The organism is Paenimyroides baculatum (assembly GCF_008629655.1).
GTDB lineage: Bacteria > Bacteroidota > Bacteroidia > Flavobacteriales > Flavobacteriaceae > Flavobacterium > Flavobacterium baculatum.
The window spans coordinates 1-230,686 of the sequence record NZ_VWSG01000002.1; the positions used below are offsets into that span (position 1 = coordinate 1).

Annotated in this window: 223 protein-coding genes, 11 tRNA genes and 1 other RNA gene; 121 read left to right on the forward strand and 114 right to left on the reverse strand. The window is 33.5% G+C overall.

Annotated elements, in window-relative coordinates:
• Positions 1 to 118: 118 nt before the first annotated feature.
• Both F0460_RS02455 and F0460_RS02460 read right to left on the reverse strand, forming a co-directional pair.
• A complete protein-coding gene (locus tag F0460_RS02455) occupies positions 119 to 607 on the reverse strand; it encodes a DUF6577 family protein (RefSeq protein WP_150009938.1) in 489 nt (162 codons plus the stop codon).
• 530 nt (positions 608 to 1,137) lie between these two features.
• Entirely contained in the window at positions 1,138 to 1,554 is a 417-nt protein-coding gene (locus F0460_RS02460; RefSeq protein WP_150009940.1) for a helix-turn-helix domain-containing protein, read from the reverse strand.
• Positions 1,555 to 3,006: 1,452 nt separating this feature from the next.
• Between F0460_RS02460 and F0460_RS02465 the strand changes: the two genes are divergently transcribed.
• Both F0460_RS02465 and F0460_RS02470 read left to right on the forward strand, forming a co-directional pair.
• On the forward strand, positions 3,007 to 4,599 hold the full coding sequence (locus F0460_RS02465) for a hypothetical protein (protein WP_150009942.1): 1,593 nt from the start codon (positions 3,007 to 3,009) through the stop codon (positions 4,597 to 4,599).
• A gap of 87 nt (positions 4,600 to 4,686) precedes the next feature.
• Positions 4,687 to 6,219 (forward strand): hypothetical protein, encoded by a 1,533-nt coding sequence (locus F0460_RS02470; RefSeq protein ID WP_150009944.1) that lies wholly within the window; start codon positions 4,687 to 4,689, stop codon positions 6,217 to 6,219.
• A gap of 426 nt (positions 6,220 to 6,645) precedes the next feature.
• Here the strand turns inward: F0460_RS02470 and F0460_RS02475 are convergent, their stop codons facing one another.
• A complete protein-coding gene (locus tag F0460_RS02475) occupies positions 6,646 to 7,485 on the reverse strand; it encodes a hypothetical protein (RefSeq protein ID WP_150009946.1) in 840 nt (279 codons plus the stop codon).
• 235 nt (positions 7,486 to 7,720) lie between these two features.
• Positions 7,721 to 8,149: a hypothetical protein gene (locus F0460_RS16095; RefSeq protein WP_190304071.1), complete on the reverse strand. Its 429-nt coding sequence runs from the start codon at positions 8,147 to 8,149 to the stop codon at positions 7,721 to 7,723.
• Between the two features lie 368 nt (positions 8,150 to 8,517).
• On the opposite strand from F0460_RS16095, the gene F0460_RS02480 reads away from it, so the two are divergent.
• From F0460_RS02480 to pstB, 4 genes are read left to right on the forward strand one after another with little or no spacing between them, the layout of a single operon-like run.
• Complete coding sequence (locus tag F0460_RS02480) at positions 8,518 to 9,357, forward strand: PstS family phosphate ABC transporter substrate-binding protein (RefSeq protein ID WP_150009948.1); 840 nt, start codon at positions 8,518 to 8,520, stop codon at positions 9,355 to 9,357.
• 1 nt (position 9,358) lies between these two features.
• A complete protein-coding gene (gene pstC, locus F0460_RS02485; protein WP_150009949.1) occupies positions 9,359 to 10,249 on the forward strand; it encodes a phosphate ABC transporter permease subunit PstC in 891 nt (296 codons plus the stop codon).
• Positions 10,239 to 11,096 (forward strand): phosphate ABC transporter permease PstA, encoded by an 858-nt coding sequence (gene pstA, locus F0460_RS02490; RefSeq protein WP_150009950.1) that lies wholly within the window; start codon positions 10,239 to 10,241, stop codon positions 11,094 to 11,096. The genes pstC and pstA overlap by 11 nt, the downstream gene beginning before the upstream one ends.
• Positions 11,086 to 11,832: a phosphate ABC transporter ATP-binding protein PstB gene (gene pstB, locus F0460_RS02495; RefSeq protein ID WP_150009951.1), complete on the forward strand. Its 747-nt coding sequence runs from the start codon at positions 11,086 to 11,088 to the stop codon at positions 11,830 to 11,832. Before pstA ends, pstB begins: the two co-directional genes overlap by 11 nt.
• Positions 11,833 to 11,909: 77 nt before the next feature.
• Here pstB and F0460_RS02500 read toward each other — a convergent pair whose 3' ends face one another.
• The 9 genes from F0460_RS02500 to F0460_RS02540 all read right to left on the reverse strand — a co-directional run bounded on the left by F0460_RS02500 (position 11,910) and on the right by F0460_RS02540 (position 19,862).
• A complete protein-coding gene (locus F0460_RS02500; RefSeq protein WP_150009953.1) occupies positions 11,910 to 13,193 on the reverse strand; it encodes a glycosyltransferase family 4 protein in 1,284 nt (427 codons plus the stop codon).
• A 29-nt stretch (positions 13,194 to 13,222) separates the two neighbouring features.
• Positions 13,223 to 14,077, reverse strand: a complete 855-nt coding sequence (locus F0460_RS02505) for a hypothetical protein (protein WP_150009955.1) — start codon at positions 14,075 to 14,077, stop codon at positions 13,223 to 13,225.
• Between the two features lie 77 nt (positions 14,078 to 14,154).
• Entirely contained in the window at positions 14,155 to 14,508 is a 354-nt protein-coding gene (locus F0460_RS02510; protein WP_150009957.1) for a fluoride efflux transporter FluC, read from the reverse strand.
• A complete protein-coding gene (locus F0460_RS02515) occupies positions 14,508 to 16,952 on the reverse strand; it encodes an LPXTG cell wall anchor domain-containing protein (RefSeq protein WP_150009959.1) in 2,445 nt (814 codons plus the stop codon). Before F0460_RS02515 ends, F0460_RS02510 begins: the two co-directional genes overlap by 1 nt.
• An 80-nt stretch (positions 16,953 to 17,032) precedes the next feature.
• Positions 17,033 to 17,311 carry a DUF4834 family protein gene (locus F0460_RS02520; RefSeq protein ID WP_150009961.1) on the reverse strand — a complete coding sequence of 93 codons (279 nt, stop codon included), beginning with the start codon at positions 17,309 to 17,311 and terminating at the stop codon, positions 17,033 to 17,035.
• Positions 17,312 to 17,388: 77 nt separating this feature from the next.
• Entirely contained in the window at positions 17,389 to 17,757 is a 369-nt protein-coding gene (locus tag F0460_RS02525; RefSeq protein WP_150009963.1) for a rhodanese-like domain-containing protein, read from the reverse strand.
• A gap of 36 nt (positions 17,758 to 17,793) precedes the next feature.
• A complete protein-coding gene (locus F0460_RS02530; RefSeq protein WP_150009965.1) occupies positions 17,794 to 18,990 on the reverse strand; it encodes an NAD(P)-dependent oxidoreductase in 1,197 nt (398 codons plus the stop codon).
• Between the two features lie 75 nt (positions 18,991 to 19,065).
• Entirely contained in the window at positions 19,066 to 19,263 is a 198-nt protein-coding gene (locus F0460_RS02535; RefSeq protein ID WP_150009967.1) for a hypothetical protein, read from the reverse strand.
• A 38-nt stretch (positions 19,264 to 19,301) separates the two neighbouring features.
• The gene (locus F0460_RS02540) at positions 19,302 to 19,862 is read right to left on the reverse strand and encodes a DUF7935 family protein (RefSeq protein WP_150009969.1); all 561 of its coding nucleotides are present in this window, start codon (positions 19,860 to 19,862) and stop codon (positions 19,302 to 19,304) included.
• A 96-nt stretch (positions 19,863 to 19,958) separates the two neighbouring features.
• Here F0460_RS02540 and F0460_RS02545 point away from each other — a divergent pair, with 96 nt between their 5' ends.
• Together F0460_RS02545 and F0460_RS02550 are read left to right on the forward strand one after the other, a co-directional pair.
• Positions 19,959 to 22,295, forward strand: coding sequence for an ATP-dependent helicase (locus tag F0460_RS02545; protein ID WP_150009971.1), 2,337 nt, complete (start codon positions 19,959 to 19,961; stop codon positions 22,293 to 22,295).
• On the forward strand, positions 22,295 to 22,915 hold the full coding sequence (locus F0460_RS02550; RefSeq protein ID WP_150009973.1) for an L-threonylcarbamoyladenylate synthase: 621 nt from the start codon (positions 22,295 to 22,297) through the stop codon (positions 22,913 to 22,915). The genes F0460_RS02545 and F0460_RS02550 overlap by 1 nt, the downstream gene beginning before the upstream one ends.
• 13 nt (positions 22,916 to 22,928) lie before the next feature.
• Here F0460_RS02550 and F0460_RS02555 read toward each other — a convergent pair whose 3' ends face one another.
• Positions 22,929 to 23,363, reverse strand: coding sequence for an NUDIX domain-containing protein (locus F0460_RS02555; protein ID WP_150009975.1), 435 nt, complete (start codon positions 23,361 to 23,363; stop codon positions 22,929 to 22,931).
• On the reverse strand, positions 23,364 to 24,221 hold the full coding sequence (locus F0460_RS02560) for an EamA family transporter (RefSeq protein ID WP_150009977.1): 858 nt from the start codon (positions 24,219 to 24,221) through the stop codon (positions 23,364 to 23,366). It lies immediately after the preceding gene.
• Between the two features lie 156 nt (positions 24,222 to 24,377).
• Here F0460_RS02560 and F0460_RS02565 point away from each other — a divergent pair, with 156 nt between their 5' ends.
• From F0460_RS02565 to F0460_RS02595, 7 genes are all read left to right on the forward strand, one after another.
• Positions 24,378 to 24,734 (forward strand): hypothetical protein, encoded by a 357-nt coding sequence (locus F0460_RS02565; protein ID WP_150009979.1) that lies wholly within the window; start codon positions 24,378 to 24,380, stop codon positions 24,732 to 24,734.
• A gap of 2 nt (positions 24,735 to 24,736) precedes the next feature.
• Positions 24,737 to 25,018: a DUF3817 domain-containing protein gene (locus F0460_RS02570; protein WP_150009981.1), complete on the forward strand. Its 282-nt coding sequence runs from the start codon at positions 24,737 to 24,739 to the stop codon at positions 25,016 to 25,018.
• Between the two features lie 93 nt (positions 25,019 to 25,111).
• Positions 25,112 to 26,374 carry an OmpA family protein gene (locus tag F0460_RS02575; RefSeq protein WP_150009983.1) on the forward strand — a complete coding sequence of 421 codons (1,263 nt, stop codon included), beginning with the start codon at positions 25,112 to 25,114 and terminating at the stop codon, positions 26,372 to 26,374.
• Positions 26,375 to 26,455: 81 nt separating this feature from the next.
• The gene (gene uvrB, locus F0460_RS02580) at positions 26,456 to 28,453 is read left to right on the forward strand and encodes an excinuclease ABC subunit UvrB (protein WP_150009985.1); all 1,998 of its coding nucleotides are present in this window, start codon (positions 26,456 to 26,458) and stop codon (positions 28,451 to 28,453) included.
• A gap of 38 nt (positions 28,454 to 28,491) precedes the next feature.
• Complete coding sequence (locus tag F0460_RS02585) at positions 28,492 to 28,998, forward strand: hypothetical protein (protein ID WP_150009987.1); 507 nt, start codon at positions 28,492 to 28,494, stop codon at positions 28,996 to 28,998.
• 6 nt (positions 28,999 to 29,004) lie between these two features.
• Positions 29,005 to 29,763 carry an LVIVD repeat-containing protein gene (locus tag F0460_RS02590; RefSeq protein ID WP_150009989.1) on the forward strand — a complete coding sequence of 253 codons (759 nt, stop codon included), beginning with the start codon at positions 29,005 to 29,007 and terminating at the stop codon, positions 29,761 to 29,763.
• 55 nt (positions 29,764 to 29,818) lie between these two features.
• The gene (locus F0460_RS02595; RefSeq protein WP_150010659.1) at positions 29,819 to 30,280 is read left to right on the forward strand and encodes a DUF1456 family protein; all 462 of its coding nucleotides are present in this window, start codon (positions 29,819 to 29,821) and stop codon (positions 30,278 to 30,280) included.
• A gap of 18 nt (positions 30,281 to 30,298) precedes the next feature.
• Here the strand turns inward: F0460_RS02595 and F0460_RS02600 are convergent, their stop codons facing one another.
• The 8 genes from F0460_RS02600 to F0460_RS02635 form a co-directional block, all read right to left on the reverse strand.
• A complete protein-coding gene (locus F0460_RS02600) occupies positions 30,299 to 30,868 on the reverse strand; it encodes an anthranilate synthase component II (protein ID WP_150009991.1) in 570 nt (189 codons plus the stop codon).
• Positions 30,869 to 30,882: 14 nt separating this feature from the next.
• Entirely contained in the window at positions 30,883 to 32,301 is a 1,419-nt protein-coding gene (locus tag F0460_RS02605; RefSeq protein ID WP_150009993.1) for an alkaline phosphatase, read from the reverse strand.
• Between the two features lie 79 nt (positions 32,302 to 32,380).
• Positions 32,381 to 33,589 (reverse strand): diaminopimelate decarboxylase, encoded by a 1,209-nt coding sequence (gene lysA / locus F0460_RS02610; protein WP_150009995.1) that lies wholly within the window; start codon positions 33,587 to 33,589, stop codon positions 32,381 to 32,383.
• A 119-nt stretch (positions 33,590 to 33,708) separates the two neighbouring features.
• A complete protein-coding gene (locus F0460_RS02615) occupies positions 33,709 to 34,206 on the reverse strand; it encodes a thioredoxin family protein (RefSeq protein ID WP_150009997.1) in 498 nt (165 codons plus the stop codon).
• Positions 34,207 to 34,251: 45 nt separating this feature from the next.
• Positions 34,252 to 34,989 carry a LytR/AlgR family response regulator transcription factor gene (locus F0460_RS02620; RefSeq protein WP_150009999.1) on the reverse strand — a complete coding sequence of 246 codons (738 nt, stop codon included), beginning with the start codon at positions 34,987 to 34,989 and terminating at the stop codon, positions 34,252 to 34,254.
• Complete coding sequence (locus F0460_RS02625; protein WP_150010001.1) at positions 34,989 to 35,288, reverse strand: 2TM domain-containing protein; 300 nt, start codon at positions 35,286 to 35,288, stop codon at positions 34,989 to 34,991. Before F0460_RS02625 ends, F0460_RS02620 begins: the two co-directional genes overlap by 1 nt.
• Complete coding sequence (locus F0460_RS02630) at positions 35,275 to 36,591, reverse strand: histidine kinase (protein ID WP_150010003.1); 1,317 nt, start codon at positions 36,589 to 36,591, stop codon at positions 35,275 to 35,277. Before F0460_RS02630 ends, F0460_RS02625 begins: the two co-directional genes overlap by 14 nt.
• A 3-nt stretch (positions 36,592 to 36,594) precedes the next feature.
• Positions 36,595 to 37,242 (reverse strand): DUF2306 domain-containing protein, encoded by a 648-nt coding sequence (locus tag F0460_RS02635; RefSeq protein WP_150010004.1) that lies wholly within the window; start codon positions 37,240 to 37,242, stop codon positions 36,595 to 36,597.
• 182 nt (positions 37,243 to 37,424) lie between these two features.
• Here F0460_RS02635 and F0460_RS02640 point away from each other — a divergent pair, with 182 nt between their 5' ends.
• Together F0460_RS02640 and F0460_RS02645 are read left to right on the forward strand one after the other, a co-directional pair.
• Positions 37,425 to 37,973, forward strand: a complete 549-nt coding sequence (locus tag F0460_RS02640) for an IS1096 element passenger TnpR family protein (protein WP_150010006.1) — start codon at positions 37,425 to 37,427, stop codon at positions 37,971 to 37,973.
• A gap of 152 nt (positions 37,974 to 38,125) precedes the next feature.
• Positions 38,126 to 39,184 (forward strand): nucleoid-associated protein, encoded by a 1,059-nt coding sequence (locus F0460_RS02645; protein WP_150010008.1) that lies wholly within the window; start codon positions 38,126 to 38,128, stop codon positions 39,182 to 39,184.
• 46 nt (positions 39,185 to 39,230) lie between these two features.
• Here F0460_RS02645 and F0460_RS02650 read toward each other — a convergent pair whose 3' ends face one another.
• From F0460_RS02650 to F0460_RS02665, 4 genes are all read right to left on the reverse strand, one after another.
• Complete coding sequence (locus tag F0460_RS02650; RefSeq protein WP_091519580.1) at positions 39,231 to 39,581, reverse strand: heavy-metal-associated domain-containing protein; 351 nt, start codon at positions 39,579 to 39,581, stop codon at positions 39,231 to 39,233.
• A gap of 15 nt (positions 39,582 to 39,596) precedes the next feature.
• Positions 39,597 to 40,229: an NAD(P)H-dependent oxidoreductase gene (locus F0460_RS02655; protein ID WP_150010010.1), complete on the reverse strand. Its 633-nt coding sequence runs from the start codon at positions 40,227 to 40,229 to the stop codon at positions 39,597 to 39,599.
• A gap of 93 nt (positions 40,230 to 40,322) precedes the next feature.
• Positions 40,323 to 41,282 carry a phosphoribosylaminoimidazolesuccinocarboxamide synthase gene (locus F0460_RS02660; RefSeq protein ID WP_190304092.1) on the reverse strand — a complete coding sequence of 320 codons (960 nt, stop codon included), beginning with the start codon at positions 41,280 to 41,282 and terminating at the stop codon, positions 40,323 to 40,325.
• A 15-nt stretch (positions 41,283 to 41,297) separates the two neighbouring features.
• Positions 41,298 to 43,274, reverse strand: coding sequence for an alpha-ketoacid dehydrogenase subunit alpha/beta (locus tag F0460_RS02665; RefSeq protein WP_150010661.1), 1,977 nt, complete (start codon positions 43,272 to 43,274; stop codon positions 41,298 to 41,300).
• 270 nt (positions 43,275 to 43,544) lie between these two features.
• Between F0460_RS02665 and F0460_RS02670 the strand changes: the two genes are divergently transcribed.
• The 4 genes from F0460_RS02670 (at position 43,545) to F0460_RS02685 (ending at position 47,058) form a co-directional block, all read left to right on the forward strand.
• Complete coding sequence (locus F0460_RS02670; protein WP_223810748.1) at positions 43,545 to 44,201, forward strand: TetR/AcrR family transcriptional regulator; 657 nt, start codon at positions 43,545 to 43,547, stop codon at positions 44,199 to 44,201.
• A gap of 58 nt (positions 44,202 to 44,259) precedes the next feature.
• Positions 44,260 to 45,210, forward strand: a complete 951-nt coding sequence (locus F0460_RS02675; protein ID WP_150010016.1) for an isopenicillin N synthase family dioxygenase — start codon at positions 44,260 to 44,262, stop codon at positions 45,208 to 45,210.
• Between the two features lie 109 nt (positions 45,211 to 45,319).
• Positions 45,320 to 46,366, forward strand: a complete 1,047-nt coding sequence (locus F0460_RS02680; RefSeq protein ID WP_150010018.1) for a sensor histidine kinase — start codon at positions 45,320 to 45,322, stop codon at positions 46,364 to 46,366.
• The gene (locus F0460_RS02685) at positions 46,363 to 47,058 is read left to right on the forward strand and encodes a LytR/AlgR family response regulator transcription factor (protein WP_150010020.1); all 696 of its coding nucleotides are present in this window, start codon (positions 46,363 to 46,365) and stop codon (positions 47,056 to 47,058) included. The genes F0460_RS02680 and F0460_RS02685 overlap by 4 nt, the downstream gene beginning before the upstream one ends.
• A 180-nt stretch (positions 47,059 to 47,238) precedes the next feature.
• Here F0460_RS02685 and F0460_RS02690 read toward each other — a convergent pair whose 3' ends face one another.
• Positions 47,239 to 47,919 carry a TrmH family RNA methyltransferase gene (locus F0460_RS02690; protein WP_150010022.1) on the reverse strand — a complete coding sequence of 227 codons (681 nt, stop codon included), beginning with the start codon at positions 47,917 to 47,919 and terminating at the stop codon, positions 47,239 to 47,241.
• A gap of 44 nt (positions 47,920 to 47,963) precedes the next feature.
• On the opposite strand from F0460_RS02690, the gene F0460_RS02695 reads away from it, so the two are divergent.
• Positions 47,964 to 48,656 carry an SIR2 family NAD-dependent protein deacylase gene (locus F0460_RS02695; RefSeq protein ID WP_150010024.1) on the forward strand — a complete coding sequence of 231 codons (693 nt, stop codon included), beginning with the start codon at positions 47,964 to 47,966 and terminating at the stop codon, positions 48,654 to 48,656.
• A gap of 167 nt (positions 48,657 to 48,823) precedes the next feature.
• Here F0460_RS02695 and F0460_RS02700 read toward each other — a convergent pair whose 3' ends face one another.
• The 10 genes from F0460_RS02700 to F0460_RS02745 all read right to left on the reverse strand — a co-directional run bounded on the left by F0460_RS02700 (position 48,824) and on the right by F0460_RS02745 (position 56,800).
• A complete protein-coding gene (locus tag F0460_RS02700) occupies positions 48,824 to 49,528 on the reverse strand; it encodes a glycerophosphodiester phosphodiesterase family protein (protein ID WP_150010026.1) in 705 nt (234 codons plus the stop codon).
• Between the two features lie 12 nt (positions 49,529 to 49,540).
• Positions 49,541 to 49,906 (reverse strand): monovalent cation/H(+) antiporter subunit G, encoded by a 366-nt coding sequence (mnhG, locus tag F0460_RS02705; RefSeq protein ID WP_150010028.1) that lies wholly within the window; start codon positions 49,904 to 49,906, stop codon positions 49,541 to 49,543.
• Positions 49,899 to 50,174 (reverse strand): monovalent cation/H+ antiporter complex subunit F, encoded by a 276-nt coding sequence (locus F0460_RS02710; RefSeq protein ID WP_150010030.1) that lies wholly within the window; start codon positions 50,172 to 50,174, stop codon positions 49,899 to 49,901. The genes mnhG and F0460_RS02710 overlap by 8 nt, the downstream gene beginning before the upstream one ends.
• Position 50,175: 1 nt before the next feature.
• Complete coding sequence (locus tag F0460_RS02715; protein ID WP_150010032.1) at positions 50,176 to 50,655, reverse strand: Na+/H+ antiporter subunit E; 480 nt, start codon at positions 50,653 to 50,655, stop codon at positions 50,176 to 50,178.
• 2 nt (positions 50,656 to 50,657) lie between these two features.
• On the reverse strand, positions 50,658 to 52,169 hold the full coding sequence (locus tag F0460_RS02720) for a proton-conducting transporter transmembrane domain-containing protein (RefSeq protein WP_150010034.1): 1,512 nt from the start codon (positions 52,167 to 52,169) through the stop codon (positions 50,658 to 50,660).
• Positions 52,166 to 52,519, reverse strand: coding sequence for a Na+/H+ antiporter subunit C (locus F0460_RS02725; RefSeq protein ID WP_150010036.1), 354 nt, complete (start codon positions 52,517 to 52,519; stop codon positions 52,166 to 52,168). The genes F0460_RS02720 and F0460_RS02725 overlap by 4 nt, the downstream gene beginning before the upstream one ends.
• On the reverse strand, positions 52,520 to 52,957 hold the full coding sequence (locus F0460_RS02730; protein WP_150010038.1) for an MnhB domain-containing protein: 438 nt from the start codon (positions 52,955 to 52,957) through the stop codon (positions 52,520 to 52,522).
• Complete coding sequence (gene mbhE, locus F0460_RS02735) at positions 52,938 to 55,259, reverse strand: hydrogen gas-evolving membrane-bound hydrogenase subunit E (RefSeq protein ID WP_150010040.1); 2,322 nt, start codon at positions 55,257 to 55,259, stop codon at positions 52,938 to 52,940. Before mbhE ends, F0460_RS02730 begins: the two co-directional genes overlap by 20 nt.
• 139 nt (positions 55,260 to 55,398) lie before the next feature.
• Positions 55,399 to 55,638 (reverse strand): hypothetical protein, encoded by a 240-nt coding sequence (locus F0460_RS02740; RefSeq protein ID WP_150010042.1) that lies wholly within the window; start codon positions 55,636 to 55,638, stop codon positions 55,399 to 55,401.
• The gene (locus F0460_RS02745) at positions 55,631 to 56,800 is read right to left on the reverse strand and encodes a THUMP domain-containing class I SAM-dependent RNA methyltransferase (protein WP_150010044.1); all 1,170 of its coding nucleotides are present in this window, start codon (positions 56,798 to 56,800) and stop codon (positions 55,631 to 55,633) included. The genes F0460_RS02740 and F0460_RS02745 overlap by 8 nt, the downstream gene beginning before the upstream one ends.
• Before the next feature lie 82 nt (positions 56,801 to 56,882).
• Between F0460_RS02745 and F0460_RS02750 the strand changes: the two genes are divergently transcribed.
• The 4 genes from F0460_RS02750 to F0460_RS02765 all read left to right on the forward strand — a co-directional run bounded on the left by F0460_RS02750 (position 56,883) and on the right by F0460_RS02765 (position 62,010).
• Entirely contained in the window at positions 56,883 to 57,614 is a 732-nt protein-coding gene (locus F0460_RS02750) for an SAM-dependent methyltransferase (RefSeq protein ID WP_150010046.1), read from the forward strand.
• Positions 57,614 to 58,447, forward strand: coding sequence for a ZIP family metal transporter (locus tag F0460_RS02755; RefSeq protein ID WP_150010048.1), 834 nt, complete (start codon positions 57,614 to 57,616; stop codon positions 58,445 to 58,447). The genes F0460_RS02750 and F0460_RS02755 overlap by 1 nt, the downstream gene beginning before the upstream one ends.
• Positions 58,448 to 58,519: 72 nt before the next feature.
• Complete coding sequence (locus tag F0460_RS02760) at positions 58,520 to 60,229, forward strand: T9SS type A sorting domain-containing protein (RefSeq protein WP_150010050.1); 1,710 nt, start codon at positions 58,520 to 58,522, stop codon at positions 60,227 to 60,229.
• A 5-nt stretch (positions 60,230 to 60,234) separates the two neighbouring features.
• The gene (locus F0460_RS02765) at positions 60,235 to 62,010 is read left to right on the forward strand and encodes a T9SS type A sorting domain-containing protein (RefSeq protein WP_150010052.1); all 1,776 of its coding nucleotides are present in this window, start codon (positions 60,235 to 60,237) and stop codon (positions 62,008 to 62,010) included.
• Positions 62,011 to 62,038: 28 nt separating this feature from the next.
• Here the strand turns inward: F0460_RS02765 and F0460_RS02770 are convergent, their stop codons facing one another.
• From F0460_RS02770 to F0460_RS02780, 3 genes are all read right to left on the reverse strand, one after another.
• Positions 62,039 to 63,163: a cysteine desulfurase family protein gene (locus tag F0460_RS02770; RefSeq protein ID WP_150010054.1), complete on the reverse strand. Its 1,125-nt coding sequence runs from the start codon at positions 63,161 to 63,163 to the stop codon at positions 62,039 to 62,041.
• Complete coding sequence (locus tag F0460_RS02775) at positions 63,163 to 64,062, reverse strand: EamA family transporter (protein ID WP_150010056.1); 900 nt, start codon at positions 64,060 to 64,062, stop codon at positions 63,163 to 63,165. The genes F0460_RS02770 and F0460_RS02775 overlap by 1 nt, the downstream gene beginning before the upstream one ends.
• Before the next feature lie 95 nt (positions 64,063 to 64,157).
• Entirely contained in the window at positions 64,158 to 65,780 is a 1,623-nt protein-coding gene (locus tag F0460_RS02780; RefSeq protein WP_150010058.1) for an MFS transporter, read from the reverse strand.
• A 94-nt stretch (positions 65,781 to 65,874) separates the two neighbouring features.
• Between F0460_RS02780 and F0460_RS02785 the strand changes: the two genes are divergently transcribed.
• Positions 65,875 to 66,798, forward strand: a complete 924-nt coding sequence (locus F0460_RS02785; RefSeq protein WP_150010060.1) for a hypothetical protein — start codon at positions 65,875 to 65,877, stop codon at positions 66,796 to 66,798.
• Between the two features lie 17 nt (positions 66,799 to 66,815).
• Here F0460_RS02785 and F0460_RS02790 read toward each other — a convergent pair whose 3' ends face one another.
• Together F0460_RS02790 and F0460_RS02795 are read right to left on the reverse strand one after the other, a co-directional pair.
• A complete protein-coding gene (locus tag F0460_RS02790; protein WP_150010062.1) occupies positions 66,816 to 67,379 on the reverse strand; it encodes a Smr/MutS family protein in 564 nt (187 codons plus the stop codon).
• On the reverse strand, positions 67,363 to 67,560 hold the full coding sequence (locus F0460_RS02795; protein WP_150010064.1) for a hypothetical protein: 198 nt from the start codon (positions 67,558 to 67,560) through the stop codon (positions 67,363 to 67,365). The genes F0460_RS02790 and F0460_RS02795 overlap by 17 nt, the downstream gene beginning before the upstream one ends.
• 54 nt (positions 67,561 to 67,614) lie before the next feature.
• Between F0460_RS02795 and F0460_RS02800 the strand changes: the two genes are divergently transcribed.
• On the forward strand, positions 67,615 to 67,893 hold the full coding sequence (locus tag F0460_RS02800) for a DUF2752 domain-containing protein (RefSeq protein WP_150010066.1): 279 nt from the start codon (positions 67,615 to 67,617) through the stop codon (positions 67,891 to 67,893).
• 16 nt (positions 67,894 to 67,909) lie between these two features.
• Positions 67,910 to 68,311 carry a CCC motif membrane protein gene (locus F0460_RS02805; RefSeq protein ID WP_317132130.1) on the forward strand — a complete coding sequence of 134 codons (402 nt, stop codon included), beginning with the start codon at positions 67,910 to 67,912 and terminating at the stop codon, positions 68,309 to 68,311.
• 55 nt (positions 68,312 to 68,366) lie between these two features.
• Here F0460_RS02805 and F0460_RS02810 read toward each other — a convergent pair whose 3' ends face one another.
• Entirely contained in the window at positions 68,367 to 69,146 is a 780-nt protein-coding gene (locus F0460_RS02810) for a hypothetical protein (RefSeq protein WP_150010068.1), read from the reverse strand.
• A gap of 107 nt (positions 69,147 to 69,253) precedes the next feature.
• Here F0460_RS02810 and F0460_RS02815 point away from each other — a divergent pair, with 107 nt between their 5' ends.
• Genes F0460_RS02815 through F0460_RS02820 form a run of 3 tightly spaced genes read left to right on the forward strand, consistent with a single transcriptional unit; the run spans position 69,254 to position 70,981 of the window.
• A complete protein-coding gene (locus tag F0460_RS02815) occupies positions 69,254 to 70,315 on the forward strand; it encodes an endonuclease (protein ID WP_150010070.1) in 1,062 nt (353 codons plus the stop codon).
• Between the two features lie 27 nt (positions 70,316 to 70,342).
• A complete protein-coding gene (locus F0460_RS16100; RefSeq protein ID WP_190304072.1) occupies positions 70,343 to 70,495 on the forward strand; it encodes a hypothetical protein in 153 nt (50 codons plus the stop codon).
• Positions 70,496 to 70,981, forward strand: a complete 486-nt coding sequence (locus F0460_RS02820; RefSeq protein WP_150010072.1) for a Type 1 glutamine amidotransferase-like domain-containing protein — start codon at positions 70,496 to 70,498, stop codon at positions 70,979 to 70,981.
• A 63-nt stretch (positions 70,982 to 71,044) separates the two neighbouring features.
• Here the strand turns inward: F0460_RS02820 and F0460_RS02825 are convergent, their stop codons facing one another.
• Positions 71,045 to 71,884, reverse strand: a complete 840-nt coding sequence (locus tag F0460_RS02825; RefSeq protein WP_150010074.1) for a 1,4-dihydroxy-2-naphthoyl-CoA synthase — start codon at positions 71,882 to 71,884, stop codon at positions 71,045 to 71,047.
• 123 nt (positions 71,885 to 72,007) lie between these two features.
• Here F0460_RS02825 and F0460_RS02830 point away from each other — a divergent pair, with 123 nt between their 5' ends.
• From F0460_RS02830 to F0460_RS02840, 3 genes are read left to right on the forward strand one after another with little or no spacing between them, the layout of a single operon-like run.
• A complete protein-coding gene (locus F0460_RS02830) occupies positions 72,008 to 73,216 on the forward strand; it encodes a serine hydrolase domain-containing protein (RefSeq protein ID WP_223810749.1) in 1,209 nt (402 codons plus the stop codon).
• A 39-nt stretch (positions 73,217 to 73,255) separates the two neighbouring features.
• On the forward strand, positions 73,256 to 74,914 hold the full coding sequence (locus tag F0460_RS02835) for a S41 family peptidase (protein WP_150010078.1): 1,659 nt from the start codon (positions 73,256 to 73,258) through the stop codon (positions 74,912 to 74,914).
• Positions 74,915 to 74,950: 36 nt separating this feature from the next.
• On the forward strand, positions 74,951 to 75,538 hold the full coding sequence (locus tag F0460_RS02840) for a hypothetical protein (protein ID WP_150010080.1): 588 nt from the start codon (positions 74,951 to 74,953) through the stop codon (positions 75,536 to 75,538).
• A gap of 2 nt (positions 75,539 to 75,540) precedes the next feature.
• Here the strand turns inward: F0460_RS02840 and F0460_RS02845 are convergent, their stop codons facing one another.
• A complete protein-coding gene (locus tag F0460_RS02845; RefSeq protein ID WP_150010082.1) occupies positions 75,541 to 76,146 on the reverse strand; it encodes a trimeric intracellular cation channel family protein in 606 nt (201 codons plus the stop codon).
• Positions 76,146 to 76,874 (reverse strand): RDD family protein, encoded by a 729-nt coding sequence (locus F0460_RS02850; protein ID WP_150010084.1) that lies wholly within the window; start codon positions 76,872 to 76,874, stop codon positions 76,146 to 76,148. The genes F0460_RS02845 and F0460_RS02850 overlap by 1 nt, the downstream gene beginning before the upstream one ends.
• A gap of 19 nt (positions 76,875 to 76,893) precedes the next feature.
• Here F0460_RS02850 and F0460_RS02855 point away from each other — a divergent pair, with 19 nt between their 5' ends.
• The 11 genes from F0460_RS02855 (at position 76,894) to F0460_RS02905 (ending at position 88,713) form a co-directional block, all read left to right on the forward strand.
• Positions 76,894 to 77,862, forward strand: a complete 969-nt coding sequence (locus F0460_RS02855; protein WP_150010086.1) for a stage II sporulation protein M — start codon at positions 76,894 to 76,896, stop codon at positions 77,860 to 77,862.
• Between the two features lies 1 nt (position 77,863).
• On the forward strand, positions 77,864 to 78,817 hold the full coding sequence (locus tag F0460_RS02860; protein WP_150010088.1) for a hypothetical protein: 954 nt from the start codon (positions 77,864 to 77,866) through the stop codon (positions 78,815 to 78,817).
• Entirely contained in the window at positions 78,810 to 79,607 is a 798-nt protein-coding gene (locus tag F0460_RS02865) for a hypothetical protein (RefSeq protein ID WP_150010090.1), read from the forward strand. The genes F0460_RS02860 and F0460_RS02865 overlap by 8 nt, the downstream gene beginning before the upstream one ends.
• A complete protein-coding gene (locus F0460_RS02870) occupies positions 79,604 to 80,800 on the forward strand; it encodes a DUF4350 domain-containing protein (protein WP_150010092.1) in 1,197 nt (398 codons plus the stop codon). Before F0460_RS02865 ends, F0460_RS02870 begins: the two co-directional genes overlap by 4 nt.
• On the forward strand, positions 80,781 to 81,773 hold the full coding sequence (locus F0460_RS02875) for an AAA family ATPase (protein WP_150010094.1): 993 nt from the start codon (positions 80,781 to 80,783) through the stop codon (positions 81,771 to 81,773). The genes F0460_RS02870 and F0460_RS02875 overlap by 20 nt, the downstream gene beginning before the upstream one ends.
• 4 nt (positions 81,774 to 81,777) lie before the next feature.
• Positions 81,778 to 83,100: a DUF58 domain-containing protein gene (locus tag F0460_RS02880; RefSeq protein WP_150010096.1), complete on the forward strand. Its 1,323-nt coding sequence runs from the start codon at positions 81,778 to 81,780 to the stop codon at positions 83,098 to 83,100.
• Positions 83,101 to 83,907: a TrmH family RNA methyltransferase gene (locus F0460_RS02885; protein WP_150010098.1), complete on the forward strand. Its 807-nt coding sequence runs from the start codon at positions 83,101 to 83,103 to the stop codon at positions 83,905 to 83,907.
• Between the two features lie 44 nt (positions 83,908 to 83,951).
• A complete protein-coding gene (locus tag F0460_RS02890) occupies positions 83,952 to 84,584 on the forward strand; it encodes an outer membrane beta-barrel protein (protein ID WP_150010100.1) in 633 nt (210 codons plus the stop codon).
• A 112-nt stretch (positions 84,585 to 84,696) separates the two neighbouring features.
• Positions 84,697 to 86,901 carry a RelA/SpoT family protein gene (locus F0460_RS02895; RefSeq protein WP_150010102.1) on the forward strand — a complete coding sequence of 735 codons (2,205 nt, stop codon included), beginning with the start codon at positions 84,697 to 84,699 and terminating at the stop codon, positions 86,899 to 86,901.
• A 63-nt stretch (positions 86,902 to 86,964) separates the two neighbouring features.
• Entirely contained in the window at positions 86,965 to 87,420 is a 456-nt protein-coding gene (locus F0460_RS02900) for a Fur family transcriptional regulator (RefSeq protein ID WP_150010104.1), read from the forward strand.
• A 21-nt stretch (positions 87,421 to 87,441) separates the two neighbouring features.
• Positions 87,442 to 88,713 carry an adenylosuccinate synthase gene (locus F0460_RS02905; protein ID WP_150010106.1) on the forward strand — a complete coding sequence of 424 codons (1,272 nt, stop codon included), beginning with the start codon at positions 87,442 to 87,444 and terminating at the stop codon, positions 88,711 to 88,713.
• A 166-nt stretch (positions 88,714 to 88,879) separates the two neighbouring features.
• On the opposite strand, the gene F0460_RS02910 is transcribed toward F0460_RS02905, so the two are convergent.
• Together F0460_RS02910 and F0460_RS02915 are read right to left on the reverse strand one after the other, a co-directional pair.
• Positions 88,880 to 90,343 (reverse strand): aminoacyl-histidine dipeptidase, encoded by a 1,464-nt coding sequence (locus F0460_RS02910; RefSeq protein WP_150010108.1) that lies wholly within the window; start codon positions 90,341 to 90,343, stop codon positions 88,880 to 88,882.
• A gap of 107 nt (positions 90,344 to 90,450) precedes the next feature.
• Complete coding sequence (locus F0460_RS02915; RefSeq protein ID WP_129758903.1) at positions 90,451 to 90,714, reverse strand: (2Fe-2S) ferredoxin domain-containing protein; 264 nt, start codon at positions 90,712 to 90,714, stop codon at positions 90,451 to 90,453.
• Positions 90,715 to 90,780: 66 nt separating this feature from the next.
• On the opposite strand from F0460_RS02915, the gene F0460_RS02920 reads away from it, so the two are divergent.
• Complete coding sequence (locus tag F0460_RS02920) at positions 90,781 to 91,848, forward strand: DUF3810 domain-containing protein (protein WP_150010110.1); 1,068 nt, start codon at positions 90,781 to 90,783, stop codon at positions 91,846 to 91,848.
• Here the strand turns inward: F0460_RS02920 and F0460_RS02925 are convergent.
• Entirely contained in the window at positions 91,845 to 93,140 is a 1,296-nt protein-coding gene (locus F0460_RS02925; protein WP_190304073.1) for an NAD(P)/FAD-dependent oxidoreductase, read from the reverse strand. The two genes, F0460_RS02920 and F0460_RS02925, sit on opposite strands and share 4 nt — an antisense overlap.
• A gap of 128 nt (positions 93,141 to 93,268) precedes the next feature.
• On the opposite strand from F0460_RS02925, the gene F0460_RS02930 reads away from it, so the two are divergent.
• The 10 genes from F0460_RS02930 (at position 93,269) to F0460_RS02975 (ending at position 104,400) form a co-directional block, all read left to right on the forward strand.
• Positions 93,269 to 93,877, forward strand: a complete 609-nt coding sequence (locus F0460_RS02930; RefSeq protein WP_150010112.1) for a hypothetical protein — start codon at positions 93,269 to 93,271, stop codon at positions 93,875 to 93,877.
• An 86-nt stretch (positions 93,878 to 93,963) separates the two neighbouring features.
• A complete protein-coding gene (locus F0460_RS02935; protein WP_150010114.1) occupies positions 93,964 to 94,359 on the forward strand; it encodes an acyl-CoA thioesterase in 396 nt (131 codons plus the stop codon).
• 6 nt (positions 94,360 to 94,365) lie between these two features.
• The gene (locus F0460_RS02940) at positions 94,366 to 95,208 is read left to right on the forward strand and encodes an ATP cone domain-containing protein (protein WP_223810750.1); all 843 of its coding nucleotides are present in this window, start codon (positions 94,366 to 94,368) and stop codon (positions 95,206 to 95,208) included.
• A gap of 197 nt (positions 95,209 to 95,405) precedes the next feature.
• The gene (gene metK / locus F0460_RS02945) at positions 95,406 to 96,692 is read left to right on the forward strand and encodes a methionine adenosyltransferase (protein ID WP_150010116.1); all 1,287 of its coding nucleotides are present in this window, start codon (positions 95,406 to 95,408) and stop codon (positions 96,690 to 96,692) included.
• A 134-nt stretch (positions 96,693 to 96,826) separates the two neighbouring features.
• Positions 96,827 to 98,200: a 30S ribosomal protein S6--L-glutamate ligase gene (rimK, locus tag F0460_RS02950; protein ID WP_150010118.1), complete on the forward strand. Its 1,374-nt coding sequence runs from the start codon at positions 96,827 to 96,829 to the stop codon at positions 98,198 to 98,200.
• A 17-nt stretch (positions 98,201 to 98,217) separates the two neighbouring features.
• On the forward strand, positions 98,218 to 98,910 hold the full coding sequence (locus F0460_RS02955) for an SIMPL domain-containing protein (protein ID WP_150010120.1): 693 nt from the start codon (positions 98,218 to 98,220) through the stop codon (positions 98,908 to 98,910).
• Between the two features lie 3 nt (positions 98,911 to 98,913).
• Positions 98,914 to 100,098, forward strand: a complete 1,185-nt coding sequence (locus F0460_RS02960; RefSeq protein ID WP_150010122.1) for an LETM1-related biofilm-associated protein — start codon at positions 98,914 to 98,916, stop codon at positions 100,096 to 100,098.
• 2 nt (positions 100,099 to 100,100) lie between these two features.
• Positions 100,101 to 100,583: a hypothetical protein gene (locus F0460_RS02965; protein ID WP_150010124.1), complete on the forward strand. Its 483-nt coding sequence runs from the start codon at positions 100,101 to 100,103 to the stop codon at positions 100,581 to 100,583.
• Positions 100,584 to 100,626: 43 nt separating this feature from the next.
• Positions 100,627 to 102,579 (forward strand): sensor histidine kinase, encoded by a 1,953-nt coding sequence (locus tag F0460_RS02970; protein ID WP_150010126.1) that lies wholly within the window; start codon positions 100,627 to 100,629, stop codon positions 102,577 to 102,579.
• 3 nt (positions 102,580 to 102,582) lie between these two features.
• The gene (locus F0460_RS02975; protein ID WP_150010128.1) at positions 102,583 to 104,400 is read left to right on the forward strand and encodes a hypothetical protein; all 1,818 of its coding nucleotides are present in this window, start codon (positions 102,583 to 102,585) and stop codon (positions 104,398 to 104,400) included.
• On the opposite strand, the gene F0460_RS02980 is transcribed toward F0460_RS02975, so the two are convergent.
• The 8 genes from F0460_RS02980 to F0460_RS03015 all read right to left on the reverse strand — a co-directional run bounded on the left by F0460_RS02980 (position 104,397) and on the right by F0460_RS03015 (position 110,992).
• On the reverse strand, positions 104,397 to 105,452 hold the full coding sequence (locus F0460_RS02980) for an o-succinylbenzoate synthase (RefSeq protein ID WP_150010130.1): 1,056 nt from the start codon (positions 105,450 to 105,452) through the stop codon (positions 104,397 to 104,399). The two genes, F0460_RS02975 and F0460_RS02980, sit on opposite strands and share 4 nt — an antisense overlap.
• A gap of 54 nt (positions 105,453 to 105,506) precedes the next feature.
• A complete protein-coding gene (locus F0460_RS02985) occupies positions 105,507 to 106,184 on the reverse strand; it encodes a metal-dependent hydrolase (protein WP_150010132.1) in 678 nt (225 codons plus the stop codon).
• 4 nt (positions 106,185 to 106,188) lie between these two features.
• Positions 106,189 to 107,094 carry a 1,4-dihydroxy-2-naphthoate polyprenyltransferase gene (locus tag F0460_RS02990; RefSeq protein WP_150010133.1) on the reverse strand — a complete coding sequence of 302 codons (906 nt, stop codon included), beginning with the start codon at positions 107,092 to 107,094 and terminating at the stop codon, positions 106,189 to 106,191.
• A complete protein-coding gene (locus F0460_RS02995; RefSeq protein ID WP_150010135.1) occupies positions 107,078 to 107,872 on the reverse strand; it encodes an alpha/beta fold hydrolase in 795 nt (264 codons plus the stop codon). The genes F0460_RS02990 and F0460_RS02995 overlap by 17 nt, the downstream gene beginning before the upstream one ends.
• Positions 107,863 to 109,374 carry a PH domain-containing protein gene (locus F0460_RS03000; protein WP_150010137.1) on the reverse strand — a complete coding sequence of 504 codons (1,512 nt, stop codon included), beginning with the start codon at positions 109,372 to 109,374 and terminating at the stop codon, positions 107,863 to 107,865. The genes F0460_RS02995 and F0460_RS03000 overlap by 10 nt, the downstream gene beginning before the upstream one ends.
• Complete coding sequence (locus tag F0460_RS03005; protein ID WP_150010138.1) at positions 109,352 to 109,876, reverse strand: PH domain-containing protein; 525 nt, start codon at positions 109,874 to 109,876, stop codon at positions 109,352 to 109,354. Before F0460_RS03005 ends, F0460_RS03000 begins: the two co-directional genes overlap by 23 nt.
• Positions 109,877 to 110,032: 156 nt before the next feature.
• A complete protein-coding gene (locus tag F0460_RS03010; RefSeq protein WP_150010140.1) occupies positions 110,033 to 110,485 on the reverse strand; it encodes an META domain-containing protein in 453 nt (150 codons plus the stop codon).
• Between the two features lie 21 nt (positions 110,486 to 110,506).
• Positions 110,507 to 110,992 carry a hypothetical protein gene (locus tag F0460_RS03015; RefSeq protein ID WP_150010142.1) on the reverse strand — a complete coding sequence of 162 codons (486 nt, stop codon included), beginning with the start codon at positions 110,990 to 110,992 and terminating at the stop codon, positions 110,507 to 110,509.
• A gap of 81 nt (positions 110,993 to 111,073) precedes the next feature.
• On the opposite strand from F0460_RS03015, the gene F0460_RS03020 reads away from it, so the two are divergent.
• Both F0460_RS03020 and F0460_RS03025 read left to right on the forward strand, forming a co-directional pair.
• Positions 111,074 to 112,456 (forward strand): MATE family efflux transporter, encoded by a 1,383-nt coding sequence (locus F0460_RS03020; RefSeq protein WP_150010144.1) that lies wholly within the window; start codon positions 111,074 to 111,076, stop codon positions 112,454 to 112,456.
• A gap of 3 nt (positions 112,457 to 112,459) precedes the next feature.
• Positions 112,460 to 112,693: a hypothetical protein gene (locus tag F0460_RS03025; RefSeq protein ID WP_124898520.1), complete on the forward strand. Its 234-nt coding sequence runs from the start codon at positions 112,460 to 112,462 to the stop codon at positions 112,691 to 112,693.
• Between the two features lie 16 nt (positions 112,694 to 112,709).
• Here F0460_RS03025 and F0460_RS03030 read toward each other — a convergent pair whose 3' ends face one another.
• The 3 genes from F0460_RS03030 to F0460_RS03040 form a co-directional block, all read right to left on the reverse strand.
• Positions 112,710 to 114,212 (reverse strand): succinate CoA transferase, encoded by a 1,503-nt coding sequence (locus tag F0460_RS03030; RefSeq protein ID WP_150010146.1) that lies wholly within the window; start codon positions 114,210 to 114,212, stop codon positions 112,710 to 112,712.
• Between the two features lie 162 nt (positions 114,213 to 114,374).
• Positions 114,375 to 115,247, reverse strand: coding sequence for a nucleoside phosphorylase (locus F0460_RS03035; RefSeq protein WP_150010148.1), 873 nt, complete (start codon positions 115,245 to 115,247; stop codon positions 114,375 to 114,377).
• Position 115,248: 1 nt separating this feature from the next.
• Positions 115,249 to 115,599, reverse strand: coding sequence for a translation initiation factor (locus tag F0460_RS03040; RefSeq protein ID WP_150010150.1), 351 nt, complete (start codon positions 115,597 to 115,599; stop codon positions 115,249 to 115,251).
• Positions 115,600 to 115,678: 79 nt separating this feature from the next.
• Here F0460_RS03040 and F0460_RS03045 point away from each other — a divergent pair, with 79 nt between their 5' ends.
• Genes F0460_RS03045 through F0460_RS03065 form a run of 5 tightly spaced genes read left to right on the forward strand, consistent with a single transcriptional unit; the run spans position 115,679 to position 119,288 of the window.
• Positions 115,679 to 115,882: a hypothetical protein gene (locus F0460_RS03045; RefSeq protein WP_150010152.1), complete on the forward strand. Its 204-nt coding sequence runs from the start codon at positions 115,679 to 115,681 to the stop codon at positions 115,880 to 115,882.
• 32 nt (positions 115,883 to 115,914) lie between these two features.
• Positions 115,915 to 116,760: a substrate-binding domain-containing protein gene (locus F0460_RS03050; RefSeq protein ID WP_150010154.1), complete on the forward strand. Its 846-nt coding sequence runs from the start codon at positions 115,915 to 115,917 to the stop codon at positions 116,758 to 116,760.
• A 9-nt stretch (positions 116,761 to 116,769) separates the two neighbouring features.
• Positions 116,770 to 117,699, forward strand: coding sequence for a transglutaminase domain-containing protein (locus F0460_RS03055; RefSeq protein WP_150010156.1), 930 nt, complete (start codon positions 116,770 to 116,772; stop codon positions 117,697 to 117,699).
• A gap of 2 nt (positions 117,700 to 117,701) precedes the next feature.
• Positions 117,702 to 118,076, forward strand: coding sequence for a DUF423 domain-containing protein (locus F0460_RS03060; protein WP_150010158.1), 375 nt, complete (start codon positions 117,702 to 117,704; stop codon positions 118,074 to 118,076).
• A gap of 60 nt (positions 118,077 to 118,136) precedes the next feature.
• Positions 118,137 to 119,288: a redoxin domain-containing protein gene (locus F0460_RS03065; protein ID WP_150010160.1), complete on the forward strand. Its 1,152-nt coding sequence runs from the start codon at positions 118,137 to 118,139 to the stop codon at positions 119,286 to 119,288.
• Between the two features lie 141 nt (positions 119,289 to 119,429).
• On the opposite strand, the gene F0460_RS03070 is transcribed toward F0460_RS03065, so the two are convergent.
• From F0460_RS03070 to F0460_RS03110, 9 genes are all read right to left on the reverse strand, one after another.
• A tRNA-Arg gene (locus tag F0460_RS03070) sits at positions 119,430 to 119,503 on the reverse strand.
• Positions 119,504 to 119,528: 25 nt separating this feature from the next.
• Positions 119,529 to 119,603, reverse strand: a tRNA-Pro gene (locus F0460_RS03075).
• 15 nt (positions 119,604 to 119,618) lie between these two features.
• Positions 119,619 to 119,702 (reverse strand) — tRNA-Ser (locus tag F0460_RS03080).
• Between the two features lie 15 nt (positions 119,703 to 119,717).
• Positions 119,718 to 119,790: transfer RNA gene (locus tag F0460_RS03085), tRNA-Lys, on the reverse strand.
• A 23-nt stretch (positions 119,791 to 119,813) separates the two neighbouring features.
• Positions 119,814 to 119,897: transfer RNA gene (locus F0460_RS03090), tRNA-Gln, on the reverse strand.
• An 8-nt stretch (positions 119,898 to 119,905) separates the two neighbouring features.
• Positions 119,906 to 119,978, reverse strand: a tRNA-Lys gene (locus F0460_RS03095).
• Positions 119,979 to 120,006: 28 nt separating this feature from the next.
• A tRNA-Arg gene (locus F0460_RS03100) sits at positions 120,007 to 120,080 on the reverse strand.
• Between the two features lie 27 nt (positions 120,081 to 120,107).
• Positions 120,108 to 120,182, reverse strand: a tRNA-Pro gene (locus tag F0460_RS03105).
• Positions 120,183 to 120,199: 17 nt separating this feature from the next.
• Positions 120,200 to 120,283: transfer RNA gene (locus F0460_RS03110), tRNA-Ser, on the reverse strand.
• A gap of 255 nt (positions 120,284 to 120,538) precedes the next feature.
• Between F0460_RS03110 and F0460_RS03115 the strand changes: the two genes are divergently transcribed.
• The 3 genes from F0460_RS03115 to F0460_RS03125 all read left to right on the forward strand — a co-directional run bounded on the left by F0460_RS03115 (position 120,539) and on the right by F0460_RS03125 (position 123,949).
• Positions 120,539 to 121,717: an acetyl-CoA C-acyltransferase gene (locus F0460_RS03115; RefSeq protein WP_150010162.1), complete on the forward strand. Its 1,179-nt coding sequence runs from the start codon at positions 120,539 to 120,541 to the stop codon at positions 121,715 to 121,717.
• 70 nt (positions 121,718 to 121,787) lie between these two features.
• Complete coding sequence (locus F0460_RS03120; RefSeq protein WP_150010164.1) at positions 121,788 to 122,546, forward strand: C40 family peptidase; 759 nt, start codon at positions 121,788 to 121,790, stop codon at positions 122,544 to 122,546.
• A gap of 56 nt (positions 122,547 to 122,602) precedes the next feature.
• Entirely contained in the window at positions 122,603 to 123,949 is a 1,347-nt protein-coding gene (locus tag F0460_RS03125) for a DEAD/DEAH box helicase (RefSeq protein ID WP_150010166.1), read from the forward strand.
• 29 nt (positions 123,950 to 123,978) lie between these two features.
• On the opposite strand, the gene F0460_RS03130 is transcribed toward F0460_RS03125, so the two are convergent.
• Complete coding sequence (locus F0460_RS03130; protein ID WP_150010169.1) at positions 123,979 to 124,845, reverse strand: PPK2 family polyphosphate kinase; 867 nt, start codon at positions 124,843 to 124,845, stop codon at positions 123,979 to 123,981.
• Between the two features lie 40 nt (positions 124,846 to 124,885).
• On the opposite strand from F0460_RS03130, the gene F0460_RS03135 reads away from it, so the two are divergent.
• Complete coding sequence (locus F0460_RS03135) at positions 124,886 to 125,737, forward strand: DUF6929 family protein (RefSeq protein ID WP_150010172.1); 852 nt, start codon at positions 124,886 to 124,888, stop codon at positions 125,735 to 125,737.
• Positions 125,738 to 125,752: 15 nt separating this feature from the next.
• On the opposite strand, the gene F0460_RS03140 is transcribed toward F0460_RS03135, so the two are convergent.
• From F0460_RS03140 to F0460_RS03160, 5 genes are all read right to left on the reverse strand, one after another.
• Positions 125,753 to 126,319, reverse strand: coding sequence for a hypothetical protein (locus F0460_RS03140; protein ID WP_190304074.1), 567 nt, complete (start codon positions 126,317 to 126,319; stop codon positions 125,753 to 125,755).
• A gap of 165 nt (positions 126,320 to 126,484) precedes the next feature.
• Complete coding sequence (locus F0460_RS03145) at positions 126,485 to 126,994, reverse strand: glutathione peroxidase (protein ID WP_262714201.1); 510 nt, start codon at positions 126,992 to 126,994, stop codon at positions 126,485 to 126,487.
• A gap of 18 nt (positions 126,995 to 127,012) precedes the next feature.
• Positions 127,013 to 129,169 carry a S9 family peptidase gene (locus tag F0460_RS03150; RefSeq protein ID WP_150010177.1) on the reverse strand — a complete coding sequence of 719 codons (2,157 nt, stop codon included), beginning with the start codon at positions 129,167 to 129,169 and terminating at the stop codon, positions 127,013 to 127,015.
• Positions 129,170 to 129,220: 51 nt separating this feature from the next.
• Entirely contained in the window at positions 129,221 to 129,643 is a 423-nt protein-coding gene (locus F0460_RS03155) for a DUF2750 domain-containing protein (protein ID WP_190304075.1), read from the reverse strand.
• 19 nt (positions 129,644 to 129,662) lie between these two features.
• Positions 129,663 to 130,325, reverse strand: coding sequence for an ABC transporter ATP-binding protein (locus F0460_RS03160; RefSeq protein WP_150010181.1), 663 nt, complete (start codon positions 130,323 to 130,325; stop codon positions 129,663 to 129,665).
• A 108-nt stretch (positions 130,326 to 130,433) separates the two neighbouring features.
• Here F0460_RS03160 and msrA point away from each other — a divergent pair, with 108 nt between their 5' ends.
• A complete protein-coding gene (gene msrA, locus F0460_RS03165; protein ID WP_150010184.1) occupies positions 130,434 to 130,979 on the forward strand; it encodes a peptide-methionine (S)-S-oxide reductase MsrA in 546 nt (181 codons plus the stop codon).
• 44 nt (positions 130,980 to 131,023) lie between these two features.
• Positions 131,024 to 131,329, forward strand: coding sequence for a hypothetical protein (locus tag F0460_RS03170; RefSeq protein ID WP_150010186.1), 306 nt, complete (start codon positions 131,024 to 131,026; stop codon positions 131,327 to 131,329).
• Positions 131,330 to 131,353: 24 nt separating this feature from the next.
• Here F0460_RS03170 and F0460_RS03175 read toward each other — a convergent pair whose 3' ends face one another.
• Positions 131,354 to 132,544, reverse strand: coding sequence for a pyridoxal phosphate-dependent aminotransferase (locus F0460_RS03175; RefSeq protein ID WP_150010189.1), 1,191 nt, complete (start codon positions 132,542 to 132,544; stop codon positions 131,354 to 131,356).
• Positions 132,545 to 132,694: 150 nt separating this feature from the next.
• On the opposite strand from F0460_RS03175, the gene ccsA reads away from it, so the two are divergent.
• From ccsA to F0460_RS03195, 4 genes are all read left to right on the forward strand, one after another.
• A complete protein-coding gene (ccsA, locus tag F0460_RS03180; protein WP_223810751.1) occupies positions 132,695 to 135,859 on the forward strand; it encodes a cytochrome c biogenesis protein in 3,165 nt (1,054 codons plus the stop codon).
• A gap of 186 nt (positions 135,860 to 136,045) precedes the next feature.
• On the forward strand, positions 136,046 to 136,546 hold the full coding sequence (locus F0460_RS03185; protein ID WP_223810761.1) for a glutathione peroxidase: 501 nt from the start codon (positions 136,046 to 136,048) through the stop codon (positions 136,544 to 136,546).
• 140 nt (positions 136,547 to 136,686) lie between these two features.
• Entirely contained in the window at positions 136,687 to 138,336 is a 1,650-nt protein-coding gene (gene menD, locus F0460_RS03190; protein ID WP_150010194.1) for a 2-succinyl-5-enolpyruvyl-6-hydroxy-3-cyclohexene-1-carboxylic-acid synthase, read from the forward strand.
• A 13-nt stretch (positions 138,337 to 138,349) separates the two neighbouring features.
• Complete coding sequence (locus F0460_RS03195; RefSeq protein WP_150010197.1) at positions 138,350 to 139,078, forward strand: DUF4197 domain-containing protein; 729 nt, start codon at positions 138,350 to 138,352, stop codon at positions 139,076 to 139,078.
• A 42-nt stretch (positions 139,079 to 139,120) separates the two neighbouring features.
• On the opposite strand, the gene F0460_RS03200 is transcribed toward F0460_RS03195, so the two are convergent.
• Positions 139,121 to 139,555, reverse strand: a complete 435-nt coding sequence (locus F0460_RS03200; protein WP_150010200.1) for an FKBP-type peptidyl-prolyl cis-trans isomerase — start codon at positions 139,553 to 139,555, stop codon at positions 139,121 to 139,123.
• Between the two features lie 97 nt (positions 139,556 to 139,652).
• Between F0460_RS03200 and F0460_RS03205 the strand changes: the two genes are divergently transcribed.
• A complete protein-coding gene (locus F0460_RS03205) occupies positions 139,653 to 140,189 on the forward strand; it encodes a lipocalin family protein (RefSeq protein ID WP_150010202.1) in 537 nt (178 codons plus the stop codon).
• 27 nt (positions 140,190 to 140,216) lie between these two features.
• On the opposite strand, the gene F0460_RS03210 is transcribed toward F0460_RS03205, so the two are convergent.
• The 4 genes from F0460_RS03210 to F0460_RS03225 form a co-directional block, all read right to left on the reverse strand.
• On the reverse strand, positions 140,217 to 141,020 hold the full coding sequence (locus tag F0460_RS03210) for an ABC transporter substrate-binding protein (protein ID WP_150010204.1): 804 nt from the start codon (positions 141,018 to 141,020) through the stop codon (positions 140,217 to 140,219).
• Position 141,021: 1 nt separating this feature from the next.
• Positions 141,022 to 141,840, reverse strand: coding sequence for an orotidine-5'-phosphate decarboxylase (pyrF, locus tag F0460_RS03215; protein ID WP_150010206.1), 819 nt, complete (start codon positions 141,838 to 141,840; stop codon positions 141,022 to 141,024).
• Positions 141,841 to 142,015: 175 nt separating this feature from the next.
• On the reverse strand, positions 142,016 to 143,089 hold the full coding sequence (gene prfA / locus F0460_RS03220) for a peptide chain release factor 1 (protein WP_150010672.1): 1,074 nt from the start codon (positions 143,087 to 143,089) through the stop codon (positions 142,016 to 142,018).
• A gap of 103 nt (positions 143,090 to 143,192) precedes the next feature.
• The gene (locus F0460_RS03225; RefSeq protein WP_150010208.1) at positions 143,193 to 145,760 is read right to left on the reverse strand and encodes an adenosylcobalamin-dependent ribonucleoside-diphosphate reductase; all 2,568 of its coding nucleotides are present in this window, start codon (positions 145,758 to 145,760) and stop codon (positions 143,193 to 143,195) included.
• 609 nt (positions 145,761 to 146,369) lie between these two features.
• On the opposite strand from F0460_RS03225, the gene F0460_RS03230 reads away from it, so the two are divergent.
• From F0460_RS03230 to F0460_RS03240, 3 genes are all read left to right on the forward strand, one after another.
• On the forward strand, positions 146,370 to 147,344 hold the full coding sequence (locus F0460_RS03230) for a ribonucleotide-diphosphate reductase subunit beta (RefSeq protein ID WP_150010210.1): 975 nt from the start codon (positions 146,370 to 146,372) through the stop codon (positions 147,342 to 147,344).
• 87 nt (positions 147,345 to 147,431) lie between these two features.
• Positions 147,432 to 149,090 carry a ribonucleoside-diphosphate reductase subunit alpha gene (locus F0460_RS03235; protein WP_262714203.1) on the forward strand — a complete coding sequence of 553 codons (1,659 nt, stop codon included), beginning with the start codon at positions 147,432 to 147,434 and terminating at the stop codon, positions 149,088 to 149,090.
• 15 nt (positions 149,091 to 149,105) lie between these two features.
• Positions 149,106 to 149,495, forward strand: coding sequence for an acyl-CoA thioesterase (locus tag F0460_RS03240; protein ID WP_150010214.1), 390 nt, complete (start codon positions 149,106 to 149,108; stop codon positions 149,493 to 149,495).
• A 178-nt stretch (positions 149,496 to 149,673) separates the two neighbouring features.
• On the opposite strand, the gene F0460_RS03245 is transcribed toward F0460_RS03240, so the two are convergent.
• Both F0460_RS03245 and F0460_RS03250 read right to left on the reverse strand, forming a co-directional pair.
• On the reverse strand, positions 149,674 to 151,419 hold the full coding sequence (locus F0460_RS03245; protein WP_150010216.1) for a TonB-dependent receptor: 1,746 nt from the start codon (positions 151,417 to 151,419) through the stop codon (positions 149,674 to 149,676).
• Between the two features lie 6 nt (positions 151,420 to 151,425).
• Entirely contained in the window at positions 151,426 to 154,434 is a 3,009-nt protein-coding gene (locus F0460_RS03250; RefSeq protein ID WP_150010218.1) for a tetratricopeptide repeat protein, read from the reverse strand.
• Positions 154,435 to 154,689: 255 nt separating this feature from the next.
• Here F0460_RS03250 and F0460_RS03255 point away from each other — a divergent pair, with 255 nt between their 5' ends.
• Positions 154,690 to 156,195 carry a PhoX family protein gene (locus tag F0460_RS03255; protein WP_150010220.1) on the forward strand — a complete coding sequence of 502 codons (1,506 nt, stop codon included), beginning with the start codon at positions 154,690 to 154,692 and terminating at the stop codon, positions 156,193 to 156,195.
• Positions 156,196 to 156,235: 40 nt separating this feature from the next.
• On the forward strand, positions 156,236 to 158,020 hold the full coding sequence (locus tag F0460_RS03260) for a cytochrome-c peroxidase (protein WP_190304076.1): 1,785 nt from the start codon (positions 156,236 to 156,238) through the stop codon (positions 158,018 to 158,020).
• A gap of 67 nt (positions 158,021 to 158,087) precedes the next feature.
• On the opposite strand, the gene F0460_RS03265 is transcribed toward F0460_RS03260, so the two are convergent.
• Genes F0460_RS03265 through F0460_RS03275 form a run of 3 tightly spaced genes read right to left on the reverse strand, consistent with a single transcriptional unit; the run spans position 158,088 to position 161,376 of the window.
• The gene (locus F0460_RS03265) at positions 158,088 to 159,041 is read right to left on the reverse strand and encodes a transketolase family protein (protein WP_150010224.1); all 954 of its coding nucleotides are present in this window, start codon (positions 159,039 to 159,041) and stop codon (positions 158,088 to 158,090) included.
• Positions 159,041 to 160,507, reverse strand: coding sequence for a hypothetical protein (locus F0460_RS03270; RefSeq protein WP_150010226.1), 1,467 nt, complete (start codon positions 160,505 to 160,507; stop codon positions 159,041 to 159,043). The genes F0460_RS03265 and F0460_RS03270 overlap by 1 nt, the downstream gene beginning before the upstream one ends.
• Positions 160,508 to 160,527: 20 nt before the next feature.
• On the reverse strand, positions 160,528 to 161,376 hold the full coding sequence (locus F0460_RS03275) for a transketolase (protein ID WP_150010228.1): 849 nt from the start codon (positions 161,374 to 161,376) through the stop codon (positions 160,528 to 160,530).
• 114 nt (positions 161,377 to 161,490) lie between these two features.
• Between F0460_RS03275 and F0460_RS03280 the strand changes: the two genes are divergently transcribed.
• Both F0460_RS03280 and F0460_RS03285 read left to right on the forward strand, forming a co-directional pair.
• Positions 161,491 to 162,702: an MFS transporter gene (locus F0460_RS03280; protein ID WP_150010230.1), complete on the forward strand. Its 1,212-nt coding sequence runs from the start codon at positions 161,491 to 161,493 to the stop codon at positions 162,700 to 162,702.
• Between the two features lie 3 nt (positions 162,703 to 162,705).
• Positions 162,706 to 163,467: an ABC transporter ATP-binding protein gene (locus F0460_RS03285; RefSeq protein WP_150010232.1), complete on the forward strand. Its 762-nt coding sequence runs from the start codon at positions 162,706 to 162,708 to the stop codon at positions 163,465 to 163,467.
• Positions 163,468 to 163,596: 129 nt separating this feature from the next.
• Here F0460_RS03285 and F0460_RS03290 read toward each other — a convergent pair whose 3' ends face one another.
• The 4 genes from F0460_RS03290 to F0460_RS03305 are packed head-to-tail and all read right to left on the reverse strand — an operon-like array spanning position 163,597 to position 167,820.
• Positions 163,597 to 164,589, reverse strand: coding sequence for a cation diffusion facilitator family transporter (locus F0460_RS03290; RefSeq protein WP_150010234.1), 993 nt, complete (start codon positions 164,587 to 164,589; stop codon positions 163,597 to 163,599).
• Between the two features lie 59 nt (positions 164,590 to 164,648).
• Positions 164,649 to 165,203: a pseudouridine synthase gene (locus F0460_RS03295; protein WP_150010236.1), complete on the reverse strand. Its 555-nt coding sequence runs from the start codon at positions 165,201 to 165,203 to the stop codon at positions 164,649 to 164,651.
• Positions 165,204 to 165,205: 2 nt separating this feature from the next.
• Positions 165,206 to 166,612, reverse strand: a complete 1,407-nt coding sequence (locus F0460_RS03300) for an FAD-binding oxidoreductase (protein WP_150010238.1) — start codon at positions 166,610 to 166,612, stop codon at positions 165,206 to 165,208.
• Complete coding sequence (locus F0460_RS03305) at positions 166,612 to 167,820, reverse strand: MFS transporter (protein WP_150010240.1); 1,209 nt, start codon at positions 167,818 to 167,820, stop codon at positions 166,612 to 166,614. The genes F0460_RS03300 and F0460_RS03305 overlap by 1 nt, the downstream gene beginning before the upstream one ends.
• A gap of 104 nt (positions 167,821 to 167,924) precedes the next feature.
• Between F0460_RS03305 and meaB the strand changes: the two genes are divergently transcribed.
• A complete protein-coding gene (gene meaB / locus F0460_RS03310; RefSeq protein ID WP_150010242.1) occupies positions 167,925 to 169,028 on the forward strand; it encodes a methylmalonyl Co-A mutase-associated GTPase MeaB in 1,104 nt (367 codons plus the stop codon).
• Between the two features lie 21 nt (positions 169,029 to 169,049).
• On the opposite strand, the gene fsa is transcribed toward meaB, so the two are convergent.
• Together fsa and F0460_RS03320 are read right to left on the reverse strand one after the other, a co-directional pair.
• Positions 169,050 to 169,706 (reverse strand): fructose-6-phosphate aldolase, encoded by a 657-nt coding sequence (gene fsa / locus F0460_RS03315; RefSeq protein ID WP_150010244.1) that lies wholly within the window; start codon positions 169,704 to 169,706, stop codon positions 169,050 to 169,052.
• Between the two features lie 76 nt (positions 169,707 to 169,782).
• Positions 169,783 to 170,589: an SDR family oxidoreductase gene (locus F0460_RS03320; protein ID WP_150010246.1), complete on the reverse strand. Its 807-nt coding sequence runs from the start codon at positions 170,587 to 170,589 to the stop codon at positions 169,783 to 169,785.
• 79 nt (positions 170,590 to 170,668) lie between these two features.
• Here F0460_RS03320 and F0460_RS03325 point away from each other — a divergent pair, with 79 nt between their 5' ends.
• The 9 genes from F0460_RS03325 (at position 170,669) to F0460_RS03365 (ending at position 181,184) form a co-directional block, all read left to right on the forward strand.
• The gene (locus F0460_RS03325) at positions 170,669 to 171,685 is read left to right on the forward strand and encodes a M28 family metallopeptidase (RefSeq protein WP_150010248.1); all 1,017 of its coding nucleotides are present in this window, start codon (positions 170,669 to 170,671) and stop codon (positions 171,683 to 171,685) included.
• Positions 171,685 to 172,140: a hypothetical protein gene (locus tag F0460_RS03330; RefSeq protein ID WP_150010250.1), complete on the forward strand. Its 456-nt coding sequence runs from the start codon at positions 171,685 to 171,687 to the stop codon at positions 172,138 to 172,140. Before F0460_RS03325 ends, F0460_RS03330 begins: the two co-directional genes overlap by 1 nt.
• 79 nt (positions 172,141 to 172,219) lie before the next feature.
• Positions 172,220 to 173,992 (forward strand): AMP-dependent synthetase/ligase, encoded by a 1,773-nt coding sequence (locus tag F0460_RS03335; RefSeq protein ID WP_150010252.1) that lies wholly within the window; start codon positions 172,220 to 172,222, stop codon positions 173,990 to 173,992.
• Between the two features lie 10 nt (positions 173,993 to 174,002).
• Positions 174,003 to 174,515 carry a hypothetical protein gene (locus F0460_RS03340; RefSeq protein ID WP_150010254.1) on the forward strand — a complete coding sequence of 171 codons (513 nt, stop codon included), beginning with the start codon at positions 174,003 to 174,005 and terminating at the stop codon, positions 174,513 to 174,515.
• Positions 174,516 to 174,841: 326 nt separating this feature from the next.
• Complete coding sequence (locus tag F0460_RS03345; RefSeq protein ID WP_150010256.1) at positions 174,842 to 175,270, forward strand: MarR family winged helix-turn-helix transcriptional regulator; 429 nt, start codon at positions 174,842 to 174,844, stop codon at positions 175,268 to 175,270.
• A 21-nt stretch (positions 175,271 to 175,291) separates the two neighbouring features.
• On the forward strand, positions 175,292 to 177,682 hold the full coding sequence (locus tag F0460_RS03350) for a 3-hydroxyacyl-CoA dehydrogenase/enoyl-CoA hydratase family protein (protein ID WP_150010258.1): 2,391 nt from the start codon (positions 175,292 to 175,294) through the stop codon (positions 177,680 to 177,682).
• Between the two features lie 126 nt (positions 177,683 to 177,808).
• Complete coding sequence (locus tag F0460_RS03355) at positions 177,809 to 178,120, forward strand: four helix bundle protein (RefSeq protein ID WP_397361817.1); 312 nt, start codon at positions 177,809 to 177,811, stop codon at positions 178,118 to 178,120.
• Positions 178,121 to 178,172: 52 nt separating this feature from the next.
• Positions 178,173 to 179,357, forward strand: coding sequence for an acetyl-CoA C-acyltransferase (locus F0460_RS03360; RefSeq protein WP_150010262.1), 1,185 nt, complete (start codon positions 178,173 to 178,175; stop codon positions 179,355 to 179,357).
• Positions 179,358 to 179,387: 30 nt separating this feature from the next.
• On the forward strand, positions 179,388 to 181,184 hold the full coding sequence (locus tag F0460_RS03365; RefSeq protein WP_150010264.1) for an acyl-CoA dehydrogenase family protein: 1,797 nt from the start codon (positions 179,388 to 179,390) through the stop codon (positions 181,182 to 181,184).
• A 66-nt stretch (positions 181,185 to 181,250) separates the two neighbouring features.
• Here F0460_RS03365 and F0460_RS03370 read toward each other — a convergent pair whose 3' ends face one another.
• Complete coding sequence (locus F0460_RS03370; RefSeq protein ID WP_150010266.1) at positions 181,251 to 181,967, reverse strand: hypothetical protein; 717 nt, start codon at positions 181,965 to 181,967, stop codon at positions 181,251 to 181,253.
• An 85-nt stretch (positions 181,968 to 182,052) separates the two neighbouring features.
• Entirely contained in the window at positions 182,053 to 183,930 is a 1,878-nt protein-coding gene (locus F0460_RS03375; protein ID WP_150010268.1) for a DEAD/DEAH box helicase, read from the reverse strand.
• Positions 183,931 to 184,237: 307 nt separating this feature from the next.
• Between F0460_RS03375 and F0460_RS16405 the strand changes: the two genes are divergently transcribed.
• Positions 184,238 to 184,927 carry a DUF5694 domain-containing protein gene (locus F0460_RS16405; protein ID WP_397361819.1) on the forward strand — a complete coding sequence of 230 codons (690 nt, stop codon included), beginning with the start codon at positions 184,238 to 184,240 and terminating at the stop codon, positions 184,925 to 184,927.
• 31 nt (positions 184,928 to 184,958) lie between these two features.
• Positions 184,959 to 185,048, forward strand: coding sequence for a hypothetical protein (locus F0460_RS16410; protein WP_397361826.1), 90 nt, complete (start codon positions 184,959 to 184,961; stop codon positions 185,046 to 185,048).
• A 24-nt stretch (positions 185,049 to 185,072) separates the two neighbouring features.
• On the opposite strand, the gene F0460_RS03385 is transcribed toward F0460_RS16410, so the two are convergent.
• The gene (locus F0460_RS03385; RefSeq protein WP_150010270.1) at positions 185,073 to 185,654 is read right to left on the reverse strand and encodes a non-canonical purine NTP diphosphatase; all 582 of its coding nucleotides are present in this window, start codon (positions 185,652 to 185,654) and stop codon (positions 185,073 to 185,075) included.
• A gap of 3 nt (positions 185,655 to 185,657) precedes the next feature.
• On the reverse strand, positions 185,658 to 187,766 hold the full coding sequence (gene recG, locus F0460_RS03390) for an ATP-dependent DNA helicase RecG (protein WP_150010272.1): 2,109 nt from the start codon (positions 187,764 to 187,766) through the stop codon (positions 185,658 to 185,660).
• 112 nt (positions 187,767 to 187,878) lie between these two features.
• Between recG and F0460_RS03395 the strand changes: the two genes are divergently transcribed.
• Positions 187,879 to 188,904: a peptide-N-glycosidase F-related protein gene (locus F0460_RS03395; protein WP_150010274.1), complete on the forward strand. Its 1,026-nt coding sequence runs from the start codon at positions 187,879 to 187,881 to the stop codon at positions 188,902 to 188,904.
• Between the two features lie 30 nt (positions 188,905 to 188,934).
• Here F0460_RS03395 and bcp read toward each other — a convergent pair whose 3' ends face one another.
• A complete protein-coding gene (gene bcp / locus F0460_RS03400) occupies positions 188,935 to 189,387 on the reverse strand; it encodes a thioredoxin-dependent thiol peroxidase (protein WP_150010276.1) in 453 nt (150 codons plus the stop codon).
• 43 nt (positions 189,388 to 189,430) lie between these two features.
• Between bcp and F0460_RS03405 the strand changes: the two genes are divergently transcribed.
• Complete coding sequence (locus F0460_RS03405) at positions 189,431 to 190,090, forward strand: endonuclease III domain-containing protein (RefSeq protein ID WP_150010278.1); 660 nt, start codon at positions 189,431 to 189,433, stop codon at positions 190,088 to 190,090.
• Between the two features lie 218 nt (positions 190,091 to 190,308).
• On the opposite strand, the gene F0460_RS03410 is transcribed toward F0460_RS03405, so the two are convergent.
• A complete protein-coding gene (locus F0460_RS03410; RefSeq protein WP_150010280.1) occupies positions 190,309 to 190,893 on the reverse strand; it encodes an RNA polymerase sigma factor in 585 nt (194 codons plus the stop codon).
• Positions 190,894 to 191,095: 202 nt separating this feature from the next.
• Between F0460_RS03410 and uvrA the strand changes: the two genes are divergently transcribed.
• On the forward strand, positions 191,096 to 193,900 hold the full coding sequence (uvrA, locus tag F0460_RS03415; protein WP_150010281.1) for an excinuclease ABC subunit UvrA: 2,805 nt from the start codon (positions 191,096 to 191,098) through the stop codon (positions 193,898 to 193,900).
• A gap of 34 nt (positions 193,901 to 193,934) precedes the next feature.
• On the opposite strand, the gene F0460_RS03420 is transcribed toward uvrA, so the two are convergent.
• Positions 193,935 to 196,019, reverse strand: a complete 2,085-nt coding sequence (locus F0460_RS03420) for a M1 family metallopeptidase (RefSeq protein ID WP_150010283.1) — start codon at positions 196,017 to 196,019, stop codon at positions 193,935 to 193,937.
• A 78-nt stretch (positions 196,020 to 196,097) separates the two neighbouring features.
• On the opposite strand from F0460_RS03420, the gene F0460_RS03425 reads away from it, so the two are divergent.
• Positions 196,098 to 197,378: a DEAD/DEAH box helicase gene (locus tag F0460_RS03425; RefSeq protein ID WP_150010285.1), complete on the forward strand. Its 1,281-nt coding sequence runs from the start codon at positions 196,098 to 196,100 to the stop codon at positions 197,376 to 197,378.
• Between the two features lie 12 nt (positions 197,379 to 197,390).
• On the opposite strand, the gene F0460_RS03430 is transcribed toward F0460_RS03425, so the two are convergent.
• Positions 197,391 to 197,600 carry a hypothetical protein gene (locus F0460_RS03430; protein WP_150010287.1) on the reverse strand — a complete coding sequence of 70 codons (210 nt, stop codon included), beginning with the start codon at positions 197,598 to 197,600 and terminating at the stop codon, positions 197,391 to 197,393.
• 69 nt (positions 197,601 to 197,669) lie between these two features.
• On the opposite strand from F0460_RS03430, the gene F0460_RS03435 reads away from it, so the two are divergent.
• Both F0460_RS03435 and F0460_RS03440 read left to right on the forward strand, forming a co-directional pair.
• Positions 197,670 to 198,254 (forward strand): hypothetical protein, encoded by a 585-nt coding sequence (locus F0460_RS03435; RefSeq protein ID WP_150010289.1) that lies wholly within the window; start codon positions 197,670 to 197,672, stop codon positions 198,252 to 198,254.
• Positions 198,255 to 198,261: 7 nt separating this feature from the next.
• A complete protein-coding gene (locus F0460_RS03440) occupies positions 198,262 to 198,669 on the forward strand; it encodes a hypothetical protein (RefSeq protein WP_150010291.1) in 408 nt (135 codons plus the stop codon).
• A gap of 94 nt (positions 198,670 to 198,763) precedes the next feature.
• Here the strand turns inward: F0460_RS03440 and F0460_RS03445 are convergent, their stop codons facing one another.
• The gene (locus F0460_RS03445) at positions 198,764 to 199,840 is read right to left on the reverse strand and encodes a glutaminyl-peptide cyclotransferase (protein WP_150010293.1); all 1,077 of its coding nucleotides are present in this window, start codon (positions 199,838 to 199,840) and stop codon (positions 198,764 to 198,766) included.
• Positions 199,841 to 199,928: 88 nt separating this feature from the next.
• Here F0460_RS03445 and ffs point away from each other — a divergent pair.
• Positions 199,929 to 200,026: signal recognition particle sRNA small type (ffs, locus tag F0460_RS03450), an RNA gene on the forward strand.
• A gap of 552 nt (positions 200,027 to 200,578) precedes the next feature.
• On the opposite strand, the gene F0460_RS03455 is transcribed toward ffs, so the two are convergent.
• A tRNA-Arg gene (locus F0460_RS03455) sits at positions 200,579 to 200,652 on the reverse strand.
• A gap of 12 nt (positions 200,653 to 200,664) precedes the next feature.
• Positions 200,665 to 200,738: transfer RNA gene (locus F0460_RS03460), tRNA-Arg, on the reverse strand.
• 195 nt (positions 200,739 to 200,933) lie between these two features.
• Here F0460_RS03460 and F0460_RS03465 point away from each other — a divergent pair.
• Complete coding sequence (locus F0460_RS03465) at positions 200,934 to 201,416, forward strand: hypothetical protein (RefSeq protein WP_150010295.1); 483 nt, start codon at positions 200,934 to 200,936, stop codon at positions 201,414 to 201,416.
• Here F0460_RS03465 and F0460_RS03470 read toward each other — a convergent pair.
• Positions 201,413 to 201,829, reverse strand: a complete 417-nt coding sequence (locus tag F0460_RS03470; protein WP_150010297.1) for a DoxX family protein — start codon at positions 201,827 to 201,829, stop codon at positions 201,413 to 201,415. The genes F0460_RS03465 and F0460_RS03470 overlap by 4 nt on opposite strands.
• A gap of 98 nt (positions 201,830 to 201,927) precedes the next feature.
• Between F0460_RS03470 and F0460_RS03475 the strand changes: the two genes are divergently transcribed.
• The 3 genes from F0460_RS03475 to secA all read left to right on the forward strand — a co-directional run bounded on the left by F0460_RS03475 (position 201,928) and on the right by secA (position 206,044).
• Positions 201,928 to 202,500 (forward strand): cob(I)yrinic acid a,c-diamide adenosyltransferase, encoded by a 573-nt coding sequence (locus F0460_RS03475; protein WP_150010299.1) that lies wholly within the window; start codon positions 201,928 to 201,930, stop codon positions 202,498 to 202,500.
• Positions 202,501 to 202,611: 111 nt separating this feature from the next.
• Positions 202,612 to 202,833, forward strand: a complete 222-nt coding sequence (locus tag F0460_RS03480) for a DUF2795 domain-containing protein (protein ID WP_014166495.1) — start codon at positions 202,612 to 202,614, stop codon at positions 202,831 to 202,833.
• Positions 202,834 to 202,921: 88 nt separating this feature from the next.
• A complete protein-coding gene (secA, locus tag F0460_RS03485; protein ID WP_150010301.1) occupies positions 202,922 to 206,044 on the forward strand; it encodes a preprotein translocase subunit SecA in 3,123 nt (1,040 codons plus the stop codon).
• 196 nt (positions 206,045 to 206,240) lie between these two features.
• On the opposite strand, the gene F0460_RS03490 is transcribed toward secA, so the two are convergent.
• From F0460_RS03490 to F0460_RS03500, 3 genes are all read right to left on the reverse strand, one after another.
• On the reverse strand, positions 206,241 to 207,293 hold the full coding sequence (locus F0460_RS03490; RefSeq protein ID WP_150010303.1) for an SRPBCC family protein: 1,053 nt from the start codon (positions 207,291 to 207,293) through the stop codon (positions 206,241 to 206,243).
• A gap of 6 nt (positions 207,294 to 207,299) precedes the next feature.
• Positions 207,300 to 207,488, reverse strand: coding sequence for a hypothetical protein (locus tag F0460_RS16280; RefSeq protein WP_150010305.1), 189 nt, complete (start codon positions 207,486 to 207,488; stop codon positions 207,300 to 207,302).
• A 65-nt stretch (positions 207,489 to 207,553) separates the two neighbouring features.
• On the reverse strand, positions 207,554 to 208,624 hold the full coding sequence (locus tag F0460_RS03500) for a branched-chain amino acid aminotransferase (protein WP_150010307.1): 1,071 nt from the start codon (positions 208,622 to 208,624) through the stop codon (positions 207,554 to 207,556).
• 221 nt (positions 208,625 to 208,845) lie between these two features.
• Between F0460_RS03500 and F0460_RS03505 the strand changes: the two genes are divergently transcribed.
• Genes F0460_RS03505 through F0460_RS03520 form a run of 4 tightly spaced genes read left to right on the forward strand, consistent with a single transcriptional unit; the run spans position 208,846 to position 210,708 of the window.
• On the forward strand, positions 208,846 to 209,364 hold the full coding sequence (locus F0460_RS03505; RefSeq protein WP_150010309.1) for a DUF4920 domain-containing protein: 519 nt from the start codon (positions 208,846 to 208,848) through the stop codon (positions 209,362 to 209,364).
• A complete protein-coding gene (locus F0460_RS03510; RefSeq protein ID WP_150010311.1) occupies positions 209,364 to 209,810 on the forward strand; it encodes a hypothetical protein in 447 nt (148 codons plus the stop codon). The genes F0460_RS03505 and F0460_RS03510 overlap by 1 nt, the downstream gene beginning before the upstream one ends.
• Positions 209,811 to 210,467, forward strand: a complete 657-nt coding sequence (mnmD, locus tag F0460_RS03515; protein WP_150010313.1) for a tRNA (5-methylaminomethyl-2-thiouridine)(34)-methyltransferase MnmD — start codon at positions 209,811 to 209,813, stop codon at positions 210,465 to 210,467.
• Between the two features lie 52 nt (positions 210,468 to 210,519).
• The gene (locus F0460_RS03520) at positions 210,520 to 210,708 is read left to right on the forward strand and encodes a hypothetical protein (RefSeq protein ID WP_091525230.1); all 189 of its coding nucleotides are present in this window, start codon (positions 210,520 to 210,522) and stop codon (positions 210,706 to 210,708) included.
• Between the two features lie 39 nt (positions 210,709 to 210,747).
• Here F0460_RS03520 and F0460_RS03525 read toward each other — a convergent pair whose 3' ends face one another.
• Entirely contained in the window at positions 210,748 to 211,686 is a 939-nt protein-coding gene (locus F0460_RS03525) for a LysR family transcriptional regulator (protein WP_150010315.1), read from the reverse strand.
• 105 nt (positions 211,687 to 211,791) lie between these two features.
• Between F0460_RS03525 and F0460_RS03530 the strand changes: the two genes are divergently transcribed.
• From F0460_RS03530 to F0460_RS03580, 11 genes are all read left to right on the forward strand, one after another.
• Positions 211,792 to 212,256, forward strand: coding sequence for a Dps family protein (locus F0460_RS03530; RefSeq protein WP_150010317.1), 465 nt, complete (start codon positions 211,792 to 211,794; stop codon positions 212,254 to 212,256).
• Positions 212,257 to 212,369: 113 nt separating this feature from the next.
• On the forward strand, positions 212,370 to 214,031 hold the full coding sequence (locus F0460_RS03535; protein WP_223810752.1) for an OstA-like protein: 1,662 nt from the start codon (positions 212,370 to 212,372) through the stop codon (positions 214,029 to 214,031).
• 1 nt (position 214,032) lies between these two features.
• Positions 214,033 to 215,223 (forward strand): aspartate aminotransferase family protein, encoded by a 1,191-nt coding sequence (locus tag F0460_RS03540; protein ID WP_150010319.1) that lies wholly within the window; start codon positions 214,033 to 214,035, stop codon positions 215,221 to 215,223.
• Between the two features lie 81 nt (positions 215,224 to 215,304).
• Entirely contained in the window at positions 215,305 to 216,702 is a 1,398-nt protein-coding gene (locus tag F0460_RS03545; RefSeq protein WP_190304077.1) for a tetratricopeptide repeat protein, read from the forward strand.
• A gap of 1 nt (position 216,703) precedes the next feature.
• Positions 216,704 to 217,303: a hypothetical protein gene (locus F0460_RS03550; RefSeq protein WP_150010321.1), complete on the forward strand. Its 600-nt coding sequence runs from the start codon at positions 216,704 to 216,706 to the stop codon at positions 217,301 to 217,303.
• Between the two features lie 6 nt (positions 217,304 to 217,309).
• Positions 217,310 to 218,032, forward strand: coding sequence for a shikimate dehydrogenase family protein (locus F0460_RS03555; RefSeq protein WP_150010323.1), 723 nt, complete (start codon positions 217,310 to 217,312; stop codon positions 218,030 to 218,032).
• A gap of 81 nt (positions 218,033 to 218,113) precedes the next feature.
• Positions 218,114 to 219,988, forward strand: coding sequence for a DUF349 domain-containing protein (locus F0460_RS03560; protein WP_150010325.1), 1,875 nt, complete (start codon positions 218,114 to 218,116; stop codon positions 219,986 to 219,988).
• A gap of 49 nt (positions 219,989 to 220,037) precedes the next feature.
• Positions 220,038 to 220,583, forward strand: coding sequence for a C40 family peptidase (locus tag F0460_RS03565; RefSeq protein WP_223810753.1), 546 nt, complete (start codon positions 220,038 to 220,040; stop codon positions 220,581 to 220,583).
• Between the two features lie 15 nt (positions 220,584 to 220,598).
• On the forward strand, positions 220,599 to 221,294 hold the full coding sequence (locus F0460_RS03570; protein ID WP_150010329.1) for an SMUG2 DNA glycosylase family protein: 696 nt from the start codon (positions 220,599 to 220,601) through the stop codon (positions 221,292 to 221,294).
• Positions 221,295 to 221,296: 2 nt separating this feature from the next.
• Positions 221,297 to 221,686, forward strand: coding sequence for a DUF1801 domain-containing protein (locus tag F0460_RS03575; protein WP_150010331.1), 390 nt, complete (start codon positions 221,297 to 221,299; stop codon positions 221,684 to 221,686).
• Positions 221,687 to 221,830: 144 nt separating this feature from the next.
• Positions 221,831 to 222,514 (forward strand): DUF421 domain-containing protein, encoded by a 684-nt coding sequence (locus F0460_RS03580; protein WP_223810754.1) that lies wholly within the window; start codon positions 221,831 to 221,833, stop codon positions 222,512 to 222,514.
• Between the two features lie 453 nt (positions 222,515 to 222,967).
• Here F0460_RS03580 and F0460_RS03585 read toward each other — a convergent pair whose 3' ends face one another.
• A complete protein-coding gene (locus F0460_RS03585; RefSeq protein ID WP_150010335.1) occupies positions 222,968 to 223,876 on the reverse strand; it encodes a sterol desaturase family protein in 909 nt (302 codons plus the stop codon).
• 212 nt (positions 223,877 to 224,088) lie between these two features.
• On the opposite strand from F0460_RS03585, the gene F0460_RS03590 reads away from it, so the two are divergent.
• Positions 224,089 to 225,000 carry an EamA family transporter gene (locus tag F0460_RS03590; protein WP_150010337.1) on the forward strand — a complete coding sequence of 304 codons (912 nt, stop codon included), beginning with the start codon at positions 224,089 to 224,091 and terminating at the stop codon, positions 224,998 to 225,000.
• Positions 225,001 to 225,694: 694 nt separating this feature from the next.
• On the opposite strand, the gene F0460_RS03595 is transcribed toward F0460_RS03590, so the two are convergent.
• The 4 genes from F0460_RS03595 to F0460_RS03610 all read right to left on the reverse strand — a co-directional run bounded on the left by F0460_RS03595 (position 225,695) and on the right by F0460_RS03610 (position 230,548).
• Entirely contained in the window at positions 225,695 to 227,431 is a 1,737-nt protein-coding gene (locus F0460_RS03595) for an ATP-binding protein (RefSeq protein ID WP_150010339.1), read from the reverse strand.
• Positions 227,432 to 227,544: 113 nt separating this feature from the next.
• Positions 227,545 to 228,669: a sensor protein KdpD gene (locus F0460_RS03600; RefSeq protein WP_150010340.1), complete on the reverse strand. Its 1,125-nt coding sequence runs from the start codon at positions 228,667 to 228,669 to the stop codon at positions 227,545 to 227,547.
• A 118-nt stretch (positions 228,670 to 228,787) separates the two neighbouring features.
• Positions 228,788 to 229,879 (reverse strand): porin, encoded by a 1,092-nt coding sequence (locus tag F0460_RS03605; protein WP_150010342.1) that lies wholly within the window; start codon positions 229,877 to 229,879, stop codon positions 228,788 to 228,790.
• 105 nt (positions 229,880 to 229,984) lie between these two features.
• Entirely contained in the window at positions 229,985 to 230,548 is a 564-nt protein-coding gene (locus F0460_RS03610) for a K(+)-transporting ATPase subunit C (RefSeq protein WP_150010344.1), read from the reverse strand.
• Positions 230,549 to 230,686: the final 138 nt, after the last annotated feature.

Consider the following 230,686-nt stretch of genomic DNA (forward strand, 5'->3'; position numbering starts at 1 on the left):
GTCCTTTACAAAATTCTCTGCTGATTTCTTTTTTGGTGTTGCCATAATTAAAGTTACATTTTTTTATGAAAACACTCCTTTAGTTTCTTTTATAAAATGTCTACTTTTTGCTGACGATTTACATTTTAATAATTGTTACTTCTTCTATGTTTGTGCTAATGTATCTTTCCACTATCTCTTCATTGGGATTGAAGTACACATTTTTAGTCCATTCGTTTACTGCCTTAAAAACTTGCCCCTCTGCCTCTTTATCAACTTCAATGATGGTGAAATTTCTAAAAGTTGGGTATTTCATGAGATCGCTTAACCAGTTTGTATTCCACACACATATTTCAATCAAAGGAAAGTCTTTTTGGATTTTGTTGTATATTTTTTTTAGGTTTTGATTTATTTCCGGATTGAAGATTTGCTTATTCGAAATTGAGTAAATACCTCTTGCCGGATTGTTGATAACACCAGCTTTTTTAAGTTTGGATAGGTAAACGGTTATTGTGCCAAGCGATAGCCGTGGGAAGTCTTTATTTATTAAACTAACTAGTTTTTCTCTGGACAATTGTGTGTTTGATTTGAAATAACCCTCAATTGTATTTTCTATCCTGTTTGTCACTTTTGTTATCAAATTTTTGAAAGTTACTACTTTTATTTTGATAATTAAGCTTTGGCAGTAAATTAGTTTTATTGCCGAAAGTTAATTTATATTTTATGTTTCTTTTTCAGTGAATTAATGGGACAAATCATACATTATATCTCATCTATGCATATAGGGATTGGATTGTTATATAAAAATATAGATACGCACCAACATCGATTTTTTTAGGTGATAAATTGTGTTGAAAATGATAAATAAAGACCAAAAAATATTTTAATTTCTTTGCACCACATATGTCTATATTTTGATAAAGCTGCATTTTAACACATTTCTATAAAATAAGACATATTTCCCTTAAAACGCTCCACCGAAATATTTTCTAAATATCAACAGCGAGGATACTAAATAGATACAGTATGGCAAAGCCTACCTTAATGCATGAAACACATTTTCGGTTAAAATGCTTATAAATAGAAAAATCGGCTATCTCCTTGTGAAATAGCCGATTTTTTTACTTTTTATAATATGATTCTTTAATTGAGTAATTCTTATTTTTTTAACAATTGCTCCAAATAGGTGGTTTTCTCTTTTTCTGCCTGTAAAAGGCGTTCGTATAATTTCTTGTTTTCATCATACGCTTCAACAAGCTTGTCTAACGGATTGAAGGTACAATTAGAAGGAGAAAATATTGCTCCCTGGCTATTTGATAAACTGTTATCATAAAAATTATTTACAAAATTAATCATTCTTTCGTCCGAATACTCTTTAATAGCGTTTGCAGGTACGTCCAATGCTTTGGCAATTTCGTTAAGCTTGGCATCGTCTAATTCTTCTGTATTTTCTATTACCGACATTTTTTGTTGGCTGATACCCAGAATCTCGGCAAGTGTTTCTTGTTTCATTCCTTTCATTTCGCGTATGCGGCTGATGTTGCGTCCTAAATGCTTTTTGCTTGTAGTTTCCATAAGTCCTCAGTATTTTGATAAATTCAAATATACTGATTTTTTTAATAATAAAAAACTATGCTGCAGTCAGCATGGCTATATAATGCGCTCAGATTCTGTGGTAACTAATTACAGAGTCATTTAGGATTTTTAAAAAAAACTGAGCTGACTAGTTAGGAGAATCAAAGCGCCATTGGATTAAAAGCGTAGGTTAAATTGTTGAAACAAGCGTAAACTAATCGGGGAGCAAAGCGACGATTCGATATAGTTAGCTTGTAAGACAATATTTAACCGCTTTTAACCCGCGGCAAGAAAAAAGATTTTTGTTTCTTTTGATCTTTCAAAAGAAGAAGATAAACTTCTCGATATAGTACTTTACTCGAAATGATAGTTCTCGATCGAATAAGCTATGATTCACAGCTTTCAGGCTTTAAAAATAATACCTATACGTATAGTACAAATGACAGAAAATTTATGCAGAACAATCTATAAAACAGAAGAAGTTGTATAAACCAGCGGTATGCATTTTTCATCAGCCTGTCCCGAGAATCGGGAAGTGTCGACACACTGAATGAAGCGAAAGTACATCGGCGAGCGAAGCGATGGTTTCGATGTAGTAGCTTCAAAGGTGTAATTCGACCGATTAAAAATGCACCGCAATGAAAGATTTTTGTTTCTTTTGATCTTTCAAAAGAAGAAGATAAACTTCTCGAAATGATATTTCTCAACTGAATAAGCTATGATTCACAGCTTTCAGGCTTTAAAATAATGCCTATACTTAATTGTACAAATAACAGAAAATTTATGCAGAACAATCTATAAAAACAGAAGAAGTTGTATAAACCAGCGGTATGCATTTTTCATCAGCCTGTCTCCAGAATCGGGAAGTGTCGACACACTGAATGAAGCGAAAGTACATCGGCGAGCGACGCGATGGTTTCGACGTAGTAGCTTCAAAGGTGCTTTCCGTATAAATTCATCATCAGGATTTAAATAAAAAACTGAAATGACTAGTTAGGCAAATCAAAGCGCCATTATCCTTAAAACGAGCGTCAATATTTTGAAACCGCAAGGTTCACGGCTTCCAAACTATAAAATAAAGTCTGGACGTAATTAAGGTAAAAATCAAATACGACCAACGGGAGCGATTATTTGATTTCCTTTTAGAAAAATAAAGTTGACCGTTTTAAGGATAGGCAAGAAATCGGAGATTCATGATTTCAAAATGTAAAATAGATAATTGATCATACAAAACAAAAGATTTTTGTTTCTTTTGATCTTTCAAAAGAAGAAAGCAAACTTCTCGATGCGCTCCGTTACTCGAATCGAGCTTCTCATGTGTGGTACTAAAAACACACGCATAATCTACTTTCGGTATTTTACTACACCATCGTGGTACAATACATTACTGCATAGTACGGTACACAAAAACAGTTATGCAATTTTGACTTATTCAACTTTAAATCTGTTAGTATGAAAAGTTCAAACCACACAATTCCCACCGAAATCAATGATTCGTTAAAACAGTTCATCTTAAACGCTATAAGAATTTCTAATGTTTATATGGTGTTCTATACTCCAATTGCCAACAGCAGCCTTAAACTGCTCACATTGGTTGTAGCTAAAGATACCGATGGAGATACCCTTGCAGGCTTACACAGCCAGATAAAGGTGTTGGATGCTTTAACACGGCACGATACCTTGATAAGCGTAAACTACCATACGGTGGCACCGCACCATTCACAGTTACATTTTAGTTTTCTGCAACTGCATTTACAACCTTGTTTTATAGTGTATGCCGATCAGCCAAAACGGTGGAACAGCCTGTTTCAGAATTTCTACGGTAACGATAAACAAAAAGCATCAGCACTTTTTGCAAATCATATCAAGGCTGTTGAGCATCGTGTAAAGGAAGCTGTAGTAATGCTTGTAGAACCGTTGGTGAAGCAGCAGTTATATCAGGCGGCTCATATAGCGTTACTCGAAACCTTTTCTTATTATATAGATGTACTTAAAAATATACTGCTTCCAAAATCGGTGCATCAGGATTTTAATGAGCAGGAATTCACTGGTTTTGTCGACGTGTATTATCCCGAACTTTCTAAAAATTTAAAACGGATTGCTAAAATAAAAACGGTATCCTTTAACGATCAATCTGAATATCTAATCAGGCATTCCCATGAAAGTTTGATAGAGAAGATAACAAAAAGGGTAGTGGAACTTCAGACAGGTTGTTTTAAGAGTTTAAATAAGTTTTATATCAAAAGGCTTGAAAGTCAAGTCCCGTATACGGTGCGGGAAGAATCGGTACTGCTGAAACAACTGGTTTCTTTTCTAACCAATTGTTATAAGATAGATGCTGTTTATCTGTTAAGTACAAATAGATCCATTAAACCGGATTCAGACAATACTTACAAATTCAATCTGCTGCTGATAGCTCCTGCACTGCGAATACAGCAACACGATGTATTAGCGCACAAAGTATCCCATTATTTCAAAGGAAGGGTAGAAGTATTCTGTGTGATACATACCTTGGAGTGGCTGCAAAATAATTGCAACAGGTTTCAATTGTTCTTTAAAGAATTTATTATACCTCAAAATTTACTGCACCTGAGAAACAACCTTACCATTAACGATAATGTGCTCAAAACTAACAGTACGCTTGATATAAAGCAATTACAAAAGCAGTATTGGAACGAACGACTAACCTATGTTTCTCCCTGGTTTATCGCATTTCAGCAGAAAAATCTTGTCTACCAGTCCGGACATATCTTGCTTCTTAAAAGTATGTTCCAGCATTTGGTACTCGGGCTTTTATATCAGAAAGTGCAGTATGTTCCTGCTATGTACAGTTGCAAATACCTTATGCAGTTATTGGAAGCCTTTCTACCGGAGGTTTATGACGTATGTGTGCAGACTGATGATGTAAAGCAAATTCTCGATCTGTTAAACACTTCGATGTCTTTTTATCCCAGATCCGATGGCGGACTGCCGACACATAATCAATTGGATTTTACGAAAGCCTTGTGTCTTTGCGAAAAATTGTACAATCACGCGGCAACGTAGCTATTCATTTGGTGGGAGGAATGCTTTGAGGATCATTAAAACAAACCTTATAATCAATAAACCGACTATTAATTTTAAAATATAGAAATGATGGAAACAAAAAAAGAATTTTTCAAAAAGGTAGATTTCACTAAAAAACTACAAAACGGACTGTTAACACTGGTTAGTCAAAAGTTACTTTGCATCGCATGGTATGGTCATGCGCTAAGCAATGAAAAAATTAAAATACTGTGGCTGTATGTAAAAAACAAAGAGGAAGCTGCTGCTGTTTTTTCAGATCAAAACAGGGCAGTATTTTTTGCAGATGAAGAAGTGCTGTTAGTATTGTTGGACGAAGACGACGTAACGAAACATAAAAAGATCAACAGTCCCTTTATACATTTAAACCTTAGTAAAGCAGAAGTACTGTATACAGACGATGAAACCGCAATGCCTTCGGATTATTACTTCTGGGAATATTTTAAAAAATTTAAAGAACAGTATATAGAAAGACAACAGTTGTTAAAAACGTATACCGATGATTTTATAAAAGATGAATTAGAAGGAAGCTGTTACCTGTATCTTAAAGGTTTCGCAACAGATTTGGGAGCGGTAGAACTTTTGCTTCTGGGTATGATAAATGAGAAAGACAGTTTAACTGAAAGGCTGCTGATTATGGAAAAAATATGCCCTTTATTAAAATCGGTCTTTGTTAAACAAAGCAGCGATACTTTTTACCTTATTGAGCAGCAAAGTCTTTCAGAAGCCGGAATTTATGATGACTGGGGAAAGGCACTAAAAAAAGCACAAAAAAAGATAAAAAACATTGTATTGCAGATATTTGATGAATTGGATAAGAACAAACAAATAGTCAGTCTGCAACAACAAGATACAGTTCCATTTGAATACTCAGATCGTTTACAACAGCTACAAAGTAATGAAGAGGTCGAAGAAATATTCCTGTTCCACGAAACAGTAAGCTATTTGGATAACAAAACGGTGCGCTGCTTTTACCTGTTGTTGATTACGAAAGATAAAGTTTCAAGAGCATTAAATGAAATCATCAGAGAAGTTGAAACGGCAGATGCTGAGGTACGGTTTGCAATAATTGCCCACAACCGCTTTCATATACAGGATAAAGTGTATTTTCAACAAGGTTTTTATAAAAAAGTGTACAAAGCCCAAAACAGAATTTATACTTCCGGACATCACCCAGCCATCCACTGGCAGAACACTTGGGATCCAGATTTTCATGAGAACATGATTGGTGTTAAATATTCATCTGAAAAAATTGAAAATTTTGTGGATACAGCGATACTTTCAGCAAAAGAACCTTTAGTTACCTCGTCAAAGCAGTTGCGTAAGTGCTTCATATACATGTTACAGGTACATATTCTGTATCATTTAGATTACGTACCAAACTCTAAAAATATCAACACTTTGTTACAATTAGTACGGTATACCGGTGAAGCAACGGAAGAATTTGAACAACTGGTACAAAAGATCAAACCACTACTTTTTGATGATGAGCTAGACAAAAATAAAATAAGGGAAAAAAATATTAGATTGGAAGGGCAGATGCTGCAAAATCTGCAGGCATTTTTCAGAATAATAAATTTATCACAAGCTGTGGCTGAATAATTATACCAATTATAAAATGATTGCTATTTCAATTTTTTGTGAAGTAGCAATTATTTTTAGTATGTTAACATTCGGTTACATAATTATATACTAAATGTTCCGGTTCACTTTATTGGGTCAACAGCCTTTTTGTTGAAAGACGAAGTTAAATCAATCCTTAAACAAAACACCCTGATTACAGGTGTTTTTTACTAAAAAAAGCTAGAGGGTTTAATAGAACTGCATCAGAAATAATAACGTTTCGGGGCTTTGCGATGGTGGGGCAATCGAAGCAAAATCTTCAATTTTGTACAAAAGTTGAACCGAAGAACTGCCGTTGAACTTTGCAGATCTTGTCCCGACCCTTCGGGATTCACCCAACTATTGCAAACTGCGAAGCAATCATCGAAACCATTAAAAAAATAGAAACGATGAGATAGACCCTTGTTATGCGGTTGTTCTTTTTTCAGTCGTTAGTTTTGTTAATTCGTTTATACAGTTTTTGAGGTCTTTTTTCCATTCAGGATTTATGTTTTTGTCGCTTTTGATTGATTTTAAATTTTGTTTAAGTAAAGGTAGAAATTCTTTGTCTTTGATTTCAAGAATAGCTTCAAAAAGTAAAATGCCATATTCTCCGTCAATAATTTCACGTTTTATGATTTCGTTTACTCGATTGTCTTTTCGCTTTGCTAATCCTACAATTGCTTCAAGTTTTGTTTCTTGATGCTTGTCGTTAACTCTATTCCACAAAGCTTCTCGTATAATTTTATTGTTTCTTTCGATTTGAGTTCCAAGTCCAAAAGTTGCCCAATTTCTGATATAGCTCAATTTGTCAGATGAGAGTTTTGTTAAAGTTTCAATTACTGTTGAGTTGTCAATTCCAAGTAACGCAGAAACTAAACCTTCTTTTACCCAACCATTTTCTTTGTCTATGAATGAACATATTTTCTCAATTTGCTCTTTGTTAAGTTCTTCATTATTGTGTCCGATAGAATACAATAATGACATTAAAACGTCTGGGTCGGTTTCAATTTCAAGTAATTCAAAATAGATTTTAAGAGTTTCCTTTAAAAACGGTCTTGGCGATGAACCTAATTGAGCTAAAATGTCAATACCTATTTTTCTGATTTTTGTGTTGTCCGATTTGGTTAGTTCGACACTTTGTAAAAATAATTCTTCACTTGGTCGTTGTCTTAAAGTTCTAATATTTTCCCAACGAGATTTGTCCGTCTTATTATTTATAAGCCGAGAAATAATTTTTTCGTCAGTCCAATTTTTTCTACTCATTTTCTTTTTAGCGGTGTCGTTTTAGAATGCCGCATAACGTTTCGGGGCTTGGCGTCAGTGGCGGAAATTGAAGCGAAAAGTTTCAATTTAGCGACACAGTAAGCAAAAGCCAATTAATTGAATAAATTTAAGAAAAAAGTTAATATAATTGGCTTTTTGCGTAATATAAAGCCGAAACTTCATATTTTCGCCTTAACCCGCCATTTGCGCCAAATCCTTGTTATAGGCAGTGCTTTTACTTATTAAAAACTCCGTCTATTCTATGTCCTAAAATTTCTCCCCCATTAATAAATACAGTAATTGTTCCTGCGATTAATAAAAGTGAAACTGGTGTTCCTACAACAATTAAATAAAGTAAGGTTTTGTTTATTTTCTTTACTTCATATTTTTTCACTAGGGTTTGAATGTGTTTCTTCCTTATGTATTTGTAGTAGACTAAACAAGTTATTATTGTCAATTGTCCAAATACAACAATCATGATTGACGATTTCTCATAATGAATTTTGTCGTCAAATATTTGTTTGTCAATGAAGGTCTTAATTGGTAAAAGCAAAACGAATAACAGAAAAAAATACACAATACTAATATACATTGTTATGCTAAATTTGGCAGGATAATTTTTTCTAATGTATTCTTCGTAAAGTTTTGCGAAAATTAAGTTCATATTCTATTGATTTCGTACTGACAGCATTGCCTATAACACGAAGATATACGCAATTATCATTTTTTACTATAAAAAATTCGTATAACCTTATAAAATAGCATTTTAATGCGATTAATATATTGTAATTGCGCATAACTTCCATAAATATTTAAAATGCGAACTCCGAAATTAAACGCATCTCTTTTTTAAAAACCACTTTACCAAAACATCAACCAAATATCAATACATTGTTGCCTTAACAGCGGGTTTAAAATGTATTTACAATAAATTAACATAACTGTTATTTGTTAATATTAGCTTAATACAGGTGTAACATTCCATTTATCTTAATAAATCAATTTTGTGCCGATGAAACATTCAAGCTAATTATGAAAAAACTTTTAGTTGTTATTAGTATTTTTTCACTTTTTGCATGCAGCGACAACAGCTCGGTAAAAATGAAAGGATCAGACACGGAAGTAAACCTGGCAGTGAATTTAGCCGAACGTTATACCGAAATTAATTCCGATTTCAGTATAGCAATTTCCGGCGGAGGCTCTGGCTTGGGCATTACTTCTTTATTAAATGGGCAGGCAGATATTGCCAATTCTTCACGTCCGTTATCAGACAAAGAAATCGAACAGTTCAAAAAAGCCAACATCGAAGTTAAAACGGTTGTTTTTGCAGAAGATGCCACCGCTTTTATTGTTCATAAAGATTTACCGTTAGAAGATATTACTTTGGAAACGCTTGGTAAGATCTTAAAAGGGGATATTAAAAACTGGTCTGAAATCACAGATATCGATTTGCCGATAAACATCTACGGCCGTCAAAGCAGTTCGGGAACGCACTCGTTTGTAAAGAAAAAACTGAAGATCGAATTTTCTAACACTGCAAAAGAAATGACCGGTAACGCACAGATTTTAGAAGGTGTTAAGGCAGATAAATCGGGAATTGGGTATGTAGGTGCAGGGTATGTGGCACACGATCCGGCTGCAAATACGGCAATCAAAATCCTAAAGATTAAAGAAAATGCAACTTCGACAGCTTATTCGCCAATCGATGCCGCTACCATAAACAACAGTCTGTATTTTTTTCAGCGTCCGCTTTATCAGTTTGTTTTGGCTGATTCATGGGAAAAAGTAAAGCCTTTTATCGATTTTGAAAAAAGTACAAAAGGTAAAAAAATGATCGAAGAGCACGGGTATTATATTATAGAAGAAAAGTAACATGAGATACAAAACAAGAATATCAATTGATATACTATTTAAAGGCGTATTTAAAACCACCGGATTTTTGGTTTTGGCTTTATTGGGCGGAATCTTTGCCATGCTGGTTTACAATTCAATATCGTTCTTTTTAGATATTAAACCGTTGGATTTTATCACGGGAATGGAATGGGCGCCAACTGCAAAAACACCTAAATACGGTATGCTGCCTTTAATCATCAGTACCACATTTGTAACATTTGGTGCCATGATTATTGCGATACCTTTAGGAATTGGAACTGCAGCTTTTATATCGGAATATGCAGGCAGCAGATTGAAAAACATCTTAAAACCGGCTATTGAAATGTTGGCTGCGATACCATCGGTAGTTATCGGATTTTTAGGAATTGTAGTTTTAAGTCCGGGAATTGCAAATATTGCCGATTTACCAAACGGATTGAATGCTTTAAACGGAGCAATTTTATTGGCAATTATGGCGTTGCCGACAATTATTACAGTTGCCGAAGATGCCATACACGCTGTTCCAAATGCTTATAAAGAAGCTAGTTACGGTGTGGGTGCAACAAAATGGCAAACGTTGCGAAAAGTGATTATTCCTGCTGCGGCACCCGGAATTATTGCAGCGGTAATGTTAGGTGTTGGTCGTGCAATTGGTGAAACAATGACGGTTTTAATGGCAACAGGAAACGCCGCATTGATACCGACAGGAATGTTTGATTCGGTTAAAACAATGACGGCTACAATCGCAATTGAAATGGGTGAAGTTCCTTACCAAACCACACATTATTATGCACTTTACGCTATTGCAACAGTTTTGTTCTTTATGACATTGTTTGCAAATTTAGTCGGAGAATTTTTTATTAACAGATTCAGAAAATATCATGCAGTATAAAACCAACAGATTATCATCGGTAATAGAGTGGGGTACTTTATTATCAACCACACTTATTGTCTGCTTTTTCTTATTTGTTATTATTTGGGAAATCGTATCGAAAGGAGTATCGTCTTTATCGTTGGAATTTGTATCGAAAGTTCCATCGGCAGGAATGACAAAAGGCGGAATTTTAACTCCGATCATCGGAACCGTTCTTTTAACATTGATCACGGCACTTTTTGCAATACCGTTCGGAGTTTGTTGTGCGATCTATCTGAATGAATATGCTGAAAACAATTGGTTAACAAGAACCATTCGTGCATCAATCAGAAACTTGTCGGGAGTACCCTCAATCATTTACGGATTATTCGGTTTGGCATTGTTTGTACAGGCATTACAGTTTGGAACATCGTTGATAGCAGCTGGTTTAACATTAGGTTTGTTATCATTGCCATACATCATCACAACTACGGAAGAAGCTTTAAAAAGGATTCCGAACAGTACACGTGAAGCGGCATTAGCTGTTGGAGCAACAAAATTTGAAACCATAAAAGACGTTGTACTGCCATCTGCAATGTCGGGAATTTTAACAGGTGTTGTATTAACACTTTCAAGAGCAGCGGGCGAAACAGCACCCATTTTATTTACAGGTGCAGCATTTTATATCAATGGAACAACAGGTTATCTGAATCAGGAATTTATGGCGTTGCCTTACCATTTATACATGCTGTCAACCCAGCATCAGTCAATAGATCAAGTAAGACCAATTGCGTACGGTACCGCTTTAGTATTGGTTATTGTTGTCTTTTTATTAAACCTTACGGCATTTTATATTCGTTATAAATACAGAAAAAATGAAAACTAAATTATCAGCAGAAAATCTAAACATTAGTTTCGGAGAGAAACAGGTGTTAAAAAATATCAGTGTTGCTTTTGCAGAACACGAAATTACAGCATTAATCGGACCATCGGGTTGTGGAAAAAGTACATTGTTACGCAGTTTTAACCGCATGCACGATTTATCACCAGATGCTAAAATAAACGGCACTTTAAGTTTGGAAGATTTAGATCTTAATTCCAAACACGTTCCGGTTACCGAAATCCGTAAACGTATCGGAATGGTTTTTCAAAAAGCTAATCCGTTTCCTAAAAGTATTTACGACAATATTGCGTACGGATTAAAAATCAACAATTTACCTTGTAATAAAGAGGTGGTGCAAAAAGCGTTGGAAGAAGCGTATTTGTGGGACGAAGTTAAGAACGACTTAAAAATGCCTGCAACACGCTTATCGGGTGGTCAGCAGCAGCGTTTGTGTATTGCACGCGCAGTGGCTTTACGACCTGAAGTTATTTTAATGGATGAACCTTGTTCTGCATTAGATCCGGTAAGTACATTGAAAATCGAAGATTTAATTAAGCATTTAAAAAAGAAATACACCATTGTTATTGTAACACACAATATGCAGCAGGCACAACGTATAGCCGATAAAACGGTGTTTATGTATTTGGGCGAAGTGAAGGAAGAAGGTACAACCGATGAAATTTTTAATCATCCTAAAAACGAAATGACGGCAAATTACATCAGCGGTTATTTTGGATAATTATTTAAGATTCATTTTTTCGCATAAAAATGTGTTTATGAAGGAGTTTACTTTTTTTTTGGTAAACTCCTTTTATTTTAAACATTCTTAATAACTCCGGCTAATTTTTCGGTCAGTTTTTTTCGACTGAAATATTGCAACCCAATACCGTGAACTTTTAAGTTATTCTGCTGATAGTTGGTGTAGCAATCTAAAATAAATTGTTTTACTTCTTGCAAATTATCGTAATTAAAATACTTACCAGCGTTGGTATCTTTAATGATCTTTTCCACATCGCTTTGTTTTGGTCCAATAGCCAGAATAGGTCGTTCGGCAGCCATATATTCAAACAATTTTCCGGGAATGATTCCAATGGTTTCGAACGAATCAATTTCAATCAACAATAAAACTTGTGAGCTGCGTTGGTATTTCAACGCTTCGGTATGCGATACATACCCTAATACATTCAGATAAGCATCTAATTGAAATTCTTTAATGGTATCAATGATTTCCGAACTTACTTTGCCAATTAACTGCAATTGAAAATCAGATCGAAATTGCTCATTTTCCTGCAAAATTTCGTTCAATGCTTTCCATAGAATATGCGGATTTCTTTTTGATAACAACGAACCAATATGACTGATTGTAAACTTCTCATCTAAAGGTGGTTTTTCAATTGTTTCAATATCGTAGCCGTTGGTAATTACATGAATTGGTTTTTGAGTAATTTCTGCAAATTCCTGCTTTGTGGTAAAACTTGTGGTAAGAATAGTATCGGCTTTTGTTAAAACCAAACGCTCTAAATCTTTATGTTTTTGAGCCGATTTATCGGTCAGTTTTAATTCTTTATGATATCCGATTGATGTCCAAGGATCACGAAAATCAGCAATCCATTTAACAGCAAATCTTTTCTGCAATTCCAAACCTATTAAGTGCATGCTGTGCGGCGGACCGGTTGTAATAATCACATCTACCGCATTGGTTTTAATATAATTTGATAAATAGTCAACCGAAGGATTTACCCAGCCAACACGCGCATCGGGAATAAAAAAATTACCACGAACATACAGCAACATTTTCTCTATAAACGATTGTTTTTTCTCTGCTTTAATAATTCCCGAACTGATTGTGGTAGCACTTTTTTTAGAAAATATCGAAGCCAGTTTATAAGGTTCTTTAATTGGTTGCTTTAAAACTGTTACATTTTTATTTACTTGGTTTATCAAATCCTGATCAATAATAGGGTAGGTGGCATTTTCGGGTACATAAACAATAGGCTCAATCTCAAAATCGGGCAGATACTTTACAAATTTTAACCAACGCTGCACACCCGGGCCACCTGCCGGTGGCCAATAATACGCTATGATGAGTACTTTTTTCATAATTTGTGCTTTTATAAACTGGTATTAAATTATCTAAGCGTGTTCGAGTAATAACCTGCTTCATGTTCTAGATAATTATCATAGTAATTGCTTTTTTTAGATTCTAACAAATAAGTTGCTCTCAACGGTATTAAATGAAAATCATAATAAATGTATGAATCTATCTTTTTTAAAGTTTCTTTGTTTTCAAAAATATTTTTTAACGGCTTATGATAGAAACTATTTACAAAAAAGAAATCGTCTGCTTGGTACATATGAATTATTTCATGGGCAATTACTTGATTAAATGAAGACCTCTGTGATAAATACGCTTCATTAAATGTTATATGTCCTGCTGTAGCATACGCATAGTCACTACCAGATGGGTCGTTTCTTCTAAAAATAAATTGACCATAATTTAGAGAAGATTTTGCATCAAATCTAAATCTAGTGAAAGCATCAATAGTATAAATAGCAGAAATTGGCATTACTTTATACTGAACTTTCAACTCATTTTTTGTGTGAAATTCAATTCTATTAAAGCCAATAGTTAAATTCCATTGTTCCCAAAAATATCTGTTATTTGCCGCATTCTCTTTTATAGAATTGCCTGCCGCATTCACAAATTTTGATGTCCAATATAATTTCCAATCTTCTTCTTTCCAAGCGTGTCTAATAATACGTTTGCTTTCAAAAGTAACATATCCTCCCAAAGCTCCCTGCCAAAGCCCTTTTAAAAGAACTTTACCAAATTTTTCTTCAGGTTTTTTATTTATCACAGCACCAATTGCTCCTGTAATTCCACCGAAGCCTACATTATATAGTGCGGCTTCTGTGTCATTTGATTGAGAATAGCTAGAGTTGCAGCAGAAAAGTACAATTAAAAACAATATTTTCTTTTTCATCCTTATAATAAAAATTGTATAAAATTTGAAATATTATAAAAGTACTTATTATACCTTTTCTACATTTTTCATACTGATTAAACTAATCTGGCTAAATATGTTCCTGCAAAAACTCCGACAATTCCTAAAACAATTGAAAGACTTAAATAGGTTGTAAAACTTGTATATTGTTGGGCTTGCAGCATTTTAAACAAATCTAACGAAAAGGTAGAAAAAGTAGTGAATCCGCCACAAAAACCAATTCCTAAAACAACGAATAACTGTTGTTGGTTTGCTGCGTACTTAACAAAAAGAAAGCCTAATAAAAGGCTTCCTAATGTGTTTATTAATAAGGTTGCAACAGGAAATTGCTGATACGTTATGATCTTTCCGATCTCGTATCTGCAAACAGTCCCAATTGCGCCGGCTATCGCCAATCCTAAAATATTCATTATATATTCTGTACTTTTTCTTCGTTCTTATTTCTGGTTGCAAAAAATATTCCTCCAGCTACAATCAACAATGCAATAATTGATGTGATTAACGAAATAGTGCTTCCGGTTTTTACCACTTCGGGTTCAAACGAAAATACTATTTTATGATTTCCAGCAGGGATATTTAAACCACGCAAAGTGTAATTAACTTCAACCATTTCGGCTGGTTTTCCGTCAATTGAAATATTCCATCCTTTCGGATAATAAATTTCAGAGAAAACAGCAAATCCATCTGCTTTATTATTGGTTTGATATTCTAACTTATTTGGCTGGTAATTTGTAAGTTTAATTTGCGCCAGACTATCAGCAGTAAAAGTTGTTTTAGGCACAGTAACCGTATTGTAAACCAACGCCGTTTCTTTTGATTTGAACGATTTCATTGCTGCCATCATTTCATCGGCATTCGCAACTTTTTGAATGTTTCTAACAAACCAGGCATTGCCGTTAGCTTCCGGATTTTGCAACGGAATATCGGCTCCTTCTTCGTTTTTGCCGATGATGTACTTTACATTCAGCATATTTAAAACTTCCAGATTTTGTTGTGAAATCTGATAATCGAACAAATCCTGAACTTTTTTAGGTTTAGCAGCATGGTATCCGCCTAACGAATGATGAAAGAACGAACTGCGCGCACTGCTGAAACCGCCTTGCTGTTCAAAAACGCGGAACTGCGATTTATCTGACAATATCTGCTGATCTGCCGGAGTTTCCTGAAAAGGTCTTTCAACCTGTTGTTTTGAAACAAAATTGTCTTTGTTAACGTAATTGGTATCAATTGCAACTAAATCGACAACGCCTAATAAACCGACAATAATTACAGCTGTTTTTGCATTCAGTTTTTCTTTGTTGTAAGCCCATAAAACCGCCGCAGCTAAAGCAACGAATAATAATGTGCGCAATAAGTCTTTGGTATACATTGCTTTACGGTCGTCAATTAAAGCACTGATAAAACCTGATCCGCCATCTTGAAAAACTTGTGCGTAGTAAGAATCGTTCGATCCTTCAAAATCCATCATTCCTTTTAAAACGAACAATAAAACAAGTATTCCTGCAAAAACAATTCCCGATAGTTTTATTGCTTTGAATTGTTCTTCTTTTGATGCTTTAAAAAATGCCTGTAAACCTAAAATTGCCAATATTGGGAAACATAATTCGGCAATTACCTGGATTGAAGTTATGGCACGGAATTTATTGTAAAGTGGTAAGGTATCAATTAAAAAATCGGTTAAAAAGAAGTTGTGTCCCCATGACAATGCAATAGAAACTGCTGCACCGGCACCTAAATAGTACTTTGCTCTTCTATTATCAACGAAGAAACACAATAGAGCTAAAAATAACACAACTGCTCCAATATATGCAGGCGCTGCAACAATTGGCTGTTTACCCCAATAAGTAGGTGCGTGGTCTGCGAATTGTTGTGCCGGAGCAGGATCGTAATCTTCTGATTGTAAAAAGTTAGAAACGTACTTAAAAGTATTTGAATTTGTGCCAATGTTTTCACCGTTTCCGCCACCTGTAATTCTTGGAACCATTAAATTAAAAGTTTCAAAAATACCATAGCTGTATTCGGTAATGTATTCGTGCGTCATTGCATTTGTTGATTCTTTTGGAGAACCGTCTGGAGCAATGGTTAATTCGCTATCGCTTCGCGTACTGAATTTCGCATATTCTGATGTTGCCATTAAATTGGTCGCATTCAAACCGATTGCTAAAATTCCTGCAACAGCAAAAATTCCGAACATTTTTAATAAAGAGGAAACCTCTTTCTGTTTGATATAATGAACCGAATAATAAATCGTTACAATTACTAAAAATATCAGTAAATAGTACGTCATTTGAAAGTGGTTTGCCGAAATTTCCAGCGCCGCAGCAATCATTGTAAGAATTCCACCTAAGAGATATTTCTTTCTAAAAACCAAATGCACACCTGCTAAAACCAACGGCATATAAGCAATTGCGTGCGCTTTTGCATTGTGTCCTGCTCCTAAAATCACTATTAGATAGGTAGAGAAACCAAACAATAAAGCACCAATAAAAGCTTTTAAAGGTTTTACTTTATACGTTAAAAGCAACAGGTAAAAACCTATGAAATATAAGAAAACGTAATCAGCCGGACGTGGAAGAAAACGGATAACATAATCTAATTCTTTTATGTAGTTATGTGGATATTTTGCACCTAACTGATACGTTGGCATTCCACCAAACGCATTGTTAATCCAATAGGTTTCTTCGTTATTTGTTTGACGAAAATCATTTAATTCTTTAGCCATTCCGGTGTATTGAACAATATCCGACTGAAAGATCTGCTTACCCGAAAGTACCGGATAAAAATAAGCTAAAGCAACAACTACAAAACCCAATATTGCTAAAATATGAGGCACATAGTTTTTAAAATTTTTCATAGTACATAAATTTGATGCTAAATGTACTTATTATTTGGTAAACGGTAAAAAAAAAAGTCTTGCATTGCAAGACTTAATTACTAATCAACTTCTTCAAAGTCGATATATTCTCCAACTTTTTTACGTTCTTTAGGTATTTTGTTTTGTTTTAATTCGCTTTCAAAATCGGGTTGTTGTGTTTGCTGATTATTCTGATTTTGATATGCCTGCTGTTGTTTCTGGAAATTCTCTGATACCTTGCTTACTGCCTTTTTCAATAAAAAAGGTGCTAAAAACTTAAAAGCAAATCTGAATAAGTAGTAAACCAATACTATTATAAAAATTGTTTTAATAAAGCTTTGTAAAGACGCGTGGTCCATTTTTAATTGTTTTTAAGATAATGTTCAAATATATTTATTTTTAAATAAACGAATTCTTATAGAAATCTTAAAAATTATTATTTTGATTTATTAATCTCCATTTGTTTTTTCCATCGATCGTAACCACCTACTAATTGCGTTACATTTTTAAAACCAATTTCTCTTAATTTTGCAATAGCCTCTCTGCTTCGTTCTCCACCTTGACAAAATACTATTATTTCTTTCTCTCGTGGTAACGTTTCGAATGATCTTCTAAACTGATCATTATGAATATCTATGTTTAATGCACCAATAATAGAACCTTCTTTGTACTCATCAGCAGTTCTTACATCAATCAACAGAGGCTGATTCTCAATCTTTTTTGCTAATGCATCAGCTTCAATTTCTTGTGCATTTACAGACAATCCGCTTAATAAAATACCAAATAATAAAATGATTTTTTTCATAGTTATATCCTTTTAAAATTAATTATATTTACTTTTTTACTTTACAAAATCTTCTAAATAACAAAAACGTTCTGTTAACTTACCGTTTTCGCAAATTGTTCCTCTTTCTAAAATTTGATCTTTGTCATTATTGAAAAATGCAGGAATAATATGTTCTATAAACATTTCACCAAAACCTTCGCTTGCATCTTTAGGTAATTCGCAAGGTAAATTATCAACCGCCATAACAACAATTGCTGCCGGATGGTCTACAGGTACTTCTTTATTTTCGCGCGGATAATATCCGTAAATAGGATCGGCAATTGTAGACACACGAATAGTGCTGTCTATTGGTCCGTCAATATCACAAGAAACATCAGCCACAACTTTTATAGTATTGTTTGCATGGTTTAACATTTCTTTTGTTAATATTTTTGGAGATCCGTCTTTATAAAAATGTCCAGCAATAAAAATATCAGCAACTTGAGAAAACTTTTCAAAATCGCTTTCGTAAGCTGAAGCATTCTTTTTAAAATCTTCAAAAGATCCTTCGGTGCCATCAATTTTTCTGTAATAATCTTCTACATCAATATGCACATACACAGGTTCATCAAATTCTTTCGTCAAAAATTTTTCAATAGAAACCTCTTTCATTTTCATTCCGTCCAAAATTTCTTTTGCACCAAAACCAACTTTACCTTTGCCGGTTAAAACAACTTTGATAGGTGGTAGGTAAGCTCTGTTTAAACGTTCAATTAAATCGTTTTGTGATTTTAATTCTTCGGCTTTTTTAAGATTAAATAATTCAAATTTAATTCCAAAGGCTCTAAAAGCGTTGTAAGCACCTACAATTCCGGCATATCTGCCAAAACCAATCAAACGTGTGCCGTTTTTGTCAACCAACGTTTCGTGATCTATTAATCGTATATTTTTCTGTAAACAAGCTTGTAGCAGCTTTTTATTATATTGCTGTTTTTTAATGGTATGCGAAAAAAAGAAATAAGTTTTGTTAGGGATTAACTGATCTACAGGAACTTCTTTAACTCCAAAAAGCACATCGCAATCGGTTAAATCATTACTTACTTCGAAACCTAATTCTTGGTATTCTTCATCTTTAAATACTCTTATCGGCGAACTTTCTACTTTAAATGTGGCGGTTGGATACGTGTTTTTTACTGATAATAATTCTTGTGGAGAAAAAACAACGCGTTTGTCTGGTGGAGTTTTACCTTCGCGGATAATTCCGAATTTCATATATCTTTACTTTTAGGTTTAGCGAATATATAAAAAATAAAGGAGACATAAAAAAAGATGTTCGGTTGAACATCTTTAATCACAGCTTACACTTTGGTAAACCTTTTCTTCTTCTTTAATTTGGCCGTCACAATTTCCATCTAAACTGCCAATGTATCTTAATTGAGGCTTTTCTTCAGTTCCAATATTTTCAAACACTTCGCAGTGGCAGGTGTCTGATGATTCGCAACTTGCTAAAAAGGCAATTCCCAATATTGTTAGTAGCTTCTTCATAATTTTTAGCTTTTAAGTTATTAGATATAAATCAAAAATTAAACCAAACTTTTAAATTCTTGCTTTAATCTGTTTTTTGCCAAATCGGTAACCGAATTTATCTCCTTATTTTGTAATAATTTTCTTTGTAAAGTTTCGGCATCTGTAACTTCTTCCAATAAACTTGTTTTTAGAATTTGTTGTATAATTGTTTGTTTTGCAGTAGCAATTAACGCCCATGCTTCTTCTGAAACATATAATTGCTGTGAAATATTAAAATCGTATTCCTGATCGATGTTCTGAATTAAAAACGATGCGTAATCTTGCTTTAAAGTTGATATTGGCGCAACACGAACAACCAATTTTTGCAAATCTATACGTTCCATTAAAATAATCAAACGTTCGTAAGCCTGAACAATTTGCGGGGTAGATTTACGTAGAACTTCTTGAATTTGAGGTTCACTATAAGGTTGTTGCATACGTTCTTTCAATAATCTTCGAGCTTCTCTTTCTTGCGCAATCGATTTTCGATTAAAAACGTAAAATAACAGGACAACTACTACTAAACCTAATAATATAAGTAACGACTCTTTCCAGTCAACCGTAAAATTTGAAAACATTTTATAACTTTTAAAAAACAAATATAAACCTAAAATAATATTATTTGCTACTTATTTTAAGTAGTAGTAACTTTGTTTTTTTCTGAAAATAATTATATGCAAAATTATATCGATCAATTAAACGATGCGCAACGTGAACCTGTTTTACAAAAAAACGGACCAATGATTATTATTGCTGGTGCGGGCTCTGGTAAAACACGTGTTTTAACTTTACGTATAGCTTATTTGATGCACCTTGGCGTTGATGCTTTTAACATTTTGTCGTTGACTTTTACCAACAAAGCAGCTAAAGAAATGAAAGAACGTATCTCGAAAATTGTTGGTTCTGCCGAAGCCAAAAATTTATGGATGGGAACTTTTCACTCGGTTTTTGCAAGAATTCTTCGTGCCGAAGCCGATAAATTGGGTTATCCGTCAAATTTCACGATTTATGATTCGCAAGATTCTCAACGTTTGATCGGACAAATTATCAAAGAAATGCAGTTAGATAAGGATATTTACAAGCCTAAAGATGTTTTAAGCAGAATATCTAACTACAAAAATAATATGGTTACCGTTAAAGCGTATTTTAATAATCCGGAATTGATGGAAGCCGATGCCATGGCAAAAAAACCGCGTGTTGGCGATTTGTATCAGGCGTATGTTGAAAGATGTTTTAAGGCTGGTGCAATGGATTTTGACGATTTATTGTTGAAAACCAACGAGCTTTTGATTCGTTTTCCCGAAGTTTTGTTGAAATATCAAGATCGTTTCAGATATATTATGGTTGATGAGTATCAGGATACCAACAATTCGCAATACTTAATTGTAAAAGCATTGGCAGATCGTTTTCAGAATATTTGTGTGGTTGGCGACGATGCACAGTCAATTTACGCGTTTCGTGGAGCCAATATCAACAATATTTTCAATTTTCAGAAAGATTTTGATGATGTTAAGGTATATCGTTTGGAACAGAATTATCGATCATCAAAAAATATTGTTGAAGCTGCCAATACCATTATCGACAAAAATAAAACCAAGCTTGATAAATTGGTTTGGACAGCAAATGCCGATGGAGCTAAAATTAAAATTCATAGATCGATAACCGATGCTGAAGAGGGCAGGTTTGTAGCATCGACCATTTTTGAAGAAAAAATGACGCATCAAATGAACAATGGCGATTTTGCTATTTTGTACCGTACCAATGCGCAATCGCGTGCTATGGAAGATGCCTTGCGTAAAAAGGATATTCCGTACCGTATTTATGGTGGTTTATCGTTCTATCAGCGTAAAGAAATTAAAGATGTTTTGGGATACTTACGTTTGCTTGTAAACCCGAAAGATGAAGAGGCTTTAGTGCGTGTAATTAACTATCCGGCGCGTGGAATTGGTAACACAACGGTAGAAAAATTAAACATTGCCGCCAACCATTACAAACGAAGTATTTTTGAAGTGATGGAACATATCGATAAAATCGATCTGAAATTAACATCGGGAACCAAAAGTAAAATAAGCGATTTTGTTACCATGATTAAGAATTTTCAGGTAATAAATGAAAATAACGATGCGTACTATTTAACCGATTATGTGGTTAAAAAAACCGGTTTGGTTCAGGAATTAAAAAAAGATGGAACGCCCGAAGGTATTACTCGTTTAGATAATATTGAAGAACTTTTAAACGGTATAAAAGATTTCACTGAAGGTCAGGTTGAAGTTGATGGTGCTCGTGGAAGTTTAGCTGAATTCCTTGAAGATGTTGCTTTGGCAAGCGATTTAGATAATGATAAAGGCGATGACGACCGTGTAGCTTTAATGACCATTCACTTGGCAAAAGGATTGGAATTTCCTACAGTTTTTGTGGTTGGTATGGAAGAAGATTTGTTTCCAAGTGCCATGAGTGTGAATTCGCGTGCAGATTTGGAAGAAGAACGCCGTTTGTTTTACGTCGCCTTAACGCGTGCCGAACATAAAGCGTATTTAACGTATGCTCAAAGTAGATATCGTTGGGGAAAATTAAGCGATTGTGATCCATCGCGATTTATTCAAGAGATCGATCCGCAGTATTTGGAATTTCTTTCGGCTCCCGAAGCCAATTACAGATATAAATCATCAATCAACGAAGATATTTTTGGCGATGTTGATAAATCTAAATTGCGATTGAACAAACCTACAGCGGGAGTTCCGCCGAAATGGGTTCGAGAAAATGAAGATCCAAAACCTAATAATGACATTAGAAGATTGAAGGATATGAGTAAGATTTCGCCTTCAAGTTCCTCATCAAACGAAAATTCTTCGTTACAAGAAGGACAAATTATTATGCACGAACGTTTTGGTAAAGGAAAAATTCTTAACTTAGAAGGAGCAGGAGCAGACAAAAAAGCCGAAATTCATTTTGATGTTGGTGGAATTAAAAAGTTGCTCTTGCGTTTTGCAAAACTTAATATACTGGAATAATGGCAAAATTTATAAAGATATATCCTGATAATCCTAATGAAAAGGAAATTCAGAAAGTAGTAAAAATATTAAAAGATGGTGGTTTGGTTATTTATCCAACCGATACTGTTTACGGTTTAGGCTGCGATATTACAAATACCAAAGCTTTAGAACGTATTGCAAAAATCAAAGGAATTAAGCTGGAAAAGGCAAATTTCTCTTTTGTTTGTAACGATTTAAGCAATATTTCTGATTACGTTAAAAGTTTAGATACATCGTCGTTTAAAATTTTAAAACGAGCATTGCCTGGTCCATACACCTTTATTTTAGAAGGAAACAACAATTTACCTAAAGAATTTAAAAAGAAAAAAACTGTCGGAATTCGTGTGCCCGATAACAGCATTGCATTAGAATTGGTTAAACAATTGGGAAATCCTATCGTTTCAACATCTATTTATGATGATGATGAATTAATTGAATACACAACCGATCCTGAATTGATTTTTGAAAAATGGCAGAATAAAGTCGATGTGGTGATTGACGGTGGCTATGGCGATAACACGGCATCAACTATTATTGATTTAACCGGAAACGAACCTGAAGTAATCCGTGAAGGAAAAGGAAGTATTGATATATTTTAAAACAAAAACCAGCTTAATAAGCTGGTTTTATTATGAATTTTTCAATTGTATCTCGAATAATTTCAGCATGATCAAATGCTAAAGCTGGTAGTTCTTCGATTGAAAACCACTTAACCGCTTTGGCATCATCTTTTGCTTTTGCTTCAGCCAAACTGTCAATTTCTCCCATAAAAGCGACAGATATGGTATGATGACGAGGATCTCTGTTTGGATTTCCGTATGCTTTTATTTGTTTTACCTGAAAAAGCTGAATATCGGTTTCTTCAAAAAGTTCACGCTTTGCAGCAGTTTCCAACTCTTCATTTTTATCAACAAAACCACCAGGTAAAGCCCAATAATCCTTAAAAGGATCATTTAATCGCTGAATTAATAAAATTTCGTAGCTGCTGTTCATCTTTCTAAACAAAACAACATCAACTGTTACAAATATTTTTGGGGTATAGTTCATTTATAAAATATCAATTTGAATTAACGCCAATAAAATTACACTAATCACAGCTAAAACAATGCCTGCAACAGCATTATTTGTAAGTTTTTCTTTAAAATAAAATTTACCTATTAAACTGCCACCTATAATAACACCTAAATTCATGGTGATGAACACAAGGGTAGGGCTATCGGAGAATATTTTGTGGGCTTTCATGTAGAAATAGATATTTGAAAAGTTTAGTATTCCTAATATCAATCCATAGAAAATAAATTTTTTCTGAATTTTTCCTTTGCTTAAAAACAGATACAATCCACTTACAATTGCACAAAAAATAAATACCAAAAATAAAGCTGCTATATAAGGTATGTTTTTGTTTGTAGCTAATATTTTAAATAAAGTATCAACCGTACCATATCCAATAAAGACTGCAATTAGGTGTAAGGTGTTGAAATTTTCATCTTTTGTGGATTTTTTATACAATAAAAGTACAATACTTATAAAAGCTAATGCAATTGCTGTAAATTTTGACCATGTAAATAGTTCTTGAAACAACCAAAAGCTTAAAATTACAGGTATTATTAATGATAATCGCTGGAAAATATCTGTTTTAGCTAATCCGGATTTATTGAGAGATTTATTCAGAAAATAAAAAATACTGGGCATTAAAATTCCTAATGACAATGTTATGTAAGAAACTGAATTGCTTAATGTTTCTAGATTTATTGCTTCATTAAACAACGAATAACAAACAATTATTGCTACGGTATAATTTACAAATACTATTACAAATAGGTTTTTTATTTCTTTGATTTTTAAATACTTAATAAAAAAACCAACTAATAGAGAGGATATTAAACTTAATACTAAAGCGTACATATTTAAATTGAATTATGGTCTGTTTTAAAATAATGTTAATTCTATTTTACATAATATACATTATAATTCAATATAATAACATAATAAAATAGAATGAGAAATTTTTAATATTCAACAAATATCACTAATTTTGCGCTGTTTATAAAAAATAAATAAGTGGAAAATTCAAACGCACAAAAAATTATCAAAGCATTACAAGCCGAAGTAATTTCAAATGGTATAGTTGCTACATCTGTAGTTCCTGAATTAAAAAAGCTTAGAGAATTTGCTTTACTTGAGGAAAAACCTGTTCTAGTTAAAGCATTACGTTTAGCTTATGAACATATTGAAGAAAAGAATGATTTCTTGGTTAACATCCCTTCAGATGAGCCAATTGAAGAAGATTCTGAAATCAGTAATGAAAACTCTTCAACAGAAAGTTTTACTTATTTTATGTCGTTAATGTTGGATTTGGAGAACAAACACAACTTGGCAGACTTAAAAGAATACAACCAACAATTTCAACAACTTTAATCATGTTAATTTTTTTTAGATTAATAGCTGCTTTAGAAGGCATTTCGTATATCGCATTGTTTTACAATATGTTATATAACAAACCGAATAATCCAGAATTATACCAACAATTATTATATCCAATTGGAATGATTCATGGCATACTTTTTGTTTTGTACTTTATACTGGCTATTTATCTAAAATTTGAATATAATTGGTCTATGAAAAAGTTAGGATTGGTCCTATTAGCTTCCCTCCTTCCTTTTGGAACATTCTATTCAGACTATAAATGGTTAAAAAATTAAAAAAATTTTTGTTTTTAGTTAAAATACATTACTTTTACCGAAAATTATAAATTCAAATAATCTATAATTACTAATAATTTAAAAAAAAGTTTTATGAAAAAAATAACTTTGCCTTTAATTGCTGCAGTATTAGGTTTCTCTAATATGAACGCGCAAGAAGGATTACCTTACAACAAATGGTCTATTGACATTAATGGTGGTTTAACAAAACCTTCTTCTCCAATGACTCCTGGTTACACTGGTGATACTTTCTTTGGTTTAGTTCATGCTGATGCTGGTGTTCGTTATATGTTTAACAACAAATTCGGTATTAAAGCTGATTTCGGTTATGACTACATGAAAAGTGGTGAAGATTCTAACTACTTTAGAACTACTCATTACAGAGCAAGCTTACAAGGGGTTGCAAATTTAGGTCGTATCATGAATTTCGAAGAGTGGACTAAAACTTTTGGTTTATTAGCTCATGGTGGTGCTGGATACTCTTGGATGGAACCAGGAAAAGATTTAGTAACTAACATGTACGATAAAGACCAAATGGGTCACGTTCTTTTAGGATTAACTGGTCAAGTAAAATTAGGTAACCGTGTTGCTTTAAATGCTGACTTCACAATGGTTAACACAATCCGTCAGAACTATACATTCGATGGTAATTCAATGATTGATGCTAACGACAGAGGATTCAACGGTACATTCTACAATGCTACTTTAGGTTTATCTTTCTACTTAGGGAAAAACGAACAACATGCTGACTGGTATGCTAACGATGGTTTAACAAACAGAGTTGAATCTTTAGAAAACCGTGTAACAGATATCGAAAACAAAATGATCGATTCTGATAACGATGGTGTTGCTGATTATTTAGATTTAGAGCCTAATACTCCAGCAGGAAACATGGTTGATACTAAAGGTCGTTCTATTGACTTAAACAAAAACGGTATTCCAGATTCTTACGAAGATTATTTCGATTCAAGATATGCTAAAAAAGGTGATACTTTCTCTTCTGCTGATTCAAACACAGCTCAAGATTTAATCAACCAAGGTTATGTAGCAGTTTATTTTGATTTCGATAAATCAGCTCCTAAAAACGCAGAAGCAACTAACTTCTTAGTTACTTACTTACGTTCTAATCCAAACGCTACTGTTGAAGTTAATGGTTTTGCTGACTCAGTTGGTAACCCATCTTACAACCAACGTTTGTCTGAAAAACGTGCTAAAAACGTAGCTAAAATTTTAGAACAAGCTGGAATCTCTAGCTCTAGAATTAAAACTACTGCTAACGGTGAAGATACTTCATTCGACGGTACTAACAAGACTACTTCTAAATTTGCTAGAAGAGTAACTTTCAAAGTAAAGTAATCAATACTTTAATATATTAAGAAAAGAGAGGTTTATGCCTCTCTTTTTTTATTCCTATATTTGTAAAAACTCTGTACAATAATGAAATTTGAAGTAGTATCAGAATATAAACCAATGGGCGATCAGCCTGCAGCAATAAAAAGTCTTTCAAACGGAATAAAAAACAATGAGCAGTTTCAAACTTTGCTTGGTGTTACCGGTTCTGGGAAAACTTTTACAGTTGCGAATGTGATTCAAGAAGTACAAAAACCTACTTTGGTTTTGGCTCATAATAAAACGTTGGCAGCACAATTGTATTCAGAATTCAAGCAGTTTTTCCCCAACAATGCTGTGGAATATTTTGTTTCGTACTATGATTATTATCAACCAGAAGCTTATCTGCCAGTAACGGGAACCTACATTGAAAAAGATCTTTCTATAAACGAAGATTTAGAAAAAATGCGTTTAAGTACCACATCTTCTCTACTTTCTGGTCGAAGAGATGTGTTGGTTGTAGCATCAGTTTCTTGTTTATATGGTATTGGAAATCCTACTGAATTTCAAAAAAATGTGGTTACAATTGAGCAAGATCAGGTTATTTCACGTACAAAGTTTCTTCAGCAATTAGTTCAATCATTATATTCAAGAACCGAAGCAGAGTTTTCGCATGGAACTTTTAGAATTAAAGGCGATACTGTGGAAGTTTTCCCTAGTTATGCTGATGATCCTTTCCGTGTTCACTTTTTTGGTGATGAAATTGAAACCATTGAATCTTTTGATCCGGCTACATCTAAAGTTATTGAAAAATATACGTTATTAAGCATCTACCCTGCCAATATGTTTGTTACATCGCCCGATGTTTTACAAAATGCAATTTGGGCAATTCAGCAGGATATGGTTAAACAAGTTGATTATTTTAAATCGATCGGTAAACATTTAGAAGCAAAACGTTTAGAAGAACGCACGAATTTTGATTTAGAAATGATCCGCGAATTAGGATATTGTTCGGGTATCGAGAATTATTCAAGATATTTGGATGGTCGTGAACCGGGAACGCGTCCTTTCTGTTTGATAGATTATTTTCCGAAAGATTTTTTAATGATAATTGATGAAAGTCACGTTACCGTTTCACAAGTTCATGCCATGTACGGTGGTGACCGTTCGCGTAAGGAAAACTTGGTTGAATATGGTTTTAGATTACCTGCTGCGATGGACAATCGACCTTTAAAATTTGAAGAATTCGAATTACTGCAAAATCAAGTGGTTTATGTATCAGCAACACCGGCAGATTATGAATTACAAAAGTCAGAAGGAATTTATGTAGAACAGGTAATTCGTCCTACAAGTTTGTTAGATCCGATTATTGAAGTACGCCCGAGTCAGAATCAAATTGATGATTTAGTAGAAGAAATACACAAACGTGTAGAAGTTGACGAACGTGTTTTGGTTACTACCCTGACAAAGCGAATGGCAGAAGAATTGGCAAAACACTTTACAAAAATCGGAATTCGATGCAGATATATACACTCTGATGTTGATACTTTAGAACGTATTGAAATTATGCAGGATCTTCGTAAAGGTATGTTTGATGTATTGATTGGTGTTAACCTTTTACGTGAAGGGCTTGATTTACCGGAAGTTTCATTGGTTGCTATTTTAGATGCTGACAAGGAAGGTTTTTTACGCAGTTCACGATCTTTAACGCAAACTGTTGGTAGAGCTGCACGTAATATTAACGGTAGAGCCATAATGTATGCCGATAAAATTACCGTTAGTATGCAGCGTACAATGGATGAAACAGTTTACCGACGCAACAAACAGATCGCGTACAATAAAGAACATGGATTAAAACCAAAAGCTTTAAACAAGAAAATTGAGAAATCTTTTACTGATAAATTTAAATCATACGATCAAACAGAAACAAATTTAAAAACCGTTGCCGAAGAAAATGTTGTTTACAGATCTACAAAAGATATCGATAAAGTGATAAAAGAAAAGCGTAAAGAAATGGAAAATGCCGCTAAAAATTTAGATTTTATACAGGCAGCAAGGCTTCGTGACGAGATTCAAGAATTAACAAATAAAAAAACAAACCTATAAGTATTTTTTTATATTTTTAACCAAAATATACTTAAAACATGAAAAACTTAAAATTATTGTTGTTTACTGTAACACTTGCAGGTACTTTATCGCTGCAAAGTTGTTTTTACAATTATCATGATGATGACGATTTTCCGTCAACACCACAATATTCGCAATATACACCGGTAATCATGTCGCGCGAGCAAATGGTCAATTCAATAAAAATGTCTGAACCAAAAAGCATGAAAAAAGCAGGGAAAATATATGTGAAAGATTCTTATATTTTTATTACTGATGAAAACAAAGGTTTTCATATTTATGATAATTCCAACCCGAATGCTCCACAGTTAACTGGATTTTTAGAAGTACCAGGCGCAACAGACATGGCAATTAAAAACAATACAATCTATATCAATCAGGCGGTTGATTTGGTTGCTGTTAGTTTAAATAATAACCAAGTTACCGTTCAAAAGCGAATTGCAAATACATTCCCGCAAAAAATAAGTCCTGATGGATTTAATCATTACGCTGGCGAAAATCAAATTATTGTTGACTGGAAATAATTAGTTATGAAAAAGAAGTTTTTAAAATTTAGTATAGTACTTGCAGCATGTTTTTCATTAACATTTTGTGGTAGCGATAATTCTTCAGATACAGGTGGGCCAAACTCTGAAGGATCTGGTAAAGGTGGATCAATGGCAGTTTTTGCTATTAAAGGAAATTACTTATACACAGTAGATAATCAAGATTTACATGTATTTCAAATATCAAACACAAACGATCCTGTAAAAGTGAACGATGTAACCATTGGGCGAGATATTGAAACTATTTATTCTTTGGGTGATTTAATGTTTATGGGATCTAGAAACGGAATGTTTATTTATGATGTTTCAAACCCCGAAAACCCTAAATATCTGTCGCAGGCAGAACATTTTACAGCATGTGATCCGGTAGTTGCAAATGAAGGTTATGCCTATGTTACACTACATTCTAACACAGGTTGTGGAAATAATTTGAATACGTTAATGGTTTATGATATTGCCGATGTTAAAAATCCGCAGCTTATTCACCAAAGAAATTTAACCTATCCTCGTGGATTGGCAATTCATGAGAATTATCTGATTATTTGTGATGATGAATTAAAGATTTTTGACGCCACAAATCCTGCAGAACCAGTATTGGTAAAATCTGTAAATCATAAATTTAAAGATGTTGTAATTTATAACGACATTATGTATGCTTTTGGCGAACAAAAAGTCACGCAGTTTAAATGGAATGCAGCTGATTTTCCAAACACACTAACAGCAATTAGCGATATAACTTATTAAGCTTTCTTTTAAGAAAGCTTTTTTCTTGTATCTTTGATAAAACTTAAGAAATATGATGACCAATAACGATATATTAAAAAAATTAAGAGTTGCTTTACAGTTAAGAGACGATCAAATTCTGGACATTTTAGAATTGGTTGATTTTAGAATTTCTAAAGGAGAAATAGGAAATTTTTTTAGAACCGAAGATCACCCAAAATATGTAGAATGTCAGGATCAGATTTTACGTAACTTTTTGAATGGTTTGGTAATTTATTTACGTGGAACTAAAGAAAATCCTAAAAACCCTAAAGAAGTTTTAGCAGGAATTTCATCTTCCAAAATACCTTTAACAGAAAAACCAAAGGTTGAAGATAAACCTAAAGCGCCATATACACCTAAAAAGCCTACTGCTGTAAAACCTGCTTTTAAAGGTAAAAGTAATACAACAGCAAAAAGTAATACTACTCCTACAAAAAAAGATATTTTAGGAAACGTTAGATTTAATAACGGTAAGCCAAAAAAGAAAAACGATTAATAAGATCGTTTTTCTTTTTTAATTATTTTTCAGCCAATTTTTAATAATCTTTTTTCCTTGCGGTGTTAAAACAGATTCGGGGTGAAATTGAACACCGCGAATATCGTATTCTTTATGTTTTAATGCCATAATATTTCCTAATTCATCAATTGCGGTAACTGTGATTTCGCTTGATAGATTACTTTTACTTACACACCACGAATGATAATGACCTACAAAAATATCGTTTTGTAATTCATTCCATAAAAAATCGTCTTCTATGATTTCAAGTTTGGTTGAAATTCCGTGTAAAGGTTGATCCAAATTTACAAGGGAACATCCAAAATATTCGGCAATTGCCTGATGTCCCAAACAAACGCCCAAAATACTTTTCTTATCCTTATAAAAATCAATTACATCTAACAAAAGCCCGGCTTCTTTTGGAATTCCCGGACCTGGCGACAAAACAATTTTATCGAAATTTTGCAACTGTTCCAAGTAAAACTCATCGTTTAAAAAAACGGATACTTCTACTCCATCAAAACTTTCCAGATAATGAATAATGTTATGTACAAATGAATCGTAATTGTTGATTACTGCAATTTTCATTCGACAAAAATACACTAAAATTTGTTTTCTACTTCGGCAGCTTCCAACAATAAATAGTGCATATCGGTATTTTTCATAAAAGGTTTATGCAGATGATTTCCCGGACCAAACATGGCAACTTCTACATAGTCTGCCGAGTGATCCATAGAAATCCATCCAACCGAATTGTATTTTTTCTGAATTTCGGCAAAAGCACTAAAAGGCAAATGTTTGTAGTTGTACAATCCGTCATCGCCCTTTTTTAATCCGTTGTAATATGATGTTATGGTTTTAGTTTCCTCATCGTTCAATTCCACATTTATCGAACTTTTAATAAACTCCTTAATCTGACTTTCTGACTGGTTATTTTTTATATTGTTTAAAATATATTCGTTCGTAAAATTATATTTCGCCAAACTATCAAAATGCTCGTTTGCATATTTACCGTAAATCATGCCGGGGTTAGCATTTCCGTGATCCGTAGTAATTACAACCAAGGTGTTTTTGTCTTGTTCGGCAAATTTCATAGCAACAGCAATGGCTTCATCAAACTGCAATTGTTCGTGTATCAGTGCCGAAACATCGTTTGCGTGTGCCGCCCAATCAACCTTTCCTGATTCTACCTGTAGCACAAATCCTTCTCTATGATCTTTCATTTGATTGATCGCAATCTCTGTCATTTCCGCCAAAGTCGGAATAGAATTCGTCAATTCCGCAGATTGCTTTCTGTCAATTTGATACGGAAGTGCATCAAAATCAAAAACACCCAATATTTTTTTAGATTTATCAATATTTTTTAAATCTGATTTGATTTTTGCGACCACATAATTTTGCTGTGCAAAAGCAGTGAACATATCTTTTTTATCTTTTCTGTGTTCAGCAGAAAAATATTTTTGTCCGCCACCTAACAAAACATCATAACCAATACGTAAATATTCTTCAGCAATTGCCGATTGATCGTTTCTACTTTTCATTGCAACCGTAAAGCCTGCAGGAGTTGCGTGCGTAATAGGAACCGTTGTAACACAGCCTGCTTTTTTACCTTTTGCTTTGAATTTTTGCCAAATAGGCATATTTTCTTCGCCAGACGGACTAATATTCAACGAACCGTTATTCACACGTGCGCCACCGCCCCAAGAAGAACTTGCAGCAGCAGAATCGGTAACGATTGATGAAGCCGAAGCCATATCCATTATTCCGCGAGAAACTTTGTTATCAATATAAAGTTGCAGCCAGTTATTGTTTTTGCCAAATATGCGGTTAGAATACATATTTGCAAGGTTCAGCGTTCCAGAACTCATTCCGTCGCTTACCATAAAAATAATGTTTTTAGCTTTTTTACTGGTTGAATTTAATGATATATCGTTGTTTCCTGCAAAAGTATTGATTGGATTGACTAATGTAGATCCCAATGCAGCCAAGCTTCCTAATTTAAAAAAACTTCTTCTTCTCATTTTTGAAATATTTTATACAAAAATAGGCAAACTATACGTTTGCCTAATCTATACATATTAAATAAATGTTACTTAATCTTTAGTCAAAATTAACCGCAATCTGGTTTTGAAGCAGATCTGCCATTGTTTCACGCTTTCTAATTAAATGAACAGCATCGTTGTAAACCAAAACTTCTGCTGGTTTAAAGCGCGAATTGTAGTTAGATGTCATTGAGAAACAGTAAGCTCCTGCATTGTGGAAACACAGAATATCGCCTTCACTAATTTCTGCAATTTTACGATTGCTTGCAAAAGTATCGGTTTCACAAATGTACCCTACAACCGAATAAAAACGCTGTTTTCCATCGGCATTTGAAATATTTGTGATATGATGATACGAATTGTAAAACATTGGACGTATTAAATGGTTAAAACCAGAATCAACACCAGCAAAAACAGTTGATGTTGTTTGCTTAACCACGTTTACTTTAGCTAAAAAATAACCAGCTTGTGAAACTAAAAACTTACCAGGTTCAAAAACCAAAGTCAAATTTTTACCATAATCTTTACAAAATTCATTGAAACGAACCGTTAATTTCTCGCCTAATTCTTCAATATCAGTTTCTAAATCTCCGTCTTTGTAAGGAACTTTAAAACCACTTCCGAAATCAATAAAATCAAGGTTTTTGAATTGTTTAGCTGTTTCAAACAAAATTTCAGACGCATATAAAAACACTTCAATATCTAAAATATCAGAACCTGTATGCATGTGAATTCCGTTAACTTTCATTTTAGTATTTTCGATAATTCTTAAAATATGTGGTGTTTGATGAACTGAAATTCCGAATTTACTATCGATATGACCAACTGAAATATTGCTGTTTCCACCTGCCATTACATGCGGATTGATACGTACACAAACCGGAATATTCGGATGTTTTGCACCAAACTGTTCTAAAATCGAAAGATTGTCAATATTAATGTGAACACCTAATTTTACTGCTTCTTCAATTTCTTCTAACGAAACACCATTCGGTGTAAACATGATATCATCTGGAGAAAAACCTGCTTCTAATCCTAATAAAACTTCCTGTATAGATACGGTGTCTAACCCACTGCCCTTCTTCTTCAACAACTTTAAAACGGAAATGTTGGTTAATGCTTTAGCCGCATAATTGATTTTTAATTTTTTTACCTGTTTAAACGCGTCTTGTAAACGTTGAAATTGATTTTCAATTGTGTTACCGTCATAAACATACACCGGACAGCCATATTGCTGTGCAATGTTTAATAATAAATTTGTATCCATTTTTTTTAAATTGTTGTTGAAGATGCAAATTTATAATTATTAACGAAAAACGGCGTTTTTTAGAAATATTATTTAAAAATTAATGTAAGATTTATTTTAATTGAAAAATCTGCAACTATTTATGGTTTTACAGATTTTAAAAAGTTTAGTACTTTTGCTTCGTTATAACCTTTACCTTCTTCTAAACTTCCACTTTCTTGAACTTTTAAAACTTTACCGTTGCTGTTTAGAATAATAAAGAACGGATAACCCAATTTATCGCCATTTGGAGCATATTTTTTAAATACTGATTCATTTTTGTTTTCTTTAGAAAAATTTAAATGATAGTATAAAAAATTGCTGTTCAGCTCTTTTTTTACTTTAGTATTTGTTTTAATGAAATCGTTAAAGAGTAAGCACCAACTGCACCAGTTTCCACCAGCTTGTAGAATAACATTTTTCTTTTCTTTTTTAGCTTGTTTTACTAAAGCATCAATTTTTTGTTGGGCATTATCGTTTGGATTGTATGGTTTTTCTAATGCTTTTTTTTCGGAAACTGTATTGTTTGTTTGGGCTGTTACATCAATTGAATTAAAAAGAAATCCGATAAAAAGAAAGGAAAATATATAGTTTTTCATTGTTTAATAATTTTGATCTAAATTACTAATTATTTTTAAATGAAATCACTTACTAATCCATTCTTTAAACGCCTGAACCTTTTCTCTGCTTACAATAATTTCTTCTTCTTTATAATTATTCAAGGTGATTTTTAAGCGTGAATTGCTGTAAATACTTATTTCTTTTATCGCTTTTAGGTTGATGATGAATTGACGGTTCACTCTAAAAAAATATTCTGTATTCATTTCTTTTTCAATAGTTTCCATACTATCATCTAAACTAAAAGATCTATTCTCAACCGTTGTTAAAAAACTACTTTTAAAGGCACTGTAAAAACATTCAATATCGTTAACATCGATAATTTTTATGATGTTTCCGGTTTTAACAACAAATCGCTTTTTAAAATTACTGCTGTAAACATTGTTTAAACTTTGCTGATTAAAAATATTTTTATTCTGGAACGATAAAAACTTTTCAATAGCTGCTTTTAGTTCATTTTCATCAATTGGTTTCAGCAAATAATCAATACTATTCAACTTAAACGCCTTTAAGGCATATTCATCATAAGCAGTTGTGAAGATAACCGAACTTTTAATTTCTACCTGTTCAAAAATTTCAAACGATAAACCGTCAGACAATTGAATATCGACCAAAACCAAATCTGGATGTTCGTTTGATAAAAACCATTCGATACTTTCTGTTACCGACGATAACACGGCAATAACTTCACAATTCAAGTTTTCAACCTTACGTTTTAACAAGCGCGCAGCCGGTTTTTCGTCTTCAATAATTATAATTTTCATTACTGTTTATTTTTAAAAGCATTTCGTTCTTCGTCCATATACTGCTTAATTTTTCGATTTTCCCAATCTTTATTCAAAAACGGAATAAAATTAAAGGTGTTAGCTGCATGTGAAAACAAGCCTATTCCCCAGCCTATTAACGGAAATAAAAACCAATAATTACCATCATTATTTATTAAAGTAATGATTATAAAAAAGGAATTTACACAAATATAAACGATTAAATGTACGTAGAATTCCTTTACTTTTTTAACACGTTTTTTTGCTTTTAAAAGCTCTAACTGATTATAATTTTCCATGATTTCTGTTTTTATTAATTTGTTTGTTAATCATTTTGTTTTCCCAATTCTTCAAGAAATTTATCGTTTTTATTCCGTTTATAAAAAGTGCAAAAAGCATAAATAAAACTATTGCTAACGACCATTTATAGTGCGGTAAATAGAAAAAGTTTAATACAATGGCTAAAGGAATTACAATTACAGCGGCAAAAACGGTTACATAAAATTCTTTTAACTGATACATTTTATCATAAGCATTGTTGAAAATTTCTTCTGTGAACTGATCTTCCTGAAAAGTATATAACGATTCGCCTGAAATTAGCGGAAGTTTTACAATATAATGCTTATCAGTTTGTTGGATATTGATTTCTAAATTGGAAACCAAATTGTAACGCTGAATAATATTTTGCAAGCCAATTCCGGTAGATTTTTCAAAAGTCTGCTTTTTTTGATAAGAATTTTGAACAACAAGATAATTTTCTTCTTTAAAAATATCAATCCGTAATGGTTTTTGGTCTGATATAATATTGTGTTTAATGGTATTTTCTAACAAGAGCTGTAAACTTAAAGGGACAATTCTAAAATCGTTAATATCGATATCTGTTTGAAAATTGATGATAATGGCATCTTCAAATCGCATTTTTAAAAGAGAAACGTACAACTTTGCAAAGTTCAGCTCTTCTTCAACCGAAATTAAATTTTTATCTTTCTGATCTAAAACATAGCGGTAAATCTTTGAAAGTGCTACGGTAAATTCCTGTGCTTTTTTTGGATTTTCTTCAATTAATGAACTTAAAACATTCAAGGAATTAAACAAAAAATGCGGATCTAACTGATTTTTCAAAGTTTCAAACGAAGCAGTTGCTTTTACGGCAATATCTTTTTGCTGGGTAACTTCAATCTTTTCTTTTCTACGAATCAATAAAACAATATATACTGTTGTTGAAATGGTCATTGAAAACCACAACATAAACGTTGAATTATTCTTTACAAACGTAAATGCTTCGGCAACAGAATTGTTTACAATTACTAAATATCCTAAAAACTCTAACAACAAAACAACTACAGCGGTAAGAATGTTTACTAAAATTCCACCTACCACAAAATTTTCTAAACTTTTCTTCCGTTTTAAATAATAGTCGGACAATACCAACGTATTTGCAAGGTAAATTCCAAATGTGTAGGTGAACACATTTAAAAACTGCTTTAAATAACCAAGGCTGTTAAATTGTTTAGTGTATTCAAAATTAATTGCTAAAACAATAACGTAGCATATGACTAATATTATTGAAAACTGTTTTAGGTGTCTTAAAAAATCTTTCATAATTTAAATTTTTACGGTTTTCATTTTTCTTGTCCAAAATATAATATAAGGTATTCCCAACAACGTAGGTAACAACCAAACAACCAGATTACTAATGCTTAAACCTGCTACAATAAAGGCGGTTACCGATGTTATAAATGCGCCAACCATTCTGCCAACATGGCTTACAATTGCTACTTTATTATTTGTTGCAAACTCTTTAAAAGCTTTAAAATCGCGATACGTCATAAGCAAACCAATACTGCCGAAAAAGAAATAAAGTGTCCATAAATTGTTATCTTTCAGTAAGCAGATCGTTCCAAAAATCATCATTAAAACGGCAATAGCAAACATAATGTACGAAATGCTTTTATCAAGGGCGTCGGCTTTGCTTTTAATCGAAACTTTTAACGTCAACGCTCTGTTTCCTGCCAAAACCATGTAAATTGTAAAAATTCCTATTAAAAAAAGAAACATATTTTCATGACCTGGAAAGCTTGCTACAATTAATGACAGCAAACTGCTAGTTATCATACCAACCGAAAATATCTTTCCCCACAGCTTGTGTACTTTTCCGCCTTTGCGAACTAAAATACTTATAACACCTGCTATTAAACCTAATCCGCCAAAAAAAGCGTGAATGTAAATAAGTGTTTTTATAAAATCTTCCATTGTTGTTTTTAATTATTAAGTCAAAAGTAATGCAAGATTATTCACGTAAAAACTAAAAGTCGCCGAACTGTCGATTTTACCTTCCCAACCGTAAATTTTACCTTCATAAACAAAAAAAAGAAAAATTAAAACCCAAAAAAAATCAATATTAAATAGTAAATTTGCTATCAAATATAATAATCATGGTTTACAAATTTCGCGTTATTTTAGATGCTGAAGATGATGTTTTAAGAGACATTGCCATTAAAGATACAGATACTTTAGAAGATTTGCACAACACTATTATCAATGCTTTCGGGTTTGATGGTACGGAAGGTGGATCGTTCTTTTTGTGCGATGACAATTGGGAACAACAAGATGAAATTATGTTGTTTGATATGGGCGATGTTCCGGGTGAACACAAAATAATGAGCGATTTTAAACTGAACGATCTGTTGTATGAAGATCAAACCAAAATTCTTTATATCTATGATCCGTTTGTAAATTGGACGTTCTTTGTAGAATTGGCTGCGATTGAAAGTGAAGACGATTCGGAAGAAAAAGAATTGCCTGCACTGCTTTTTGCACATGGAATTTTACCAGAAGATGCACCTGTTAAAAATTTTGATGATCCGATTTCGAAAGATGATATCTACGGAGATTTTGATGATGATTACGATGAAGAAGATTTTGATATGTTTGACGGCGATGAAGGTTTTAGCGAATATGATTATGATGATAACAATTACTAAATAAGAGTTGTCATTCTGAATGAAACAAAGTGAAATGAAGAATCTCATCAATCAGATTCCTCCTCTGTCAATCACGACAAATAATAACATAAAAATTAATTAAAAGAAAGCCAAACGGTTTTCTTTTTTTACCTATAAACAGTACAAACGCTATGATTAATTTATTTAATACGCAGATAGAATCTTTGTCTATTCACCGAGTTGGAAATAAAAGCCGTGCCGAAGCTATTTTTCTGTCTGAAAATACTTTTAATGTAAACGACGAAATTACGCCACTTTTAAAAGAATATTTTTTTAAGCCTTTTCGCGAAAAAGAAGAAAACTATTATCAATTTGCACACGATGTTGATTTAGATTATAACGACATGTTTAATTTTGCAAACGAAATTTTTGCAAACCCAAGCAGTGCTCACGAAGTTTCAAAGAAAATTACCAAACATTTATACGAACAATCAAACCATCCGCATATTAAAAACGGTGAGGTTTACGTGACTTATTTAACGCATATCACTATTGATAACAATCCGGTTGATGCGATTGGTATTTTTAAAAGCGAATTAAAGTCTGATTTTTTACAGTTCGAAGAAAACAACAGCAACCTGGAAATGGTGCTTCAGCAAGGAATTAATCTGAATAAGTTAGATAAAGGCTGTATTATTTTCAATTACAAAAAAGAAGAAGGCTACAAAATTTTAACTATTGACAGTAACCGTTACGATGCGCGTTATTGGTTGGAACATTTTTTATCGGTTGATGCTTTTCAGGATGAAAACTTTATGACCAAAAAATACTTGAAATTTGTTCAGGATTTTGCTAAAGATGTGGTTTTACCTGCCGAAGATAAAAAAGAAGAGGTGATGTTTATGAACCGATCTGTAAATTATTTTGCGAAGAATGACGAGTTTGAAGAGCAGAATTTTATTAACGATGTAATTGATAATCCTGATTTACAAGCCGAGTTTAAAAACTATAAAACAGATCGTGCCGAAAAATACAGTATTGAAGATGTATCTAACTTCCCAATTGCAAACAACGCGGTTTCTGATGTTCGTAAAAAAATTAAAAACGTTATTAATTTAGATACCAACGTACAAATTAAGTTAGATTTCATTAATCCGGAATCAGCCGAAAAATATATTGAAAAAGGCTGGGACGAAGAAAAACAAATGTATTACTACCTTGTTTATTTTAATAAAGAACAAAAATCGTAATGTCGATTTTAAATAAAAAAATCTTCCATTTGGAAGATTTTTTTATTTATGCTTTGCAACAACCGTCTAGGTTTTCGTAAGCTATTGGGTCGGCTTTTATTTCGTCGGCATCAAAACCTAATTTCGAAATTGCCGTTTTAATGTCTTGCAAATTTGTTTTTTTAGGATTGAAATAAACCGTAATAGTTTCTTTTTCCTCATCTAACTCGTACATTTTTACACCTTTTACTTTCAGCATTTCTGTCTGAAACATTTTTCCGCAGGTTTCGCACGCTTTGCAATGATCGCAAACAATGTTTGTTTTAATGACAGCTTTTTCTGATTTTTTGTTTTGTGCACTCACAACAGTTGTAAATGCAATAAACAACACAACTAATAAAGCTTTTAAATTTTTCATAATTCAGGTTTTAAATTAATCAATACAGGTAATCATATCGGTAGCTGTTTTTCTTACCTTCTTTAATTCTGCCTGCCAGTCGTTTTCGGCATCGCGGTAACCAATCGGTAAAATAACAACGCTTTTTAATCCTTTTTCTTCTAAATTCAACAGTTTGTCAACTTCGTGGTTAATAAAACCCTCCATTGGTATCGAATCTACTTCTAAAGCTCCGGCTTCGGTCAATGCCATTCCCAAAGCAATATAAACCTGTCGGGAAGCATGCTCAAACTGATGTTCTAACGACATAGATGTTAACTGCTTGGTAACGTTATTTTTGTAATTATCAGAAAAACCTTTAGGCAAATCGCGCTCTTTTTCGTAATAATCAAAATAATAATTTATTCTGTTAATATCATAATAATTCCAAGCGGCAAAAATCACCAAATGCGAGCAGTCTGTTAATTGCGTTTGGTTAAAAGCTAATGCCTTAATTTTTTCTTTTAATGCCTGATTGGTAATTACAATCATTTCAAAGGGCTGTAAACCGGAAGACGTTGGTGCCAATCGCGCCGCTTCTAAAATACTGTTTACCTTATCTTGAGAAACTTTTTCGCCGTTCATTTTTTTGGTAGCGTAACGCCACTGCAATGCGGGAATAATACTCATAATTTTATTTTTATGATTACCATAACTTTACTATTCTTCAGTTCTAGTTTTTATAAGTTAAATTCTCGACAAACTCGAACTGACGATAATAAATTATTTTTTATACGATGCTAAAAAAGCATTTACATTTGTTTCGATACGTTCCTGAATGTTTGAAACATCGGCTTTTTCGAATTTCTCACCAATGATATTTTCGTATAATTCAATATATCTGTCTGAAACTGTTTCAATGTATTCATCTGTCATTTCAGGAATCTGCTGACCATATTTCCCTTGAAAACCGTTTGAAATTAACCACTGACGTACAAACTCTTTTGATAATTGTTTTTGAGCTTCGTTATTATTCTGACGTTCTTGGTATCCTTCTGCATAAAAATAACGAGAAGAATCCGGCGTGTGAATTTCATCAATCAATACAATTTTACCGTCTTTTGTTTTACCGAATTCGTATTTTGTATCAACCAAAATCAATCCGCGTGATGCTGCAATTTCAGTTCCACGCTGATATAAAGCATGCGTGTATTTTTCCAGCACTTCGTAATCTTCTTTAGAAAGAATTCCTTGTGCTAAAATTTCTTCTTTAGAAATATCTTCATCATGCGTTCCAACAGCAGCTTTGGTAGTTGGAGTAATAATTGGCGTTGGAAATTTATCGTTTTCCTTCATGCCGGCAGGCATTTCAATTCCGCATAAAACACGTTTTCCATCAGCATATTCACGAGCCGCATGACCCGATAAATAGCCGCGGATAACCATTTCTACTTTAAAAGGATCGCACAAATAGCCAACAGCTACGTTAGGATCTGGATTTGCGACCAACCAGTTTGGAACAATATCTTGAGTTAAATGCATGAATTTAGATGCAATTTGATTTAAGATTTGTCCTTTATATGGAATTCCTTTTGGCATAATTACATCAAAAGCCGATAAACGGTCAGTTGCAATCATCACCAATAAATCGTCGTTAATATTATAAACTTCGCGTACTTTTCCTTTGTAAACAGATTTTTGACCCGGAAAATTAAAGTTAGAAGAAGTTATGGTTTTCATTATAATGTTGTGTTTGTTTTAAAACTGTAAAAGTACTAATAATTCTTTTTCAAAACGTTCTTTAGGCAAATATTGCGCTTCCAGATTATCCATAAAAGGTATAGGCGTTTCGATACTTGCCACGCGTTTTACAGGTGCATCTAAATACTCAAAACAATTTTCCATAATCCAAGCCGATAAATCGCTGGCGATTCCACCAAACATTGAATCTTCCTGAAGAATTACTACTCGGTTTGTTTTTTGTACCGATTTTCTAATTGTTTCGTAATCTAAAGGCTGTAAGGTTCTTAAATCGATCAAATCAGCAGAAATACTCGGGTTGTTTGTCAAAGTATCTAATGCCCAATGAACCCCGGCTCCGTAAGAAATAATTGTAACATCATTTCCTTCTTTAATTAAGGAAGCTTGCCCAAACGGAATGGTGTAATAATTAGCCGGAACATCTTGCGATTTACTACGGTACAGATTTTTATGTTCGAAGAAAATTACCGGGTTTGGATCGTTAATTGCAGTATTCAACAAACCTTTAGCATCGGCAGGAAAAGCAGGATAAACCACTTTTAATCCCGGAGTTTTAGTGAACCAGGCTTCGTTTGTTTGCGAATGGAACGGACCTGCACCAGAACCTGCACCACAAGGCATACGAACTACAACATCGGCATGTTCGCCCCAACGGTAATGTTGTTTTGCCAGTAAATTTACGATTGGATTAAAACCTGTTGAAGCGAAATCGGCAAACTGCATTTCTACAACCGATTTGTATTTATTGATTGATAATCCGGCAGCCGATGATACAATAATACTTTCACAAATTGGTGTGTTACGCACGCGTTCTTTTCCAAAAGCATCAACAAAACCTTCGGTTACTTTAAAAGCACCCCCGTATTCTGCAATGTCCTGACCCATGATTATTAAATTCTCATGACGCTCGAATGATTGTTTCAACCCTTCAGAAATCGCATCAATAAAACGGATGTTCTTTGTTTCGGTCGATGCTTCAAAATGCTGATATTCGTAAGGTTTGTAAACATCGTTCAATTCCGTTTCCAGATTGGCTTCTAAACCGGCTTCGTCTTGCGTAATTTTCCAGTGCGTATCAATTTCTTCTTTGATTTCTTTTTTTAACTGCGCATCTTGTTCTTCAGACAGAATTCCCATTTCGGTTAAATAATTATTAAAACGAGTAATAGGATCTTTAATTTTCCATTCTTCGAACAATTCCTGCGGAATGTATTTGGTACCACTCGCCTCTTCATGTCCACGCATTCTAAACGTTTTCATTTCAATTAAAACCGGATGCGGATTTTGACGCATATCTTCGGCAATTTCATGAAGTTTTGTGTAAACTTCCACAATATTGTTACCATCTATAATATGACTTTCCATACCGTAACCAATACCCTTATCTGCTAAATTCTCACATTTATATTGTTCACGAGTTGGCGTTGAAAGTCCGTAACCGTTATTTTCAATAATAAACATTACTGGTAAATCCCAAACGGCAGCAACGTTTAATGCTTCGTGAAAATCACCTTCAGACGTTGCTCCTTCGCCCGTAAAAACAGCTGTAATTTTATTTTCTTTTCGCAGTTTGTGTGCCAATGCAATACCATCCGCAATACCTAATTGCGGACCTAAATGCGAGATCATTCCTACAATGTTAAATTCTTGTGTTCCAAAGTGAAACGAACGATCGCGTCCTTTTGTAAATCCGTTTGGCTTGCCCTGCCATTGCGAAAACAATCTGCTTAAAGGAATGTTTCTGCTTGTAAAAACGCCAAGGTTTCTGTGCATTGGCAAAATGTATTCATCATTATGAAGAATGGATGTTACACCAACTGCAATAGCTTCCTGCCCCATTCCGGAAAACCATTTTGATACTTTTCCCTGACGAATCAAGATCAACATTTTTTCTTCTATTAACCTTGGTTTCAGTAATTTTTTATATAAATCTAACAGTATATCTTGCGATAAAATTTGAGATTGAACTTCCATAAAAACGGCTGTAAATATTTTTGGGCTAAAAGTACTAATTTTATTTGTGTAAGCCTCTAAAATATTTTTTTTCACTGCATAGTGAATTTTTTTTGGTAGATTCAGGTTTTATATTTAATTTTGCTTCTAATCAACAATAAAACACTCGTTAAAACTCTAACTTTATTTTAATTGACTTTCATTTAGGATGTTGTTATAGAGAAAGACTGACTTATAGAAAATATGAGTCAGTTTTTTTATTTAATTTTGCCTTATTAATGAATGCATGTTATGGAAGATGAATCTAAAAGTCGTAAGCGAACCTCGGGTAAGTTGCGCGATAAAGAGCGAACGAAAGTTAAAATGATACAAGCCGTAGGTAAAGTTCTTTTAAAAAAGGGTTATACCGGTTTAAATGCGTCTTCAATTGCAAAAGAAGCGGGCATTGATAAAAGTTTGGTTTGGACGTATTTTGGAAGTTTGGATAATTTGGTGGAAGAATATATTGCTCAACGTGATTTCTGGAAATATAAAGCTACCGACTCCATTAACAACATGCTAACTTTTAAAGATGGAATTAAGGAAGAATACATGAGCGGTTTGTTGCAGTTTCAGTTTCAATCTTTGTTAGATGATGAAATTTTGCAACGTATTATGCTTTGGGGAATCAGTGAAAAAAAAGATTTTTTACGAAATATATCAGATGAACGTGAATTGATTGGAGAGGAAGTATTTAAAATTGTTGATCCGCAGTTTAAAAATTCAGACATTGATATTCGCGGAATTTTAGCCATTTTAGTTGCTGGAATTTATTATCTGGTTCTTCATGGAAAAACTAATGGAAGTCTTTTTTGCGGGATCGATCTCAATACTGCAGAGGGTGAAGATCGAATCAAAGAAAGTATCTCGCAGATTATTTCAATGGCTTTCAAAAAAACAATCGCTTAACTTTTTTTTTAAAAAACTTTATTCATAAATACGTAAATTTGAATTTAAAGTTTTAATAATGCAAAATATACCTAGTGTTGACTTGCGTGATTTCCTATCGGATGATCCGGTACGCAAACAAAAATTTGTAAATGAAATCGGTAAAGCTTACGAAGAAATTGGTTTCGTAGCATTAAAAGGACACTTTTTAAGTGATGAATTGGTTGAAAAACTGTATCAACAAGTTCGCAACTTCTTTAATTTGCCTTTAGAGGTTAAAGAAAAATATGAAATTCCCGGAATTGGTGGGCAACGCGGATATGTTTCGTTCGGAAAAGAATCTGCAAAAGGACGAACAACGGGCGATTTAAAAGAATTTTGGCATTTTGGTCAGTACGTTGAAAACAACGACAAACTGGCAAACGAATATCCTGAAAACGTAACGGTTAACGAACTTCCCGAATTTAATTCAACAGGAAAAGAAACCTATAAAATGCTCGAAAAAACCGGCGTTTATGTTTTACGTGCTTTGGCTTTGTATTTAGGTTTGAACGAGTTTTATTTTGACGATTTTGTCAAGAACGGAAATTCAATATTACGCCCAATTCACTACCCTCCTATTATTGATGAACCAAAAGATGCTGTTCGTGCAGCCGCACACGGCGATATTAACCTGATTACGCTTTTAATGGGCGCACAAGGAAAAGGTTTACAGGTACAAAATAACAAAGGCGAATGGATTGATGCTATTGCTGCTAATGACGAATTGGTTATTAATGTGGGCGATATGTTATCACGACACACAAACAATAAACTGAAATCTACTATACATCAAGTGGTAAATCCACCACGAGAATTATGGGGAACATCACGTTTTTCTATTCCGTTTTTTATGCATCCGATAAGCGAAATGCCTTTAAACTGTTTAGATAACTGTGTTACTGATGAAAACCCTAAACTTTATGACGATATAACGGCAGGTGAATTTTTAACCGAACGTTTAATTGAATTAGGTTTGATAAAGAAATAAAAAAACAGGCTGACAAATTTCAGCCTGTTCTCTTTTAAAAAATACCGCTTAACCTCAATAAACTAGCACGCATATTAATTTAATTTATATTTGATGTTTAATTTATTACATGTTTAAAAAGCATCAACAAACCGCAATAGTTTTAGTAGTTTCCATTTTATTTTTTGGAATACCGTTTATAACATCGCCCGATTTACAAAATAATCCTTCGTTTTTTAGTTCGCTCATTTTCTACAAACGCTGTATAGAAACCTTAATTATTGTAGTTTATTTTTATCTGAACTATTTTTTATTTGTTCCTTATTTCTATCACAAAAAAAAGTATTTAATATTTATAGCGGTATCTATTGTTTTCTTGTTAATTGCAGTTAAACTTCCCGATTTAATAATTACAAACGAACAAATTCATTGTGCATTAACCGCTCAAAATCCTGATTATAAAGGAAGAGGTCCACGACCGGAAATGCCTTTTTTTATGGAATTTCTAATCGATAAAAATGCGTATCAATTTTATCTGGCGTTATCAATCGGTATTTTGTTAAAGACCAATCAATACATAAACGGTATGCAGCAAGACATGCTAAAAAGTGAAGTTTCGTATTTAAAAGCACAGATTAATCCTCATTTTTTATTCAATACGTTAAACTCTTTGTACGCTTTGTCTTTGGTAAAATCAGACGATGCACCGAATGCGATTTTAAAATTATCGTCGATTATGCGTTATGTGGTAACCGAAAGTTCAAAAGAAAAAGTATCTTTAAAAAGTGAATTAGATTATATTTCTGATTATATCGATTTGCAAAAATTACGTTTGACAAAGAATACACAAATCGATTATCAAATTTCAGGATCTGTCGAAAATCAAACAATTGCACCTTTGCTTTTTATTCCCATTATTGAAAATTGTTTTAAATATGGTGTGAACCAAACAGAAAATGTAGTTATCAAAATTCATATTTCGGTTGATAATAACGAAATTTTGCTGGAAACTTTCAATAAAAAGGTGGCAAAAAATATCAGCGAATTAGAAAAAACCGAAACAGGAATTATTAATACACAAAAACGTTTGGATATTCTGTATCTTAACAAGTACAAATTGAACATTGAAAATACCGATACTGATTACAAAGTTCAACTAAAAATAAATTTAAAATGATAAAAGCAATTGCAATTGACGATGAACCGCTGGCTTTAACAATTTTAGAGCATTTGTGCAGTAAGAATACCGATGTTGTTTTAGAAAAAACGTTTACGTCACAACAAGAAGCATTGAATTATTTGGAGAAATTTCCGGTTGATTTGATTTTTTTGGATATTCAGATGCCAGAAAATGACGGAGTTTCCTTTTATAAATCGCTAAAAAACAAACCATTGGTAATATTTACAACCGCTTTTGACAGTTATGCGGTAGAAGGTTTTAATGTAAATGCCGTTGATTATTTACTGAAACCAATTGCTTATGAACGATTTGAAACTGCTGTTGAAAAAGTAAAAAGATTAAAACAATTGCCTGTTTCTGGTGTAGAAGACCCATTTATATTGATACGTGCCGATTATAAATTAAACAAAATCTATCTGAAAAATATCTTGTTTATTGAAGGTTTAGATGATTATATTCAGATTCATATTGAAGGTAAAAGCAAGATTGTTGCACGAATGTCAATGAAGAATATTATGGAACAGTTACCGCTATCAGATTTTATCCGGATTCATCGTTCGTTTATTATTCCTGTGCAAAGAATTACATCGGTTCAAAGTAAATTTATCTTTATAAACGAACAGGAATTTCCTGTGGGCGACACTTATAAAACCACTGTTTTACAGCTTTTAACCGACAAAAAAATATAATTTACCACTAAACATAAAAAAATATTTAATTACACTTGCAGAATAAAAAAAACGTAGTACATTTGTACTATAACTCATCTACTACAGGACAAGTAATTAGAATGTTTTAGAATTTTTGAGTTTTTCATAAGTGTTTTTTTTGGTTATTAAAGTGGGTTTATCTCGGTAAACCCACTTTTTTTATTTGCTGTTTTCAGCCAAATAACGTTCGGTAATAAAATCGATATCTTTGATTGATTTACGCATCCAATCTATTTTTTTAGCTAAAAGTTCTTCTTCCGAAAGTTTCCAATCTAGTGTTGAATTACGCAATTTATTGGTAATGCTGTTAATTACAATAGCAGCAGAAACCGAAATATTCAAGCTTTCTGTAAAACCGTACATCGGGATTTTAATATAAGCATCTGCCTGATCCATAATTTCTTGAGACAATCCATTTTTTTCTGTACCAAAAAATATTGCAGACGGTTTGCTAATATCAAAATCATCTAAAGTATGAGCATCGGCATGCGGAGTTGTTGCAACAATCTGATAACCTTGACTTTTCAAGCTGTCCAAGCAATTCTGTGTAGATGAATGTCGGTAAATATCCACCCACTTCTCAGCTCCCAACGCAATTTCCTTATCAATTGTTTTGCTGAATTTTTGCTCGATCATGTGCAAATCCTGAATACCAAAAACCTCGCAACTTCTCATGACCGCACTTGTATTATGCAGCTGATACACATCTTCCACGGCAATACAAAAATACTTGGTTCTATTTTCTAAAACTTCATCAAACTTTTGCTTTCTGTTTTCGGTAATAAAATCTTCCAAATATTTTCTGTAATCTTCACTTTTATATAATTCTGATAAATTCATTGCTTTTATTTAATTTAGTAGCAAAGATACTATTTGCAGATACAATGAAAAATTTAGTTTTTTTAACAGGCGCAGGAATTTCGGCAGAAAGCGGCATAAAAACCTTTAGAGATGCCGATGGTTTGTGGGAAGGACACGATATTATGGAAGTTGCCAGTTTTGATGGTTTTGAAAAAAATCCGGCGTTGGTTTTAGATTTTTACAATCAAAGGAGAAAGCAGTTGTTGGAAGTTCAACCTAATAAAGCTCATGAGATAATTGCCGATTTACAGCAACATTACAACGTAACCGTTATTACTCAAAATGTAGATGATTTACATGAACGCGCTGGCAGTAATAAGATTATTCATTTACATGGTGAACTTTTAAAAGCACGAAGTGTCGCTAACGAAGACTTGATTTACGATTGGAAAGCAGATATTTTAGAAGGTACAACAAACGATAAAAACCACCAATTGCGCCCGCATATTGTTTGGTTTGGTGAAGCAGTTCCGGAAATTGAAAATGCTGTAAAAATCATTGAAGAGGCTGATGTCATTGTTATCGTTGGCACATCTTTGCAAGTATATCCTGCAGCAGGTTTGATTGATTATGCCGATAAAGCACAACACTTTTTTTATGTTGATTTGAATCCTGCAGAAACCAGTTATTTTAGAAAGAAGATAAAAGTGATTCCCAAAAAAGCATCGGAAGGAATGATGGAATTGCAGGAGTTGCTTAATGATTTGAATGTTTAAAGATTTTATCAGTATTTTAATCTATCACTATCAAATTATACTTACAGTTGAAATTAGACAGGTCACATGCTTAACTTGTTTCAGCATCTCATAAGATAATTATGATGAGATTCCGTGTCAAGCACGGAATGACAAGCAGTGTAAAAAGACGAATGACAGTAAGATTTTTATAAGCAAGATTGTAAAAAAAGTTGCGGATAATCGGTTGTAATACAATCAATTTCTTGAAGTATAAATTCCTTTGCAATTTCTAAATTATTAACCGTCCACGAGTTTGTTTTTAAGTTTAAATCTTTAAATTCTTTGATGATGTTTTTATCAGCTAAAAGCAAATTGTAGTTATAATCCATTCCGCTTAAGCCGCTTTTTAAAATTTCACTGGCAGTTTTATCTCCTTCTAAATAATGAACAAAAAAAGCAGGAAGTTTGTTTTTAAGATACACAGCCGAATCAAAATCAAACAAAATAAATTCTAAATTTTCAGGATTTGCGTTGGTTGGAAGTTCGTTTACAATAACATCAATCAATTGTTTTGTTCGATCTGTTCCACCGATTTCCGAAGTTTTAATCTCAAGAATCAGTTTGGTTTCGGTTTGATTCAATCCTTCAGAATAGAAATCATTTAAGGTTGGAAGTTTCTCTCCGTTTGGCAATTCTTTAATCAATAAATCATTGTAATTGGTGGTTTCAATATTCAACCCGAAAAAATCAGTATCATGATTAATAACCGCAATATGATCATTTGTTAAATGGACATCGAATTCTGTTCCGAAACATTTCAGTTCGATCGCTTTTTTTAATGAAGCTACGGAATTTTGTGGCAAATTAAATTCTTTCCAAGCGCCACGATGTGCAATGATTTTATTTTTCATACAACTGAAAAATTAATTTTCTTTTTCTGTTTTCGATTGCTTATTCGATTCTTTTTCCAAATCATCTTTCAGTTCATCCATAAGCGAATGTTTCCAAAGTTTTGTACCTGTCATATACGCTACTTTACTAATTAAAAAACCAGCAACGGGCGAAGTAATCAACAGAAAAAACATAATTGCAATGGCTTTTGTTGTTACAGAAAAATCTGAAAAATACAGAACCGCCGCAATTAAAATACAGCCAATTCCTAAAGTTGCTGCTTTTATTGTTACTGATAATCGTGAGTAAAAATCGGGCATTTTAAATACACCAAACGAAGCAATCAGAATAAAAATTGCTCCTAAAGTGCTTAAAATCATTATTAAAATATCATTCATCTCTTTTTCGTTTAAATATGTAATACGAAAATGCTACGGTACTTAAAAAGGCAATCAGCGCCATAATCATGGCTTCTTCTAAAAACATAGGATTATTTACAACAATACTAAAAAGCGTTATAAATGCAACACCTACGGTAATAAGCAAATCAAGAGCCACTACTCTATCAACTACCTGCGGACCCTTTATAAATCGAAGAATTATAAAAAAAACTGCCAGACAAATAATGGGCATTACAACATACGCTATATAATCTTCAACCGTCATATTATCGAAGTATTTCTAATAATTTTCTTTCAATTCTGTTACTCAATGTGATTTTGAACTCTTCTTTATTTGTGAGATACATTACGTGAATGTACATGAATTTCTTGTCTTTAGAAAGATCTATCACAACTGTTCCCGGAGTTAATGCAATCATATTTGCCAACATAGTAATTTCGAAATCGGTTTTTGCATCCATTTCATATTTAACAATTCCGGGTTTCATGTTGTAATTTGGCGTAACAACATCTTTCATAACTTCGAAATTGGCTTTTAGCAAATCGTAAAAAAACAAAAATATAAAAGCAAAAATTTTAGGAACTCGGTAAAAATACTCTGTGTTGGCTCTTATCGATCGGTTTACCATCCACAAAATAAAGAATCCCATGGTGTATCCAAAAAGAAAATTTGCATAGTCAAGCTGTCCGGTAAGTGCCACCCAAACAAATGTAAGTAATATGTTTAATAAGAAATTTTGTAACATAATTATTCTTTTGAACCTAATACGTTATTGATATAAATTTCGGGACGTTTCATTTCGTAAGCTGCTTTTTCTGATAATTTTATAAAACTGTTGGCGTTTAAACCGATTATTAAAGATACAGCTGCCAAGCCTACTATTGGTGCGATTAATGCAATTTTTCCTGATAATGAAAATGGTGCAAAATGATCGATTTCTTCAGTGATTGGTTTTGGCGATATTTTCCAGAAAGCTTCAGACCAAATACGCACCATTACAAAAAGTGTTACGAAACTTGCTACGATTAATCCGGCTAATAAAACATAATTTTCTTGTTTGAACGATTCCTGAAATAATAGAATTTTTGGCCAGAAACCCGATAAAGGTGGAATACCAATTAAAGAAAAGAATACCAAAGCTGCTACGAATGAAAATTTCGGATAATCTTTCAGTAAGCTTCCCAAACGAGTGATATCAACCGTTTCACGCATTTTTAAAATGACACCTGAAATCATAAATACGTTACTTTTTACAATTACATCGTGAATCAGATAAAAAACAAGTGCCACAAAAGCCAATTCGGTATTTAAAACCAATCCTGCAATTAAATATCCGATATGACAAATGATCAAATACGATAAAATTCTGCGGATACTTCGTTTATTAATGGTTCCTAAAGCACCTGTTATTAATGTCAATACAGCGATGATCGAGAATAATGTCAGTGTAAAATAATCAGGTTGAAAAATTACGGTAAATACACGCAACATGGCGTAAATTCCCATTTTTGTAAGCAATCCTCCAAATATTGCTGCAATTGCCGATGGCGGTGTATGATAAGCTGATGGCAACCAAAAATATAATGGAAACACCGCTGATTTAATTCCGAAACCAACGAAAAACAACAGCGAAGTTACAGTTACCAAACCTTTATTTTCTACCAAGGTAATTTTATTGGCAATATCGGCAATGTTCAACGTTCCGGTAATTCCGTACAAAACCGCGATTGCAGTAAGAAATATTACCGATGCAAGCATGTTCATTGTAACGTATTTTATCGCGCCTTCCATCTGCATTTTTTTTCCTCCAACTGTCATAAGAATAAAAGACGATATAATCACCACTTCAAACCAAACGTACATGTTGAAGATGTCACCGGTAAGAAATGCGCCTAAAAGCCCCATTATTAAAAAGTGGAAAATAAAAAAGTAACCGTATTTAATTCTGCTTACATTTAAACTTGCAGTTGAGTAAATTCCTACAGCTAATGAAACCAACGCCGTCAAAAGAACCATAATCGCGCTTAATGTGTCTGATATAAACGTAATACCAAATGGAGCCTGCCAACCGCCCAATTGTAAGGTTAAATATCCTTGAGACAACGTCATTTCGAACAAACGTAAACACAGCAGAAATGCAATACTGTTACCAACAATGCTTATTATTTTCTGAATCAGAACTTTCTGCCAGAAAAATAACAACACAATAGCGGTAAACATGTGCATTAATATGGGTGCCAGTATAAAGTTTGTTGTCATATATCTAAATCTTGAATATTTAAGGAATCCAAATCGTCTGATCCTGTTGTTGTGTAAACTCTTTTTAGCAGTACAATTGCGAATGCCGTTAATGCAAAACTTATTACAATTGCGGTAAGTATTAATGCCTGCGGAACGGGATCTGCATAAACTTCTAAAAACTTACTGTTTTCTGGTCTGATAATCGGGGCTTTACCTTTGGTTAATCCGCCCATTAAAAAAATCAGAATATTTGCTCCGTTTCCTAATAAAAGTAATCCCATAAGCAGTTTTACCATGCTTCGGCGAAACATCATATATATACCGGCAGAATAAAACGCGCCGACTAAAATCACTAATAATAATTCCATTTATGTATTTTCTGAAATTGTAAATAAAATTGTTAAAACTACACCTATCACTACCATGTAAACACCGATATCGAATATTAATGCCGATCCGAATGCACCAATTGCCACTACATTATCGGCAAACCATACGCCACTCATAAACGGATATCCCAATAATGCAGGCAACATTCCGCTAAAAAAACAAAGCATTAATCCTGTAGGTATCACGAAAAACGGTTTTATACTGAACATTTTTACAGTTTGTGTTGGACTGTAAGCAAACGAATGCAATACAAATGCGATAGATGCTACCAAACCACCAACAAAACCGCCGCCAGGAAGGTAATGTCCGCGTATCAACAAAAAAATCGAGAACAAAATCAACAACGGTAGTAAGTAATTTGTTGATGTTCGTAAGATTGTTTTGTCTAATCTTTCATTATTCCGATTTTTCTCCATCTTGCGTCTTATATTTTAAAATACTGTAAACTCCCACTGCTGCAATCGATAGCACAATTGTTTCAATCATAGTATCAAATCCACGAAAATCAACCAAAATAACATTTACCACATTTTTACCTTTTGCCAAAATGTAAGCATTATCAGCATAAAATTTACTTACACTTTTATCAGCCGGAGAAACCAATGCCTGTAAGGTAATCAACGAAATTAATATTCCGAAGCAAACCGAAATGACTCCATCTCTGAACTGAATTTTTTTATTGGTAAACTTTAAAAATGGCGGTAATTTGAACAAAACCAATACAAACAATACAACCGTTAAAGTATCAATTGCAAACTGCGTCATTGCCAAATCGGGTGCACCGTAAAAAACGAAAATCAAACAGATTGAATATCCAATTACACCCAAAGCCGCGATTGATGTTAGTCTGGATGTTGTGCTTGTAATAAAATAAATTGCGATAATGGTTATAACAAAAACTGTGAATTCATAAATTCTAAAGGCAGATAAATCTTCGGTATTTACACGCAACGGAACATCGGCAAACAGCTTGTAACCAACAATTCCCGTAAAAAAGATCACGATAAACATGATATACACCCTTAGATATCCGTTATGAAAAAAGCGCGTGTATCTGAATGCAAACCAACGAATACCCAATGCAATACTGGTAAGAATTGTTTGTGGCGAAAAATCATCCAAGCCTTTTAATCTGCTTTCGTTTCGGCTTGATGGCTTTATTACTAAATAGAGTAAAATTCCCAATACAATCGTAATAGCACTTAACAATAATACCAAGTTGAAACCGTGCCATAACGATAAATACATTTGGGTTGATGTTCCTAAAACCGATATTGTTGCCGATTTTAATATGGATTGATCTATTATTGATGGAACGATACCAAAAAGCAGCGTTAACGCACTCAACAAAACAGGTGGAAACCATAAATAGAAATTCGGTTTTTTGATCTTTTCAAACTCTTTTGGAAGTTTTCCAAAAAACGGACGAATTCCAGCTAAAAATCCTGATGATGTTAGAAATATATTTGTCAGTAAGGCAATTCCAGTTAAAACAAAAACAGTTTCTTGTGTCCAGATTCCGTCAGTAGATACGCCGTAAATCAGTTCTTTACTTAAAAATCCGAAGGTAAAAGGGATTCCTGCACTTGATAATGCCGCGATAAAACCTGCAATTGCAATTACTGGCATTACTTTACGAAGACCTCTTAAAACAGATAAATCTCTAGTGTGTGTTGCGTGATCTACAATTCCTGTAATTAAGAACAAAGTTGCCTTGTAAAGCGCATGAACCAAAATAAATGTACAAGCTGCGTACAAAGAAGTTTCTGTTCCAATGCCAATCAAAAAAACAATGATTCCCAAAGCCGAAATGGTAGAATATGCCAGCAAACCTTTCATATCTTTATGAAAAACACTCAATACCGCTCCCATTACCATTGTAATTCCGCCAACGATCATTAAGGTATCATTCCAAACAGTATCGCCGCCCAAAATCGGAGAAAAACGTGCTAAAATGTAAATTCCGGCTTTAACCATGGTTGCTGAATGCAGATAAGCCGATACCGGAGTTGGTGCTTTCATTGCGCCCGGAAGCCAGAAATGAAACGGAAACTGTGCCGATTTTGTGAATGCACCCGCAAAAAGAAGGAATATAATAATGTAGTAATACTGGTTGTTTAGCAATACATCGGGATACGCAAGAAGTTCGTTTAAAGAATACGTTCCTGCGACAATGCCAATTAAAGCAAACGATGCCAACATAAAAAAACCGCCCAAACCGGTTAAACCCAATGCCCACATGGCACTTTTTCGCGATGCTTCCTGGTCGGTGTTGTATCCAATCAAGAAAAACGAACTTATACTTGTAAGTTCCCAGAAAACAAACAGTGTAATTAAATTATCAGACAAAACCACGCCGAGCATGGCACCCATAAACAAGGTTAAGTAACAATAAAAGCGGTGAATGTTTTCGTCTCTCTTCAGATACTCCGCTGCATACAAATAAATTAATGTACCAATACCGGTAATCATTAACCCGAAAAGCATGGAAAGACCATCAATTTTAAAATCTAACGAAATTCCTAAAGAAGGAATCCATTCATTTTTAAAAAATATTGATTTAGTTCCCTGATAAACAGATGGTAAATATGTTAATAAGTAAAGGAATAATAGAAGTGGAACAACACATATAAATTTAAAAAACCTTAAAAACTTTTGCGGCTTTAAAAGCAACATCAAAAAGGCTAACAAAAAGGTTACAATAATCGGTAAAAGCATAAAATGTGTAGTTTAGTCCTTTCTCTATATCTTAAATTATATCGATTTTTGCTAAAATAAGAAAAATAAGTCATTTAATGAAATTTAATCTTCATTAACCGACCAAGAAAGGAGGTAAATAAACTACTCTATATGCTTTTTACAACCAATTTACAGGCTTTCCTTTTTTACTGAAAAGCCATGCGATAAAAACAGTGTCTACACCGTCAACCTTAAAAACTTTAAATTGTGGAGCCAGTACAATCGCTGCAATACCACTTACAACCGGTATCCATAAACCAGTAAGTAATGCAAAGTGAACAATTAAAAATCGTGCTCCTAAAAATATACCTGCAAAGCACAAAAACTGAATGATTAATATTTTGGTTGATTTAGTCATTGTCTGTTCTGTTTTGAAATTTGGTTCGTTTGCTGCCTTCGTACATTTCGTATTTTACCAAGCGTGATTCCAACTTACCGTTAAACAATTTTATTTTTCTCGATGGTTTTAAGCCTACAAATTTTAAAGCTTCTACATTTCCGGTAATAAACCATGAATTTGTACCCGGATAACTCTGTTTCAACGTATCTCCAATTTCTCGATAAAAACGTTCTAAATCAATATCTAAACGTTCGCCATATGGTGGATTAAAAACCATGTGTAACGGACCTTGAACTTCTTTTTCTGTTTCAAAAAAGTTTTTTTGTTCAATTTTTATGTATTCTTCTAAATTGGCATTTTTAGCATTGTCTTTTGCTTTTGCAACTGCAGACGGTGCTTTATCATAACCAAAAATATCATAATGAAAATCGGTAATTTTTTTAAGTAACGATTCTTCTACTTTTTCAAACAAATCGGCATCCCAATCTTTCCATTTCTCAAAAGCGAATTCTTTTCTGTTGATATTTGGCGGAATGTTACACGCAATCATAGCTGCTTCAACCAAAAAAGTTCCCGAACCACACATAGGATCCAAAAAGTTCGTTTGACCTGTCCAACCGCTTAAAATTAAAATTCCGGCAGCCAAAACCTCGTTAATCGGCGCAATGTTTGTTGCTGTTCTATAGCCACGATGATGTAATGAAGCACCTGATGTATCTAACGAAACCGTACAAATTTCGTTCTGAATATGAATGTTAATACGCAAATCCGGGTGATCTTTATCTACATTTGGTCTATCGTCAAACTTCTTTTTAAACTGATCTACAATGGCATCTTTACTTTTTAAAGCAACAAACTGCGAATGATTAAAATTTTCAGAAAATATGGTCGCATCAATCAAAAACGATTTATTCACGCTTAAAAATTCGGTCCAATCAATACTTTGCACACCGTTATATAAGCTGGTTTCGTTGAAAACCTTAAACTGTTTTATAGGTTTTAAAACTTTTAAAGCGGTACGCAAAGCCAAATTTGCCTTGTACATAAAACCCTGATCGCCATAAAAACTAACCATTCTGGTACCTTGTTCTACACGTTGCGCACCTAATCTAATCAATTCGTTTGCTAAAATCTCTTCAAAGCCAAAGAAGGTTTTAGCTACCATTTTAAAGTTTTCCATATTCAATTCCTTTCCGTCGGGAACGATAAATTTATTTAATTCTACAAAAATAGCGTATTTTTGCGTTCACAAAATTTCTAAAATGCAAGAATCTAAAAAAACATATAGCAATAATTGGTTTGATACCCCTTTTTATCACATTTTATACAAAGATCGTGATTATGCCGAAGCTCAATTGTTTATTGGTAATATTACCGAATATCTGAATTTGCCCGAAAATGCAAAAGTGCTTGATTTGGCTTGCGGTCGCGGCAGACATTCTATTTATTTGAATAAGTTGGGATACAATGTTGTAGGTGCCGATTTGTCTGAAAACAGTATTGCGTTTGCAAAAAAATCTGAAAATGATACGCTGCATTTTCAAGTGAAAGATATGCGCGAGCCTTTTAATGAGAAATTCGATGCTATTTTTAACCTGTTTACTAGTTTTGGATATTTTGAAAACAATGAAGATAACTTGACAGCTCTTAAAGCGATTAAAAACAGTTTGAACGATTTTGGTTTTGCAGTTCTTGATTTTATGAATGTTGAAAAAGTTACCGAAAATTTAAAATCAGAAGAAACAAAAGAAGTCGACGGGATTATTTTTACTATTAAAAGATGGATTGAAAACGGTTACATTTTAAAGAATATTGTTTTTGATTTTGAAGGCGAACATTTTGATTTTACCGAAAAAGTAAAAGCCTTGACGTTAGAAGATTTTGAAACATTAATGGAACAAGCCGGAATTTATTTGTTGGATACTTTTGGCGATTACAAATTACATAAGTTTTACAAAAAAGAATCAGACCGTTTAATAATGATCTTTAAATAATGGAAACATATTTATTACCCTTTTTAGCTGTTGTATTAGGATATTTTTTAGCGATAATTGTAAAACCGGCCAAAAAGAAAACCATAAAACTGCTATTGGCATTCAGCGGTTCTTTTTTGTTGACAATGACGGTTTCGCATTTGCTGCCAGAAGTTTATGCGTATGTTATTGAAGGAAATCATATTGAAACAACAATTGTTGAAAACGACAATAGTTCGCATAATCACACACATGAACATCACGATCATAGTCATGATCACGCAAGTCACGATAATCACAATCATACCGAAACAACAAATTCAAACCAGCACAATCACGACCACGATGCCATGAAACAGATCGGGTTGTTTATTATGTTAGGTATTGTTTTTCAGATTATTTTAGAATATTTCTCTAAAGGTGCAGAACATGGTCACGTTCATGTTCACGAAAAAATGACATCGATGCCTTGGCTTTTGTTTGCGAGTTTGTGTTTGCACGCGTTGTTCGAAGGAATGCCTGTAAGCCAGCACACGCATTTAGCATGGGCAATTGCGATACATCATTTCCCAATCGCAATTATATTAACGTTATTCTTTTTACAGGCAGAATTAAATAAAAAATTCGTTTTTATGTTTATGATCGTCTTTGCTTTAATGACTCCGCTTGGAACTTATTTATCAGCAAACTTATCATTCTTAATTGATTATTATGTACCAATATCGGCATTTGTAATAGGTATTTTATTCCATATATCATCAACTATAATCTTTGAAAGCAGCGAAGGGCACAAATTTAATTTAGCTAAACTATTAGCAATAATTATAGGAATTGCTTTTGGATTTTTTGTGTAATTTATAAATTTTGTTTTTTTTATTATAATTTTTTGTTAATTTTAAGGTTTAACAACCTAAACTAACATAATTATGAAAAAAATCACATTAATATTGTTTCTTTTTCTTGCGATTAACAATTTATTTAGTCAATCATTATATAATAGAGAATGGGGAAAAGTTAACTTGGGTCCAAGTAGGGTTTTTGAAGTTAAGCATAGTACTGAAGAATTATTTATAGATGAAACTTACTTTGGATATATTTATATTCACAATAAAATTAATTCTACTAAAACCCTTTTCTACAAGTTTCCACACCCTAATCCTCCTCTATCCAAACATGCTGTTCGTATTGAAAATATGAAATTTGACAATAATGAAAATTTAATTGTTTATGGTAGAACTCATAATGCTGATTTAGCAACTGCCGGAGCGTATAGTAAAACCCCAATAACTACCCAGTTTAGTGGCTTTTCTTTTATAGCTAAAATAAGTCGATCAGGGCAATTATTATGGTTTACATATTTCCATGATCTGGCTCAAAATGCTTCCAGCTTGGCAATTGACAAAAATAATAATATATATGTTTTAAGTAGAAGAGATAAAAATGATGTATTGTCAACAAATAGTTTTCAAAGCACTGGTGATCTATTATCAAATATAAATTATCAGGAAGTTATCAGCAAACTAGATACAAATGGTAAACATGTTTGGAGTACTTTTTATTTTAAAGATGACTCTAACATTAGAAACATCATCGCAAGCGATAACGGTTTGTATGTTTATGGTGAACATTTAGGTGGAAATGGATCAAGCAATTATTTTGGAACAATAGGAAGTTACCAGGAATATTCATCAGGTTTGAAGTCGAACGGTAATTCTGGAACTACTTTTATCACAAAATTTAATTTCAATGGTTCAAGAATTTGGAGTTCTTATTTTGGTGAACAAATTTCTAAATGTCCAATGAATAATAGTTCTTTCCCATATAGCATGACAGTTATTGGTGATGATGCTTACATTTTAACTGATCTAATAAATATAAGTACACCTGCAAAAAATATAGCAACAAATAATGCTTATCTAACCACACCAATATCTACATTTAAAAATACAACTTTAACTAAATTTACTAGCGATGGTAAACGTAGTTTTACAACTTACTTACACAGTGGTAGGGTAATACAAAAAACAAATGGCAATGACCTATTCATAACTGGTGAAATAGAAAACACTATACCTAACTTAAATAGTTTAACAACACAAAATGCTTATCAAAAGCAACATGGTGGCAAATCTGATATTTATACTTATATTTTATCTGGCAATGATTCTGCTTTAAAGTATGGGTCGTTTTATGGGGGAGATGGTGTGGATTCAGGTGTTGCTGTAACAACTACAAATGGTTATTATATTTTTGGTAGTTCATTTGGAAATTCATCTGCTTCAACTCTATTTGATAATTCAGGAGGCATGTTTTATGGTTCTACTAGTGCTGGATTTAATGGTGCATTTATGGCATATTTTACAACAAAACCATTAAGCAGTAATGAATTTAGTAAATTTAATGTTAATATTTACCCAAACCCAACTGTAGATATTTTAAATATACAAAGATCTGAAATATTTCCAAATAACACAAGTGCAACTGTTTACGGTGTTAATGGTAAAAGAGTTTTAAATTTCTCATTACAAAATTCAACCCTAAATACGCTGGATGTATCTAATTTAACATCGGGTGTTTACATTTTACAAATAAGTGGAGATAATGTTAACCAAACATTTAAGTTTATTAAAAAATAATAATTATGAAAAAATTATTTTCTTTTTTACTTATAATTACATGTTTTAATTCGTACTGTCAACTTTATAAAAGAGCATGGGGCACTTTATTACCTATAAGTTTTAAAACTATATGTTCACCCCCTCCAAATTGTGATACTGTATATTTTCATAATAATAATTTAGTAGCTCATTTAGAACAAAAATCTAATACTCTTTATCATACAGATTTTGATTTGAATAGAATTTATAAAACCAGCACAATTAATCCGTCTACTTCATTATTCTATACCATTCCTCATACAGGAGGTGGCTCTTTAATTAAATCTATAAAAACAACATCTAAAGGAGATCTAATAATATGTGGTAGAACATTAGTTAACGGCTTAGCAACAGCAGGTGCATACAGTACTACCCCAATAGCTTCTTTATTTACTGGCAGTGGATATGTAGCTAAGATTGATACTTCTGGCAAATTAGTTTGGTTTACATATTTTCACCCTATTTTACAAAACTCATCAAGTTTAACTGTTGATAAGAATGATAATATTTATATTATAACAGATAGGGAAAAAACAGAAAAATTAACAGCTAACACGTTTCAAAGTAATGGCGATCTTACACATCCACTAATTTATATGAATGCCATTAGTAAATTAGACACAAACGGAAAACACCAATGGAGTACTTTTTATAGCAAAGATCACTCAATAATAAGAAGTATCATAGCATCTACAAATGGTGTATATGTGTATGGTGAACATTTAGAAAGTAATGCTAGCAGCAATTACTTTGGGTCTTCAGGAAGTTTCCAAGAATATGCTACTGGAATGACAACTGCAGGTACAAATAATGCTAATACAGTGTTTATATCTAAGTTTAATTTTAATGGCACCCGTGCCTGGAGTTCTTATTTTGGTGTTGATAGATCTTTAGCTGCTCAAAACAATATTTTATCTTATAATAGTAGTCTTACAGTCATTAATGACGACGCTTTCATTTTAACAAATCATGAAATAAGACCCGGTATTTCTAAAAATATTACTACAAAAGGTGTTCTCTTAGAAGCACCTGTTTCAAATTCCCAAATAGATATTACTTTAACTAAATTTCTAGGAAACGGACAAAGAGGTTGGACAACCTTTTTGTATACAGGAAATATAATTGAAGCAAACAATATTGAATTGTTTGTTAGTTCAACAGTAAAAAAGACAGATCCTTTTGCTTCTAATTTATCTACAAATAATGCGTATCAAAAAAATCATGGTGGTACAGATGACACTTTTTCAACTATAATATCAACCGATGGCAAAAAGAGAAGTTATGCAAGTTTTTATGGCTTTGTAGGTACTGATAATGGAGTTGCATTCCCAACTTCGAAAGGATATTTTTGTATTGGTTACACTTTTGGTAATACAAGTAGATTTACTTCCTTAACATTTAGTACTGCAAATTCGCCAATTAAAAAACTTTCAAGAAATACAAAAGGCGAGTTAACATTTAAAGGTAATTATATTGCATATTTCACAACAGAATCTGTTACTAATAAAGAATTTAATCAACAAACTTTTAATGTTTACCCTAATCCTGCTACAGATATACTAAATATACAATCTAAAGAAAACTTACCTGAAAATACATCTTTCACAATTTATGATCTATCAGGTAAAATAGTATTGAATCACTCTGCAGTACATTCAAATCTAAATCAGATGAATATATCCAATTTAAGTTCGGGCGCCTATATATTGCAAATAAATAATCCAAATATTAATCAATCATTTAAGTTTATTAAAAAATAAAAAAGCCTCAGATAAATCTGAGGCTTTTTTATATTCCTTTTAAAACATCAATTAAATAATCAATTTCTTCTTGTTTGTTTTCATGACCGAATGACACACGTAAACTCGGTTTTTTAATTTCAACATCGTCCAAGAATTCGGCTAAAACGTGTGATGGTTTCTGGCTTCCCGATTGACAGGCACTTCCGCGAGAAACGGCAATTCCTTTCATATCTAACTGAAACAACATCATTGCAGCTTTCTCTGGTGAAAATGGTAAACGAATGTTTAACACGTTGTAAAAAGTTGATCCGTTTCCGTTGAACTGCACATCAGCAAAGCTTTCCTGTAGTTTCGCTTTGCAGTAATCGCGTAATCCGGTAATTTTTGTACGGTCTTTATTTAAATCCTGATACGATAATTCTAACGCTTTTGCCATACCAACAACCTGATGAGGCGCTTCGGTGCCGGCACGCATTCCTTTTTCTTGTTCGCCACCAACGATCAATGGTTTTAAAACATTTTTCTTACGAATAAACACAAATCCTGCGCCTTTTGGACCGTGAAATTTATGTGCTGATGCTACGATAAAATCAATAGGAATTTCATCTAAAGGAATTTCAACTTTTCCTACAGATTGAACGGTATCTGAATGAAACAAAGCATTGTGCTGCTGTGCCAAATCGGCAACTCGTTTTAAATCTAAAATCGTTCCTATTTCATTGTTAACATGCATCAAACTAATTAATGTAGGCTGATTGTCTTTCAACAATTCTTCTAAATGGTTATAGTCGATCTCGCTGTTTGGCAAAACGTTTACATAATCGATCTTTGTACCATATTCTTTCTCCATTTCTTTGATAGAATACAAGGTGCAATGATGTTCCATGCGGGTTGTAATAATACGTTTGATACCTAAATCACGAACAGAAGAACGAATGATCCAGTTATTACCTTCGGTTCCGCACGATGTAAAAATAATTTCACTTGCCGTTACATTAAACTGCTTTGCAATGGTTTTGCGCGATGCTTCGATTAATGCTTTTGTATGGCGACCAATTGAATAGGTTGATGAAGGATTTCCGAAATCGTTCGTTAAAATTTTAATCATTTCTTCAACTACTTCTGGTCTAACAGATGTGGTAGCCGCATTATCAAAATATATCTGGTTCATTACTTTAAAAATTTCTTGGTTAGATTAGTTAAAATTCGGTAGTTAAAAATAAAAACCGATAGCAAAATTAAGAAATATGAAACAAACTGTAAAGTATTTATGTGTTCTTTATAATAAAAGATTGCCAATAAAAATGCTATCAACGGATTTATATACAACATTACCCCAACGTTTGATGCCGACGCGCCTTTTAAAGCATACAAATTCATATATAAAGGTGCCAATGTAAACAAGGTTGCTATTGCTAAAATATACAGGTAAAATGATGGATTTACCGGTACGCTGAAACCGTTTACAAAATAATAAGGTAATGATAGAATGAATATCAGAATAATTTGAAAAGCGAGTGTGTTTAGCTTGTCAAAATAAATGTTTGATCGTTGTGAGATTAAATAAAAAGCATAAGTAAAAGCTACAACAAAAGCGAAAAACAAGTTGTTTGAATTGCTTACAAAACAGATTATACAGCCAATTGTACTTATTAAAACTGCAATCCACTGTATTTTTTGAAGCTTTTCTTTTAAGATGATGTTTGCCAGAAATGTAGTGATAATCGGACAGATTAAATAGGCAAACGATGCAGATTGTACATTAATTTGATTTACCACATAAATAAACAAAAACCAGTTGATACCAAGCAATAACCCACCAATTGTTGTTAGACCCAAACTTCTTTTTTTGTCTTTTTCGGGAAGTTTTTTAAAGTTTTTAAGATCGTTTAAAAGTATCTTCTTTCTAAATAAAAGCGTAAAACAAACAATAATAACAGCCGAAAAGGAAATTCTGTAAAACAAAATATCGAATGACGGTACGTAAGAAATAGGTTTTAAAGCCAAACTGAAAAAACCCCACAACATAAAAGCACAAAAAGCAATTATGTAATATTTAAAATTTTGCATTGCACAAATAAAAACGCAAATGTAGTTTAGATTTGGGTACAAAAAACAATCGCATTGTTAATTTATAATGCGATTTTCAAACAAATTTTTATACCTTATTCAATTTCAATATTCTGTTTCTTTAAAATTCTTATCACTACAAAAGCAAAAATCAGTAAATAGATAAAGCAAACTAAAGACACGATATACGATGAATGAATACCAATGATATCTGCAATTTTTCCTTGAATAGGTGGAATAATTCCACCGCCTAAAATCATCATTACCAAAAATGCCGATCCTTGTGCTGTGTATTTTCCTAATCCCATTAAACTTAAATTATAAATTGCCGGCCACATAATACTGCACGCCAATCCGCCACATAAAAAGGCATAAATAGCGGTTTTCCCTGTAGTATTTAAGCCAACAATTAATGCAATGATTCCGAACAAACTAAAAACCATTAATGTTTTTGCAGGTGCATTTTTTGTTAAGATAATTAATACGATTTGTAAAACAACACAGATAATGAAACCATAGAAATACTGCATATCGTATTCGGCTAAAATATTGGCTGTTATGATAATACCGAAGGCAATTATTGGAAGAATAACCGTTAAAAGCAATTGTCTGTTTTTTGAAAGATTAAAAGCACTAACAGCTCCTGCCCAACGACCAATCATCATACTGCCCCAATACATTGAAATATAAGGTGCAATTTGAGATGAAGATAATCCGCCAAATTCATCAGATTTTAAAAGCTCGCCTAAATTACTTCCAATACCTACTTCTACTCCAACGTACATAAATATTGCCAACATTCCCAAAACCAATTGCGGATATTTCATTGCACCCCAACCTTCTGGTTTTACGGTTGCGCGATTGTAAGCAAAAAGCAGTATCAACAAAACTGCTACAAATGCAAATGAAAGCCACATAACACGTGTATTTTCTAATGATTCTTTACTTACTATTTCGACTGTTCCTCTGTAGGTTGAAAAAACAAAACTGAAACAAACCATTAATAAAATGGTCATTAAAACTAATATATTTAGTGCTTTCGGAGCTTTTTCTATAGGTTCGATACTTTTTCCTTCGGGCAATTTTTTTGAAAAATAAAACAATGCGGCAGCACCAATAAACAATAAGCCGACGCAAACATAAAGCAACACTACTTTATCTAAACTCAAAGATTTTATTTGATTCTCGCTCACTGCTGCGGTTGTTCCAAACAATGCAAAAGCAACTACCAACGGACCAATTGTAGTACCTAACGAATTTATTCCGCCACCCAGATTTACCCTGCTTGCGCCTGTTTTTTCATCGCCCAGTAAAATAGCAAACGGATTTGCCGCTGTTTGCTGTAACGAAAACCCCAAGGCAACTGTGAACAAACCAATCAGCATTCCGTAATACACATTGGCTTCAACCGCCAAAATCATGGCAACAGCACCAATTGTAGAAAACAGCAAACCATAAACAATACTGCGTTTGTAACCCCAATAAGTAACTAAATCTTTCCCTTTAACATTACTCAAGGCAAACAAAATCAACGCACCAATGTAGTAGGCTGTGTAAAAAGCAAAATCGATCAATTGTGATTGAAACTGATCTAAATGGAAATAATCTTTACAAAAAGGAATAAAAATGTTGTTGCCCGCAGCCATAAATCCCCAAAAAAAGAAAACAACAATTAAGGTATATAATGCCGGATAATTTGTTTTTACAGTATGATTCATACAAAATGGAATTAAATATCAAATATAAAAATTTGAAGCAAGATCGGCTATTTTGGTTATAAAAAAGTTATTTTTGTAGCAAAGTTTGTATTCTATGAAAAAAATAGTTGGCTTGTTTTTAGTCTCGATAAGTTTAACAGCTTGTGATGATGGTGATTTGGTTTTTGAAAATTTAAATTTTGACGGAAAACAAATTCAAAAATGCCAGGATAATGAGTTGTATTTTAAAACGAATGACACTGAATTGTTACTGGTAGATTTTTCTAGCACGGTTAACGGTGTTAAAGGATCGGTATTAGATACATTAGCTCCTTTAGACATCAAACAAGAGTTGTCAACTACGGGAACTACAAAAATTTATTACCGTACATACGATGCTCCGATTTTGGCAAACGCAATTTGTTCTTTATTAGCACCAGCAAATCCAAAAGTTACGGCAGAATACACCTCTTTACCTGGTGGAAGAATATTTTACACCCGAACAATGATACCGGCAGTTACCGAAACCGCTGTAAATGTAAACTATACTTACACCATTAATTTTGAAAATATTACGCTTACTAACGGAACATCGGAAATTAAATATGCTACCCTTCCGTATGGTTCGTATGTTTATGATACAAGTAAATTGAATTTCAACTTTACAAACAACTTTAATAATTGCGAGAATACTTTAATTTGTAATAGAAATGATGAGTACATTCAAATAAACTTACCTGCTGATTTTGTTTTCCCTACAACTAATCAAACTCAAATAGTGAATTTAAATGACACCAACTTATTAAATTATTATATTTTTAAAGAATTTATAACGATTGATGAAGGTAATGAATGTGAATTTCCAACTGACACAATTAAAGAAGATTGGCAGGTAACCAATGGATCTTTACAGATTGAAACAAAAGTTATAGGAACAATCATAACTCATAATTTAAAGCTATTACAGGCTCAATTTAAGAATGACGAAACTACCTTTAGTGTGACAGATCGAAATTTAGGAACTTACGAACCTCAATAAAACAACAAAATCCGAATTTAAACATTCGGATTTTGCTTTATATATACTTCTGTTGCTCCCAAACCATATTTTCTATAGTTTGCATCCTGATACGATATTTCGGGATATCTGCCCAACAAATAATCTAATTCTGATTTTAAAACGCCCTCGCCCATTCCGTGTATAAACACAATTTTAGGAATACGGTTTTTAATAGCGAATTCTAATTGTCCGCGTGCCGTATCAACCTGAATGTTTAAAATATCAAAATTGTTCATGTGTTTAAAACTCTTAACCAGTTTTTCTATATGAAGATCAACTTCTAAAACAACTTCGTCTTTTTTCGATTTTTTTTCGGAATTTACTTTATGATGATTAACTGTAATCTTCTGTGTTTTTGCCGATTCAATTGCTCCGTAAGTCGATCCTTGTTTTATAAGTGAATCATCGCCAATTAAAATCAGCTGTTTTAAGGGGTATGCAAGTTCAAAACCATCGCTTGTTAAAATAACGGCCTCGTCGTTAGCAATTTTTATAACTTTCCCTTTAAAATCTTCGTCTAAAACTTCAACAAAAGTTCCTATATTAATTTCCTTGTTCATTGTTTGTTTGGTTGTTATTTTTATCGGAATTGCTTGGTGTTTTGTTCATTAAATACATCATTAAAAAGAAAAAAACAAGCACTGCAACTATTTGTATATAGATGTTTGGCTGCGATTTGGTTTGTTCAACCAGTGCCCAAAACATTAAACCAAATATCGCGATATATATAAGAAATTTCATTTTATATTTTTTTCAAAATTAATAAATTTATACATTCGGTAAAAATTTACGACTATGGAAGAATACATGATACCCTGCATGAACAAAAAACTTTTTGGAGTTGAATGTATGGGTTGCGGTACGCAGCGTGCGGCTTATATGGTATCGCAAGGCAATTTTGTTGACGCATTTAAAATGTTTCCGGCAATTTACACCACTATTCTTTTATTTGCATTTATTTTTTTGCATTTTGTTGATAAGAAACGAAAATATCATAAAATAATAATTTTTTTAGCGATACTAAATGCGGTTATTATGGTATTTGCTTATATTTACAAACATTATAAATTTTAACAAATTAAAAAGAACTATGGAAAATTATCAGGATCAGAATCAAACACAAAACTACCAAAATTCTAACTTTAACAACGGAAACGGTAATTTTATGACAACTAACTTACCAAACGGAACAGCAGTTCTTATATTGGGTATTGTTTCTATTATTGGATGTTGTTGTTATGGTATTGTTGGGGTAATTTGTGGTATCATCGGTTTAGTTTTAGCTAAAAAAGATATGGCATTATACAAACAAAACCCAAGTGCTTACAACAATTTTTCCAACCTTAACACTGGTAGAATTTTATGTATTATTGGATTAGTTTTAAGTGTTATAACATTAATATCAAATATAGTTGTAATTGCTATGTATGGCTTTGATGGAGTTCAAGAGATGCAACAACAATGGATTGAGCAAATGCAAAATCAACAATAATAAAATATAAATAACAAAAAAAATCCCGAAGTTTAGACTCCGGGATTTTTTGTTTTTAATAATTCAACACATCAAAAATCTGTGATATAATTAAATTTTTTCTTCTTTCGTAATCATCTAATTCAGTTGTTTCTAACGAAGTGTAAGTTCTTAACGAAAAATAGATTGGCTTGCTTTGCTTTAAATATACACCCACTGTCCAATCAATTCTTTTACCTAAATAATTTGTTGTTGCGGTATGTATTGCCAGTTTTTCATCTTTTAATAGCTGGTTGTAAACAAACTGCTGACTTTGTTTATTAAAAGGCAGCTTGCCTTCTTTCAACTCTTTCAAAAACAAAATCATAGAATTTGGGTTTGTCAAAGCGGCGTAGTTCCAAAAATACTGTAATTCGTTGTTTTTTATTTCTTTAAAAAAAGTCGATTTTTTAATATTACTTAAATAACTTTCCTGTGGAAGATAATTCTGTAAACGGTCAAAATACCAGTCGTTCTTATTCTTTATGGCATCAATTAAATTGGTATCGGCATTCCATTCGGGTTTTCTTTCATCAAAAAAAGATCTTTTAACACCATCCCACATCAATTTTTCCTTTACATCAATCTTAAAAACTTTTTCTTCTAAACCAACCAAAGCCTGCCATAAATGAAAATGAGCTGCTGCTGGTGTATTCGAAAAAGGTTCCACTTCGGTACTAAACAACCATTCATCCTTATTCTCGTTGTAAATAACAATGGCGCCGTTAATGTTGTTCGCTTTAAAATAATAATCTAAATAACTTTGAGCCTGTGTATTAAAAAATCCTAAAAAAAGAAAAAGTAAAACGTATTTCATGTTTATTTTTTTTCAAAAATATAAAAACTAAACCCAACATCTGAATTGTTTTCACAAAACATTTCGATCTGATAGAATATTATTACTTTTGTACATTATTTTTACCCATGAAAAATTTTATCCAAATAATAGTTTGTTTGTTGTTTTCGGCAACAAATGCGCAAATACCTACTTACTACCAAACCATTAACTTAAATTTGCAAGGCGAAGTCTTAAAAAATGAGTTAACTACTTTATTAACAACGACTCATACATACAATTTGATTTATACACCAGATGTATGGAATGTTTTAAAACAAGCCGATGTTGATCCTAACAATGCAGATAAAGTTTTGCTTTTATACGGTTGGAACGATACTGATTTGATCAAAAACAACGATTTAACACGCGACAGAACGGCAAGTTGTCATTCATCGAACTGTGAAGATAAATGGGTTCGCGAACATGTTTTTCCAAGATCGAAAGGAACACCTAATTTAGAATTTGAAGGTCCGGGTTCTGATGCGCACCATTTACGTGCCGTTGATTACGACCGAAATAATTTAAGAAGCAACTTTAAGTTTATTGCAAACCCAACAACGTACATTACTTATTCACGAGTTATTCAGCAAAATGGATCGGAATATTTTTATCCGGGCGATAACTGGAAAGGGGATGTTGCCCGAATGGTTATGTATATGTATGTGCGTTACGGTAACCGCTGCCAGCCTGTAAATGTTGGTTTTGGATCTACATCTTTTTCTGTAAATAACGATATGCCGAATATTTTTTTACAATGGAATGCAGAAGATCCGGTATCAATACATGAAATCAACCGAAATGAAAAAATTTATGCTGCACAAGGAAACAGAAATCCGTTTATTGACAATCCTTATTTAGCAACAAAAATTTGGAACGGACCTGCAGCAGAAAATAAATGGAATGCTTTAAATACCAGTGAAACTGTTTTTAATTATACAAAAGTGTATCCTACTTACACCAATGATTTTTTGAATATCGAAACCGATTTAACCGAAACTTCTTATAAAATATATGATCTGTCGGGTAAATTGATCAATCAAGATAAAAATCAAACGAAAATAGATGTTTCAAATTATTCAAGTGGTTTGTATATGCTTCACTTTTCTGCAGACAATGTATCAAAAACCTATAAGTTTATAAAAAAATAAATCTGATTAGATTTCAACTAAAGTTTAATGAAATTCTACCTTTCTTCTTACAAATTCGGAAATGATTATAATGAACTAACAAAAATGCTTCCAAAACGAGCAAAAATTGGTCATGTAAATAATTCACGTGATTGGTTAGGTGTAAATGAAGAAAATAAACAAAAATCATTACATGAGTAGATGCTTTTTCTTGAAAATTTAGGTTTTAAATGTGAACATTTAGATTTGAAGGATTATTTTGGAAAAGAAGAATTTTTAAAGAACAAATTAGATGAGTTGGATGGTATTTGGGTTTGCGGCGGAAATACTTTTGTGCTTCGGCAAGCAATGAAGTTGAGTGGTTTTGATACTATTTTTAAATATTTATTAAAGCGAAAAGATTTCTTTTGGGGCGGCTACAGTGCTGGAATCTGTATTTTGTGCGATTCACTTAAATATATTGATCAAGTTGATGATGCTAATAATTTTCCTTATAAAGAAATCAATATTCCAATTTATGAAGGTTTAGGTATTTTCAATTATGCTTTACTTCCTCATTACAAATCAAACCACGAAGAATCTGAACTAATCGAAAAGGAAGTGGAACGCTGTATTAAAAACAAATGGCTTTTTAAAGTTTTAAAGGACGGCGAGGTATTTATTTTTGATAATAATTTTGAAAAATAAAAAGAAGTAACAGAATTTGATTTCCGTTACTTCTCTTTATTTTAAGTTTATTAAAACAACCTATTAAGGAATATATTTCTTCTCAAAATTAGGTTTGCGTTTTTCTAAAAAGGCATTACGACCTTCAATAGCTTCTTCACTCATATAAGCCAAACGCGTTGCTTCGCCGGCAAAAACCTGCTGACCAACCATGCCGTCGTCGGTTAAATTCATAGCAAATTTCAACATTTTTATAGATATAGGCGATTTTCCTAAAATTTCCTGTGCCCAATCGTAAGCCGTTTGTTCCAATTCTGCATGCGGGATTACTGCGTTAACCATTCCCATATCGTAAGCGTCTTGTGCAGAATAATTTCTACCTAAAAAGAAAATTTCACGCGCTCTTTTCTGTCCGACCATTTTCGCCAAATAAGCCGATCCGTAACCACCATCAAAACTTGTAACATCGGCATCGGTTTGTTTAAAAATAGCGTGTTCTTTACTCGCCAACGTTAAATCGCAAACCACATGTAAAGAATGTCCGCCACCAACAGCCCAGCCATTTACAACCGCAATAACTGCTTTTGGTGTAAAGCGAATTAAACGCTGAACTTCTAAAATATTTAGACGGTGATAACCATCTTCACCAACATAACCTTGATAACCACGTGCTTTTTGATCGCCGCCACTGCAAAAAGAATAAACACCGTCTTTTGGAGAAGGACCTTCAGACGATAAAAGAATCACTCCGATTGATGTATCTTCATGTGCATCGCTGAAAGCACGCAACAATTCAGAAGTAGTTTTAGGACGGAAAGCGTTTCTAACTTCCGGGCGGTTAAATGCAATTCGGGCAACGCCGTTGCATTTTTTATACGTTATATCATCAAACTCAATAGCTGTTTGCCAGTTTATTTCATTCATTCTGTAAAATTTTATAATCTACACCAAAGATACATTTTTTACTTTTTATAAATTTAACGCAGCAAGGTGTTTTTAAAAATCAGCAAATCGTTTATATTTGCTACTTATAGCGAATTTTAAATAATGAAAAAAATAATATTTCCCCTACTTCTTATCGGTGGCTTAAGTATTTCTTGCGATAAAAATTTCGATATTGCTCAAGTCATTAAAAAAAGAAGTGAACTTTATAAAAAACAAGAACAATTAATAAAAAACAACGACGATACTTTTGATGTAAAATTTAATCCGGTAACACCAAAATATAAATTAGAAACCCGCGAAATTATTGAAACTTTTTACCACAACCGAATTAATAGAGGTGGTTTTTGGGGACAGTTTCTTGTTGCGAAAAACGGTGAAATAATCTTTGAAGATTATCAGGGTTACGCAAATTATCAAAACAAAGAAAAAATTAACGATTCTACACCAATGCACGTTGCATCTGTCGGAAAAGTATTTACAGGTGTAACTATTTTACGATTAATTAACGAAGGGAAAATTTCGTTAGATCAAAAAGTGAATACTATTTTAACCGGATTTCCTTTTGATGATATTACGGTGCGTTTGTTATTAAATCATCGTTCAGGATTGCCTTATTACGGAAACTTTACAGCTAAACCCGGAATGTGGGATACCAAGAAAACACTGACCAATAAAGATGTGTTGAATTTGTTGGAAACCAAAGGCATTAAGTTAGATTTTAGACCAAATACCCGCTTTACCTACTCTAACACTAATTATGTAGTTTTGGCGTTGATTGTGGAGCAGGTTACAAAAAAATCGTTTCAAGATGCTATGAAGGAGCTTATTTTAGAGCCTTTAAAAATGAACAATACCTTTGTTTTAGATAATCTGGAAAACAAAGACAAAATAACGCAATCATACCACGCGAATAATCAAAAAATGCATTGGGATTATTTAGATGGAACGTATGGCGATAAAAACATCTATACAACGGCACGCGATATGCTGAAATTAGATAAAGCACTATATTCTGATAATTTTATTAGCAAAGCGTTAAAAGGCGAAATGTACAAAGGATATTCGTACGAAAAATCGGGAGCAAATAATTATGGTTTGGCGATACGTATGGTGGAACCTAAAGAAGATGGCGGTAACCTGTACACTTTCCACAACGGTTGGTGGCGCGGTAACAGAACATCGTATGTAACGTTGCGCAAAGATACCATTACCATTATATGTTTCAACAACCATAATTCGCAAATGGCTTATAAAACAAAAGAATTGGCACCACGATTGGGGAATTATCCTTTTATACAGATTAACGATTAATCAGGCGACGAAAGTCGCTTTTTTTAGACATAATAAAACATGAAAAAATCAATTTTAGCACTACTTTCGTTGTTTGTACTTTCATGTGCAAGCCACGATAAAATAAACAAACGCTATCATACCAAAATTGATGCGAAGAAATTAAAGAAAGATGTTTCGTTTGTTCAAAAAAGAATCACAAACATGCATCCCGATTTGTATTGGTACATTTCGAAGGAAGATCTTAACAGAAAATTCGATAGTTTGTCGAATACTTTGAATGAACCGTTAACACCCAACGAATTTTACCTGAAGATCAGTCCGGTTGTGGCATCGGTTCATCAGGGACACATGAGCATGGGTATGCTTACGCAGACTTCACCCGATTCTTTAAAGAAAAAATACAAAGGTTCGGTAAATCCATTATCGAATTTTGAATATGAGTATTTGAACGACAGACTTTTCATTAAAAGAAACAATTCTAAAACGGATACCATTCTTCAAACAGGAACGGAAATTATCGATATTAACGGAGTAAAACCTGCGGATCTTTTTACGAAATACCGAAAAACATTTACATCAGACGGATACAACGAAACGGCAATTCCAAAGTTTTTTGCTCGTCGTGTAAATTCGTTCTACATTAATGAATTAGGGTTTGTTGACAGTATTAAAATCAATGCCGTTTGTGCCGATACTGCTTTCTATTACACTGCAAAAAGAACGTTTGAAAAATCGAAAAAAGAAAGAAAAGCGCTTGCCAAAAAAGCAATTGCCGAAAAGAAAAACGATACGTTAAAAGACACAAAAATTGTTCAAACAGATACGCTACCAAAACTTACTAAAGCAGAAAAGAAAATTAAAAAGAAGGCTTTAAAAGAATTGGCAGAGAAAAAGTATCATAAAAACGAATGGTTTGGTTATGATAGTAAAAGCAACACATTTTCTAAACAAATAACGTATCCAGTTGCGCAAGACAGTACGGTTGCTGTGCTTAAAATCAGAGATTTTAGCAAGGGACGCATAAAAGTTTACGATACAATTTTTGCCGAATTAAAGAAACACGATGTGCAGAATTTGATTATCGATTTACGTGGAAATCCTGGTGGACGATTGAATGAAATTCACAAGCTGGCACAATATTTAAATGATACCGCTTTTGTATTTACAAAGCCTGCAACCATTACAAAACGTACTACTTTTTTAAATCTTTACAGAGGTAAAAGTGTTGCTAGTAAAATTTTAGGCACGCCGTTTATTTCTATTTTTTCAACAATCCGCGGATTAAGATCAAGCAGAAATGATGTGGGAGAATTGCAGTTTCATATGAAATCGTCTAAAATAACACAGCCAAAACCATTGAATTACAAAAACAATATATACGTGATTACCGATGGTATGACGTTTTCTGCGGCAGCTATTATTTCATCGCACTTAAAAGGTAGAAACCGTGCCGTTTTTGTGGGCGATGAAACAGGCGGAACGTTTAACGGAACGGTTGCCGGAATTATGCCTAATGTGAAATTACCCAATTCTAAATTAGTTGTTCGTGTAGGTTTAATGACTATAAAACCACATGAACAAACCCAAAAAGAAGGTTACGGCGTAATGCCCGATACTTATATAAAACCAACTATTGAAGATTTCTTAAACGATAAAGATCCCGAATTAGACTGGATATTAAATCAGATAGACCCAAACAGAAACGCTCTTAATTAAGAGCGTTTTTTATTCATATTATATTAATTTTAAAACATGAACGCGGAATTTATAAATAAACCTATTTCAGGCGAATACCATGAAAAACATTTTGGAAGTATCACACCACATTGTCTTTGGGTAAAATTTACTAATGATGAAAATGAATGGGTTGGATCTTTTGAAACTGGTTGGGTTGAAGAAGTTAAACTTATTTTTCAACTTAAAGATCAAAAAGCATTTATCATTGCAAATGGTCATGGCTATTTAATTGATCTTGTTTTAAAAGAGCAGATAAATGAATCTATAATTTCTCACATAGAATCTGCTTTGTACAACGCGGAAAATGATACGATTTACTTCATTGATGGTTTTGATATAAAGTATGTAAATTGTGATGGAAGTGTTGATGTTCTTTTTAGCGAATATATTTTCGATAAAATCACACTTACAAAAATTAAAGACAATAAACTGCATGCTGAATATTGGCACTATCAAACCAGTACTGATTCTTTTGATTTTGAATTTGATTTAATAACCAAAGAAATAAAAGATTTTTTTCCAATTGAAGCAAAACAAACAACTACATATAAACCAAAAATCAGTTTAGTTGATCGAATAAAAAAATATTTCAAAAAAATCTAATTCTATTTAATTTCAATTTTAGGGAATGACCAATTATGGCGAACTGCTAAAATTCGAATTAAAATAATGGTTCCGGCTGTACCAACATAAATTACGTCGTCGTTTACGTGTAGTAACTTCAATCCAAAAAACATAAATCCTCCCATTAAACAAGCTGTGGCATAAATTTCTTTTCGAAAAATTACGGGGATTTCGTTACAAAGAATATCTCGGGCAACACCACCAAAACAAGCCGTTACGGTTCCTAAAAGAATACAAACGATAGGGCTGAAATTTATCGACAATCCTTTTTCGATACCTATAATCGTGAAAATTCCAATCCCAATAGTATCAAACAAAAATAACGATGTTCTTAAAAAACTTAAATATTGCCTGAAAATGATCGAAATAATTGTTGCAGCTACCACAATATAAAATGTTTGCAGGTTTAACAGCCAAAAAACAGGCGTGTTACCAATAAGCAGATCACGCAAAGTTCCGCCACCAATTGATGTTACCATGGCAATAACAAATACACCGAAAAAGTCTAGTTTTTTTTCGATTCCTGCCAATGCACCCGAAATTGCGAACGCAATAAGTCCTAAAATATCTAAAATAGAGAAAATCATTATTTGCTTGTTAAATGATTAAAGTCGTTAATTACGGTTTGTATAAACTGATGCTGGTTTAAACTTTGATTTTTTATAGTGGTTACTTCTTCAATTTTAGAAATAAGCTTGTCAATCATCAGTGTATCGTTTTGAAGAATTGCAGTATTATATGCTTTTTTAATGATGTTCATATCGTGATCAGACAATCGTAAAACCGTTGGAAAACTTACCACATATTCGTTTGAAAGATCATTTAAATAGCGATGATTCAACTGCACATTCGATTTTAAACTGATAACGGTTGTGTCGGTAACCATATCGCCCAAACGCTGACTTTTTTTACTGAAGATAATTCCTAAAATAGCAGGCAATCCCAACATAATAAAAACATCGACCAAACGACAAATCCATCTGCTGAAATAATCAGAGAAACGTGCCTGATAACCTTCAATCTTTACTACCCTGATTTTTAAAATCATTTTACCGGGCGTTTGTCCATTGGTCCAACTTTCAAAAAAAAGCGTGTAAAATATAAATGGTATCAAGCCTATAAAAGTTATCACACCCTCTTCCCAACTATCATTTGTTTTAATTTTAAAAACATCGAAAATAAGGTAAAAAGCTGCAATTGCGTATGCGGTTTTAATTGCCATATCAATAGCAAATGCTAAAATACGCTCGCCCAATGAAGCTGCCTTAAAATTTATTGCAACATTTTGCGCAGTGTTTATAGTTATTTCGGTCATTATTTATATTTTAGCAGTTATGAGGGAAATTGCTTTTATAAAACAAAATAAAGAAAAATGGTTAAATATTGAGCAACAATTAACCGTAAAAAATAAAATTTCTGCCGATGACTGGTCTCAAATGTATGTTCAGCTTACAAATGATCTGTCTTTTTCTCAAACATATTTCCCAAAAAGCGATTTAACCGTTTACTTAAACAACCTTGCAAGTACGGTGCACCAAAAGGTTTACACTAATTATAAGTATGAAAAGAATGTATTAAGCACCTTCTTTTTTTACGATGTTCCGTTAATAGCCTACAAATACCGAAAATTTTTATATTTCTCTCTGATTTTATTTCTGGTTTTTGTAGCAATTGGTGCAGTTTCTGCTGCTTATGACGAACGTTTTGTCCGTTTGATATTAGGCGACGCTTACGTAAATAAAACGTTAGACAATATTGCAAATGGCGATGCTATGGCGGTTTATAAAGGTTCATCGAATTGGGGAAGTGCCTTTGGAATAACGCTTAACAATTTATATGTTGGAATGCGATGTTACATTTACGGAGTATTTCTTGGGTTGGGAACTTTGTATATCATGTTTCAAAATGCTGTTATGTTGGGCAGTTTTCAGTACTTCTTTTACGAAAAAGGAGTTTTTAATGAAAGTATCCGCGGAATTTGGCTACATGGTTCAATGGAAATAATGGCAATTGTTATTGAAGTTTGTGCCGGTTTTATGTTGGGTGCAAGCATATTGTTTCCCGGAACGTACACACGCATGCAATCGTTAAAAATTGGTTTTAAAAACAGTTTTAAATTGTTTATAAGTACCATGCCTTTTACTATTTTTGCAGGATTGATAGAAGGTTACATTACGCGCTACGCCAAAGAAATGCCTAATATTTTAAACTATTTAATTATAATTAGTACGTTGGGGTTAATAACATTTTACTATTTTATTTATCCGTTTTTAGTACACAGAAAAACACTTAAAAATGTATAATATGTTTCAACTTTTTAAAGTACGTGCGTTTGGCGAGTATATTTCAGACACATTTACATTCATAAAATTACAGGGAAAAAATTATTTTAAAAACTATTTAAAGTTCGCTTTTATTGCCTTGTTGCTTTTAATGGTTTCTATGTCAATGATCGGAACTTTTTATTACCGCATTTTAACAACTTCTTTCGGTTCAATGACTGGCGAAACTTTAGACAATGCTTTTGTTACCGAAAATGCAGTAGTGCTTGTTATTGGGTTTATATCGCTTTTTATTATATCGCTTTATCTTGGTATGTTAAATTATTCCTACCCTGTGTATTACATGCATTTGATAGGAAAAAACAGTAACGAAAAACCATCGTTAAAATCAATTCGTGAACTGTTTAAAAACGATTTTGGCAGATTACTTCTTTTTGGTTTATTAAGCTTTATTACGTTTGCAATTGTAGGAATTATAGCTTTTTCAATAGCTATTATATTAAGTTTTGTAATTATAGGAATCTTTATAATTATATTGTTGGTTCCGTTTTTTATAACGTGGTATTCGCTTACACTTTATTTTTACATCGATAAAAAACAAGACTTTTTCGCGGCGTTGAAACATGCGTTTTACACAATTACCAACAACTTTTGGAACATTGTCGGGGCAAGTTTGTGTATGCTGATTATTGTTTATGTAATAAGTACCATTGTTACCATGATTCCTTACATGATCACTATTTTCGGACTTGTTTTTGGAACACAAGGTGCACAGAATATGGAAAATATAGATGGTTCTGGCATATCAATCTTCCTTGTGGTAATGGTTGTTGTTTATTGTTTTTCGATCTTGGTTTCTATGATCTTAAATCATTTATTATTGATACAAAACGGTTTGGTTTATTATTCTGAACGCGAAAAGTTGGAGTACAATTCAATGCGCCAATCTATTGATGAAATAGGAAAACATGAATAAAACACTTGCTTTTGCTGCCTTATTTTTAAGTTTATCGGCTTTTTCACAAGTTGATAAACCGCTTGATACTATATCAAAACCACAGCAAACTGCAGCAAAAGTTGTTGAATACACCCAAACCAATCTTGCAACCGATACGTTGACAAACGCTTTGGTTCCGTTGAATAACGAGGAGTTGAAACACCGAAAGTTTCGTACTGATTTTAAAGAAAACTATTCTTCATCAGATTTTGAATACAACGTAAAAAAAGAAAGCGGTTTTTTAGCCCGAATACGCGAATGGTGGCGTAATTTTTTAGATTGGTTTAAGACAGATTCCAACGGATCTTCGGATATTCTTGATGAAATTGTCAATATCGTTATTGTTTTTTTGGCGGTAATCGCTTTGGGATTCTTGGTTTATTATCTGAACAAAAAAGAATTTATTCGTCTGTTCTATAAAAAGGAACAAACAGTTATTAGCGAAAAATTCATTGAAGAAAACATCGATATCATCGATTTTAACCTATTAACGCAACAAGCAAAAAAAGAAAACAACTTGCGAAAAGCAGTGCGTTATTACTATTTATGGACATTAAAAAGCTGGTCGCAAAGTAATTTTATCGATTATGAACCGAACAAAACAACTAAACAATACGTAACAGAAATAAAGGATACGGCTAATAAAACGGCTTTTCAGTACATATCTTACATTTATGATAATGTTTGGTACGGTTTACACGAAATTTCCGTTGAGGATTTTGAAAAAATCGAACAACAATTCATCCAATTAATTAATAAAGAATCATGAAAACCGAATACATAAAATATTTCGTGTACTTTTTATTGGCTGCATTTGTTGTAATGTTCATTCAATTGTACTTTCCAAACCCAATAAACTGGAATCGAAATTTTAATACACAAAGTAAAGATCCGTATGGTTTGTATGTTTTTAATAAGGAACTTCCGCATTTATTGAAAGTTCAAAAACTACTAAAAACATCATTAACTCCGTACGAATATTTTTTAGATAACGAACAAACAACCGAAAGCAAAACAACATATTTGTTTGTTGAAAATAAATCTGGTCTAGACGATGTTTCTGTTCAGCAAGTATTGAAAAAAGTGAGTGATGGAGCCGATTTAGTTATTGCTTCGGAAAATTTTTACTATGGAAATAGCTATATTTTAGACACTTTAAAAATTCATCTGCACAATATTAAAACCAATAATTTACATTTTGTAAATAAAGGCAGTTCCGTTGATACATTAAAAATTAAAGATGAATACAACAATATTTTTACGGTAAAAAATCCGGAGAATTACACAGCAATTGCAAAGTTAAACAACAATATTTCGTTTATAAGTACAAAATTTGGTAAGGGAACGGTTTATATAAGCTCCTCTCCTATTTTACTGACAAATTTTTACGTTTTGAATAATGAGGCGAAATCAAGCATTTTTACAGAAGAATTTGTATCGTTCATTAAGAAAGAAAACGTGGTTTGGTTCGATGAAAACTACAATATCGGCGAACGCGAAAGCAATAATTCTATTCTTAATGTAATATTTAAACACAAAAGTCTGCGATTTGCTTGGTACACATTAATTATTGGTTTGCTACTTTACGTAATTTTCTACGGAAAACGCAAACAACGCATTGTTCCCGTGATTGATCCGGTTAAAAATACAACGGTTGAATACATTGAAACCGTAGGAAATTTGTATTACCAAGAAAACAACCACACACAGCTTTTAGACAAGCAGATTAAGTTTGTACTGTATTTTATTAGAACCGAATGGAAAATTATTACGCAGGATCTTAATCAGGATTTTAAAACCAAATTAGAACAAAAATCATTGGAGAATACAGCAGATATTGATCAGTTTGTTAATTTCATAACCAATTTTAATATCGATACAAAATATTCGCAAGCCGATTTAATTCAGTTTAACCAATTGTTAGAAAAACTACATATAAACTATGGAAAATCAAGAAAATAACGAAATATCATTCAACAGCCGTATTCCTTTAACCGAATTAAAAGAGCAGATTGCAGCTATTAAAACCGAATTACACAAGGTGATTGTGGGTCAGGAAGAATTAATCGATTTACTTTTGGTGTCGTTAATTTCAAACGGTCACGTTTTAATCGAGGGTGTTCCCGGATTGGCAAAAACATTAACGGCTAAATTGTTGGCAAAAACGATTCAAACAGGTTTTTCTCGCATACAGTTTACGCCCGATTTAATGCCTTCGGATATTTTAGGAACATCAATTTTTAACAATCAAACCAATAATTTCGAGTTTAAATCAGGACCGGTTTTTTCAAATTTTATTTTGATTGATGAAATTAACCGCGCACCTGCAAAAACCCAGGCAGCTTTGTTTGAAGTAATGGAAGAGCGCCAGATTACGATCGACGGAAAAACCTACGAAATGGAACAGCCGTTTTTGGTTTTGGCTACTCAAAATCCTATTGAACAAGAAGGAACGTATGCGTTGCCCGAAGCACAGTTAGATCGTTTTTTAATGAAGATAACAATTGATTATCCTACATTAGAACAAGAAATTCAATTGTTGCATTTAGAACAAAGCAACGAACATTTTGATAAAACAAGTCTGCTAAAACCTGCAATTAACGCACAACAATTGATTGAATTTCAGCAATTGGCTCAAAAAGTAATGATCGAACCGCATTTAATTCAGTTTATTGCTCAAATTGTTAACAACACGCGTAGTCACAGTTTCTTGTATTTAGGTGCATCGCCTCGTGCTTCCATCGCTATTTTAAACGCAAGTAAATCGTTTGCTTTGATTAACGGTCGCGATTTTGTAACCCCAGACGATATTAAATATGTGGCCTATTATGTGTTGAATCACCGTTTAATTTTGGCTCCGGAACGCGAAATGGAAGGCATTACCATTAAAGATGTTGTAAAGCAGATTATTGATACTGTTGAAATTCCACGCTAATTAAATGAAGTTTTTATATTTAAATACACGTTTTTATCTGGCATTATTGATTGTAACTATTTTATTTGCAATCGGTTTTTTTGCGCCCTTCTTTTTCTACGTTGCACTAATTGTTTTGGCAGTTATTGTTGCATTGATTGCGGTTGAAATATTTCTGCTGTTTCATAAAAAAGATGGAATTACAGTTGAAAGAATTGTGCCCGAAAGATTATCAAACGGAGATAAAAACGAAATCAATTTAAATATAAAAAACAATTATGCTTTCTCGGTTACAATTGAAATTATAGACGAATTGCCTTTTCAGTTTCAAGAACGCAATTTTCTTTTAAGCAGTAATTTAGAGAAAGATTCTAAAAAGCAGATCAACTATTCTATTGTTCCAAAAGAACGCGGTTTGTATCAATTTGGATCTACAAATATTTACGCAACTACTTTAACTAAATTAATAAGTAAACGATTTAAAAATGCTAAAAATGAAGAAGTTGCTGTTTATCCAAGTTTTTTAAATTTACGTAAACATGAACTTCTGGCATCAAAAACGGCATTGTTGCCAAACGGAATTAAACGTACCCGAAAAGTCGGTCAATCATCAGAATTTGAACAAATTAAAGACTATGTAACCGGCGACGATTTACGACATGTAAACTGGAAAGCATCTGCCAAAAAACAGCATTTAATGGTCAATCATTATCAGGAAGAAAAAGCGCAAAACGTGTATTTATTGATTGATAAAGGCAGAACCATGAAAATGCCTTTCGATGGAATGTCACTTTTAGATTATTCGATAAATGCGGCATTGATGTTGGCAAATATTTCCATTAAACGTCAGGATAAAGCCGGTTTGTGGACATTTGAAAAGAAAACCGATGTTTTTCTAAAAGCCGATAACAAAATGCTGCAGGTTCGTAAAATTGTCGATGCATTGTATCATATCGATACCAATTTTAAAGAATCGAACTACCAATATGTTTTAACCGACAGTTTGAAGAAGATTCAGAAACGCAGTCTACTGATTTTGTTTACTAATTTTGAAACGTTAGATGCCTTAAAACGTCAATTACCGTACTTACGTGCGTTGGCAAAAAAACACGTTTTGCTTACTATTATTTTCGAAAATACGCTGTTGAATGACGTTCACAACAGAAAAATAAATTCAACAAAAGATATTTATATTCAAACAATAGCATCTAAATTTGCGCACGAAAAACATTTGATTATTCAAGAACTGCAAATGCACGGCATAAAAACGGTTTACACCAAACCGGCAGATCTTTCGGTAAATCTTTTGAACAAATATTTAGAAATTAAGCGACAAGAAATCATTTAAATGAAACAGATAACAAGTATTCAAAATCAATTAATTAAAGATATTTTTCAGTTACAGGAAAAAAGCAAGGCACGTAAAAAAGCCGGACTTTTTGTAATTGAAGGAATCCGCGAAATTGAAATTGCGCTTAAAAACGATTTTGAAATTGACCAGCTTTTATTTTGTTTTGATTTGTTCGATGCCGAAAATCTGAATCATTTTAAAAGGAAACTTTCCAACACAACCGACCTTATTGAAATATCGAAGGAAGTTTACCAGAAAATAGCGTATCGGGAAAGTACCGAAGGTATCATTGCAGTTGCTAAAACTAAAAATCATTTGTTAGAAAATCTTCAGTTACCAAAAAATCCGCTGATTGTGGTTTTAGAATCGTTAGAAAAACCAGGAAATATTGGTGCGGTTCTGCGTACTGCCGATGCTGCGAATATTGATGCTGTTTTTATTGCCGATCCTAAAACCGATCTGTATAATCCAAACATTGTTCGATCAAGCGTTGGTGCGGTTTTCACCAATAAAATTGTCACCGCGGGATCAGCAGAAATAATAAATTTTTTAAAAGACAATAATATTGCTATTTTTAGCGCTATTTTACAGGAAGCCGTTTCATATTATTCGGTCGATTTTAAACAAGGATCAGCCATTGTAATGGGAACCGAAGCAACCGGTTTAAGTGAAATATGGCGCGAAAATTCAACAGAAAACATCATCATTCCAATGCAAGGTCAAATTGACTCAATGAATGTTTCAGTAGCGGCTGCAGTATTAATTTTTGAAGCAAAAAGACAAAGAAACAGTCAAACAATATAAATAATTAAAAATTTCGTTATATTTATAAAAAATTTACAAAGTTTATGAAAAAAACTATATTAACAGCATTTTTCGGATTAAGCCTAATAGGTTTTTCGGCACAAGCACAGGTAATTCATAAGTACGAGCGTTTCATGCAAGATTATAAATGGAAAGTTGGTGCAAGTTATAACATGATGGATTTTAACTTTAACCATTCTCCAGTTCCTGAAGGTGCAAGCATGATTTCTGGCGGAATTCCTGCAAAAGTTATGATAGGATACGAATTTGCTCCAAACTTATCTTTTGAAGCAGATTTTTCTATGAACGAAATGGAAATTGGAAATTCTATGAACGGAGTTGTTGTTACTGGAGAAAAAATTAGTGTAGCAAACTTCAACGGATCATTTGCATACAGTTTAGGTGGTTTGTTTAATATTCCTGTTGCAGATCCTTATATTAAAGCAGGTATTGGTCATTTACGTTTAAATCAGGTTGATTTAACTATGGCAAGTGCTGGTGGTGGTATTAACTTCTGGATTGCAGATATTCCTGCTACAAAAAGTTCGCGTTACCATCATGACAGAGCGTATCGCCGTATTGGTTTAAATGTAGAAGCTATGGGAAGATCTAACATTTCAACCGAAGGTGCCGGATCTCACGCACAATATTCTGCAGGTGTATTTTACATATTTTAGTAAAATCATTTGTCACAAATATATTAAAGGAGCTTCTGCTCCTTTTTTTATTGGTTAAAATGGATAAACCAATAGTTTTTTTCATATATTTAAACAAGAAAATGGGCATTTTATGACACAAGAACAAATAGAAAAAGAAAACAAAGAAATTGCACGCGAGTACAAAGAACTTTTAAGTATTAGTTATCAAACACTTACAGATGATGATAAGAAACTAATTCGAAAAGCATTCGATGTTGCCGTTGAAGCGCATAAAGATCAAAGAAGAAAATCGGGCGAAGCCTACATCTTCCATCCTATTGCCGTGGCTAAAATTGTAGCTTCGGAGATTGGTTTGGGTCCTACGTCTATAGCTGCCGCTTTAATGCACGATGTTGTTGAAGATACCGATATTACGGTAGAAGATATCGAACGCATGTTTAATCCTAAAATCGCAAAAATTGTTGAAGGATTAACCAAGATTTCGCGTATGGAACCGGATCCGGACATTTCCCTTCAGGCTGAAAATTACCGTAAAATGTTGCTTACGCTGAATGATGATGTGCGTGTTATCTTGATAAAAATTGCCGATCGTTTGCACAACATGCAGACCATGAACTCAATGGCGGCATACAAACAGGCTAAAATAGCATCGGAAACTCTGTACATTTATGCACCCTTAGCTCACCGCTTGGGCTTGTTTAACATAAAAACAAAGTTGGAAGATTTAGGTTTAGAATATACCGAACCAGATGTTTACCACGATATTTTAAGTAAAACAAAAGAAAGTAAAGAAGATCAAAACGCCTATATAGAAAGTATTACGTCTGTTTTAAACGAAGCATTGGCAAAAGAAGATGTATCGTTTACCATAAAAGGTCGCCCGAAATCTATTTATTCTATCCGTAGAAAAATGAAGGCGCAAGGTGTAACTTTCGATCAGGTGTACGATAAATTTGCTATCCGTATTATTTATAATTCTGCCCCTGCAGACGAAAAGTTTATTGCATGGAAAATTTATTCCATTGTAACAGATCATTACCGTCCGTCACCAAGTCGTTTGCGCGATTGGATTTCTTCGCCAAAATCAACCGGATATGAAGCATTGCACATTACCGTTATGGGACCAAAAGGTCGTTGGGTTGAAGTGCAGATTCGCAGCGAACGTATGGATGAAATTGCCGAAAAAGGATACGCTGCACATTACAAATACAAACAAGGAGTTACCGAAGAAAACAGTTTGGATAAATGGCTGAATTTATTGAAAGAAGCTTTAGAAAATTCTGAAGCCAATGCGGTAGATTTTGTCGAAGATTTTAAACTGAATCTTTACGCAAAAGAAATTTACATTTTCACCCCGAAAGGAGAAATAAAATCGTTGCCAAAAGGTGCAACAGCGTTAGATTTTGCCTTCAGTATTCATACTGATATTGGTATAAAAACGCGTGGGACAAAAGTAAATGGTAAATTGGTTCCGTTGAATTACGAATTAAATTCGGGCGATCAGGTAGAAATTATTACATCGGCAAATCAAAAACCAAGTTCGCATTGGTTGGAATATGTAACCACTGCCCGAGCAAAAAATAAAATTAAAAATGCCTTAAACGAAGATGTTAAACAAATTTCCGAAGACGGAAAAGAAGTTTTAACCAGAAAGTTAAAGCATTTAAAAATTACGCTTGACGAGAAAACCGTTAACGATCTTGTTAATTTCTTCAAGTTAAAAACCAGTCAGGATTTATTTTACCGTGTAGGTTCAGGAAAAATCGAAAATCAACAGCTAAAAGAATTCGCAACGCATAAAAACAGTAATGCTTTTATGAATTTCTTTAAGAAATCGATTCGAAAAGAAGCTCCAGGAGTTCTTGCTGAAACAAAGCTGGATTCATTGGTGTTTGGTAAGAACGATGAAAAGTTAGATTACAAACTTGCAAGTTGCTGTAACCCTATTCCGGGCGATCAGGTTTTTGGTTTTGTAACGATCAATGAAGGTATAAAAGTTCATAAAATAGACTGTCCGAATGCTATCAGCCTTCAGTCAAATTACGCATATAGAATTCTTCCTGCAAAATGGATCGATTCATCTGTTCAGGAATTCAATGCATCGTTAATGATCAAAGGAATCGATGGTTTAGGATTGACGAATGAACTTACCAGAGTAATATCTAACCAAATGAATGTGAATATTCAAAGTATTTCGTTAAGCTCAAACGCAGGAATTTTCAACGGACAAATCACCGTAATTGTTCCAAATAATCAGGTATTAAACAGGCTTATAGAAAACATTCAGGGAATTGATGGTGTTGAAAAAATTACACGTATTTTAGGAACTGCTTAATTTTAAACATTTAATTTTTAGTATCGGTAATAAACTTTTATATTTGTGCTGTTAAAAAGGATCATGGAAGAAAATAAAAATCAAGAAATTGTAAAAAGCGTTTTTACTAAATATTTAGAAGATAAAGGCCACCGAAAAACTCCGGAACGCTACGCTATTCTTCAGGAAATTTACGAAAACGAAGAACATTTTGACATTGAATCGTTATACATTAAAATGAAAAACAAAAACTACCGTGTTAGTAGGGCTACGCTTTATAATACGATAGAATTGTTGTTGGAATGTGGTTTGGTGCGCCGTCATCAGTTCGGGCAAAACCAGTCACATTACGAAAAATCGTATTTCGACAAACAACATGACCATATAATTTTAACAGATACAGGCGAAGTTATTGAATTTTGTGATCCGCGTATTCAAATAATCAAGCAAACAATCGAAGAAATTTTTAACATAAAAGTGCACAATCACTCTTTATATTTCTACGGAACAAAAGAAGATACTACCACAACTAATAATTAAAAACAGACTAACATACTAAACATGACAGTAGATTTGTTACTTGGTCTTCAATGGGGAGATGAAGGAAAAGGAAAAATTGTAGACGTTCTAACATCAAAGTACGATATTATCGCACGTTTTCAAGGCGGTCCAAATGCAGGACACACGTTGGAATTTGATGGAATTAAGCACGTTTTAAGAACAATTCCTTCTGGAATTTTCCATAAAAATTCAATAAATATCATCGGAAACGGCGTTGTAATGGATCCGGTGGTTTTTCAAAAAGAAATTGAAGGTTTACAAAAGTTTGACATTGATGTTCAATCAAGACTTTTAATCTCAAGAAAAGCACATTTAATTTTACCTACGCACCGTTTGTTAGATGCAGCTTCTGAAGCATCAAAAGGTAAAGCAAAAATTGGTTCTACTTTAAAAGGAATTGGTCCAACTTACATGGATAAAACCGGAAGAAACGGTTTACGTGTGGGCGATATTGAACTTGCAGATTTTAAAGAAAGATACAATGCGTTGGCAGAAAAACACATTGATATGATTAAGTTCTACAATGTTGATTTGCAGTACAATTTGGCTGAAATGGAAGATGAATTCTTTGCTGCTGTTGAAGAATTAAAGAAATTAACTTTTATTGATTCTGAATTTTACTTAAACAGTGCTTTAAAAGAAGGAAAAACTATTTTGGCAGAAGGTGCACAAGGATCTTTGTTAGATATCGATTTTGGAACATATCCTTTCGTAACATCATCAAACACAACAGCTGCAGGTGCTTGTACAGGTTTAGGTATTGCGCCAAACAAGGTAAAAGATGTTTTTGGTATTTTCAAGGCATACACAACCCGCGTTGGTTCGGGCCCATTTCCTACCGAATTATTTGATTCTGTTGGTGAAACAATGGCAAAAGTTGGTAATGAGTTTGGATCAGTTACAGGTCGTGCGCGTCGTTGTGGCTGGTTAGATTTGGTTGCGTTGAAATATGCAGTAGAAGTAAACGGAGTTACTGCTTTATACATGATGAAAGGCGATGTTTTGTCGGGCTTTGATACATTAAAAGTTTGTACTTCTTACACATATAAAGGCGAACAAATTGATCATTTACCTTATAATATCGAAGAAGAAAATGTACAACCGGTTTATGTAGAGAAAAAAGGTTGGAAACAAGATTTAACAGGTTTAACAACGTATGGCGATTTACCTGAAGAATTAAAAGAATACATAGAATTTATTGAACAATACGTTGGCGTACCGATTAAAGTTGTATCGGTTGGTCCAGATCGTAAACAAACAATAATGAAATAAAATTATCCACTTTTATTTTTATTTGTTTTAAATTCACAAGACATTTTTATTATTTAGTGATTGAATGAATATACTTTTAATCTGATAATTTCACTCTAAATAAATTAAATAATAATTTTATTCTTTTATAAAAAACACCCAAAAAATATTTTTGGGTGTTTTTTTGCTATTTAAGAGGAATATTCTTTAGAATTTCTAAAACAAATTTCCAGTATTTTTGAACTGATGAAATAGAAACACGTTCTTCTGGTGAATGTGCACCACGAATTGTTGGTCCAAACGAAATCATTTCCATATCAGGATAATTCGTTCCTAAAATACCGCACTCTAATCCGGCGTGGCAAGCTACTGCATTCGCTTTTTGTCCGTTTTGTTTTTCATACAATTCATCTAAAACTTTTAAGATTGATGAATTTGGATTTGGTGTCCAACCTGGATAAGATCCTGAAAAATCAACTTCGCATCCCATTAATTCAAATGCAGAACGTAAACTGTTTGCTAAATCGAACTTTGATGTTTCAACCGACGATCTTGTTAAACATTGTACCTGCAATTTACCGTTACCAACCGTTACTTTTGCAATGTTGTTTGATGTTTCTACCAAATCATCGAAATCTGCACTCATTCTATAAACTCCGTTATGAGCGGTGTATAATGCACGAACCAAGTAATATTGCGCCATTGCTGGCATTACTTTTTCGGGTAACGTTTCCTGCTTTTCAAAAATGATTTCTAAATTAGGTTCTGTAGTTGCAAATTCTGCCTTAATATCGTTTACAACAGGTAACATATCAAACACAAAAGATTCATCGTACATTTTTGCAATAATCACGTTTGCAACACTTTCGCGTGGAATCGCGTTACGTAAACTTCCGCCGTTAATGGTAGAAATCTGTAATCCGAAATTATCAAAACCATTAAAAAGCAAACGGTTCATAATTTTATTGGCGTTACCCAAACCTTTGTGGATATCCATACCTGAATGTCCGCCTTTCAGGCCTTTAACAGTGATCGTGTAAACTACAGATCCATCGGGAGTATCTTCATCATCGTACTCTGCGGTTGCGGTAACATCTACTCCACCGGCACAACCAATATCAATTTCATCGTCTTCTTCTGTATCTAAATTCAATAATATATCGCCCGTTAGCAATCCGCCTTTTAAACCCATTGCACCAGTCATTCCTGTTTCTTCATCAATAGTAAACAAAGCTTCAATTGCAGGATGTTCTATTTCTTTTGAAGCCAAAACCGCCATGATTGTTGCTACACCAATTCCGTTATCGGCACCTAAAGTAGTTCCTTTTGCACGAACCCAGTCTTCATCGATATACATATCAATTCCCTGCGTATCAAAATCGAAAACGGTATCGTTGTTTTTTTGGTGAACCATGTCTAAATGCGACTGTAAAACAATTGTTTTACGATTCTCCATACCTGCTGTTGCCGGCTTTTTTACAATTACGTTACCAACTTCGTCAACAATGGTTTCCAATCCTAGATTTTCGCCGAATTGTTTCATGAAGGCAATTACACGTTCTTCTTTTTTTGACGGACGCGGAACTGCGTTTAAATCTGCAAAATGATTCCACAACGGAAGTGGTTCTAAATTGCGAATATCTTGACTCATATCTTTTAAATTTTAATCAAAGTTACTTATTATAAAACAAAAAAGCCACTTTAAACTGGGTTTAAAATGGCTGTCATACAAAATAAAAACAATAATTATTTTTAAGGTTATGCAACAATATATTTGTCAAATAACTTCTGTGCTTTTTTCTTTGTTACTTCTTTTTTATATTTTTTTTCAGAATCAATGTAAAATACAGGTGCACTTTTGCACATTCCCTGACATTTCATTTTTTCTAACGAAACATTTTGGTTTAAACCTGTTTCTTTAAGTAATTCTTTTAAGCAAGATTTTGCTTCTTCATTGTATCTGCAACATTTTTTTCCATCGCAAAAATAAATTACTTCATTAAAAGATTTACATTTACTCATTATCCTTATCTTTAACGAGTACAAATATAAATAATTATTTTTATTTATTCTAAATAAAATATTTAAATGAAAAAAAAATATTTCTTTTTAACTGTATTACTGCTCTTTGTAATTTGTAGTTATTTAATTGGTCATTTATTCCCTGAATTTTTCACTCATATTTACAATCAAAAGCTTTACAGTTATTTAGATAGTTTCTTGCATTTAATATCGAACATATTTCCTTTTTCTTTGGGCGATGTATTTTATGCAGTTGTGATAATTTACTTTATTTACAAGTGTTTTGTATTGATAAAAAGAAAATTGTACAAAGATTTTGGTGTTTTTATATTGACATCGGTTTTACTATTCTTCGGAATTTTTCAACTGTTTTGGGGATGGAACAATTACAAGTTTTCGGTTGTGCATCAATTAAAATTAGAAAGAAGTTATACACAAGCCGAATTAGATTCGATCACAAACAAATTGACAGAAATTGTAAACAATCAGCAGTTTTTAATCACTAATGATTTATTAAAAGAAGTATCGATTGAGAAAGATTTGGAGTTATTCAACGAAACTGCCCGATTGAACTATACAAAACTGCCTGATCATTTAAAGGAAATCTTGACTGATAATAAAATTAATAATGTAAAACCATCGTTTTACTCGTACTTACAGTCTTACACCGGATTTAGCGGATATTTTAATCCTTTTACGCATGAAAATCAATTAAATATTGAAATTCCAACAATAGGAATGCCTGTTACCGTAGCACATGAAATGGCTCATCAGCTGGGAATTGCAAGCGAAACCGAAGCTAATTTTTACGGATATAAAGTGATGTTGCAAAGCACCGATTTAAAATTTAAATATGCGGCGAATTTATATGCTTTAAAATATTGTTTAAAGCAGTACAGATACGAAAACGAAGAAACATATCAGTTACTTTTTAACCGTTTAAATGTTGGCGTTCAGCAAAATATTTTAGAAAGCGAACAATTTTGGCTACGTAAAAGAAATATTTCTTCGTATTTTTTTAAGAATCTTTATGGCAGGTTTTTAAAAATAAACAACCAGAAAGACGGCATTCAATCTTATAATAAATTTGTTGATTTATTGATTAATTACAACAAAAAATATCCTGAAATTTAATTATCCTGCGGTTTTATATCTCTGTTTTTACGGTACGGACGAATAATTACGCGCGATTCACGATCGAAAACAAAATAATTATAAACCCAGCTCCAGAAAACCAACGTTTTGTTTTTAAAACCAATCAGCGAAAATAAATGGACAAACATCCAAACGAACCAAGCAAAAACTCCGTTAAAATGTAGTTTAGGTAAATCTACAACCGCTTTGTTTCTACCAATGGTTGCCATAGATCCTTTATCGTTGTAGATGAACTTTTTAAGCGATTGTTTTTTGGTTAATCGTTCTAAATTTTCTGCCAACAAATTTCCTTGCTGAATAGCAGGCTGTGCCATCATTGGATGTCCATATTGATATTTTTCACCGTACATTGCAGCAACATCGCCCAAAGCAAAAACATCGGTAAAACCTTCCACTTGATTAAATTCATTCACACGAATACGCGACGCACGATCTAAAGTTTGTGGCATTCCTTCGATCGGAGCACCTTTCACCCCAGCCGACCAAATTACTGCATGTGTATCAAAAGATAATCCGCCTTTAGTTTCGATCTTTTTACCATCGTAATTCGTTACAATCGTTTTTAAGTGAATTTTTACTCCTAAATCCTTCAGAAACTTTTCGGCAGCTTTCGACGATTTTTTAGACATGGCATCCAAAATATTATCAGATCCCTGAACCAAATTAATTTCCATCATAGAAATATCCAAATCGGGATAATCTTTAGGAAAAACAGCATTTTTCATTTCGGCTAAAGCTCCGGCTAATTCCACACCGGTTGGTCCGGCACCTACAATTACGAAATTCATCAACGCTTTACGTTCGTTCATATCATTCGTTTGCAAAGCCAATTCAAAATTTTCGAGTATAAGACTGCGTAAGTTTAAAGCTTCGGGTATGGTTTTCATTACCATACTGTTTTTTTCAATCTCTTTATTGCCGAAATAATTGTTGGTAGAACCTGTTGCAATTACCAAATAATCGTAATAAATTGTTCCGATATCGGTAATGACCTTTTTATTTTCGGTATCGATTTGTTCAACCAAAGTCATTCTAAAAAAAGCTTCGCGGTGCTCTTTAATGATCTTACGCATTGGGTATGCAATTGAACCAGACTCTAATCCGCCGGTTGCCACCTGATACATTAAGGGCTGAAAGTTATGATAATTGTGTTTATCTAACAAAACAACTTGAAACGCTTTGTTTTTTAACTTTTGTGCTATTGCAACACCTGCAAATCCACCACCTATGATAACGACTCTAGGATTACTAGAATCTGGAATATTCATCATATTTAAAACTATTTGAATTACTACAAAATTACGAAGTAAATGATAATAATTGCAGTATTATTTTGTTTTTGAACGCTTGGCTGTTAATTGTAAAATATATTGTTATTTTGCATAAAAATTAACAATACATGAAGGGTTTAAATTTTTTTAAAGATACTTATGCTGATATAAATACTGCGAAGTTTAGTAGTCGTGATGAATTATATGATGCTATTAAGAAAAAATCGATACGCAGTTTGTTATGGATTTGCATTATAAATATTTTGATATTGACATTTTTTGTGTTTTCAAGTTTTATCTATCAAATAAATAGTCAACAAAATGTGAATACTTTTCCTTCATTGTTTTTGCAAATTGCAGATTATGCTCTTTTAATTTTACCTGTAGTTTTTACACTTATATGTGCCTATTTAATTTATAAAATAAAAGCTAAAAATACGGTTGAAACATTATTATTGAGTGTAAAAAATGCAAAGAACGGATTGAAATTATACCTTTCGTTGATTTTGGTCGCCTACCTGATTATTATTTATATAACCATATATCAAACTATAGTATCGGGCACAAATGACGCAACATTAGATGACAGTTTTTCATTTTACGCCGCAATAATTTTAACCTGCGTGGTTTGTACTATAGTAATTTTACTTATACTTTGGCTACTTTATAAACTATTATACAGTCGATTTTTAAGAAGCTTAACGAAGAACTATTATATTTTAAAGGATTTTGTATAAATAGCTAGACAGCAAGTAAAAAAACTTAAGTTTTCAAAATAACTTTTATATATTTAAATCAATGAATTAAATATATAAGATAAATTATGAGATTTCATACACGAAAATGGGTAAAACCCGAAGATTTAAATCCTAACAAAACACTATTTGGAGGAAAATTATTAGCTTGGATTGATGAAGAAGCTGCTTTATATAGCATTATTCAGTTAGAAAATACGCATGTTGTTACAAAATTTATGTCTGAAATTAATTTTATGGCATCGGCTAAAGAAGGTGATATTATCGAAATTGGTTTGGATGTGGTAAAATTCGGGACAACTTCGCTGGTTTTAAACTGTCAGGTTCGTAACAAAATGACTCATGAAACCATAATTACTGTTGATAAAATTACAATGGTTAATTTAGATGCCGACGGAAATCCTAAATCACACGGCAAAAACAAAATTGAGTATGTGCATGAACGTTTATCAAAAAAGGAATAGTATTTAATGAGCATTCAAATAAAAAAACAGTCAGGCGAAATAGTTCCGTTCGATAAAAAAAGTTTCCATAGATCTTTAGTGAATTCAGGTGCCGACCTTGAAGATGCAAACCATATATGCGATACAATTACCAAAGAACTTTATAATGGTATCTCAACAAAAGAATTGTATCAAAAAGCGTTTGATTTATTAAAAAAATCGAAATCTTCTGTAGCAGCGCGATATAGTTTAAAAAGAGCCTTGCAAGATCTGGGTCCGGAAGGTTTTTTCTTTGAAAAATGGGTAGCAAAAATTTTCGAAGTTCAAGGTTACGATACCATGACAAGTCAGACTTTAACAGGAAAATCAACCGTAACTCATGAAATTGATGTGATAATTTCAAACAAAAATGAAGATTTGATCTGCGAATGTAAGTTTAGAAATGACATTGATGCCAAGATCAGCGTTACGACACCCATGTATTTTTTATCGAGATTTAATGATTTAAAAGACAATAGTTTTACTTTTTTTAATAGACCGTTTAAACCGCAAAAAGGTTATATGATAACCAATGCGTTTTTTACGACAGACAGTATTGCTTTTGCAGATTGTTACGGTATTAATTTAATCAGTTGGAATTACCCCGAAGATAAAAACATTAAGAGACTAACAGATTACCACGGCTTATATCCCGTAACTTGTTTAACCACTTTGACGAAAGAAGAGGAGCAAACATTGTTGTCTAAAAATTGTATTCTGGTGCGTGAATTAATTAAAAATCCGGTTTTGCTAGATCATTTTAAATTTTCAAACGATCGAAAAGAATTGATTTTGAAGGAGGCTGTAGAGTTGGTAGACGCTAAAGTATAAATACACCCATAATTAACTTAAAAAAAATGAAAATATAATTAATTAGATTATTTTCTAAATCTTAATCGTATATTTGCATCATAATTTTCGAGGAAAAATTTGACTGATTGCAACCTCTTTAAAAAAATGCTAAAGCAGAATAACTTCTTTAGTAAAAGCGTGCAATTTAGTTTCCTCATTAAACATTAAACTAAAATATGGCATATTTTTTTACATCAGAATCTGTAAGTGAAGGGCATCCTGATAAAATTGCAGATCAAATTTCAGACGCATTAATTGACAACTTTTTAGCTTTTGACGAAAATTCAAAGGTAGCTTGTGAAACTTTGGTAACCACAGGTCAGGTTATTTTGGCAGGCGAAGTAAAATCGAACACTTATTTAGATGTGCAGCAAATTGCTCGCGATGTGATCAAAAAAATTGGTTACACCAAAAGCGAATATATGTTTGATGCTAATTCATGTGGTATTCTATCGGCAATTCATGAGCAATCTGCAGATATCAACCAAGGTGTTGACAAAGCAAACAAAGAAGATCAAGGTGCAGGCGATCAAGGTATTATGTTTGGTTATGCTACAACAGAAACCGAAGATTACATGCCTTTGGCTTTAGATTTATCTCACAAATTATTGCAAGAATTGGCAGAATTACGCAGAGAAAATAACGAAATCACCTATTTGCGTCCTGATGCAAAATCACAGGTTACGTTGGAATATGACGATGATAACAAACCTAAACGTGTTGTAACAATCGTTTTATCAACACAACACGACGATTTTGTAAAGCCTGAAAATGATTCTGTAGATGCTAAAAACAAAGCAGAAAAAACAATGCAGGATCAAATTAAAAAAGACATCGTTGCAATTTTAATTCCTCGTTTATTAAAGAAATATCCGCAATACCAACCTTATTTTAAAGAGGAAATAACCTATCACGTAAACCCAACAGGTGTGTTTATTATTGGCGGACCTCATGGCGATACAGGTTTAACCGGAAGAAAAATTATTGTTGATACATACGGCGGTAAAGGTGCACACGGTGGTGGAGCTTTTTCCGGAAAAGATCCTAGTAAAGTTGATAGATCTGCGGCTTATGCGGCAAGACACATTGCCAAGAATTTAGTTGCAGCAGGTGTTGCAGACGAATTGTTGGTTCAGGTTTCTTACGCTATCGGAATTGCAGAGCCAATGGGCGTTTTCGTGAATACTTATGGAACAGCTAAAGTAAATTTAACCGACGGAGAAATTGCAGATAAATTACAGCAATTGTTCGATTTACGTCCGTATCATATCGAACAAACGTTGAAATTAAGAAAGCCAATTTACAGTGAAACCGCTGCTTACGGACACATGGGACGTAAAAATGAGGTTGTTACTAAAACTTTCAGAAATCCGAACGGAGAACAAAAAACTATTGAAGTAGAATTATTTACATGGGAAAAATTAGATAAAATAGATGATGTTAAACAAGCATTTAATTTATAGTTTTTATCAGATAAATTTTTAACGAAAGCCGCTTTTAAAAAAATATTAAAAGCGGCTTTTTATTTCGATCGATTTATAAAATATTTCGTTTTTTTTAAATACTTTAGTTGTATAAGTTGTACAAAGAAAAATTTATGATTGACAAAGTTATTGTTGGTAGCGAAGAATGGTGCGCACTGCCAGAATTAAAGGTTCCGGCGGTAAAGGTTCGTGTTGATTCTGGTGCAAAAACGTCGGCACTACACGCAGAACAAATTACTCCTTTCGATAAAAACGGCGAAACATGGGTGCGTTTTATAATACATCCTATCCAAAGAAACGTAAAAAGTATTATTTCGTGCGAAGCAAAGGTAATTGACAAACGCATTGTAAAAAGCAGTACCGGTACGCGCGAAAGCCGATATGTTATTAATACCGAAATATCTTTGGGCGAAAAATCGTGGGTTATTGAATTAACGTTGACTAATCGCGATTCAATGGGTTTTAGAATGCTTTTAGGTAGAGAAGCCATGACCGGAAAAATTATTGTTGATCCAGACGAACGTTTTAAATTCGGAATTGTAACTCCTGAAAAGATCAAAGAATACTACAATGCCAACAGCAACGAAAAACATGGTTTGCGAATTGGCGTTTTAGCAAGTAATCCCGAGCTGTATTCCAACAAACGTATTATGGAAGCCGGTGAACTGCGCGGCCACGAAATGCACTTTTTAAACATAAAGCATTGTTATATGAAATTAGATGCGCATCAGCCCGAAATTCATTATCGTGGTGGACGCATTTTAAACGATTTCGATGCGATCATTCCAAGGATTCGTCCAAGCATGACATATTACGGCTGTTCGATCATTCGCCATTTTGAATCATTAAAAGTTTACAGCTTAAACAACGCAACATCTATCACACAATCGCGCGATAAACTATATTCACTACAAATGCTTTTAAACTACGGCGTTGAAATTCCTACAACAGGTTTTGCAAATTCGCCTTTAGATACAAACGATTTAATAAATATGGTTGGTGGATCGCCCTTGATAGTTAAGTTGTTAGAAGGAACACAAGGTAAAGGTGTGGTTTTGGCAGAAACAAAGAAGGCTGCCGAATCTGTTATCAATGCCTTTAAAAGTGTTGGAGCAAATATTTTAGTGCAGGAATTTATTAAAGAAGCCAACGGAAAAGATTTACGTTTGTTTGTGGTTGACGGAAAAGTGGTTGCAGCAATGCAACGCGAGGCTTTACCGGGCGAATTTAGAGCAAATATTCATCTGGGCGGAAAAGCATCAATAGTGAAAGTGACAGCCGAAGAGAAAAAAATTGCCATTAAAGCAGCAAAAGCAATGAATTTAAAAGTTGCTGGTGTAGACATAATACGCTCAGCCAAAGGACCTTTGCTGTTAGAAGTAAATTCTTCTCCCGGATTAGAAGGAATTGAAGGTGCAACTGGCAAGGATATTGCAGGGGAAATGATAAAAGCCATAGAAAAGAGTTTTAAATGGCTTAACCTTTAATCTAAATTTTTAAAAACATGAAAAAGATTGTTTATTTATTTACACTTGTATTAGTAACATTTTCAGCAATGGCACAAAACAACAACAACAGTATTACACCGCAGGTTAACGTGAACGGCGAAGGTTCGGTAAAAATCAAACCAGATTATGCCGTAATAACAATGGGTGCAGAAATTAAAGATCTTGATTCGGCAAAGGCAAAAAAACAGAACGATGAAATTATTGCTAAAATGATTCAGGTAATCAAAAAAAGTAATGTTGCAGAAAAAGATTATCAAACACAACGTGTAAATCTTTACAAAACAAGAGAATATCAAGAGAAAAAAGATTATTTCGTAGCAAGTCAAACGATCACTATTACGTTGAGAAGTTTAGATAATTACGAAAAATTAATGGCTGATTTAATGGCAGCTGGTGCAAACACTATTAACGGTGTTGAATTTAAATCGACCCAAACTGAAAAAGTAGCAACAGAAATTAGAGCAAAAGCAGTTCTTAACGCAAAGAAAAAAGCTGAAGATTATGCAAGTGCTCTAAACCAAACAATCGGGAAAGCATTAATCATCAGCGATCAGTCTATGGTTAACAATCCTCGCGTTTATATGATGAAAACAGCAATGGCTGACGAATCTGCAGGAATGGATCAAACATTGGCAGTTGGCGAAATTGAAATTACAACAAACGTAAACGTTGTTTTTGAACTAAAATAATTTATGAACCCATCAAAAGAGCTATGGATTACTAAATTTTTTAAATTAAGTAATCCATCTTTTTTTATTAATCAAACCGAAGAAGAATTTTACGAAAACATTCGTAAAACAGGCTTTATATACGGTTTTACCACCAAATCAATTCAACCGGTTTTTAATTCGTTCGATCTAACGCACGAAGAATACGCGAAAATTGTTTTGTTAGAAGCTTTGTACGGAACTTTTGTTCAAACCAAAAATGAAACTGATTTTACGGAATTTACCAAACATGCCGAGGATTTCTACCGGAAAATGGGCGAAGCTAAAACAGAATCGTACTTTTCTTTTATAAAGTTCGAATCTAAAAAAGCCTATGCATCGCTTGAAAAAATCTTGAACGAACGCACTACCCGATCGTCAAATTATTTGGATAAAACGTTTTCGCATCATTTATCGAATTTTTTAATTTTTACCGATGTTCTTTGTTTTAAGCGTTATTTGCTGAACGAAACCGAAATTTTGAACTATTATAAGTATCTGGAACAAACTCTTTCGCATTTGGTTATGATTAGTTTCAACCAAAAACATAATGTTTCAAAATACGATGTGAAACTGCAGGAAGTTTTAAGCAGTTCGTTAAAATATGCTTCGTTAAAAAATTTCGACACAAAACTTTCAACTCTGGATCTGTGGAACATCAAAACATTTTACGGCAAAGCCTACATTTATGATATTGCCCTGATGGTTTTATGGAACGATGAAAAGATCGATCAAAAAGAGTTTAAATTTATTCTTCAACTTCAAAATTTATTAGGTTTACAAAAAGATTTTACCAAAAGATCTTTAAGCGATATGGTTTCATTTATTGAACATAACCGAAGCGAAATTCCATATTTTCAATTTACACATCCATTAAAAAAGCTGTATAAAAACACCAACAAAACGGTGGCTTTATTAATTAAACGAAACAAAAAAAGTTTAATTAAAGAACTGGAAAACAACAAATTATTAATGCAACTTATTGTAAAAGGAACATACAGTAACCTTACTGCAAAAGAAAAATTACAGTTAAAGAATCAGTTTATAGAATTAGGAAAAACGGTTCCTGCATTCACCATTTTCTTAATTCCAGGCGGTAGTTTGCTGCTTCCTATTTTAATAAAACTATTACCAGAATTGATTCCTAATTCGTTTAATGAGAATAAGTAATTATGAAGAAGTATTTTCGTTTATCTGCTATCATTCTTCCATTAACATTAGTTATTTACTTACTGCTTTTCAATAATTATTCTGTTTTCTATTTTTTAGAGAAACAATTTGAAGATCACGTATCTAATGCTGAAACTACATTAACAGACAATGATGCTCTTCATCCTAAATACGCTTATTTCAATAACGAAAAAATAATTGCACTGCGTTATAAAGATGGTTGGGAGTGTGGAAGAATATATAAACGTATTTATTTAAATAATGATAAGATAAAAAAGATAATCATTCGGAATTATAATGACGGTGGTGATAAATCTTGTGAATTATATGATACCATCTATATAATTAAACCTGACATCGAAAAAATCAAACTATATGTAAACTTTAAACCAGCAAAATCAATTATAAACAAGAAACTTATTGAAACAGAGATAACGGAAGCTACAAAATATATTAGGGAAGTAAATGGTTGGAAAATTCATTAACATATTTTCATAAATTTGTTTATCTGTAATCAAAACCAATCGGGTGCGTAAATTAGTAGTCCTTACTTTATTTTCATTGTTTTTTGCTGTATCGTGCAAAAAGCCAGCGAATGTTTACGACCATATTCAGATTCACAAGAAAATTACTGAAAGCAACTACAAATCTTTTACTTTAGATGAATTGTATTACTGTTTGCTGTACAATATTCAGTTTGCAGATGAGTTTGATAAGGCAAAAGACAAGGCAGTTTACTTCGAAAAATCGGCACTAAAATTAGCAGATTCAACAAATATTTATCGTTCAAATAATCTGCAGATTTTATTAAACTCGGATTTACCTACAACTGACGATCGATATCAACACCTTTTTAAATCAGTCAACTACTTTGAAAATCAATCGAGTTTGTATGATGCGTATTTATCGAATTATTTAATTTCAGAATACTACTTTAACTTACAATCGTTTCAAATTGCAGAAAATTATGCCTACAAAGCACTTGAAAATCTAGGTACTAATAATAAAGAATATGCATTTGAAAAAGCATCGGTTTTTATTTTAATTAGTAACGTTCATTACAAGCAAAAAAAATACGAAGCCGCTTTTAAAATATTACACAGTTACGAAACATTGTCTGACAATTTCAACAAAAAACTGTTTTCACGAGAAAAGATCAATTCATTAAAAAGCATCTACATAAATAATTACGCCATTTCGGGAAATAAAACCGGTCAAATTTCTTTAAAGCAAACCATAAAAGATTTAGAATCGGCTTTTGATTTGGCATCTACAACAAACAGCGATAAAAGCAAAAAAAATAAAATTATAACCCTTCATAATCTTATCCAATACAAGATAGAATCAGCAAATTTAGACAGTTTAGATGCCTATATAAAAACGTTCGAAGAAAACAAATCGTATGTTTTAAGCGTTCCGTTACTTCAAGAAAATTATGCGGTTTTAGGTGATTATCTTTTAAAAATTAAGAAGGATATCGTTGCAGCAAAAAAATTTCAGAAAGAACTTTTAGCAGAAAATGATTTAAAATTTCAGAATCTTTTTTTAGAAAAGCGTATTTTAGAACAAATCATGCAACATACCGATTCTACGTCGGCTGAACTGAATAATCATTATTTAAATGTTGTTGGTCAAATTCAAAATGATAACGACAAAAAGGTAAATATCAATCAAAAAGTGGTTTACGACAATCATGAATTAGTTCGTAAAAATGAAAAACTTAAACGAGAAATATTCTTTGTTGTAGCAATTATTTTGGGTATTTCTATTATATCGATATTGGTAATTTTCAGCATTATTCAAAAAATCAACCTAAAAAAAATACAGCTTCGCAACGATTATATCGAACAGGATACCAAAGCGCTTGAAGTAACGCTTACCTATAAAAACAATATTGAAAACAAGCTGAATAACAATAAAAAGCAGATTTTTATGGAACTGCACGACAATATTGTAAACAAACTGTTTTCTACACGATTTTTACTTCATAAAGATTTTATCAAACCGAACAGTTTAGAAATTGCTAAAAACACAGTTTTGGAAGTTAAGCAAAGTCTTATTGAAATTTGCGACAATTATAACGAAATAAACAGTTTGTTTGAGAAAGATTCTTTTCACCACATGTTGATTGAACTTATTGAAAACCAGCCAAACAACCTAATTACGTTTGATTACGATTTTGATCTTTCTATTGAATGGTTTAAAACACACCCAAGAATTCGCTTTCACCTTTACCGTGTTTTACAGGAATTGTTACAAAACATACACAAACATTCATCGGCTACACATGCTAAAATAAAGTTATATCAAGAACAATCGAACATAAAATTGATTGTTATTGATAACGGCAAAGGATTCGTTAAAACTGCTCAAAAAGGTATCGGAATTAGTAACATTCACAACCGATTGAAAGAAATCGATGGAACATTGACCATTGAATCAACCAAAGGAACAACATTTATCATTACTGTTAAATTATAGTTTATGCGTTTAATTATAAGCAACACTTTTCTAATTCTTACGGTTTGCCTGCTTACGGCTTGTCGTAAAGAAAAAGTGTATAATTCCGCCAACTATAAAATTGACAGTATTACCATGCGGAAAAATTATAACAGCGAATATGAAGTCAATCCGCATAATTTACATAAGGTTCATGCTTTCTATATGCAGGAAACCGACAGTGTTCTTTTAGGCATAAACCATCAGTTGTATAGCAATTATTTGGCAAAGAATAATAAGTTTGATAGTGCTTATTATTATTTAACGCGCGCAAATGATCATTTTAAAAATAACGACCGAAAAAGATTTTTTAATTCAATAAGAAAAATTTCCCTAACAAATCGTGTTAATTTATTGGCACATTCTAAAATTGAAATTGAAAAATTAAAAGATATTCCGCTTGAAAATGAAAAAGTAAAACAATTATATATCGATGTTTTTAGTCTGCCTATTTTGCAAGAGGAAGATCCTGCAAAATATGAAAAAGAAGTAAACTACCTGATGAATATCGATGGCGAGCTGGAAAATACCATTAGAAGAGGAACTTTGGTAGAAAATTATCTAACGGGCGAATTAAACAAGTATCTGATAAGAAAATCGAATTATGATAAAATCATTAAACGTTCTACAAAAAGAATCAATGAACTTTTAAAAGAAAATCGTACCAGTGAAGATCTGTTTTTTACGAGTTTATTCTACACGATTTATGCAAAAATATATCTGCATGATGCCAGTATTCACAATGATTTGAATTTATACCAGTCACACTTAAAAACAGTTCCTACAAAAGAATCCGAAGCACTTTATTACTATCTTAAGGCAAAATATTATCAGTCGATTTCAGTTCCCGATTCGGTTTCATCGAACTTTAAAAAAGCCTTAAACATAAGTAGAGAAACCAATAATTTTATTTACGAACATCAGATTTTACAGCAGTTAATTGCTACAAACACGCTTAATACAAAAGAGTATACCAACGATTACATAAAAATTAACGATTCGCTGCTTACCTACAAAAATTATGTACACGATTTTATTTTCGAAACAAATTCAAACACTTTAAAATTAAAAACCGAACAGCAGTTAATTCAAAAACAAAATTTAAATGTTACGGCTTTCACGTTTATACTGCTTTTTTCGGTAGTGCTTTACTATTTCATCTACCGGAACGTAAAAACCAGACAACTGGCAAGAAAACACCGCGAATATCTGAACGAGAAAACACAGATGTACAAGTATCTTATTGATATTAAAGAGCAGATGGATGCATCGATTTTAAAAGAAAACAACAATACCAAACAGCTTATTGATCAAAATGCCATTCTAAAAATTAACGATTTACTTCAATTTTTTGACAGCAACGAAACAGATTTGGACTTACTTCAGGATAAAATCAAAGAAATTGAGGATGAATCGCGCAGTATTTCGCACATTATTTCTACTACAAATTACAAAACGGTAGATCTTTCTTACATTATCAACGAAATTAAAAAACAGTACGCATCTTTCATTAAAATTGAAACATTTACAGATAACACCATTATTTTAAGCGATTTAGAGTTTAAAACGTTGTTGCGCATTATGCTGTTTACCTATAAATTTATCGACAAAATAAAATATAAGGAAAACAGCATCTGTTTTATATCAATCTATAAAACAAAAAAGAAAAACATCTACAAAATCTGGATCAACAGATCACTATCTTTAAACGAAGAACTTATTACATTTTTAAACGACAGATCGATTCAATTTGAATTGATTAAAGAAAACCAGGAAACAACCCTTTTGATAAATATCAGTTAGTTTTCAATTTGATGAAGCATGCTTTCAAGATTTATTTCGATTTGATCACTAAACCACAAATGTCCGTTTTTTACATATAAGTTAGTTTCAAAATTATTTGTAAACAAACCTCCTGTTCCCAAACCTTGCGGCATATTATTTTCTAAAGTAAACGTCCATTGTGCAATTGCATTTAATCCAATGTTACTTTCTAAAGCTGAAGTTACCCACCAACCAATGCCTAATTTCTCGGCAATATCGATCCATTCTTGTGATCCTTTAAAGCCACCGACTAAACTTGGTTTTAAAATTATGTATTGAGGCTTAATTTTAAGCAATAGATTTTCTTTATCCTGTATATTTACAACACCAATAAGTTCTTCATCTAATGCAATAGGAATTGACGTTGATTTACACAACTCTGCCATACTGTCATATTGATTTTGTTTAACAGGCTGTTCAATACTATGTATTTTATATTCAGATAATTGATTAATTTTATTTAAAGCATCACTATAATTAAACCCTCCATTAGCATCAACCCTAATTTCAATCATTTCAGGCGAAAAATCGTTTCTAATACTGGCAATTAAATTCAATTCTTCTTCAAAATCAATAGCACCAATTTTAATTTTAATACAGTTAAATCCGTTTGAAATCTTATCTGTAATTTGCTGTTTCATAAATTCGGGTGAACCCATCCAAGCCAGACCGTTAATCGGTATTGCTTTTGTACATTCTGTAAATCTTGAAGGAAAGAGCACAAACGGATTATTACTTTGTAACGACAAAAAAGCTTGTTCAAGCCCAAATTGGATTGATGGCCATTCTCTTAATTCATTCCACAGAACATCAACCCCTAAATCAACATGATCACACACCCATTGTAATTTGTCTGAATAATCCAATCGATTATCATAACTCAATCCTCTAAACAAACCACACTCGCCTATTCCAATTTTGCCATTATCTTCAATTATCAGAAAATAAGTTTCCTTGGTATTCATAATACCTCTTGATGTTCCGGATGCCTGCTTAAAGTTTAATATGTATTTTTTAAATGTTGCTTTCATTGAAATTGTTTTAAAAGTATTCAAAAAAATACCCTGAAAATTTCAGGGTTTAGTTTAGATTTCCATTGAATCACCAACAGGTAATAAAATCAGTTCTTTATGTTTATTGGCAAATTTCTGTTTTGCTACTTCATGATCGATTTTTATGTATCCGAATGTATCGTAATGATATCCTAAAACAGTAGTAACTTCTAAAAATTCGGCTGCAATAGTAGCATCATCAACATCCATCGTGAAATTATCACCAATTGGCAAAATCGCCAAATCTAAAGGATTTCGCATAGAAATTAACTTCATATCATACGTTAACGCAGTATCGCCAGCAATGTAAACATTATTATTATCTGCTTCAATTACAAAACCACCGGGTTGTCCGCCATAAGTTCCGTCGGGAAAACTACTTGAATGAATCGCATTTACATACTTTATCTTTCCAAAATTAAACTGACAAGATCCGCCGTGATTCATTGGATGCGTTTTAAATCCTTTTGCTTCATAATATCCCGCAATTTCTGCGTTCGATACAATAGTTGCACTCGTGTTTTTTGCAATGGTTTCAACATCTAAAATATGATCGCCATGTGCATGTGTAATTAAGATATAATCGGCTTTTAAAGAATTTACATCGATATGTTTTGCCAGTTCGTTAGCCGAAATAAAAGGATCTACAATGATGTTTGTTCCGTTTACTTCGATTCCTAATGACGCATGTCCGTAATAAGTTATTTTCATAGTTTTAATTTAAAATTATAGCAATTGAGAATAATAAAGATATAAAAAATGTGGTTAAAGCAATGCGTTTTAACTCAGGATCTAAATCACGCGGGTTTATCGTTTTTGCTACAACCACGATATTCTTAAACAGCGGAATCAACGCCAAAACGTACGCAAACTGATACCATTTTGTAAAATTTCCAATAGCATACGTATTGAACAAGATGATTGATGCAATGATCAGAAAAAAGTGATACGTTTTTGCTTTTTGATACCCCATTTTTACCACCAAGGTATTTTTATTCATGGCAGCATCGTTTTCAATATCGCGCATGTTGTTCATATTCAGTACAGCTGTGCTTAAAAGACCTACCGCAAATGCAGGAAAAAACACTTTTAAATCTAACGAATGCGTGTATAAATAATAACTGCCCAAAGTGCTTACCAAACCAAAAAACACAAAAACAAAAACATCGCCCAAGCCACGGTATCCGTAAGCCGATGAACCAACCGTGTATTTAATTGCCGCACTAATACAGGCAACTGCCAACACAAGATAAATAACCGCCTGAATAAAATTTTCTTTTCCAAACGAAAAATAAACAACTGCAACCGAAGAAATCATTCCTAAAATAGATGTGATAATGATTGCCTTTTTCATTGCTGCTTTGGTAATTTCACCGCTTTGAATGGCACGTTGTGGTCCTACCCTGTTTTCGTTATCGGTTCCTTTAACAGCATCGCCATAATCGTTTGCGTAATTAGAAAGCACCTGAAAAAACAAGGTTGTAAGTAAACACAAGCCGAAAATAAGCCAGAATTTTGAGTGTGACGGAACTGCCTGATACGCACAAGCACTACCTAAAATAATGCCCGAAACAGATAACGGCAAAGTGCGTAAACGCGCGGCTTTAATCCATTTTTTCATGCAGATGTGTATTTACAAATTGAGTTATTGTTGAAAAAACCAGTTCTTTTTGTTCTTTGTGAGCGGTATGCTTTGCATTGGTAACAATTAATTTTTCGACAATTCCAGATGATTTATCAAAGGCATTTACTTGATTCATAGATCCAAATTCATCAAATTCGCCTTGAATAACTAATGTAGGAACTGTGATTTTTGGAATAAAATGTTCAATATTCCAAGTTTGATGTTCATCTGAAAGCCAAGTTTTTGTCCAAGCGTAGTATAAATCGTAAACTTTATCGCCATGATATTTTTGTAATGCTTTAGCAATTTGAGTTGTTTCCAAAATATTTTCGGTTTCTACAATTCCTTTCAATGTTTCGGCTTCAATCAATACATGAACACCTTCAATAATCAGTAATTCCAGATCATTTGGAAACATTCCTGCAAAAATGGTAGCGACTGAAGCTCCGTCTGAAAATCCGAACAAAATTGGTTTTTCAACCTGCCAATAATTTAAAAGATCCTTTAAAATAGCAGCTTCCTGCTCTAAATAATCAATAGGTCTTTTAACGGTATAATTGTCTGATTTTCCGTAACCACGTCGATCATAAGCAATCACATTACAGTTTAATTTCTTTGCCAATTCTTCGGGCCATTCGCGCCATAAAACGGTACAACCTAACGAATCGTGCAATAAAACAATGGTATTTCGCGGGTTTTCTACTTCCCACTTTTTAAAATATATGTTCGATGTTTGTATAAAAACAGTTTGTTCGTGCGAACGTATTACATCCATGAATGTTTGTTTTTTTCTATTTTGTAAAGAATTTCGTTAACCATTCGCTGCAGCATATTAAAATCGTAATAATACAAGGTAATAATACCGGCAGCGGTGTACAAATTTAACGAACCTATTTGTCTTTTCTCTTGAAAATAACTTTGAGAAATGGAAACTTTTTGAATTTTATCGATTGGAAGATAAGTGGTAGTTATGTCCCAAATTCCGCTTTTAAGGATAACGAAATCATCTTTAAAAACCATTTTTTCGTTTTTGTATCCCATGTAAATCAGCAGACATCCCAAACTAAAAAAAGGTAAAATAATCCAACTAAAAAGTAAAGAATCGGTAAAATATAGTATAATTAAACTAATGATTGCAGGTATACAAAGTATCGCTATTTTAATTGCTAAAACACGAATATGAGGTTTGTATCCGTTCTTTAAATCGATTAAATTATTACTAAAAATAACATTAAACAACGTATTTAATTCCAAATGATTAACGCCCGGAATAATTAATCCTTTTTTCTTTTTATTATCTTCGTTTGATTCGACTTGTTTGATTTTAACTTCGAACAAATTCATCAGCTTTTGAAAGTAATTTTGCTGAAACTGAAACATCTGTACTTTATTTGCAGGAACCGAAATAATATGCGAATCTGTTAAGCCATAAGAAGCCGTAAGGTGCTTGTCTTTTAAATTAATCTGATAATTGTAATAGGTTAACAACGTTCTTGCCAAATTGAAAATAACTACTACAGCTATCAATCCAAAAAACAGGACAACACCAACCAAACCTAAATATTCATCGTACGATGCTTCAAAAATATCATCGTAAACAGACGCGTCATCTTTATAGAAAAAATCCTGCAATTGGTCAATTATCTGAAACGAAAAAGCAATCAACAAACCAAATGTCTGTAGGTAATTTCGAGTCAATCCGATTTTTATCAGACTGATCAAACTTATCTTGATTTTATCAGCAGATTGATCTTCAATAATCGCTTCATCATTTTCTTCTGATGAAATAGTTCTTGATTCAGGATTTATTTCAACCGAAGAAGTCAGCACGTCTTTCAATGCCAAAGCCTTTTGAAAATCAATTCCGTTGATTTCAATTTCGGTAGATGAGCTTCCGGCAGTATCAATATTCACCAGATAAAGTCCGATAATTTTATGTACAAACTTCTGGTTTAAGTTTACTTCGTGGATTTTATCGAGCTTTACAACTGTTGTAGATTTGTTTAACCAACCTTTTTTTATGATTAGTTCATCGTCAACAACCTGATACGAAAAGTAGAAGTAATTGATCAATTTTGTTACAAAAGTTGTCAGAATAATCACCCCAATAACTGCGAAAAAGTACCAGCTTTTAAATTCGCGCTTTACGAACATTAGGGCAATTATTGGCCATGCAGCACGAGCAACTGTGTACAATGTGGTTCCTAAAACTAAAAAAAGTGCTTTTTTGTCGAGTTTATTTGGAAGCGAAAAGTTATAACTGATTTTCTGACTCATCGTTTAACTCTTGAATACGGTTCATTAAAAAAAATTTCCATCTTTCGGCTTCTTCCAAAGTAAGTCCCGGAATAGAAATATCCGAGAAATTATTTGCTGCCGTGTACATTACCAACGTTGCCAAACCTAACTTTTTAGCATACCAACCTTGTTTTATCACAACATGCTGCAAACGAATGTAAGGCGAAATATGTGTTGTTTTAAAAATTAATCCTTTCTTAAAAAGTACATCGTGTTTGCGAAAAGCATATTTCTTTTTTTTGTAAGATATTAACGGCAACAAAGCCAATAAAGCACTAATTACAAGGATTGAAATAATTGCAAATAATTTTTCAATTTCATCAATCAAGAAGAATAATACAATGCAAATTCCAACACCTAATAGCAAAGTAATCAGCGAATTAAGCACCACTATTTTTTTATAATTATTATGTAAACCTGAAAACGTAATTTCCTGATATTGTGGAATTTCATCAAGTTCAACTAAAGTATTTTCGAACATAAGTTTTAAGTTATTTATAGAACATTAATTTCTTTAAAGTAATGATGGTAAAGTTAATAAAAATTAAGTGTATTCTATTTAAGATGGTTCATATTATAACATAAAAAAGGAGCTCAATATCACACTGAACTCCTTTAATTTTTAATCAGAAAAATATTATTTCTTTTTAATATACGTTGCGATTACTTTATTATCTGCATCAAATAATTGTAATTGATCTTTTTTAATCTGAATTGATTTTACACTGCCAAAAGGAACACTATAAATTAAATGTTTCATTTCTTCGCCACAATAACGCATGGTTGACATTCCTTTATCGAAACTTACTTTGTTATCAGCTACGTTAAATTCACCACCTTGTCCGTTACAGCCATCGCTTGCTCCGTAATTAGCATCTTGAAAAGATAAAACCAATTCCTTTTGCTCTTCGGTAGCAACAAAATCTCTGTTCTGAATATCCAAACGCTTTAACGACCACGATGTGTTATTAAGCGTTGTCTTGATTTTTTCTGAAGTAGCTTTTTTAGAATCGAACGAATTTTGTGAAACACACGACATAATTCCCAAATTAAAAATGGCTATTACTGCTATTGCTAAAAATTTTCTCATTTGATTTTTATTTCAAATATACTATTTTTTCTTCTTTAAACTGAAACCATAAGCTAAACGAAGCGCAATTTGATCGGTTTCGTACTCGCTATAATGTTCGTAGCGTACACTGGCATCTAAAAATTTATTGGCAAACCCGAAAACAGGAGCTAAAATTAAAGAATTATCGATATTTCCACTAACTCCAAATGCAGCACCAGCTTCCCCCATTACATAAAACTGATTTCCAAGGAAATATTTAAAACCTAATTTCGCAGGTACAAAACCTACTTCCTCTTGTTCAGCAAACATATGTGTATAACCCGATGTTAAGGTAATCGAGGTTTTTTTGGTAAAATCATACTGTGCACGAGCATCAATTCCAACACTTCCGTCATAAGCACCATCTGTAGGAAATCCACCATTCAAACCAAAACCTAATCTAAACCCTTTGTTGTATTCAGTTTGACTAAATGCTGCCGAACCTACAAATAAAGTTGCAACAGCGGTATAAAAAATCTTTTTCATAATTTATATCTTTTTTAGGAAGATCTATTCAACTGTTGTGCCATTCCTGATTTTATATAAATATCTTTGCAAAAAAATTTGATGGATCTTAAAAAATATACCCAAGAATTCGGTTATAATTTTAAACTGGCATATCCGATTATTCTAGCAATGCTAGGGCATACCGTGGTAGGAATTGTAGATAACATTATGGTTGGGAAAATTAGTGCTACAGAATTGGCTGCAGCATCGCTTGCCAACAGTTTTATATTCATAGCATTATCTGTCGGTGTAGGATTTTCCACAGCAATAACTCCATTGGTAGCTGCTTCAGACACTGAAAATGATACAGTTAAAGGTAGAAATATTTTTATAAACGGTGTATTTTTGTGTACGCTTTTAGGTTTGATATTGTTCGCATTGCTGTTCTTCTTAAAACCATTTATCGATTTAATGAATCAGCCTGCAGATGTTACACAAATGGCAAAACCGTTTTTAGACGTGGTGGCACTTTCGCTGATTCCGTTGGTTATTTATCAGGGATTTAAGCAGTTTGCCGACGGAAAATCGCAGACAAAATATTCTATGTACGCAACCATAATTGCAAATGCGGTGAACCTACTTTTTAATTATCTGTTAATTTATGGTGTGTGGATTTTCCCCGAAATGGGTATGATGGGCGCTGCTTACGGAACGTTGATTGCACGTATTGTAATGCTTATTTACTTTATTGTGGTGATGTATCGTTTGGATATTTTTAAACCTTATCTGGATAAATTATCGTTGAAAGAAATCAATCTAAAAACATCAAAATACATTGCAAGTATCGGTATTCCGTCGTCTATGCAGTCTTTGTTCGAAGTCGCTTTGTTTACAGGTGCTGTTTGGATTTCGGGAATGTTGGGAACCGAAGCACAGGCTGCTAATCAAATTGCGCTTTCAATGGCATCGATGACTTTTATGTTTGCATCGGGCTTAAGTGTTGCAGGAATGATACGTGTAGGAAACCAAAAAGGTTTAAAAGATTACGTTAAAATGGAAACCGTAGCAAAATCAATTATGTTAATGACTTTTATTCTATATTCAGGATTTGCATTGTTTTTTATGATTTTCCATAACTACATTCCATTGCTTTTTTTGAATAATAACGATCCGAATCAATTAATAATGAATCAGCAGGTAATAGAAATCGCAGGAAAACTATTGTTGATTGCAGCCATTTTTCAGATATCAGACGGAATTCAAGTAACAGCTTTGGGGGCTTTAAGAGGCTTGCAAGATGTAAATTTACCAATGGTTATCACCTTTATTTCTTATTGGGTAATCGGTTTTCCGTTGTGTATTTATCTGGCATTGTACACACCTTTAAAAGCCGAAGGCATCTGGTACGGATTATTGGGCGGTTTAACGGTAGCCGCAATTTTTTCGTATCTTCGCTTCAATTTCATGGCAAAAAAATACATTAACAATAACATTAAAATTTAAACAATGGATTTACCAAAATTTGTTTTAGCCGATAATACCGATTTTCCAGATAATTTATTTGTGATACATTTAGAATATCCACGTTTTATTATTGATTTAGAAACAGAAGATATTGAATTTTTAGAAGAATTAGACGAATCTGAAGAAGTAGAACTAAAAGAAGAAATGGATCGTTTAATTGACCTTGCTGGTGAATTTTACGAAAGAGAAATTACCCGATTCGCTGAAGAGGAATAAAAATAAAAACACTTGCTTAAACAAGTGTTTTTATTTTTTGCATACTTCCTGTTTGTTTTAAACGGTTGTGAAATTTAAAAGCTTCTTCTAAAATGTGTGGTGTTTGTCCGCCGGTTTGATTGCATGCTCGTTGAAAGTAATCTCGAATTTCTTCTTTAAAATCTGGGTGCACGCAGTTTTCAATAATCACTTCGGCGCGTTCTCGGGGAGCCAAACCTCTTAAATCTGCCAAACCTTGATCTGTTACTAAAATATCAACATCGTGTTCGGTATGATCGTGATGCGTAACCATAGGAACTACATGCGAAATATTGTTTTCTTTTGATGCCGACTGACAAACAAATATGCTTAAATAAGCATTTCGAGCAAAATCGCCTGATCCGCCAATTCCGTTCATCATTTTACTGCCCGAAATATGTGTTGAATTCACGTTGCCATAAATATCAAATTCAATCGCTGTATTAATCCCGATAATTCCTAAACGGCGGACAACTTCTGGAGCATTCGAAATATTTTGTGGACGCAAAATCAATTTATCTTTATAATCATCAAAATTCGTTATCAATCGATCATAACAACTTTCTGAAACAGTAATCGAAGATCCCGAAGCAAAATCAAGGTTTCCTGAATCGATCAATTCAAAAGTAGAATCCTGCAAAACTTCAGAATACATGGTTAAATTCTTGAAATTAGAATTTTTAAAGCCCATCAACACCGAATTCGCCACTTTACCAATTCCCGCTTGCAAAGGCAGTAAACTGTAAGTAAGTTTTCCTTTTTTAACTTCGTTTTCAAAAAAGTATAAAAGATGCTTTGATATCGCGGTTGTCTTCACATCTGGTTCGGCAATAACGGCAGGTTGATCGGTAATATCGGTATAAACTACGGCAATTACTTTTTCAGGATCGATCTCAATGAAAGGTTTTCCAATTCGGTCTGTTGGATTTTGGATATTGATTACCTCACGATCAGGATACGAATTTGGAACCGAACAATCATGTATTCCTTTAAAAGACAACGGAATTTTTGTGTTGATTTCTATAATGATCTTTTTAGCCTGCGCAGCAAAAAACGCCGAATTACCAATAGAAGTTGTAGGAATAATATTTCCGTTTTCATCGATCAAAGAAGCTTCGATAATAGCAACATCAACCGGAGCAATATGTCCGCAGATTAACTGTTCAACCGTTTCACTTAAATGCTGGTCGATGTATTTTAAACGGTAATCGTTAATTGATTTTCGCAAAGCCGGATCTGCCATAAAAGGCATTCTGCGTAACAAAGCGTTGTTTTCTGCCAAATCAGCGTCTGTTGTATAACCTAAAGATGCTCCGGTAATCAGTGTAATAGCAACATCTTCGGTTGCGGCGCGCTTTGCAAATGCAGGCAAAACAGATTTACTGTCGCCTGCCTTTGTAAAACCGCTTGCCCCTACTACATCGTTATTCTCAATCAACAAAACTGCTTTATCTGCAGCCATTACTTTATCGTTATAATGTGTATATAATATCCTGTCCATAATTAAAAAATTATTGTTGCATACAACTTACAAAGTTAGCGAATACACAAACAACAAAGCTTTAATCAATAAACATTTTAAAAACAGCGGTTATTTTTAAGGAATTAATTAAAATTTTAAGATATAATTTTTATTCACAAAATAAGATTTGGTAAAAAAAATCTATTCAATAATTTTATTTAATGCAAAACGTATCAATTCATCGATAGTTTTGTAGGGATCAGCGCTAAAAGTTCCATTTTTTCGGTTGGCAACAATCGCATTTAACGATAGTGCTTTATGACCTAATAATTTGGATAAGCCGTAAATTGCAGCGGTTTCCATTTCTAAATTGGTGGCTTTTAAACCATCAAATTCAAACGAATCTATTTTATCGTTTAATAATTCGTCGTTTAATTTTAAGCGTAAAACTCTGCCTTGTGCGCCGTAAAATCCGCCGGCTGTAACCGTAATTCCTTCAAAAACGGTATCAGATTTAAACTTTTTAACCAAATCATTATCAGCAGAAACAACATAAGGCAAACCTTTGCTTAAATCCCAATTAGTGTGGGCTACAAACGCTTTTTCTATTGATTGATTGGTAACATCTGCCAAACTATAACTTCGCAACATATTATCGGTACCAATAGCGAAAGCCGACATCAATAAAGAATCGACAGGAATATCTGCTTGCAACGAACCCGATGTTCCCACACGAACAATATTTAAACTAGTCAAGTTAGGTTTTACCGTTTTTGTTGTAAAATCTATATTTACCAAAGCATCTAATTCGTTCAGAACAATATCAATATTATCAGGACCAATTCCTGTGGAAATCACGGTTAACCGTTTTCCTTTATAAGTTCCCGTTTGTGTTTTGAATTCCCGTTTATGTGTAGAAAATTCAACCGAATCGAAATATTTCGTTATGGATTCTACTCGATCCTGATCGCCTACAAAAATAATGTCGTTAGCAATATTTTCGGGTTTCAAATTCAAATGATAAACGCTTCCGTCTGGGTTTAAAATAAGTTCCGAATCTTTAATTTTTTCCATATCAACCTCCTACTCGTTTTACTTTATAGCCTTTGTTTTTAAGGTAATCCATTATTTTATCGCGAAAATTTCCTTGAATGATAATTTCGCCGTCTTTCGCACTTCCGCCAACCCCGCACAAAGTTTTCAAATCTTTTCCTAAAATCTTTAAATCATCGGCAGATCCAACAAAACCTTTAATGACTGTAGCTACTTTTCCGCCACGATTCTTCTTATCTAAATGCGCTTCCAGATGCTGTTGGTTAGGATCTAACGTTTCTTCGATTTCAGAATTCTGATCAAATTCAAAATCCTTGTTGGTAGAAAAAACAAATCCGCCTAAATCTTCTAAACTCGATATTTTTTTTGCCATTTTTAACTATTAATTTTGATAATCAAATATACATAAACTATACAGAAAGCTTATTTTTGTAGTATTAAAATTAACAATTTTGAATATATCTGATCTACATAAACTTACGCAGGAAATTATAACTGCAATTGCGAACAAACAACCGTTGCTTGCAAAGACAAATATTGCCAAAACGCAGGAATTAATCGATCAATTAACAGACAGTACCACTGATAATGAGGAATTGGTAGAATTATCGAAATATCAAACCCTGTTTACCCTGTTAAATAATAAATTAAAATAGTACATTTACTTAATTTTAAATTGCAACCGTTTATGAAAACCGTTAGAATTGTTGGCGTGCCCGAACATTTTAATTTTCCTTGGCAGTTAACTATTGATGAAGGAATGTTTAATGAAGTTGGTATTGATGTTGATTGGACTGATGTACCTGAAGGAACCGGTAAAATGTGCGAATTATTACGTACGAACCAGACCGATTTAGCCGTTATTTTAACCGAAGGTATTTTAAAGGATATTGCCAACGGAAACGAATCGGTTATTCTGCAAACATTTGTACAGTCGCCTTTGCAATGGGGAATTCACGTAAATGCCGAAAGCAGTTATAAAACGGTTGGTGATTTATTTGGAAAAACAGCTGCTATATCGCGTTATGGTTCGGGTTCTGAATTAATGATGTATGTAAATGCAGCCAATCAGAATTGGGATTTTGATTCGATAAAATTCGAAATCGTAAATACGTTAGATGGTGCGGTTGATGCTTTATCTGCCAACAAAGGAGATTATTTTATGTGGGACAGATTTATGACGCAGCCTATTGTTGACAAAGGAATTTTTAGACGAGTTGGTGTTTGTCCTACGCCTTGGCCGTGTTTTATGATTGTTGCCCGCAAAGAATTTTATCAGGAAAATAAAGCAATGGTTGATAATTTATTGGATATCATCAATCAAACAACAGCCGAATTTAAAATGATTCCGAGTATCGACCGAACATTGGCAAGCGGTTTCAATCAAAAATTAGAAGATATTCAGCAATGGTTACAAATAACCAAATGGTCGCAAAAAAAACCAACCGAAACGCAGTTTAACCAAATTATTTCCGATTTAATAAAATTTAAAATAATAAATCAGCCTTTAAAATATTCCGAAGTTGTTGTTTAAAAGTACTTAATGAAAATATCAAATGTAAAATTATTGCGTACCTTAAATAAGCTTAGCCTGCCTAAGCCTTGGGATACTATTATAATTTTGCTTTTAACGCTTTTAACGTTAATTCCTGTTTTTATTATTCTGCATCAGAATTTAATAGATCCGGAATGGCCTGCACATTTAGACCGTATTTTGCTTTTCCTGGTAATTACTACAATTGTAACTTACGTTCTACATTATATAAAACGATTTCTGTTTTTTGCGATAATCATATATGTATTGGTGCTTTTGTTTGGAACATTATCAACAGGTTACGGATTTAAATCGGTTTTTGAAGATTATCGTTCCATGATTTATGCCATGAGCGACAACCCGAATCCGCAGGATATTATTGTATCGAAACTTTTGCCTTTTCCAAACAAATCAAAAATTATAAAAGCGATTGAGTACGATAATCCAAAGGTTCGAAACTTTGCCGTTGGTGCTACTGCAAAACATTTTCGAAATATCAAAGGATACAAAGAATACCGACAAATAATTCAGTGTTTTGCTATTTTTAAGGAAATCCAAGATAAATGGAACTATGTAAACGATCCTAAAAACCGCGAGTATATTGCAACTGCATCAGAATCTTTACAGCATTTTTCAGGCGATTGCGACGATCATTCTATATTAATGGCAGCATCAGTCCGTGCAATTGGCGGAACTCCGAGATTGATCCATACAAAAGAACACATGTATCCAGAAATGCTTATTGGTACAAAAGCCGATTTAGAAAATGTGATTTATTTAATTAAAGAGGTTTTGTTTGTGAAGGAATCAAAAGGAAAAACGATACATTATCACATAGATGAACGCGGACAAGTGTGGTTGAATTTAGATTATACGGCAAAATATCCGGGCGGACCTTTTATGTCTGAAGAAATTTTAGGAGAATTAACCTTGAATTAATTATGAATATTTTTATAACTACAGGAGCTGTTTTTGGAGCTCTAGGAATTATTTTCGGAGCCTTTGGTGCCCACGCACTTAAAAAGATTTTTAGCGAAGATCAGCTTAAAAATTTCGAAACCGGCGTAAAATATCAAATGTATCACGCACTGCTTTTGGTAATCATTGGTTTTAATACGCAATACATTACCAGCTATGAAAACCTGCTGTTTTATTCGCTAACTTTCGGAATACTGCTGTTCAGTTTCAGTATTTACGGTCTTTGCATTAGCAGCGCACTCAATAAAAAGTTAAAAATATTAGGTCCAATTACTCCAATAGGCGGATTATTACTGCTTTTAGGCTGGGTTGTACTAATTTTAAACTCTATAAATTAATTTTATTTTTTTTAACATTAAATTTTATACATTTACACCAAATTAAATTAACTATTTTAAATGAAAAAATTATTTGCACTTGCTTTTACTGCAGCAGTTTTAGTTTCTTGTAACAAAGACGGATATACTATTAAGGGTGAAGTAAAAGGTTTTGAAGATGGAACTAAAGTTTATATCAATAAACAAGATGAAAACGGATTTACCAAAATAGATTCTACTGATGTTAAAGGCGGTACGTTTACTTTCAAAAATGAAAAAGCACTAGAAACCGACATTTATTTTATTGAATTAGGTAAAACACAAGAATTTGCTTTCCCTTTTATTATGGAAAAAGGTGAAATTAAATTTACTTTCGATAAAGCGAAACCACAAGAAGTAAAAGTTAACGGTACAAAGAATAATGATTTAATGACTTCATACAACGATGAAGCATTTAAAATTCAAACAGAAATAATGGATTTCCAAAAGCAAAACCAGGCAAAGTTCATGGAAGCGCAACAAAAAGGAGATCAGGCAACAATGAAATCTTTAATGGATCAAATCACAAAAATCCAAGAGAAATATGTTGACCAAAACAAAAAATTCATTACAACTAATAAAGATTCTTACGTTTCGTTATTATTGTTAACGCAATTGGCAATGTCTGATGCATTAACGCCTGATGAAATTAAAAAATATTACAACGATTTAGACGCTTCTGTAAAGGATACTAAAAAAGGTAAAGAATTTGCTGAAAACCTTAAGAAAATAGAAACTACACAGAAAGAAAGTCAGGAAAAAAAAAATAAAGTCGCGATAGGACAAAAAGCTCCAGACTTTACAGCTAACACTCCTGATGGAAAAGCAGAGTCTTTACACAAAAATTTAGGTTCAAAAGCAACAATTATCGATTTTTGGGCGTCATGGTGTGGTCCATGTCGTCAAGAAAACCCTAATGTAGTAGCACTTTACAACAAATACAAAGCACAAGGCTTAAAAATTGTAGGTGTTTCTTTAGATAAAGAAAAAGAAGCTTGGGTAAAAGCAATCGCTGATGATAAATTAGATTGGTTGCAAATATCAAACTTAAAATTCTGGGACGATGCAATTGCAAAAGAGTATGCTGTAGAAGCTATTCCTGCAACGTTTATTTTAGATGCTAAAGGAACAATTGTAGCAAAAGATTTAAAAGGTGCAGAATTAGATGCTAAAATTGCAGAACTTTTAAAGTAATATTTCTTGAAAATTCATAAAAAAGTCGGTACATTGTTACCGACTTTTTACGTTTATAATATTTTCAATTGACAACAATCTGATAAACAACCAACTTATAAAACAAAAAAAATCGTACTTAAAAAGTACGATTTTTTTATGTGACCCAATCAGGATTCGAACCTGAGACCTACTGCTTAGAAGGCAGTTGCTCTATCCAGCTGAGCTATTGGGCCGAACCTAAACACAAGGTTTAATTTGTCGGGGTGGCAGGATTCGAACCTGCGGCCTCCTGCTCCCAAAGCAGGCGCGATAACCGGGCTACGCTACACCCCGATAAACTATAAAAAGCGGAGAGACAGGGATTCGAACCCTGGCGACAGTTACCCGTCGACAGATTAGCAATCTGCTCCGTTACCACTCCGGCACCTCTCCTGATTTTATAATTTGTGACCCGACTGGGGCTCGAACCCAGGACCCCAACATTAAAAGTGTTGTGCTCTACCAACTGAGCTATCGAGTCAATAATATCAATATTTTAAAAAGTGACTGTGATCAGATTCGAACTGACACGTATTGATGGCACCGCCCTCTCAAGATGGGCGAGTCTACCAATTCCTCCACACAGCCTTACTATGTGACCCGACTGGGGCTCGAACCCAGGACCCCAACATTAAAAGTGTTGTGCTCTACCAACTGAGCTATCGAGTCTAAATTTTAATAGTTGTCACCGTATATGTGACCCAATCAGGATTCGAACCTGAGACCTACTGCTTAGAAGGCAGTTGCTCTATCCAGCTGAGCTATTGGGCCCAACCTTAAACAATTAAGCTTAATTTGTCGGGGTGGCAGGATTCGAACCTGCGGCCTCCTGCTCCCAAAGCAGGCGCGATAACCGGGCTACGCTACACCCCGATGGTTATCAATATCAGCGGAGAGACAGGGACTCGAACCCTGGCGACAGTTACCCGTCGACAGATTAGCAATCTGCTCCGTTACCACTCCGGCACCTCTCCTACTAAACCAACTTTTTAATCAGTTAAGCGGTTGCAAATGTATAACGAGATTTAGTACTTTGCAAGCATTTATCAGTTTTTTTTGTAATCACTTTAAGATTAATTCATCATATTATTAATAATCAACAACATAAAGAAACATTTTTTTTATGTTTATTTAACATCACAATCCTTATATCATTCATTTACAAATATTGTTGCAAAAAATAATAATATTTTTAGTAAATTCGCACTAAACTAAACATATATTATTTTATGAATAAGAAAGTAGTAATTGTATCTGCTGCAAGAACTCCAATAGGAAGTTTTATGGGCGCATTATCTACAGTTTCTGCTCCAAAATTAGGTGCAGCAGCGATTAAAGGTGCTTTAGAAAAAATCAATTTAGATCCAAATAAAGTTGACGAAGTTTTAATGGGGAATGTAGTTCAGGCTGGTGTAGGTCAGGCTCCTGCGCGTCAAGCTGCATTATTTGCGGGTTTATCTAACGATGTTGCTTGTACTACGGTTAACAAAGTATGTGCTTCTGGTATGAAAGCAATTATGCAAGGTGCACAAGCTATTGCTAATGGCGATGCTGAAATTGTTGTAGCGGGTGGTATGGAAAACATGAGTATGATTCCACATTACGCTAATTTAAGAACTGGTGTTAAGTTTGGTGGAACTGCCTTTACAGACGGTATGCAGAAAGATGGATTAAGCGATGCTTATGAAAACGCAGCAATGGGTGTTTATGCCGATGCTACTGCAACTGAACATAATATTTCAAGAGAACAACAAGATGAATTTGCTATTAATTCATACAAAAAATCTGCTGCTGCTTGGGATGCAGGTAAATTTGATGCAGAAGTTGTCCCTGTAGCTGTTCCTCAACGTAAAGGTGATCCAATTATGGTTACTAAAGACGAAGAGTATACTAACGTAAAATTAGATAAAATCCCAGCATTAAATCCTGCTTTTACTAAAGACGGAACTGTTACTGCTGCAAATGCATCAACAATTAATGATGGAGCTGCTGCCGTAATTTTAATGAGCGAAGAAAAAGCAAATGAATTAGGTTTAAAACCTTTAGCATATATTAAAGGATTTGCAGATGCTGCACAAGAACCAAAATGGTTTACAACAGCACCAGCAAAAGCGTTACCAAAAGCGTTAGACAAAGCAGGCGTTTCTATTAACGATGTTGATTTCTTTGAATTCAACGAAGCTTTTTCGGTTGTAGGTATTGCCAACACAAACCTTTTAAAATTAGATCCTACAAAAATTAACGTTAACGGTGGTGCGGTATCTTTAGGTCACCCACTTGGTTGTTCTGGTGCACGCGTTGTTGTTACGTTGTTAAACGTTTTAGAACAAAATAACGGTAAAATTGGTGCGGCTGCTATCTGTAATGGTGGTGGTGGCGCATCGGCAATCGTTATCGAAAAAATTTAATTCTGTAAAAATTTTTATAAAGATGAGAAGGAATTTAAAACCTTCTCATCTCTTTTTTTAGATTTCAAATATGTATGCACTTTGTAATTTGGCTATTGTTCCCTTACGGTTTGAACCTTCAGACCGAAGCGAATTAGTTACACAGGTTCTTTTCGGAGAAACGTTTACAATTTTAGAAAAAAAAGAAAAATGGTCTAGAATTTGCTTGGCTGCCGATTTGTACGAAGGCTGGATAGACAACAAACAATTTACAGAAATTAGCGAAGATCAATATAAAAAGATACAGGAAAGTGCAAAATTTTACTGTGCCGATTTAATTGATTATTTAACAGGAAAAAATACTTTAATGCCTGTTTCGTTAGGAAGCGATTTATCTTACCTGACTTTTTCCGACGTCAATTCGCAAGAATTAACGTTCGATGGTACAATGATTACCGGCATTCAGCCAAAAACAAATCTTTTACAAACTGCTTTTCTTTACTTAAATGCGCCTTATTTATGGGGTGGCAAAACACCTTTCGGTATTGATTGTTCTGGATTTACACAAATGGTTTATCGTTTAAACGGTTACAGCATTCCGCGTGATGCATCGCAACAAGCTAAAATTGGCGAACCTTTAAGTTTTATTGAAGAAAGTGAAGTTGGTGATTTGGCGTTTTTCGATAATGAAGAAGGAAACATCATCCACGTAGGCATCATAATGGAAAACAACTACATTATCCATGCACACGGAAAAGTTCGAATTGATCGTTTAGATCATTTAGGAATTCTGAATATCGACAGTGGTCGCCATACACACAAGCTACGTGTAATTAAAAAAATCATTTAATTTTTAATTCAACATTTCTTTTTTAGAATGCTTATCTTTGCCCAAAATATTTTTTTATGGCAACATTTGAGCAATTCAACCTACCAAAATCTTTACAAAAGGCAATCGATGATTTAGGCTTCATCACTCCTACTCCAATTCAGGAGAAATCTTTCAACATGATATTGTCGGGTAAAGATGTTATGGGAATCGCTCAAACCGGAACTGGAAAAACGTTTGCCTACCTATTACCGATTTTAAAACAATGGAAATTTCAACCGACAGATGCTCCTCGTGTTGCTATTTTGGTTCCTACACGCGAATTGGTTGTGCAGGTGGTAGAAGAAGTTGAAAAACTGACAAAATACATGTCTATCCGCACTTTAGGAATTTACGGTGGTGTGAATATCAACACTCAAAAAACATCGATTTACGAAGGTATCGATATTTTGGTGGGAACTCCTGGTAGAGTAATGGATTTGTCATTAGACAATATTTTACGTTTTGACAGTTTGCAGAAACTGGTTATTGATGAATTTGATGAGATACTGAATCTTGGTTTCCGTACGCAGTTAACCGCGATTCTTTCAATGATGAAGGATAAAAAACAAAACATTCTTTTTTCTGCTACAATGACCGAAGAGGTTGATGAAATTTTAGATGATTACTTTAATTTTCCTGAAGAAGTTTCGTTGGCACCATCGGGGACTCCGTTAGAAAAAATCAAGCAAAGTGCTTACATCGTTCCAAATTTTCTTACCAAATTAAATATTTTAAAAGATATTTTAACTAATGATGAAACCAGCACGCGTGTTTTATTATTTGTAAACAACAAACGTTTGGCAGATTATGTTTTGGAACATATCGATGAAGAATTTCCAGGTCAATTCGGAGTAATTCATTCCAACAAAACACAAAATTATCGTTTAAATACCATGGAAATGTTTCAAAACGGCGAATTACGTGGTTTGGTTACAACCGATGTTATGGCGCGTGGTTTGGATATTACCGATATTACACACGTTTTTAACCTGCAAATGCCCGAAATTCCTGAACAATACATTCACCGTATTGGTAGAACAGGTCGTGCTGATAAAGACGGTTCTGCAGTTAGTTTTATTAGCCCAAAAGAAGAAGAAACGCATTTTGATATTGAAAGCTTGATGAATTACGAAATTCCTTTGTTGGATATTCCTAGTCATGTGGTTATTGCCGAGCAACGTTTAGAGTTTGAAAAAGATTATTTAAAAATGAAAACCAACAAACGTAAAATTGATACCGAACGTGGAGAGGCTTTTCATGAGAAAAAAGATAAAAACAAAAAAGTGAATTTAGGTGGGCCTGGTAAACGAACACCAAGAAAATCGGCACCTAGAAACCGTGGAATTGAACGTAAAAGAGACGAGAAACGTAAGAAAAAATAAAAAAAGGGATTGTTTTAACAATCCCTTTTTTAGTCGTTTAATAACTGTGTTTTGTATTTGGAAATATGTTCTAAAACTTCTGGTTCTGGTTTTGGATACGAAATATCTTTATACTTTTTTAAGGTATCATAAATAATTTTAGCTACAATTAATCTGCTTACATCTTTATCATCGCTTGGAATTATAAACCACTCGCCTTTTTTATGACTGCTGTTTTTTAAAACTTCTTCGTAACAAAACTGATATTTCTCCCAAAAACCACGTTCAGTTAAATCGCCCGGAGAAAATTTCCATTGATGTTTAGGTTTGTCGATACGTTTTAATAAACGATTTTTCTGCTCGTCTTTACTTAAATGCAAATAGAATTTTAAAATAATCACACCGTTTTCTGCCCAGAATTTTTCAAACTGAACCATTCGTTGCATTCGGTTATTCCAAAAATCGTCGGTTAAATTATTTATATCGATATCGGGATTGCGTTCGTTTTCTAAATATTCAGGATGCACGCGCGTTATCAAAACATTCTCGTACTGCGTTCTATTAAAAATAGTAAATTTTCCTTTTTCGGGTAATTTGGTGTAATGCCTCCACATAAAATCGTGCTGCAATTCTTTGTACGATGGTGTTTTAAAACTTTCAACCACCACTCCACGCGGATTAAATCCTTTAAAAACCTCACGAACCATGCTGTCTTTTCCGGCTGTATCCATTCCTTGAAAACAGATTAAAACCGAATATCGGTCATCGGCATACATCATATCCTGCAGTTCGGAGATCTTTTTACTGTACTTTTTGATTTCTTTTTTAAGTGCGATTGGATCTAAACCTGTATTGTATTTTGTTGGAATTTCCTTTAAGTTTAAATTTTCGGGAACTTTAAAATAATTACGCTTCATATTATTCTTTTTCTCTAAATTAGTCAATAAAATTTTAGCAATGAAAAAATATTTGCTTACCTCGTGGTTAAAGATCGCGGGAATTGTAGCTGCGTCGGGCATTGGATATCAAAATAATGAAATTCAGCTGGTCTCTGATAACGGAAATGCACTGTATCATTATTTTGTAGCGAATGATTCACTGGCGAAATATTCGTTAGACGGAGAGCCGGTTAATGACAATATGCCGAAATCGACTAAACACGATCTTGAATCGTTTGCGCGAGTTGACAATACTTGGTATGCATTCGGATCGGGATCTAAAGAAAACAGAAACGTAGGTTTTATGTTTAATAAATTCTCGAAAGTTTCTACAATGATTGATTTAACGGGACTTTATGATGAAATGAAAAGCTTTTCGGAATTAACTGCCGATGATTTTAATATTGAAGCGGTTACAACTTATAATGAAGATTGGCTGTTTATTAATCGAGGTAACGGACCAAAAAACGCGAATTATATTTATGTTGTTCAGGGTAAAAACCTGACCGATGATTTCAATATTTATTATTTTGAATTTGATCTTCCAAAAATAAATAACGTTCAAAGCGGATTTTCTGATGCAACTGTAATTAACAATACGCTGTATTTTATTGCAACTGCAGAAGACGGAACGTCGACCTATAACGATGGTGTTATAAAAGGAAGTCTTTTTGGTGCGATTGATTTAAAAAAGATGAAACTGCTTTTTACTGAAAAAATAAGCGATACCAATAAATTTGAAGGCATAACCGTTTTGGAACAAAGCAAAAAAAGTGCTGTATTTGCCTTGTGTGAAGATGCCGATGACGCAAAAAATAACGAAGCTATCATCTACAAATTACAGGTTGATTTAAAAGGAAAAATAAAATAAGCAGTAAATTACTGCTTATTTTTCTTCTTTCACTTTAAAATTCGGAGTTGGTACACTTGCCCAATTTTCGCCTGTTTTAATTCGATACAACTGCATTTCACTAATGCCAAACTGTTTGGCTATAATACGCATTCTGGTTTTACGCTGCGGATCAAAAATCATTCGTTTAATACGCATAACCTGCGTAGAATCTAACTTCATTCCTTTCTGCGCCAAACGTTTTTTCTCAATACGTTTAATATGTCCTTCTTTTACATTCGGGTTAATACGCTGATGTGCGTACTTTTCCGGTTCGGTAACCCATTTTAAATTGGTGTGATGATCGTTTAAATTATCAAAATCTAAATGAATTACAAAGTTATGCTCGTCGCAAGGCTTATTAACAAAAGCTTCTGCAACCGCACGTGAAAGCATTACATGTTTGTGAGAATAACCTGTACCGCATTCTTTAGCAACTTTGTGCCTGAAAATTCGTAAATTATTGGTAACATTTGGTTTAAGCAAAGTACCGTCGGTAAAATGGTCTTTATAACTTATTAAACGTCCGAAGTTTGAAACTGCATAACGCAGTCTTTTTTTCACTCCGAGGTTTAATTCAACAAAATTTTCACCTGGATATAAAACTAACATAACAATTATCTTAAATTAAATTTAATGTGCTTTTAGATAATTTTTTTGGTTATTTATGTTGTGTTTTCTATGTTTTAAGGTTAGCAAATATAGACCTTTTTATTGGTTACTTCCTCTTTATAAAATGTTATTTTTTACAATATAGGTGTTAATTTTTTCGGGTGTAGTAAAGGGTGTAAAACGCTTTATGGGATTTCCGTCTGCATTTATTAAAAATTTGGTAAAGTTCCATTTAATTGAATTTGTAATAAAACCGGGCAACTTTCCTTTTAAGAATTTAAACAACGGATGTGCGTTTTTTCCATTCACATCAACTTTCTCGAACACAGGAAATGAAACACCATAATTTATCAGACAATTGCTTTTTATTGATGCTGAATCTCCGGGTTCCTGATTGTTAAACTGATTGCATGGAAATGCCAAAATCACAAAATCCTGATCTTTATATTGTTGATACAACTTTTCCAAGCCTTCGTATTGCGGAGTGAAACCACATTTACTGGCTGTGTTTACAATCAAGAGCGTTTTGTTTTTAAAATCAGAAAAATCGATTTCTTTTCCCTGTAATGTTTTTACTTTAAAATTATAGATTGACTCCATTTGTTTCAGAAATAAAAAATGCATCATTGCTGATGCATTTTAAGGTTATTTTTTTAAGTGTGTAATAAAGTAATCGGCAATTTTAGCATTTAAATGAACTCTGTCTCTCCCTAAAACATTGTGTTCGTGGGTTGGATACAAAAAGTAATCTACTTGTTTGCCTTCTTTAATACATTTTTCAATAAATTCCATACTATGCTGTTGAACAACAACCGGATCTTGCGCGCCGTGAATCATCAACAATCTTCCTTTTAAATTCTTTACTTTATTTAAGGTTGATGTTTTTTCGTAGCCTTCAGGATTTTCTTCGGGAGTATCCATATATCTTTCGCCGTACATTACTTCGTACCATTTCCAATCGATAACCGGTCCGCCGGCAACACCTACTTTAAAAGTATCAGGATAATTCAGCATTAAACTTGTGGTCATAAATCCACCGAAAGACCATCCGTAGACTCCGATTTTATCATCATTAACAAACTTTTTCGATTTTAAAAATTCAACACCCTTCATTTGATCTGCCATTTCATTTTGACCCAATTCTCTGTGAATTACGTGTTCAAAATCGCGTCCGCGGTTTTCGCTTCCTCTGTTATCCAGGGTAAACACCACAAAACCTTGCTGTGCCATGTAATAATCAAATCCGCCGGCACCACCGCCAAATCGGTTAGAAACCATTTGCGCATGAGGACCGCCGTAAACGTAAACCATTACCGGATATTTCTCGTTTTCGTTAAAGTTTGCAGGATACAGAATTCTTCCATTTAAATTCGTTTTTCCATCAGCAGCTTTAATGGTAACCATTTCCACTTTAGGCAATACCGTTTTACCTTCGTACGGGTTTGGTGCATTAAGCAGTTCTATAGTAGATTTTCCATTAACCGTATTTAAAGAAACACTGTTAGGCGTAGTAAAATTGGTGTATTGCGAATAATACCACGTTTTATCTTTATTCATTTCTACAGAATACGTTGCAGATGTTTTTGTAACCGGAATGGTTTTTCCCGATTTTAAATCTACCTTATAAAGCAATTTATCCATGCCCTTATTAGCCGTACCCATGTAGTAAATTTCTTTAGGAGAAACATCTACAAAGCCTTTAAAAAGAACATCTTTATACACATAACTATTTAACTGTTTACCGCTTGTGTTGTAACGATACATTTGGCGGTAACCGTCTTTTTCTGACACGTAGATAAATTCTTTATCGTTTAAAAACTTTAAAGGCGTGTTAGGTTCTACGTAGGTTTTACTTTTTTCTTCGAACAACTGTTTGTCTAACTTACCGGTTGCAGCTGTGTATCTTTGCAATTTTAAATGGTTTTGACCACGATTTAAAACCCCAACATAAACCGATTCGCTGTTTGGCGACCAAGTTGGCATTGTTAAAAATTGTTCTTTATCGCCTTCTATATTTAACGGAGTAGTTGTTTTTGTATCGATATCATAAACATGCAATGAAACCTCTTCAGATTTCAAGCCTGCCATTGGATATTTGATCGGTTTTTCTTCGGCAATTCTTGCTCCAAAATCAACCAACGGATAGTCTTTCACCATACGTTCGTCTTTCTTATAGAACAAAATTTTCTTACTGTCCGGGCTGATCCACATTCCGCGATCAATACCAAATTCATTTCGGTGGGTATTACTGCTTCCGTTAATCACATGATCCGGATCGTTTGTAACTTTTACCACTTCCCCGTTATTCAGAACAATTTCTACATTATTTTTATTCAGGTAAACAATATAATTTTTGTTCGGAGCGATGATTTCTTCTGCCGATGAAGAATTAAATTTAATGGTTTTAGAAACCTTTTTAGTTTCTACATTATAAATTACAAAGTATTTATCGTTTTCGCCGTTATAAGTAAAAGCAAATTCTTTATCGTTTTCCCAATGGTAATCAAAAGGAATGCTTCTTAAAGATACTTTTTCGTTTGTAGCTGCTGCAATAGCACTTTCTAAATCGGCAGTTGTAACAAAATTTTCAACAGTTGATTTATCTGTCTTTTTTGAAACTAATGCTTTGTAAGTAGCATCGATATACGTAAGTTCGCTATTTGTACGCCATTGTGCACCGTAGATTGCCTTGGTACCAAAACCTCTTTGAGCTCCTAATGTAGCCTCTTCTATCGTTAAATTATTTTGAGCCTGCGATAAAAAACCGCCAAGCATAAAAGCAAATAAAGTAAGTTTTTTCATAAAAAAATATTTCTGCTAATTTAGTTGAATGTATTATTTTGTGTGATTGTTTTAAAGTAATTTTTGAATCTGATTTTCTAAATCGGTCAAATTCTTGAAATATTCAAATTCCAAATTGATCTTATTTTTCTTAAGCGATTTTACAAGTTCTAATATCAAATCTAAAGGATCGGCTTCTAATCCTTCCATTTTTTCATTGAAATCTAAACCTGCAATAAAGCTTTCGTTGTAAACATTTACCAAATAATCTTCAATAAATGTAGCAATACAAATTTCTTGCGGTTTGTAATTCTGCCAAGTATCAATACAACATTTTGCAGCTGTTTGTCTGCTTGACCAAAAACAAACAACATTTACCGGATTTTCAGCATCGTCTTTAAACAACAATGATTGCGATATCGCAATTTCCTCTTTAAATTCAATTACAAAAACCTTATTATTTTTAATTATATTGTCTATGAAATTTTCTACCACTATTTATGTTTTATTAAAGTTAAACGATAAATTTACCATCGCTCATTATCAGTTTTCGATTTGCTAAATTCGCTAATTCTTCGTTATGCGTAACAATTACGAATGTTTGTCCGAAATTATCGCGCAGTTTAAAGAATAATTCATGCAAATTTTCTGCAGAATTAGTATCTAAATTCCCCGAAGGTTCATCGGCAAAAATCACCGAAGGTTTGTTAATTAACGCTCTGGCAACTGCCACGCGTTGTTGTTCGCCTCCAGATAATTCTGACGGAAAATGATTTATTCTGTGGCTTAATCCCAAATAATCTAAAAGTTCTTTTGCATCTTTTTCGGCTTCTGTTTTTGATTTACCTAAGATAAATGCGGGAATACAAACATTTTCTAAAGCGGTAAACTCTGGCAACAACTGATGAAACTGAAAAATAAAACCTAAATTTTTATTTCTAAATGCAGCCAATTGCTGATCTTTTAAACTTAAAACATCGGTATCATTTATGATTAGTTTGGCGTTTGTATTCTTTTCGGGACCATCTAAAACCCCTAAAATTTGCAGCAAAGTTGTTTTACCGGCACCAGATGACCCTACAATTGCAACAATTTCACCTTTTTTAATTTCTAAAGAAACATTCTTTAAAACTTCTAAACCATTAAATTGTTTACTTATATTTTCAGCTTTAATCATACTTGTAAATTTACAAAACGAATTTACTTAAACTTTTAGTTAAATAATATAAATGGCACTTTTTTTAATTGTAATTTTAAATTTAATCATTCTTCAAATTAAAACCGTATGGATTTAAATAAATATGAAACAGCCATTTTTGCCAATGGTTGTTTTTGGTGTTCTGAAGCCATTTTTCAGAAAATTAACGGAGTAAAAGAAGTTAAACCGGGATATATCGGCGGAAAAACCGAAAATCCTACGTACGAAGATGTTTGTACAGGTTTAACTGATCATGCTGAAGCTATCGAAATTATTTTTGATAATAAATTATTAAGTTATCAGGAACTATTAGAAGTATTTTTCGCAACACACGATCCAACTACTTTAAACCGACAAGGAAATGATGTTGGAACACAGTACAGAAGTGAGATTTTTTACACTACAAAAGATCAAAAAAAACAAGCGGAACTATTTGTAAAAACATTAAATGAAGAAAATATCTTTGAAAAACGCGTTGTTACAAAAGTAACCGAAGCTACAACATTTTACTTTGCCGAAAATTATCATCAAAATTATTTTAACAATAATCCCGAGAAATCATATTGTGCAATGGTTATTTCGCCTAAAGTGAAGAAATTCGAAAAGTTTTTTCAGGAATATGTAACCAAATAATTGGCGCATACTTTGCTAACTATTAAATAGTTAAATTATTTAAAATGAATAAAATTGTAGTTCAACCAGAATCACATGTTACCGATAAAAGTAAATATCGGTTATTGTTTTTAGGTTTATTGTTTGATTTTATTGGAACGCTTTCGTTTGCAATTCCGTTTTTAGGTGAATTTACAGATGTTATTTGGGCACCAATCTCGGCAATATTACTCAAAACCATGTATAAAGGTAAAATAGGAACAATTGGTGGTATTGTATCTTTTGTAGAAGAAGCCTTACCCGGACTGGATTTTATACCAACCTTTACCCTAACGTGGATTTATACCTACGTTATTAAGAACAACAAATAAAAAAGCTGCCAATTGGCAGCTTTTCTACTTATTATAAACTTTTAATGCTTCTTTAATTATTTCGGCAGATTTGATTAAATCTTCTTTATTAAGAACATAAGCCAAACGAACTTCGTTTAAACCAACGCCAGGAGTTGAGTAAAATCCTGCGGCTGGTGCAACCATAACTGTTTCTCCGTTTAAATCATATTCTTCTAGCAACCATTTAGCAAAGTCTTCTGCGTTTGCAACTGGTAATTTTGCAATACAGTAAAACGCACCTTTCGGCATTGCTACCTGCACACCATCAATTGCATTTAAAGCATTTACTAAAGTGTCTCTTCTGTCTTTATATTCAATAATTACATCATCAAAATATGATTGAGGCGTATCTAAAGCTGCTTCTGACGCAATTTGAGCGTAAGTTGGCGGAGATAAACGTGCTTGTGCAAATTTCATTGCAGTTGCCATTAATTCTTTGTTTTTAGAAACGATACAACCAATTCGCGCACCACACATACTGAATCTTTTTGAAACAGAATCAATCATGATTGCGTTTTCGGCGATGCTTTCTTCATTCATTACAGAAAAATGTTCAAAACCATCGTAAGCAAATTCGCGATAAACTTCATCGGCAATTAAAAACAAATCATGTTTTTTAACCAATGCTGCCAACTGCTGAATTTCTTCTTTACTGTACATATACCCGGTTGGATTTCCAGGATTACAGATTAAAATTGCTTTAGTTCGTGAAGTGATTAGTTTTTCAAAATCGGCAATAGGGGGCAATGCAAAACCTGTTTCAATTCCAGACATTACTGGAACAACTTTTACTCCGTTTTGTGTAGAAAAACCGTTATAGTTTGCATAAAAAGGTTCAGGAATGATGATTTCATCATCTTCATCCATTGTAGATCCCATTGCAAAAATCAACGCTTCAGATCCACCCGTAGTAATAATTATATCTTCTTTATTAATAGGTAAACCTTGTTTTTGATAATAAGCTGCCAATTTCTCACGGTATGATTCAAAACCTGCAGAATGACTGTATTCTAAGACAGTAATATCAGCATTTTTAACCGCGTTTAAAGCTACTTCAGGCGTTTTAATATCGGGCTGACCAATATTTAAATGGTACACTTTATTTCCTTTTTTCTTTGCTGTTTCGGCAAAAGGAACCAATTTACGTATTGGCGATTCTGGCATTTGCACGCCTTTATGTGAAATTTTAGGCATTATTCTATCAATTTTATTTAAAATACAAATGTAGTTTTTTCTATTAAATCACAATGGTTTTTTATTTGTTTAAATTAAGTTAAAATGGTCAGCAAGCCATTTAATTTAAGTACTTTTGGGAAATTTCTAAGTACACAACAACTATTCACTATGAGCAAAATTATCTCTTTTTTGTCATCTACAAGGTTAATGGCTGTTTTATTCATTGTTTTTGCAGCCGTTATGGGTATTGCAACCTTTATTGAAAATGAATACAACACCGATACAGCACGAATTTTAGTTTACAACACCAAATGGTTCGAAGCAATAATGTTAATTTTTGTTTTTAACTTTATCGGCAACATTAAGCGATACAATTTGTTAAGCAAAGCTAAATGGGATACTTTAATACTGCATTTGTCTTTTATTTTAATACTTATTGGCGCATTTGTAACCCGTTATATTAGTTTTGAAGGAATGATGCCTATTCGTGAAACCGAAATGTCAAACCAGTTTTTTTCTGATAAAACATTTTTAACTGTTTGGGTTGATGGCGATTTGAATGGTGAAGCTAAACGCAAACCATTTGAAAAGCAACGTTTTTTTTCAGAAGCATTAGATAAAGATAATTTCATAAGTAATTTCGCGTCAAATCATTTCAAAATAAAAGACGATTTCAACAACATTCCGTTCGAAGTAGAATTTAAAGATTTCGTAATGGGTGCCCAAGAAGTTGTTGAAGAAACACCTAACGGAAAAAGCTTTTTAAAACTGGTAGAATCAAGCCACGGCGAACGTCACGAGCATTTTATTGAAGAAGGAAGTCAAGAAGATATTCATGGCATGCTTTACACCTACAACAAGCAGGTTGAAGGCGCTGTTAACTTTTTTACGAACGAAAATGGAGAAATGCAGATTAAAACTCCGTTTGGCGGTAACTATCAAGTTATGGCAACGCAGGCAAAAGGTGAAGTTTTAGCAAATACTGTTGCCCCATTAAATTACCGTTCCATGTATAGTTTAGGTGGTGTGGTTCAGTTTGTAATGGATCGACCAATAAAAGGAAAAAAGACTTTAAAATCAAATGGTGATTTCAAGGCTAAAAATTCTACCGACGCTTTAGTATTGACCGTTCGTTCACAAGGAAAAGAACAAGATGTTACCTTAATGGGTTCTAAAGGACAAATGGGTATACCACAGTCGTTTAAAATTGGTGAATTAGAATTTACTTTAATCTACGGATCAAAAGTTTACACTACTCCTTTTCAGGTAAAACTGAATGATTTTATCGCAAAGAAATATCCGGGAACCGAAAAAAGCTATTCATCGTTTGAAAGTCAGGTAACAATTATCGATCCTGATAAATCTTTCGATTACAGAATTTACATGAATCACGTTTTAGACCACAAAGGTTATCGTTTCTTTCAGGCATCTTATGACCCTGACGAAAAAGGAACACATTTATCTGTAAACCACGATTTCTGGGGAACTTGGATAACTTATATTGGTTACACCTTACTATATATTGCCATGTTGTGCATTTTATTTAACAAAAACACGCGTTTTAGCGATTTACGTAAAAAACTGAACAAAATTCACAGCAAAAAAGCAGCTTTAACCATTATTGGTTTATTGTTCGGCTTGTTTTCGGCAACGGCACAACACGCACACAACAAACCATCTACCGCTCAAATTGATTCTCTGATTGTAAAAACAACTGTTTCGCAAGAACATGCCGATTTGTTTGGATCAATTATTATTCAGGATATAGGCGGACGTATGAAACCTATCAATACGTTTTCGTCTGAATTGCTTCGTAAAGTAAGTAAAGACGATCATTTCCGCGGTATGGATTCTGATCAGGTAATACTTTCTATTACACAATTTCCGCAGTTGTGGTATCATGTGCCAATCATCAATCTAGCAAAAGGAAACGATAGTATTCGTTCGTTAATCGGAATTCCTGCAGATGCTAAATATGCTTCGTTAGCCGATTTCTTCGATGATAAAGGAAATTATAAATTAGATCAATTTTTAGATGAAGCACATCAAGCATCAGTTAAGAATAAGTTTCAAACAGATTATATCGCTACCGATGAAAAAGTAAATTTATTATATTCTGCTGTTAGTGGTCAAATAATGAAAATTTTTCCAGTTCCGGGACATGAAAATGATAAATGGGTTTCGTATTTGGAGTTGAACGAAGCAGGAATGAAAGGTATGGATTCTATCTATGCTAAAAACATTCTGCCAATGTACACCACCTCGCTTTTAAAATCAATCGAAACAAAAGATTTTAAACCGTCAGACGAACTTTTAACATCAATTATAAATTTCCAAAAGAAATACGGTAGTAAAGTAGTACCAAGCGAACAAAAAGTAAAAGCCGAAATTTTATACAACAAATACGACATCTTTAAAAAGCTATTTTCGTACTACATGTACGTGTCGGTGGTGTTGTTTATCATCGTAATCGTCCGCATTTTTAAAGACAATAAGGCTTTAAAATTTGCAACTAAATTTTTTATTGGTGTTACTCTTTTTCTTTTTGCATTACACACTGCTGGTTTAATTGCTCGTTGGTATGTTTCAGGTCACGCACCATGGTCAGACGCTTATGAATCGATGATTTATGTTGGATGGGCAACAATGTTGTTCGGTTTAATTTTCGGAAGAAAATCGAGCTTAACAACAGCATCTACAGCATTTGTTGCCGGAATGATTTTAATGATTGCACATTGGAACTGGATGGATCCTTCGATTGGAAACCTACAGGCAGTTTTAGATTCGTATTGGTTAATGATTCACGTATCAATTATTGTTGGTAGTTACGGACCATTTACTTTAGGGATGATTTTAGGTGTTGTAGCATTGTTTTTAATGATTTTTACAACAAAAAGCAACAAAGCAAAAATGGAGTTAAACCTTAAAGAAATTACCTATATTAACGAAATGGCTATTACCGTTGGTTTGGTTATGCTTACAATTGGTAACTTTATGGGTGGACAATGGGCTAACGAAAGTTGGGGACGCTATTGGGGTTGGGATCCAAAAGAAACATGGGCATTAATTTCAATTATGGTGTATGCCTTTGTAATTCACATGCGTTTTGTACCGGCTTTAAGAGGTTTATGGATTTACAACTTAATGTCTGTTTTAGCTTTTTACAGTATTATGATGACCTATTTTGGAGTGAATTTTTACTTGTCAGGCTTGCATTCATACGCAAAAGGCGATCAGGTTGTAACTCCGTCATTCATTTGGTTTTCTGTAGGAATTATAACTGTACTAGGTTCGCTGGCATTTTACAAGTATAAAAAGCATTATAAAAAATAAACAAAAAAAGCTTTCCCTTCGGAAAGCTTTTTTATTGCATTGCAACCAAATAAACGATAACTTTATTAAATTAAACAACAATAAATTTTAAAAAACCGATTTATGAAATATATTTTTATTGCAAGTGCCGTTTTGGCTTTAAGTTGTACAAAAAATAAACCTGTAACAGAAAATCCCCAAATTATTATGGAACAACAAAAAAATGTCGACCCTATTTATCAGTTCAAAGTAAAAGATATTACCGGTGGTGAATTTAATCTTGCCGATTTAAAAGGTAAAAAAGTTTTAATTGTTAATACAGCATCTAAATGCGGATTGACCCCACAGTTTGAAGAATTAGAAAAACTGTATCAAAAATACAAAGATCAAAATTTTGTGATTATTGGTTTTCCAACGAACGATTTTATGAGCCAAGATCCTGGAACTAACGAAGAAATCGCAGAATTCTGTAAATTAAATTACGGCGTTACTTTTCCTATGATGAGTAAAATTGAAGTAAAAGGTGATGCTATGGAACCCTTATATCAATACTTAACACAAAAAAGCAAAAATGGTTTAGGCGATTTTGTAGTAGAATGGAATTTTCAGAAATTCCTTATAAACGAAGAAGGAAAACTGGCAAAAGTAATCAGCCCAAAAGTTTCGCCAACCGATAGCGAAATTACCAATTGGATTGAAGGAAAATAAGATACTGCAAAAAGTTATAAATTTTCAGACCTCACAAGTTTAAAAAACCTGTGAGGTCTTAGTGTAAATACATGAGTTTTCAACGATAAAATTCTTCCTTTTCAGGATAGTTCGTATCTTTGAATAATTAATTTTTAGAAATGAATTATCCTGAAATACCTTTGGCGCAAAGTATTTTACAACTTTTTAAAGCAAAGGGAATACAACATATCATTATTTCGCCCGGTTCTCGCAATGCTCCTTTAACCATTGGTTTTACAAACGATTCTTTTTTTACCTGCTACAGCATTGTAGACGAACGTTGCGCGGCATTTTTTGCCATGGGAATTGCCCAGCAATTAAACCAGCCAACGGCGTTGTTGTGTACATCAGGTTCGGCATTATTGAATTATTATCCTGCGGTTGCCGAAGCTTTTTACAGCCAGATTCCCTTAATTGTAGTTTCTGCGGATCGTCCTACTTCTAAAATTGATATTGGCGACGGACAAACTATTCGTCAGCGAAATGTTTTTGAAAATCATTCGTTGTTCAATGCGAATTTATCGGATGAAGTTTCTGCTGAAAACGATGGTTTAATTCAAAAAGCAATTTCTACGGTAAAAAATAAAAAAGGTCCGGGTCATATAAATATCCCGTTCGAAGAACCTTTGTACAATATTGTGAACGAATACAGCTATAATCCTACTTTACTGAATGATGAAACTGAAGTTAAAGCTGAAGAAGAATTTGACACAACAATTGTTCAAAATGCAGAAAAAATTGTTGTGCTGATCGGATCTCAAAATCCTAATATCATTTCAAAAGAAAATATTGATTTTTTGGCGTCGTTACCAAATGTGGTGATTCTGACAGAAATCAATTCAAACATACATCATAAAAATATTGTTGAAAATATTGATACATTGATTACCACTTTTTCTAAAGATGATTTTAAAGATTTTCAACCCGATTTGTTGCTGACTTTCGGCGGAATGATCGTATCAAAACGTGTAAAAGCATTATTTAGAAATTATCCGGGTAAAAATCATTGGCATGTTGATGAGTTACGCGCATACGATACTTTTTCATCGTTAACCAAACATATTAGTGTTTCGCCAAATCATTTTATTAATCAGATAAAAGAACAAATTTCAATTGTAAACTCGAATTTTTCAGAGAAGATTCAATCAATAATGATCAATCGAAAAAAAGGACATCAAACCTATATGGATGCCATTCCTTTTTCTGATTTAAAATCGTTTCATATCATTTGGAACAATCTTCCTAAAAATATTCAGCTGCAAATAAGCAACAGTGCAGTTATTCGTTACGCGCAATTGTTTGAAACCGATAAAAGCATTGATGTTTACTGCAATCGTGGCACAAGTGGTATAGACGGATCAACATCAACAGCCATTGGTGCAGCAGTAATTTCAAGCAAACCTACTGTTTTAATTTCAGGCGATATCAGCTTCTTTTACGACAGTAATGCGCTATGGAACAATTACATACCTAGAAATTTTAAAATTATTATTATAAATAACAGTGGCGGTGGGATTTTTAGAATTTTACCTGGTCATGTTGAAAATAAAACCTTTAATACGTTTTTTGAAACAGAACATAATTTAACTGCCGAACATTTGGCAAAAATGTATCAGTTTAATTATTTAACCGCTCACAACGAAGAAGAATTAAACTTGGCATTAAAATTGTTATTCTCCCAAAACGATCAACCGCAGATTTTAGAAGTTTTTACTCCGAGTAAAATCAACCGAGATTTGTTGCGAAATTATTTCACAAGTATATCATAAATAAAAATTTAGTATGAAAAAAATGATCATTCCAATTGCAGTTGTTTCATTAATGTTAAGTAGCTGCACAAGTGCACAGTTACAACAAGCTGCCAGCCAATTGCCACAAATTTTAGAAACATCTGGGTTAGGGCAAACTCAGATTGCAGCAGGTTTAAAAGAGGCCTTACAGCAAGGTATTGACAAACAGGTGGTAAACCTTACAAAAACCGATGGTTTTTACAACAATTCTTTAGTTAGAATTGGTTTACCAAGCGAATTACAAAAAGTAGAAAAAACCTTACGCGATGTTGGTTTAGGAAGTTTAGCAGACGAAGGTATTAAATCGCTTAACAAAGCCGCAAGTAACGCTGTGAAAGAGGCTACGCCTATTTTCGTTGATGCTATCACAAAAATGACTATATCTGACGCTACAAATATTTTAATGGGTAATAAAAATGCTGCAACACAGTATTTGCAAAAATCAACCAAAACATCATTATACACTAAATTTAATCCGGTGATAAAATCGTCGTTTACAAAAGTGGGTGCCGATAAAGTTTGGAGCAACATTATTACAAAATATAATGCGATACCAACGGTTAAAAAGATCAATCCAGATTTAACAGATTATGTAACACAACAAGCTTTAACCGGCGTTTACACCATGATTGAAAAAGAAGAGGCAAATATTAGAACTAATGTTTCTGCACGTTCAACCAATGTTTTAAAAACGGTTTTTGCAATGCAGGATAAAAAGTAATTATACAGAAAAACGCTTTCATTACGAAAGCGTTTTTGTTTTTTATAAAACTTCCAATAATTCAACTTCAAAAATCAACGTACTGTGTGGACCTATTTCTTTTGAAATCTGTTGATCGCCATAAGCAGCATCAGGTGGAATTACAATTTTAACTTTAGATCCTACCTTAAGTAACTGCATTACTTCTTGCCAACCTTTTATTAACTTGTTGATCTGAAAATCTGCAGGTTTTCCTCTATCAACAGAACTGTCAAACACTTCACCAGAAATATTCGTTCCGTGATAATGGCATCGAACTTTACTTTCAACAGTAGGTAAAACTCCCGAACCTTCATCAATAATTTTGTAAAGCACACCACTTTCTAACTTTACAACATTTGTTTCAGAAGCAAAATTTGTACGAAAAATTTCTCCTTCGTTTATATTTTTAGCGGCTAATTCCTGCTTGCGTTTCAATAATAATTCTGCTACTCCCATTTGGTATTTTAAATCGTTTAAAGATCAAATATACTAAATCTTTATGTTCTTGATTTTGGACTTCAATATGTTTTTTGTAACTTTAAAAGAAAAAATCATGCAAAGAAAGAAAATTTTATTAACCGCAGGTGCCGTAGGTGTGAGTTCTCTCGCATATCTGGCATTAAAAAACAGAAAAAAAGGCGATGATGTTACTGTTGTAACTCCGTTTGACACCATGAGGTATTTAGGGAGATGGTACGAAATTGCCCGTTTAGATTTCCGTCACGAAAAAAATTTGGACAATACCACAGCTCATTACAGTTTAAACAAAGACAATTCTATTAAAGTTGTAAACCAAGGTTGGAATTACGTTAAACAGGAATGGGAAGTTGCTGAAGGAAAAGCAAAACCGCGTAAAAAGAATACAGGCGCTTTAAAAGTTTCGTTTTGGGGACCTTTTTACGATGAATATAATGTGGTTGAAATTACAAACGATTATCAGTATGCGCTTGTTTTTGGAAAGAATACCGATTATATGTGGATTTTATCAAGAGAGAAAACCATGCCCGAAATTGTTAGGCAATATTTTGTTTTAAAAGCACAAAGTTTTGGATACAATACCGATAAACTGGTTTGGCCGGAACACGATTAAAAAACTGAATCCAATGGATTCAGTTTTTTATTCTTCTATTCTGTTTTGCAATGCTTTAAAATACTGGAAAGCCTTAAATAATCTGGTCCCGTACCACGAAAACATTTCGCCATCTACAAAAACGGTTTTGGCGTGATGCGTAACCCGACCAATTTCAAAAGCATGTTCTTCTTTAAAAGGATAAGGTTCAGACGATAGTAAAACCAAATCTGGATCACCTTGAATGCGCATTTTTCTGATTTCGACTTCCGGGTATCTACCTTCAAACAATTCGTACATGTTTTCAAACTTATTAAGTTTCAACATTTCATTGATAAAAGTTTCACTTCCGGCAGCCATGTAAGGTTCGCGCCAAATTAAATATGCCGCTTTCTGCCATTTTTTATCTTGCATAAAACTGGCAAAATCATCATTTGCAAACTTAATTTTCTCTGTCCACTTTTTGGCATCGGTAGTTCGTTTAAAAAGCAATCCGAAATCGTTAATGGTTTTCAACGTATCTTCTACGGTAACAATATCGGTCACAAAAACCGGACAAATCTCTCTTAAACTGTCAACGATTTCTAACGTATTTTCCTCTTTATTGGCAATGATGATATCTGGATTAAGAGCTTTAATTTTTTCGATATGAACATTTTTTGTCCCACCGACAATGATTTTGACCGATTTTAAATGATACGGATGCACACAGAACTTTGTGATTCCTATAATTTCATTTTCCAAGCCCAATTCGTACAAGGTTTCAGTTAACGATGGAACCAAACTTACGATGCGTTTTGGTGTTTGATCAAAAATATGTTGCGATCCTAAATCGTCTGTAATTGTCAACATTTTAGTTTTGTTCTAAAATTATTGCCATTGCTCTTTGAAGTTTCAATGCTTCGTTTCTGGCAGCTTCGGCAAAATCTTTTTGGTTTGATGCATAAATAATTCCGCGAGATGAATTGATTAACAACCCAACTTGCTTGTTCATTCCGAATTTACAAACATCTTCCAAGCTTCCGCCTTGTGCTCCTACTCCAGGAACCAATAAAAATGAATCTGGAACGATGTTACGGATTTCCTTGAAATATTCTGCTTTAGTAGCACCCACAACATACATTAAATTCTCGCTTTTTTTCCAGGTTTTCGATGTTTCCAATACGGTTTGATACATTGGTTTATCGTTCACTTGTTGCGTTTGAAAATCAAAAGCACCTTCGTTCGATGTTAATGCAAGTAAAATGGTATGTTTGTTTTCAAAAGCCAAAAAAGGCTCAACCGAATCTTTACCCATATAAGGTGCAACGGTAACCGAATCGAAATTTAGATCTTCTAAAAAAGCTTTTGCGTACATGGTTGATGTATTACCGATATCGCCACGTTTTGCATCGGCAATGGTGAAAATATCTGGATAATTTTCGTTGATGTAATTGATTGTTTTTTCTAAAGACTGCCAACCTTTTAAGCCGTAAGCCTCATAAAAAGCAGTATTTGGTTTGTAGGATACACACAAATCGTGTGTAGCATCAATAATTGCTTTGTTAAACTCGAAAATTGGATCTTCGGTTGTTAACAAATGCTGTGGAATTTTATTTAAATCAACATCTAAACCTACACATAGGAATGATTTTTTTTGCTGAATTTGGTTGTAAAGTTGTTTTGTAGTCATTTTTTTGAAACTTTAAAAACAGGCACTATGTTTATGTTTAGCCCCGATTGAGTGGATTAGCTTTTGTGAAACAAAACTATGAACGAAAGCGGGACTATGTAAAAAAGATGCCAAATGTTTGTGCTTTAAAATAGAAAAAAAGCCTCTAAAAAAGAGGCTTTACAAATATAATAAATTAAAATACTTCTGATTCTTTTAACTTTTCGGTATTTGCTACAAGCTGTAATTCATCGATAAATTTCTGAATTTTTCCACTCATAACTCCGTCCATATCAAAAACGTCCATTCCTATTCTGTGGTCGGTTACACGACCTTGCGGATAGTTGTAGGTACGAATTTTAGCAGAACGGTCGCCTGATGAAACCTGCGAAGAACGTTTTGTTGCGTCTTCTTCCTGCTTTTTAGCCAGTTCCATTTCGTATAAACGTGAACGTAAAACGGTTAACGCTTTGTCTTTATTTTTATGCTGCGATTTTTGATCCTGACATTGCGCTACCAAACCTGTTGGAATGTGCGTTAAACGTACCGCCGATTTTGTGGTGTTTACAGACTGACCACCCGGACCAGACGAACAGAAAAAATCTACACGAACTTCGTTCATATCAATCTGTACATCAAACTCTTCTGCTTCTGGTAAAACCATTACCGTTGCTGCCGATGTGTGTACACGACCTTGTGTTTCGGTTTGTGGAACACGCTGTACACGGTGTACGCCTGCTTCGTATTTTAATGTTCCGTAAACATCTTCACCGCTAACTTCGAAAATAACCTCTTTAAAACCGCCCGATGTTCCTTCGTTTAAATCTACAACCGAAGTTCTCCATCCTTTGGTTTCACAGAATTTTGTGTACATACGGAATAAATCTCCTGCAAAAATAGAAGCTTCATCACCACCTGTTCCAGCACGGATTTCGACCATTACGTTTTTAGCATCTTCCGGATCTTTCGGGATCAGCATAAATTTAATTTCTTCTTCTAATTCAGGTAAGCGTGTTTGTGCTTCGTCTAACTGCATTTTAGCCATTTCAACCATTTCAGCATCACTTCCGTCTGAAATGATTTCTTTGGCTTCATCAATATTTCCGACAATATTTATATACTCTTCACGCTTTTCAACAAGAGCTTTTAAGTCTTTGTATTCTTTATTTAATTGCACATAACGTTTTTGATCGGCAATAACATCTGGCTGAATAATCAAATCAGATACCTCATCATAACGTTGTTTTACATATTGTAAACGATCTAACATCATAAATTAAACATTTTCAGTCTGCAAATTTACGAAAAAAAGAGGAATGTTGGTACAATTCCTCTTTAATTTCATTTATAGATTTTTGTTAAAAAGCAAAGAATTACCCGCATTTAGACGATCCACAATCTTTACAGGTTAAACAGCCTTCTTGGTACATTAAATTTGTAGAACTACAGTTCATACATTTTTGTCCGTTTGCTTCGGTTCCGTCTGGTACAAAGCGTTTTAATGCGCGCGCCACACCGTTTTTCCATGTATTGATTGATTCATTATCTAACTGTAACGAGTTAATTAAATCTACCACATTTTCAATTTTCATTCCATGGCGTAACGTTCCCGAGATTAATTTTGCGTAATTCCAGAAAACCGGATCAAAACGGTACGATAGTCCTTCAATCGTAGTTTTATAACCGCGTTGGTTTACATATTGAAAATCATAACGTGTGTTTCCTTTTTCGTCGCGGTTTTTAATGATAAAACCTTCGTTTACCCAGCGTGGAATCAAGATTCCATCTTCATCATCTGCCAAACCGGTAAAAATTTCGTACGGCTGATTTTCGATTTTCCCAATAAAAGCAATCCATTTTTCTTTGTTGTTTTGAAAACGAACTACATCTGCTTCTAAAATCTGCGGACGTTTTGTTGGGAATGAAACTTCGGTTTCTGCTTCGGTTTCGGTTTTCTTTTCTTCTTTTTTATCGTTAGAAATCAATACACCAGAACGAGATCCATCACGATAAACCGTTACACCTTTACAACCAACTTCCCACGCTTTCATGTACAATTGACCAACCAATTCTTCGGTAACATCGTTAGGAACGTTAATGGTTACAGAAATAGAATGATCTACCCATTTTTGAATAGCACCCTGCATTTCTACTTTGCTTAAATAATCTACATCGTTTGATGTTGCTTTATAATAAGGCGATTTTTCAATCAATACATTAATTTCGTCTTGCGAATAGTTTTTAGAAGAATCCATTCCGTTTACTTCCATCCACATTTTAAATTTATGGTGGAAAACAACATATTCTTCCCAAGAATCGCCTACTTCATCAATAAAATCTACACGAACATCTTTATCGTTTGGATTTACTTTTCTTCTACGTTTGTAAACCGGCATAAATACAGGTTCGATTCCCGATGTAGTTTGTGATAGAATTGATGTTGAACCTGTTGGTGCAATGGTTAACAAGGCAATATTTCTACGTCCGTATTCCTGCATATCGTTATACAATTCCGGATCTGCGTCTTTAATACGCAATGCAAACGGATTGTTCAACTCACGTTTAGAATCGTAAATTGCAAAGGCTCCGCGCTCTTTAGCCATTTCTACCGATGAACGATAAGCAGCCAACGCCAATGTTTTATGTATGTTTTCAGAAAAGGTATTTCCTTCTACTGATCCGTAACGAATATTTAATGCAGCCAACATATCACCTTCTGCAGTGATACCAACTCCGGTTCTACGACCTTCATCAGCTTTTTTACGGATTTCGATCCATAAATTACGTTCAATACGTTTTACCTCTGCTTCTTCTGGATCTTCGTCGATTTTTTGGATTATGGTATCAATTTTTTCCAACTCCAAATCAATAATATCATCCATCATTCGTTGTGCAACAGCTACGTGTTTTTTGAATAGATCAAAATCGAAATAAGCATCAGCAGCAAACGGATTTACCACATACGAAAACAGATTGATCGCCAATAAACGACAAGAATCGTACGCACACAAAGGAATTTCACCACAAGGGTTTGTTGATAAGGTTTTGTAACCTAAATCGGCATAACAGTCTGGCAACGATTCTTTAATAATGGTATCCCAGAATAAAATGCCCGGTTCGGCAGATTTCCATGCGTTATGTACAATTTTTTTCCATAAATCGGCAGCATTCAATTCCTTTGAAAACTTTGGATTCTGAGAAAAAATAGGATATTTCTGTGTGTACAATTCATTATTTCGAACAGCATTCATGAAAGAATCGTCGATACGAACCGAAACGTTTGCTCCGGTAACTTTGCCTTGTTCTAATTTTGCATCGATAAAACTTTCAGCATCGGGATGATTGATTGATACCGACAACATTAACGCACCACGACGACCATCTTGAGCTACTTCGCGAGTTGAATTAGAAAAGCGTTCCATAAAAGGAACCAATCCTGTTGATGTTAAAGCGGAATTTTTTACTGGTGAACCTTTCGGGCGAATGTGCGACAGGTCGTGCCCTACTCCACCGCGACGTTTCATTAATTGAACTTGTTCCTGATCGATCTTCATGATACCGCCATAAGAATCACTGTCGCCATTGTTACCAATTACGAAACAGTTTGATAACGACGCAATTTGAAAAGGATTTCCGATTCCTGTCATTGGACTTCCTTGCGGAATTATGTAATTAAAGTTCTTAATTAGATCAAAAAGCTGTTCTGCGCTCATTGGGTTTGCATATTTTGCTTCTACACGAGCAATTTCAGATGCAATACGGCGGTGCATATCGTCTGGCGTTTTTTCATAAATATTCCCTTGCGAATCTTTCAAAGCATATTTATTAACAAAAACCGTTGCCGCCAAAACATCGCCTTTAAAATATTCTGTCGATGCTTTTACAGCCTCTTCATTGGTATACGTTTTTTTCATTTCTAAAACCTGTGGTTCTATTTCCATACTATATATTTTTTTAATTTTTCTCTGTTGTAAACAATTCAAAAACAGTTAAGTAATTTACTTTTTCTGCAGATGAATTTCTTTGCTAAAATTACATATTTTTAATTAACAAAACACAACTTACTTTAAAATAAATCAAAAGTTATCAACAACAACCAAAATCAATAAAAACAAAAAAGTTTACAAATAAATTATATTAAAAAACTAAATATCAACACTATAACATTTTTTAAAATTAAAAAAGTTTACAAAAAATAAAAATATTTTAAAACTAAACAAGCGAAATGATTTAAATTTAGGTAAAATTTCAAAAATTAATTATCAACAAAAATTGTTCATAACTTATCATTAAAAAAACACAAAAATGAAGTTGAAAATCAAATTAAATACGATAATTTTGACATAGATTTTTACAACGATTAAGAGAATCAAGTGTAAGCCTTGAACTGTTGCGCAACTGTAAATAAGTGAGAAACTTATGAGTCAGACCTCTTGTAAAAAACAGCGTTGCTTTCGCCCTTTAAAGTAAATTGCTAGGAAACTTTCTTTTTTATATGGACGTATTCTTTCAAAATTTACTTCTATTGTTACATATAAAAAAATTTAATTATGAGTATTTTTACCAAACGTGTTAATTACAAACCATTTGAATATCCGGAGATTTTAGACTTCACAAACGCTATTAATAAATCGTTCTGGGTACATTCTGAAGTAGATTTTACGGCAGACATTCAAGATTTTCATTCGCATCTATCGCCAATTGAACAAGAAATTGTTAAGCGCAGTTTATTGGCAATTGCACAGATCGAAGTGAACGTAAAAACGTTCTGGGGCAACTTATACACGCATTTGCCAAAGCCAGAATTTAACGGTTTGGGAAGTACGTTTGCAGAGTGCGAATTCCGTCATTCAGAGGCTTATTCACGTTTGTTGGAAGTTTTAGGTTACAACAACGCTTTTGAAAACGTTATACAAATTCCAGTAATCAAAAAACGTATCGATTATTTGTCTGACGCTCTTAAACATTCAAAAGCCGAAGACAAGAAAGACTACTTAAAATCGCTGATTTTATTTACCATACTTATAGAAAACGTTTCGTTATTCAGCCAGTTTGCTATTATTTTATCGTTCACGCGCTTTAAAGGTGCTATGAAAAATGTAAGCAATATTATTGCTTGGACATCTGTAGACGAACAAATTCATGCAAATGCCGGTATTTACATCATCAATAAAATAAAAGAAGAATTTCCAGATTATTTTGATACGGCAACGGTTGAAGAAATCAATCAGATTGTTAAAGAATCAATCGAAATTGAAAGTGAAATTTTAGATTGGATTTTTGAATACGGCGAATTGGAAACCATTTCTAAAAAGAATCTTTTAAATTTTATGAAATTCAGATTAGACGACAGTATGCGTCAGATCGGATTACAAAAGATATTCAACGTTTCAGAAACAGACTATCAGCCAATGATATGGTTTGAAGAAGAAATTTTTGCAAACAGTTTAGACGATTTCTTTGCAAAACGTCCGGTTGATTACACCAAACACGACAAAAGTATTACTGCCGAAGATTTATTCTAAAAGCAACATCAGAAATTAAGTTTAAACATTTATTGTTAGATCAAACCAAGTAAGATTTTTCTACTCTATTCGATCTAACAAACAAAAATAAAATCAACTATGGAAAGATTATGGTGGCTTAACGAAGAAAGCGAACAAATATTAAACCGCGGATACCTTTTAAAGGGCGAAACCACACAAAAAGCAATTGAGCGTGTTGCGAATGCTGCAGCAAAACAATTATACAAACCAGAATTAGCCGAAGCTTTTATTGAAATGATCGAAAAAGGCTGGATGAGTTTATCATCGCCAATCTGGGCTAACATGGGAACAGAACGCGGATTGCCAATTTCATGTTTCAACGTGTATGTTCCAGATCATATCGAAGGAATTACGCACAAGTTAGGTGAAGTTATTATGCAGACCAAAATTGGTGGCGGAACAAGTGGTTACTTTGGTGAATTGCGCGAACGCGGAAGTGCCGTAACCGATAACGGTAAAAGTAGTGGCGCGGTAAGTTTCATGAAATTGTTCGATACTGCAATGGACACCATTTCGCAAGGTGGCGTTCGCCGTGGTGCTTTTGCTGCTTATTTGGATATTGATCACGACGATATTAAAGAATTTTTAGATATTAAAAACATCGGAAATCCTATTCAGAATTTATTTACAGGCGTTTGTGTGCCTGATTATTGGATGCAGGATATGATTGATGGCGATAAAGACAAGCGCGAAGTTTGGGCTAAAGTTTTAGAAAGTCGTCAGCAAAAAGGTTTGCCGTATATTTTCTTTACAGATAATGTAAACCGTAACAAACCAGAAGTTTACAAAGACAAAGAAATGCAGATTTATGCAAGTAACCTTTGTTCGGAAATTGCTTTACCATCATCTAAAGATGAATCGTTTGTATGTTGTTTGTCATCAATGAATTTAGAATTGTATGACGAATGGAAAGATACCGAAGCTGTTAAATTGGCAACGTACTTTTTAGATGCCGTTATGAGTGAATTTATTTCGAAAACCGAAGGAAATTACTATTTAACATCAGCTCATAATTTCGCTAAAAACCACCGTGCATTAGGTTTAGGAGTAATGGGATGGCATTCGTATCTACAGAAAAATATGATTTCGTTTGAAAGTTTAGAAGCTAAAATGCTTACAAACCAAATTTTCAAAGAAATTGAAGATAAAGCATTAAAAGCATCGCAAGATTTGGCTCGTATTTATGGCGAACCATCTATTTTAAAAGGATACGGAAGAAGAAACACAACTTTGTTGGCAATTGCGCCTACAACATCATCATCGGCAATTTTAGGACAAACATCTCCCGGAATTGAGCCTTTCAGCAGTAACTATTATAAAGCAGGTTTGGCAAAAGGTAACTTTATGCGTAAAAACAAATACCTTAAAACGCTTTTAGAAAATAAAGGTATCGATACGGAAGAAACTTGGAGAAGCATCATGTTAAACCACGGAAGTGTGCAGCATTTACCAGAGTTGAATCAAGAGGAAAAAGATGTTTTTAAAACGTTTAAAGAAATCAGTCAGTACGAAATTATCTTGCAGGCATCAATCCGTCAGAAATACATAGATCAGGCACAAAGTTTAAACATCAACATTCCGTCCAATTTATCGGTAAAAGAAGTAAACCGTTTGTTGATCGAAGCCTGGAAATTAGGTGTAAAAACGCTTTACTACCAACGTAGTCAAAGTGTATCAAAAGAATTTGTAAATAATTTAGTTACTTGTACAAGCTGCGAAGCTTAACATATATTTTTTAAAATGACATTAGAAGAAAGAATTAAAAAAAGCGAAACACGAATTTTTAAAGCTGTTTTCCCAAATACAACCAATCATTACGATACTCTTTTTGGAGGAACTGCCATGCACATGATGGACGAAGTTGCTTTTATTACGGCAACACGTTTTTCAAGACAAATGATGGTAACTGTTTCATCTGATAAAATAGATTTCACCAAACCAATCCCAGCAGGAACCATTGTTGAACTTATAGGAAAAGTTACACATGTTGGCAACAAAAGTTTAAAAGTTTCGGTTGAAATTTATATCGAAGAAATGTACACCGATGTACGATATCTGGCAATAAACGGTGAATTTACTTTTGTTGCTCTAGATAAAGATAAAAATCCAACAAAGGTTATTAAGGAATAAAAAAATCATATTAAAATTAATTATTATAAATGAGTTCGTTGTAGTATCGAACTCATTTTGTTTAATGCAAATTTATTTTATAGTTATTAGAATAAATTGTTTTAATTCTTTTCTGTATATAAAAAAACAAAAAGCCCTTTTCAGAGCTTTTTGTTTTACTGTTATTTATACTTTTTTATTAAAAATCAAACTTATAAATGGCACCGCCTAAAACCTGTAATCCTTGAACTTGGTATTGGTTAAAACGGAAATAATTTTCGTTTGCCAGATTCATTCCTTTTACAAAAACAGTCCATTGTGCAGTTGGTCTAAAACCTACGGTAAGGTTTAAATCGTAATAATCGCCCAATTTAATATCGTCTGGCATTGGAAAAGTTTTAACTCCGCTGAATTCATAACGCTGACCAACGAATCCTAAATTAGCATCGGCAAACCATTGTTTCGTAAAGTTGTACAATACATTTACGTTGACTTTGCCTTGTGGTAAATGAAAAACATTTTTGTAATATTCTGCACTATAATTGTTGTATTTGCCCGATAGTGCAATCTTCGCTTTGTCTGAAAAATCAAAATTCAATTCTCCGAACAAACTCAACGTATTTACTTTATCGTAAATTAAACCGAATGAATTACCATATTGATATCCCTGTTTATTTTGTAGGTTGATATCGTACGGATTAATCGTAAACATAGCTTTATCATCTTCAACCTTGTAGTTTGCACGAACGTTGTACGATAAATTATGATACAGTTTTCCTTTTAAACCTGCATAGAAATCGTAATTTGTTTTGGTAGGTTTCAACATTAAAGACGGAGCCACAAACGGATTTTCTTCAGCTAAATCGGCATACGAGTTTTGTTTAACACCACCCACTGCGCCAAAATAAGCCTGAACAATGTTTGGAACCAAGTTAAAATTAGCCTTCACCATTGGATAAACAACCAACGAATTATCTTCAACTCCGTTTTCTTTTCCTAACACATACGTTAAACCTGCACCGACTTCTACTGAATAATTCGCATCGAAAAACTTAATACTCGGATTAACCGAAAGGTTTAAGTAATTATACTTATCTACCGCATTATCAAGACCATTTTTTGCAAATTGTGTATTTAAATAATCTGCTTCTAAATTAACGTGAACGGTATTATTTGGCAGTTCGATATTAAACTTCGGAGCAAAAATAAATCGACTTTCTTTACTATCAAACTCATCCCAGAAATATTTGTATGACACATCTGCTTTTTCAAATGCACCAATATAACTTTCGTAAGATCCGCCAATGTGAACATCGTTGTATTTTTGCAAAGGATCAACCAAATCGAAATTAAAGTTCGATACATAAAAATCAGATGGTGTTCCGTACCAATTGTATTTCGATGTCATTGCACCGAACTGGGTATTCCACTGACCGTTTTCGTTTCGCTGACCCAACGTAAAATCTAAATTCAATTTACTGAAAGAATCATCTAATTTCACATCTTGAATTCCACCACCAGAAGAAATATGTTTCAAGAAACCGCCCACATACATATTGTTCGATCCTATTTTTTCTACAATACCCAATTCGCCGCGAATGGTATTAAAATTTCCGTAGCCAAACAATGCATAATTGTTGTAAAAATTTGCCAGCGAATCATTGTCAACCTTTGCAGCTTCGCCTTTAGCAGGAGAAAAAGTTGAGGCAACCGGAACCGAGAAAATCGTATATTTTACATCTTTTTTTTGATTGATGTCTTCGTCTTCAATCAACGGATTGTCGTTAATCTTAAAAGCATCGTTCAAAGTTGCCTGATATTCTGATGTTACGTTAACAACCTCTGTTCCTACCGTAGTGTTTTTCTTGTCTTTATCGACTTGAGCATTTGCTTTATTTGCCAGCAATGCCGTTAATATAGTGATACTGAATAAGTACTTTTTCATAACAAATTATTTTACCGATGAATTACGTTTCGCCTCTTCTGACTTTATTTTTGCCAACTCTGTTTTAGCCTCTGTAACAACATCTGCAAATTCCGTTGCATTTGAAATTACACTTTCTAAAATGTAAGTTGCCTGGTAACTGTCTTTTAACTGATAAAAGTTTTTAGCCAGTAAAACCAATCCTTTAGAATTGTAATACTTATAAGCGGCGTATTCTTTTACCAATTTTTCTACCGTTTTGTTAGAAGCATCGTATTTTTTATCGGCATTTTTAAAATAAGCATCATAATACAATGCTTCGGCTTTTAATTCGCCTGTTCCTATTGTATTTAACTGTTCGTACAGTTTGCGAGCAGTTGCTGTATCATTGTTTTTAATAGCAACGCGTGCGCTAATTGCTGTAGCATCGGCTTTAATACGTTTGTCAACTTTTGAATTTGCAGCTAAAATAGTGGCGTATTTTGCAGCAGTTGCTGTATCGCCTTCATCGTAAGCTGCTTTCATTAAGTTAGATTGCGCAAACAGTTTGTTGGTATCGTTACTTGCATCGGCTTCTAACTGCGTTAAAACGCGTTTTGCATTTGCCTTGTCTTTTTCGGTTAGATACATGTTAGACAAACGAACCAAACTTTGTTCGGTATATTCAGATTTTCCACGTTTAATTACGTTTTCGTAACTGCTTTTGGCATCATTTACATTATTTTTTGCGTAATTGATTTCGGCAATATTAAAGTGTGCCTTTGTTGCATGTAAACCGTTTGGATAATTTGCAATATAATCTTTCAGACTTTTTAAAGCGGCATCGTTATTATTTTGTGCCATTTGATTTTCTGCTGAAGTATAAACATCGTTTTCCAATTCAGCCGTAGAAATATCAACAAAATCCAAACCTTTTACCCAAGCAGCAAATTCGTTCGATCTGCCTGTATCCAAATACGCAATTCTAGCATTTTGAACAGCTTCAATAGCATCTTGAGATCCCGGATAATCGTTCACAACTTTCTTGAATCGTTCAATAGCTTTATCTTCATCATTCGCATTTATGTACACAACACCCTGACGCAGAATAGCTTTTGATGCCAAATTCGATTTAGGGTAATTCGTCAATAACTGATTGAATGTTTCAATTGCCTTGCTGGTTTGATTGCTGTTGGCGTACGTGCTTCCCAATTCGTAGTAAGCATCATCTACCAAACTTGATGATTTATAGTTTGATATAAATTTCTGTAATTCTTCTATTTTCGTCGGATTTTTATCGACAAATCCATACGCAACCGCCTTTTGAAAAGCTGCATAATCTTTGTAAGACGAATTGCTGTTTAATATGGAATTATACATTTCCATAGCCGGCCAATATTGTTTGGTAACAAAATAACCATCTGCCAAACGAAGCGTTGCATCGGTTTTCTTGGCGTCGTCTTTAACAACACTTAAATAGCTTTTAAAATGTGTATTTGCGTTGTTGTAATTCTTTAACTTATAAGCTGCGTAACCCAAATTGTACTCGGCACTTTTAAATTCAGGTGTATTTTGAGCTTGCGGCAATTGCTTAAACGTGGTAAATGTTTGGTATGCATCACTAAAACGGTTCAACGCATATTCGCTTTCGCCTCTCCAATATGTTGCACGCGCCACATATTTGTTATCCTGACGTTCGGCAATCGATTTATTAAACATTCCGTTTGCCAAACTGAATTTGCCTTCGTTAAAATATTCAACTCCGCGGTAAAAAGTCACTTTTTGATAAGCCGCTTTATTCAACGGCGTTCTGTTCGATTCTAAAACATCTAATGCTGCCTGATAATTTTTGGTCGATATATACGAATCGATCAATAAATCGTTCAATTCTGCCTTGTAAGGTGTTTCGGGATATTTCACCAAGAAATCGGTTATAACTTCGGGAACACTTTTGTACGGATTACCAATATCATAACTTAATTTGGCATAATTTGCAAAAGCATCTTCTTGAATCTTTGCAGAAAAATTCATTTCGGAAGCATTTTTAAAAGCATTCAATGCTTGAGTTTTCTGACCTAATTTCAGATAACTTTCTCCTAAATGATAATAAGCGTTTTGAGCAACCGCATCGTTTCCGCCAATAATTTTATTGAATTCTGAAACTGCTTGGTCGTAATCTTTCTGCTGGTAATAAGAATATCCCAACTGATAAAAATCTACGTTGCTTAATTTACCGTTTTTACCTTCGTAAGCCAATAAATACGGTAACGCTTTATCGTACTGTTTAAGGTTGAAATAACTTTCACCGATGATTTTAGATAATTCTGATTTTTCTGCTTCGGTTGATTTAGGCATTTGTGCCAAACCTTCTTCTACAGCTTTATCGAAATTACCGCTCTTGAACTGCATATCGGCTTTATAATACCCCATGCGTTCCTGATATTTCTCTACCGATTCTACATTTGCAAAATATTCGTTTGCTTGCGTATAATCATTATTTGCATAAGAAATGTATCCTAAATAATATTTTGCCTGATTGCCATACGTTCCGTCTAAATCTACTTTTTCAAGATAATTTTTAGCTTTATTGTTTTCCTTTTTGCTGAAATACGCGTATCCTTTTTGGAAATTGATACGGTCTTTATCAGCCGGACTTAAAATATCTTCGTTGATTTTTTCGGCATAACGCAATGCTTGGTCATAATCGCCTTGAGAAAAATAGAAATTACTTACATCGATATACGCTTGTGCCTGTTTGCTGCTTGTTGGATAATCGTAAATAAACTGACTGATCTTTTGTTCGGCTCCGGGCTGACCTAATCGAATAGCACAATTTGCACTGTAATACGCACTTTCTGCCTGAATTTCGTCGTCATTATTTTTGATTTTAGTTTTATCGAACAAAATCTGCGCTACCGCATACTGCTGTTCGTTGTAAAGATTTACGGCATCGTAAAATTCTTTATTTTCTTGAGTGTAATTGTATGATTGCTGTGCCTGTACAGATAAACCGCCCAACAAAAACGATAAATATAGAAAATGATTCGCTTTTCGCATTTCAACTATTTTTTTAAGTACCAAATATATTAAATTATCATAATATTATTGTAACGCTTTATATGATTATTAATTGTTTAAAGGGCTTATTTTATAAATTCTTTTCATAAACTAAAAAATCAGTTTAACTATAAAAATCAAAGAAGAATGAATTTTACATCTTTTTAACAAAAAAGCATTGTTAACATAATTTTATATTAAAGATTTACTTACATAGCTGGAGTTATTTTGCAGTAAACAAAATACAATAAAACAATGAGAAAAATTTATGTAGGTAAAATAGCTTTATTAGCACTAACCTCGTTATTAGTAACATCTTGTCAAGATGATATTTATCCTCCAAAAGAAGAAGAACAAAATCCTGAACCAGAAGCTCCGCAAACAGCAATTAATTTAGTAAATCATTCAAACATTCCTGCGTTGGTTTATGGAATGCAAGGGTTTGAAAATTTAGAAATTCTTACTCTAATTTCGTCATCGGATAAATTAGCAGAATCGCCAAATTTCGTTTTTGGTGCACAGCCAGATGGTGGTGGCTTTATGAAAAACCCAAATGGCGAAGGGTTTATTATGATTACCAACCACGAAATTTTACAATCTGTTTCACGTGTATATTTAGATAATAACTTTAAACCAGTTAAAGGTGAATATATTGTTGATGCCGTTGGTGGTATGACGCGCTTATGCTCTGCTACTTTAGTTGATCCAAAGGAACATGGTTTTGGTCCAGTATTTTTAACAGCTGGTGAATCGGGTGAAGAAAGTTTAGTACATGCTATTGATCCTTTAGGATCTTTTGCTGATCGTTCTAGAACTGATCGTGTTAAACCGGCTTTAGGTAGAGCAAGTATGGAAAATGCCGTGCCATTACCTACCGATGTTTCTGGAAGTGGAACTTATATTTTAATTGGGGAAGACCAAAGCTATGGTACAAGCCATCAAAGTGCAGGACAGCTTATTATGTATTATTCGCCAACACGTGGCGATTTAGATAATGGTAAGTTATATTCGTTAAAAAGAAAAGATAATACCCAAACCGAAGGTAGCATGACTAAAAACACAACTTACAATGTTGAGTTTGTTGAAATACCTAATGCTAAAAACTTAACCGGAGCTGAAATTAATGCAGCGAATATTGCTATTAATGCTTTGCGTTTTTCACGTGTTGAAGATGTTGATTACAGAAAAGGTAAAGGCAACGGTAACGAAATTTATTTTACAGCAACCGGGCAAGCAAGCGGTGGGCAACCTGTATCTGGCTATACTATGTGGGGACGTGTTTATAAATTAGTTTTGGATAAAAACAATATGTTTACCGGTAAGTTAGAAATTATTGCTGAAGGAGATTCTAACCCAGGAAACGATTTAATTAACCCGGATAACCTTTGTGTAACCGAAAATTATGTTTATATACAAGAAGACGGAGATTCTTACTATCCTGGTGCAAACCACGATTCATACATTTGGCAATACAGCATGGCTACAAAATCGTATAAACCTTGGCTAAATATGAAGCACAACCGTGGAAATGCAGAATGGTTTAATTTGTTCGATCAATCTGGCAACTTAAACAAGTTTGGTTCTTGGGAATATGGTGCTATGGTAGATGTGTCTGATTTAGTGGGAATTCCTGGTACATTTGCCGTGAATATTCATCCACACACTTGGCAGAAACCCGAATTTCAAAACGCCGATGGTTCTGGAACACAGAGTAATAAAGAAGGTGGACAAGTAGTTTTAATCAAAAATGTACAACGTTAATAAACAAACACTGGTAAAAAGCCAGTGTTTTCTTTATAAAATGAAAAAAATATTAGTACTTATACTTTTTCCTTTGTTGTTTTTGCAATGTAAAGAAAACAGCTACATAAGCAATCCTGCACAAAAAGTAAAACAACATGTTATTGTTAACTTACAAAACCTTTCTAAAGAACTGCAAATTTTTGAAAATCTTATTAATAAAAACGGTTCTGAAGCCGACTTACAAAGTCAATTTTTAAAATGTAGATTATTATTCAAAAATACTGAATGGGCTACGGAATATTATCTGCCAAAATCATCTAAATCATTAAATGGTCCGGCTTTAGATCAGTTAGATTTAGATGAAAATAAATTTTTAGATGCAGAAGGATTTCAAGTTTTAGAAGAATATTTGTATCCACAAACACAATTGAACGAAAAAACTGAAATAATAAAACAAATTCGCATCATTGACAATTTAATTCGCGCAGGAATTACCAATATCGAAGCTACAAATGTATCAAACGAACAAATTTTTGATGCTTTGCGTTTAGGTGTTTTTAAAATTACCACTTTAGGAATTACTGGTTTTGATACGCCTGTAAGTAATTTGTTGTTTCCCGAGTCGCAAGCGGCGCTTAAAGGTATAGAAGATGTTTTAAATTTATATACTAATTTTAAATCGTTCAATTCTTTTTCAAAATCAATGGAGCTATTAAAAACCGCGCAAACAAAAATTTCTAATAAAACTGATAAAAACAGCTTTGATTATTTAGGATATATTGTGACTTATTTAGATCCTATTGCTATACAACTACACCAATTACAGGTTGATGCCGACATACCTTTTGTAAAACGAATTAGCATGTTAAAGCCCGAAACTACTTCACTTTTTGCCGAAGATGCTTTTGATTTAAATGCTGTTTCTGCAGATGAAAACTTAAAATCGAACCCTGAAAAAATTGATTTAGGTAAGAAACTATTTTATGACACCAAGCTCTCTAAAAATAATATTCGCAGTTGTGCAAGTTGTCATAATCCTGAAAAAGCATTTACCGATGGTTTAAAAGTAGCTACTGATTTGGTTGGGAGTCCAATGTTTCGCAACACTCCTTCGTTAAATTATGCAGGTTTTTATCACGGGCAGTTTTGGGATATGCGTCAAGCAGATATTGAATCTTTAACAACCAATGTAATAGAAAATAAAGATGAAATGCACGGTAATATGGCAGATATTATTAAAATGGTTCAAACCAATACCGATTATGCCACAACTTTTAAAACCATTTTTAAAACCGATAAAATTGAAGGCTGGCAAGTACAAAACGCCTTGGCAAGTTATGTTAGATCGTTAAGTACATTTTCCTCGAAATTTGATGACTACATGCGTGGCAACAAAACAGCTTTAACTGACATAGAGAAAGAAGGTTTTAATGTTTTTGTTGGCAAAGCAAAATGTGCAACCTGTCATTTTTTACCTATTTTTAACGGAACCGTTCCACCGCGTTTTTCATCGTCTGAACAAGAAGGTTTAGGTGTACCTGCCGATGCTGCAGTTACAAAACTTGATACCGATTTTGGTAGATACATTTACAATCCCGATTTACAGCAGTTAAAAAACTCGTTTAAAACAGTTACAGTTCGCAACATAGAAAAAACGGCACCTTATATGCACAACGGTGTTTTTGCAACTTTGGAAGAAGTAGTTATTTTTTACAATAAAGGTGGTGGCTTAGGTTTTGGTTTACCGGTTGATAGCCAAACCTTACCCGAAGATGTTTTAGACTTAACCGAACACGAACAAAAAGCACTCATTGCTTTTATGAAAACCTTAAATGATAAATAAAATAAAACCTTGCCAGTTTTAATCTTTGGCAAGGTTTTATTTTAAATTGAACTTTTTATAATACGAATTATTTTCTTGACTGTACTTTTTTAGCTTTTTGAATAATCGATTTAGCGTTTAAACCGTATTTTTCCATTAAAGCTTCTGGTGTTCCCGATTCTCCGAAAACATCGTTTACTGCTACAAATTCTTGCGGAGCCGGTTTGTTTAATGCTAATACACCCGAAATGCTTTCGCCTAAACCACCTAAATAATTATGCTCTTCGGCAGTTACGATACAACCCGTTTTACCAACCGATTTTAAAATGGTTTCTTCGTCTAACGGTTTAATGGTGTGTACGTTGATCACCTCAGCAGAAATTCCTTCTTTTTCTAATTCTTCGGCAGCTTGTAACGCTTCCCAAACTAAATGACCTGTTGCTACAATGGTAACATCTGTTCCTTCTGATAAAACCACTGCTTTACCAATTTCAAACGGAAGATCTTCCGGAATAAAATTAGGTACTACAGGGCGACCAAAACGTAAATAAACAGGTCCTTCGTGATCTGCAATGGCTAATGTAGCGGCTTTTGTTTGGTTGTAATCGCAGGTATTGATTACGGTTACACCTGGCAACATTTTCATTAAGCCGATGTCTTCTAAAATCTGATGCGTTGCACCGTCTTCACCTAAAGTTAATCCGGCATGCGATGCACAAATTTTTACATTTTTCTCTGAATAGGCAACCGACTGACGAATTTGATCGTACACGCGACCTGTTGAAAAGTTGGCAAATGTACCTGTAAAAGGAATTTTTCCACCAATAGTCATTCCGGCAGCCAAACCAATCATGTTAGCTTCGGCAATTCCTACCTGAAAAAAACGTTCCGGATGATTCTTTTTAAAATCGTCCATTTTTAATGATCCAATTAAATCGGCACACAACGCTACAACGTTTTCGTTCTTCTGACCTAATTCTGTTAATCCTGCTCCGAAACCAGAGCGTGTATCTTTACTACCTAAGTTTATGTATTTTTTCATTAATCTAAATTCTTTATAAATTCTAAAAGTAATTTTTGATCTTTTTGTGATAATGAACTTCTTAATTTTTCTATTTCCAAATAGCTTTTTCGCATGCTGTTTATCGTTTCAAAATAACCTACGTTTCCGCCGTTATTATAAAGGTATAAATCGCAAATTTGTCCGGTTAAATTGTGAACGTGCGTACTTAAACTTTTATTTTGGAAGTTTGGAATTTTACTTTTTAAATTATCACAATAATCTGGTGCGTATTCTTTAATTTTTTCGTTGTCTTTTACATCGATATCATAAGCTAAAACAATTTCATCGATTGTTTCATTCATATAATCAGACTGATATTTTGTGTAATAATCGTAGTCTTCTGCGTAAGTTGCCGTATCAGCAACTGCATAAGCTTCAGCTACATCTGTTGCAGCATAATCTACCGCTTGGTTAGGAACAAAACTCTTTATTTTTTCGTTTTGTGCTTTATAGAACTTGTCTAATTCTTTCTTTTGATCTGCAGTAATCATTTTTGCAGATTTTAAGTTTTTTACCAACGATTTAGATTCCTTTTTGTAAAACGACACAATTTGATCGCGACCTACTGCATCTTCGCCTCCACCATATTCTTTTGTATTGTATAAAGCGGTTGTGGTTACCGAATAAATTGGCGAAATGTATGTGTACAAGCTGTAATCTTGCAATTCGCTGCCATCGTAATTATACGTGTATAGTGGATCGCTGTAAATATTGCTGTAATCGCCGTAAGCTGCATCAATTGCTACTGCTGCCGAATCTACTGCATAATCTGTGTAAGATTCTGCTTCTGCGCTGTTTTGGTATTCTTCAATATCTGCTGAAAGTTTATCACTGTCGATATCTAACTTTAAACTTACATTTTGGCTTGATTTATAAACCAGTTTGTAAGAATTTTCGCTGTTATATTCTACCGATACAATTAATCCTTTTAATTTAGAATCCGGAAAAATAGATTCTGCATTATTGATCTTATTACTTTCATCGATACAAAAACAATAATCGTAACTTTCTTTGTTGTTGATATCTCTTAAAATAGCATAATACTGACAGTTTGTTCCGCCAATTGTTCCTTTACGGTCTAATTTTGTAACTGACTGCCCTTCGTTCAAAATTTTAAAAGCACCATACGCTGTATAGTTTACACTTTTTGAAATTCCACTAACAGTTAAAGGAATCATCCAGTTTTTAGAAACAAAATAATTAGATTCGCTACCACCGTAACTTGCTGTAGCTGTATCGTTATAATAGAAAGACAACAAACTTTCTTTATTGTTTTTATCTAAATAATGATCGTAATTGATGTTTGAGTAATCTTCGATGCTGTCAGGTGAATCTGACGATTCGATTTTATAACTCAATTTTTTGGTAAATTCTACCGATTTATTGTTTTGTGCAAAACCTGCAAATGCGGTTAAACTTACTGCCAAACAAACAATTTTTTTCATAGGGTTTCTCTCTTTTTCTATTAATAATCTTCTAAAATAACAATGTTTTGGTTTAAAGCACTTTCTAACTGATCGTTGTTTGGTGCTTTACCATGCCAAGCATGTGTATTCATCATAAAATCTACACCGTTGCCCATTTCGGTGTGTAATAATATCATTACCGGTTTTTTGTTGCCGGTTTTTTGTTTTGCTTCTTGTAAACCATTGATTACAGCATCTAAATCGTTACCTTTTTCAATGTTTAAAACATCCCATCCAAAAGCTTCAAATTTAGCCTGTAAACTTCCCATGTTTAAAACCTCATCGGTAGTACCATCGATCTGTTTACCGTTTAAATCAACAGTAGCTATAAGATTATCGATTTTATTGGCAGCAGCGTACATTAATGCTTCCCAGTTTTGACCTTCCTGCAATTCACCATCGCCCATAAGTACATAAACCAGATTAGCATCGTTATTTAATTTTTTTGCCTGCGCTGCACCAATTCCTACAGATAAACCTTGCCCTAATGAACCTGATGCCATGCGGATTCCCGGTAAATGACTGTGAGTTGTTGGGTGACCTTGTAAACGAGAATCGATTTTTCTGAAAGTAGCCAATTCGCTTACAGGAAAATAACCGCTGCGAGCCAAAACGCTGTAGAAAACCGGAGAGATATGTCCGTTTGATAAAAAGAAGATATCCTCGTCTTTTCCATCCATATCAAAGCCTTCTTTTCTGTTCATAATAACTTGATACAATGCAACGAAATATTCTGCACAGCCTAAAGATCCGCCCGGATGACCAGAATTTACGGCATGTACCATACGTAAAACATCTCTTCTAACTTGTGTTACCAAGTCTTGTAATTGTTGTGTGTTAGGTTTCATTTATAAATACATAAAATTTACTGTACACAAAGATAGTTTTTTTAAAAGATTGCACACACAAACTTAATGTTTTTGTTTATTAACAAATTACATTGATATTAGTACCTTTGCAAAATGGAAAGTTTAAAATTATACTGGAAAAACTATATTAGCGCTTACCAAGGTTTATCGCAGGCTACATGGCTGTTGGCGCTTGTTATGTTTATCAACCAAAGTGGTTCTATGGTACTGCCTTTTTTAGGAGTTTACATGACCACGGTTTTAGATTTTTCTTTAAAAAATGCCGGTATTGTTTTAAGTACTTTTGGTGTTGGATCTATTTTAGGATCGCTTGTTGGCGGTTGGCTTACAGATAAATTCGGATCGTTTAAAATACAGGTTAGCAGCTTGTTTTTAAGTATTCCTTTTTATTTGATACTGCCTTTCTTTAAAAGTTTTGAAACACTTTGTTTATCGATCTTTTTCTTGAGTTTTATTAAGGAATTGTTTCGCCCGGCAAACAGTGCATCGGTATCTTATTACGCTAAACCCGAAAATATTACCCGAGCTTTTTCATTGAACCGAATGGCATTGAATCTGGGCTATTCTATTGGTCCGGCAATTGGTGGATTTTTAGCAGCGGTTTCGTACAACTTTTTGTTTTACACCAATGCAGTAATGTCGTTTTTGGCAGGAACGCTTTTTATCATCTATTTTAAAAACAGAAAAGGCAATACGCCCGAAAAAGTAATTGCCGATAAGGCAGAGCAAATCATTAAAACAAAATCAGCCTACGCCGATCGTAAATTTATATTCTTTAGCATATTCATTGCCATTTATGCTTTTTGTTTTTTTCAGATATTAAACACACTGCCCCTATTCTATAAAAATGTAGCATTGATGGACGAAAAAGAAGTCGGTTTATTAATGGCATTCAACGGAATTGTCGTTTTTATTTTAGAAATGGCACTAGTACATTATGCCGAGAAAAAATTCACACTAACCGCTAATATGATTATTGGAAGTTTGTTTTGCGGTGCTGCCTTTTTAGTATTACTGCCATCGCATTTAATCGTGGTTTTATATCTTTCGATCTTCTTAATATCTATTTCCGAAATATTAATCATGCCGTTTGCATCAACTGTAGCTGTTAACAGATCAGGACCAACCAATCGCGGATCGTACATGGGTTTAAACGGAATGTCATTTTCGCTGGCTTTTGTAACATCGCCTTTAATTGGAACATTTATCGCTCAAAATTATGGGTTTACCAACCTGTGGATTTTTAACTGCGTTATGATTTTAGTTGCAACCGTTGGGTTTTATTTTGTAATGAAAAAAATGTAGTGTATGACTGTTTTTAGAACCGAAAATTTAAGCATTGGCTATAAAGATAAAACGTTGTTTAGCAACTTGAATTTCGAGATTAAAACCGGAATTCTTACATCGTTATTGGGAAGCAACGGAATTGGAAAATCGACTTTATTAAAAACGCTTTCGGGTTTGTTGGATAAAAAATCGGGTGCTGTTTTTATTGATGATAAAAATATTGATGCTTTTTCTATTGCCGAATTTGCAAAACAGGTTAGTGTGGTGCTTACGCATGAAAACGTGAATAAAGATCTTACGGTTTATGAATTGGTTAAATTAGGCAGACAACCTTACACGAATTGGTTAGATAAATTAACTGAAGCCGATGAAAATCTGATAAATGCTACATTAGTAGATTGTGAAATAAGCAGTTTAAAAGACAGGAAATTATCACAGTTAAGCGACGGACAGTTACAGCGTACCTTTATTGCGCGTGCCGTTGTGCAAGATACTCCGTTTATATTTTTAGACGAGCCTTCTACCCATTTAGATTTGTATCATAAGGTAAAACTTTTTAAACTGCTTAAAAAACTGTGCACGGTTAACAACAAATGTATTTTATTTTCTACCCACGATTTAGATTTGGCGTTACAGTTAAGCGATGAAATTATGTTGCTGAAAGATGATAAATTTTATCACAATACCACAAACAACCTAATTAACAATGGTGTTTTTGATCGCTTTTTTGACACAGATGATATTGTGTTTGATAAAGAAAGAAAGCAGTTTTTGATACTGTAAATTTGCCACAGATGCACAGATATTTACAAGATATATCTTATGTCATTCTGAAAGAAACGAAGTGGAATGAAGAATCTTTACTTTAAAAAAGAGATTCCTCCTTCGTCGTAATGAAAAAATGCAATAAAATCACAAACTACTATTATGCTTTTTATTTAAAGAAACATTCTGCATTGTCCACTTTAAACTTTCTTGAAACGGATGTTTTCTCACAGGACAATCAGTTTTACTGCAGATGTGGCACGAGTATTCTTTGCAGGCATCTAAATGCACAAAAAGTTCAATTCGATCGCCAAAATGATTCTTTACGGCATCTTCCAACGCATCAACTTCTTTATGACCTTCTTCGATATTAAAATACCAAGGCACCGTCATGTGACAATCAAAATGTAGCGTACTTCCGTATTTTATGATTCTTAAATTATGCAGATCAATCCAGTTTTCGCGACGTTCTTCACTCAAATAATCAACCACTTCTTTTAACAGTAATTCATCGGTTTCATCCATAATTCCCGAAATCGATTCGCGCACAATCTTGTATCCTGTATAAATAATAAATCCTGCAAAAATTAAAGCAGTAACACTATCAATCCAAGAAATTTCGGTAAAATACAGAATAATCAATCCAATGATGATTCCAATGGTAGAATAAGTATCAGTTTGTAAATGTTTACCACTTGCAATTAACGCCAATGAATTGTTCTTTTTACCTTTTTTAATGGCATAATAACCTAAAACATAATTTATTACGGCAGTTAACGATACCAAAATCAACCCTAAATCGAGTTTTTCAATTGTTTTGGGATTTTGAAGTTCGCCAATAGCTTCGTAAATAATAACAACTCCGGCAATAGTTATCAATGCACCTTCAATAGAAGCCGAAATAAACTCTACCTTTCCATGACCATACGGATGATTATGATCTTTTGGCAGCGACGATAAATACAGGCTGTACAAACCAATTAAACCGGCAATTACGTTAATGGTACTTTCTAAAGCATCGGTTAAAATGGCTACAGAATTGGTTTGATACCACGCATACAACTTCACTAAAAACAGAATGATACCGACTATTGCAATAATCCGTTGGAATTTAAAGTTTTCGTTTGCTTGTGTATTCATTATTTCAGTTAGTCTGCATCAAATTTAATAAATATAACTTGTTATATTTATTAATATTATTACAATTCAATTTTTACAACTTCGCCAACACTCATTCCTTTTAACTTCCAATCGCCAATACGAATGCGGATTAATCGTAAAGTAGGGAAACCAATGGCAGCTGTCATTTTACGAACTTGTCGGAATTTTCCTTGTGTCAATGTAATAGTCAACCAACTTGTAGGTCCGTGTCTATCGCTGCGAATACGGTAACCTTCGCCCACATAATCAGGTTTATCAATAATTGCTGCGAAACATTCTTTGGTGGTTAACCGTTCGCCCTTTACCCCTATTTCGACTCCGTTTTTCAATTTTTCGATTGCTTCATTAGTAATAATTCCATCAACTTGAACAACGTATTGCTTTTCGTAATGTGCACTGCGAATATCTTCACTGATTTTACCATCAGTAGTAAGCATGAGTAAACCTTCGGAATTTTCATCTAACCTACCAATTGCCATTGTTCCTTCGGGAAAATTGTACAATTCGCCGAGTTTTTTCTTGTTTCGCTTTTTTTCATAAACAAACTGCGAAATATAACCCGCGGGTTTGTACAACAGAAAATGCTGGTGCATGATTAATGGTTATAGATTGATGGAAATATTTTTCCCGGATTCATAATGTTTTTGGGATCGAATATTTTTTTGATCTGATACATTAAATTTAGTTCGATATCAGTGAAAACAATCGGCATAAATTCTTTTTGAACCAAACCGATTCCGTGTTCGCCCGAAATAGTTCCGTTTAATGATTTTGTTAACTCAAAAATTTCTTTTACGCCTTTTGGAACTTCGTTTTTCCAAGCATCTTCGGTCATATCTAATTTTACGATATTTACATGCAAATTTCCATCCCCCGCATGACCATAACAAATACTTTTAAAACCGTATTTTTCGCCAATAGCTTTAATTCCAATCAATAATTTAGGCAATTCAAAACGAGGCACAACGGTATCTTCTTCCTTATAAACCGTATTTTGTTTTACAGCTTCGGCAACATTTCTACGTAATTTCCATAACGCATTTTTCTGTTCAACGGTATCTGCAAAAAGAACCTCATCAATCTGAAACTGTTCAACAACCGTCAGGATTTTCTCTGCTTCACTCATTAAAATTTCCGGATAATTTCCATCGACTTCAATCAGCAAATGAGCTTCAATTTCAAGCTTTAAATTCAAATCGGGAACATCGGTAAATTTCATCGTCCAATCAATCGCATCGCGTTCCATAAATTCCAACGCACTTGGGACAATTCCAGCCTTAAAAATAGCCGAAACAGCTGCTGCAGCTTCTACCATTTTAAAAAAGGGAACCAATAACAATACAATATGCGGAACGGCAGCCACCAATTTCAACACAATTTTAGTAACCACGCCTAATGTTCCTTCGCTGCCCACCATTAACTGCGTTAAGTTATATCCTGTAGAATTTTTCAATGTATTTGCAGCGGTATTTATAATATCGCCGTTTGGTAAAACCACCTCTAAATTTAGTACGTAATCTTTGGTAACACCGTATTTTACCGCCCGTGCTCCGCCACTATTTTCTGCAATATTTCCGCCAATAAAACAACTGCCTTTACTGCTTGGATCAACAGGATATAGCAAACCTTTTTCGGCAACGGCATTCTGCAAAACCTCAGTAATTACCCCGGGTTGCGTGATTACCTGCAAGTTTTGTTCGTCGATTTTTTCTATTTGATTCAATCGTTCCAACGAAAGTCCGATTCCTTTATGAACAGCCAAAATTCCACCACTTAAACCTGTGCGAGCTCCAATTGGAACAACCGGAATTGCGTGTTCAAAAGCGATTTTCATTATAGCACTTATTTCTTGAGTTGATGCCGGTTTTACAACAATCGAGGGTGGAAAAACCAAATCTTCGGTATGATCTTTTCCGTATTCATTCAAGGTTTCGTCATCGGTAAAAACATACGATACACCAACAACTTCGACCAATTTATTTTTTATATCAAGAGTAATCATTATTCTACATCTTTATATTTAACTTTCTGCATGTTCGGAAGGAAATAAGCAATAACACCGATCAGCGGTAAAAACGAACAAATGTGGTAAATGTACTGTATAGAAGTTGCATCTGCCCAAAGTCCTAAAACGGCTGATCCTACTCCGCCCATTCCAAAAGCAAAACCGTAGAACAAGCCCGAAACCATTCCTAATTTCTTTGGCAATAATTCTTGTGCATAAACCAAAATCGATGGAAATGCCGATGAAATGATCAAGCCAATAATTACAATTAAAATTCCTGTTAACTGTAAATCTACATAAGGCAATGCCAATGTAAACGGAGCTGCACCTAATACCGAAAACCAAATCACATATTTACGACCAAAACGATCGCCAAAAATTCCGCCTAACAAGGTTCCTACAGCAACTGAAATCAAGAAATAAAACAAATAAACCTGCGCCTGAACTTCGTTCAAACCAAATTTATCCATGGTATAAAACTGAAAATAACTGGTAATGCTTGCTACGTAAAAATATTTAGAGAAGATTAAAACCAACAAAATAGTAATTGCCGAATTTACTTTAAAAGCAGATAAATCGGGTACTTGAATTACTTTTTTGGTTGATCTTGAAGCGATTTTTAATTTATCGTTGTACCATTTTGCAATGTATCCTAAAACAATCTGCGCCAAAATTGCAAAACCTAAAAACCACAAAATGTATAATTGTCCGTTTGGCAATACGATCCACGCAATTAATAACGGAGCCAGAGCTGTTCCGGTGTTTCCGCCAATTTGAAAAACCGATTGTGCAAAACTTCTTCTTCCGTTTGATGCCATAAAAGCTACACGCGATGATTCTGGATGAAAGATAGATGAGCCAATTCCAACCAAAACAACCGAAACTAAAATCAATTCGTAATTTGGCGCATAAGCTAGCAAAGTAATTCCTGCCATGGTAAACAACATACCAAAAATCTGCGAATATGGCTTTGGGTTTTTATCGGTATAAGCCCCAACAACCGGCTGAAATATCGATGCTGCCAACTGGTAACAAAGCGTAATCATACCAACTTGTGCAAAAGTTAAATGGTATTTGGCTTCTAATTTCGGATAAATTGCAGGGATAACCGCTTGCAGCAAATCGTTCAACAAATGGGCAACGCTTATGGCAATCAGTATTGCGTAAACGGGTTTTTGCGCATCTGTATTTTTTATTGTAGACATTTTTTATAGATTGAAACAACAAATTTACTTAAACCACCCCAATACAACTTAAATTTTAAAACGATTTTTAGAACAATTTTGTAAGTTTGTTGAAACGATTCATTATGCCGAACGAAAATCTTCCGAATAAAAAATCTTTACATGAAATTGATGGAATTTCGCAACCAGATCATGTGAATCAGGATTCCATTCGAACCATTCAGAATTTCAGAAGAAAGTCGTTAAATATTGATTTGCTGATTGAAAAACTACTGCAAGGCGATATTCCGTCGTTAAGTAAAGCCATCACTATTATAGAAAGTACCAACCCAACTCACAAAGAACAAGCGCATAAAATTATACAGACGTGTTTGCCGCATGCAAATAAATCGGTGAGAATTGGAATAACAGGAGTTCCCGGCGTTGGAAAAAGTACATTTATTGAAGCATTTGGAATGTATCTTACATCAATCGGTAAAAAAGTAGCAGTTTTAGCAGTTGATCCCAGCAGTACCATAAGTAAAGGAAGTATTTTGGGCGATAAAACACGAATGGAAGATTTGGTTAAAAATACAAATGCGTTTATACGTCCGTCGGCATCGGGCGAAAGTTTAGGCGGCGTTTCCCGTAAAACCCGTGAAAGTATTATTTTGTGCGAAGCCTGTGGATTTGATACTATTTTGATTGAAACGGTTGGGGTCGGACAAAGTGAAACAGCAGTTCACAGCATGACCGATTTCTTTTTACTATTGAATTTAGCCGGTGCTGGTGACGAATTACAAGGAATTAAGCGCGGAATTATGGAAATGGCAGATTCTGTCATCATTAATAAAGCCGATGGCGATAATTTAAAACACGCCAATAATGCCAAATTAGATATTAACCGTGCGTTGCATTTATTCCCTTTGAAAGATTCTAAATGGCAACCTAAAGTTTTATTAGCAAGTGCCTTTTACAATCAAGGAATTGAAGATGTTTGGCAACTTTTAGAAAAGTATTTTTCGTTAACCAAAGAGAATGGTTATTTTGAAGCTAATAGAAAAAATCAAAATGCTTATTGGTTAAGAGAAACCATTAACGAGCAATTGCTTTCGAATTTTTATCAAAACCAAACCATATACGAACAACTCCAAAATGCAGAAAATGCTGTACAGAATAACGAGAAATCTCCATTTACAGCCGCAAATGAGTTGTTGGAATTATACAGTAAAATAAAAAAAAGCAGTTAAAATTAAGTGCTTTTATGTTTCTTATTTATTCCCTTTAGCGTAATCTGCTAAAAACTGTTCCAAACCTAAATCGGTTAATGGATGTTTCAGTAATCCTAAAATAGAACTTAACGGACCTGTCATTACATCGGCACCAATTTTAGCGCAATTAACAATATGCATGGTATGACGAACAGACGCTGCCAAAATCTGCGTTTCGAAACCGTAGTTGTCATAAATCAATCTAATTTCATCGATCAAGTTTAAACCATCGGTAGAAATATCGTCTAAACGACCAATAAAAGGTGATACATAGGTTGCACCCGCTTTTGCTGCCAATAATGCCTGACCTGCCGAAAACACTAATGTTACATTGGTTTTAATGCCTTTATCAGAAAAATATTTACAAGCTTTAATTCCATCTTGTGTCATTGGAATTTTCACTACAATCTGCTCGTTTAATTCAGCCAATTCCTCACCTTCTTTAATCATTCCCTCGTAATCGGTCGCAATAACTTCGGCACTAACATCGCCATCAACAATAGCACATATATCAACATAATGCTTTAAAATATTGTTTTTTCCGGAGATGCCTTCTTTCGCCATTAACGACGGATTTGTTGTAACGCCGTCTAAAACTCCTAAAGCCTGTGCTTCTTTAATTTGTTCAAGGTTTGCTGTATCTATAAAAAATTTCATTGTGTTGTTGTTTTAATTATTTGTAAAAAAATGTCATCAAAAGTTAGTAAAAATCTGTGAATCTGTGGCAAATAAATTACTTAATTTTATAATGATTCATCAGCATTTTTTCGTAAACAGTATCTGGCAGAATCTTTTTTAGAAAGATAGAAAATTTCTGCATAAAAGCACCTACTTTATAATGAACTTTTGGATTTTTTGTCTGAATGATTTCATCAATCGCTTTTGCCATTTCTATAGGATCTCCACCATCATTCACATGTTCATTAATGGTTTCCAATTGTTGACTGTAAATTTCTTTATATGGCGATTTATTTAAAACCGGAGCATGAAAACGTCGTGTAGCGATATCGGTTGCAAAATCGCCCGGAGCCACATTTGTAACTCGGATATTAAACGATTTCACTTCCATCCGTATCGATTCGGTAATCAGCTCCAAAGCTCCTTTCGATGCCGAATAAATTCCACGATAAGGCAAGCCCATATAACCTGCGATTGATGTTACATTAATGATCAATCCCGATTTTTGTTGCCGCATTTGTGGCAAAACCGCTTTCATAACTTCAATTGGTCCAAAAACATTGGTATGAAAATTATTCTGAATTTCATCTAACGGAATTTCCTCAATTGGTCCGGTAATTCCTACTCCTGCATTGTTAATCAATACATCAATTCTGCCTTCTTTTGCAATAATTTCGGCAACCGCGCTTTGTATCGATTCATTGTTTCGAACATCAATTGCAACCAACGGAAATTTACCATCTATAACATTTTCAGGATTTCTGCTGCTGCCGTAAACCGTATAACCTTTGGTTAGTAAAAAATTCCCTACTGTTTTGCCAATACCTGATGATCCGCCGGTTATCAATACAACTTTGCTCATTTTTAATATTTTCAACAAATATACAATAGCAATCGTAAAAATTAGTATTTTTAGTACTTGGAAAACTAAAATGATACGAATGAAATTTAAAAATAAAATTTTTCTGTTTGTTGCCTTTGCATCAATAAATTCGAGCTTTATTCATGCGCAAAAACAAAAAGACCGTGTAAAGGAAATGATGGAAAATCTATCGAAAGATGAATTAATAAAACATCTTTCGATAATTGCAGGTGATGAAATGGAAGGCAGAAAAACAGGTGAAGCCGGTCAAAAAATGGCAGCAAATTACTTGCGAAACATCTACAAAAATTTAGGAATTGAAGCGTTACCTGGAACTGATGATTATTATCAATTTGTTCCGTCTGAGGCAATGAAACGTATGTTTAGTCCGAAATTAAACGACAGTGAAAATGTTGTTGCCTATATAAAAGGAAGCGAGAAACCCGATGAATATTTGGTAATTTCTGCACATTACGATCATGTGGGTATGACAAACGGCGAAATTTATAATGGTGCCGATGATAACGGAACCGGAACTACTGCTTTGTTAGAAATGGCACGTATGTTCAAAATTGCAGAGAAAAACGGTAACGGACCAAAACGATCGATCGTATTTCTACATTGTACGGGCGAAGAATATGGTTTGCATGGATCGCGTTTTTTTGTGAATTCTAAAATTATTCCTTTGGAAAATATTGTTGCCGATTTAAATGTGGATATGATTGGTCGCAGAGATTTAACATACGATAAAAATAAAAAAGACTATATTTATTTGGTGGGAAGCGATAAGTTAAGCACTGAATTACATGATGTTTCTGAAGCCATGAATAAAAAATACACCAATCTGGTTTTAGATTATACGTTTAACGACGATAAACATCCGGAGATGATTTATTACAGATCAGATCATTACAACTTTGCGAAATACAACATTCCGGTAATTTTTTATTACAGCGGTGAACATGCAGATTATCATAAACCAACAGACACAGTTGATAAAATTAATTTCGACGATATGCTAAAACGCACCCAATTAATTTTCGTAACTGCTTGGGAAATAGCAAACAGAGCCGATCGTATTAAACTAAAACAATAATGAAAAAGATCTTTCTTATAATAATATGTATGTTTCTGGCAACATCGGTATTTGCACAAAATAACGATGCAGAAATTAAATCAATCCAAAACTACATACAATCAACATCGCAAAACGAATGGTTCGATCCTATCAACAAACCGGGCACAACAGCCACTGGTACAACGTATGATCTTTCGTATTATGTATTATCCAACAATAATATCTTTTCAATAATCTATACCGTTTTCGATAAATACACACTGCAAAAAGTTTTTTACTACAAGAATAATGAGCTGATTGCCTGCATTATTGAAGAAACCGATGCCAACAACGTCAACAAATTATTACGTTACGCCGATTACTTTTTCAAAGACGGACAATTGATCAACACGGCAGATGAAAACAAAGAAATACCGTCGGCAACAATATATCAAGAAGGTATTCAAAAGTTAAAAGAAGTAGATTTTAACTAAAGTAATTATAAAAAACAGTGCAATTATGCTAAAAAAATAGTATTTTGCATAAATAGTCATCAAAAAAAGTACACAATATATGTCTCAAATAGGTAGATTATTCGATATTCCTTATTACCAGTTGCAGAATTATCCGTTGCAAAAAGCATTTACAACAAAATACAACGGCGTTTGGAAATCAACAAGCATACAGGAATATATTGAACAGGCAAATTATGTTTCAAAAGCATTACTTGCCATGGGTGTTAAAAAAGGCGATAAAATTGCACTGATAACCTCTACAAACAGAACCGAATGGAATATTATGGATATTGGTATTTTGCAGACCGGAGCGGTTACTGTGCCTATATATCCAACCATTTCAGAACACGATTACGAATACATTATAAAGCATTCAGAAAGTGTGTATGTGTTTGTTTCCGATAAGGTTATTTTAGATAAGTTAGATAAAGTAAAATTCAATATTCCCAAGCTTCGAGGTATTTATTCGTTCGATGAAATTCCGGGATGCGCCAATTGGAAAGATATTATTACTGCCGGTAAAGATGCACTGAACGATGCCGATGTGGAAGCTGCGAAAGCCAACGTAACTCCAGACGATTTAGCGTCGATCATTTATACATCGGGAACAACAGGTACTCCAAAAGGCGTTTTACTTACCCACAATAACATCATTAGCAACGTTTTAGGATCAGAAGAGCGTGTTCCTTTTGATAGAGGAAGTTACACTGCGTTGAGTTTTCTGCCGTGCTGTCATATTTTTGAGCGAATGATTCTGTATCTGTTCCAATATATGGGTGTATCGATCTATTTTGCGGAATCTATCGAGAAAATTTCTGATAACCTGCAAGAAGTTAAACCACAGGTAATGACGGTTGTTCCAAGGGTTTTAGAAAAAGTGTTTGATAAAATTTATGCCAAAGGATCAGAACTTTCAGGTATTAAAAAAGCACTGTTCTTTTGGGCATTACGTTTGGCTGAAGATTTTAAACCATACGGTGCAAACGGCGGTTTTTATGAATTTAAACTGAAAATTGCCCGCAAACTGATTTTCTCTAAATGGCATGCAGCCTTGGGTGGAAATTTAGAATTGTTGGTATCAGGTTCTGCCCCATTATCTCCACGTTTGTCTCGAATTTTTGGCGGAGCCGATATTCCGGTGATGGAAGGATACGGTTTAACCGAAACATCTCCGGTAATTTCTGTAAACGACCAGCGAAACAATGGTTGGAAAATTGGATCTGTAGGTAGAATTTTAAGCAATGTTACCGTTAAAATTGGCGAGGATGGCGAAATTCTTTGTCAGGGACCATCGATTGCAGAAGGATATTATAAAGACGAAGAAAAAACCAAAGAAGCATTTATCGACGGTTGGTTTCATACAGGAGATATAGGTGTAGTTGATGCCGACGGATTTTTGTTTATTACCGATCGTAAAAAAGAAATGTTTAAAACAAGCGGTGGTAAATACGTTGCTCCGCAAATGATTGAAAATGCCATGAAACAATCTCGTTTTATTGAGCAGATTATGGTTGTTGGCGAAGGACAAAAAATGCCCGCAGCGTTAATTCAACCTAATTTCGATTTTATTAAAGAATGGGCAAACCGCAACAAAGTTAATGTAGGTTTTTCATTAGACGAAGTGGTAAATAACGAATTGGTTATAGAACGCCTGCAAAAAGAAATAGATTTAATTAACCCGCAGTTTGGTAAATGGGAACAAATTAAAAAGTTTGCACTTACACCAAATGTCTGGGCAATTGATTCTGGCGAATTAACGCCAACCTTAAAACTAAAACGTAAAGTTATTTTAGAGAAGTATAAAGATTTGTATGAAAAAATGTATTCTTAATTAGTTTAGAATGTCAAACAATGCCATCATAGTAAATATTCAAAATCCATGTGAAGAAAAATGGAATGAGATGCAACCTCATGATAGAGGCAAATTTTGTATGCAATGTTCAAAAGAGGTTATTGATTTTACAAAGTTAGATAATACGGAAATCGTTAAAGTTATTGAACAATCAAAAGTTAGAATTTGCGGTAGAATGTCTGTATCACAATTAAATCGTCCAATAGAAATTCAATCTAAAAAGAAAAGATCAAAATTATACAAAGCTTTAACGGCTATCTTTTTAATAGGATCAACAGGAAGTGTGTTTGCAACAAATCTGCCATCGACAACAAACAATTTGAATGTTTCTAAAAATGAATCTAATTACAAGAGAATTAATTTAAAGCAAATTAAAACAGATAGTTTAAAAGATACAATAAAAGGACAAGTTTTAACTGAATTAGGGGAACCTTTAGAAGCATCTATATATGTGAAGGAATTAGATTTAATACTTGAAAGTGACTTGGAAGGTAATTTTTAGATTCTAATTCCTAAAAACTTCTCATTAGATTATTTATCATTAATGATTGAGGGATCATATCATGAGCTTATTGAAACACGTATTTATAAAAATGATTTTCATTCTGTATCTAAATTCTATTTAAAAGAGACAGAAGCTTTAACAGGTATTGTTGTTACTAAATATGTAAAAAAAAAGATGGTGGCAATTTTGGAAATGATTTGAATCTTTGCATTAATAATTCTTACAAATAAGAATAAAAACATCCTTTTAACGAAAATTTAAATTTAAAATAGTATGCGTGCATACTATTTTTTTTATTATATTTGGTATAACTAAATAAATTCATGAAAAATAAAACACTAGATTCAGTAATAAAAAACACCTGGCAAGCCATTGCCCGTATGTATAACGAAGAAGCTTCGCAATACGGTGCAAGTATGGCGCTTGGTTATGCTTTATTAAACATAGATAAAGAAGGAACGCCTTCTACAGCTTTGGCTCCGCGTTTGGGTATGGAACCAACAAGCTTAACGCGTACCTTAAAAACAATGGAAGAAAAAGGACTGATTTCAAAAATTAAAAATCCAAAAGACGGTCGTGGTGTAAATATCTATTTAACTCCGCTGGGTGTCGAAAAACGCGGACTATCAAAACAAACGGTAATCAATTTTAATAATAAACTTTTAGAAACCTTTTCGCAACAAGAGATTGATAACTTTATAGAGATGTCAGAGAAAATTCAGAACATCATTGTAACAAAAAAGAAATTTTAAGAAACCAAACTTCATAGAATTATGAATAGATTAATAAAAAAAGTGGCTGTTATTGGTTCCGGAATCATGGGTTCTGGCATCGCCTGTCACTTTGCAAACATTGGCGTTCAGGTACTGCTTTTGGATATTGTTCCAAACCAGCTTACCGAAGCCGAAGAAAAAAAAGGTCTTTCCCTTAACGATAAAGTGGTAAGAAACAGAATGGTGAACGATAATTTGGCAACTGCCTTAAAATCGAACCCCTCGCCTATTTACGACAAAAAATTTGCCGACAGAATTTCGACAGGAAACACAACAGACGATCTTCCAAAAATTAAAGATGTTGATTGGATTATTGAAGTTGTTGTAGAACGTTTAGATATTAAAAAGGCAGTTTACGAACAAATTGAAAAATATCGTAAGCCTGGAACTTTAATTACATCGAACACTTCCGGAATTCCGATTCATTTTATGAGCGAAGGTCGAAGCGAAGATTTTCAGGAATATTTCTGCGGAACGCACTTTTTTAATCCGGTTCGATACTTGAAGTTATTCGAAATTATTCCAGGACCAAAAACAAAACCCGAAGTTTTATCATTCTTAAACAATTATGGCGAAAAATTCTTGGGAAAAACATCGGTTGTTGCTAAAGATACACCTGCATTTATTGGGAACCGCATTGGTATTTATGGCATCATGAGTTTGTTTCATTTGGTAAAAGAAATGGATATGACCATTGAAGAAGTCGATAAATTAACCGGACCAGTAATTGGCAGACCAAAATCGGCAACTTTCCGCACGGTTGATGTGGTTGGTTTAGATACTTTGGTACATGTGGCTAATGGTTTGTATGAAAATGTTCCGAATGATGAAGCGCATGAATTATTCAAACTTCCCGATTTTATTAACCACATGATGGAAAATAAATGGTTGGGAAGTAAAACAAAGCAAGGCTTCTATAAAAAAGTTGATAAAGATATTCTTTCGCTTGATTTGAATACGTTGGAATATCGCCCAAACAAAAAAGCATCTTTCCAAACATTAGAACTAACCAAAACTATTGATAACGTAATTGATCGTTTCAAGGTTTTAGTGAACGGAAAAGACAAAGCAGGCGAATTTTACCGTAAATCGTTTGCGGGATTGTTTGCGTATGTTTCTAACCGCGTGCCCGAAATTACCGATGATTTATATAAGATCGATGATGCCATGAAAGCCGGTTTTGGCTGGGAACATGGTCCTTTCCAGATTTGGGATGCCATTGGTGTTGAAAAAGGTATCGAATTGATAAAAGAGAATGGTGAAAATGTTGCAGATTGGGTTAATGAGATGTTGGCATCGGGCAACTCATCTTTTTATAAGGTTAAAGAAGGAGCTACTTATTATTATGATATCGATTCAAAATCGCAAAAGAAAATTCCGGGACAAGATGCGTTTATCATTTTAAATAACATTCGCGATACCAAGAAAGTTTGGGGCAATTCCGATTCTACTTTATTTGATTTGGGCGATGGAATTTTAAATCTAGAATTTCATTCAAAAATGAACTCGATTGGAGGCGGTGTCATCAGCGGAATCAATAAAGCCATAGATCTTGCCGAAAAAGAATACAGTGGTTTGGTTATTGGAAATCAGGCAGCAAATTTCTCGGTCGGTGCCAATTTAGGAATGATTTTCATGATGGCAGTTGAACAAGAATATGATGAATTGAATTTTGCCATAAAATCCTTCCAAGATACCATGATGCGTGTTCGTTATTCTGGCATTCCGGTAATTGCAGCTCCACATGGAATGACGCTTGGTGGCGGTTGTGAATTGGTTATGCATTCAGACAAAGCCATTGCAGCAGCGGAAACCTATATTGGTCTGGTTGAATTTGGTGTAGGTGTAATTCCTGGCGGTGGCGGATCTAAAGAGATGACGTTACGTGCTGCGGATCAATTCAAAAAGAACGATGTTAAACTGAATATTCTTCAAGAATATTTCCTAACTGTCGGAACCGCAAAAGTAGCTACATCAGCTTACGAAGGTTTTGATAACGGTGTTCTTTTATCAACTAAAGATATTGTTGTGGTGAATAAAGACCGACAAATTGCAGAGGCTAAAAAACACGCTTTGTTAATGGCTGAAGCTGGTTACACGCAGCCTGTTCAACGTAAAGATATTTTGGTTTTGGGTAAACAAGCATTGGGGGCTTTCTTGGTTGGAACAGACGGAATGACAGCAGGAAATTATATTTCTGATCACGATAAAAAAATTGCCAATAAACTGGCTTACGTAATGGCAGGTGGCGATTTATCTGAACCTACATTGGTATCCGAGCAATATTTATTAGATCTGGAACGCGAAGCATTCTTAAGTTTGTGTACCGAACGCAAAACGTTAGAAAGAATTCAGTTTATGTTAACCAAAGGGAAACCGTTGAGAAACTAGAAGTTTAACTGTATAATGTGGTTTGTATATTGTATAATGAACCACTAAAGTTGTAACTTTTTTTAATATACAAAAATAGAGCTGAATTACTTTAAAGAATTAAAAGTTTGGCAAAAGGCAATTGAATTGGTTACCGAAACTTATTTAGTAACCAAAGGATTTCCAAAAGATGAACTTTTTGGTTTAGTTTCTCAAATCAGAAGATGTGTAATTTCTATTCCTTCAAACATTGCAGAAGGTTGTGGAAGAAAAACAAATAAAGATTTCAGCAACTTTTTAGGAATTTCATTGGGGTCTTGTTTTGAATTTGAAACTCAAATCATTATATCTAAAAATATAGGTTATTTAACTAATGAGCAATTTACAGTATTAGAATCTGAAATTCAACATATTCAAAATATGATTATAAAACTACAATCATCTTTGGAAAACAAATAGTACATTTTACAACAATACAATATACATTATACATTAAAAAATACAATATACAATGAGCAAAACAGCATATATAGTAAAAGCATACAGAACAGCCGTTGGTAAAGCACCAAAAGGATTGTTCCGTTTTAAAAGACCCGATGAACTGGCGGCAGAAACCATTGAGTTTATGATGAATGAAGTACCGCAGTTAGACAAAAAACGTATCGATGACGTAATGGTTGGAAATGCCATGCCGGAAGCCGAACAAGGTTTAAACATGGCGCGATTAATCTCATTAATGGGATTAAAAATTACCGATGTTCCTGGAGTTACCGTTAACCGTTATTGCGCATCGGGAATCGAAACTATTGGTATGGCAACGGCTAAAATTCAATCGGGAATGGCAGATTGTATTATTGCAGGCGGTGCCGAATCTATGAGTTTTATTCCGATGGGTGGTTACCGTGCAACGCCCGATTATAAGGTTACGGCTGCCGGTCACGAAGATTATTATTGGGGAATGGGCTTAACTGCCGAAGCTGTTGCAAAGCAGTTTAATGTTTCGCGTGAAGATCAGGATCAGTTTTCGTTTGAATCGCACATGAAAGCTTTAAAAGCACAGGCTGAAGGTAAATTCGATAGCCAAATTGTGCCAATTACCGTAGAAGATACTTTTATTAACGATAAAGGTAAAAAAGAAACAAAATCATACATTGTAACTAAAGATGAAGGTCCGCGTGCGGGAACAAGTGTAGAAGCATTAGCAAAATTAAAACCAGTTTTTGCTGCCGATGGATCTGTTACCGCAGGAAATTCCTCTCAAATGTCCGATGGTGCAGCGTTTGTTTTAGTAATGTCCGAAGAAATGGTGAAGGAATTAAATTTAGAACCTATTGCCCGATTGGTAACTTTTGCATCAGCAGGAGTTGAACCACGCATTATGGGAATGGGTCCTGTGAAAGCAATCCCAAAAGCATTAAAACAAGCAGGCTTACAACAAAACGATATCGAACTAATCGAACTAAACGAAGCTTTCGCTGCACAATCGTTAGCTGTAATTCGTGAATTGAATTTAAATCCTGAAATTATCAACGTAAATGGCGGGGCTATTGCTTTAGGTCACCCTTTAGGATGTACCGGAGCAAAACTGTCTGTTCAATTATTCGATGAAATGAAGCGTCGCGGTAATAAATACGGAATGGTAACCATGTGTGTTGGAACCGGACAAGGAACAGCAGGAATTTATGAATTGCTTTAATTTACTAATCAAATTTAAAATACAAACGATATGAGCGATATAACAAGAGGCGGTCAATTCTTGGTAAAAGAGACCTTGGCAAAAAATATATTTACACCGGAAGATTTTTCGGAAGAACAAAAAATGATGCGCGATTCGGTTAAGGAATTCGTAGACCGTAAAATTTGGGCAAACAAAGATCGTTTCGAGAAAAAAGATTACAAGTTTACCGAAGAATGTATGCGCGAAGCCGGCGAATTAGGTTTTTTAGGTGTTGCTGTTCCAGAAGAATATGGTGGTTTGGGAATGGGCTTTGTATCAACCATGCTAACCTGCGATTATATTTCTGGTGCAACTGGTTCTTTTTCAACTGCTTTTGGTGCACATACCGGAATCGGAACCATGCCAATTACTTTGTACGGAACCGAAGAACAAAAGCAAAAATACGTTCCTAAATTGGCAACGGGCGAATGGTTTGGATCATATTGTTTAACTGAGCCAGGTGCTGGATCTGATGCAAATTCAGGAAAAACTAAAGCCGAATTAAGTGCCGACGGTAAATCGTACACAATAAACGGTCAAAAAATGTGGATTTCAAACGCAGGCTTTTGTCATTTAATGATTGTTTTTGCTCGAATTGAAGACGATAAAAACATTACAGGTTTTATTGTGGAATATGATGCCGCAAATCCAAACGGAATTACTTTGGGCGAAGAAGAACACAAATTAGGAATTAGAGCCAGCTCTACACGTCAGGTTTTCTTTACAGATACCGTTGTTCCTATCGAAAATATGTTGGGTGGTCGCGGCGAAGGCTTTAAAATTGCCATGAACGCTTTGAATGTGGGTAGAATTAAGTTGGCAGCTGCGTGTTTAGATTCACAACGCCGTTTAATTACACAATCGGTAAATTATGCCAACGAACGCGTGCAATTTAAAACACCTATTGCAAATTTTGGTGCTATTCGATCTAAAATTGCCGAAACCGCTACAAATGCATATATCGGAGAATCAGCTTCGTACAGAGCTGCAGGAGATATCGAAAACAGAATCAATGCTCGTTTGGCTGAAGGAAATTCGCATCAAGAAGCAGAACTAAAAGGTGTGGAAGAATTTGCGATTGAATGTTCAGTATTGAAAGTTGCTGTTTCTGAAGATGTTCAACATTGTGCCGATGAAGGAATTCAAATTTTCGGTGGAATGGGCTTTTCTGAAGATACACCAATGGAAAGTGCTTGGAGAGATGCCCGTATTTCAAGAATTTATGAAGGAACCAATGAAATAAACCGAATGTTGACTGTGGGTATGCTGATTAAAAAAGCAATGAAAGGTCATGTTGATTTATTGGGACCGGCAATGAAAGTTGGCGAAGAATTAATGGGAATTCCCGATTTTGAAACTCCAGATTATTCTGAATTATTTGCAGAAGAAAAAGCATTGATTGCGAAACTGAAAAAAGCCTTTTTAATGGTTGCAGGATCGGCAGTACAAAAATACGGAACTGAATTAGACCAGCATCAACAATTATTAATGGCTACATCGGATATGCTTATTGAAATTTACATGGCAGAATCGGGTATTTTAAGAACTGAAAAATTGGCGAAAAAAATAGGCGAAGAAGCAGCCAATGTTCAAATTGCTATGGCGAAATTGTATTTATACCAAGCTGTAGATATAATTTACACTAAAGGAAAAGAAGGAATTGTATCATTTGCACAAGAAGACGAATTACGCATGATGCTGATGGGCTTGCGCCGTTTTACTAAATACGATAACCATCCAAATGTTGTTGCCTTAAAAGAAACTATTGCAAACAAAGTAATTGCCGATAATAAATATAGTTTTTAAATAGTTAGTTAAGTTTATAAAAAAGCCGTTTCAAGTTTTGAAACGGCTTTTTTTATTTATATAATTTTATTTCCCTAACTTATAATTTTCGTAACATTCATTTACAGCGTTAAAAATCTGGTAGTCGTTGGCTGTATAAATAAATCTTTCGGAATGATTGCATCTTTGAAGCATTTTTACAATATCCTCTTTTGAAATACTCAGCAAAACAGAAACCATTTCACGATCGTATTTTTTCTTCATTACTTCAATAAGCTCAACTTCTTTTCGTATTTGATTGATCTTTTTAGTTTCACGCGAATTTCGTTTCATGGCGTTGTAAATCCCGTTAATAGGGTTTAAACCACTGTTGTAATTTGCTGTAAAACCGGTAGCGCCAAAATCACGGTAATACGGATAATCTGCCAATGCAATAAGTTTTGTATCAATAGACAAAATTCCGGTAAGTTTCAAGGTGTTAATCACAACCTCATCTAAAACGGTAGAAAGGTCTTTAATGTAGATATTCATTTTACCTTCTTTGTACCAGTCGTTCGTAACCTTTATTTTTAAAGATCGAAAACCTTCAGAAGAAATATGCAGGGTATCGTTTACGCTTGCGGGAATAGAAAAAGATCCATCGTTGGTGGTTTGCGCTACTTTTAACGAACTCAAGTTCACAATATTTGCTTTGCCTTCCGGTTGATAGCTTAATTCGCTAAAAACGATTCCCTTAATATTTTTTTCTTGTGCAAAAATTGAAAAAGAAAATAGCGTAAAAAGTAAAACTGCAAAATATCTCATATTTGTTTTTAGTATGCACCAAAAATAATGGATATTTTGCAGTTTTAAATATTTATTTTGTAAATATTAACAACAAATATTATTATTAGTTTGATCTGCGCGGACGATCGCCACGTACTGATCTTCTTTCGTTGTGAGCAGGGCGATCGTCTTCACGATTACGTCCGAATTTGCTTTCTGTTTTACGATCTCCAAAACGATCACCACCAGCAGGTCTTCTGTCTGATGAAGAACGTTCTCCACGGAATCCTCCGCTTCTTTCACCACGGAAACCACTACTTCTTTCGCCACGGAAACCGCCACCACCGCTGCTTCTTCCACCTCTGCCATTGTGATCTCTTCTTGATGAAGAACCACCACCGCTTGTAGAAATTTCAACGTTTACCTGACGACCTTCGTGGTGCATATTGTTCAAAATTTCGATAATACGCTCACTGTGTGTAGCATCGGTATTAAAGAAAGAGAATCCTTCTTTTACATCAACTTTAAACAAATCATCTCTGCCTAAATCTAAGGTATCACGTAAGAAATCTTTCAAACTCATCCAATCAAAATTGTCACGAGCTCCTAAATTTAAGAAATAACGTACAGAACCATCAGAACTTACGGCAGTTCCACCTTCGCTGTTTTCACGCGGTCTTGGTGAATCGATCGTATTTTGTTTTTTGTAGTATTCAATAAAACGATTAAATTCTACAGAAAACATTTTTTTAATTAACTCTTCCTTCGTTAAATCACCTAATAATTCTTCGATTTGTGGAAGATATGTTTCAATTTCAGCATCAACCTCAACAGATTTAACTTTGTTTGCCAAGTGAATTAACTGTGCCTGACAAATTTCCATTCCTGTTGGAATTGGTTTATGAACAAATTTTGTTTTGATGATTCGTTCTATCTGACTGATTTTTTTGTATTCAGATTTTGTTACGATAACGATTGATGTACCTAATTTACCGGCACGACCTGTACGGCCTGAACGGTGATTGTACGTTTCAACTTCATCTGGTAACTGATAGTTTATTACGTGTGTAATATCGTCCACATCAATACCACGTGCAGCAACATCGGTTGCAACCAACATTTGAATCTGGCGTCCGCGGAATGCCTTCATTACACCATCACGTTGTGCTTGCGATAAATCGCCGTGTAAAGCTGCTGCGTTGTATCCATCTTCGATTAATTTTTCGGCAACTGCCTGTGTATCACGCTTTGTTCTACAAAAAATAACCGAAAAAATATTTGGGTTGATATCTGCCAAACGTTTTAAAGCAGGGTAACGGTCACGTGCACCTACTAAATAATATTCGTGAGAAACGGTTGTTGAACCTTGATTTTTTTGACCAACAGTAATTTCATGTGGTCTTTTCATGAATTCTTTTGCTATTCTTGCAACTTCTTGTGGCATAGTTGCAGAAAAAAGCCAAGTGTTTTTTTCTTCTGGTGTATCAGATAAAATTGCTGTAATGTCTTCATAGAATCCCATGTTTAACATTTCATCAGCTTCATCTAAAATACAAATCTGTATGTTTTTAATGTTAACAAGGTTTCTGTTAATCATATCCTGCATACGTCCTGGGGTTGCTACAATAACCTGCGCCCCTTTTTTAACTTCTCTTGCCTGCTCTGTAATGCTGGAACCACCATAAACAGCAACTGTATGTAAACCCTTTACATATTTAGAATACTGTTTAATCTCGTTTGTAATTTGTAAACACAATTCTCTGGTAGGCGATAGGATCAATGCCTGTGTGCTTCTGTTCTCTGGATCGATTTTCTGAATCAGAGGAAACCCGAAAGCAGCTGTTTTCCCAGTACCTGTTTGCGCTAATGCAACAATATCCGTGTCTTGTTGCAATAATAAGGGAATAGCTTTTTCCTGAACCTCTGAAGGTGTTTCAAAACCTAAGTCTTGAATTGCTTTTAAAAGCAATTCGTTTAATCCTAATTCTTGGAATTTATTCATATAATATTTAAAATATCTGCAAAGGTACTGTTTTTTTTGCGAATTTTAAATTTAAAGTAAGGTTAAATTATTTATTTTCTAATAATCAACTTTAACGTTAATTATTTACTTGTTTTTGATTAAACACTTTTAAGAAAAACCTTTTTCAATATTATTAATTTTACAATATACGTTATTAAGTTTTTCTCATAAATGAAAAATAAAATAAACTTTTTCTGTAGTTTGTCGACTATTAGGAAACGTTTGTCGAAAAACTTTTCACACTTCTTCAGAATTCACAATTTTTGACTTATAAAAATTAAAAATTATGAAAACACATTTTTATTTAGTCGCACTGCTTCTTTCGTTTACTTTTTCAAAAGCACAAAAAATCAAAACTAAATTCAACAATCCAGTACAAGTTCTAAATATGGGAACTTTTCATATGGGATATACTTCAGATTTAAGAAGTACTGAATTTGATGAAAAGAATAAAGAAAACGTTCGTCAAATTCATGAAATTGCAAAAGCAATTGCTGAATTTAAACCAACAGTTATTCTTGTTGAATACCTTCCTAAATATCAGGATGTAATTGAAGCTAATTATCAAGCTTATTTAAAAGATCCAGAAATGAAATTTGAAAACCCTACAGAGGTTGAACTTTTAGCTTACGAGGTTGGTAGATTATCAGGCACAAAAAAGATTTATGGTATTGATTATAAAGAAGGATATAATTATTCTATTGGTTATCATCTTAAAAATGGAAAAGATACAGTTACTTATATAAATTATATGAAGATGTTTGATAATTTAGAAAAAGAATATCCTAAAGATAAAATGACATTTTTAGAAAAATTGAAGTTTTATAATAATCCATTGTATTTAGATATGCTAATGAATTTAAATGCAGATATACTTACACATGTTTCTACAAAAGGTAAATACCAAGGAGCAGATGAAGCAGCTAAATTTTATCATAGAAATTTGGTTATGTATTCTAATTATGAATCAAGTTGAACTAACCAAAGATGATAGGGTTTTTATATTGATGGGTACTACACATACAGCTTTTTTTAATATGTGGATAGAAAGAAGTTCTAAATATCAACTTGTTAATGTTTTTGATTATCTAAAATAAGAAAATAATCCAATAGCTTTAAAACTATTGGGTTATTTCAGACAGAAATTTAATTAATTGTGCAACTGCTCTTCCACGGTGACTTAATTTATTCTTTTCTTCTAAAGACATTTCGGCAAAAGTTTTACCCAGATTTTCAGGTTCAAAAATAGGATCATAACCAAAACCGTTTGTTCCTGTTTTTTCATTTCTGATTTCGCCTTCTACAATTCCGGTAAATAAATGTTGTTGATTATTAATGTTTAAAGCAATCACGGTTTTAAACTGTGCCTTTCGGTTTGTTGAAATGCCTAATTTTTCTAAAACCGAATCCATGTTTTTATCGGCATTTTTATCTTCGCCCGCATATCGAGCAGAATAAACACCAGGTTCGCCGTTTAAAGCATTAATTTCTAAACCGGTATCATCAGCAAAACAAGGGAAACCGTATTTTTTAGTTACATAATTTGCTTTAATTATGGCGTTTTCTTCTAACGTTGTACCAGTTTCGGCAATATCTTCGGTACAGCCAATTTCGTCTAAAGTTACAATTTGAATTGTTTTTGGCACTTGGTTTTGAATTTCCTGTACTTTATTTTTATTGTTTGATGCAAATATGATTTTCATACGTTAACTTATATAATTCCAAATATTGTTTTTCTTTGCCAGTATTTCAAACACATACTTTAATGCCTGATGCTCTGGTTTTTCTAAATTGATATCATCTTTTAATAATTCGATAGCTTTTGTTCGTGCCAGTTTTAAAATGTCTTGATCTTTAACCAAATCGGCAATTTGTAAATTTAACACACCGCTTTGTTGTGTTCCCATAATATCACCAGGTCCACGAAGTTTTAAATCGATTTCGGATATTTCAAAACCATCGTTTGTTCGGCACATAGCATCCATTCTAACTTTGGTATCGGCACTTAACTTATTTCCGGTCATTAAAACGCAGAAACTTTGTTCGGCTCCACGACCTACACGTCCACGCAACTGATGCAACTGACTCAACCCGAAACGTTCGGCACTTTCTATAATCATTACGGATGCGTTTGGAACATTTACACCGACTTCGATCACCGTAGTGGCAATCATAATATGAGTTTCGCCTTTAACAAATCGATCCATTTCTGAATCTTTATCTTTAGAATGCATTTGTCCGTGAACAATACTGATTCTGTATTCAGGAAAAGGAAAATCGCGCGAAATTGCTTCGTATCCTTCCATTAAATTCTTGTAATCTAACTTTTCGCTTTCCTGAATCAATGGATAAACAATATAAATTTGTCTGCCTTTTGCAATTTCTTCCTTAATGAAATGCCAAACCTGCAATCGTTTGCTTTCAAAAAAATGAAGTGTTTTTATAGGTTTTCGTCCCGGTGGTAATTCATCGATTACCGAAACATCTAAATCACCATACAAACTCATAGCCAAAGTACGCGGGATTGGTGTTGCCGTCATAACCAAAACGTGTGGTGGCAACGAATTTTTCTTCCACATTTTTGATCGCTGTTCAACGCCGAAACGGTGCTGTTCATCGATAATCGACAAGCCTAAATTTTTAAACTGAACTTTATCTTCTAACAACGCATGTGTTCCGATTAAAATATGAATGGTTCCGTTTTCTAAATCTTCATGAATTTGGTTGCGCTCTTTTGTTTTGGTCGATCCTGTAAGCAAAACCACCTTTACATTAATTTTATCTGCCAACTCTTTAATGCCTGCAAAATGCTGATTCGCCAAAATTTCGGTCGGAGCCATTAAACATGCCTGAAAACCGTTGTCTAACGCCAAAAGCATACTCATAAAACCGACAATGGTTTTACCTGCACCAACATCGCCTTGCAACAAACGATTCATTTGCGCTTCGTGCGCCATATCAATTCTAATTTCTTTCAACACGCGCTTTTGGGCATTTGTCAAAGGAAACGGTAAGTGATCGTGATAAAAAGAATTAAAATAATCGCCCACAATATTGAATGCAAATCCTTTAATTTTATGTTTTCGAACCAGATTTTTAGAAAGCAGTTGCAGCTGGATAAAAAATAATTCTTCGAACTTCAAGCGAAACTGCGCTCTGTTTAACAAATCGGCACTTTTAGGAAAATGAATATTGAAAAATGATTCGTTTTTGGGTAATAAACGTAATTCATTAATTAATGATTCAGGAAAAACTTCTTTAAATAAATGATGCGTTTCTATAAAAACCTGTTGCATCATTTTAGTAATGCTTCGGTTGGAAATATTTTTCTGATTTAATTTTTCGTTCGATGGATATACCGGTTGCAATGCAGACTGCAAACTTTTTTTATGTTCTTCAACCGTTTCCATTTCCGGGTGAGGCATCGAAAATAATCCGTTAAAATTATTAATTTTTCCAAAAATCACATACGATGTATTCAACTGCAAATTTTCTTTGATCCATTTGTGTCCCTGAAACCAAATCAGTTCCATTTCTGCAGTTCCATCGGTAAAAACAGCAACCAAGCGGCTACCGCGTTTTTGTTCAACCGTTTTTAATCGAATAATTTTACCAACAAGCTGAACTTCTGCATTAATTCCGGAATTTAATTCGTTAATTTTATAATACTTTGTTCGATCTAAATATTTGTAAGGATAAAAATTGATTAAATCTTTATAAGTAAAAATCTGAAGTTCTTTTTTTAGTACAACAGCCCTTTGTGGACCAACGCCCTTAAGGTATTCAATAGGTGTATCTAAAACATTTTGCTGCATTTTTACTTTTTTGTAAAGTTAAAAGTAATTGTTTAATTTTTCAAAAAGTAAAAATAGTTTACCCGAACAAATAACTTTATTTTATATTTACAAATAATTAACAACAATATAGATGAAAAAACTTATAACAGTATTATTACTTTCAACTTTTACATTTATTTCATGTAAAGACGATGAAAAAACAAGTCAGGATCCATCAAAAACTACTATAAAAACTTTTGATAATGTGAAAGTTGCTTTTGGTGATGGATTATCACAAAGTGCCGAAGGTACTTTTTCTTTCCCAACAAATTCTGAAAATATCAAGACGATTAAAATGTTCATTAAAGATATTTGTCCGAACAAAGAATGCGATGAGTGGGACAGATATGCCAATTTGTATGCTAAGGATAAAACAACAGGCGAATGGTATGAATTAGGTAGATTTATTAATCCGTATTGGGTTGGAAACGAGAAGTTAGAAAGAGGTTACGAGATTGATGTGACTGATTTTAAATCAATTTTAAGCGGATCTACCGAATTAAAAATCTATACCGAAACATGGTTAGCAAAAGGGCGAAAATACACTGTGGAGTTTGATTTTGAATTTGGAACACCAGACTATAAGTATTCTGCAGTTGTACCTGTTTTTCAATATAATAAATCATCAATAGACGGTGTACCTTACGGAACTGCATTTGATACAAATGTGTTTGATTTAACTAAACAAATTAATATCCCATCTGGTGCAGAAATTGCATACTTAAGAACTATTATTTCTGGTTGGGGTCATGCAACACCTAATGATGCAGGCGGGCGCGGTTGTGCAGAATGGTGCTACCGTACACATCATATAAATATTAATGGTACGCAAACTTTTGCACACGATTTAAAAGCTATTGGTTGCGCGCAAAACCCAGTTAATAACCAAGCACCAGGTAACTGGAAACCAGATCGTGCGGGTTGGTGTCCTGGAATGGTTGTTCCTGCACGTTTTGATAACATTCAAAAAAGTATGTTTGGATCAACTTTTAATTTTGAATATAAATTTGAAGATTGGACAAATAACAATGGTAATGGTAACGCTTTTTACGCCATTTCAACTTTTGTAGTTGTAAAAAGTAATTCGCCGATTAATAAGGCAACAATATCAAATTAACAATAAAGAGTTCCAAATTTGGAACTCTTTTTACTTTAATATCTGTGTTGTGTGTTCTTTGGTTTTCACTTTCGCAATAATATCTTCAATAAATCCGTTTTCGCTAATAATAAAAGTAGTTCGGTGAATACCATCAAACTCACGACCCATAAATTTCTTTGGTCCCCAAACGCCATAAGCATTAATAACTACTTTATCTTCATCGGCAATTAGCGGATATTGTAAGTTATTTTTAACGGCAAAATTCAACTGTCTTTTTTGCGAATCGGCACTAACACCAATTACTTGATAATTTTGTGCTAAAAAACGTTCAATATTATTTTGCAAATCACAGGCTTCTGCAGTACATCCGGGAGTTGATGCTTTTGGGTAGAAAAACAAGACAATTTTTTTTCCTTTAAAATCTTTTAATTGAACGGTTGATCCGTTTTGGTCTATTCCTGAAAAATCAGGAGCCTTATCGCCTATTTTTAGTGTGGTCATAATTTACTATTTTTGTAAAATTACAAATCATTTACACATTAAAATGACCAAAAAAGAAAAAGTTCAGTTTGTTATTGATACTTTAGAACAGCTTTATCCGGAAGTTCCTATTCCGTTAGATCATAAAGATCCATATACTTTATTAATTGCCGTGTTGTTGTCTGCACAATGTACCGATGTTCGCGTGAACCAGATCACTCCCAAACTATTTGCTATTGCAGATAATCCGTACGATATGGTTAAACTTACTGTTGAAGAAATAGCAAATATTATTCGTCCGTGTGGTTTGTCTCCAATGAAATCGAAGGGAATTTACGGTTTAAGTAAAATTTTGATAGATCAATACGACGGAGAAGTTCCTGCGGATATGAATGCTTTGGAATTGTTACCTGCTGTTGGTCATAAAACGGCTTCGGTTGTAATGTCACAAGCTTTTAATGTTCCTGCATTTCCTGTTGATACACATATTCATCGTTTAATGTATCGTTGGAATTTAAGTTCAGGCAAAAATGTGGTTCAGACCGAGAATGACGCTAAAAGTATTTTCCCTATTGATTTATGGAATAAACTGCATTTACAGATGATTTGGTACGGACGTGAATATTCACCTGCCCGTGGATGGAAACTGGAAAAAGACATTATCACCCAAAAAATCGGTAAGAAATCATTGATTAACGAGCTTTTGAAAACGAATAAACAATAAAAAAAGGAACTTTTTAAGTTCCTTTTTAGTTTTGAAAAGTTATGAAATTTATTGACCCTTTCTTTAAAGCAGTTGTACTTTTTGAATAGTTTAAAATAAAGTTTATTGTACTTTGCTTTGGTAAAAGGTGTGTTTGTGGTTTACTGTTGTTTTTGTAATTTTTTATCATAGAATAGGTTTCATTTTATGATATAACGCAACAGCAAATAAAATTATTGTTAGTCGTTTAAAATAATTTGATTTTTATCTATCATTTTACGCAAATTAACAATCGCATAGCGCATTCTGCCTAAAGCGGTATTTATGCTAATCTGGTTTAATTCGGCAATTTCCTTAAAAGTTAAATCATCGTACAAGCGTAAACGAATAATTTCCTGCTGATCTTGTGGTAATTTTAATATCAACGTATGTAAATCATCTTCAATCTGTCCGGCAATCATACTTGTTTCAATGTTCATTTCAGAATCAATCATTTTACTGAAAACTGAATATTCTTCTTGGTCGCGTTGAAATTTCACTTTAGACTGTTTTCTAAAATGATCGATAATCAAATTATGAGAAATACGCATCACCCAAGGTAAAAATTTACCTTCTTCGTTGTAATTCTGTTTTTTTATGGTGTTAATTACCTTAATAAAAGTTTCCTGAAAAATATCGTCCGATAAATCTCTGTCTTTTACTTTAGAGAAGATAAAACTGTATATACGTGATTTATGACGCTCTATTAATTGCGCCAAAGCCCATTCATTTCCAGATGCGTATTGGGTTACCAACACTGCGTCTGACAAAATTTCATTTGCCATCTTAACTTATGTTTTTAGGTTTTTACTATAAGTATAGATACGTAATAGGCTTTTGTTTTAAAGTTTATCTAAACAAATATATAAAAAAAATCGTTTCTTAAAAAAAACTTAAAAAAAATATTGACTTTTTTTAAATTAATTGTCGCTTTGGCATAAAACTTCTTCGTTTAAAAATTTGTAATTTTGTAGTTATTTTATAAAAATGAAAAAAATAGATTTTTCTAAAATCGATCCAAAACAGAATATCATTATTAAAGGAGCGCATCTTCATAATTTAAAAAATTTAGATGTAGTTATTCCCCGAAATAAAATGGTTGTTATAACAGGTTTGTCGGGTTCCGGTAAATCAAGTTTGGCTTTTGACACCTTGTATGCCGAAGGACAACGCCGTTATGTTGAAAGTTTGTCATCGTATGCGCGTCAGTTTTTAGGTCGAATCAACAAACCAAAAGTAGAATATATTAAAGGTATCGCGCCGGCTGTTGCTATCGAGCAAAAAGTGAATACAACAAATGCACGTTCAACCGTTGGTACATCTACAGAAATTTACGATTATTTAAAATTGTTATATGCCCGTATTGGTACAACTTTTTCGCCAATTTCAGGGAATGAAGTTAAAAAGCACACGGTAACCGATGTTATTGATACTGTAAAAACGTTCGATGAAGAATCGAAATGGTTATTGCTTGCCCCTGTTTACGAAATTAAGGAACGATCTATTATCGATCAGCTAAAAATTGCGTTACAGCAAGGTTTTGCTCGATTATTTTATAAGAACGAAACCAAAAGAATTGATGAATTTGTTGAAGAATTTGCATCAAAAAAAATAAAATCAGAAGATATTCAGCTGATTATTGATCGTTTGGTTGTTCGTCATGATGAAGATTTTTACAATCGATTGTCTGATGCTGTTTATACGGCATTTTTCGAAGGAAAAGGCGTTTTGCATTTGTATGAATTAGGGACTGGCAATCAGTTGGAATTCAACAATAAATTTGAATTAGACGGAATTACCTTTTTAGAACCTAACATTCATTTGTTCAGTTTTAACAATCCGTACGGTGCCTGCCCAAAATGCGATGGTTTTGGAACAACCATTGGTATTGACGAAGATTTGGTTATTCCAAATACTGCTTTATCGGTTTACGAAAACGCTGTTTATCCGTGGCGTGGAGAAAGTATGTCGTGGTACCGCGATCAGTTAGTTAACAATTCTCATAAGTTCGATTTCCCAATTCACAAGCCTTTTTACGAATTAACAGCTGACCAAAAGCAATTGGTTTGGGAAGGGAACAGTTATTTCACCGGACTTAATTATTTTTTTAAAGATCTTGAAGCGAATAATTACAAAATACAAAATCGTGTTTTATTGTCAAGATACCGCGGTAAAACCAAATGTAATGTGTGTAACGGCAAGCGTTTACGACCAGAAGCGAATTATGTAAAAGTTGCCGATAGAACTATTTCAGATTTAGTTGATTTACCAATTAACGAATTGCGTGAATTCTTTAAAAATATTCAGTTAAACGAATTTGAAAGTAAAGTTGCCAAAAGATTATTGCTGGAAATTAACAACCGTTTGCAGTTTTTAAGCGATGTTGGTTTAGACTATTTAACCATAAACCGCAGGTCTTCTACCCTTTCGGGTGGCGAATCGCAACGTATAAATCTGGCAACATCTTTAGGTAGTAGTTTGGTTGGATCTATGTATATTTTAGACGAACCTAGTATCGGACTGCATTCGCGCGATTCTGAAAAATTGATCGAAGTTTTAAAAGATCTTCGCGATTTAGGAAACACTGTGATTATTGTAGAACACGACGAAGATGTTATGAAAGCTGCCGACCAGATTATTGATATTGGTCCGGAAGCCGGAGTTTTAGGCGGAAAATTAATGGCACAGGGAACTTTTAATGAAATTTTAAAAGCCGATACATTAACTGCAAAATATTTAAACGGCGATTTAGAGATTGAAGTTCCAAAAAAACGCCGACCGGTAAAAAATTATATCGAAGTAAAAGGTGCTCGCGAAAACAACCTTCAAAACATAGATGTTATTTTTCCGTTAGATTGCTTAACAATGGTTAGCGGAGTTTCGGGCAGTGGAAAATCTACATTGGTTAAAAAGATTTTATATCCTGCATTAGAGAAACATTTAACGGGAGCAAGCGAAAAACCAGGGCAGTTTAATGAAATTACCGGATCATTTTCGCACATAAAACATATTGAATATGTAGATCAAAATCCGATAGGGAAAAGTTCACGATCTAACCCTATATCTTACATAAAAGCGTACGACGATATTCGTGATTTGTTTGCAAAACAACAGCTTTCTAAAATGCGAAATTATCAACCAAAGCATTTTTCTTTTAATGTGGAAGGTGGTCGTTGCGAAGTTTGTAAAGGCGATGGTGTGGTTACCATTGAAATGCAGTTTATGGCAGATGTACATTTGGAATGTGAAACCTGTAAAGGAAAACGCTTTAAAAAGGAAATTTTAGAAGTAAATTTTGAAGGCAAGAATATTTTTGATGTTTTGAATTTGACGGTTGATGAGTCAATGGAATTTTTCACAAAACACAAACAAGATAAAATTGTACAGAAAATTCAGCCTTTACAAGATGTCGGTTTAGGATATGTTGCTTTGGGGCAATCATCTTCTACCCTATCTGGTGGTGAAGCACAACGCGTAAAACTGGCAACATTTCTTGGTAAAGGAGCCGTAAAAGAACGTGCTTTGTTTATTTTTGATGAGCCTACAACCGGTTTGCATTTTCATGATATTCAGAAGTTACTGCAATCGTTTCAGGCGTTGATTGAAAAAGGACATTCTATCATTGTTATTGAACATAATTTGGACATGATAAAATGTGCCGATTATGTTATTGATATTGGTCCCGATGGTGGTAAAAACGGTGGAAATGTTGTTGCAACAGGGACTCCCGAAGAAATAGTTAAAAACAAAAAATCAATTACAGGTTTGTATTTAAAAGAAAAACTAAAATAAAACAAAAGCGTTTCAAATTTGAAACGCTTTTGTTTTATATCTCCTCCATTAACTTTTTTAAGGCATCGTGTTCGTCTTGTGGTAAGTATGGAATTAGCTTTTTAAAGTGGTCTTTAAATTCTTTCTTTTCAGACAATCGAACAATAGCATCACGACCAAATTTTTGAAAACGACTGTTATGATGCACTAAAGCATTTACCAAGTGTGGCAGCGTGTTACTGTCGTACTTATTTAAATACCACAACGCATTTATAGCATTTGTACGAATATTGCTGTTATATTTGTTATAGGCAAAATTTTCTAATTCAGAATACAAATGTGCTTTTTTGTCGTTTTTATAATTTTCGGTTGCTAATGCGAACATCAACCAGGTAATTCGTAAATTATAATCATTAAAACCTTTCCAAGTTGCCGTTTTGTCTAACAATTCTGCTCTGCCGGTTTCATTCTGTAACCATAAATTTTTCAAGACAATTTCGCGAGTTATATATGAATTATCGTTCAAAAACTTTTTATAATCTTCCATAAAATCTGTAGGAATCTCACTTACAACCTGAACCAAAGCCTGACGAACCTTTAAATCATTCGACTGTACAACGGTTTGATAAAACTCTTTTGCCTGATCGTAAGGAACATTGTGCAACTGAAAAACAATTTCGCGTTTGGTATCGGTAAACGTATTCGGATCTTTCAATAATTTAAGCAATTGATCCTTTTTAACTTCAAACCCTTTTTCCTGCAATGACAATACTTCAAAATACGATTTTACCAAAGGAGAATTTTCAATTAAAAACAAGGCATCTTTCGTATTAAAACCCTTATTTTCTAACCAATTTTGTTTGTAATTACTCACGTTAAAATTAGGAACAACAGCAGTAACCTCATTTAAAAAATCTTGTGTCGAAGCATTTTTAAAGGCATATTTATTCAAATAATTCTTAACAACGGTATTAAAATTAGCTTCGCCAATCTGGCTTGACAAATAAAACAACATCCACGCACCTTTTTGATAATAAGTTGTAGTTGTAGCCTTTTCACTGTAAACCGCCGTGTTTTTATTTTCTTTGGCATCTTTGGTAATCAATTCAGCCATTTCGTATAATTTCCAATAAAAATCATCAACTCCGTAAACCTCACGTTCTGCCAACAAAGCATAATACGTTGCAAAACCTTCTTGCAGCCAATGATCTTTGTTTGATTTTGCCGTAACCAGATTTCCAAACCATTGGTGCGCCATTTCGTGTGCATTTACATTTACGTAATCACGATCGTTCACACCAATATTATCAACCACATAATCACTGTTAAAAATGGTCGAAGTCGTATTTTCCATTCCGCCATACATAAAATCTTCTACCGGAATGTTTCGATAAATTTGCCACGGATACGAAAAACCGGTTTGAGTTTCCAGAAAATCGAACATTTTCTTTGTATGCTGATAGGTTGTAGTGTATTTTGTAGCATCAACCGGACGAATATAATTTTCAATGGTTATACCTGATGCCGATTTTTCGGTCTTTTTTTCGAATTTACCAATCGCCATCATAATTAGGTAAGAACTCATTGGTTTACTCATTTTATAACTCCAAGTAGTCTGCTTGCCGCTAACGGTTTTACCGTCTAAAGTTCCATTGCTAATCACATCGTAACCCGTTTCAAACGAAATCTTGGTATTAAAAATCACTTTTTCATTATAATCATCGAAACTTGGCAACCAATGACTGGTGTATTTCCCTTGACCTTGTGTCCAAATCTGCAAATCGGTTCCAGATCCTACATAATAAAGTGCCTGTTTTGGATTGGTTTTATAACTGATTGTAACGGTATTTTCGCCTTCTTTAAAACCTTGCGTAAAGGCGATCTGTTTTTTATCGTAATGATATTTAGGTGTTTGTCCGTTCAACTTCACTCCTTGAATCATCATATTTTTAGCATCGATCTTAATAGAATCGGTTGCTTCATTCACAGTAAACTGATAAGTAACATCGCCAACGACCATGTGTTCGGCAATATCAAATTTAATAGAAGCATTTGCAGTAGTAAAGTCGACTTTTGGTTTTGTTTGCGACCAAATATTTAAAGATATTAGTAAACTTATTGCAAGTATTGTTTGTTTCATAAACCGAAATTTTACGGAAGATATTAGAAATTCTTAAAAGTACGAAATTAAAAACGTAATTTTGCTTAAAATTTTGATATGAATTTTACCGAATTTGCACTAAACAACAATATTGCCGAAGCTATTAACGATCTAGGTTACACCACTGCCACACCTATTCAGGAAAAAGCAATTCCGTCTTTAATCGATGGAAAAGATTTGGTGGGTTGTGCGCAAACCGGAACCGGAAAAACGGCTGCATTTGCCATTCCAATCATAAATCATATTCACAAAATTGTAGGATCGGGAAAAAAACGCAAGCAGATCCGAACTATTATCCTTTCTCCTACCCGAGAATTAGCCATACAGATTGCCGAAAACTTTGAAGCTTTAAGCAAATACACACAGATTAAAACGTATGTTATTTATGGTGGTGTAAATATGGAGCCACAAATTAAAGCGCTTAAATATGGTATTGACGTTTTGGTTGCAACACCCGGAAGATTTTTAGATTTATACAAGCAAAACTTTATTAAAACCGATGCTTTGCATCAGTTAGTGATCGATGAAGCCGATTTAATGCTGGATATGGGTTTTATTAACGATGTTCGAAAAATTATAAAACTAACACCGCCAAACAGACAAACGTTGATGTTTTCTGCTACCATGCCAATGGGTGTTCGTGAATTAGCTGACGAATTTTTAAGCAATGCCGTGTATGTTTCGGTTGATCCCGATTCTAGTACGGGTGCAAATATTACGCAGAAAACGTATCTGGTTGAAAAAGAAGACAAAAAGAAACTTTTAAAACACGTTCTTGAAACTCAAAACCTGAAAAATGTTCTGCTTTTTACTCGAACAAAGCAAGGAGCCGATAATGTAGTTGATTTTTTGCAGAAGGAAGGTTACAAAGCCGATGCCATTCACGGAGATAAATCGCAAGCAGCCCGATTACAGATTTTAGAAGATTTTAAAAACAAACAGATTGATATTTTAGTCGCCACAGATGTAGCTTCGCGCGGGATTGACATTCAGCAGCTGCCCTTTGTGATTAACTACGATATTCCGAATATTCCTGAAATTTATATTCACAGAATTGGTAGAACTGGTCGTGCCGGCGAAGAAGGTTTGGCACTTTCGTTTGTTGGTCGCGATGAAAAAACTTATTGGCACGATATTGAAAAGCTGATTCGTTTGCAGGTTAAAGTTGTAAAAGACAATCCTTTTCCGTGGCGTGAACCAAACCCGAATGCTAAAAAAGATTTAAGAAATAAAAATAAATCTGCAGCAACAGGTAATTCCAACAAAAAGAATTCAACACAAAATTCGGCATCACGAAAATCCGATGCTTCTAAAAAGAATAAAAAGAGATGGTATTAACCATCTCTTTTGCTATATTTCAGTTTCTCTTCTACTTTTAAATTCATCACTGTAAGGCACAAAAACTTCCGGAAAATCAACTCCGATTTTCTTGTACAACCAACCACCGGCAACCCGAGTTACCCTATAATAAATAATCTGTTTCAAGCGGTTTTCGTATTCAGGTATCATGGTTTTCACCACCGTACTTTCATGCAAATCTAATTCATAAACTGTTTTCATAACTAATTTTATCACATTGTAACCAAAGATAAAAATATTAGGAATATCTTTACAAAAAATATCAGAATTATGGAAAATAACAGCGTGCCTATTAACGATTTTGTGTTACAACTTAAAGAAAATTATACACCCGATATTATTGAAGATGATGTAATTGGCTTTTATAATGATGCTTTTGTATTGTTACAGCATTTTTATAATTTAAAGGATTTTGATGCTGAAACCGAATCTTTTTATGCTGAATTTATCAACCATATTATTGCAAATGAGAGTATTTTAAAGGAATATTCAAACTTTGATTTTGGTTCGATTAAAACATTAAATAGTTTACAAAAAAGCACTGATTTTAAATCACTTGCACCCATTTACACTCCATATATTTTTACAGAAACAGAACAAACTATCGATCAGATTTTTGAAGAATTGAAAATTGTAAAAGAATTCAAAAAAGAACTGAAAGAAGAAATCAGTTATTTGTTAGATGAGTACCAGTTTCACATAGATCATTTAAAAGAAAACATACAGTACAATTTTTACACGTATGAAGAATTAGATGGTATTGAACCTTTTAATTTAGATGAAAAAGCCGATGAATTAAAAAGCGAGAAGCTAAAATTTGTTCAAAGCTGGAATGATAAATTAACGAAGAAATAGAATAATTATGAGAAAATACAGAAATATATTAGCAACCGTTGCCGGATTTATTATTGGGTCTGTAGTAAACATGATACTTGTTGCTTTAAGCGGTAAAATAATACCTTTACCAGCCAGTGTAAATAATAACACAGCCGAAGGTTTGGCTGCAGGTATGCATTTAATGGAGCCTAAACATTTCATTTTTCCTTTTTTGGCTCATGCTTTAGGAACGTTGGTTGGAGCTTTTATTGCTACCAAACTATCTAATCCTAAATCAATTGTTGGACCAATGGTAATTGGTGTTTTGTTTTTAGCAGGTGGTATTGCTAATATTTTTATGATACCTAACGCACCAATGTGGTTTAACTGTCTTGATTTAATTTTGGCATATATTCCAATGGCATATTTAGGATATATTTTGGGAAGAAAATAGAAGAAATTTCTCTTCAATATAAAATTTAGAAGAATTCATTCATATCATAAAAAACTAAACTTTATAATAAAGCTCGGAAAAATCCGAGCTTTATTTACTTCTTAATTCTAATTTCGAACATTTTATCCCAGTTTTTGCCGGTTACAAAGAAAGTACCCGTTTTTTTATTATAGGCAATTCCGTTTAAAACATCTAAATCTGGGTGTGGTGTAACTTTACTTTTTAGATCACTTAAATCGATTACCGCGTTTACAGTTCCATCAATCGGGCTAAAAACACCTATCGCATCTTGACCATAAAAGTTTGCGTAGATTTCTCCATTTACCCATTCTAATTCATTTACTGATGGAACAGTACCACGATTTGTTGAAACTACAGCATAATCAATCAAGGCAAAATCTGCGGGATTTACTTTATACACTCTGTCACTTCCATCGGTCATATACAAGTTAGTGCCATCATTCGTTAACCCCCAACCTTCAGTATTTTTAAAATAAGGCAACGTTTTTTCTTTTTGTAGCGATTCTAAATTATATACGTAAGCTTCGTTATTTTTATACGTTAACTGATAAATTTTATTGTTTAGAACCGTTGTTCCTTCCGCAAAAATAGCATCGTCTAATTCATTAATCTTTATAACTTCACCTGTTTTAACATTTACTTTACGAATACTTGATTTTCCTTTGGTACGTGTTCCTATTCCTTCACCGTTTCCGGTACTTTCAATCAGCAAATCACCATAAAATTCCAATCCCTGTGTGTAAGCTTTAATATCATGCGGATAGGTATTTACAATGGTATAAGAATATACCGCAGGCTGAACGTGAGACAATACATCAAATTTTGTAGTGGTCTCAGTTGTTTTTCCTTTGATATAAGCAATTGCCTTAATATTTTGAATGCCGTGTTTTGCCTTTGATAAATTATAAGTAAGTACCGAATTGGTTTTAACCGAACCTATTTTTTTACCGTTAATGAAATATTGTACAGAATCAATTTCGTTGTCAGAATCGCTTTTTAACTGTAAAGAAACATCTTCATTTAAGGCGTAAGTCTGTTTTAATTTACTTGAATCGATAGATAAAGAATTGTTTTCGATTTTTTTATCGTCTTTACATGCGATAAAAAGTAATGATAAAGTAAAGACAGTTAAGTATTTATATTTTTTCATGGTTTATGTAATTAGTTGTACAATTATACAACCCTTTTTTTATTTGGCAAAAGGCTTGCTAAAATATAATTTGTTTGTATATTTGCAACGGCAAGTCCTACACGACCAGCTCCTGCAGACTCCTCCAGGGTGGGAACACAGCAAAGGTATGTGGTTGTAGCGGTGCGATGTAGGTCGCTTGCCTTTTTTAAAAACTTCATTTTAATTGATTTTTTTTTTAATATTATATATTTAATAAATTATCATATACAATTTAAAATTCCATAATCCTTAATTTATTGAATTAGAATATTGAAAAAACTACAAAGTATTTTACAATATTATTTAAAAAACAAATCTTTTAATTAGATTCAACTTCATTCAAGGTTGTCATTATTAGGTAAAATATATCTAATTATAAATGATTAATTTTTTATATTTGATTTTATCATGCGAACTAAACTCATCCACATCTTTTGATATAGGAGAATATAAAAAAGTAGTAAAAATTAATTATAGAAGAAGAATAAGAGTGGAAAAAGAAAAATTCTATCATTAAACTCTTTCTCATTAAAAAGTAAATTTACCGCAAAGAAAACAACAAAGCCTATCAAAGAATAAATTAAATAGTTTTTACTTTCTTTTTGTCCTACATGTTTAAACAAGCTAAAATTAATAGCAATTAAAAAATTATATTTAAAATTTGTAACATGATGATTATATTATATAAAAAAAAGCAACTCAAATGAGTTGCTTTTGTGACCTCGACTGGATTCAAACCAGTAACCTCTTGAGCCGTAATCAAGTGCGCTATTCAGTTGCGCCACGAGGCCGTTGTAATTTTGTGACGATGGCAGGATTCAAACCTGCAACCTCTTGAGCCGTAATCAAGTGCGCTATTCAGTTGCGCCACATCGCCGTGTTAATTTTTATAACGGTGCAAATATAGTGGTTCTTTAATACACAAACAAAACATTTTTGTCCTTTTTTTGAATAAAAAACAAATGCGTTTTATAAGTTATTTGTTTTTAACGTCTTGTGATTATTAAAAATTAAGTTTGCCTTATTATAAAACTTAAAATACCTTTGGTGTTTAATAATTTCAACAGAAAAAGTGTTTTCCTATCTTCAATTTTTAGTAAAATCTACCAATCAGCATGGGGTTCATTCGCCTTTTGTGTACAATTACATTACTAAAGGTTTGTATCAACAGAAAAAAGATTTTTCTATTTTGCATAAAAGCAATCAATGGTTATTACAATCAATACAATATTTTAAACCAAACACTCTTTACCTTTCAGATAAATCGTTCCTGGATAATATCAAACAAACATCAACAGAAATAACTGTTGAATTACAAACTGCAGATTTAATTTTAGATCGCTATACAGTAGAAAATCACACACGAATACTTCTAACAATAAACAGCATGAGCAATTCCCAACTTTTACTGATTGCGACATATAATTATCCGAAAGCCTTTATTAACGAATTAAGACAAAACCCAGATATTACATTGGTTGTTGATTTTTACTACGGCTGCCTAATATCAAAACGTATCGAACAGCCAAAACAAAACTTCTCTATACGCTACTAATAATAAGTTCGTTTGTTTATTCGTGCATCTATACTATTATCACCGGGACCAACAATAAACAGAAACACAAAACCAAGCAAATATAAAAATCCCATTTCGGCTTCGCCAAAAATCTGCCATCCGTGTGTCCCTATCGCCAATAACATAGTTACGATTAATGGTATTAAAACAACGCGGGTGTATAATCCAAATATTAGTAATATCGAACATAAAATTTCGGCAGTAATTGCTAAAATTAAAGATACTTGCGAACCTAAACCTAAAAAATCATAAAACTGCGTCTTTAACACTTCTAAATTAACAATTTTAGTCCATCCGTGGTTAGCTATCATCAATCCGCCTAAACATAAACGAAACAACAACAGCCCAAAACTTAAGGTTTTAGGTGATATTTTCGTGGTACTCAATTTCATAATTTATCTTTTCTTTTTAATAACAATTACCAATTTAGCCAATTAATATTAAACGCACAACTTATTTTTTTAGTGTATATTTACGAAAACATTTTTTTATGAAGGTTTACACAAAAACTGGCGATAAAGGCACTACCGCATTATTTGGCGGATCACGCGTTCCAAAATATCATATTCGTATTGAAAGTTATGGAACGGTAGACGAGTTAAATTCGTACATTGGTTTAATCCGCGATCAAGAAATCAATACTATTTATAAAGATCAATTAATTCGTATTCAAGACAGATTGTTCACTTTAGGCGCTATTTTGGCGACAGATCCTGAAAAAGCAATTCTAAAAAACGGTAAGGAACGATTGAATATTCCCAAAATTACCGAAGAGGATGTTGCCTATTTGGAACAAGCTATCGATGAAATGGAAACCAACCTGCCGCAAATGACTCATTTTGTTTTGCCAGGTGGTCATACAACCGTGTCATATTGTCATATCGCTCGATGTGTTTGTCGCAGAGCCGAGCGTTTATCTACCCATTTAAATGACATGGAACCTACCGATGAAATGGTTTTGAAGTATTTAAACCGACTTTCTGACTATTTGTTTGTGTTGGCACGAAAGTTGACTTTTGATTTGAACGCCCAAGAGGTAAAATGGATACCCGAAAAACAATAAAAGGTTCTATTAATAAAAAACGTTCTTTATTTAAAAAGATTTAATGAAAAAAAAATTGCTTTTTTCATTTTAAAATTTATTTTTGCACATAATTACTAAAAATATACAAAGATGTATTGGACATTAGAATTAGCATCGTATTTAAGTGATGCGCCATGGCCAGCTACGAAAGATGAGCTTATTGATTACGCTATCAGAACTGGTGCACCTTTAGAAGTTGTAGAAAATCTTCAATCTATCGAGGACGAAGGTGAGATTTATGAATCAATGGAAGAAATTTGGCCAGATTATCCTTCTGATGAAGACTATCTTTGGAACGAGGATGAATATTAGAAATACATAGCAAAAAAAGTCTCGGTTAACAAGAGGCTTTTTTTTGTAACCACCTATCACGGAATATTAATTTAAATCAAACTTATTTATGAGTATCATAAATAGTATCTTAAAGGCGTTTGTGGGCGATAAATCACAGAAAGACGTAAAGTCCATCCGCCCTATTGTAGATAAAATCAACCAGTATTACAGCTCATTCGAAAATTTAACGAACGATGAGTTAAGAGACAAAACCATTTCTTTTCAAGAAAAAATAAAGCAGGCGCGCTTTGGTCAGGATTCTAAAATTGCTTCGTACCGCGAAGAATTAGAGAAAACGACTGATATCGACAAACGCGAAACAATCTATGCTTCTATCGATACTTTAGAGAAAGAAGCTTATACCCTTTCGGAAAAAGCTTTGTTCGATATTTTACCAGAAGCTTTTGCAGTGGTTAAAGAAACTGCACGTCGTTTTACAAACAACAACGAATTGGTTGTTACTGCTACAGAACAAGACAAATTGTTTGCACAATCTAAAGGTCACGTTCGTATCGAAGGTGATAAAGCAATCTGGTCTAACACATGGGAAGTTGCAGGGAAAATGATTCCTTGGAACATGGTTCATTATGATGTACAGATGATTGGCGGATCAGTAATCCATCAAGGTAAAATTGCCGAAATGCAAACGGGTGAAGGTAAAACATTGGTATCTACCTCTCCTATTTATCTTAATGCATTAGCAGGAAACGGCGTACACGTTGTAACGGTGAATGATTACCTTGCAAAACGTGACTGCCAATGGAATGCACCATTGTTTGAATTCCACGGATTAACTGTTGACTGTATCGATAATCACCAACCAAACTCTCCGGGGCGTCGTGAGGCTTATCAAGCATCAATTACGTACGGAACAAACAACGAATTTGGTTTCGATTATTTACGTGATAACATGGCACATACGCCAGAAGAATTGGTTCAACGCAAGCATAACTTTGCAATTGTGGATGAGGTAGATTCTGTTTTGGTTGATGATGCACGTACACCGTTAATTATTTCGGGTCCGGTTCCAATGGGGGATCGTCACGAATTTTTAGAATTAAAACCAAAAGTTGATTCATTGGTAGCACAACAGCGCCAACTTTCAAACGGATTTTTAACCGAAGCTAAACGCTTAATTAAAGCGGGCGATACCAAACAAGGTGGTTTTAACCTGTTGCGTTCGTACCGTGCGTTTCCTAAAAATAAAGCGTTAATCAAGTTTTTGTCTGAAGAAGGTGTAAAACAAATTCTTCAAAAAACCGAAAATCATTTTATGCAGGACAACAACCGCGAAATGAAAAAGGTAGACGAAGGTTTATTGTTCGTAATCAATGAGAAAAACAATCAGGTTGAATTAACCGATAACGGTATTAAAGCTTTATCTCAAGGAATGGATGACAGTTTCTTTATCTTACCGGATATTGGAACCGAAATTTCAAAAATTGAAAAAATGAACATTTCTGCCGAAGAAATGTCAGAACAAAAAGAGATCTTATTCCAAGATTTCGGTATAAAATCAGAACGTATCCACACATTAACACAGTTATTAAAGGCATACGCGTTGTTCGAAAAAGATTCGGAATACGTTGTTGTCGATAACAAAGTAATGATTGTTGATGAGCAAACAGGTCGTATCATGGATGGTCGTCGTTATTCAGACGGATTACACCAGGCGATCGAAGCTAAAGAAAACGTAAAAATCGAGGCCGCTACCCAAACATTTGCAACCGTAACATTACAGAACTATTTCCGTATGTACAGCAAATTGGCAGGTATGACAGGTACTGCAATTACAGAAGCAGGCGAATTATGGGAAATCTACAAGTTAGATGTTGTTGAAATTCCTACTAACCGTCAAATGGCTCGTGAAGACCGTGAAGATAAAATCTACCGTTCTATCCGTGAAAAATTCAATGCGGTAATCGATGATGTTGTAGAATTATCAGAAGCTGGTCGTCCGGTATTAATTGGTACAACATCGGTAGAAAATTCAGAATTATTAAGCCGTATGTTAAAAATGCGCGGTATTAAGCACAATGTTTTAAATGCAAAATTACATAAGCAAGAAGCGCAAATTGTAGAAGAAGCAGGAAATCCGGGAGTTGTTACCATTGCAACAAACATGGCTGGTCGTGGAACCGATATCAAGTTAACTGCAGAAGTTAAAGATGCAGGTGGTTTGGCAATCATTGGTACAGAACGTCACGATTCTCGTCGTGTAGACCGTCAGTTACGTGGTCGTGCAGGTCGTCAGGGTGATGTTGGATCATCTCAATTCTATGTTTCGTTAGAAGATAATTTAATGCGTTTGTTTGGATCAGAGCGTGTTGCAAAGATTATGGACGGAATGGGCTTAAAAGAAGGTGAAGTTATTCAGCATTCTTGGATGACCAAATCTATCGAACGTGCACAAAAACGCGTTGAAGAGAACAACTTTGGTGTTCGTAAACGTTTGTTAGAGTATGATGATGTTATGAATGCACAACGTGAAGTTGTTTACAAACGTCGTCGCCACGCATTACACGGAGATCGTTTAAAAGTGGATATCGCCAACATGATGTTCGATTTATGTGATTATTTGGTTGAAGGAAACAAAATAGGAAACGACTTTAAAAATTTCGAATACGATTTGATTAAGATCTTCGGAATGGAATCGCCGGTTACAGTTGATGAATTCAACAAATTAAGCGATGCCGAATTAACAGATAAGTTGTACGAAGTTGCTTATAAAAAATACGTTGCTAAATGTGATGAAAGCGCAGTTGAAGCTTTTAAAGTAATTAAAAACGTACACGAAAATGGTGGTTACGAGCGTATGGTTGTTCCATTTACTGATGGAATTAAAACTATAAACGTGGTTACCGATTTAAACAAAGCGTTTGAAACAGAAGGCAAAACGTTAATTAACGATTTCGAGAAAAACATTGTTCTTTCTATTGTTGATGAAGCTTGGAAAAAGCACTTACGCAAAATGGATGAATTAAAACAATCTGTTCAGTTAGCCGTACACGAGCAAAAAGATCCTTTATTGGTTTATAAGTTCGAAGCTTTTAACTTGTTTAAAGATACTATGCAAAGCATCAATAAAGATGTAATCTCGTTCTTAATGAAAGGTGATTTGCCTAAACAAGAACAGCAAGAGCAAAGTAATGAACCAGAAATTAGAACAAACGGTTCGTTTACGATTTAATATAAAAATAAAAACTCCAACTTTAAAGTTGGAGTTTTTTGTTTCTTATATAATATAACATGTCATTACATTAATCTAATCACAAACTTATTTCAAAACCAATATTTTCCTAAAGCCTGAAAGAAAATTAAATAAAAGATTGATCTTAATTAACTTACAACAATAAAAAAAGCTGCCAATTGGCAGTTTTAATTTTTTATCTAGTAACAGACAAAGTATCTGTTGCGGGTGTATCAATAATAGGTATCACTGTTTCGTTTACAGGGATAATAAATTCTGTAATCCATTCACTTGTTTTTTGGGTAGTTAGAATAGATGTCTTGTAAATAGAAATTGGTTTTAAATCGGCACGTTGCGTTAAATTCTTTGTAGCAATTTCTTTTTTAACTTCTGTCCAAGCTTTATCGCTATGGATATAATCACCAGTCAAAACTGTTTTGTAGCCATGAAAAGCTGGTAGTTTTTCGCAGACAATATCGCTTCCCTCTGCTGTGCTGAAAAAGTTTTTAATTGGTAAACAAACCGAATAACGCACGTTTCCTGAAAGTACATTGATATTTTCGAACACAGTAAACGGAGATCCGTAAGGTTCCAACTCAAAGTTTTTGGCGAAATTATTCATGTGCTCCATACTTTGAAAAATCTTATCGCCCAAGCCTTCAATATCTGATTCTACAATTTGTTTAATGTAAAACATTTCAGGTATCATTACGATTCCTTCATTCTTAATTGAGAATTTTTTAAGACTTTCGGTAATGTTTTTATTAATTTTTGTCAAACCTTCTTCAAAAGTTGGAGCGATCATACTGTCTGGAGTTCCTTGAAAAAACAGTTTGAATTTTTCGCTAAAAGATAAATTTCCCTTAACATTCCAATTTACCGTAGTTTTTCCATCAACTTCATCAAAATACATCTTGGTATCATAATCGTTACCTGAAACATTTAATTTTAGGAAAATAGTATCATTAGGAATTGATTTTTTTATAAAAGCTTCATTTCCGTTCCATGAAACTTTTGCATCTTTTCCTTTATAAATAGAATCTAATTTAAAAGCAGCCGCATCATTATTCCACGGATTCCAATCGCCAAAATTCTGCAAATTATTCACATATCTAAACAATCGCTGGTTAGACAATTCTGTTTTCTTGCTTACATTAATTTCGTAATTACTTTTACCGGTTGCAATATAAACGGTTAAAAAAACTACTGCAAGCGCTGCAATAATGAAGATGTACTTTAAAATTTTCATAGAATTTTAATCTTTTAAGGTGACTTTAATTACAAAAAGTAATGCTATAAACAGTAAAAAAGTAAGTAAAACCCACAAACTGCCTTTGTAATAAACTTTATGCATTTTTAAATCTTTGCGGTACATAATAATCATTATTATTACAAAAACTATTACAAATAAAAGTGCAAAAATAATCTGACCTTGTGAAAACATACTTTTTTATACAAATATAACTAATTTAGGTGCATAAAAAAAGCTTGCGTTTGCAAGCTTCTTCATTATATCTTAACAGTCCAGTTAAACGGATCGTCTGCTAATTTGTTCTGCAGTTTTGTCAATGCGTTTTTAAGTTGTAAGGCATAAGATCCTTCATCTGCCATTTCTGGTAACTGATAGTATTGATCTTTGTAAGAAAAACCTTCGATCTGGTTAACAACAGCCGCTGTTCCGGCTCCGAAAATTTCTTTCAAAGTGCCATTTTTAGCAGAATTTAATATAGTATCAACCTGTACAGGTTCAATTTTAATATCGTAACCCAAAGATTCTCCTAATTGAATCAAACTTTTACGAGTAACACCGTCTAAAATACGGTCAGATGTTGGTGCGGTAAACAAAGTATCGTTAATTCTAAAGAAAACATTCATTGTACCTGCTTCTTCTAAATGCGTATGGTTAGAATCTGTCCAGATTACTTGATTAAAACCAGCTTCTTGAGCTAATTTTGTAGGATAAAACTGTGCTGAATAATTACCGGCAGCTTTTGCAGCACCAATACCGCCATTTGCAGCACGACTGTAATAATCGGCAATTTGAACTTTAATTTTACCCGCGTAATATGATTTTGCAGGCGATAAAAGAATACAGAATAAAAATTCGTTCGATGGGCTTGCAATCACACCACTTTCGGTAGCGATCATAAACGGACGGATATATAAAGAATTTCCTAAACCTTTACGCACCCACTCTTTTTCAACTTTGATCAATTCTCTCAATCCGCCAATAAAACGGGTTTCATCAATCGCAGGCATTGCCAAACGAATCGCCGATTTATTAAAACGCTCAAAATTTTGATCTGGTCTAAACATCCAAATATCGTTGTTATCTTCTTTGTAAGCTTTCATTCCTTCAAAAATCGCTTGTCCGTAATGAAAAACTCTTGCCGAAGGATCTAACGTAATTGGTGCATAAGGCTTAATTTCCAAAGTACCCCATTCACCGTTTTTATACTCACAAACTAACATGTGGTCTGTAAACTTTTCTCCAAATTTCACATTTTCAAAATCAAAAGTATCGATTTTTGAAGCAGCTACTTTAGTTAGTTTTAAGTTGTTTAAAATGTTTGAATCCATTTTTACTTTTACTCTTTAAAATTTGTTATGCTGTTTTGAACTTTACAAATTTAGGAAAAAAAAATCGTTACAAATAGTTTCAATTATGTAATTTACAACAAAAAGCTATTATTACTATAAATATACTAATTTTATTAAGGTTTGATAAATTAGCTGAAATAAAGTTAATTAGCCTGTTTTTAGTTTACTATTTTTATATTTGTAAAAATTTATTTTGAATCATGAAAAAAATAGTATTTGTTTTCGCAGCGGCATCTTTAATGATTGCCTGCAATAAAAAAGAAACTGTAGCTACAGATAAAGTTGAAAATACAGCTGAAACCGCAATGAACTATCAGGTTTTTGGTGACAGTATTACTAAAGACAACGCAATTACAAAAGAAGAAATGTTGGCTAAATACGAAAGTATGAAACCAACTGATACTTTGGATGTTAAGTTTACATCGGAAATTAAAGCTATCTGCAAGAAAAAAGGTTGTTGGATGACTTTAAATTTAGCTAATGAAAAAGAAGCTTTTGTAAAGTTTAAAGATTATGCATTTTTTGTGCCTAAAGAAGGCGCGGAAAACCATACTGCAATTGTTTCGGGTAAAGCTTTTATCGAAGAAACATCGGTAGATCAGTTAAAACATGAAGCGAAAGATGCGGGTAAAACTCAAGCCGAAATCGATCAAATTACACAGCCATCTAAAAACTATCGTTTCATGGCAGACGGTGTTTTAATTGCAGCAGCTAAATAATGAAGAAATTACTGTTAATTGTCTTAACCGTTGCTTTTGTAACTAGTTGTCAGCAAAAAAGTGATAAGAATGAATCTATAACTGTTAAAGATACTGTTGCTGATGCTAAATTTCAAATGTACGAAATGTCTGAAATGGCAGCTTTAATGGAACAAATGTATGCTTACAACACGCAGCTTAAAGAACGTATTGCAACCAATCAAGATTTAGGCAGTTACCCTGTTGCTTTTGATAAGCTGCATACCGCGGTTTTGACAGAAGCTTCGGATCGTGATCCATTTTTTAACGATCAGGCAATAAAATTTATCGAAGCTCAAAAATCAATTTATGCAGATCCTGTTCAGGCAAAAGACAATTTCAATAAAATGGTGAATCAGTGTTTAGAATGTCATTCTAAAAAATGTGGCGGACCTATTCCAAGAATTAAAAAACTGATTATTCCGTAAATGGATCGTGAAATTATAGTTACCGAAGACGGTTCGCATTCTTTATTTGTTAAGGATATGGGCGAAACTTTTCATTCTAAACACGGAGCCGTTCAGGAATCTACCCACGTTTACATTAAAAATGGTATTGAGTTGATCGACAAAGAAACCATTAATGTTTTAGAATATGGTTTCGGCACTGGTTTAAATGCCTTGCTTACACTGGAATTTGCGGTTAACAACAATAAAAAAATCGTTTACGAAAGTATTGAAGCCTATCCGCTTACTGCAGATGAATTTAATTTATTGAATTATAATGATTTTGTAAAAAGTCCGATTTCGCTTCAAAGATTACATGAAATTCCGGTTGATACAAATGAAATGGTAACCGAACATTTTAGTCTGCTGAAACATTTCTGTAAGATCGAAGATTTCAAAACCAATAATAAATTCGATATTGTTTATTTTGATGTTTTCGGATTTGATTATCAAAGCGAATTATGGTCGGTAGAAATTTTACAGAAAGCCTATGATTTTTTAAATACAGACGGAATTTTTGTAACCTACGCCTGTAAAGGACTAATAAACCGCAGATTGAAAGAAATTGGTTTTAAGGTTCACAAAACCGCCGGACCACCAGGAAAACGTGAGATGATTATTGCTGTTAAAAAAATCTAAATTTTTTATAAAACTAATTGCTTTTAGTTATATTTATATAAAATTACAGATTATGACCGAACGATTAAATCACACCATAAAAATTTTAGAAAAAGTAAGTTTCAGTAAGGACTTATTTCTAAAAGAGATTACCAAAGCAATTGAATTTCTGCTTCCGTTTGAAATTGACAAATTAAAAGAATGGATCGCAGATTTTACTAAAAACAAAAGCGATTTAGAAGACATTATAGTGATCTTATAAAACAAAAAGGATGGAGTAATTTCCATCCTTTTCTTTTATCTATCTATTTAACTTTGGACTGATAATCGCAATATTCTGAAAAGCAATCGCTCCTTTCACTACTCCTGAAATTGTTTGTCGCAACGCATCAACAATGTGAATTTTTAATTCGTTTTTAGGAAAAATCAAACTAACCTCGCGTGACGGTTTCGGATCAGCAAATTCAATAATATTCTTTTTATCTTTTTCGCTTAAATTCAACGTGTGCAGATAAGGCAACAGCGTTACGCCTAAACCTTCGTTTGCCAAACCAATCAATGTTTCAAAACTACCCGATGTCAATTCAAAATTCTGCGATTGATCTAATTTTGAAGCCTTGCAAATGTTTAAAATTCCGTTGGTAAAACAATGTCCATCCTGCAAAAGCAAAATATCGTTTACGTTTAAATCATTCGGAGATAATTCGGTTAGTCCGTTTCTAAATTCTGACGGAAAATATCCTACAAAAGGTTCGTAATAAAGCACAATTTCTTTTAAATCGTTTTCATTTAAAGGCGTTGCAGCAATAGCGGCATCTAATTGTCCTTTTTGCAACCTGCTAATAATTTCATCAGTCGTATGTTCTTCAACAATTAAATTTATTTTCGGATATTTTCTAATGAAATTCTTTAGAAACATTGGTAATAACGTAGGCATAATGGTAGGAATAATCCCAATTTTAAAATCACCGCCAATAAAACCTTTCTGTTGTTCAACGATATCTTTAATTCTGTCGGCTTCGTTAACAATGCTTTTTGCCTGCTCTACTATTTTTTTACCAACTTCGGTTAACTGTATCGGTTTTTTGTTTCGATCAAAAATTCTGATTTCCAATTCCTCTTCCAGTTTTTGAATCTGCATACTTAACGTAGGCTGTGTAACAAAACACTTTTCGGCAGCAACAGTAAAATTTAAATGTTCTGCAACTGCAAGCACGTAATTTAGTTGGGTAATGGTCATTTTTAAAAGATTTTAACTATTGCGCAATTGATACTATCAATTAAACTTATACAAATATCGCCTATTTATTTGTAAATTTGATAGTAGAATTTTAAAAATAAGGTTATGAATATTTTAGGATTACCACAGAAACAGACAAAAGAAAATATTGAATTGTTGAATGTTTTATTGTCAAACTTTCAAGTTTATTATCAAAATTTACGTGGGTTGCATTGGAACATCCGCGGAAAACGTTTTTTCGAATTGCATGTGAAATTTGAAGAATTGTACAATCAGGCACAGTTAAGAATTGATGAAATTGCCGAGCGTGTTTTAACTTTAGGCGGAACACCGTTACATACGTTTGACGATTATTTGAAAAACAATTCGTTGAAAGTTGCAAAAAATGTTACCAATGATGACGAGGCAGTTGAAGTAATTATAAAATCGTTAGCTTCTTTACTAACTATTGAACGGGAGATTTTAGAAAAAGCCGGTGAAATTAATGATGAAGGAACCAATTCTATGATGAGCGATTTAATTACCGAACAAGAAAAAGACATCTGGATGATGCAAGCATTCTTGGGATAATTTAAATATCTAAAAAGCTGAACATTTTGTTCAGCTTTTTAGATATTTAAATTCTTCTTAACGCAACGGTTACATCGTTAAAAAATGCGTAATTTTGAAAAAAATTATCCCAATTGAAAACCTTTTTTTTAAATCTGTTTTTTCTGTTGTTTTGCTGTGCTTTTTCGTTTGCACAAACACCTGAACCAAATGGTAAAATCATAAAATTGTTAGCAGCAGATTTCACTGATGTTAATGAATATGAAGTTCCTGGAGCTAAAATTCTTACCGGGAATGTTCAAATGCAGCACGACAGTATGTATATTTACTGTAACAAGGCGTATTTTTTTGAGAAAGAAAATTATGCTAAACTGTTTGGTAACGTTAGAATTGTTCAAGACGATACCTTACAATTAAACAGTAAATATGCGGAATACAACGGTGTAGAAAAAATTGCTTATGCTTCTGGAAATGTAGTGATGACATCGCCCGATTCTTCGTTAAAATCAGAAAAAGTTTACTACGATAGAAATATCGGAATTGCTTATTACAACGATAATGCAACAATTACCAACAAACTGAATACCTTAAAATCTAAATCGGGTAAATATTACACGCGCGAATTAAAGTATGAATTCAGAACGCAGGTTGTTATTACAAATCCTGAAAATGTTATTAAATCGAATCATTTAGATTTTTACGAAGATTCCGGTCATGCCTATTTGTTCGGTCCATCGACAATCGATAACAAAGGAAATCATATTTATACCGAAAATGGTTTTTACGACACCCGTTTAAATGAAGGAAAGATGATCGAAAAATCGTTTATTCTTTATGATAACAAGCGTATCGAAGCTGATGAAATGTTCTATGACGAGAAAAAATCGTACGCAAAAGGTATCAACAATGTAAAAGTGATCGATACCATTAATAACACCATTGCTACAAGTCATTTTGCAGAGGTTTTTCGTGCAAACGATTCTATTTTCATGACTAAAAAGCCGTTGATTCAGACTATTGCCGAAAAAGATACTACGTATTTCCATGCGAAAAACATTCAAATTGTTGGTCCGGACAAGCAACGTGTGATAAAAGGTTATCCAAATGCGCGTATGTATCGAACACCTGATATGAGCGGAAAAGCAGATTCACTGCATTACGATCAAAAAATTGGTTTGCTGCAATTAATTAGAAAACCGGTTTTATTTAAAGATGAAAGTCAGTTAACTGGTGATGTCATCCATCTGATAAATAATGTGGAAACAGAAAAACTCGATTCTTTAAAAGTACTCACCAATGCCTTCGTCATTCAGAAAGATTCGCTCGGTTCCGGCTATAATCAAGCCAAGGGAATCAACATGTACGGAAAATTTATCGATGATAAAATTAGGCAGATTGATCTGGTGCAGAATGCCGAAATGATTTATTATGTGTACGATGAAGAAGTTTTAAAAGGAATTGATAAGGGAATTTGCAGTAAGATTGTTTTAGAGTTAGAAGACAATAAGATTACAACAGCAACGCGAATAATCAATCCAGAAGGAACAACCTATCCACCCGAACAATTCCCTGAAAATGCTCGGAAACTGGCAGGCTTCAATTGGCGGGGAGATGAACGAATGTACAGTGTGGACGAACTCTTTAGCGATGAAGAACTCAAACACGACGACAAAGCCGAAGAAGAAGTTAAAAAGAACGAGAAAGTAAGCGAAAAACCAATGGAAGTTCAGGAAAAAACACTGAATTTTAAGCGATCGGGAAAATCACCAAACGTTATAAAAAAACGTAGCGAGTAAAATGAAAGAAGATTTTTTTAAATATCAGGCACAAACCAGCCTGTATCCGTTAGAAGTTGAAATTTCTCATGCCAAAGGCAGTTATATTTATAGTACCGACGGTAAAAAACATTTAGATTTTGTTGCAGGCGTTTCGGCTTGTACGTTGGGTCATCAGCATCCGCGCGTTGTAAATGCCATAAAAGAACAGCTAGACAAATACATGCACGTAATGGTTTACGGCGAGTATATTCAAAAACCCGCTGTAGATTTTTGCAAATTGCTGGCTCAAAACCTATCTCCTACGCTTAATAAAACGTATCTGGTAAATTCGGGTACCGAAGCTGTTGAAGGAGCATTAAAGCTGGCAAAACGCGTAACCGGCAGAACGCATATTATATCTTGTGTAAATGCGTATCACGGAAATACACAGGGATCTATGAGTATTTTAGGCAACGAAGATCGCAAACGCGCATTTCGTCCGTTACTGCCAAATGTAGATTTTATAACATTCAATAACGAAGAAGAATTACAGCAAATCACAACAAAAACGGCAGCTATCGTATTGGAAACAATCCAAGGAAGTGCAGGTTTTGTAACACCCGAAAATGATTATTTGTTGAAGGTACGCAAACGTTGCGATGAAGTTGGAGCTTTGCTGATTTTAGATGAAATTCAGCCCGGATTTGGTAGAACAGGAAAATTGTTTGGTTTTCAGAATTACAATGTTGTTCCTGATATTCTGGTAATGGGCAAAGGCATGGGTGGCGGAATGCCTGTTGGTGCTTTTACTGCCAACGAAAAAATAATGGATTTACTGGCACACGATCCTAAATGCGGACACATAACAACTTTTGGCGGACACCCGATCATTGCTGCAGCATCGCTGGCAACATTACAGGAATTGTTAGAAACCGATTTAATGGAACAAACATTGGTAAAAGAACAATTGTTCCGCAGTTTGCTGAAACATCCGCTGATCACCGAAATTCACGGCAAAGGTTTAATGCTGGCACCAATGACGCCATCGGCAGAAATAACCAACGACGTAATTTTAAAGTGTAAAGACAAAGGTTTGGTATTATTTTGGCTGATGTTTGAAGGGAAAGCCATTCGTATTACACCGCCATTAACAATTTCTGAAGAAGAAATTAAAGAAGGATGCGCTATTTTAATAGAAGCATTAAACGAAGTTCAAGCAGAACTTTGTTAATTAAAATGTTTATAAGATAGATTTCAGTGTACTTATAAAGTGCCGTTTTTGAGCTATCTTTAATAATAAAAACAGTCGATTATGTTTACAAACGACGAGGAAGATTTTTTTAGAATGTCTATTTCAAAATTCGAGAATATGCTTAAAACAAACAAAATTTGTTTTTTCGATTCAGAAGAATTTGAAAACATTATACTGCATTATTTAGATTCAGGGAAGATAAACCTGTCTAAAAAGGCATTGAAACTGGGTTTGGAACAACATCCGAATTCCATAGGATTAAAATTGGTTCAGGTAGAACTCCTGGTTTTTGAAAACAAGTTGGATAAAGCCGAAAAACTACTGAACGAATTACAGCACATTGACCCACGAAACGATGAAGTTTATATTCAGCGTGCAAACATCTTTTCAAAACAAGGCAGTCATAAAAAAGCTATAGAATGCTTAAAAATTGCTTTACAATACACCGAAGATTTTGCCGATGTTTATTCTTTGTTGGGTATGGAGTATCTTTTCATTGATGAAATTTTACAGGCAAAAGATGCTTTTATAAAATGTTTGGAACATGATTCTGAAGATCAAACGGCACTTTACAATGTTGTTTATTGCTATGATTTTTTAGATAATCATCAGGAAGCCATAGAATTTTTAGAAGAATTCATTGATCACAATCCGTATTCCGAAGTAGCTTGGCATCAGTTGGGTCGTGAGTATTACACGCTCAAAGATTACCGCAAAGCCATTGAAGCTTTTGATTTTGCGTGTATTATCGATGAAAATTTTGTAGGTGCTTATATTGAAAAAGGTAAATCGTACGAAAAAATAAAAATGTTTTCACAGGCAATTATTTGTTACAAGGAAACATTGAAGTTAGACGATCCTTCGTCTTACGTGTACCGTAGAATTGGATTCTGTTACGAAGCTTTAAAAAATTACGACAAAGCCTTAAAATATTATTTGCGCTCGGTTCATGAAGATCCGTTGATGGATAAATCGTGGATTGCAATTGCAGATTTGTACTTGAAAAAGAACGATTTTAAAAAGGCTTTGCAATTTGTAAATAAAGCGTTGGGAATTGATGAACACAACCATTTATACTGGCGAAGATTTGCAATCATCAATAAAGATTTACAATTTTTAGAAGAAGCAGAATTAGGTTTTAGAAAAGCGGTAGAACATGGAGATACTTTTTTAGATACTTGGCTGTATTGGAGCGATTCGCTTCGTTTGTTGGAAGATTATACTCAGGCAATTGAAAAGTTGCTAAAAGCACGCGATATTTTTAACGATGAATACGAAATTGAATACCGTTTAGTAGGTTTGTATATGTTAACAGATCAAACCGAAAAAGCGATGTATCATTTAACAAATGCTTTGGCTTTAAATTATAAAAATCGAACATTGTTACAGGAATTTTTCCCTACAGTTTGGGAAAACGAGCAAGTACAAGCTTACATTCAGAACTTTAATCAAGAGTAGTTTGTCCACTCGTAATTCAAATCAGTTTGAAGTATTAAAAAGCTTACCTGCTTATGGACCAATGTATATTCCTATAAATACAGATGGCGAAGATTTCTTTTCAGAAGGTTTTGTTATAAAATTTTATACTAAAGATGGAACTAACTGGGTAGCAAATTTTAAAACAGGTTGGACAAATTATTATGATGTTTTTGATTATCCAAAGTTTAATATTGTAATTGTTATAGCTGGAGGTTATGTTTATGTAATGTCGCCAGAAAATAAAAAACCCATTGTTTCTTATGAGTTAGCGGTAGAACATGCGTTAAATCATAACAATAAAAACTTAATCTTTTCTGATTCTACAGAGATTTTTTATTATAATATTTATGAAAATAGTTTGTGGTGTAGTGAACGATTATCTATAGATGGTATAAAAGATTTAAAAATTCATGACAATGTTCTTTTTGGAAAGACTTACGATCTCTATGACACTGAAGAATGGGAAAATTTTTCAATAAATTTGGATACTAAAGAAATTAAAGGAGGATCATTTATTAAGAATAATCCAACTACTACATTTAGAAAAAAATCCTGGTGGAAGTTTTGGAAAAAAAATTAATTATTTATGAAAACATACGGTTTAATAGGTAAAAAAATTGGCTATTCTTTTTCACGAAATTACTTCAATAATAAGTTTAAGAATGAAAATAGATTAAATTCGCAATACATTAATTTTGACATAGATAACCTATCAGAATTAAACAATATATTCAATATAAACAATTATGGTTTTAATGTTACTATTCCGTACAAAGAAACCATAATTCCTTATTTGGATTCGCTTGATTTTCATGCAGAGAAAATTGGCGCAGTGAATACAATTCAAATTAAAAAAGGAAAAAAAATCGGTTTCAATACAGATTGGATCGGCTTTAAAAAGTCGTTAGAACCTTTGCTAAAACCACATCATAAAAAAGCATTAATTTTAGGAACTGGTGGTGCAAGCAAAGCGGTAATTTATGCTTTAAAACAATTGCAAATTCAAACACTAATTGTATCGAGAAACGGTGAAACAACGTATGAAGATTTATCAGAAGAAATCATTCAGAACAATACAATTATCATAAACTGTACACCTGTTGGTACTTTTCCAAATACAGATTCAGCGCCCGAAATTCCTTATCAATTTATCACAAAAAATCATTTGGTTTACGATTTGATCTACAATCCTGCTGAAACACTTTTCCTTAAAAAAAGTAAAGAAAACGGTGCTGTTACAAAAAACGGCTTGGAGATGTTGGAAATTCAGGCAGAAGAATCATGGAAAATTTGGAATAGTTCGTATTAATTCTTACGAAATATTTGTTGTCTTTCAATTAATTATTTATCTTTCAAAAATAATTTTGTAAAACTTACACATTTAAGAAAGATGTTAGAAGAAAAGAATGATAACCTGCCACAAGCAGACGGACTTAACCCTGAAACAGAAACAAACACTATTGTTGATGCGATAAACTCAACAAATGCCGAAGACAGCGAAGCCACATCAATCAATGAAAGTGACCACATACCTTTGGCTAATTACGACGAATTATCTTTAGATGAGCTGAATACCGAGCTTGATACTTTACTAAAAAACGAAAAAATTACAACGATCCGCGAACACGTGGAAGCTATTAAACGTAGTTTTTTACACAAATACACCGAACTGATTGACGAAAAAAGAAAGGTTTTTTTAGAAGAAAATCCGGATGCTTTTTCTACAGATTTTCAATATGAACTTCCTGCTAAAAGTCAATTCGATTCGTTATACCACAATTACAGAGACCAACGAAACGGTCATTTTAAATCAATACAAGATCAATTGAAGAAAAATCTGGCAGAAAGAAACCAGATTATTACTGAATTAAAAGAGATTGTAGAAAACACCGAAAACTACAACACCGCATTAAAAGACATTCAGCAATTGCGCGAACGTTGGAAAAACGGCGGACCAATTCCTAAAGACAACTACAACCACGTTTGGAATAATTTCCATTTTCATATTGAACGTTTTTACGATCAGCTACATTTAGATCGTGAAGCGCGTGATATGGATTTTAAAAATAATTTAGAGCAAAAGCAAAGAATTATTGACCGTGCAAGTTTATTGATTAACGAACCGGATATTCGTAAGGCTTTCCGCGAATTGCAAACGTTACACCGTATCTGGAAAGAAGAAATTGGACCGGTTGCAAAGGATCACCGTGAGGAAATTTGGCAGAATTTCAGCAATATTACCAAACAGTTGCACAGCAAACGCGAATTGTTGCAAAATGAAATTCGTGAGCGCGAAGAAAACAATCTAGCTAAAAAGAACGAAGTTATTGCTGCAATTAACGAAATAGCTTCAAAAGAATTTCAATCGCACAGTGATTGGCAAAATGCTATCAAAGAAATTGAGCAGTTAAGAACGCAATTTTTTAACATGGGCAGAGTTCCTATGGAGCAAAACGAAGAAACTTGGGCAAACTTTAAAAACGTTACCAGAAATTTCAACGTTCATAAAAACAATTTCTACAAAGACATTAAAAAGGAACAACAAGATAATTTAGTTAAAAAACAGGCTTTAATAGAACAGGTAAAATCGTTAAGCGAAAGCACCGATTACGATAATACAACGCCTGTAATGAAAAAGATTCAGGAAGAGTGGAAACATGTTGGACATGTACCACGTAAATTTTCTGATAGTTTGTGGAAAGAGTTCAAGCAGATATGTAATTCATATTTTGACAGGTTACATGCCGAAAGAAATAAGGAAATTGATGCCGAAATGGCAAACTTTAACAGCAAAAAAGATTATTTGGAAAGTTTAAAAGATTTTGAATTGACCGGAGATCATAAAACTGATTTAGATGCTATTAAAAAGCATATTGAAAACTGGAAAGGTTTAGGCGTTGTGCCACAAACCCGCAGACATATTGAAGGGAAGTTTAATAATGTTTTAGATGCTTTGTTCGATAAATTAAGTTTGTCTAAAAAAGAAGCCGAGCTGGTTAAATTCAATAATAAAATTGAAAACCTGATGGAAAGCAACGACAACCGACGTTTACAGAATGAAACCATTTTTGTACAGCGAAAGTTAGAAGAGCTTCAGTCTGAAATTTTTCAGTTAGAAAACAACGTACAGTTTTTCTCTAGTGCAAAAGCAGACAATCCGTTGGTTAAAGAAATCAATAAGAACATCGATCGCCATAAAGATGAATTAAACTTGTGGAAAGAGAAATTAGTTCAACTAAAAAACATCAATAAAAATGATGCATAACACACAAAACCGGAGATTTCCGGTTTTTTTCGTTTCAAAACAAATTGGTATGTGTTTAATGATACTTTTTATGGTTGGCTGTAAAGCTAAAACCGATTGGCGCGATAATTACAAGAAAGATAAAAGCAGCAAAAGTACTAACACTACAAAAAAAACGACGATTAAGAAACCAAATGATTTAGCTGAAATCAGTAAAATTTTAGACGTTAGTGAAAATACCTTGAAAAATAAAAATCTTTATAATTTTATTATCGATTGGTACGGAACTCCATACAAATACGGCGGAATGAACGAATACGGAATTGATTGTTCTGGTTTTACTAATATTTTGTACAAGGAAATTTATAAAATTCAAATACCACGTGTATCAAAAGACATTGCCGAAAATGTTAAGCGTAAATATACCGAAGATTTAAAAGAAGGCGATCTGGTTTTCTTTTCGTTCGGAAAAACCGGTATTGTTAATCATGTGGGAATTTACCTGCACAACAACAAATTTGTACATGCGTCAACAAGTAAAGGAGTCATTATTTCCAACTTAACCGAACCTTATTATGGCGATTATCTGGTTAAATGCGGTTCGTATAAAAATTAAATAGAAAGCAAATTAATGAAGAAGACTTTTGCCGATAAAATCATTGCTTTTAACAAACAATTAAACTATTCGGGCGAATTACCGGATAATTTTCAGGTTATAAATCCGTACTTATCAAATCCTGAAACGCTGAAAGTAATGAAGCAGTTTTACAACAAATATTACAATGATAACAACAAACGAAAGTTTATTATCGGCATAAATCCAAGTCGGCATGGTGCAGGTGTTACGGGCGTTCCGTTTACCGATACCAAACGTCTGGAAAGTGTTTGCGGAATAAAAATGGAATCGGCACATACACACGAAATTTCATCGGTTTTTATTTATGATTTAATCGAAGAATATGGTGGTGCAAAAAAGTTTTACGAGCAGTTTTACATCAACTCCCCTTTTCCGTTGGCAATTATTCAGAAAAATAAGAGTGGGAATTGGATCAATGCAAATTATTATGATGATGTAGAGCTTTTTAAAATGGTAAAAGATTTTATGATCAATTCTTTAAAAAAGCACATTGCATTAGGTTTAGATACCGATGAAGTTTTTGTTTTAGGAAAAAAGAATGCAACCTTCATAAACAAAATAAATAACGAAGCCAATTTGTTTGACAAGATCACGGTTTTTGAACATCCGAGATATATCCAACAATACAAATCAAAAGAAAAACAGCTTTATATTGACAAATACATCATGGCATTAAATTCAACCGAATAATTATGAATCAGGATATTATAAACTATAACGAGGCTCTTTCGTTTGAAGATCAATCAATTTGCGAACTTATTTCTACCGAAATATCAAAAAACCTTACCAATGCCGAAAGTAAAATCTGGCATGCGCATCCGGTTTGGTTTTTAAACGGAAACCCTATTGTTGGCTACAGCAAACAAAAAGCAGGAATACGATTAATGTTTTGGAGCGGTATCGATTTTGAAGAAGAAAAATTAAACGTTCACGGCAAAAAGTTTAAAGATGCATCTGTTTTTTATAATTCGGTTGAAGAAATCAACACAGAAGATTTACACAGATGGTTAAAAAAATCTGTAGAAATTCAGTGGGATTATAAAAATATCGTAAAAAGAAAAGGCGTTTTAATTAAATTATAACTTCATTAATTCAATTGTAAATTATTTACCTAAAGTGTACAAAAAATACACAACTCAGCCTTATTATAAGCACTATTTATATATCCTTTTAAAAATTAAAATTAACAAATAAATCAGTACATTTAACTGTTTTTACAGATGTTTATGGAAATTAACGATTTTCTTTTTGGCGATGCAGACTACAATTTTCTAACATCAATTATGGTGCGTACGTTTGTAATGTTTCTTATTATTTTAATCTTTTTAAGAATCCTTGGCAAACGTGGCATTAAACAGTTATCGGTTTTTGAACTGGTAGTAATTTTAGGATTAGGTTCGGCAGCGGGCGATCCTATGATTTATAAAGAAATCGGGCTTTTAAGCGCATTAACGGCATTTACTGTAATTGCGGTTTGTTACAAACTGCTTACTCTTTTGGTTTTTAAATTTAAATGGATTGAAAATCTTGTTGAAGGGAAAGAAGTTTACATCATTAAAAAAGGAAAATTTTCTATTGACGAGTTTAAGAAAGAATCCTTAAGTAAAGATGAATTCTTTATGGAATTAAGACTTCGAGGCGTTTTTCATCTGGGTCAGGTTGAATATGCTATTTTAGAAACAACTGGGGAAGTAAGTGTTTATTTCTACGATCACGAACAAACAAAATATGGTTTGCCTATTTTACCCGATTCTTTAAAGAAAACCATTAAAACATTTGAGGCAGATACTTTCTATTCCTGCACGTTTTGTGGACAAACGATTAAGTATAACATTGAAAACACATTTCTTTGTCCTAATTGCCACAACACAGAATGGGTAAAAGCAAGTAGCAGAAAAATAATTAAATAGAAATTATAATCTCGCTCTTGTTAAAATAAAATGTTTTATGTAAATTTAATTTATTAAGATATTGATGTTTAGAACTATAATATGGTAATAACAATCTTTCGTTTAGAAAGTGCGTTCTCACCTACAGTTCTTTTTGGTAATGCTTATCTTTATGGTAAGCATTATCTTTTATAAACGACGATAAACAAAGGAGTTTTATATCAATCTGTAATAACCATTTTTAAGAAATATCAATAATATAGTATGCAAAAACTGTAAGTTTAAAAAAATTGTTTCTATATTTGTGAACTCACCTTTTTGATTCAAAAAACTCCGTTACACAATGGCTTATGTCCTCCGCTAATGGGGTTTTTTACTCAAAAAGAATTAAAAGGTGAGATATTTAATTTGTGCGGAGGACTTTTTTATTTCTACAAAAAGTCCTTTAAATATCCCCGATTCCTTTTTAGTATATTATTCTTTAACCTGAATGCGTTGTTTTTTCATTTTATCAATCTTACCAGGACTTCCAAAAACGTAAAACCATTTTTCCTTAAAGCTATTGGTCGATTTAATATCCTTAAGCATACTGTCGTATTCATGAAAATTCAAGTGCAGCGGATTTAGTTTATGATCGATTTTATGAGTAATACCGTAAGTTGGTTTTTCTTCTTCCAATTGATATGTTCCAAAAAATTTATCCCAGAAAATAAAGATCGCAGCAAAATTTTTATCTATGTATTTTTCGTCAGATCCATGATGAACCCTGTGGTTTGATGGTGTTACAAACAAAACTTCGAATATTCTAGGTAATTTCCCAATGTATTCTGTATGCTGCCAAAATTGAAACAAAACCGATATTTGATTTACAATAAAAAAGATCACGGGATGAAAACCTAGAAAAGCAACTGGTAAAAAGAAAAGTATTTTAAAATGCTGAACCCAGCTTAATCTAAAAGAAACAGTTAAGTTGTAATTGTCGGCACTGTGATGAATAACGTGTGTTGCCCAAAAAAAACGATTAAAATGCGAAACTCGGTGTGCCCAATAACTACATAAATCGTAAATTAACAAACACGGAAATAACGTCCACCAATTCAATTCCATTCTCCATGGAATTACATTATAAATGTAAACAGCTCCAGAAATAAACGCAACTTTAAGAACCAGATTAATGGCAACATTGCCCAAGCCTACAAACAAAGATCCCAAGCTTTCTTTAGTGTTGTAATTTCTTTTTTCAGAATACCATGAATACCAAATTTCTAATAAAGTAAAGAATGCCATTAACGGAATTGCGTAAATAATTAAATCGCCCGACTGTTGTTCTAATTCTTTAATGTTTTCATACGAAATTGGTGGTGCACCGAAAAAGTTACTCATACTTATAATTTTGATTTTCTATTTTACTACGCAGAAATTATGCCTAATTTTTTCAAGGTAGTTATTATATATGGAAAAATCAAACTAGTTTAATAACTTAAAAAAACAATTAGTCTCTTATTAATCTATAAATATCTTTAAAAAATATATTAATTCAAACCGATTGCAGACATTTGCACTTGAATTGAAATATCAAATTATTTCTTGCAGATATGAGTACCTCAATAAATTTAACACCAAAACATATCTTTTTAGCGTTGGTAACCGTTTTTGTATGGGGAACAAACTTTATTGCGATATATTTAGGATTAAAAGAACTACCTCCTTTTCTTTTTTGTACGATTCGTTTCGCACTTTCTGCACTTCCCTTTGTGTTTTTCTTACCTCGACCAAAAGCACCTATAATTTACATACTAGGTTTTGGACTATTCAATTTCGCATTGCAATTTGGATTGCTTTTCAGCGGAATTTATCTTGGTTTGTCTCCTGGATTGGCGTCACTAGTTATGCAGGTACAGGTATTTTTTTCCATAGGATTAGCTTTTTTATTTTTTAAGGAAAAACCTGACTGGTTTAAAATTTTGGGGTCATTGGTTTCGTTTGCTGGTATTGGTATTGTTGCGGCTCATGTAGGTGGCGATGTTACTCTTGTAGGACTTATACTAACCTTATTAGCTGCGTTAGCGTGGGCATCGGGAAATATGTTTACTAAAAAAATAAACGCCGGTTCACCACTTTCACTTGTTGTGTGGGGGAATCTTATTGCACTTCCATTTATGGCAGCAACATCGTACTTTATAGATGGTACAACAGCAATTACAAACTCATTAGAAAATATTTCATGGATAGCAATCGGCGCAATTGCTTACGTAGTTTACGTATCAACACATTTGGGTTACGGTATTTGGGGATCTCTGATTAAAATGTACCCAACATCAGTAGTTGTTCCGTTTACCTTGCTAATTCCTGTTGTAGGTTTTTTAAGTTCGGCTTTGTTTTTAGATGAACAATTAACCGATTGGAAACTTTGGGCTTCATTTTTTATCATGGGTGGATTAATTTTCAATTTATTTGAAAAAAAGATTTTAAACTTAATCAATCTTATCAAACCAAATAAAGTATAAATAAAGTATAAATATTGATTTATAGAGATAAGATATTAGATCGATCAATTCCGAAAGAAATTTGTATTTTAGAAGAAGTGACGTATTGGCATCTAATGCTAAAGCTTCTAAAATAAAACATCAAAAACTATTGCCGTTCCTTCCTATTTCTTTTTACTATAATATTTAAAGAAAGGCCATAAAAAAAACACCCCGAAGGGTGTAGTGACACTTTTCTTCCTCAATAAAAGTACCGGTTTGAAATCTATTTTACATAAATTTCTCTCCTAACCATAGTAGAAAGGGGAATAATAAACTAAGAGCACACCAGACTAAATAAGATAATTTTTGTTTCATAATTAAAATACTTAATTAGTTAATACTGATAACTTAATATCTAATAAAAGTAAATTATTAATAATTTTAAATATTTTTTTATCAGTGATAATAATTAAAAATAATACGACTTAAAGACTAAAGTTTTATAAGAAAACCTAACTATTGTTGCTCCTATATCACAAATCAATAAATTCTAGCTTACAGTACATACAAAACACAATTCAAATCGATTGTACAGAATTTCATTAGTTAACCATTATGAAAGAAATATTTATTTACTGAGACTTGATTATAATACAAGTCCATTCTAGCTCCTTGTTGTAGGCTTTCCTTAAGTGTGATTCTGTTAAATGTAATTGGTTTTTTTATCGAGAAACTAAATATTTTCAGTGGATGTTATTGTAAACGAAAAAGTACTGCCTGTTCCCGGTTCACTTACAACTTCTATACTACCACCTTGCGCTTCTATAAATTCTTTGCAGATTGCCAAACCTAATCCCGTGCCTTCTTTCTGAGTTCCGGGAACTCTGAAATAGCGCTCAAATATTTTATTTTGGTATTTTTCTGAGATGCCCGTTCCACTGTCTTTAACCAAAAATTTCACGTTGTTATTTTCTTTAATCAGGCTTAAGTGAACAACCGAATTATCGTAAGAATATCTAATGGCATTTGAAAGAAGGTTAATCAATACCCATGTTGTTTTCTGGCTGTCGGCCTGAATTTCAGGCAGATGATCTTCAATAGAAATAGCTATTTTAATATTCTTTTGTTCTGCCTGTGTTTTTGTAGCTTTTAAAGTGTGACGGACTATATCGGCAGTATTTACAGCACTAATATTCAACTGCATGTTTCCACTTTCGACCTGCGCGAGGTTTAAAAGTTCGGAAGTTATTTTTAAGAGTCGGTCTGTATCTTCGGTTATACTTTCCAAAAGTTGTTTCTGCTCTTTATTTAAACTACCCACATTTTCATTTTCCAATAACTGCAGGCTCATTTTCATAGATGAAATAGGTGTTTTGAATTCGTGCGAAACCGTTCCTATAAAGTTGGTTTTAGCCAGATCCAATTCTTTAAAAAGTGTAATATTTCTGAGCATAATTACGTGACCGATTAACTGCGATTGCTGTTCTCCGGTTGGGATAATATTAATGTCTATAATCTCTTTTTCGAAATAACTTTCTTTACCATTGGCGAAAATTTTTAGTGAATTTTCATTCTCTTTTTTTAGATCAGGATGAATCAAGTCTTTTATTAAATCTCTTATCAGATCATTGTTCACTGCAATATCCTGAATTTGTTTACCAATAAAATTCTCGGTTTTTAATCCTGAAATTTTCAATGCTTCTTCGTTTGCAAAAAGGACTTTCTTGTCTTCATCGATACCAATTACGGGATCGTGCATATTATTGATCAGGGCTTCGATGCGTTTTTTACCCTTGATGATTTTATCCAATTTACTTTCAGAATATTCTTCTAACTTTTCTGCCATTGTATTGAATGATTTTGCCAATTCACCAAACTCGTTATGATCTTGAAAATGCACACGTTCGCAGTAATTTTGATTAGCAATCTGTTTGATACTTTCTGTAAGTTCCCGTATAGGGTTGGCAATATTGCCCGGAAGGTTTACAAGCAGAACAAATGCAATTAGAAAACATGCAGTACCGATAACCGAAATCCATAACACAGCATTATCTGCAGTTGCATCTGCAATACTGCTTTTACGCTCAATAGCCTCCATGTTGAGCCGCATGAGCTCAGCAATATCTTCTCTTATACGAGATGTAAGCAAGGAATCTGCAGGATTTAATTTAAGGTTATTAAAATGATCTACTATATCTGCCGTTGCCTGCTGTTCGCCATTTTCGGTAACGTTTTGTTTCTGACTGTCAAGATTTTTCTCAAAAACCGATAAAGCATCTCTATCTGTCGCTATTTTTTCCAAAGCTAAAAGCATGTTTCTGGAATATTCCAAGGTATTGTAATTAGCAACCAGAATATTATTGGTATCTCTTTTTAGGGCATTTACATAAAATATACCCATAGTCGACAGTAAAATAATTAAGGCAAACAGTAAGCCTACACCGGATATTAATTTTGTCTTTATTTTCATTTTTCTATATTACTGTTATTGTAAAACGTGACTAGTAAAAAGTGAAATGAATTTGGTGTTCGTTTTAACTCAAATCATCTTAATTATTCCTTATTCACATCTTAATTTAAAGTTCAACTAAGTATAACTAAATCTACATTGTTAGAAGACAGTTTTTTTAAGAGCACATTAAACATACCCGTTGCCCTAATTACTTTCCAAAGTGTTAAATGCGGTTTTCCAATACAGACCGTTGTAATTTTCTTTTCTTCTACTTGGTTTATAATCTCTTTCGCGATTGATTGGCTTTTGACCTTAATAATTTCAGCACCTAATTCTGAAGCTAATTTATAATTATTTATGAGATGTCTTTGCTTGTTCAAGGCTATTTTATCGGCATTTTCATAAGGTGTCTGCACATACAGCACATACCATTTGCTGTGATAATAACTGGCAAGCCTTGCCGTTTTTTTAATGACCTTTTTTGCAGACTTTTCGTTACTGCTGATACAAGCCAGAAAACGTTCATGCTTTATGGTATTGGATTTTATGACTTCTGTTTCTACTTTTCGGTTTACCTGTGAAGCAACTTCCTTTAAAGCCAGTTCACGCAGTTGTAAAATATGATCGCTTTGAAAAAAATTGGTTAAAGCTGTTGTTATTTTTTCTGCCTGATAAATTTTACCTTCTTTCAGTCTTGCTATCAGTTCATCTGCTGTAAGGTCTATATTCACCACCTCATCTGCCTGGTCTAACACACTATCCGGAATTCTTTCGTTTACGGTAACGCCTGTAATATTTTTAATTTCATCGTTCAAACTTTCGATATGCTGAATATTGACCGCCGAGATAACATTGATGCCCGCATCTAAAATATCCAATACATCCTGCCAACGTTTTTCGTTTTTACTTCCCTCAATATTGGTGTGTGCCAATTCGTCTACAATCACCACTTCCGGGCGAAGATTGATCACTGCTTGTACATCCAATTCCTCCAATTCTTTTCCTTTATAAAAAAGTTTTCGCCTTGGAATAACTGGAAGCCCATCCAGCAAAGCAGCGGTTTCTACACGATTATGTGTTTCGATGTAGCCGATTTTTACATCAATACCGTTGCGCAGCAGGTTGTGCGCTTCCTGCAACATTCGGTAGGTTTTGCCCACACCGGCACTCATGCCAATATATAGTTTAAATTTTCCTCTCCTTGATTTTTTAATCAGGGAAAGGAAATGTTCTGCTGTTCTTTTTTCTTCGTCCATTAATTTTAAGTAAGATGTAAAGAGTGAAAAGTGAGAAGTGAAAGGGGAAAACGGGAACTCATTTCGCTTTTTACATTTCTCCTATCACATTTCACCCTAGTTTTTCACCATAACCTTTTTAGAAGCTGATTGCTAATGCAGTAGTAGCTGAAAAACTATTTTTTGTAAAGCTTTCATTTCGTTTTTCAAAAACATGATCTTTACTGCTTAGGTTTTTAATTTCTGTACGCCATACCAAATTGGGTAGAATAACATAATCGGCATTTAGGGAATAACCAAAAGTTTTAAATCCTTTTGGTGTTCCGGTTGCAATAATTACACCTGCTTTGTCCTCGTAATATTCGCCTCTTGCCGTAAGACTGAATTTATCGGTAGCATTATATTTTGCAACCAAAACCGTTGTGTACCAGGTGTTGTAATCACTACTGCCTTTTTCTTTTTGCTCCGCACCAATATCAAATCCTGCTGTAATTCCGAATTTTTCATTGATTTGATAAATAGCATAGAGGTTATGAAAATAACGCATTTGTTGGATGCTGTCGGGTTTGTCATTTCCAATAAATGAACCGCTGTTCAAAGTTAATTTCGCATTGGGTTTATAGGTTAACTGATGCCCGAAAGCGGGTGTGGAATTACCTTCTGCACGTTGTATGCGTTGCCATCCGTTCAAAATTAATCCACTTACAAACCATTTTCCACTTGGCGATGTGTAAGATATTTTTGCACCTGTTTCAAAGTAGGGAGAATTGTCGGCGAACAAACTTCGCGTCAATGTCCAGTTGTCTTTCCCTACGGCACTTTCAAAACCAAGATGAGAAGAAAAAATACCGGCATCAATCCACAAACCGTGCTTTTTAGAAATCTTAAGCCCCACATTGCCTTCATAGATGTTTTTTAAGACATCTGGTTCTGCAGCGTAGTTCACGGTCATATAAGAACCCACGCCAAGTGCGAGATTGGCTCTCAGTTTTTCGCTGCTGTAATTGGCTTTTAGGTAAGCAAGATTTAAACTTACTTCATTGTTTCGATTATGGCTGTACACAAATCCCGGACGTTTATTATTGAGTGGATTATTGGCATCAGACTGATAATAAACTTCGGCATAACCACTGATGGTTAATGGTTTATTTTCCCTTATTATCGTATCATTTTGTGCCATTACACTTGCAGTGCTACCCATAAGAATAGCAGCTATTATCATATTTTTCATTTTTCATTTTTTGTTAAATGTGAGAAGGGAAAGGTGAAATGGGAAAAGGAAAGTGAAAAATGATTTACTACGTTTTTCTTCTTACTTCTCACTCCTTACTTTTTACTATTCACTTAATTTATCCAATGCAATGTTGAGTTTCAAGACATTTATCTTTTCGGGTCCAAATAAGCCTGCTAATGGTTTGTCTGTATGTTCTGCGATAAGCTGTTCCAGTTTTCGAACGTCAACATTCCTGATTTTTGCAATACGTTTTATCTGAACTTTTGCTGCCTGTACAGAAATGTGCGGGTCCAGCCCACTGCCACTTGCCGTAACCATATCCACCGGAATTTCTGATTTTGTAATCTCCGGATTATGTACTAAAAATGTATCGATACGGGTTTGAACTTCCGTAAGATATTCTTCATTGGACGGGCCTTTATTGCTACCGCCGGAACCGGCAGCATTGTAACCAACGGCCGATGGACGCGACCAGAAATAGTTGTCTTCAGTAAAAGACTGCCCTATATTGCTGTAATATTGTTGACCTTTATGTTCTATAATTTCTCCTTTCCCATTATTAGGAGCAAACTGTGCTATACCCCAAACTGCAAGTGGATAAATGACCGCAAAAAATACAATGTTAACTGCTGTGAGCTTGATAGCCGGTAAAATATGTTTTTTCATTTTAATTGTTTTGTATGTGAAATGTTTTTAGTGAAAAGTGAGATGTATATAGTGAAAAGTAAAATGTTGTTGGTGAAATGTGATTGTGGAATGAAGTTTCCACTTTTCACTTCTCACTTATTTACTTCTCACCTTTCA

What these genes read in the sequence shown, in the direction of transcription:
- F0460_RS02460 (WP_150009940.1), bottom strand. Translation starts at nt 1,554, where the DNA reads ATGGAAACTACAAGCAAAAAGCATTTAGGACGCAACATCAGCCGCATA.
- F0460_RS02465 (WP_150009942.1), top strand. Translation starts at nt 3,007, where the DNA reads ATGAAAAGTTCAAACCACACAATTCCCACCGAAATCAATGATTCGTTA.
- F0460_RS02470 (WP_150009944.1), top strand. Translation starts at nt 4,687, where the DNA reads ATGATGGAAACAAAAAAAGAATTTTTCAAAAAGGTAGATTTCACTAAA.
- F0460_RS02475 (WP_150009946.1), bottom strand. Translation starts at nt 7,485, where the DNA reads ATGAGTAGAAAAAATTGGACTGACGAAAAAATTATTTCTCGGCTTATA.
- F0460_RS16095 (WP_190304071.1), bottom strand. Translation starts at nt 8,149, where the DNA reads ATGAACTTAATTTTCGCAAAACTTTACGAAGAATACATTAGAAAAAAT.
- F0460_RS02480 (WP_150009948.1), top strand. Translation starts at nt 8,518, where the DNA reads ATGAAAAAACTTTTAGTTGTTATTAGTATTTTTTCACTTTTTGCATGC.
- pstC (WP_150009949.1), top strand. Translation starts at nt 9,359, where the DNA reads ATGAGATACAAAACAAGAATATCAATTGATATACTATTTAAAGGCGTA.
- pstA (WP_150009950.1), top strand. Translation starts at nt 10,239, where the DNA reads ATGCAGTATAAAACCAACAGATTATCATCGGTAATAGAGTGGGGTACT.
- pstB (WP_150009951.1), top strand. Translation starts at nt 11,086, where the DNA reads ATGAAAACTAAATTATCAGCAGAAAATCTAAACATTAGTTTCGGAGAG.
- F0460_RS02500 (WP_150009953.1), bottom strand. Translation starts at nt 13,193, where the DNA reads ATGAAAAAAGTACTCATCATAGCGTATTATTGGCCACCGGCAGGTGGC.
- F0460_RS02505 (WP_150009955.1), bottom strand. Translation starts at nt 14,077, where the DNA reads ATGAAAAAGAAAATATTGTTTTTAATTGTACTTTTCTGCTGCAACTCT.
- F0460_RS02510 (WP_150009957.1), bottom strand. Translation starts at nt 14,508, where the DNA reads ATGAATATTTTAGGATTGGCGATAGCCGGCGCAATTGGGACTGTTTGC.
- F0460_RS02515 (WP_150009959.1), bottom strand. Translation starts at nt 16,952, where the DNA reads ATGAAAAATTTTAAAAACTATGTGCCTCATATTTTAGCAATATTGGGT.
- F0460_RS02520 (WP_150009961.1), bottom strand. Translation starts at nt 17,311, where the DNA reads ATGGACCACGCGTCTTTACAAAGCTTTATTAAAACAATTTTTATAATA.
- F0460_RS02525 (WP_150009963.1), bottom strand. Translation starts at nt 17,757, where the DNA reads ATGAAAAAAATCATTTTATTATTTGGTATTTTATTAAGCGGATTGTCT.
- F0460_RS02530 (WP_150009965.1), bottom strand. Translation starts at nt 18,990, where the DNA reads ATGAAATTCGGAATTATCCGCGAAGGTAAAACTCCACCAGACAAACGC.
- F0460_RS02535 (WP_150009967.1), bottom strand. Translation starts at nt 19,263, where the DNA reads ATGAAGAAGCTACTAACAATATTGGGAATTGCCTTTTTAGCAAGTTGC.
- F0460_RS02540 (WP_150009969.1), bottom strand. Translation starts at nt 19,862, where the DNA reads ATGTTTTCAAATTTTACGGTTGACTGGAAAGAGTCGTTACTTATATTA.
- F0460_RS02545 (WP_150009971.1), top strand. Translation starts at nt 19,959, where the DNA reads ATGCAAAATTATATCGATCAATTAAACGATGCGCAACGTGAACCTGTT.
- F0460_RS02550 (WP_150009973.1), top strand. Translation starts at nt 22,295, where the DNA reads ATGGCAAAATTTATAAAGATATATCCTGATAATCCTAATGAAAAGGAA.
- F0460_RS02555 (WP_150009975.1), bottom strand. Translation starts at nt 23,363, where the DNA reads ATGAACTATACCCCAAAAATATTTGTAACAGTTGATGTTGTTTTGTTT.
- F0460_RS02560 (WP_150009977.1), bottom strand. Translation starts at nt 24,221, where the DNA reads ATGTACGCTTTAGTATTAAGTTTAATATCCTCTCTATTAGTTGGTTTT.
- F0460_RS02570 (WP_150009981.1), top strand. Translation starts at nt 24,737, where the DNA reads ATGTTAATTTTTTTTAGATTAATAGCTGCTTTAGAAGGCATTTCGTAT.
- F0460_RS02575 (WP_150009983.1), top strand. Translation starts at nt 25,112, where the DNA reads ATGAAAAAAATAACTTTGCCTTTAATTGCTGCAGTATTAGGTTTCTCT.
- uvrB (WP_150009985.1), top strand. Translation starts at nt 26,456, where the DNA reads ATGAAATTTGAAGTAGTATCAGAATATAAACCAATGGGCGATCAGCCT.
- F0460_RS02585 (WP_150009987.1), top strand. Translation starts at nt 28,492, where the DNA reads ATGAAAAACTTAAAATTATTGTTGTTTACTGTAACACTTGCAGGTACT.
- F0460_RS02590 (WP_150009989.1), top strand. Translation starts at nt 29,005, where the DNA reads ATGAAAAAGAAGTTTTTAAAATTTAGTATAGTACTTGCAGCATGTTTT.
- F0460_RS02595 (WP_150010659.1), top strand. Translation starts at nt 29,819, where the DNA reads ATGACCAATAACGATATATTAAAAAAATTAAGAGTTGCTTTACAGTTA.
- F0460_RS02600 (WP_150009991.1), bottom strand. Translation starts at nt 30,868, where the DNA reads ATGAAAATTGCAGTAATCAACAATTACGATTCATTTGTACATAACATT.
- F0460_RS02605 (WP_150009993.1), bottom strand. Translation starts at nt 32,301, where the DNA reads ATGAGAAGAAGAAGTTTTTTTAAATTAGGAAGCTTGGCTGCATTGGGA.
- lysA (WP_150009995.1), bottom strand. Translation starts at nt 33,589, where the DNA reads ATGGATACAAATTTATTATTAAACATTGCACAGCAATATGGCTGTCCG.
- F0460_RS02615 (WP_150009997.1), bottom strand. Translation starts at nt 34,206, where the DNA reads ATGAAAAACTATATATTTTCCTTTCTTTTTATCGGATTTCTTTTTAAT.
- F0460_RS02620 (WP_150009999.1), bottom strand. Translation starts at nt 34,989, where the DNA reads ATGAAAATTATAATTATTGAAGACGAAAAACCGGCTGCGCGCTTGTTA.
- F0460_RS02625 (WP_150010001.1), bottom strand. Translation starts at nt 35,288, where the DNA reads ATGGAAAATTATAATCAGTTAGAGCTTTTAAAAGCAAAAAAACGTGTT.
- F0460_RS02630 (WP_150010003.1), bottom strand. Translation starts at nt 36,591, where the DNA reads ATGAAAGATTTTTTAAGACACCTAAAACAGTTTTCAATAATATTAGTC.
- F0460_RS02635 (WP_150010004.1), bottom strand. Translation starts at nt 37,242, where the DNA reads ATGGAAGATTTTATAAAAACACTTATTTACATTCACGCTTTTTTTGGC.
- F0460_RS02640 (WP_150010006.1), top strand. Translation starts at nt 37,425, where the DNA reads ATGGTTTACAAATTTCGCGTTATTTTAGATGCTGAAGATGATGTTTTA.
- F0460_RS02645 (WP_150010008.1), top strand. Translation starts at nt 38,126, where the DNA reads ATGATTAATTTATTTAATACGCAGATAGAATCTTTGTCTATTCACCGA.
- F0460_RS02650 (WP_091519580.1), bottom strand. Translation starts at nt 39,581, where the DNA reads ATGAAAAATTTAAAAGCTTTATTAGTTGTGTTGTTTATTGCATTTACA.
- F0460_RS02655 (WP_150010010.1), bottom strand. Translation starts at nt 40,229, where the DNA reads ATGAGTATTATTCCCGCATTGCAGTGGCGTTACGCTACCAAAAAAATG.
- F0460_RS02665 (WP_150010661.1), bottom strand. Translation starts at nt 43,274, where the DNA reads ATGGAAGTTCAATCTCAAATTTTATCGCAAGATATACTGTTAGATTTA.
- F0460_RS02670 (WP_223810748.1), top strand. Translation starts at nt 43,545, where the DNA reads ATGGAAGATGAATCTAAAAGTCGTAAGCGAACCTCGGGTAAGTTGCGC.
- F0460_RS02675 (WP_150010016.1), top strand. Translation starts at nt 44,260, where the DNA reads ATGCAAAATATACCTAGTGTTGACTTGCGTGATTTCCTATCGGATGAT.
- F0460_RS02680 (WP_150010018.1), top strand. Translation starts at nt 45,320, where the DNA reads ATGTTTAAAAAGCATCAACAAACCGCAATAGTTTTAGTAGTTTCCATT.
- F0460_RS02685 (WP_150010020.1), top strand. Translation starts at nt 46,363, where the DNA reads ATGATAAAAGCAATTGCAATTGACGATGAACCGCTGGCTTTAACAATT.
- F0460_RS02690 (WP_150010022.1), bottom strand. Translation starts at nt 47,919, where the DNA reads ATGAATTTATCAGAATTATATAAAAGTGAAGATTACAGAAAATATTTG.
- F0460_RS02695 (WP_150010024.1), top strand. Translation starts at nt 47,964, where the DNA reads ATGAAAAATTTAGTTTTTTTAACAGGCGCAGGAATTTCGGCAGAAAGC.
- F0460_RS02700 (WP_150010026.1), bottom strand. Translation starts at nt 49,528, where the DNA reads ATGAAAAATAAAATCATTGCACATCGTGGCGCTTGGAAAGAATTTAAT.
- mnhG (WP_150010028.1), bottom strand. Translation starts at nt 49,906, where the DNA reads ATGAATGATATTTTAATAATGATTTTAAGCACTTTAGGAGCAATTTTT.
- F0460_RS02710 (WP_150010030.1), bottom strand. Translation starts at nt 50,174, where the DNA reads ATGACGGTTGAAGATTATATAGCGTATGTTGTAATGCCCATTATTTGT.
- F0460_RS02715 (WP_150010032.1), bottom strand. Translation starts at nt 50,655, where the DNA reads ATGTTACAAAATTTCTTATTAAACATATTACTTACATTTGTTTGGGTG.
- F0460_RS02720 (WP_150010034.1), bottom strand. Translation starts at nt 52,169, where the DNA reads ATGACAACAAACTTTATACTGGCACCCATATTAATGCACATGTTTACC.
- F0460_RS02725 (WP_150010036.1), bottom strand. Translation starts at nt 52,519, where the DNA reads ATGGAATTATTATTAGTGATTTTAGTCGGCGCGTTTTATTCTGCCGGT.
- F0460_RS02730 (WP_150010038.1), bottom strand. Translation starts at nt 52,957, where the DNA reads ATGGAGAAAAATCGGAATAATGAAAGATTAGACAAAACAATCTTACGA.
- mbhE (WP_150010040.1), bottom strand. Translation starts at nt 55,259, where the DNA reads ATGCTTTTACCGATTATTGTAACCTTTTTGTTAGCCTTTTTGATGTTG.
- F0460_RS02740 (WP_150010042.1), bottom strand. Translation starts at nt 55,638, where the DNA reads ATGACTAAATCAACCAAAATATTAATCATTCAGTTTTTGTGCTTTGCA.
- F0460_RS02745 (WP_150010044.1), bottom strand. Translation starts at nt 56,800, where the DNA reads ATGGAAAACTTTAAAATGGTAGCTAAAACCTTCTTTGGCTTTGAAGAG.
- F0460_RS02750 (WP_150010046.1), top strand. Translation starts at nt 56,883, where the DNA reads ATGCAAGAATCTAAAAAAACATATAGCAATAATTGGTTTGATACCCCT.
- F0460_RS02755 (WP_150010048.1), top strand. Translation starts at nt 57,614, where the DNA reads ATGGAAACATATTTATTACCCTTTTTAGCTGTTGTATTAGGATATTTT.
- F0460_RS02760 (WP_150010050.1), top strand. Translation starts at nt 58,520, where the DNA reads ATGAAAAAAATCACATTAATATTGTTTCTTTTTCTTGCGATTAACAAT.
- F0460_RS02765 (WP_150010052.1), top strand. Translation starts at nt 60,235, where the DNA reads ATGAAAAAATTATTTTCTTTTTTACTTATAATTACATGTTTTAATTCG.
- F0460_RS02770 (WP_150010054.1), bottom strand. Translation starts at nt 63,163, where the DNA reads ATGAACCAGATATATTTTGATAATGCGGCTACCACATCTGTTAGACCA.
- F0460_RS02775 (WP_150010056.1), bottom strand. Translation starts at nt 64,062, where the DNA reads ATGCAAAATTTTAAATATTACATAATTGCTTTTTGTGCTTTTATGTTG.
- F0460_RS02780 (WP_150010058.1), bottom strand. Translation starts at nt 65,780, where the DNA reads ATGAATCATACTGTAAAAACAAATTATCCGGCATTATATACCTTAATT.
- F0460_RS02785 (WP_150010060.1), top strand. Translation starts at nt 65,875, where the DNA reads ATGAAAAAAATAGTTGGCTTGTTTTTAGTCTCGATAAGTTTAACAGCT.
- F0460_RS02790 (WP_150010062.1), bottom strand. Translation starts at nt 67,379, where the DNA reads ATGAACAAGGAAATTAATATAGGAACTTTTGTTGAAGTTTTAGACGAA.
- F0460_RS02795 (WP_150010064.1), bottom strand. Translation starts at nt 67,560, where the DNA reads ATGAAATTTCTTATATATATCGCGATATTTGGTTTAATGTTTTGGGCA.
- F0460_RS02800 (WP_150010066.1), top strand. Translation starts at nt 67,615, where the DNA reads ATGGAAGAATACATGATACCCTGCATGAACAAAAAACTTTTTGGAGTT.
- F0460_RS02805 (WP_317132130.1), top strand. Translation starts at nt 67,910, where the DNA reads ATGGAAAATTATCAGGATCAGAATCAAACACAAAACTACCAAAATTCT.
- F0460_RS02810 (WP_150010068.1), bottom strand. Translation starts at nt 69,146, where the DNA reads ATGAAATACGTTTTACTTTTTCTTTTTTTAGGATTTTTTAATACACAG.
- F0460_RS02815 (WP_150010070.1), top strand. Translation starts at nt 69,254, where the DNA reads ATGAAAAATTTTATCCAAATAATAGTTTGTTTGTTGTTTTCGGCAACA.
- F0460_RS16100 (WP_190304072.1), top strand. Translation starts at nt 70,343, where the DNA reads ATGAAATTCTACCTTTCTTCTTACAAATTCGGAAATGATTATAATGAA.
- F0460_RS02820 (WP_150010072.1), top strand. Translation starts at nt 70,496, where the DNA reads ATGCTTTTTCTTGAAAATTTAGGTTTTAAATGTGAACATTTAGATTTG.
- F0460_RS02825 (WP_150010074.1), bottom strand. Translation starts at nt 71,884, where the DNA reads ATGAATGAAATAAACTGGCAAACAGCTATTGAGTTTGATGATATAACG.
- F0460_RS02830 (WP_223810749.1), top strand. Translation starts at nt 72,008, where the DNA reads ATGAAAAAAATAATATTTCCCCTACTTCTTATCGGTGGCTTAAGTATT.
- F0460_RS02835 (WP_150010078.1), top strand. Translation starts at nt 73,256, where the DNA reads ATGAAAAAATCAATTTTAGCACTACTTTCGTTGTTTGTACTTTCATGT.
- F0460_RS02840 (WP_150010080.1), top strand. Translation starts at nt 74,951, where the DNA reads ATGAACGCGGAATTTATAAATAAACCTATTTCAGGCGAATACCATGAA.
- F0460_RS02845 (WP_150010082.1), bottom strand. Translation starts at nt 76,146, where the DNA reads ATGATTTTCTCTATTTTAGATATTTTAGGACTTATTGCGTTCGCAATT.
- F0460_RS02850 (WP_150010084.1), bottom strand. Translation starts at nt 76,874, where the DNA reads ATGACCGAAATAACTATAAACACTGCGCAAAATGTTGCAATAAATTTT.
- F0460_RS02855 (WP_150010086.1), top strand. Translation starts at nt 76,894, where the DNA reads ATGAGGGAAATTGCTTTTATAAAACAAAATAAAGAAAAATGGTTAAAT.
- F0460_RS02860 (WP_150010088.1), top strand. Translation starts at nt 77,864, where the DNA reads ATGTTTCAACTTTTTAAAGTACGTGCGTTTGGCGAGTATATTTCAGAC.
- F0460_RS02865 (WP_150010090.1), top strand. Translation starts at nt 78,810, where the DNA reads ATGAATAAAACACTTGCTTTTGCTGCCTTATTTTTAAGTTTATCGGCT.
- F0460_RS02870 (WP_150010092.1), top strand. Translation starts at nt 79,604, where the DNA reads ATGAAAACCGAATACATAAAATATTTCGTGTACTTTTTATTGGCTGCA.
- F0460_RS02875 (WP_150010094.1), top strand. Translation starts at nt 80,781, where the DNA reads ATGGAAAATCAAGAAAATAACGAAATATCATTCAACAGCCGTATTCCT.
- F0460_RS02880 (WP_150010096.1), top strand. Translation starts at nt 81,778, where the DNA reads ATGAAGTTTTTATATTTAAATACACGTTTTTATCTGGCATTATTGATT.
- F0460_RS02885 (WP_150010098.1), top strand. Translation starts at nt 83,101, where the DNA reads ATGAAACAGATAACAAGTATTCAAAATCAATTAATTAAAGATATTTTT.
- F0460_RS02890 (WP_150010100.1), top strand. Translation starts at nt 83,952, where the DNA reads ATGAAAAAAACTATATTAACAGCATTTTTCGGATTAAGCCTAATAGGT.
- F0460_RS02895 (WP_150010102.1), top strand. Translation starts at nt 84,697, where the DNA reads ATGACACAAGAACAAATAGAAAAAGAAAACAAAGAAATTGCACGCGAG.
- F0460_RS02900 (WP_150010104.1), top strand. Translation starts at nt 86,965, where the DNA reads ATGGAAGAAAATAAAAATCAAGAAATTGTAAAAAGCGTTTTTACTAAA.
- F0460_RS02905 (WP_150010106.1), top strand. Translation starts at nt 87,442, where the DNA reads ATGACAGTAGATTTGTTACTTGGTCTTCAATGGGGAGATGAAGGAAAA.
- F0460_RS02910 (WP_150010108.1), bottom strand. Translation starts at nt 90,343, where the DNA reads ATGAGTCAAGATATTCGCAATTTAGAACCACTTCCGTTGTGGAATCAT.
- F0460_RS02915 (WP_129758903.1), bottom strand. Translation starts at nt 90,714, where the DNA reads ATGAGTAAATGTAAATCTTTTAATGAAGTAATTTATTTTTGCGATGGA.
- F0460_RS02920 (WP_150010110.1), top strand. Translation starts at nt 90,781, where the DNA reads ATGAAAAAAAAATATTTCTTTTTAACTGTATTACTGCTCTTTGTAATT.
- F0460_RS02925 (WP_190304073.1), bottom strand. Translation starts at nt 93,140, where the DNA reads ATGATGAATATTCCAGATTCTAGTAATCCTAGAGTCGTTATCATAGGT.
- F0460_RS02930 (WP_150010112.1), top strand. Translation starts at nt 93,269, where the DNA reads ATGAAGGGTTTAAATTTTTTTAAAGATACTTATGCTGATATAAATACT.
- F0460_RS02935 (WP_150010114.1), top strand. Translation starts at nt 93,964, where the DNA reads ATGAGATTTCATACACGAAAATGGGTAAAACCCGAAGATTTAAATCCT.
- F0460_RS02940 (WP_223810750.1), top strand. Translation starts at nt 94,366, where the DNA reads ATGAGCATTCAAATAAAAAAACAGTCAGGCGAAATAGTTCCGTTCGAT.
- metK (WP_150010116.1), top strand. Translation starts at nt 95,406, where the DNA reads ATGGCATATTTTTTTACATCAGAATCTGTAAGTGAAGGGCATCCTGAT.
- rimK (WP_150010118.1), top strand. Translation starts at nt 96,827, where the DNA reads ATGATTGACAAAGTTATTGTTGGTAGCGAAGAATGGTGCGCACTGCCA.
- F0460_RS02955 (WP_150010120.1), top strand. Translation starts at nt 98,218, where the DNA reads ATGAAAAAGATTGTTTATTTATTTACACTTGTATTAGTAACATTTTCA.
- F0460_RS02960 (WP_150010122.1), top strand. Translation starts at nt 98,914, where the DNA reads ATGAACCCATCAAAAGAGCTATGGATTACTAAATTTTTTAAATTAAGT.
- F0460_RS02965 (WP_150010124.1), top strand. Translation starts at nt 100,101, where the DNA reads ATGAAGAAGTATTTTCGTTTATCTGCTATCATTCTTCCATTAACATTA.
- F0460_RS02975 (WP_150010128.1), top strand. Translation starts at nt 102,583, where the DNA reads ATGCGTTTAATTATAAGCAACACTTTTCTAATTCTTACGGTTTGCCTG.
- F0460_RS02980 (WP_150010130.1), bottom strand. Translation starts at nt 105,452, where the DNA reads ATGAAAGCAACATTTAAAAAATACATATTAAACTTTAAGCAGGCATCC.
- F0460_RS02985 (WP_150010132.1), bottom strand. Translation starts at nt 106,184, where the DNA reads ATGAAAATAACTTATTACGGACATGCGTCATTAGGAATCGAAGTAAAC.
- F0460_RS02990 (WP_150010133.1), bottom strand. Translation starts at nt 107,094, where the DNA reads ATGAAAAAATGGATTAAAGCCGCGCGTTTACGCACTTTGCCGTTATCT.
- F0460_RS02995 (WP_150010135.1), bottom strand. Translation starts at nt 107,872, where the DNA reads ATGGATGTAATACGTTCGCACGAACAAACTGTTTTTATACAAACATCG.
- F0460_RS03000 (WP_150010137.1), bottom strand. Translation starts at nt 109,374, where the DNA reads ATGAGTCAGAAAATCAGTTATAACTTTTCGCTTCCAAATAAACTCGAC.
- F0460_RS03005 (WP_150010138.1), bottom strand. Translation starts at nt 109,876, where the DNA reads ATGTTCGAAAATACTTTAGTTGAACTTGATGAAATTCCACAATATCAG.
- F0460_RS03010 (WP_150010140.1), bottom strand. Translation starts at nt 110,485, where the DNA reads ATGAGAAAATTTTTAGCAATAGCAGTAATAGCCATTTTTAATTTGGGA.
- F0460_RS03015 (WP_150010142.1), bottom strand. Translation starts at nt 110,992, where the DNA reads ATGAAAAAGATTTTTTATACCGCTGTTGCAACTTTATTTGTAGGTTCG.
- F0460_RS03020 (WP_150010144.1), top strand. Translation starts at nt 111,074, where the DNA reads ATGGATCTTAAAAAATATACCCAAGAATTCGGTTATAATTTTAAACTG.
- F0460_RS03025 (WP_124898520.1), top strand. Translation starts at nt 112,460, where the DNA reads ATGGATTTACCAAAATTTGTTTTAGCCGATAATACCGATTTTCCAGAT.
- F0460_RS03030 (WP_150010146.1), bottom strand. Translation starts at nt 114,212, where the DNA reads ATGGACAGGATATTATATACACATTATAACGATAAAGTAATGGCTGCA.
- F0460_RS03035 (WP_150010148.1), bottom strand. Translation starts at nt 115,247, where the DNA reads ATGGAAAAAATTAAAGATTCGGAACTTATTTTAAACCCAGACGGAAGC.
- F0460_RS03040 (WP_150010150.1), bottom strand. Translation starts at nt 115,599, where the DNA reads ATGGCAAAAAAAATATCGAGTTTAGAAGATTTAGGCGGATTTGTTTTT.
- F0460_RS03050 (WP_150010154.1), top strand. Translation starts at nt 115,915, where the DNA reads ATGAAAACCGTTAGAATTGTTGGCGTGCCCGAACATTTTAATTTTCCT.
- F0460_RS03055 (WP_150010156.1), top strand. Translation starts at nt 116,770, where the DNA reads ATGAAAATATCAAATGTAAAATTATTGCGTACCTTAAATAAGCTTAGC.
- F0460_RS03060 (WP_150010158.1), top strand. Translation starts at nt 117,702, where the DNA reads ATGAATATTTTTATAACTACAGGAGCTGTTTTTGGAGCTCTAGGAATT.
- F0460_RS03065 (WP_150010160.1), top strand. Translation starts at nt 118,137, where the DNA reads ATGAAAAAATTATTTGCACTTGCTTTTACTGCAGCAGTTTTAGTTTCT.
- F0460_RS03115 (WP_150010162.1), top strand. Translation starts at nt 120,539, where the DNA reads ATGAATAAGAAAGTAGTAATTGTATCTGCTGCAAGAACTCCAATAGGA.
- F0460_RS03120 (WP_150010164.1), top strand. Translation starts at nt 121,788, where the DNA reads ATGTATGCACTTTGTAATTTGGCTATTGTTCCCTTACGGTTTGAACCT.
- F0460_RS03125 (WP_150010166.1), top strand. Translation starts at nt 122,603, where the DNA reads ATGGCAACATTTGAGCAATTCAACCTACCAAAATCTTTACAAAAGGCA.
- F0460_RS03130 (WP_150010169.1), bottom strand. Translation starts at nt 124,845, where the DNA reads ATGAAGCGTAATTATTTTAAAGTTCCCGAAAATTTAAACTTAAAGGAA.
- F0460_RS03135 (WP_150010172.1), top strand. Translation starts at nt 124,886, where the DNA reads ATGAAAAAATATTTGCTTACCTCGTGGTTAAAGATCGCGGGAATTGTA.
- F0460_RS03145 (WP_262714201.1), bottom strand. Translation starts at nt 126,994, where the DNA reads ATGATGCATTTTTTATTTCTGAAACAAATGGAGTCAATCTATAATTTT.
- F0460_RS03150 (WP_150010177.1), bottom strand. Translation starts at nt 129,169, where the DNA reads ATGAAAAAACTTACTTTATTTGCTTTTATGCTTGGCGGTTTTTTATCG.
- F0460_RS03160 (WP_150010181.1), bottom strand. Translation starts at nt 130,325, where the DNA reads ATGATTAAAGCTGAAAATATAAGTAAACAATTTAATGGTTTAGAAGTT.
- msrA (WP_150010184.1), top strand. Translation starts at nt 130,434, where the DNA reads ATGGATTTAAATAAATATGAAACAGCCATTTTTGCCAATGGTTGTTTT.
- F0460_RS03170 (WP_150010186.1), top strand. Translation starts at nt 131,024, where the DNA reads ATGAATAAAATTGTAGTTCAACCAGAATCACATGTTACCGATAAAAGT.
- F0460_RS03175 (WP_150010189.1), bottom strand. Translation starts at nt 132,544, where the DNA reads ATGCCTAAAATTTCACATAAAGGCGTGCAAATGCCAGAATCGCCAATA.
- ccsA (WP_223810751.1), top strand. Translation starts at nt 132,695, where the DNA reads ATGAGCAAAATTATCTCTTTTTTGTCATCTACAAGGTTAATGGCTGTT.
- F0460_RS03185 (WP_223810761.1), top strand. Translation starts at nt 136,046, where the DNA reads ATGGAACAACAAAAAAATGTCGACCCTATTTATCAGTTCAAAGTAAAA.
- menD (WP_150010194.1), top strand. Translation starts at nt 136,687, where the DNA reads ATGAATTATCCTGAAATACCTTTGGCGCAAAGTATTTTACAACTTTTT.
- F0460_RS03195 (WP_150010197.1), top strand. Translation starts at nt 138,350, where the DNA reads ATGAAAAAAATGATCATTCCAATTGCAGTTGTTTCATTAATGTTAAGT.
- F0460_RS03200 (WP_150010200.1), bottom strand. Translation starts at nt 139,555, where the DNA reads ATGGGAGTAGCAGAATTATTATTGAAACGCAAGCAGGAATTAGCCGCT.
- F0460_RS03205 (WP_150010202.1), top strand. Translation starts at nt 139,653, where the DNA reads ATGCAAAGAAAGAAAATTTTATTAACCGCAGGTGCCGTAGGTGTGAGT.
- F0460_RS03210 (WP_150010204.1), bottom strand. Translation starts at nt 141,020, where the DNA reads ATGTTGACAATTACAGACGATTTAGGATCGCAACATATTTTTGATCAA.
- pyrF (WP_150010206.1), bottom strand. Translation starts at nt 141,840, where the DNA reads ATGACTACAAAACAACTTTACAACCAAATTCAGCAAAAAAAATCATTC.
- prfA (WP_150010672.1), bottom strand. Translation starts at nt 143,089, where the DNA reads ATGTTAGATCGTTTACAATATGTAAAACAACGTTATGATGAGGTATCT.
- F0460_RS03225 (WP_150010208.1), bottom strand. Translation starts at nt 145,760, where the DNA reads ATGGAAATAGAACCACAGGTTTTAGAAATGAAAAAAACGTATACCAAT.
- F0460_RS03230 (WP_150010210.1), top strand. Translation starts at nt 146,370, where the DNA reads ATGAGTATTTTTACCAAACGTGTTAATTACAAACCATTTGAATATCCG.
- F0460_RS03240 (WP_150010214.1), top strand. Translation starts at nt 149,106, where the DNA reads ATGACATTAGAAGAAAGAATTAAAAAAAGCGAAACACGAATTTTTAAA.
- F0460_RS03245 (WP_150010216.1), bottom strand. Translation starts at nt 151,419, where the DNA reads ATGAAAAAGTACTTATTCAGTATCACTATATTAACGGCATTGCTGGCA.
- F0460_RS03250 (WP_150010218.1), bottom strand. Translation starts at nt 154,434, where the DNA reads ATGCGAAAAGCGAATCATTTTCTATATTTATCGTTTTTGTTGGGCGGT.
- F0460_RS03255 (WP_150010220.1), top strand. Translation starts at nt 154,690, where the DNA reads ATGAGAAAAATTTATGTAGGTAAAATAGCTTTATTAGCACTAACCTCG.
- F0460_RS03260 (WP_190304076.1), top strand. Translation starts at nt 156,236, where the DNA reads ATGAAAAAAATATTAGTACTTATACTTTTTCCTTTGTTGTTTTTGCAA.
- F0460_RS03265 (WP_150010224.1), bottom strand. Translation starts at nt 159,041, where the DNA reads ATGAAAAAATACATAAACTTAGGTAGTAAAGATACACGCTCTGGTTTC.
- F0460_RS03270 (WP_150010226.1), bottom strand. Translation starts at nt 160,507, where the DNA reads ATGAAAAAAATTGTTTGTTTGGCAGTAAGTTTAACCGCATTTGCAGGT.
- F0460_RS03275 (WP_150010228.1), bottom strand. Translation starts at nt 161,376, where the DNA reads ATGAAACCTAACACACAACAATTACAAGACTTGGTAACACAAGTTAGA.
- F0460_RS03280 (WP_150010230.1), top strand. Translation starts at nt 161,491, where the DNA reads ATGGAAAGTTTAAAATTATACTGGAAAAACTATATTAGCGCTTACCAA.
- F0460_RS03285 (WP_150010232.1), top strand. Translation starts at nt 162,706, where the DNA reads ATGACTGTTTTTAGAACCGAAAATTTAAGCATTGGCTATAAAGATAAA.
- F0460_RS03290 (WP_150010234.1), bottom strand. Translation starts at nt 164,589, where the DNA reads ATGAATACACAAGCAAACGAAAACTTTAAATTCCAACGGATTATTGCA.
- F0460_RS03295 (WP_150010236.1), bottom strand. Translation starts at nt 165,203, where the DNA reads ATGCACCAGCATTTTCTGTTGTACAAACCCGCGGGTTATATTTCGCAG.
- F0460_RS03300 (WP_150010238.1), bottom strand. Translation starts at nt 166,612, where the DNA reads ATGATTACTCTTGATATAAAAAATAAATTGGTCGAAGTTGTTGGTGTA.
- F0460_RS03305 (WP_150010240.1), bottom strand. Translation starts at nt 167,820, where the DNA reads ATGTCTACAATAAAAAATACAGATGCGCAAAAACCCGTTTACGCAATA.
- meaB (WP_150010242.1), top strand. Translation starts at nt 167,925, where the DNA reads ATGCCGAACGAAAATCTTCCGAATAAAAAATCTTTACATGAAATTGAT.
- fsa (WP_150010244.1), bottom strand. Translation starts at nt 169,706, where the DNA reads ATGAAATTTTTTATAGATACAGCAAACCTTGAACAAATTAAAGAAGCA.
- F0460_RS03320 (WP_150010246.1), bottom strand. Translation starts at nt 170,589, where the DNA reads ATGAGCAAAGTTGTATTGATAACCGGCGGATCATCAGGTATTGGCAAA.
- F0460_RS03325 (WP_150010248.1), top strand. Translation starts at nt 170,669, where the DNA reads ATGAAATTTAAAAATAAAATTTTTCTGTTTGTTGCCTTTGCATCAATA.
- F0460_RS03330 (WP_150010250.1), top strand. Translation starts at nt 171,685, where the DNA reads ATGAAAAAGATCTTTCTTATAATAATATGTATGTTTCTGGCAACATCG.
- F0460_RS03335 (WP_150010252.1), top strand. Translation starts at nt 172,220, where the DNA reads ATGTCTCAAATAGGTAGATTATTCGATATTCCTTATTACCAGTTGCAG.
- F0460_RS03340 (WP_150010254.1), top strand. Translation starts at nt 174,003, where the DNA reads ATGTCAAACAATGCCATCATAGTAAATATTCAAAATCCATGTGAAGAA.
- F0460_RS03345 (WP_150010256.1), top strand. Translation starts at nt 174,842, where the DNA reads ATGAAAAATAAAACACTAGATTCAGTAATAAAAAACACCTGGCAAGCC.
- F0460_RS03350 (WP_150010258.1), top strand. Translation starts at nt 175,292, where the DNA reads ATGAATAGATTAATAAAAAAAGTGGCTGTTATTGGTTCCGGAATCATG.
- F0460_RS03360 (WP_150010262.1), top strand. Translation starts at nt 178,173, where the DNA reads ATGAGCAAAACAGCATATATAGTAAAAGCATACAGAACAGCCGTTGGT.
- F0460_RS03365 (WP_150010264.1), top strand. Translation starts at nt 179,388, where the DNA reads ATGAGCGATATAACAAGAGGCGGTCAATTCTTGGTAAAAGAGACCTTG.
- F0460_RS03370 (WP_150010266.1), bottom strand. Translation starts at nt 181,967, where the DNA reads ATGAGATATTTTGCAGTTTTACTTTTTACGCTATTTTCTTTTTCAATT.
- F0460_RS03375 (WP_150010268.1), bottom strand. Translation starts at nt 183,930, where the DNA reads ATGAATAAATTCCAAGAATTAGGATTAAACGAATTGCTTTTAAAAGCA.
- F0460_RS16405 (WP_397361819.1), top strand. Translation starts at nt 184,238, where the DNA reads ATGAAAACACATTTTTATTTAGTCGCACTGCTTCTTTCGTTTACTTTT.
- F0460_RS16410 (WP_397361826.1), top strand. Translation starts at nt 184,959, where the DNA reads ATGGGTACTACACATACAGCTTTTTTTAATATGTGGATAGAAAGAAGT.
- F0460_RS03385 (WP_150010270.1), bottom strand. Translation starts at nt 185,654, where the DNA reads ATGAAAATCATATTTGCATCAAACAATAAAAATAAAGTACAGGAAATT.
- recG (WP_150010272.1), bottom strand. Translation starts at nt 187,766, where the DNA reads ATGCAGCAAAATGTTTTAGATACACCTATTGAATACCTTAAGGGCGTT.
- F0460_RS03395 (WP_150010274.1), top strand. Translation starts at nt 187,879, where the DNA reads ATGAAAAAACTTATAACAGTATTATTACTTTCAACTTTTACATTTATT.
- bcp (WP_150010276.1), bottom strand. Translation starts at nt 189,387, where the DNA reads ATGACCACACTAAAAATAGGCGATAAGGCTCCTGATTTTTCAGGAATA.
- F0460_RS03405 (WP_150010278.1), top strand. Translation starts at nt 189,431, where the DNA reads ATGACCAAAAAAGAAAAAGTTCAGTTTGTTATTGATACTTTAGAACAG.
- F0460_RS03410 (WP_150010280.1), bottom strand. Translation starts at nt 190,893, where the DNA reads ATGGCAAATGAAATTTTGTCAGACGCAGTGTTGGTAACCCAATACGCA.
- uvrA (WP_150010281.1), top strand. Translation starts at nt 191,096, where the DNA reads ATGAAAAAAATAGATTTTTCTAAAATCGATCCAAAACAGAATATCATT.
- F0460_RS03420 (WP_150010283.1), bottom strand. Translation starts at nt 196,019, where the DNA reads ATGAAACAAACAATACTTGCAATAAGTTTACTAATATCTTTAAATATT.
- F0460_RS03425 (WP_150010285.1), top strand. Translation starts at nt 196,098, where the DNA reads ATGAATTTTACCGAATTTGCACTAAACAACAATATTGCCGAAGCTATT.
- F0460_RS03430 (WP_150010287.1), bottom strand. Translation starts at nt 197,600, where the DNA reads ATGAAAACAGTTTATGAATTAGATTTGCATGAAAGTACGGTGGTGAAA.
- F0460_RS03435 (WP_150010289.1), top strand. Translation starts at nt 197,670, where the DNA reads ATGGAAAATAACAGCGTGCCTATTAACGATTTTGTGTTACAACTTAAA.
- F0460_RS03440 (WP_150010291.1), top strand. Translation starts at nt 198,262, where the DNA reads ATGAGAAAATACAGAAATATATTAGCAACCGTTGCCGGATTTATTATT.
- F0460_RS03445 (WP_150010293.1), bottom strand. Translation starts at nt 199,840, where the DNA reads ATGAAAAAATATAAATACTTAACTGTCTTTACTTTATCATTACTTTTT.
- F0460_RS03470 (WP_150010297.1), bottom strand. Translation starts at nt 201,829, where the DNA reads ATGAAATTGAGTACCACGAAAATATCACCTAAAACCTTAAGTTTTGGG.
- F0460_RS03475 (WP_150010299.1), top strand. Translation starts at nt 201,928, where the DNA reads ATGAAGGTTTACACAAAAACTGGCGATAAAGGCACTACCGCATTATTT.
- F0460_RS03480 (WP_014166495.1), top strand. Translation starts at nt 202,612, where the DNA reads ATGTATTGGACATTAGAATTAGCATCGTATTTAAGTGATGCGCCATGG.
- secA (WP_150010301.1), top strand. Translation starts at nt 202,922, where the DNA reads ATGAGTATCATAAATAGTATCTTAAAGGCGTTTGTGGGCGATAAATCA.
- F0460_RS03490 (WP_150010303.1), bottom strand. Translation starts at nt 207,293, where the DNA reads ATGAAAATTTTAAAGTACATCTTCATTATTGCAGCGCTTGCAGTAGTT.
- F0460_RS16280 (WP_150010305.1), bottom strand. Translation starts at nt 207,488, where the DNA reads ATGTTTTCACAAGGTCAGATTATTTTTGCACTTTTATTTGTAATAGTT.
- F0460_RS03500 (WP_150010307.1), bottom strand. Translation starts at nt 208,624, where the DNA reads ATGGATTCAAACATTTTAAACAACTTAAAACTAACTAAAGTAGCTGCT.
- F0460_RS03505 (WP_150010309.1), top strand. Translation starts at nt 208,846, where the DNA reads ATGAAAAAAATAGTATTTGTTTTCGCAGCGGCATCTTTAATGATTGCC.
- F0460_RS03510 (WP_150010311.1), top strand. Translation starts at nt 209,364, where the DNA reads ATGAAGAAATTACTGTTAATTGTCTTAACCGTTGCTTTTGTAACTAGT.
- mnmD (WP_150010313.1), top strand. Translation starts at nt 209,811, where the DNA reads ATGGATCGTGAAATTATAGTTACCGAAGACGGTTCGCATTCTTTATTT.
- F0460_RS03520 (WP_091525230.1), top strand. Translation starts at nt 210,520, where the DNA reads ATGACCGAACGATTAAATCACACCATAAAAATTTTAGAAAAAGTAAGT.
- F0460_RS03525 (WP_150010315.1), bottom strand. Translation starts at nt 211,686, where the DNA reads ATGACCATTACCCAACTAAATTACGTGCTTGCAGTTGCAGAACATTTA.
- F0460_RS03530 (WP_150010317.1), top strand. Translation starts at nt 211,792, where the DNA reads ATGAATATTTTAGGATTACCACAGAAACAGACAAAAGAAAATATTGAA.
- F0460_RS03540 (WP_150010319.1), top strand. Translation starts at nt 214,033, where the DNA reads ATGAAAGAAGATTTTTTTAAATATCAGGCACAAACCAGCCTGTATCCG.
- F0460_RS03545 (WP_190304077.1), top strand. Translation starts at nt 215,305, where the DNA reads ATGTTTACAAACGACGAGGAAGATTTTTTTAGAATGTCTATTTCAAAA.
- F0460_RS03555 (WP_150010323.1), top strand. Translation starts at nt 217,310, where the DNA reads ATGAAAACATACGGTTTAATAGGTAAAAAAATTGGCTATTCTTTTTCA.
- F0460_RS03560 (WP_150010325.1), top strand. Translation starts at nt 218,114, where the DNA reads ATGTTAGAAGAAAAGAATGATAACCTGCCACAAGCAGACGGACTTAAC.
- F0460_RS03565 (WP_223810753.1), top strand. Translation starts at nt 220,038, where the DNA reads ATGTGTTTAATGATACTTTTTATGGTTGGCTGTAAAGCTAAAACCGAT.
- F0460_RS03570 (WP_150010329.1), top strand. Translation starts at nt 220,599, where the DNA reads ATGAAGAAGACTTTTGCCGATAAAATCATTGCTTTTAACAAACAATTA.
- F0460_RS03575 (WP_150010331.1), top strand. Translation starts at nt 221,297, where the DNA reads ATGAATCAGGATATTATAAACTATAACGAGGCTCTTTCGTTTGAAGAT.
- F0460_RS03580 (WP_223810754.1), top strand. Translation starts at nt 221,831, where the DNA reads ATGGAAATTAACGATTTTCTTTTTGGCGATGCAGACTACAATTTTCTA.
- F0460_RS03585 (WP_150010335.1), bottom strand. Translation starts at nt 223,876, where the DNA reads ATGAGTAACTTTTTCGGTGCACCACCAATTTCGTATGAAAACATTAAA.
- F0460_RS03590 (WP_150010337.1), top strand. Translation starts at nt 224,089, where the DNA reads ATGAGTACCTCAATAAATTTAACACCAAAACATATCTTTTTAGCGTTG.
- F0460_RS03595 (WP_150010339.1), bottom strand. Translation starts at nt 227,431, where the DNA reads ATGAAAATAAAGACAAAATTAATATCCGGTGTAGGCTTACTGTTTGCC.
- F0460_RS03600 (WP_150010340.1), bottom strand. Translation starts at nt 228,669, where the DNA reads ATGGACGAAGAAAAAAGAACAGCAGAACATTTCCTTTCCCTGATTAAA.
- F0460_RS03605 (WP_150010342.1), bottom strand. Translation starts at nt 229,879, where the DNA reads ATGAAAAATATGATAATAGCTGCTATTCTTATGGGTAGCACTGCAAGT.
- F0460_RS03610 (WP_150010344.1), bottom strand. Translation starts at nt 230,548, where the DNA reads ATGAAAAAACATATTTTACCGGCTATCAAGCTCACAGCAGTTAACATT.